207 protein-coding genes, 4 tRNA genes, 3 rRNA genes, 1 other RNA gene and 6 pseudogenes (2 of these 221 cut by a window edge) are annotated in these 230,686 nt (G+C 42.4%); 27 read left to right on the forward strand and 194 right to left on the reverse strand.

Features of this window, described 5'->3' with window-relative positions; translation table 11 throughout:
- From hpf to DDV21_RS09090, 3 genes are all read right to left on the reverse strand, one after another.
- On the reverse strand, positions 1 to 136 hold the 5' portion of the coding sequence (gene hpf / locus DDV21_RS09080; protein WP_116878860.1) for a ribosome hibernation-promoting factor, HPF/YfiA family. Its footprint begins 413 nt before the window's first position; the window shows 136 of its 549 coding nt (coding positions 1–136); it begins with the start codon at positions 134 to 136; its stop codon lies beyond the left edge, outside the window.
- Between the two features lie 73 nt (positions 137 to 209).
- Entirely contained in the window at positions 210 to 872 is a 663-nt protein-coding gene (locus DDV21_RS09085; RefSeq protein ID WP_116878861.1) for a ComF family protein, read from the reverse strand.
- A complete protein-coding gene (locus DDV21_RS09090) occupies positions 872 to 2,170 on the reverse strand; it encodes an ATP-dependent helicase ComFA (RefSeq protein WP_116878862.1) in 1,299 nt (432 codons plus the stop codon). The genes DDV21_RS09085 and DDV21_RS09090 overlap by 1 nt, the downstream gene beginning before the upstream one ends.
- A gap of 57 nt (positions 2,171 to 2,227) precedes the next feature.
- On the opposite strand from DDV21_RS09090, the gene DDV21_RS09095 reads away from it, so the two are divergent.
- Positions 2,228 to 2,854: a YigZ family protein gene (locus DDV21_RS09095; protein ID WP_116878863.1), complete on the forward strand. Its 627-nt coding sequence runs from the start codon at positions 2,228 to 2,230 to the stop codon at positions 2,852 to 2,854.
- A gap of 127 nt (positions 2,855 to 2,981) precedes the next feature.
- Positions 2,982 to 3,911 (forward strand): cysteine synthase A, encoded by a 930-nt coding sequence (gene cysK, locus DDV21_RS09100; RefSeq protein WP_116878864.1) that lies wholly within the window; start codon positions 2,982 to 2,984, stop codon positions 3,909 to 3,911.
- A 60-nt stretch (positions 3,912 to 3,971) separates the two neighbouring features.
- On the opposite strand, the gene DDV21_RS09105 is transcribed toward cysK, so the two are convergent.
- From DDV21_RS09105 to DDV21_RS09170, 13 genes are all read right to left on the reverse strand, one after another.
- Positions 3,972 to 4,334: a S1 RNA-binding domain-containing protein gene (locus tag DDV21_RS09105; RefSeq protein WP_116878865.1), complete on the reverse strand. Its 363-nt coding sequence runs from the start codon at positions 4,332 to 4,334 to the stop codon at positions 3,972 to 3,974.
- On the reverse strand, positions 4,334 to 5,734 hold the full coding sequence (locus tag DDV21_RS09110; protein WP_116878866.1) for a Cof-type HAD-IIB family hydrolase: 1,401 nt from the start codon (positions 5,732 to 5,734) through the stop codon (positions 4,334 to 4,336). The genes DDV21_RS09105 and DDV21_RS09110 overlap by 1 nt, the downstream gene beginning before the upstream one ends.
- 40 nt (positions 5,735 to 5,774) lie before the next feature.
- Positions 5,775 to 6,416 carry a response regulator transcription factor gene (locus tag DDV21_RS09115; protein WP_116878867.1) on the reverse strand — a complete coding sequence of 214 codons (642 nt, stop codon included), beginning with the start codon at positions 6,414 to 6,416 and terminating at the stop codon, positions 5,775 to 5,777.
- Between the two features lie 82 nt (positions 6,417 to 6,498).
- Positions 6,499 to 7,488, reverse strand: a complete 990-nt coding sequence (locus DDV21_RS09120) for an envelope stress sensor histidine kinase LiaS (RefSeq protein WP_116878868.1) — start codon at positions 7,486 to 7,488, stop codon at positions 6,499 to 6,501.
- Positions 7,485 to 8,183: a cell wall-active antibiotics response protein LiaF gene (gene liaF, locus DDV21_RS09125; protein WP_116878869.1), complete on the reverse strand. Its 699-nt coding sequence runs from the start codon at positions 8,181 to 8,183 to the stop codon at positions 7,485 to 7,487. Before liaF ends, DDV21_RS09120 begins: the two co-directional genes overlap by 4 nt.
- Positions 8,184 to 8,727: 544 nt before the next feature.
- Entirely contained in the window at positions 8,728 to 10,626 is a 1,899-nt protein-coding gene (pknB, locus tag DDV21_RS09130; RefSeq protein ID WP_116878870.1) for a Stk1 family PASTA domain-containing Ser/Thr kinase, read from the reverse strand.
- Entirely contained in the window at positions 10,626 to 11,363 is a 738-nt protein-coding gene (locus DDV21_RS09135) for a Stp1/IreP family PP2C-type Ser/Thr phosphatase (RefSeq protein ID WP_116878871.1), read from the reverse strand. The genes pknB and DDV21_RS09135 overlap by 1 nt, the downstream gene beginning before the upstream one ends.
- A 36-nt stretch (positions 11,364 to 11,399) precedes the next feature.
- Complete coding sequence (rsmB, locus tag DDV21_RS09140; RefSeq protein WP_116878872.1) at positions 11,400 to 12,725, reverse strand: 16S rRNA (cytosine(967)-C(5))-methyltransferase RsmB; 1,326 nt, start codon at positions 12,723 to 12,725, stop codon at positions 11,400 to 11,402.
- Complete coding sequence (gene fmt, locus DDV21_RS09145; RefSeq protein ID WP_116878873.1) at positions 12,718 to 13,650, reverse strand: methionyl-tRNA formyltransferase; 933 nt, start codon at positions 13,648 to 13,650, stop codon at positions 12,718 to 12,720. Before fmt ends, rsmB begins: the two co-directional genes overlap by 8 nt.
- 71 nt (positions 13,651 to 13,721) lie before the next feature.
- Positions 13,722 to 16,109, reverse strand: coding sequence for a primosomal protein N' (locus DDV21_RS09150; RefSeq protein WP_116878874.1), 2,388 nt, complete (start codon positions 16,107 to 16,109; stop codon positions 13,722 to 13,724).
- Between the two features lie 667 nt (positions 16,110 to 16,776).
- Entirely contained in the window at positions 16,777 to 17,094 is a 318-nt protein-coding gene (gene rpoZ / locus DDV21_RS09155) for a DNA-directed RNA polymerase subunit omega (protein ID WP_116878875.1), read from the reverse strand.
- A 21-nt stretch (positions 17,095 to 17,115) separates the two neighbouring features.
- Positions 17,116 to 17,742: a guanylate kinase gene (gmk, locus tag DDV21_RS09160; RefSeq protein WP_116878876.1), complete on the reverse strand. Its 627-nt coding sequence runs from the start codon at positions 17,740 to 17,742 to the stop codon at positions 17,116 to 17,118.
- 259 nt (positions 17,743 to 18,001) lie between these two features.
- Entirely contained in the window at positions 18,002 to 19,609 is a 1,608-nt protein-coding gene (locus DDV21_RS09170; protein WP_116878878.1) for a ribonuclease Y, read from the reverse strand.
- Positions 19,610 to 19,828: 219 nt separating this feature from the next.
- On the opposite strand from DDV21_RS09170, the gene DDV21_RS09175 reads away from it, so the two are divergent.
- Together DDV21_RS09175 and DDV21_RS09180 are read left to right on the forward strand one after the other, a co-directional pair.
- Positions 19,829 to 20,779 (forward strand): IS30 family transposase, encoded by a 951-nt coding sequence (locus DDV21_RS09175; protein WP_116879182.1) that lies wholly within the window; start codon positions 19,829 to 19,831, stop codon positions 20,777 to 20,779.
- Positions 20,780 to 21,349: 570 nt separating this feature from the next.
- Positions 21,350 to 21,832, forward strand: a complete 483-nt coding sequence (locus DDV21_RS09180; protein WP_116878979.1) for an S-ribosylhomocysteine lyase — start codon at positions 21,350 to 21,352, stop codon at positions 21,830 to 21,832.
- 206 nt (positions 21,833 to 22,038) lie between these two features.
- Here the strand turns inward: DDV21_RS09180 and DDV21_RS09185 are convergent, their stop codons facing one another.
- From DDV21_RS09185 to DDV21_RS09205, 5 genes are all read right to left on the reverse strand, one after another.
- Positions 22,039 to 23,445, reverse strand: coding sequence for a cell division site-positioning protein MapZ family protein (locus DDV21_RS09185; RefSeq protein WP_116878978.1), 1,407 nt, complete (start codon positions 23,443 to 23,445; stop codon positions 22,039 to 22,041).
- Between the two features lie 15 nt (positions 23,446 to 23,460).
- Complete coding sequence (locus DDV21_RS09190; protein ID WP_116878977.1) at positions 23,461 to 24,615, reverse strand: THUMP domain-containing class I SAM-dependent RNA methyltransferase; 1,155 nt, start codon at positions 24,613 to 24,615, stop codon at positions 23,461 to 23,463.
- A 77-nt stretch (positions 24,616 to 24,692) separates the two neighbouring features.
- An RNA gene (gene rnpB / locus DDV21_RS09195) (RNase P RNA component class B) lies at positions 24,693 to 25,066 on the reverse strand.
- Positions 25,067 to 25,093: 27 nt separating this feature from the next.
- Positions 25,094 to 25,438 carry a cell division regulator GpsB gene (gene gpsB, locus DDV21_RS09200; RefSeq protein WP_116878976.1) on the reverse strand — a complete coding sequence of 115 codons (345 nt, stop codon included), beginning with the start codon at positions 25,436 to 25,438 and terminating at the stop codon, positions 25,094 to 25,096.
- Between the two features lie 224 nt (positions 25,439 to 25,662).
- Positions 25,663 to 26,178 (reverse strand): SLOG family protein, encoded by a 516-nt coding sequence (locus DDV21_RS09205; protein ID WP_116878975.1) that lies wholly within the window; start codon positions 26,176 to 26,178, stop codon positions 25,663 to 25,665.
- A 93-nt stretch (positions 26,179 to 26,271) separates the two neighbouring features.
- On the opposite strand from DDV21_RS09205, the gene recU reads away from it, so the two are divergent.
- The gene (gene recU, locus DDV21_RS09210; RefSeq protein WP_116878974.1) at positions 26,272 to 26,898 is read left to right on the forward strand and encodes a Holliday junction resolvase RecU; all 627 of its coding nucleotides are present in this window, start codon (positions 26,272 to 26,274) and stop codon (positions 26,896 to 26,898) included.
- 94 nt (positions 26,899 to 26,992) lie between these two features.
- Positions 26,993 to 29,077: pseudogene (gene pbp1a / locus DDV21_RS09215) on the forward strand (penicillin-binding protein PBP1A); the annotation flags it as partial.
- Positions 29,078 to 29,251: 174 nt separating this feature from the next.
- Here the strand turns inward: pbp1a and pepC are convergent.
- From pepC to DDV21_RS09255, 8 genes are all read right to left on the reverse strand, one after another.
- Positions 29,252 to 30,586: an aminopeptidase C gene (pepC, locus tag DDV21_RS09220; RefSeq protein ID WP_116878972.1), complete on the reverse strand. Its 1,335-nt coding sequence runs from the start codon at positions 30,584 to 30,586 to the stop codon at positions 29,252 to 29,254.
- Between the two features lie 127 nt (positions 30,587 to 30,713).
- A complete protein-coding gene (gene nadE / locus DDV21_RS09225; protein ID WP_116878971.1) occupies positions 30,714 to 31,538 on the reverse strand; it encodes an ammonia-dependent NAD(+) synthetase in 825 nt (274 codons plus the stop codon).
- 18 nt (positions 31,539 to 31,556) lie between these two features.
- Complete coding sequence (locus tag DDV21_RS09230) at positions 31,557 to 33,011, reverse strand: nicotinate phosphoribosyltransferase (RefSeq protein ID WP_116878970.1); 1,455 nt, start codon at positions 33,009 to 33,011, stop codon at positions 31,557 to 31,559.
- 524 nt (positions 33,012 to 33,535) lie between these two features.
- Positions 33,536 to 34,450, reverse strand: coding sequence for a thioredoxin-disulfide reductase (trxB, locus tag DDV21_RS09235; protein ID WP_116878969.1), 915 nt, complete (start codon positions 34,448 to 34,450; stop codon positions 33,536 to 33,538).
- 182 nt (positions 34,451 to 34,632) lie between these two features.
- Positions 34,633 to 34,857, reverse strand: a complete 225-nt coding sequence (locus DDV21_RS09240; RefSeq protein ID WP_116878968.1) for a DUF4059 family protein — start codon at positions 34,855 to 34,857, stop codon at positions 34,633 to 34,635.
- Between the two features lie 197 nt (positions 34,858 to 35,054).
- On the reverse strand, positions 35,055 to 35,378 hold the full coding sequence (locus DDV21_RS12080; protein ID WP_116878967.1) for a metalloprotease family protein: 324 nt from the start codon (positions 35,376 to 35,378) through the stop codon (positions 35,055 to 35,057).
- Between the two features lie 437 nt (positions 35,379 to 35,815).
- Positions 35,816 to 36,559 (reverse strand): amino acid ABC transporter ATP-binding protein, encoded by a 744-nt coding sequence (locus DDV21_RS09250; protein WP_116878966.1) that lies wholly within the window; start codon positions 36,557 to 36,559, stop codon positions 35,816 to 35,818.
- Positions 36,559 to 37,362 carry an amino acid ABC transporter permease gene (locus DDV21_RS09255; RefSeq protein ID WP_116878965.1) on the reverse strand — a complete coding sequence of 268 codons (804 nt, stop codon included), beginning with the start codon at positions 37,360 to 37,362 and terminating at the stop codon, positions 36,559 to 36,561. Before DDV21_RS09255 ends, DDV21_RS09250 begins: the two co-directional genes overlap by 1 nt.
- Positions 37,363 to 37,814: 452 nt before the next feature.
- On the opposite strand from DDV21_RS09255, the gene DDV21_RS09260 reads away from it, so the two are divergent.
- Positions 37,815 to 39,071: an ISL3 family transposase gene (locus DDV21_RS09260; RefSeq protein ID WP_117287790.1), complete on the forward strand. Its 1,257-nt coding sequence runs from the start codon at positions 37,815 to 37,817 to the stop codon at positions 39,069 to 39,071.
- Positions 39,072 to 39,110: 39 nt separating this feature from the next.
- Here DDV21_RS09260 and DDV21_RS09265 read toward each other — a convergent pair whose 3' ends face one another.
- Entirely contained in the window at positions 39,111 to 39,926 is an 816-nt protein-coding gene (locus DDV21_RS09265) for a transporter substrate-binding domain-containing protein (RefSeq protein WP_116879181.1), read from the reverse strand.
- A 226-nt stretch (positions 39,927 to 40,152) separates the two neighbouring features.
- On the opposite strand from DDV21_RS09265, the pseudogene DDV21_RS09270 reads away from it, so the two are divergent.
- Positions 40,153 to 41,405, forward strand: a pseudogene (locus DDV21_RS09270) (ISL3 family transposase).
- A gap of 95 nt (positions 41,406 to 41,500) precedes the next feature.
- Here the strand turns inward: DDV21_RS09270 and DDV21_RS09275 are convergent.
- Positions 41,501 to 42,844 carry a DEAD/DEAH box helicase gene (locus DDV21_RS09275; protein WP_116879019.1) on the reverse strand — a complete coding sequence of 448 codons (1,344 nt, stop codon included), beginning with the start codon at positions 42,842 to 42,844 and terminating at the stop codon, positions 41,501 to 41,503.
- A gap of 234 nt (positions 42,845 to 43,078) precedes the next feature.
- On the opposite strand from DDV21_RS09275, the gene DDV21_RS09280 reads away from it, so the two are divergent.
- Positions 43,079 to 43,543 carry a methyltransferase family protein gene (locus DDV21_RS09280; protein WP_162886306.1) on the forward strand — a complete coding sequence of 155 codons (465 nt, stop codon included), beginning with the start codon at positions 43,079 to 43,081 and terminating at the stop codon, positions 43,541 to 43,543.
- A gap of 98 nt (positions 43,544 to 43,641) precedes the next feature.
- On the opposite strand, the gene mraY is transcribed toward DDV21_RS09280, so the two are convergent.
- From mraY to DDV21_RS09395, 22 genes are all read right to left on the reverse strand, one after another.
- The gene (gene mraY, locus DDV21_RS09285) at positions 43,642 to 44,652 is read right to left on the reverse strand and encodes a phospho-N-acetylmuramoyl-pentapeptide-transferase (RefSeq protein ID WP_116879017.1); all 1,011 of its coding nucleotides are present in this window, start codon (positions 44,650 to 44,652) and stop codon (positions 43,642 to 43,644) included.
- A gap of 1 nt (position 44,653) precedes the next feature.
- Positions 44,654 to 46,915, reverse strand: coding sequence for a penicillin-binding protein PBP2X (gene pbp2x / locus DDV21_RS09290; RefSeq protein ID WP_116879016.1), 2,262 nt, complete (start codon positions 46,913 to 46,915; stop codon positions 44,654 to 44,656).
- A 4-nt stretch (positions 46,916 to 46,919) separates the two neighbouring features.
- The gene (ftsL, locus tag DDV21_RS09295; protein ID WP_116879015.1) at positions 46,920 to 47,243 is read right to left on the reverse strand and encodes a cell division protein FtsL; all 324 of its coding nucleotides are present in this window, start codon (positions 47,241 to 47,243) and stop codon (positions 46,920 to 46,922) included.
- A gap of 4 nt (positions 47,244 to 47,247) precedes the next feature.
- On the reverse strand, positions 47,248 to 48,198 hold the full coding sequence (gene rsmH / locus DDV21_RS09300; protein WP_116879014.1) for a 16S rRNA (cytosine(1402)-N(4))-methyltransferase RsmH: 951 nt from the start codon (positions 48,196 to 48,198) through the stop codon (positions 47,248 to 47,250).
- 727 nt (positions 48,199 to 48,925) lie between these two features.
- Positions 48,926 to 50,176: a glutamate-5-semialdehyde dehydrogenase gene (locus tag DDV21_RS09305; protein WP_116879013.1), complete on the reverse strand. Its 1,251-nt coding sequence runs from the start codon at positions 50,174 to 50,176 to the stop codon at positions 48,926 to 48,928.
- A 54-nt stretch (positions 50,177 to 50,230) separates the two neighbouring features.
- A complete protein-coding gene (gene proB / locus DDV21_RS09310; protein ID WP_116879012.1) occupies positions 50,231 to 51,034 on the reverse strand; it encodes a glutamate 5-kinase in 804 nt (267 codons plus the stop codon).
- Positions 51,035 to 51,135: 101 nt separating this feature from the next.
- A complete protein-coding gene (locus DDV21_RS09315) occupies positions 51,136 to 52,758 on the reverse strand; it encodes an ABC transporter permease (protein ID WP_116879011.1) in 1,623 nt (540 codons plus the stop codon).
- Positions 52,758 to 53,495 carry an ABC transporter ATP-binding protein gene (locus tag DDV21_RS09320; protein WP_116879010.1) on the reverse strand — a complete coding sequence of 246 codons (738 nt, stop codon included), beginning with the start codon at positions 53,493 to 53,495 and terminating at the stop codon, positions 52,758 to 52,760. The genes DDV21_RS09315 and DDV21_RS09320 overlap by 1 nt, the downstream gene beginning before the upstream one ends.
- A gap of 19 nt (positions 53,496 to 53,514) precedes the next feature.
- Positions 53,515 to 53,757 carry a bacteriocin immunity family protein gene (locus DDV21_RS09325; protein ID WP_116879009.1) on the reverse strand — a complete coding sequence of 81 codons (243 nt, stop codon included), beginning with the start codon at positions 53,755 to 53,757 and terminating at the stop codon, positions 53,515 to 53,517.
- Positions 53,758 to 54,043: 286 nt separating this feature from the next.
- Complete coding sequence (locus DDV21_RS09330) at positions 54,044 to 55,405, reverse strand: PTS ascorbate transporter subunit IIC (RefSeq protein WP_116879020.1); 1,362 nt, start codon at positions 55,403 to 55,405, stop codon at positions 54,044 to 54,046.
- Positions 55,406 to 55,432: 27 nt separating this feature from the next.
- Complete coding sequence (locus tag DDV21_RS09335) at positions 55,433 to 55,732, reverse strand: PTS sugar transporter subunit IIB (RefSeq protein ID WP_116879008.1); 300 nt, start codon at positions 55,730 to 55,732, stop codon at positions 55,433 to 55,435.
- A gap of 850 nt (positions 55,733 to 56,582) precedes the next feature.
- A complete protein-coding gene (locus DDV21_RS09345; protein WP_117287791.1) occupies positions 56,583 to 57,026 on the reverse strand; it encodes a PTS sugar transporter subunit IIA in 444 nt (147 codons plus the stop codon).
- 603 nt (positions 57,027 to 57,629) lie between these two features.
- Positions 57,630 to 58,055, reverse strand: a complete 426-nt coding sequence (locus tag DDV21_RS09350) for a PTS sugar transporter subunit IIA (RefSeq protein ID WP_116878929.1) — start codon at positions 58,053 to 58,055, stop codon at positions 57,630 to 57,632.
- A complete protein-coding gene (locus DDV21_RS09355) occupies positions 58,045 to 59,520 on the reverse strand; it encodes a BglG family transcription antiterminator (RefSeq protein ID WP_162886307.1) in 1,476 nt (491 codons plus the stop codon). The genes DDV21_RS09350 and DDV21_RS09355 overlap by 11 nt, the downstream gene beginning before the upstream one ends.
- Positions 59,521 to 59,691: 171 nt before the next feature.
- Positions 59,692 to 61,677: a transketolase gene (gene tkt, locus DDV21_RS09360; protein WP_116878931.1), complete on the reverse strand. Its 1,986-nt coding sequence runs from the start codon at positions 61,675 to 61,677 to the stop codon at positions 59,692 to 59,694.
- A 390-nt stretch (positions 61,678 to 62,067) separates the two neighbouring features.
- The gene (gene fsa, locus DDV21_RS09365) at positions 62,068 to 62,715 is read right to left on the reverse strand and encodes a fructose-6-phosphate aldolase (RefSeq protein ID WP_116878932.1); all 648 of its coding nucleotides are present in this window, start codon (positions 62,713 to 62,715) and stop codon (positions 62,068 to 62,070) included.
- Between the two features lie 516 nt (positions 62,716 to 63,231).
- A complete protein-coding gene (locus DDV21_RS09370) occupies positions 63,232 to 63,945 on the reverse strand; it encodes an HAD family hydrolase (protein ID WP_116878933.1) in 714 nt (237 codons plus the stop codon).
- 74 nt (positions 63,946 to 64,019) lie between these two features.
- Positions 64,020 to 65,297: a class II D-tagatose-bisphosphate aldolase non-catalytic subunit gene (locus DDV21_RS09375; protein WP_116878934.1), complete on the reverse strand. Its 1,278-nt coding sequence runs from the start codon at positions 65,295 to 65,297 to the stop codon at positions 64,020 to 64,022.
- A 295-nt stretch (positions 65,298 to 65,592) separates the two neighbouring features.
- Positions 65,593 to 66,651 (reverse strand): PTS fructose transporter subunit IIC, encoded by a 1,059-nt coding sequence (locus DDV21_RS09380; protein WP_116878935.1) that lies wholly within the window; start codon positions 66,649 to 66,651, stop codon positions 65,593 to 65,595.
- Between the two features lie 2 nt (positions 66,652 to 66,653).
- A complete protein-coding gene (locus DDV21_RS09385; RefSeq protein WP_116878936.1) occupies positions 66,654 to 66,977 on the reverse strand; it encodes a PTS fructose transporter subunit IIB in 324 nt (107 codons plus the stop codon).
- A 448-nt stretch (positions 66,978 to 67,425) separates the two neighbouring features.
- Complete coding sequence (locus DDV21_RS09390) at positions 67,426 to 67,896, reverse strand: PTS sugar transporter subunit IIA (protein ID WP_310590872.1); 471 nt, start codon at positions 67,894 to 67,896, stop codon at positions 67,426 to 67,428.
- A complete protein-coding gene (locus tag DDV21_RS09395) occupies positions 67,889 to 69,811 on the reverse strand; it encodes a BglG family transcription antiterminator (RefSeq protein WP_241964668.1) in 1,923 nt (640 codons plus the stop codon). Before DDV21_RS09395 ends, DDV21_RS09390 begins: the two co-directional genes overlap by 8 nt.
- Before the next feature lie 388 nt (positions 69,812 to 70,199).
- Between DDV21_RS09395 and DDV21_RS09400 the strand changes: the two genes are divergently transcribed.
- Entirely contained in the window at positions 70,200 to 70,688 is a 489-nt protein-coding gene (locus DDV21_RS09400; RefSeq protein ID WP_116878938.1) for an MGMT family protein, read from the forward strand.
- Between the two features lie 157 nt (positions 70,689 to 70,845).
- Here DDV21_RS09400 and DDV21_RS09405 read toward each other — a convergent pair whose 3' ends face one another.
- The 11 genes from DDV21_RS09405 to DDV21_RS09460 all read right to left on the reverse strand — a co-directional run bounded on the left by DDV21_RS09405 (position 70,846) and on the right by DDV21_RS09460 (position 79,988).
- On the reverse strand, positions 70,846 to 71,103 hold the full coding sequence (locus tag DDV21_RS09405) for a DUF896 family protein (protein ID WP_116878939.1): 258 nt from the start codon (positions 71,101 to 71,103) through the stop codon (positions 70,846 to 70,848).
- 292 nt (positions 71,104 to 71,395) lie between these two features.
- On the reverse strand, positions 71,396 to 73,435 hold the full coding sequence (gene glyS / locus DDV21_RS09410; RefSeq protein ID WP_116878940.1) for a glycine--tRNA ligase subunit beta: 2,040 nt from the start codon (positions 73,433 to 73,435) through the stop codon (positions 71,396 to 71,398).
- A gap of 33 nt (positions 73,436 to 73,468) precedes the next feature.
- On the reverse strand, positions 73,469 to 74,386 hold the full coding sequence (gene glyQ, locus DDV21_RS09415) for a glycine--tRNA ligase subunit alpha (protein WP_116878941.1): 918 nt from the start codon (positions 74,384 to 74,386) through the stop codon (positions 73,469 to 73,471).
- A gap of 325 nt (positions 74,387 to 74,711) precedes the next feature.
- Positions 74,712 to 75,008 carry a hypothetical protein gene (locus DDV21_RS09425; protein WP_116879184.1) on the reverse strand — a complete coding sequence of 99 codons (297 nt, stop codon included), beginning with the start codon at positions 75,006 to 75,008 and terminating at the stop codon, positions 74,712 to 74,714.
- Between the two features lie 3 nt (positions 75,009 to 75,011).
- Positions 75,012 to 75,449: a hypothetical protein gene (locus DDV21_RS09430; protein WP_116879185.1), complete on the reverse strand. Its 438-nt coding sequence runs from the start codon at positions 75,447 to 75,449 to the stop codon at positions 75,012 to 75,014.
- Entirely contained in the window at positions 75,437 to 76,711 is a 1,275-nt protein-coding gene (locus DDV21_RS09435; protein ID WP_117287792.1) for an Mbeg1-like protein, read from the reverse strand. Before DDV21_RS09435 ends, DDV21_RS09430 begins: the two co-directional genes overlap by 13 nt.
- A gap of 3 nt (positions 76,712 to 76,714) precedes the next feature.
- A complete protein-coding gene (locus DDV21_RS09440; protein ID WP_117287793.1) occupies positions 76,715 to 77,107 on the reverse strand; it encodes a DUF1310 family protein in 393 nt (130 codons plus the stop codon).
- Positions 77,108 to 77,465: 358 nt separating this feature from the next.
- Entirely contained in the window at positions 77,466 to 77,858 is a 393-nt protein-coding gene (locus tag DDV21_RS09445; protein WP_116879180.1) for a DUF1310 family protein, read from the reverse strand.
- Positions 77,859 to 78,024: 166 nt separating this feature from the next.
- On the reverse strand, positions 78,025 to 78,219 hold the full coding sequence (locus tag DDV21_RS09450; RefSeq protein WP_117287794.1) for a hypothetical protein: 195 nt from the start codon (positions 78,217 to 78,219) through the stop codon (positions 78,025 to 78,027).
- Complete coding sequence (locus DDV21_RS09455) at positions 78,219 to 78,611, reverse strand: DUF1310 family protein (RefSeq protein WP_117287795.1); 393 nt, start codon at positions 78,609 to 78,611, stop codon at positions 78,219 to 78,221. The genes DDV21_RS09450 and DDV21_RS09455 overlap by 1 nt, the downstream gene beginning before the upstream one ends.
- A 537-nt stretch (positions 78,612 to 79,148) precedes the next feature.
- Positions 79,149 to 79,988, reverse strand: a complete 840-nt coding sequence (locus DDV21_RS09460; protein ID WP_116878295.1) for an aldo/keto reductase — start codon at positions 79,986 to 79,988, stop codon at positions 79,149 to 79,151.
- A 510-nt stretch (positions 79,989 to 80,498) separates the two neighbouring features.
- On the opposite strand from DDV21_RS09460, the gene DDV21_RS09465 reads away from it, so the two are divergent.
- On the forward strand, positions 80,499 to 80,969 hold the full coding sequence (locus tag DDV21_RS09465; protein ID WP_116878296.1) for a peptidase: 471 nt from the start codon (positions 80,499 to 80,501) through the stop codon (positions 80,967 to 80,969).
- A gap of 85 nt (positions 80,970 to 81,054) precedes the next feature.
- On the opposite strand, the gene DDV21_RS09470 is transcribed toward DDV21_RS09465, so the two are convergent.
- Positions 81,055 to 81,906 (reverse strand): DegV family protein, encoded by an 852-nt coding sequence (locus DDV21_RS09470; protein WP_116878297.1) that lies wholly within the window; start codon positions 81,904 to 81,906, stop codon positions 81,055 to 81,057.
- A gap of 546 nt (positions 81,907 to 82,452) precedes the next feature.
- Here DDV21_RS09470 and DDV21_RS09475 point away from each other — a divergent pair.
- A complete protein-coding gene (locus DDV21_RS09475) occupies positions 82,453 to 83,013 on the forward strand; it encodes a TetR/AcrR family transcriptional regulator (protein ID WP_116878298.1) in 561 nt (186 codons plus the stop codon).
- 97 nt (positions 83,014 to 83,110) lie between these two features.
- Here the strand turns inward: DDV21_RS09475 and DDV21_RS09480 are convergent, their stop codons facing one another.
- The 10 genes from DDV21_RS09480 to lacA form a co-directional block, all read right to left on the reverse strand.
- Positions 83,111 to 83,923 carry a Cof-type HAD-IIB family hydrolase gene (locus tag DDV21_RS09480; RefSeq protein WP_116878299.1) on the reverse strand — a complete coding sequence of 271 codons (813 nt, stop codon included), beginning with the start codon at positions 83,921 to 83,923 and terminating at the stop codon, positions 83,111 to 83,113.
- A 578-nt stretch (positions 83,924 to 84,501) separates the two neighbouring features.
- Positions 84,502 to 85,008: a TMEM175 family protein gene (locus tag DDV21_RS09485; RefSeq protein ID WP_241964718.1), complete on the reverse strand. Its 507-nt coding sequence runs from the start codon at positions 85,006 to 85,008 to the stop codon at positions 84,502 to 84,504.
- A gap of 704 nt (positions 85,009 to 85,712) precedes the next feature.
- Positions 85,713 to 85,883: an LPXTG cell wall anchor domain-containing protein gene (locus tag DDV21_RS12085; RefSeq protein WP_162886308.1), complete on the reverse strand. Its 171-nt coding sequence runs from the start codon at positions 85,881 to 85,883 to the stop codon at positions 85,713 to 85,715.
- 278 nt (positions 85,884 to 86,161) lie between these two features.
- Entirely contained in the window at positions 86,162 to 87,565 is a 1,404-nt protein-coding gene (gene lacG / locus DDV21_RS09495) for a 6-phospho-beta-galactosidase (protein ID WP_116878301.1), read from the reverse strand.
- A gap of 23 nt (positions 87,566 to 87,588) precedes the next feature.
- On the reverse strand, positions 87,589 to 89,292 hold the full coding sequence (locus DDV21_RS09500) for a lactose-specific PTS transporter subunit EIIC (protein ID WP_116878302.1): 1,704 nt from the start codon (positions 89,290 to 89,292) through the stop codon (positions 87,589 to 87,591).
- Positions 89,293 to 89,294: 2 nt separating this feature from the next.
- Positions 89,295 to 89,609 carry a PTS lactose transporter subunit IIA gene (lacF, locus tag DDV21_RS09505; protein WP_116878303.1) on the reverse strand — a complete coding sequence of 105 codons (315 nt, stop codon included), beginning with the start codon at positions 89,607 to 89,609 and terminating at the stop codon, positions 89,295 to 89,297.
- 18 nt (positions 89,610 to 89,627) lie between these two features.
- A complete protein-coding gene (gene lacD / locus DDV21_RS09510) occupies positions 89,628 to 90,605 on the reverse strand; it encodes a tagatose-bisphosphate aldolase (RefSeq protein WP_116878304.1) in 978 nt (325 codons plus the stop codon).
- Positions 90,606 to 90,607: 2 nt separating this feature from the next.
- On the reverse strand, positions 90,608 to 91,540 hold the full coding sequence (locus tag DDV21_RS09515) for a tagatose-6-phosphate kinase (protein WP_116878305.1): 933 nt from the start codon (positions 91,538 to 91,540) through the stop codon (positions 90,608 to 90,610).
- A 16-nt stretch (positions 91,541 to 91,556) separates the two neighbouring features.
- A complete protein-coding gene (gene lacB / locus DDV21_RS09520; RefSeq protein ID WP_116878306.1) occupies positions 91,557 to 92,072 on the reverse strand; it encodes a galactose-6-phosphate isomerase subunit LacB in 516 nt (171 codons plus the stop codon).
- Between the two features lie 21 nt (positions 92,073 to 92,093).
- The gene (gene lacA, locus DDV21_RS09525) at positions 92,094 to 92,519 is read right to left on the reverse strand and encodes a galactose-6-phosphate isomerase subunit LacA (RefSeq protein ID WP_116878307.1); all 426 of its coding nucleotides are present in this window, start codon (positions 92,517 to 92,519) and stop codon (positions 92,094 to 92,096) included.
- Positions 92,520 to 92,809: 290 nt separating this feature from the next.
- Between lacA and DDV21_RS09530 the strand changes: the two genes are divergently transcribed.
- Entirely contained in the window at positions 92,810 to 93,577 is a 768-nt protein-coding gene (locus DDV21_RS09530; RefSeq protein ID WP_116878342.1) for a DeoR/GlpR family DNA-binding transcription regulator, read from the forward strand.
- A 473-nt stretch (positions 93,578 to 94,050) separates the two neighbouring features.
- Positions 94,051 to 95,454: a glutamate decarboxylase gene (gene gad / locus DDV21_RS09535; RefSeq protein WP_162886309.1), complete on the forward strand. Its 1,404-nt coding sequence runs from the start codon at positions 94,051 to 94,053 to the stop codon at positions 95,452 to 95,454.
- Positions 95,455 to 95,612: 158 nt separating this feature from the next.
- Here the strand turns inward: gad and DDV21_RS09540 are convergent, their stop codons facing one another.
- From DDV21_RS09540 to tig, 14 genes and pseudogenes are all read right to left on the reverse strand, one after another.
- Entirely contained in the window at positions 95,613 to 95,816 is a 204-nt protein-coding gene (locus DDV21_RS09540) for a heavy-metal-associated domain-containing protein (protein ID WP_116878309.1), read from the reverse strand.
- Positions 95,817 to 95,857: 41 nt separating this feature from the next.
- Positions 95,858 to 98,086 carry a heavy metal translocating P-type ATPase gene (locus tag DDV21_RS09545; RefSeq protein WP_116878310.1) on the reverse strand — a complete coding sequence of 743 codons (2,229 nt, stop codon included), beginning with the start codon at positions 98,084 to 98,086 and terminating at the stop codon, positions 95,858 to 95,860.
- On the reverse strand, positions 98,086 to 98,520 hold the full coding sequence (locus DDV21_RS09550) for a CopY/TcrY family copper transport repressor (RefSeq protein ID WP_116878311.1): 435 nt from the start codon (positions 98,518 to 98,520) through the stop codon (positions 98,086 to 98,088). The genes DDV21_RS09545 and DDV21_RS09550 overlap by 1 nt, the downstream gene beginning before the upstream one ends.
- A gap of 394 nt (positions 98,521 to 98,914) precedes the next feature.
- A complete protein-coding gene (locus DDV21_RS09555) occupies positions 98,915 to 99,466 on the reverse strand; it encodes a nucleotidyltransferase family protein (protein WP_116878312.1) in 552 nt (183 codons plus the stop codon).
- A gap of 120 nt (positions 99,467 to 99,586) precedes the next feature.
- Entirely contained in the window at positions 99,587 to 99,940 is a 354-nt protein-coding gene (gene rbfA, locus DDV21_RS09560; RefSeq protein ID WP_116878313.1) for a 30S ribosome-binding factor RbfA, read from the reverse strand.
- Positions 99,941 to 100,456: 516 nt separating this feature from the next.
- The gene (infB, locus tag DDV21_RS09565) at positions 100,457 to 103,276 is read right to left on the reverse strand and encodes a translation initiation factor IF-2 (protein ID WP_116878314.1); all 2,820 of its coding nucleotides are present in this window, start codon (positions 103,274 to 103,276) and stop codon (positions 100,457 to 100,459) included.
- Positions 103,277 to 103,295: 19 nt separating this feature from the next.
- On the reverse strand, positions 103,296 to 103,598 hold the full coding sequence (locus DDV21_RS09570) for a YlxQ-related RNA-binding protein (protein WP_116878315.1): 303 nt from the start codon (positions 103,596 to 103,598) through the stop codon (positions 103,296 to 103,298).
- A complete protein-coding gene (gene rnpM, locus DDV21_RS09575) occupies positions 103,591 to 103,887 on the reverse strand; it encodes an RNase P modulator RnpM (RefSeq protein WP_116878316.1) in 297 nt (98 codons plus the stop codon). Before rnpM ends, DDV21_RS09570 begins: the two co-directional genes overlap by 8 nt.
- A gap of 23 nt (positions 103,888 to 103,910) precedes the next feature.
- Positions 103,911 to 105,080: a transcription termination factor NusA gene (gene nusA / locus DDV21_RS09580; RefSeq protein WP_116878317.1), complete on the reverse strand. Its 1,170-nt coding sequence runs from the start codon at positions 105,078 to 105,080 to the stop codon at positions 103,911 to 103,913.
- 65 nt (positions 105,081 to 105,145) lie between these two features.
- A complete protein-coding gene (gene rimP, locus DDV21_RS09585; RefSeq protein WP_374936040.1) occupies positions 105,146 to 105,622 on the reverse strand; it encodes a ribosome maturation factor RimP in 477 nt (158 codons plus the stop codon).
- 178 nt (positions 105,623 to 105,800) lie between these two features.
- A pseudogene (locus DDV21_RS09590) lies at positions 105,801 to 107,404 on the reverse strand (CTP synthase).
- Between the two features lie 345 nt (positions 107,405 to 107,749).
- Positions 107,750 to 108,343, reverse strand: a complete 594-nt coding sequence (rpoE, locus tag DDV21_RS09595; RefSeq protein ID WP_116878320.1) for a DNA-directed RNA polymerase subunit delta — start codon at positions 108,341 to 108,343, stop codon at positions 107,750 to 107,752.
- A gap of 266 nt (positions 108,344 to 108,609) precedes the next feature.
- Entirely contained in the window at positions 108,610 to 109,299 is a 690-nt protein-coding gene (locus DDV21_RS09600) for an HAD family hydrolase (protein ID WP_116878321.1), read from the reverse strand.
- Positions 109,300 to 109,476: 177 nt separating this feature from the next.
- Positions 109,477 to 110,760, reverse strand: coding sequence for a trigger factor (tig, locus tag DDV21_RS09605; protein ID WP_116878322.1), 1,284 nt, complete (start codon positions 110,758 to 110,760; stop codon positions 109,477 to 109,479).
- Positions 110,761 to 110,964: 204 nt separating this feature from the next.
- On the opposite strand from tig, the gene DDV21_RS09610 reads away from it, so the two are divergent.
- The gene (locus DDV21_RS09610) at positions 110,965 to 111,813 is read left to right on the forward strand and encodes a mechanosensitive ion channel family protein (protein WP_116878323.1); all 849 of its coding nucleotides are present in this window, start codon (positions 110,965 to 110,967) and stop codon (positions 111,811 to 111,813) included.
- Between the two features lie 287 nt (positions 111,814 to 112,100).
- Here the strand turns inward: DDV21_RS09610 and DDV21_RS09615 are convergent, their stop codons facing one another.
- The 14 genes and pseudogenes from DDV21_RS09615 to DDV21_RS09680 all read right to left on the reverse strand — a co-directional run bounded on the left by DDV21_RS09615 (position 112,101) and on the right by DDV21_RS09680 (position 124,361).
- Positions 112,101 to 112,664: a TIGR01440 family protein gene (locus DDV21_RS09615; protein ID WP_116878324.1), complete on the reverse strand. Its 564-nt coding sequence runs from the start codon at positions 112,662 to 112,664 to the stop codon at positions 112,101 to 112,103.
- Positions 112,665 to 112,709: 45 nt separating this feature from the next.
- Positions 112,710 to 113,174: an ECF transporter S component gene (locus DDV21_RS09620; RefSeq protein ID WP_116878325.1), complete on the reverse strand. Its 465-nt coding sequence runs from the start codon at positions 113,172 to 113,174 to the stop codon at positions 112,710 to 112,712.
- The gene (locus DDV21_RS09625) at positions 113,161 to 113,928 is read right to left on the reverse strand and encodes a bifunctional hydroxymethylpyrimidine kinase/phosphomethylpyrimidine kinase (RefSeq protein ID WP_116878326.1); all 768 of its coding nucleotides are present in this window, start codon (positions 113,926 to 113,928) and stop codon (positions 113,161 to 113,163) included. Before DDV21_RS09625 ends, DDV21_RS09620 begins: the two co-directional genes overlap by 14 nt.
- A complete protein-coding gene (gene truA / locus DDV21_RS09630) occupies positions 113,918 to 114,667 on the reverse strand; it encodes a tRNA pseudouridine(38-40) synthase TruA (protein ID WP_116878327.1) in 750 nt (249 codons plus the stop codon). The genes DDV21_RS09625 and truA overlap by 11 nt, the downstream gene beginning before the upstream one ends.
- Positions 114,668 to 115,059: 392 nt before the next feature.
- A complete protein-coding gene (gene dnaJ, locus DDV21_RS09635) occupies positions 115,060 to 116,193 on the reverse strand; it encodes a molecular chaperone DnaJ (RefSeq protein ID WP_116878328.1) in 1,134 nt (377 codons plus the stop codon).
- Positions 116,194 to 116,443: 250 nt separating this feature from the next.
- The gene (gene dnaK, locus DDV21_RS09640; RefSeq protein ID WP_116878329.1) at positions 116,444 to 118,282 is read right to left on the reverse strand and encodes a molecular chaperone DnaK; all 1,839 of its coding nucleotides are present in this window, start codon (positions 118,280 to 118,282) and stop codon (positions 116,444 to 116,446) included.
- A gap of 243 nt (positions 118,283 to 118,525) precedes the next feature.
- Complete coding sequence (grpE, locus tag DDV21_RS09645) at positions 118,526 to 119,053, reverse strand: nucleotide exchange factor GrpE (RefSeq protein ID WP_116878330.1); 528 nt, start codon at positions 119,051 to 119,053, stop codon at positions 118,526 to 118,528.
- A gap of 22 nt (positions 119,054 to 119,075) precedes the next feature.
- Entirely contained in the window at positions 119,076 to 120,110 is a 1,035-nt protein-coding gene (hrcA, locus tag DDV21_RS09650; RefSeq protein ID WP_116878331.1) for a heat-inducible transcriptional repressor HrcA, read from the reverse strand.
- A gap of 150 nt (positions 120,111 to 120,260) precedes the next feature.
- Positions 120,261 to 120,845: a glycoside hydrolase family 73 protein gene (locus tag DDV21_RS09655; RefSeq protein WP_116878332.1), complete on the reverse strand. Its 585-nt coding sequence runs from the start codon at positions 120,843 to 120,845 to the stop codon at positions 120,261 to 120,263.
- Positions 120,846 to 121,424 (reverse strand): annotated as a pseudogene (locus DDV21_RS09660) (M15 family metallopeptidase); the annotation flags it as partial.
- A gap of 161 nt (positions 121,425 to 121,585) precedes the next feature.
- Positions 121,586 to 122,281, reverse strand: coding sequence for a histidine phosphatase family protein (locus DDV21_RS09665; RefSeq protein ID WP_116878334.1), 696 nt, complete (start codon positions 122,279 to 122,281; stop codon positions 121,586 to 121,588).
- Positions 122,282 to 122,359: 78 nt separating this feature from the next.
- Positions 122,360 to 123,697: a PFL family protein gene (locus DDV21_RS09670; protein WP_116878335.1), complete on the reverse strand. Its 1,338-nt coding sequence runs from the start codon at positions 123,695 to 123,697 to the stop codon at positions 122,360 to 122,362.
- Positions 123,698 to 123,712: 15 nt separating this feature from the next.
- The gene (locus DDV21_RS09675) at positions 123,713 to 123,979 is read right to left on the reverse strand and encodes an ACT domain-containing protein (protein WP_116878336.1); all 267 of its coding nucleotides are present in this window, start codon (positions 123,977 to 123,979) and stop codon (positions 123,713 to 123,715) included.
- 145 nt (positions 123,980 to 124,124) lie between these two features.
- The gene (locus tag DDV21_RS09680) at positions 124,125 to 124,361 is read right to left on the reverse strand and encodes a GlsB/YeaQ/YmgE family stress response membrane protein (RefSeq protein ID WP_116878337.1); all 237 of its coding nucleotides are present in this window, start codon (positions 124,359 to 124,361) and stop codon (positions 124,125 to 124,127) included.
- Between the two features lie 128 nt (positions 124,362 to 124,489).
- On the opposite strand from DDV21_RS09680, the gene DDV21_RS09685 reads away from it, so the two are divergent.
- Positions 124,490 to 125,179, forward strand: coding sequence for an XRE family transcriptional regulator (locus DDV21_RS09685; protein ID WP_116878338.1), 690 nt, complete (start codon positions 124,490 to 124,492; stop codon positions 125,177 to 125,179).
- Between the two features lie 579 nt (positions 125,180 to 125,758).
- On the opposite strand, the gene DDV21_RS09690 is transcribed toward DDV21_RS09685, so the two are convergent.
- A complete protein-coding gene (locus DDV21_RS09690) occupies positions 125,759 to 126,241 on the reverse strand; it encodes a hypothetical protein (RefSeq protein ID WP_116878339.1) in 483 nt (160 codons plus the stop codon).
- 364 nt (positions 126,242 to 126,605) lie between these two features.
- A complete protein-coding gene (locus DDV21_RS09695; protein ID WP_116878340.1) occupies positions 126,606 to 127,649 on the reverse strand; it encodes a glutathione S-transferase C-terminal domain-containing protein in 1,044 nt (347 codons plus the stop codon).
- Between the two features lie 413 nt (positions 127,650 to 128,062).
- On the opposite strand from DDV21_RS09695, the pseudogene DDV21_RS09700 reads away from it, so the two are divergent.
- Positions 128,063 to 129,258: pseudogene (locus DDV21_RS09700) on the forward strand (IS110 family RNA-guided transposase).
- Between the two features lie 133 nt (positions 129,259 to 129,391).
- On the opposite strand, the gene DDV21_RS09705 reads toward DDV21_RS09700, so the two are convergent.
- Genes DDV21_RS09705 through DDV21_RS09720 form a run of 4 tightly spaced genes read right to left on the reverse strand, consistent with a single transcriptional unit; the run spans position 129,392 to position 131,842 of the window.
- The gene (locus DDV21_RS09705) at positions 129,392 to 130,348 is read right to left on the reverse strand and encodes a glutathione S-transferase family protein (protein WP_116879048.1); all 957 of its coding nucleotides are present in this window, start codon (positions 130,346 to 130,348) and stop codon (positions 129,392 to 129,394) included.
- Positions 130,345 to 130,491 (reverse strand): ribosome-binding factor A, encoded by a 147-nt coding sequence (locus tag DDV21_RS09710; protein ID WP_116879049.1) that lies wholly within the window; start codon positions 130,489 to 130,491, stop codon positions 130,345 to 130,347. The genes DDV21_RS09705 and DDV21_RS09710 overlap by 4 nt, the downstream gene beginning before the upstream one ends.
- A gap of 1 nt (position 130,492) precedes the next feature.
- Positions 130,493 to 130,978 (reverse strand): GNAT family N-acetyltransferase, encoded by a 486-nt coding sequence (locus DDV21_RS09715; protein WP_116879050.1) that lies wholly within the window; start codon positions 130,976 to 130,978, stop codon positions 130,493 to 130,495.
- A 9-nt stretch (positions 130,979 to 130,987) separates the two neighbouring features.
- Positions 130,988 to 131,842, reverse strand: a complete 855-nt coding sequence (locus DDV21_RS09720) for a transporter substrate-binding domain-containing protein (RefSeq protein ID WP_116879051.1) — start codon at positions 131,840 to 131,842, stop codon at positions 130,988 to 130,990.
- A gap of 172 nt (positions 131,843 to 132,014) precedes the next feature.
- On the opposite strand from DDV21_RS09720, the gene pepV reads away from it, so the two are divergent.
- The gene (gene pepV / locus DDV21_RS09725; protein ID WP_116879052.1) at positions 132,015 to 133,415 is read left to right on the forward strand and encodes a dipeptidase PepV; all 1,401 of its coding nucleotides are present in this window, start codon (positions 132,015 to 132,017) and stop codon (positions 133,413 to 133,415) included.
- Positions 133,416 to 134,023: 608 nt separating this feature from the next.
- On the opposite strand, the gene DDV21_RS09730 is transcribed toward pepV, so the two are convergent.
- From DDV21_RS09730 to DDV21_RS09810, 17 genes are all read right to left on the reverse strand, one after another.
- Positions 134,024 to 134,257 carry a hypothetical protein gene (locus DDV21_RS09730; protein WP_116879053.1) on the reverse strand — a complete coding sequence of 78 codons (234 nt, stop codon included), beginning with the start codon at positions 134,255 to 134,257 and terminating at the stop codon, positions 134,024 to 134,026.
- Positions 134,258 to 134,480: 223 nt separating this feature from the next.
- Positions 134,481 to 135,185, reverse strand: a complete 705-nt coding sequence (locus DDV21_RS09735; RefSeq protein ID WP_116879054.1) for a gamma-glutamyl-gamma-aminobutyrate hydrolase family protein — start codon at positions 135,183 to 135,185, stop codon at positions 134,481 to 134,483.
- Entirely contained in the window at positions 135,178 to 136,086 is a 909-nt protein-coding gene (locus DDV21_RS09740) for an ATP-binding cassette domain-containing protein (RefSeq protein ID WP_116879055.1), read from the reverse strand. Before DDV21_RS09740 ends, DDV21_RS09735 begins: the two co-directional genes overlap by 8 nt.
- Before the next feature lies 1 nt (position 136,087).
- On the reverse strand, positions 136,088 to 136,951 hold the full coding sequence (locus DDV21_RS09745; RefSeq protein WP_116879056.1) for an ABC transporter ATP-binding protein: 864 nt from the start codon (positions 136,949 to 136,951) through the stop codon (positions 136,088 to 136,090).
- Position 136,952: 1 nt separating this feature from the next.
- Positions 136,953 to 137,786, reverse strand: a complete 834-nt coding sequence (locus tag DDV21_RS09750) for an ABC transporter permease (protein WP_116879057.1) — start codon at positions 137,784 to 137,786, stop codon at positions 136,953 to 136,955.
- Entirely contained in the window at positions 137,783 to 138,742 is a 960-nt protein-coding gene (locus DDV21_RS09755) for an ABC transporter permease (protein WP_116879058.1), read from the reverse strand. The genes DDV21_RS09750 and DDV21_RS09755 overlap by 4 nt, the downstream gene beginning before the upstream one ends.
- Positions 138,743 to 138,801: 59 nt before the next feature.
- The gene (locus DDV21_RS09760; RefSeq protein WP_116879060.1) at positions 138,802 to 140,379 is read right to left on the reverse strand and encodes an ABC transporter substrate-binding protein; all 1,578 of its coding nucleotides are present in this window, start codon (positions 140,377 to 140,379) and stop codon (positions 138,802 to 138,804) included.
- Between the two features lie 35 nt (positions 140,380 to 140,414).
- A complete protein-coding gene (locus DDV21_RS09765; protein ID WP_116879059.1) occupies positions 140,415 to 141,548 on the reverse strand; it encodes an amidohydrolase in 1,134 nt (377 codons plus the stop codon).
- A 274-nt stretch (positions 141,549 to 141,822) separates the two neighbouring features.
- Positions 141,823 to 141,896, reverse strand: a tRNA-Asn gene (locus DDV21_RS09770).
- Between the two features lie 5 nt (positions 141,897 to 141,901).
- Positions 141,902 to 142,016, reverse strand: a 5S ribosomal RNA gene (rrf, locus tag DDV21_RS09775).
- Between the two features lie 58 nt (positions 142,017 to 142,074).
- Positions 142,075 to 144,974, reverse strand: a 23S ribosomal RNA gene (locus DDV21_RS09780).
- Between the two features lie 204 nt (positions 144,975 to 145,178).
- Positions 145,179 to 145,251 (reverse strand) — tRNA-Ala (locus tag DDV21_RS09785).
- 72 nt (positions 145,252 to 145,323) lie between these two features.
- Positions 145,324 to 146,880, reverse strand: a 16S ribosomal RNA gene (locus DDV21_RS09790).
- The 16S, 23S and 5S rRNA genes sit together here with 2 tRNA genes alongside, the layout of an rRNA operon.
- Before the next feature lie 399 nt (positions 146,881 to 147,279).
- Positions 147,280 to 148,143: an SDR family NAD(P)-dependent oxidoreductase gene (locus DDV21_RS09795; protein WP_116878463.1), complete on the reverse strand. Its 864-nt coding sequence runs from the start codon at positions 148,141 to 148,143 to the stop codon at positions 147,280 to 147,282.
- A 1-nt stretch (position 148,144) separates the two neighbouring features.
- Entirely contained in the window at positions 148,145 to 148,981 is an 837-nt protein-coding gene (locus tag DDV21_RS09800) for an alpha/beta fold hydrolase (protein ID WP_116878462.1), read from the reverse strand.
- Between the two features lie 18 nt (positions 148,982 to 148,999).
- Positions 149,000 to 149,998: an NADP-dependent oxidoreductase gene (locus DDV21_RS09805; protein WP_116878461.1), complete on the reverse strand. Its 999-nt coding sequence runs from the start codon at positions 149,996 to 149,998 to the stop codon at positions 149,000 to 149,002.
- Between the two features lie 83 nt (positions 149,999 to 150,081).
- Positions 150,082 to 150,513, reverse strand: coding sequence for an Rrf2 family transcriptional regulator (locus DDV21_RS09810; RefSeq protein WP_116878460.1), 432 nt, complete (start codon positions 150,511 to 150,513; stop codon positions 150,082 to 150,084).
- 301 nt (positions 150,514 to 150,814) lie between these two features.
- Here DDV21_RS09810 and DDV21_RS09815 point away from each other — a divergent pair, with 301 nt between their 5' ends.
- Complete coding sequence (locus tag DDV21_RS09815; protein WP_116878459.1) at positions 150,815 to 152,044, forward strand: IS110 family RNA-guided transposase; 1,230 nt, start codon at positions 150,815 to 150,817, stop codon at positions 152,042 to 152,044.
- A gap of 551 nt (positions 152,045 to 152,595) precedes the next feature.
- Here the strand turns inward: DDV21_RS09815 and DDV21_RS09820 are convergent.
- The 5 genes from DDV21_RS09820 to DDV21_RS09840 form a co-directional block, all read right to left on the reverse strand.
- Positions 152,596 to 153,531 carry an ABC transporter ATP-binding protein gene (locus tag DDV21_RS09820; RefSeq protein ID WP_116878458.1) on the reverse strand — a complete coding sequence of 312 codons (936 nt, stop codon included), beginning with the start codon at positions 153,529 to 153,531 and terminating at the stop codon, positions 152,596 to 152,598.
- Positions 153,524 to 154,576, reverse strand: a complete 1,053-nt coding sequence (locus DDV21_RS09825; RefSeq protein ID WP_116878457.1) for an ABC transporter ATP-binding protein — start codon at positions 154,574 to 154,576, stop codon at positions 153,524 to 153,526. The genes DDV21_RS09820 and DDV21_RS09825 overlap by 8 nt, the downstream gene beginning before the upstream one ends.
- Positions 154,577 to 154,588: 12 nt before the next feature.
- On the reverse strand, positions 154,589 to 155,620 hold the full coding sequence (locus DDV21_RS09830; RefSeq protein ID WP_116878456.1) for an ABC transporter permease: 1,032 nt from the start codon (positions 155,618 to 155,620) through the stop codon (positions 154,589 to 154,591).
- Positions 155,621 to 155,630: 10 nt separating this feature from the next.
- A complete protein-coding gene (locus DDV21_RS09835) occupies positions 155,631 to 156,545 on the reverse strand; it encodes an ABC transporter permease (protein ID WP_116878455.1) in 915 nt (304 codons plus the stop codon).
- Between the two features lie 110 nt (positions 156,546 to 156,655).
- On the reverse strand, positions 156,656 to 158,305 hold the full coding sequence (locus tag DDV21_RS09840) for a peptide ABC transporter substrate-binding protein (protein ID WP_116878454.1): 1,650 nt from the start codon (positions 158,303 to 158,305) through the stop codon (positions 156,656 to 156,658).
- A 143-nt stretch (positions 158,306 to 158,448) separates the two neighbouring features.
- Between DDV21_RS09840 and pbp3 the strand changes: the two genes are divergently transcribed.
- The gene (gene pbp3, locus DDV21_RS09845; RefSeq protein ID WP_116878453.1) at positions 158,449 to 159,678 is read left to right on the forward strand and encodes a D-alanyl-D-alanine carboxypeptidase PBP3; all 1,230 of its coding nucleotides are present in this window, start codon (positions 158,449 to 158,451) and stop codon (positions 159,676 to 159,678) included.
- Between the two features lie 123 nt (positions 159,679 to 159,801).
- Here the strand turns inward: pbp3 and DDV21_RS09850 are convergent, their stop codons facing one another.
- From DDV21_RS09850 to DDV21_RS09895, 10 genes are all read right to left on the reverse strand, one after another.
- Positions 159,802 to 160,581, reverse strand: coding sequence for a DUF6612 family protein (locus tag DDV21_RS09850; RefSeq protein ID WP_116878452.1), 780 nt, complete (start codon positions 160,579 to 160,581; stop codon positions 159,802 to 159,804).
- A 223-nt stretch (positions 160,582 to 160,804) separates the two neighbouring features.
- Entirely contained in the window at positions 160,805 to 162,223 is a 1,419-nt protein-coding gene (gene sufB / locus DDV21_RS09855) for a Fe-S cluster assembly protein SufB (protein WP_116878451.1), read from the reverse strand.
- Between the two features lie 57 nt (positions 162,224 to 162,280).
- The gene (gene sufU, locus DDV21_RS09860) at positions 162,281 to 162,724 is read right to left on the reverse strand and encodes a Fe-S cluster assembly sulfur transfer protein SufU (protein WP_116878450.1); all 444 of its coding nucleotides are present in this window, start codon (positions 162,722 to 162,724) and stop codon (positions 162,281 to 162,283) included.
- Entirely contained in the window at positions 162,711 to 163,937 is a 1,227-nt protein-coding gene (locus DDV21_RS09865; protein WP_116878449.1) for a cysteine desulfurase, read from the reverse strand. Before DDV21_RS09865 ends, sufU begins: the two co-directional genes overlap by 14 nt.
- Positions 163,938 to 163,974: 37 nt before the next feature.
- The gene (gene sufD, locus DDV21_RS09870) at positions 163,975 to 165,237 is read right to left on the reverse strand and encodes a Fe-S cluster assembly protein SufD (RefSeq protein WP_116878448.1); all 1,263 of its coding nucleotides are present in this window, start codon (positions 165,235 to 165,237) and stop codon (positions 163,975 to 163,977) included.
- A gap of 40 nt (positions 165,238 to 165,277) precedes the next feature.
- Entirely contained in the window at positions 165,278 to 166,048 is a 771-nt protein-coding gene (gene sufC / locus DDV21_RS09875; RefSeq protein WP_116878447.1) for a Fe-S cluster assembly ATPase SufC, read from the reverse strand.
- Between the two features lie 227 nt (positions 166,049 to 166,275).
- Positions 166,276 to 167,454, reverse strand: a complete 1,179-nt coding sequence (locus tag DDV21_RS09880) for a glycosyltransferase family 4 protein (protein ID WP_116878446.1) — start codon at positions 167,452 to 167,454, stop codon at positions 166,276 to 166,278.
- Between the two features lies 1 nt (position 167,455).
- Complete coding sequence (gene mecA / locus DDV21_RS09885; RefSeq protein WP_116878445.1) at positions 167,456 to 168,211, reverse strand: adaptor protein MecA; 756 nt, start codon at positions 168,209 to 168,211, stop codon at positions 167,456 to 167,458.
- Positions 168,212 to 168,397: 186 nt separating this feature from the next.
- Positions 168,398 to 169,237, reverse strand: coding sequence for an undecaprenyl-diphosphate phosphatase (locus tag DDV21_RS09890; protein ID WP_116878444.1), 840 nt, complete (start codon positions 169,235 to 169,237; stop codon positions 168,398 to 168,400).
- 58 nt (positions 169,238 to 169,295) lie between these two features.
- Positions 169,296 to 171,215 carry a DUF2207 domain-containing protein gene (locus DDV21_RS09895; RefSeq protein WP_116878443.1) on the reverse strand — a complete coding sequence of 640 codons (1,920 nt, stop codon included), beginning with the start codon at positions 171,213 to 171,215 and terminating at the stop codon, positions 169,296 to 169,298.
- A 134-nt stretch (positions 171,216 to 171,349) separates the two neighbouring features.
- Between DDV21_RS09895 and DDV21_RS09900 the strand changes: the two genes are divergently transcribed.
- A complete protein-coding gene (locus tag DDV21_RS09900) occupies positions 171,350 to 172,906 on the forward strand; it encodes an ABC transporter substrate-binding protein/permease (RefSeq protein WP_116878442.1) in 1,557 nt (518 codons plus the stop codon).
- A complete protein-coding gene (locus DDV21_RS09905; protein ID WP_116878441.1) occupies positions 172,906 to 173,646 on the forward strand; it encodes an amino acid ABC transporter ATP-binding protein in 741 nt (246 codons plus the stop codon). Before DDV21_RS09900 ends, DDV21_RS09905 begins: the two co-directional genes overlap by 1 nt.
- A gap of 72 nt (positions 173,647 to 173,718) precedes the next feature.
- Here DDV21_RS09905 and DDV21_RS09910 read toward each other — a convergent pair whose 3' ends face one another.
- The 14 genes and pseudogenes from DDV21_RS09910 to rpmB all read right to left on the reverse strand — a co-directional run bounded on the left by DDV21_RS09910 (position 173,719) and on the right by rpmB (position 187,351).
- Positions 173,719 to 173,991 (reverse strand): hypothetical protein, encoded by a 273-nt coding sequence (locus tag DDV21_RS09910; protein ID WP_116878440.1) that lies wholly within the window; start codon positions 173,989 to 173,991, stop codon positions 173,719 to 173,721.
- 4 nt (positions 173,992 to 173,995) lie between these two features.
- A complete protein-coding gene (locus DDV21_RS09915; RefSeq protein WP_116878464.1) occupies positions 173,996 to 174,283 on the reverse strand; it encodes a DUF2089 family protein in 288 nt (95 codons plus the stop codon).
- Positions 174,284 to 174,563: 280 nt separating this feature from the next.
- Positions 174,564 to 175,451, reverse strand: coding sequence for an SPFH domain-containing protein (locus tag DDV21_RS09920; RefSeq protein ID WP_116878439.1), 888 nt, complete (start codon positions 175,449 to 175,451; stop codon positions 174,564 to 174,566).
- Positions 175,452 to 175,856: 405 nt separating this feature from the next.
- Positions 175,857 to 177,107, reverse strand: a complete 1,251-nt coding sequence (gene ilvA / locus DDV21_RS09925; protein WP_116878438.1) for a threonine ammonia-lyase IlvA — start codon at positions 177,105 to 177,107, stop codon at positions 175,857 to 175,859.
- A 93-nt stretch (positions 177,108 to 177,200) separates the two neighbouring features.
- A complete protein-coding gene (locus tag DDV21_RS09930; protein WP_116878437.1) occupies positions 177,201 to 177,887 on the reverse strand; it encodes a DUF4956 domain-containing protein in 687 nt (228 codons plus the stop codon).
- Entirely contained in the window at positions 177,877 to 178,617 is a 741-nt protein-coding gene (locus DDV21_RS09935) for a polyphosphate polymerase domain-containing protein (protein WP_116878436.1), read from the reverse strand. Before DDV21_RS09935 ends, DDV21_RS09930 begins: the two co-directional genes overlap by 11 nt.
- Before the next feature lie 252 nt (positions 178,618 to 178,869).
- On the reverse strand, positions 178,870 to 180,135 hold the full coding sequence (locus DDV21_RS09940; RefSeq protein WP_142917740.1) for a M56 family metallopeptidase: 1,266 nt from the start codon (positions 180,133 to 180,135) through the stop codon (positions 178,870 to 178,872).
- A gap of 9 nt (positions 180,136 to 180,144) precedes the next feature.
- A complete protein-coding gene (locus DDV21_RS09945; protein WP_116878434.1) occupies positions 180,145 to 180,528 on the reverse strand; it encodes a BlaI/MecI/CopY family transcriptional regulator in 384 nt (127 codons plus the stop codon).
- Positions 180,529 to 181,343: 815 nt separating this feature from the next.
- A pseudogene (gene ilvC / locus DDV21_RS09955) lies at positions 181,344 to 182,378 on the reverse strand (ketol-acid reductoisomerase); the annotation flags it as partial.
- Positions 182,379 to 182,422: 44 nt separating this feature from the next.
- A complete protein-coding gene (gene ilvN / locus DDV21_RS09960) occupies positions 182,423 to 182,905 on the reverse strand; it encodes an acetolactate synthase small subunit (RefSeq protein ID WP_116878431.1) in 483 nt (160 codons plus the stop codon).
- Positions 182,898 to 184,601, reverse strand: coding sequence for an acetolactate synthase large subunit (locus tag DDV21_RS09965; protein WP_116878430.1), 1,704 nt, complete (start codon positions 184,599 to 184,601; stop codon positions 182,898 to 182,900). The genes ilvN and DDV21_RS09965 overlap by 8 nt, the downstream gene beginning before the upstream one ends.
- Before the next feature lie 322 nt (positions 184,602 to 184,923).
- On the reverse strand, positions 184,924 to 186,597 hold the full coding sequence (locus DDV21_RS09970; protein WP_116878429.1) for a DAK2 domain-containing protein: 1,674 nt from the start codon (positions 186,595 to 186,597) through the stop codon (positions 184,924 to 184,926).
- Positions 186,597 to 186,962 carry an Asp23/Gls24 family envelope stress response protein gene (locus DDV21_RS09975; protein ID WP_116878428.1) on the reverse strand — a complete coding sequence of 122 codons (366 nt, stop codon included), beginning with the start codon at positions 186,960 to 186,962 and terminating at the stop codon, positions 186,597 to 186,599. The genes DDV21_RS09970 and DDV21_RS09975 overlap by 1 nt, the downstream gene beginning before the upstream one ends.
- A 200-nt stretch (positions 186,963 to 187,162) precedes the next feature.
- Positions 187,163 to 187,351 (reverse strand): 50S ribosomal protein L28, encoded by a 189-nt coding sequence (rpmB, locus tag DDV21_RS09980; RefSeq protein ID WP_116878427.1) that lies wholly within the window; start codon positions 187,349 to 187,351, stop codon positions 187,163 to 187,165.
- 277 nt (positions 187,352 to 187,628) lie between these two features.
- Here rpmB and DDV21_RS09985 point away from each other — a divergent pair, with 277 nt between their 5' ends.
- The 4 genes from DDV21_RS09985 (at position 187,629) to DDV21_RS10000 (ending at position 191,469) form a co-directional block, all read left to right on the forward strand.
- Complete coding sequence (locus tag DDV21_RS09985) at positions 187,629 to 188,531, forward strand: helix-turn-helix transcriptional regulator (protein WP_116878426.1); 903 nt, start codon at positions 187,629 to 187,631, stop codon at positions 188,529 to 188,531.
- A 67-nt stretch (positions 188,532 to 188,598) separates the two neighbouring features.
- A complete protein-coding gene (locus tag DDV21_RS09990) occupies positions 188,599 to 188,994 on the forward strand; it encodes a VOC family protein (protein ID WP_116878425.1) in 396 nt (131 codons plus the stop codon).
- 1 nt (position 188,995) lies between these two features.
- Positions 188,996 to 189,628 carry a GyrI-like domain-containing protein gene (locus DDV21_RS09995; RefSeq protein ID WP_116878424.1) on the forward strand — a complete coding sequence of 211 codons (633 nt, stop codon included), beginning with the start codon at positions 188,996 to 188,998 and terminating at the stop codon, positions 189,626 to 189,628.
- 584 nt (positions 189,629 to 190,212) lie between these two features.
- Entirely contained in the window at positions 190,213 to 191,469 is a 1,257-nt protein-coding gene (locus DDV21_RS10000; protein WP_117287796.1) for an ISL3 family transposase, read from the forward strand.
- 45 nt (positions 191,470 to 191,514) lie between these two features.
- Here the strand turns inward: DDV21_RS10000 and DDV21_RS10005 are convergent.
- Both DDV21_RS10005 and DDV21_RS10010 read right to left on the reverse strand, forming a co-directional pair.
- Positions 191,515 to 191,587: transfer RNA gene (locus tag DDV21_RS10005), tRNA-Thr, on the reverse strand.
- 210 nt (positions 191,588 to 191,797) lie between these two features.
- On the reverse strand, positions 191,798 to 192,934 hold the full coding sequence (locus DDV21_RS10010; RefSeq protein ID WP_116879084.1) for an alpha/beta fold hydrolase: 1,137 nt from the start codon (positions 192,932 to 192,934) through the stop codon (positions 191,798 to 191,800).
- Between the two features lie 127 nt (positions 192,935 to 193,061).
- Between DDV21_RS10010 and DDV21_RS10015 the strand changes: the two genes are divergently transcribed.
- Positions 193,062 to 193,637, forward strand: coding sequence for a TetR/AcrR family transcriptional regulator (locus tag DDV21_RS10015; RefSeq protein WP_116879085.1), 576 nt, complete (start codon positions 193,062 to 193,064; stop codon positions 193,635 to 193,637).
- A gap of 136 nt (positions 193,638 to 193,773) precedes the next feature.
- On the opposite strand, the gene DDV21_RS10020 is transcribed toward DDV21_RS10015, so the two are convergent.
- The 37 genes from DDV21_RS10020 to DDV21_RS10200 all read right to left on the reverse strand — a co-directional run.
- Positions 193,774 to 194,655 carry a class II fructose-bisphosphate aldolase gene (locus DDV21_RS10020; protein WP_067063934.1) on the reverse strand — a complete coding sequence of 294 codons (882 nt, stop codon included), beginning with the start codon at positions 194,653 to 194,655 and terminating at the stop codon, positions 193,774 to 193,776.
- A 334-nt stretch (positions 194,656 to 194,989) separates the two neighbouring features.
- Positions 194,990 to 195,403, reverse strand: coding sequence for a DUF3021 domain-containing protein (locus tag DDV21_RS10025; RefSeq protein WP_116879086.1), 414 nt, complete (start codon positions 195,401 to 195,403; stop codon positions 194,990 to 194,992).
- Between the two features lie 9 nt (positions 195,404 to 195,412).
- Positions 195,413 to 195,868, reverse strand: coding sequence for a LytTR family DNA-binding domain-containing protein (locus tag DDV21_RS10030; protein WP_116879087.1), 456 nt, complete (start codon positions 195,866 to 195,868; stop codon positions 195,413 to 195,415).
- A gap of 141 nt (positions 195,869 to 196,009) precedes the next feature.
- On the reverse strand, positions 196,010 to 196,849 hold the full coding sequence (locus tag DDV21_RS10035; RefSeq protein ID WP_116879088.1) for an ABC transporter permease: 840 nt from the start codon (positions 196,847 to 196,849) through the stop codon (positions 196,010 to 196,012).
- Complete coding sequence (locus tag DDV21_RS10040) at positions 196,849 to 197,703, reverse strand: ABC transporter ATP-binding protein (RefSeq protein ID WP_116879089.1); 855 nt, start codon at positions 197,701 to 197,703, stop codon at positions 196,849 to 196,851. Before DDV21_RS10040 ends, DDV21_RS10035 begins: the two co-directional genes overlap by 1 nt.
- A gap of 525 nt (positions 197,704 to 198,228) precedes the next feature.
- Positions 198,229 to 198,314, reverse strand: a tRNA-Leu gene (locus tag DDV21_RS10045).
- A gap of 416 nt (positions 198,315 to 198,730) precedes the next feature.
- Positions 198,731 to 199,042, reverse strand: coding sequence for a DUF2628 domain-containing protein (locus DDV21_RS10050; protein ID WP_116879090.1), 312 nt, complete (start codon positions 199,040 to 199,042; stop codon positions 198,731 to 198,733).
- A 226-nt stretch (positions 199,043 to 199,268) separates the two neighbouring features.
- Complete coding sequence (locus tag DDV21_RS10055) at positions 199,269 to 199,778, reverse strand: hypothetical protein (RefSeq protein ID WP_116879091.1); 510 nt, start codon at positions 199,776 to 199,778, stop codon at positions 199,269 to 199,271.
- Positions 199,768 to 201,222, reverse strand: coding sequence for a T7SS effector LXG polymorphic toxin (locus tag DDV21_RS10060; protein ID WP_117287797.1), 1,455 nt, complete (start codon positions 201,220 to 201,222; stop codon positions 199,768 to 199,770). Before DDV21_RS10060 ends, DDV21_RS10055 begins: the two co-directional genes overlap by 11 nt.
- A gap of 226 nt (positions 201,223 to 201,448) precedes the next feature.
- On the reverse strand, positions 201,449 to 202,087 hold the full coding sequence (locus tag DDV21_RS10065; RefSeq protein ID WP_116879158.1) for a TipC family immunity protein: 639 nt from the start codon (positions 202,085 to 202,087) through the stop codon (positions 201,449 to 201,451).
- Positions 202,080 to 203,711, reverse strand: coding sequence for a T7SS effector LXG polymorphic toxin (locus DDV21_RS10070; protein ID WP_117287798.1), 1,632 nt, complete (start codon positions 203,709 to 203,711; stop codon positions 202,080 to 202,082). The genes DDV21_RS10065 and DDV21_RS10070 overlap by 8 nt, the downstream gene beginning before the upstream one ends.
- A 131-nt stretch (positions 203,712 to 203,842) precedes the next feature.
- Entirely contained in the window at positions 203,843 to 204,457 is a 615-nt protein-coding gene (locus DDV21_RS10075; RefSeq protein ID WP_116879160.1) for a TipC family immunity protein, read from the reverse strand.
- A gap of 8 nt (positions 204,458 to 204,465) precedes the next feature.
- On the reverse strand, positions 204,466 to 205,755 hold the full coding sequence (locus DDV21_RS10080) for a hypothetical protein (protein WP_241964669.1): 1,290 nt from the start codon (positions 205,753 to 205,755) through the stop codon (positions 204,466 to 204,468).
- Positions 205,756 to 205,814: 59 nt separating this feature from the next.
- Positions 205,815 to 206,108 carry an LXG domain-containing protein gene (locus DDV21_RS10085; RefSeq protein WP_117287799.1) on the reverse strand — a complete coding sequence of 98 codons (294 nt, stop codon included), beginning with the start codon at positions 206,106 to 206,108 and terminating at the stop codon, positions 205,815 to 205,817.
- Positions 206,109 to 206,329: 221 nt separating this feature from the next.
- Positions 206,330 to 206,665, reverse strand: a complete 336-nt coding sequence (locus tag DDV21_RS10090; RefSeq protein WP_162886310.1) for a hypothetical protein — start codon at positions 206,663 to 206,665, stop codon at positions 206,330 to 206,332.
- 180 nt (positions 206,666 to 206,845) lie between these two features.
- On the reverse strand, positions 206,846 to 207,301 hold the full coding sequence (locus DDV21_RS10095) for a DUF5085 family protein (RefSeq protein ID WP_116879135.1): 456 nt from the start codon (positions 207,299 to 207,301) through the stop codon (positions 206,846 to 206,848).
- On the reverse strand, positions 207,301 to 207,759 hold the full coding sequence (locus tag DDV21_RS10100; protein WP_116879134.1) for a hypothetical protein: 459 nt from the start codon (positions 207,757 to 207,759) through the stop codon (positions 207,301 to 207,303). The genes DDV21_RS10095 and DDV21_RS10100 overlap by 1 nt, the downstream gene beginning before the upstream one ends.
- Before the next feature lie 47 nt (positions 207,760 to 207,806).
- Positions 207,807 to 208,205 carry a hypothetical protein gene (locus DDV21_RS11960; RefSeq protein WP_241964670.1) on the reverse strand — a complete coding sequence of 133 codons (399 nt, stop codon included), beginning with the start codon at positions 208,203 to 208,205 and terminating at the stop codon, positions 207,807 to 207,809.
- 381 nt (positions 208,206 to 208,586) lie between these two features.
- Positions 208,587 to 209,297 (reverse strand): hypothetical protein, encoded by a 711-nt coding sequence (locus tag DDV21_RS10110; protein WP_116879132.1) that lies wholly within the window; start codon positions 209,295 to 209,297, stop codon positions 208,587 to 208,589.
- A complete protein-coding gene (locus DDV21_RS10115) occupies positions 209,297 to 210,901 on the reverse strand; it encodes a T7SS effector LXG polymorphic toxin (RefSeq protein WP_117287800.1) in 1,605 nt (534 codons plus the stop codon). The genes DDV21_RS10110 and DDV21_RS10115 overlap by 1 nt, the downstream gene beginning before the upstream one ends.
- Positions 210,902 to 211,091: 190 nt before the next feature.
- Positions 211,092 to 211,478, reverse strand: coding sequence for a TIGR04197 family type VII secretion effector (locus DDV21_RS10120; protein WP_116878185.1), 387 nt, complete (start codon positions 211,476 to 211,478; stop codon positions 211,092 to 211,094).
- 3 nt (positions 211,479 to 211,481) lie between these two features.
- On the reverse strand, positions 211,482 to 215,891 hold the full coding sequence (gene essC / locus DDV21_RS10125) for a type VII secretion protein EssC (RefSeq protein WP_116878184.1): 4,410 nt from the start codon (positions 215,889 to 215,891) through the stop codon (positions 211,482 to 211,484).
- A gap of 18 nt (positions 215,892 to 215,909) precedes the next feature.
- Positions 215,910 to 217,130 (reverse strand): type VII secretion protein EssB, encoded by a 1,221-nt coding sequence (essB, locus tag DDV21_RS10130; RefSeq protein ID WP_116878183.1) that lies wholly within the window; start codon positions 217,128 to 217,130, stop codon positions 215,910 to 215,912.
- Positions 217,114 to 217,365: an EsaB/YukD family protein gene (locus DDV21_RS10135; RefSeq protein ID WP_116878182.1), complete on the reverse strand. Its 252-nt coding sequence runs from the start codon at positions 217,363 to 217,365 to the stop codon at positions 217,114 to 217,116. The genes essB and DDV21_RS10135 overlap by 17 nt, the downstream gene beginning before the upstream one ends.
- 2 nt (positions 217,366 to 217,367) lie before the next feature.
- Positions 217,368 to 217,841 carry a type VII secretion protein EssA gene (gene essA, locus DDV21_RS10140; RefSeq protein WP_116878181.1) on the reverse strand — a complete coding sequence of 158 codons (474 nt, stop codon included), beginning with the start codon at positions 217,839 to 217,841 and terminating at the stop codon, positions 217,368 to 217,370.
- Positions 217,838 to 221,095, reverse strand: coding sequence for a type VII secretion protein EsaA (gene esaA, locus DDV21_RS10145; RefSeq protein ID WP_116878180.1), 3,258 nt, complete (start codon positions 221,093 to 221,095; stop codon positions 217,838 to 217,840). Before esaA ends, essA begins: the two co-directional genes overlap by 4 nt.
- Before the next feature lie 71 nt (positions 221,096 to 221,166).
- Positions 221,167 to 221,457 carry a WXG100 family type VII secretion target gene (locus DDV21_RS10150; protein ID WP_116878179.1) on the reverse strand — a complete coding sequence of 97 codons (291 nt, stop codon included), beginning with the start codon at positions 221,455 to 221,457 and terminating at the stop codon, positions 221,167 to 221,169.
- 441 nt (positions 221,458 to 221,898) lie between these two features.
- Entirely contained in the window at positions 221,899 to 222,462 is a 564-nt protein-coding gene (locus DDV21_RS10155) for a GNAT family N-acetyltransferase (RefSeq protein ID WP_241964671.1), read from the reverse strand.
- Between the two features lie 36 nt (positions 222,463 to 222,498).
- Complete coding sequence (locus tag DDV21_RS11790; RefSeq protein ID WP_162886311.1) at positions 222,499 to 222,669, reverse strand: hypothetical protein; 171 nt, start codon at positions 222,667 to 222,669, stop codon at positions 222,499 to 222,501.
- A 244-nt stretch (positions 222,670 to 222,913) separates the two neighbouring features.
- The gene (locus tag DDV21_RS10165) at positions 222,914 to 223,573 is read right to left on the reverse strand and encodes a GH25 family lysozyme (RefSeq protein WP_162886312.1); all 660 of its coding nucleotides are present in this window, start codon (positions 223,571 to 223,573) and stop codon (positions 222,914 to 222,916) included.
- The gene (locus tag DDV21_RS10170) at positions 223,557 to 224,693 is read right to left on the reverse strand and encodes a CHAP domain-containing protein (protein WP_116878175.1); all 1,137 of its coding nucleotides are present in this window, start codon (positions 224,691 to 224,693) and stop codon (positions 223,557 to 223,559) included. Before DDV21_RS10170 ends, DDV21_RS10165 begins: the two co-directional genes overlap by 17 nt.
- A 3-nt stretch (positions 224,694 to 224,696) precedes the next feature.
- The gene (locus DDV21_RS10175) at positions 224,697 to 225,038 is read right to left on the reverse strand and encodes a phage holin (protein WP_116878174.1); all 342 of its coding nucleotides are present in this window, start codon (positions 225,036 to 225,038) and stop codon (positions 224,697 to 224,699) included.
- Between the two features lie 9 nt (positions 225,039 to 225,047).
- Positions 225,048 to 225,344, reverse strand: coding sequence for a DUF7365 family protein (locus DDV21_RS10180; protein WP_116878173.1), 297 nt, complete (start codon positions 225,342 to 225,344; stop codon positions 225,048 to 225,050).
- Between the two features lie 8 nt (positions 225,345 to 225,352).
- Complete coding sequence (locus tag DDV21_RS10185) at positions 225,353 to 225,583, reverse strand: CD1375 family protein (RefSeq protein WP_116878172.1); 231 nt, start codon at positions 225,581 to 225,583, stop codon at positions 225,353 to 225,355.
- On the reverse strand, positions 225,549 to 225,944 hold the full coding sequence (locus DDV21_RS10190) for a DUF1366 domain-containing protein (RefSeq protein ID WP_116878171.1): 396 nt from the start codon (positions 225,942 to 225,944) through the stop codon (positions 225,549 to 225,551). Before DDV21_RS10190 ends, DDV21_RS10185 begins: the two co-directional genes overlap by 35 nt.
- Positions 225,945 to 225,975: 31 nt before the next feature.
- Complete coding sequence (locus DDV21_RS10195; RefSeq protein ID WP_241964672.1) at positions 225,976 to 227,964, reverse strand: DUF859 family phage minor structural protein; 1,989 nt, start codon at positions 227,962 to 227,964, stop codon at positions 225,976 to 225,978.
- Positions 227,964 to 230,686 carry the 3' portion of a glucosaminidase domain-containing protein gene (locus tag DDV21_RS10200; protein ID WP_116878170.1) on the reverse strand. It continues 694 nt past the right edge of the window, so only the last 2,723 of its 3,417 coding nucleotides appear in the window; its start codon lies beyond the right edge, outside the window — the gene reads right to left on this strand; the stop codon is at positions 227,964 to 227,966. Before DDV21_RS10200 ends, DDV21_RS10195 begins: the two co-directional genes overlap by 1 nt.

A 230,686-nucleotide genomic window follows, 5' to 3' on the forward strand; every position in this document is an offset into this window, starting at 1 on the left:
CTTTAAGATTCACACGCGCGTCTAGTTCTTGGTCAACATGGAAATATTTTTCAATTTTTCCAAGTTTTGATTCCACATAGCTACGGATAGCATCTGTTACTTCGATGTTTTCACCACGAATACTATATTTAATCATAAGATACCTCTTTCTCGCGCTTAAGCGCTTTCTTTAATCTAATTATACCGCTTTCATGAAAATTTGCAAGTTTTTATCGGGCTAGAGAAAAGGTTTTTACATTTTTAATTCCATTTTCATAAAAGAGGGCTTTAATACTTTGTAAAGTTGCGCCAGTTGTATAGATATCATCTACAAGTAAAACTTTATCTGGATATTGGTCATATTTTTTGAGTTTGAAGCCTAAATTTACCTGAAGCCTTTCTTGTTTTGATTTGCTGGACTGCTGCTCTGATCCTTCTCGGATCAGAAGATCTATATAGGAAATATCGGCAGCTTCCAAAAGAGCTTTAACCTGATTAAACTTCCTCTTTTCATATCTCTCTTTGCTTAAAGGAACTGGTATGATACTGTAAGCTCGGTAAGGACGCAGATGTGCTTTTATAGCCGCGGCGAAAACCTTCCTTAAAACATAATCTCCTTGAAATTTATAACGGTTAAAATAGTCCTTCATAGCTTGGTTATAAGTAAAAAGAGCTTCGTGACATACGGTAATCCCCTTTTCTTCCCAATACAGACAGTCTTTGCACTTCTGCGAACAATGATTTTTGAAACAAGAAGGACAGTGTTCAGAACTGATGATTTCAAAAGACCGGCGGCAGCGGCTGCAGATTATCTGACTATTATTCTTTAATAGCACTATTGACAAAAAAGTCAGTTTATTCTCTATTGGATTTTGGCATAGTAAACAAAACACTAGAAGCCTCCTTTTTGATTCATTTCCTTAATTTCTGAAATAGCTTTTTTTATTGATTTTGTTAAGCCATTATGAAAGAAAATTAATTCTCCGGTCGGTCTGTCCGACGATCGGCCGACACGGCCGGCCATCTGAATTAAGCTGCTTTTAGTGTATAAATGATGATGAGCCAGTAAGATAAAAACATCAAGATTAGGAAATGTTACCCCACGTTCTAAAATAGTTGTTGACACCAATATCTGAAGATTGCCTTTGCGAAACTGCTCTATTAATTCCAGCCGATTTTCTGACTGACTGGAGACGCAGGCAATCGAGTCAGCGGTGAAATAGCGCTGTAAAATGACAGCCAGCCTCTCACCTTTCTCTATATTTGGAAAAAATAAAAGGAGAGGGAAGCCGGTTTTTCTTTGTTTTTCTATCATCGTGAGCAATTTTCTGGGAAGCCGGCCTCTGTCCATCTCTGTTAAAAGATTTCCCAGCCACTGTGTTTTAGGGATAACTAACGGTTTTCCATGAAAGCGCCGAGCAAGATGCAGCTTTTTTAGCTGTCCTTTTTTCACTTGTCTGTCTAACCTCTCAGTGGAGGTGGCTGTTAAAAAAATCTTAATGCCATCTTTTTTCAGACTTTTTTCTGTTCCATGATAAAGCATATTATTATCTGTAAATGGGAAAGCATCCACTTCATCTATAATCAGCAAATCAAAAGCCCGATAAAATTTTAACAATTGGTGCGTTGTCGCAATAAGCAAAGGGGCACGTTTATAAGGATCGGAGTTTCCATGCAGGAGAGTAATAGGACAGGAAAAAGCAGAAGTCAGGCGTTTATAAAGTTCTATGCAAACATCTACTCTGGGACTGGCTATACAGACAGCTTTTCCCTGATCAATAACACTGGCGACCATTTTATAAATCATCTCCGTTTTCCCAGCTCCCGTAACTGCATGAACCAGCAAATGGTCTCCTTTTTCAAGATTTGACACCAAAGCATCTGATACTCTTTTTTGATAGGTGGTCAGCTTTCCTGTCCAAATTAACGAACGAACAGCAGGAAATTTTTGCTGCCGAAAAAAATATAAGGAAGCTTTGGTAGAAATCCTGCCGAATACCAAACAATTTCTACAGTAATACTCTCCGTTTGGCAGAGCATTCTCCCGAGAAATCAAGGACGAGCAGCGGACACAAAACCAAGAATTGCCTTTTTTTATTGCTGCAGGACAGGTTTGAGCTTGTTTTCTTATTTCAGCTGGCAGCTGTATCTCAGTAAATAAACGGCCGAAGTAATCATCTAAACAATCCATATATCTCATTATTCGTAAAACTTTGATAAATAGCAGAAAATTTTGTAAAATTTTCTTATGACTTATAAAACAATCAGAACGAATGGGTGTTTTGAAGAAGAAATTAAAAAATCTCGTTTTATCTGTTTCCTTAAACGTGTCAGTAATGAAACAGAAGCTAAAGATTATATTGCACAAATCAAAAAAGAGCATTACAAGGCGAATCATTCCTGCTCGGCTATGATTATCGGTGATAACTCTGATACTAAACGCTCCAGCGATGACGGTGAGCCAAGCGGAACAGCGGGTATTCCAATGCTGTCGGTTTTAGAAAAGCAAGGATTAACAAATCTTGTTGCTGTTGTTACGCGCTATTTTGGCGGTGTTAAACTAGGCACTGGCGGATTGATTCGAGCTTATTCCGGTACAGTATCCAAAGCATTGACGGCTGTCGGATTAGTGGAAGTTAAGGAGCTGCTGGGTCTTGAAATCCAACTGACTTATTCTCAGTATCAGACTTGGAACAATTTTTTGCAGCTGGAAAAGCTACAGGAAGCTGAAACAGAATTTCTTGATAATGTCAAAACACATGTTTATATTGAGCCCAAAAAACTCGATGATTTTTTGCAGCATTTAACTGACTTTTATCATAAGCGGCTATCTTACAAAGAGATCGGCAGCAAGCTTGTAGAACTGCCTTTCTAGCAAAATAAGCGGCTCTGATGTCGTCAGGTGATACGTTTTTCCTATCGAAGTGATAAGAAATAAATATTTTACAAATGTTCTTAATCCGATTATACTGTTAACACTACAATAATTTTGAGGTAAACTAATGACAAAAATTTATAATTCTATTACTGAGTTAGTTGGAAATACACCTATCATCAAATTAAACAGAACGGTTCCTGAAGATGCTGCTGATGTTTATGTAAAATTGGAAGCCTTCAATCCCGGGTCTTCAGTAAAAGATCGGATTGCTTTAGCTATGATTGAAGATGCAGAAGAACGAGGGCTTCTCAAACCGGGTGATACTATTATTGAACCGACCAGCGGCAACACCGGAATCGGATTGGCTTGGGTCGGCAGTGCCAAAGGTTACAAGGTTATTATTGTTATGCCTGAGACCATGAGCATTGAACGTCGAAAAATCATTCAGGCTTACGGTGCTGAACTGATTCTGACGCCAGGAACAGAAGGGATGAAAGGAGCTATCCAAAAAGCTAAAGAACTAGCCCAAGCAAAAGATGGCTGGATTCCGATGCAGTTTAATAATCCAGCTAATCCAAGAATTCACGAAAAAACAACCGGACAAGAAATTCTTGAAGCATTTGGTGATAGGGGGCTTGATGCCTTTATTTCCGGTGTTGGAACCGGCGGTACCGTATCAGGAGTTTCCCATGCTCTCAAAAAAGTGAATCCCAAAATACAAATTTTGGCTGTTGAAGCTGATGAATCTGCTGTCCTTTCAGGCGGAAAACCAGGTCCTCATAAAATTCAAGGAATTTCAGCTGGTTTTATCCCTGAAACTTTGGATATAGAAGCTTATGATGGGATTATCCGCGTAACCTCTGATGATGCCATTGCAACTGGCCGAATTATCGGCGGGCAGGAAGGTTTTCTGGTAGGAATTTCAGCTGGAGCTGCGATTTATGCTGCGATTGAAACTGCGAAAAAATTAGGTAAAGGTAAAAAAGTATTGGCTCTTTTACCAGATAATGGGGAGCGCTATCTGTCAACTGCTCTTTATGACTTTGACGTTTAAGATTAACTGCAAAAAAACGCTGTTTTTGAACCAGCTGGTTCAAAAACAGCGTTTTTTATTTTACTGATTGTCCTGCCTCAAATAATACTTGGCTTCTTCAATCCAAATCGGCAGTGCTTTTTCTAAAGGTTTAAAGCCAATCTTATAACGGCTGTTGGAAAAACGGTGCCGGTGCGGAAAATGATGCCGCTCTTCCTCTAAAGTCCGAAGAGAGAGGCTCGCTTTATGGCTGTACTCATCATAATCAACAACTTGGACCAGTACTTCTTGGCCGACAGTCAGCATATGATAAATGTTATCAATATAACCTGTTTTGATTTCTGATATATGAATAAGCCCAGCTAAACCGTTATCAAGGCTGACAAAAGCACCGTATGGTTTAATATTAGTAATTGTTCCTTTTAGTTTTTCCCCGATTCTCATTAATCTTTAACCTCAATGGTTTCAATAATTACATCTGTCAGCGGTTTATCCGAAGCATCTGTTGCAACGGCTGCAATTGTATCAAGAACACGATAGGATTCATCGTCTGCCAGCTGGCCAAAGACGGTATGACGCCGATCAAGGTGAGGAGTTCCTCCTTTAGCTGCATAAACTTCTGCAACAGCATCCGGCCATCCTCCTTGAGAAAGCTCCTGAACACTGTACGGGAAGTTATGGTTTTGGACAATAAAAAACTGACTTCCGTTTGTATTAGGACCGGCGTTTGCCATAGACAAAGCTCCGCGTAAGTTATAAAGTTCTTCTGAAAATTCATCCGCAAAAGGTTCCCCGTAAATAGACTGGCCGCCCCTTCCGGTGCCTGTTGGATCCCCTCCCTGAATCATGAAATCTGGAATAATACGGTGAAAAATCACGTTATCATAATAGCCTTCCTTAGCCAGCCCCAAAAAATTGGCAACTGTCTTTGGGGCCTGATCAGGAAATAATTTAACCGTCAAATTACCCAAGTTTGTCTTTATTACTGCCTCAGGGCCTGCATAAGCTGCTAATGCCAGCTGAGGGAATAGTGTTTGCTTCTCAACCAAATCCAACTCCTCCAATGCATGCAAAATACCATCTTCTTCTACCGTACCGGTTACAAAATCGGCCCGTTCCTTGATTTCCGGAACACTGTTGCCCATAGCTACTTTCAGACCGGCATAAGCAAACATCTCCATATCATTCGGCCCGTCGCCAAAATAAAGGAGATTTTCCGGCAGCAGATTTTCTTTTTCCAGAACATGGGCAACACCAGAAGCCTTAGATATCCCATTCTGTATGACATCCGATGAGTTAGGATGCCAACGGACAAAGCGAATATCTTTAGCCAATTCTTGTGGGGGCTGAAGACTGTCACCGACATCTTCAAAGGTCCACATATGATACACTTCATTTTTTAAGTGAAAATCTGCTTCTACATCACAAATCCCGTAAACAGGCCCTAAAGCATCATCTACCAGTTTAGTCCGAGCCGATACAGCAGGTTTGTCTTTACCAGCAAATCCGTAATCAATACCGACTTTTCTGGCCCATGATACGTATTTCTCAGCAATTTTAGGAGCGATAGGGGTATTGAGGATTTCGTGGCCGTTTTTATCACTTACATAGGCACCGTTAATAGTTACAAAATAGTCAGGCTGAAGCTCACGAATTTCAGGGACTACTCCATAAATAGCTCTGCCAGAAGAAATACCTGTTAAAATTCCCTGTTTCTTTAAACTTTTAAAAACTGTTTTTATTGAATCTGGCATATAGCCCGTATCTTTTACACGCAGTGTATCATCAATATCGAAGAAGACAATTTTGATTTTTTTCGCTTTATCCTTGACATTTATATCCATAACTCACCTCTATAAGTAAAAATTTATTTTATTATAACACTTATTCATCATCTTGGGGGACTAAATGATGCTTGAAAGCGTAAACAACGGCCTGGGTGCGATCATCTACCTCTAATTTAGCTAAAATATTAGAGACATGTGTTTTAACTGTTTTCAGAGAAATGAAAAGTTCATCCGCAATGGTCTGATTATCATAACCCTTAGCTAATAATTTTAAAATATCATGTTCTCTGGCAGTCAAATCTTCATGCAAATCAGGATTTTTATCATGAGCCTTGATTTTTTTATCAACTTCTGTTTCGATAGCTAATTGGTTATGCGCAACCTTTTTAATGGCATTTAAAATCTCGGCAGCGCTGGATGTTTTCAGCATATAACCCTTAGCACCGGCTTCAATAACTGGGTAAATCTTTTCATTGTCCAGATAAGAAGTTAAAACTAGAATTTTGGCTTCCTTCCATTCCTTTAATAAAGTAAGAGTTGCGGTGACACCATCCATTTCCGGCATAACCAAATCCATGACTACAACGTCCGGTTTAAGATCTAAGGCCATAGCAATACCATCACGGCCATTAGAAGCCTCACCGATAACTTCTACATCAGCTTGTAAATTTAAAAAACTTTTTAGTCCTAATCGTACCATCTCATGATCATCTATTAAAATGACCTTGATTGTTTCCATATTAACTCCTTTACACAAAATACAAAGGGCGATAAGATATGCAGTGATATCAAACACCGTTGTCAGTTCTTTTCATGGAGGTTTATTTTATAAGAGGCAGGCGAATATCCATTGAGACACCTTGTTCTTTTTCACTAAGCACCTTGATTGTTCCAGCCAAATCATCAACTCGGTCCTCTATGTTTTTTAATCCGTAGCTCAAATCCCTAACTTCGTCGGTATCAAAACCAATCCCGTTATCTACCATTTTAAGCTGAAGTTCAGCTTCAGTTTGAAAGAGATAAAGCTCCAAGCGGCTAGCATGTGCATGTTTTAGGGTGTTGCTGATAAATTCCTGAACGATTCTAAAAATATGCTCTTCCATGGTTTTAGGCAATTCTTTAAAGTTTTTACGGTAAACCACTTCAATATTGCTTTTATCGGTCAGTTCTTTTAGAATCATATCCAGACCTTCCGAAAGGGTTTTGTTTTCTAATTCTGTAGGACGTAAGTGCAACAACAAAATCCGCAAATCATTTTGAGCATTCTGCAGCATTTCTTCAACAGCCTTTAGCTGAACATGTAGCTGATCAGGTTTTAAATCTTCAGCCGTTTGGGACAGTCCTGACAAAATCATCGAAGAGGCAAAAAGCTCCTGACTGACAGTATCATGTAAATCACGGGCAATGCGTTTCCTTTCCTGCTTAATGATTTCCTGACTGTTCAAAATACGGGCGTTTTCAGTATTTTGCAGACTTGTCGTTAAATGCTCCATTTTATCAGATAAACGCAGTAAATTAGCGTTGATCTCAGTACTTTCGTCCACTTTAACAGTTTGATTATTTAAGATATAACGCAGATTTTGATTAATCCCCCTTTTGCTGTTTTCATCTAAAATAATCCACAGCAGCAGAAGAAGAATAGTAACCGACAAAATCAGAAAAATAACTGAAAAGATAAACTGTTGAATAATCCAGATATCTGTTAAAACATCACTTAGTCGCAAATTCAGGCTGCGGAGCAAAACAAATATAATAGAGATGATAATAACACTGGAATACAGTAAAACGAGAAAATAATAGTATTTTTTCATTGTCTTACCACCTCTATATCACCAGCAAGACTGGAAACAATTATCTTAACCGTCTTTAAGCTGTTTTGTTCTTCAGGCTGCCACAGTTTAATGGTCTCATTGCGCAAATCATATTCTGCAAAATCAAAAAAACGTACACTGCCGTAAATGGAGCTGACATCTAGCCTGACTGCAACATCGATTGGAACCAGGATTTTAGTTGGTCCAAACACTTTACGGATTACAATGACATTGTCCTTTCCTGTCACAATGACATTTGTCAGATCAATCAGATCGCTTCCGCTGACACGGATAATATTAAGATCATCAAAAGCATAGGAATCCGAATCGGCATGATCGGCAGCCCCAATCCATTGATTTCGGCTGGGTTTAACAGCCAAGGCTTCTTTTTGAAACTGTATTAAGGCATAACGGTTTTTTTTCTTCACTTGCGAGAAATGATTGATGACCACATAAACAATTCCAAAAACAATTGCCAGAATAATATATGGGTTCAACATGAAGATTAAAAACAGCAATAAAAGGCTGGCAGTCAGCAGAAAATTATTACGGCTGTCCTGATTATAAAAACGCAGGGCCATTAAAACAATAGCTAAAATTAAAATAAAACTCGACCAATCGTCCGCCAGAATAGTTATCAGACCCATTGCCAGCAAAACACATTCGACAAGCAGAAAAAACTGAAACTTTCTCATTCTCTCTCCTCGTAATAAGATACAAAGGCCGTGAAGAACGCAAAAGAAAAATGACGGTAAGCCAGAAATCTATGATTTCGTCGGCGCACCTCTGCCAGGATGACTAGAAGGGCGCGGTCGGCTGTCAAGACGACAAAGCCTTCAGTCAGCTACGGCTGACGGTAAGCCAGAAATCTGTGATTTCGTCGGCGCACCTCTATCAGGACGGCTAGAAAGGGATACAAATATTGTATTACCTGCTAAATTTTTTGATATGTGCTAGCCTAATGGTATTTTATTCGCTTTTTAAGCTTTAAACTACCTACTAAGAAGCTTTGCGGGGGCGGAACGACGAACACTTCTTCAAAAAACGCTCTGTCCCGCTCAGACGTCTACGGCCGGCCAATATTAACTCGGCACCGGATACCTATTCCTTTTTTGCACAGTTCTTAGGCCATGTTCAGTTCTACTTCTGTCATTTTACCAAATTAACGCTAAATTTTCACTCTTTCTTATTAAATAAAAAAATTTCGCTTAATTGATAAGCGAAATTTTGTAGCAGCTGCTAGCCTTCTGAACCAGATGACGAGCTGTCAGAATCTTCCGAAGATGTATCTGAACTCTGATCGGGTTCTTCGTCAGAGGAACTGTCACTGGAAGAGGAACTGTCATCCAAAGGCGAGGACGACCTGTCTGAATAATTGCCGCCGCCTTGACTTGAGTAGAGGTAGAGAATGATTTCACCGTTTCCTGAGAGCACAACTTCATAGCCCGCTTCCGGACTTTGGCTGGAAATGACAGCGCTGGTTGATGGAGAGGTAACTTCTGTATCCCCATTAATATAAGTCTTGATGCGAGATGATGAGATACCGAGACTGGTCAGCAATTCCAGCGCATCACCGTAAGTGTAATCCGTCAAATCAGGCATCGTTACGGTATTGCTGCTGGTCACTTCAAAGACAATCTTATCATCGCCGGCAGGATTAAATGTTTCTCCGGCAGCCGGTGTTTGGCTGACAATAATATCATCATCATAATAGTCATAATCGCTTGCAGCAACTTCTTTAATTTCAATCTGTGAAGCCGATACCCCATAAGTATCTTTCAAGTCTGACACAACCTTTTCATAATTCTGTCCAACATAATCTTCCATAGTGAAGGCTGAATTGCCGGTTGACACATAAATATCCACACGTGTCCCCTCTTTTTTTGAAGAGCCGGCAGCAGGATCGGTCCGTACAACCCTTCCCTTGTCTACTTCAGCACTGTCTACTTTACGGACATCTCCTACTCTAAGGCCGGAATCCTCAATTCTTTTCTCAGCAGCTGACAATGTTGTTCCTGTAACATCAGGGACAGTCACTGTTGAGGGATTGCGCAAAATAACAAAAGCCAGCCAGGCAAGAGCAACAATAAAAACAGCAAAAGCAATTTTTGCAATTGTACTAAAGAGACGCTTTTGTTTTTTAGCCTTCTTCTTTTTAGCTTTAGCATCAGCAGCTGTACTCGCTTGCTGAACTGTTTTGTTTTCCTCAGCATTTTCTTCTGCTGCAGAAGCGGCAGGAGCCGGGATAACTTTAGGCAACGTTTTCGTATTTTCATGATCACTGAAAACTAATTTCGGCTCACGGCTGCGATTATAGCTGAGCGCTGTCATCAAGTCCCGGCTCATCTCAAATGTGGATGAATAGCGGTCGCTTAGTTTTTTAGCTGTTGCCTTTATCACTACATTTTCGAGAGCCTGAGGAACATTTTTATTGAGTTCAATGATGGACGGCAGCGGTTTTTGAAAATGCTGCAGCGCGATAGTGACCGCACTGTCACCATCATAAGGAATATAGCCGGTCAGCATTTCAAACAGCATAATTCCCATAGCATAGATATCACTTTGAACAGTTGCTTTAGAACCGCGAGCCTGCTCGGGAGATAGGTAATGGACACTTCCGAGCATTGAGTTTGTCTGTGTCAAGCTTGTTTCCGCAAAAGCAACCGCTATACCAAAGTCAGTAACCTTTACAGTACCGTCTTTTGTCAGTAAAATATTCTGCGGCTTGAGATCCCGGTGAACAATACCCTGCTGATGCGCCAGTGTCATAGCAGACAGTACTTCTTCCATGATTCTGACAACTTCATTATTTGATAAAGGAGCGTGCTCTTGAATATATTTTTTTAGATCCGATCCATCAACATATTCCATTACTAAAAATTGCTGGCCGTCTTCTTCTCCAATATCACGAATAGCAACAATATTAGGGTGGTTCAATTCGGCCATGGCTCGTGCTTCTCTTTGAAAACGCGTTATAGCGACCTGATCTGTCTGATAGTTCGTCCTCAATACTTTGATAGCAACTTCTTCATTATCTAAAATGAGGTCATTAGCCAAATAAACATCTGCCATTCCGCCCCGTCCAATGGATTTCAAAATACGATAACGACCAGCGAATAATTTGCCAATCTGAATCATTATTCTCCCTCACTTTCGACGTGAACTAAAGCAATGGTAATATTATCCAAACCTCCTCTATTATTGGCAAGCTCAACCAGCTCTTTGTTTTGATCATCGAGAGAAATCTCTTTATTTAGGGTGGCAACAATCTCCTCATTCGTAACCATATTTGTCAAACCATCGCTGTTGATAACTAAATAGTCATCTTCCTCCAGCGTCAGCTCTCCTATTTCTGGTTCAACAGGATTCGCTTGACCGATAGACTGAGTAATAATATTTTTTTGCGGATGAGAAGCTGCTTCTTCCTCAGTCAGCTGACCTGCTTTGACCAGCTCATTGACCAATGAATGATCGCTTGTCAGCAGGCGGTAATTCCCCTGACGCACATGTCCAATCCGTGAGTCTCCGACATGGGCATAGATGACATGGCGGCCTGTCAAAGCTAAAGCCTCTACTGTTGTTCCCATCCCCTTATAATCTTCTGTCTGACCAAGGCTAAAAATTTTCTGATTTTCGTTTTCAAGTGCAGTCAGCAGCCATTCACGTATTTGCTGAGGGTCTGTTAATTCAGTGCCGACCCACTCGCGGCCGAGATCTGTAACAGTCATTTCGCTGGCAATATTGCCAGCACGGTGTCCCCCCATTCCATCAGCCAGGACAATAAGAGAAATCCCCTCTTTATTATCAAACTTATTGATGAAATCTTGATTGTTTGAGCGTCTCTGCCCAATATCTGTTAAAAGTGAAATTTCCATAGTTTTTTTCTGACGCTGTCAGTCTCCTCCTAGATATTACAAGATACGTTTGACTTGGCCGATAAAAAAGCCGTCTGTATGATATTGTTCTGGTGTAATCAGAATACAGCCATCTTTGACAATATTTTTTTGCTTATGACTTAATTGTACTTGTTCAAAATCAGAATGTTCTTCCAAAAACTTTCTTATCACCTGGAAATTTTCTTCTGCAAAAATCGTACAAGTGCTATAGGTTATTATACCACCTTTTCGTATCGTTTGACAAACGCTTTCCATTATTTGCAGTTGAATTTTTTGCAAGGCTGCAACATTCTGTAGGGCCTTATTATATTTGATATCAGGCTTGCGCCGGATCAAACCCATTCCCGAACAGGGAGCATCAACTAAGATTTTATCAAAGCTATCTGCTGCAAAATAATCATGAACTTTTCTGGCGTCCATTTTTTGTGTGGTTATTTTATCAGCTACATGCAGGCGTCTAGCATTTTCATCAATAAGTTTTAGTTTATGATCATATAAATCCAGTGCCCTGATATGGCCGCTTGTCAGATAAGAGGCCATGTGGACAGCTTTCCCGCCAGGAGCACTGCAGGCATCTAAAATGTCCTCGTCACCCTGAATATTCAGCATAGGCGCAACGAGTTGGCTGGACTCATCCTGAATAGTAATATCGCCGCTAGAAAAATATTCTGTCTCTGCAAAATGCCCCACCGGCTTAACCAGCCCCACAGGAGAGATTTGTGACTCCAGTGCACCTGTTGCAGCCATAATTTCCGACTTTTTCTGCTGATTTACCACACGAATACTGGCCTTGCTGCGGACAAAAAGGCTTTCCATTATAGCCAAGGCGCGTTTTTCGCCATATTGTTCAATTAATTTTCTAACCAGCCAAACAGGCAGCGAATAATTCACTGAATAATATTTATTTTTCCGCTTAATACTGCTGATTTCGGGGAGACTGCCTCCTGCTAACCTGCGCAGCACAGCATTAACTAATTTTTCAGCTCCTCTTTGCCGATTTCGCTTTTTAGCAATTATCACAGCTTCATTAACAACAGCGTGACTGGGAACATGATCCAGATAGAGCAGCTGATACAGGCTGAGCATCAAAAGGTAATAAAGCCATTCATCCAGTTCTGTACGGTCTTGAATAACATGAGATAAGTACCACTCTAAGGTAATCTTACGCGCTACTGTACCGTAGACTATCTCAGTGACCAAATTTTTATCCCGTTTTGTTAAAGAAGACCTTTCTAGATAGTGATTCAACGTGATATTAGTGTAAGCCTGTTCTTTAAAAATTTTCTCTAAAATCAAAAGTGCTGTGCCGCGGACAGATTCCTGCCAGTGATTCTCATTCAAAAAAGTCACCTACCTCAGCTGTTCGCCCGATCCCATTTAAAAAATCAACAATAGCCATTTTGGGTTTTCCGGCCGGCTGAACTGTCTTAAGTGAAACAGCTCCTTGACCGGCTGCGATGACCAGATTTTTCCGGTTTTTTTCAATAATCTGTCCCGGCTGCCCTTGGCCGGCTGCTAAAGACACCTCATGCAGTTTGATGCGCTTTCCGGCAAAAAAAGTATGGGCAACAGGCCAAGGATACATCCCGCGAACCTGATTAAACACATCTCTAGCCGGCCGCTGCCAGTCAATGCGCTCTGCTTCCGGACTGATGTTAGGGGAAAAAGTGGCTTTACTGCTGTCCTGAGGCTGGGGTTTAATGCTGCCGCTGAGATAAGCCGGTAAGGTTTCTAAAAGCAAGTCACGCCCCAAGAAAGCTAGTTTTTCAAAGAGTGTGCCAACATTATCTTCATCAGAAATAGGAAGTGAAGCACTGGCAATCATATCCCCTGCATCCATTTCCTTTACCATTTCCATAATCGTCACACCGGTTTCTTTCTCCCCATTAATCAAGGCATAATGAATCGGCGCCCCGCCGCGGTACTTAGGAAGCAAGGAAGCATGCACATTGACAGCAAAATCAACTGCAGCAAGCAGCTGACTTGGAAGAAACTGCCCAAAAGCAGCTGTTACAATACCATCAGCACCCAGCTCCATCAGTTCAGACAGTTCTTTCGAACCCGTCAGCTTTTCTGGCTGAAAGATTGGGAGGCGGTGTGTTAAAGCTAGCTGCTTAACTGCTGATGACTGAACTGTTTTCTGACGCCCTACTGCACGGTCAGGTTGGGTAACAACAGCCAACACATCATACGTTCCAGAATCTAACAGCCCTTGCAAAATAGTAGCTGAAAAATCAGGAGTTCCCATGAAAATAATCTTTACCATCTCAATAAACACCTCACCTTAATCTTTCTTTCATTATATCATAGTGGGCTGAAATTCTCAGAAAGCCGCTGCTACATAAAATTTTGCGGTTCATGATCAATAACCAGACGTAAATCTTTATTATGGCGGTCCTGAGTAAGGTCAAGAATCTGATTCAAAACACTTTCCATCCGATCTTCAAATCGGTATTTAATTAGAATTTGATAGTGATACAAACTATGGGTTCTAGCAATTGGCTTAGGAGTAGGCCCCAAAATTTTAACCTGTTTGCTCAAATGGTCATTTAAAAGCTGTAAAACATCATAAGCTTTTCTAATCACAGTTTCTTCGTCTTTGTGGGAAAGTGTCAAACCAACTGTATAATAATATGGAGGATAGCCCAATTGATGCCGGATAGACATTTCATAACGGTAAAAAGCCTCATAGTCTTGCTTCTGGGCCATCTGAATGGCATAATGACCGGGATTGTAGGTCTGGATCAGAACCTCTCCCTCTTTGTCAGCACGGCCGGCACGGCCGGCTACCTGAGTCAAAAGCTGAAATGTCCGTTCTGAAGCTCTAAAATCAGGTAAATTAAGTGATGTATCCGCGTTTAAAACACCTACCAAAGTGACATTAGGAAAATCAAGACCTTTGGCAATCATCTGAGTTCCCAGCAAAATATCTGCCTTCTGCCGTCCAAACTCCTGCAAAATTTTCTCATGAGCACCTTTTTTACGCGTTGTATCAACATCCATCCGCAAAATACGCGCTTCAGGTAAAACTTCGGCCAGTTCGTTATAAGCTTTCTGAGTTCCTGTGCCGTAATAACGGATGCTCTGACTGCCACAGTTAGGACAGGTCTGGGGAATAGACTTTGTAAAACCGCAGTAATGGCAGTTCATTGTTTTAGTATCCATATGCAGGGTCAAAGAAATGTCACAATTGGGACATTCATCAACAAAACCGCAGTCACGGCACATAACAAAACTGGAGTAGCCGCGGCGATTAAGCATTAACACAGTTTGTTCTTTTTTACTTAAACGATCCCGTATTTTATCCAAAAGAAAAGGGGTAAAATTGCTGACTTTCTGCTGACCGACATAATCACGAAAATCTACAATTTGTACGTTAGGAATCTTAGCTTTAGGATTAGCCCGCTTTGTCAGCCGCAAAAAATGGTAAACCTGCTTACTGGCTCTGGCTCTGCTTTCAATGCTGGGTGTTGCTGACCCTAAAAGAAGAACAGCCTGATGATTTTTAGCTCTCAGCAGGGCAACATCACGGGCATGGTAGCGCGGATTGCTTTCCTGCTTGTAGCTTGCTTCATGTTCCTCGTCAATAATAATCGCACCGATATTTTTAAGCGGAGCAAAAACAGCCGAGCGGGCACCGACAACAACCTTAGCTTGGCCTGACTTAATCTTTCGCCATTCATCAAATCTTTCTCCGTCTGACAAACCTGAATGCATAATAGCAACCAATTCTCCAAAACGGGAAATAAAACGATTGGTCATCTGCGGCGTTAAGGAAATTTCCGGAACTAAAATAATAGCTGTCTTCCCTATTTTTAAAATATAATCAATAATATGCAAATAAACCTCTGTTTTCCCCGATCCTGTAATTCCTTCAAGCAAAAAAGGCTTGGAATCCTGTCCAACTTGCCCGCATACCTCAAACACAATCTTGCTTTGTTCTGAATTCAGGCTGAGAAAATCTTGCGGCTGAATATCTGTAAAATAAGCGGCTGAACGGCTTTGTTCAACTTCAAAAATGCTGATTAGCCCCTCGTTTATAAAAAATTTGCTGATCTCTCTTGAAAAATGCCGATGTAAATCCGTTAATTTTCCATCTTCCGGACTGGCCAGCAGGTAGTCTTTCAACTCCTGACGCTTTTTAGCTCGCTTTGAAATAGGGTAGGCAGCCAATGTTTCTTGGTTGACATGATAATGTTTTTCAGTTTTTACCGTTTTTCTATCTTTAGCCAGATAATCTACTTTTATTTTCCCTGCCTGAACTAAGCGGCTGACCGCTTTCTGTCTTTCCCGATCCAACTGAGAAAAAAGCAAGTCCTCTGCACTGCCAAAAATCTCTTTTTGATCCTGAACATCTAAACTTGATGCGGGAATAAGACGCTTATCATACTGTGAATTCAACAGACTGGGAACCATTGCTTTTAGAATTGAAATCTTATAAGAAAAGACTTTCTTACGCATTTGGTCTGCAAGCATGAGCTGCTCACTATTTAAAACAGGCTCAAAGTCTAAAATATCAGCAATACTTTTTACTTTTAAATCTTTAGATGCTTCATCAAAACCAACAACAAACCCCTGTACAAGTCTATCCCCGCGCCCAAATGGCACATGGACACGCGAACCCAAAGCAAGTCCGTCTTCTAAGTCCTGAGGAACAGCATACGAAAAAGGCTTATCTGTCTGCATCAAAGGAACATCAACAATAACCTGTGCTAATCTAACCATCCTACCTCCTACATCAAGATACAAAGCCCGTGAAAAGAGCAAAGCAAAAATAGGAGGCTGGACGAAGAGCCACAAGGCTCTAGGACAGACTGTCTTTTTTGCACAGCTCTTAGGGCGGGTTCAGTTCAAACAAGATACAAAGCCCGTTTAAAAATCCGTATGAAAAGACGGTAAGTCCGGAAATCTGTGATTTCGCAGACGCCCCTCTGCCAAGATGACTAGAAGGGTGCGGTCGGCTGTGAAGACGGCAAAGCCTTCAGTCAGCTACGGCTAGGGTCGTTTAACAAGATGCTAAGCATCACGATGACAGGCATCTTTTTCACTAGGATTTTAGGGCGTGTTCAATTCCATCAAGATACAAAGCCCGTGAAAAGAGCAAAGCAAAAATAGGAGGCTGGACGAAGAGCCACAAGGCTCTAGGACAGACTGTCTTTTTTGCACAGCTCTTAGGGCGGGTTCAGTTCCATCAAGATACAAAGCCCGTGAAGAAAGCGACTGAAAAATAGGGACCATCCGATGTGTTGCAAAACACGAGGGAGGGGCATCTTTTTTCCGAGCTTTTAGGGTGTGTTCAGTTCGAACCAAAACTAAGATAAGGGCTTATCGTTTTGCTTGTTGAAGCTTATTATTTATCATTATCAAATAAAAATCTAAGATTATAATAATCTTAGATCTTTTCCCCTTCTTCTTCTTTTTCTTTAGCAATTTGCTCTTTGATTTTGCGCTCCTCCTCTTCCTGAGCAAGCCTGTCCGCTTCGGCTTTAGCCAAAACTGCAGCTCTCTTAGCATCTGGGTCAGGATGGATTGCAACATTGCCAGAATCAATTTCTTCCAAAGCACGAAGAGTAGATTTTACAGATTGAAACTCTTGTGTCGGTTTAGCCCCAAATTCAAGCTCATGCGCACGCTTGGCCTGCAAAATACATAAGGAATATTTTGACGGTATTCTGTCCAATAAAGTATCGATAGAAGGTTTTAACATCATAAGGTTTTTCTCTTTTCTAAATTATCTGCTTAGTCTGGTTTCCTGAATCATATTCATATAATGCCCAATGACACGTTCAACACGGAAATGTTCCGTCTCAATAATACGTTTAACACGTTCTGCAGCCAAACTCACTTCGTCATTAACTACTGCATAGTCGTACTCACGCATCAGCGCAATTTCTTCTTTAGCTCTCTCAATACGCTTGGCAATACTTTCTTTGCTGTCTGTCCCTCGGTTGATGAGACGCTCCTGCAGCTGTCCAAGATCAGGCGGAGTCAGAAAAATAAAAACACCGTCAGGTACCTTTTTCTTAACCTGAAGAGCTCCCTGTACTTCAATTTCCAGAAAAACATCCACACCTCTGTCCAAGGTCTCATTGACATAAGTCAGGGGAGTGCCGTAGTAATTCCCAACATACTCTGCATATTCCAGCATCTGACCACTCTTAATCAGTTCTTCAAACTCTTCACGTGTACGAAAGAAATAATCAACACCCTCTACTTCTCCAGAGCGCTGCGGACGTGTCGTCATGGAAACAGAGTATTCAAACTTATGATCCGGTGTTGAAAAAATCTCTTGCCTTACCGTCCCTTTGCCAACACCGGAAGGGCCGGAAAAGACAATTAACAAGCCACGTTCAGCCATGTCACGCTCCTTAGAATTACTTTTACTTAGTGTATCAAAATTAAGAGTTTTTTTCAAGAAAATTTGCCAGACTGTTTGGCTGAGATTAGAAATCCTATAGTTACTCCTCTCTTCAATGAATATCTTTCGTCAAAAAATCATTCATTTCTCAGCCTGATGAAAAAACATGCGCTTTATTTATATAACAGCAGGCCTTTCACAAAAAATAATGGACTGACCTTTGTAAGCACAGCTCACAGAGACAGTCCAAATTTTTCCTTTATTTAGCATAATCAATTGCCCGCATTTCACGGATAACAGTGACTTTGATATTTCCAGGATAGTCCAAATTATTTTCAATTTTCTTGCGGACTTTATGTGATAAAAGTACTACCTGATCATCTGAGATTTTTTCAGGCTGAACCATAATTCGGATTTCACGGCCGGCTTGCAAAGCGTAGCTATTTTGCACACCGTCAAAACTTGTTGCAATCTCTTCCAAATCCCGTAGCCGCTTAATATAGTTTTCCATAGATTCATTGCGGGCACCGGGACGGGCAGAACTGAGAGCATCCGCAGCAGCAACAAGAACAGCAATTACACTCTTCGCTTCCACATCCCCATGGTGGCTGGCTATAGTGTTAATAACAACTGGATGTTCCTTATATTTACGGGCAAATTCTGTTCCAATCTCAACATGGCTGCCTTCAACCTCACGATCAAGGGCTTTCCCCATATCGTGCAAAAAACCAGCCCGACGGGCAAGATCAACATTTTCACCCAGTTCACCAGCTAAAATACCAGCTAATTTCCCTACTTCAACAGAATGCCGCAGAACATTCTGCCCATATGACGTACGAAATTGCAGCCGTCCCATAATCTTAATTAGGTCAGGATGGAGGTTAGGAGCTCCAATTTCATAAGCTGCCGCTTCACCATACTCACGAATCCGATTATCCATTTCCAGACGGTTTTTTTCGACTAATTCTTCAATACGAGCTGGGTGAATCCGACCGTCCTGAATAAGCGCTTCAAGAGTCATCCGTGCAATTTCGCGACGAATAGGATCAAAACCTGACAGCACAACCACTTCAGGAGTATCATCAATGATGACATCGATACCAGTCAAACTCTCAAGTGTCCTGATATTACGGCCCTCACGGCCGATGATTCGGCCCTTCATATTATCATCAGGCAAATGTACACTGGTAATCGTCTGTTCTGTCACATAATCGCCTGCCATACGCTGCATGGCTTGAGCCAAAATATTCTTGGCCGTTTTATCAGTGCGATCCTTAATTTCTCGCTCCGCTTCCTTAATTCGACTAGCAATATCATGTGATAATTTCTTTTCTGTTTCTGCCAGAATTATTGTACGAGCTTCTTCTTGGTCAAGCTCGGCAACTTTTTCAAGTTCCTCGTTTTTTTTCACTTCCAGGGCAGCAACTTGTTCTTCGCGCTCATCAATATTCCTAGATTTATCGGTTAGACTTTGTTCTCTACTATCCAGCAGTCTTTCTTTACCGGATAAATTTTCATCTTTACGGTCAAGAGAGGAAGCACGCTCTGTCAGGCGTGTCTCCATTTGCTTGAGCTCTTGTCTTTCAGACTTAAATTCTTTTTCAATTTCTTCTCGATATTTTCTAGCCTCTTCCTTTGCTTCTAAAAGTAATTCTTTTTTGTGAGCCTTACTTTCACGCTCTGCTGTTTGACGAATATGGTCAGCTTCTACTTCAGCCTGACTGCGCATATTTACAGCATCCTGTTCTGCATTCAAAAGAGTTAGTTCAGCAGCTTCTTTCGCAGACTTCAATCTGACAGAAATCAGCGCATAACCAGCAATTAAACCAATGAGGGCACAAACAAGTGCTAAAATAAGATTTAACATGTTTATACCTCTATCTATTTTTTTAGTTTTCTTATCAGAAAGCTATCTTTTAGTTTATCATAAAATAAGATTTTCGACAATTAAATTTGAAAAGCTTCTTCACTTTATGCTATGATTTAAATAGCTGAAAGTTCTAAAATGAAGTTAGCCACTTAGATGCAAAAAAACACCTCTATGTTACACTTGTAGTTGACGAAAACACAAGTAAAGGACATAGAGATGCAAGACCATTATACACCAACAGGCAAGCACTTGACAATAGCTGATCGCCGCTTGATTGAACGCTGGAAGCAAGAAGGGAAATCTAATCGTGAGATTGCAGGTCTCTTAGGCAAAGCTCCTCAAACGATAAACAACGAGATGAAACGTGGACTGGTCCTCCAACAGGTGCGTAAGGGGAAGTTTGAGAAGCTTTATAGGGCGGATAGAGCTCAGGAAGTGTATGAGATTAATCGAAAAAATAGCCGTAAAGCTGTTAGTCTCACGAAGAAAGTCAAGGAAACCATTGTCCACTACATCAAGCTGAAGTGGTCACCTGAGATGATTTCAAAACGTAAAGTCAACGTCCCACAATCCACCATATACTACTGGATGGACAAGGGGTACCTGGGGCTGACTAAGGCAGATAGGCTGTATCCAAGAAAAGGCAAATCCCCTAAGAAAACAGCCAGTCCTAATTTCATGCCTGTTGGAAAGTCGATTGAGGAGCGGCCTGAAGCGATCACTCAACGACTGGAGGCTGGGCATTATGAGATTGATACGGTTGTTCAGACACGGGCTAAAGCGCCTTGCTTTCTGACATTAACAGATCGAAAAACCAGGTATGAAATCATTCGTTACTTGCCCAGTAAGACAGCACAAGCCGTTAACGAAGCCTTGTCGAGCATTTTACAGGAATATCAGATCACGTCAATCACAGCTGATAATGGGGCAGAATTTGCTAGACTAAGCGAGATTTTTAGTGAAGAGAAGATCTACTATGCTCACCCTTATTGCTCTTGGGAAAGAGGCTCTAATGAGAATCACAACCGTCTTATTCGACGTTTCCTACCCAAGGGAAAAACAAGAGCGACCAGAAAACTGGCCACTCAGATTGAATGGTGGATAAACAATTATCCCAAACGAATATTAAACTACAAGACACCTAGAGAAATTGTATTCAGTGGCTAACTTCAACTTGAAATTTAGCATGATTTAAATAGCAGGAACTGCTGAAAAATTATGACAATAAAAGGTTAATCAAATGGTTTAACAAAATTAAAGAATCATTTTGAAATCCCTTTCGAAGAATGATTGCACCCTGCAATTTTTTGGCAGCCTGCCTTAGATCCTGATGGAATTGAACACGGCCTAAACGCTGTGAGAAAAAGACCGCCCTTCCTTGAGTCTTTAGTGACTCAGCGGTCGGACGCCTATTTTCTCTTTGCGTTCTTAACGGCCTTTGTATCTTAATGGAACTGAACACGGCCTAAAATCCTAGTGAAAAAGAGACGCAATTGTAGGAAGCGCAAGCTGACGTACGAGTGAGACTGCTCTGTGAGTATGCCTGTCATCGTGATGCCTAGCATCTTGTTAAACGACCCTAGCCGTAGCTGACTGAAGGCTTTGCCGTCTTCACAGCCGACCGCACCCTTCTAGTCATCTTGACAGGGGTGCGTCTGCGAAATCACAGATTTCGGACTTACCGCCATTTTCATACGGATTTTTTAACGGCCTTTGTATCTTAATGGAGGGGATGAAATGAAAGAAGATGTTGTTGTTGAAAGTTTTGAGCTTGACCATACGGCCGTCAAAGCTCCATATGTCCGCCATATTTCTGAGGAAACTGGGCCTAAAGGTGATGTGATCAGCAATTTTGATATCCGCTTTGTTCAGCCCAATGAAAATGCCATACCAACGGCCGGTTTACACACTATTGAGCATCTCTTGGCTAAACTTATCCGTCAAAGAATAGATGGAATGATTGACTGTTCGCCTTTTGGCTGCAGAACAGGCTTTCATCTTATCATGTGGGGGAGACATTCCAGTACAGATATTGCTAAGGTCATTAAAGCCAGCTTAGAAGAAATAGCACAAACAATAGCATGGGAGGATGTACCGGGAACCACCATCGAATCTTGCGGCAATTATAGAGATCATAGTCTTTTTTCAGCTAAAGAGTGGGCAAAATTAATTTTGGAAGCAGGCATTTCAGATGACCCATTTGAGCGTCGCCTTGTCTAAATGCGATTGCCCAATCTTAATGACGAATTGACTCAATTGTCAGCACTGTCCTAAAATTATTAACTTTATAAGAAGCACAAAGGTGTGTTATAACTAAATTTAGATTAATGAAAAACCGTTTGACTTAAACATGCTTAAGTCAAACGGTTTTTTAGTAAAGCAAAGAAACTCGAGGTATAGTCAAGTATTCATCGCCTAGCATATTTCTAAAAATCTAGGGCATCCGAGTAGCCTGAAGCATTGCCCACGAAGTAACCTGTCTTGCAGTTAATGGAAAAAAGATAAGTTCCATCTGGCTTATACATATTGTAATAGCCATTGCCGTTAATAATATTAACCGGTTCAAGAATATAGTCATTACCTGAGATATAGCCGCGTTCCTGTGAAGTTGCAACAATTTTTTCAAGCACCCCAGGATTAAAGGACCAAGCCTCATTGCTGCTATCTGCTACAGCTTCTGCACTGTAAGGAACACGTGAGCGCCCGCGGTCAAGTGTCGAACTGTCATAGCCCGAAATCCCAGAATGATCTGTCGCCGAATTGGCTTCACCAGACGGACTGTCACCAGCAGCAGATTGTCCCTGTGCATTGCTCCCGGCAGCTAACTGCTCACGCCCTGCAGCGATTACCTTTTGCAGCAACGTATCCAAGCTGGCATTACCGGTATTTAAGGTTTCACTGGATAAATCATCAAAATTCGCAGCGGCTTTAACAGCAGCAGACTCTACCTGCTTCCCGTCAGCAATAGCATCCGAAGTAAACTTGTCATTCACCGCCTGAATCGCCTTTATCTGGCGGCTTAGCTTATCATATTTACTTTTAGCATCTTCATAGTAATCCGTATCAGCTAATTGCTTGAGGGCTGTTTCCAGCTTAGAAAGATTCGCGAACTCACTGTTTTTAGGCAGGGTTTGCTTTTCGTCCGCAAAAAAAGACTGATATAAACTGTCAAAATCTTTAGCAGCCTGCTCAGCACTGTCTTTTGAACTTGAAGAAGACGAAGCTGATTTCTTGCTGTCTGAAGAAGAGGACGTTTTTGTCTGAGCATTCTGGCGGTTTAAATAGTTCATGCCAAAAGCAACCCCAAAAACAGCAAGAATCAAAATAAGCAAAGAACTCAATAAAACTTTTCTGTTTTTATAAAGCGGCGGATTTTCTTTAGCAGGTGAAGACGGAAGCTGCTCTGTATCGGAAACAGAGTCCGTTTCAGCTTCCGAACTGAGCAGAGGTTCTTCAGCAATAATTGTATCCTCTGTCACAGAATCAAATCCAGCTTTTTCAGAAATAGCAGAATAATCTGTACTTTCTGGTGCAGCAGTCTCTTCGTGAAGCAAACTGGACTGCTCCAACTCCTCACGCTGCTGTTTAATAAAATCATCAAGCGCTTCTGTATCCAAATTTTCGTATCTGGCAGCGATTGTATCAAATTTTTGAGAGGCCACTTCTTCAGGGTGCTGTTTGATGTATTTGTCTAAAACACCATCGTCTTCAGTTACTCCGGCTTTAATTTCTGAATCTTTGCGCACAGCTTCCCCGACAGTCATGTTCTGAGCCTTTTCAAAATCCAGCTTCGATTCTTCCTGTTCCTGCGGTTTCTTTTTATCCTCTGTCACCTTTTTCCTGCCTTTCTAAATCCGAGCGCGTTTAACTCGTTCCCCAAAAAACTGGTATAAATCAACTTTCAGTGTGCCATTGTAAAGTTTACGTTTCTTATCAGCCTGACCACCATATTTTTCTTCGAACTGCTCATCGCTTGTCAGAATAAATTTGCTCCATGTCTTCAGCGGAGCAAAGGTTTGACCCATCTCATTATACAAAATATTAACAGCTTTGTCATCCAGCAGTCGCTCGCCATAAGGGGGATTTGAGATGATAACACCGTTGATTTTATCAGTTTTCAGGTCTTGAAGACGCATTTGTTTCAGTTTGATGACATCTTCGAGCCCAGCAGCCGCGACATTTTTTCGGGCAATCTCAATCATTCGCTGATCAATATCAAAACCAGAAATATCGAGTTCAACCGTCCTGTCTATCTGCGCCTCAGCCTCATGCCGAAGCGCTGCTGTTAATTCCCGGTCAAACCAAGGCCATTCTTCAAAAGCAAAGCTGCGCTTAAGACCTGGAGCTATTTTCAGGCCAATCATAGCCGCTTCAATGCAGAAAGTTGCTGAACCGCAGGTAGGATCAATAAAAGGTTTATCAGGATACCAATTACTTAATTCAATTATAGCAGCTGCCATGTTTTCCTTAAGTGATGCACCACCCTTGTCAACACGGTAACCGCGCTTGAAAAGACTGTCTCCTGTTGTGTCAATCAGTATACTGACCTTATTTTTTAAAATAACCACTTCGATTCGAAACTCAGCGCCATTTTCCGGCAGAGGGACACCTTCCGGACGATGATAATGCTGCTGCAGCTTCTTGACAACCGCCTTTTTTGTGACAGCCTGCACACTTGGTTCATTATGAAGCTGTGATCTCACACATCTTGCTTTAGTTATAGGAAACTGTGACCCAAATGGCAGATAATTCTCCCAGTCAAGAGTAAACACCCCCTGGAACAGTTCCTCAAAGGTGACTGCCGAAAATTCACCAACCACGATTTTTACACGGTCCGCAGCCCTCAGCCATAGATTGCTTCTGACAATTGCTGCTTGATCTCCCTGAAAACGCACTTTGCCGTTTTCAACCTGACAGTCTATGTTTAAATTTCTGATTTCACGGCCGACAACAGCCTCAAGCCCGGCAGCTGCCGTAGCAATTAAATCAAAGCTTGCTTTCATCACTACCCTTTTCGTTTTTTTAATTTATCAAAATGAAATAAAAGCTAGCAAACGCTAGCTCAACCTATTATGCAATTTTCTATAAGCCATGTTTTGTTCCGAAAGCAGCTAGGCCCTGCTTTCTTCGATAATCATCTGTCTACTGTTTCCAGTCAGGATAGAGCGTTCGGTTTCCGCCTATCCCGTGCCCCTACCAAAGTTTGGGTTGCTAGCTTGAGGGGTTTACCTCGTTCCACTTTTTACGTTTCCGTAAAACTTCGTCACTGTGGCACTTTCAGGATTAGTCCGGCCTATCCTAAAGAAAGACTTAGCCGTTTTATCCGCCGTAACGCACTTCAGCACGTCCCTGGGCTTATTTTTTCGCCCAGCACAAACACTACCGGCAGTCACAGCCGGTGCTAGCATGGACTTTCCTCATAAGAGCAGTACTCCTATGCGATTATCCAAAAATTGCACTTATTTAATATCAACCAGTTTCTTATTCAACAATCTGTTTGCCAAATACTTCTTTTTCCAGTCTGCTGATACGCTTTAAAATATCAAAATTAGTTGCTGACTGCGCTACCCGTGTCTGTTCGGGAACTGGCGCCGACACTTTTGCAGCTGCCTGTGCCGGTGCTGGGTTTGCTGTTTTAGCCCGTGCCGCCGCCTGTTTCAGCTTTTCATTTTCTTCACGCAATTCCTGAATCTGTGCGATATAGGTTTCATAATCCTTGATAACGTCATCTAAAAACTCATCAACTTCTTTTCTATCATAACCGCGCATGCTGGTTCTAAATTCTTGTTCAAAAATGTCTTTAGGACTAAAAATAATACTTGCCATTCTACTCTCTCCAAACATCTCAATTCTTAAATAGCGAAAATTTAATTTAACTATTCATCGCTTCAATCATACCTAAAAAAATTTTAAAAATCAAGTATTTAGGTTTGTTTTCATGATTAAAAAATAGTTACTCTTTAATGTCCGCTGCATATCTTTCCTATTGTAAGCCTCAAAAAATGAGTAATCTCACAGCCGTTAAACAGATCAAGAGCAGGAAACCATCATCAGTCTTCCAGCAGCTCGTTCAGCCTGTCGAAAGTCAAAAAATGAACGGGATACTCTCTGCGTTTTTGCGTCTCTTCGACCAAATAATGCAGGTTGGTTTTCTGCTCACTGTCATAAAAAATATAAGCCCCGTCTGAATTGTCGAGCAGAAACTGATTGTACTGGCGGAACTGCCAAGGACCCTGATACTGCTCATAGCAGTATTTTAAGAAATCAGCTCCTTTAAATTTAACAAGCTTTTCCTGGTTGGCTGCATTCCAGTTTTCACCTTGATTTTGAAAAAGAAAGACACTGGCAATGCGGAACTCGTAGTCTTTTTGCAACTCTAAGGCCACCTCTAAAGCCCAAAATTCAAAACCAAGGTTCCCTGTAAAAATAAACCACTCAGTACCTTCCTCCAAATAGGCCTGCAAATCTTTTCTGATGGCTGTTTTTATAATTTCGATACGCTTATCCTTATCTTGGAAAATCCCTAATTCAAAGCTTTTATAGCCTGTTATAAGAATCGTATGCATAAAATATCATCCTTTTTAAAATTATGGTATAATAGTTTTGCTTTATATTATCCTATTTACTATACAGAATTAGGATATGAAGTTAGGAGGATTATGGTTAATTATCCGCATCCCCATCATCTCACTAGGAAAAAAAAGGCAGAGCAACCCGCTAAAAAGGTTAATTTTGCTAACCGCGGTATGTCTTTTGAGGCAGCAATTAATGCAACTAACAATTATTATTTGGCTCATTCAATTGCTGTGATTCATAAAAAGCCTACACCCATCCAAATAGTAAAAGTGGACTACCCTATGCGGAGCCGTGCCAAGATTGTTGAAGCCTACTTCAGGCAGCCATCAACAACTGATTATTCCGGTGTTTATAGGGGGCATTACATTGATTTTGAAGCCAAAGAAACCAGATTAAAGACGGCAATGCCTATGAAAAATTTTCATGCGCACCAGATTGAACACATGGCTAAGGTCTTAGAGCAGCAGGGAATCTGCTTTGTTCTGCTTCACTTTTCGTCATTAAAAGAAACTTATTTCTTGCCGGCCCAGGCTCTGATTGATTTTTATCAGATTGATCGCGGCACAAAATCAATGCCTCTTGATTATATCAAAAAGAAGGGTTACTGGATAGAGATGAATGCTTTGCCTCAGGTTCCTTATTTAGACATTATTGAAAATTATTTTTTAGGCGGTGATTACTATCAAAAAGATTCAGTTCAGAAGAAATAGTCAAAAACGGGCTAACAGAGAGCTAACGACCAAGGATAAAGTCCTCAGAATTGTGAAATATGCTGTCTTTGCTGCTCTCAGTTTAGCCCTTATCGGAATCGTTGTCGGCGGCCTTCTGTTTGCCTATTATATCAGCAGTACACCAGAACTTTCTGAAAGCAAACTCGAGTCTACCAATTCAAGTTTGGTCTATGATGTTAACAATAATCTCATTGCCGACTTAGGTTCTGAAAAACGGGAAAGTGTCACTGCTGACAGCATCCCGCTTAATCTGGTCAATGCGGTTACTTCTATTGAGGACAAACGCTTTTTTAAACACCGCGGAATTGACCTTTACCGAATTCTTGGTGCAGCCTGGAACAACATGATCAGAAGCAGCACTCAAGGGGGGTCAACACTTGATCAGCAGGTTATCAAATTAGGGTATTTCTCAACCAGCGAATCTGACCAAACCTTGAAACGTAAGGCACAGGAAGCTTGGCTGGCTTTGCAGATGGAGAAAAAATACACAAAAGAAGAGATCCTTACTTTTTACGTTAACAAGGTCTATATGGGCAATGGCAACTACGGGATGCTTACAGCTGCTAAATCCTACTATAACAAGGACTTGAAAGATCTGTCAATTGCCCAGATTGCTCTCTTAGCCGGTATTCCTCAGGCACCAAGTCAGTATGACCCGTACAGCGAACCGGAAGCAGCTCAGAAACGGCGCAATCTGGTCTTAAAAGAAATGTATGAAGATGGCAATATTACACAGGCGGAATATGATGAGGCAACGGCAACACCAGTCACAGACGGTCTGCAGGAACTTAAGGAAAATACAAATTATCCAAAATATATGGATAATTATCTTAAACAAGTCATTGAAGAGGTTAAAGAAACAACAGGGCAGGATATCTTTTCTGCTGGGATGAAAGTTTATACCAATGTTGATCCAAACGCTCAGCAGTACCTCTATGATATTTACAATACCGATACCCATGTCAATTACCCTGATGCTGAATTTCAGGTCGCATCAACTGTTATTGATGTGACCAATGGCAGGGTCATCGCTCAGCTGGGCGGACGGAATCAAGACAGCAATGTCTCTTTTGGAACAAATCAAGCTGTTCTGACCGATCGTGACTGGGGATCAACGATGAAACCGATCTCTGCTTACGCTCCGGCTATTGAGAGCAAAGCCTATACCTCAACCGGTCAGTCAACCAGTGATGCTGTTTATTACTGGCCCGGAACAACCACACAGCTTTATAACTGGGACCGGCAGTACTATGGGTCAATGTCCATCCAAACAGCAATTCAGCAGTCGCGTAATGTGCCTGCAGTTAAAGCACTGGAAGCAGCCGGTCTGGAAACAGCTCAGGAATTTCTAAGCGGATTGGGAATCAATTATCCCGAGATGGTATACTCAAATGCCATCTCCAGCAATACCAGTAGTTCTGATCAAAAATACGGAGCCAGCAGTGAAAAGATGGCAGCAGCTTATGCCGCTTTTGCTAATGGCGGAACCTATTACAAGCCGCAGTATGTCAATAAAATTGAATTTAATGACGGGACTTCTCAAAGTTATACAGCATCAGCCACACGTGCTATGGAAGAAACGACCGCCTATATGATGACTGATATGCTCAAAACTGTTTTAACTTACGGAACAGGGACTGAAGCAGCTATTTCAGGGATTTACCAAGCCGGTAAGACCGGAACATCTAACTATACAGATGAAGAACTGACAGAGATTGCTCAGGATAAGGGAATCAGTACATACAGCGTTGGAACAATGGCTCCTGACGAAAACTTCGTCGGTTATACAACTCAATACGCCATGGCTGTTTGGACAGGCTATAAAAATCGACTGACTCCTGTATACGGCGACGGACTCAATGTTGCTGCTCAGGTTTATCGGGCCATGATGCTTTATCTGGCTCAGTCTGGCAGCGGCAGTACTGATTGGACAATGCCTAGCGGTCTCTACCGAAGCGGTTCCTACTTGTATCTGAGCGGTTATACATCCAAAACTTACGAGTCTTCTTCCAGCTCAGTTTACAATAACATTTACGGTTCTTCAACTACTGAATCGGAATCACAGTCCAGCGATCAAAACAACGATGACAATATCGATGATAATTCAGAACAATCGTCTTCGCAAACGGAAAGCGATGAAAACAGTGATGAAGAGTGATGAAGACTTGTCTTTTAAAGTTGCTTATCTGTTCCTAACAGATATAAGACAAAATAACCCGATACTGGCCTAGGCCGGTATCGGGTTATTTTATGTCTAAAAAAGCGGAGTTGCGGCCCTGCAGTTAGTCCCTCTTACTGTGCAATAAAAGACAAATTTGACCAAAAATCAGGTTCACTCTGCCAGGGCCCCCATCGGATCCCAAGGAGCAAGCACAATTGGGTCGGACTCATATGCTGCGCGTTCCTGATCTGTCAAAAAATCCTTACGCACAACAATTTGGTAAGTGTATTCATCCATCCAAGCATCAGAAGCTACAAAATAGCCCTTATCGCCAACCTTATCTCCCCAGGAATTTTCAACCTTCCATTTAAGCGGGCGACCTTCTTCATCTAAATCAACACCCGCTAAAACCATAGCATGTGTCATCAGGCTCTCGCCATAATCCAGACGGCCAGCCTTATCTTGTTCAAAAGCAAGGTCCAAGGCAGATGAAAAATCATAGGCTGTTGTGGCAAGAATCCCTTTTTTCCTATCAGACAGCTGCCCGACATCAGAACCGAACCAGACCGTCTCTCCAGCCTTTAATTGGGCAAGGGCTAACTCCTTAAACCGCTTCATATCCAGATTAAGGTAGCGGACAGCACGGCCGCCAATGACATTGCCCAGCATTTCAACTGTATAAGACCGTCCATAGGGCTTATCTGCTGTTGGAGCATTAATGACCGAGACATACTGGCTTAAGTCTAAATCAATATATTTTTCGTAGAAATACTGCGGAGTAATCTTTTTCTCTGAGTGATACTGCCCTTCTTCATCGCGATAGGCAAAATCAAAGCTTCTCGGCGGCAGTCCCAAATTGACAGCTAAAAAATTAAAAACTTCTTGCAGTAATTCTTCTTTCTTTGCCTGAAGTACTGAAGCTTCTGCCCCCTGATCAAATAATCTGCGCAAAATCTGAGCATCTTGACGCAGCAATTTATTAAGGTACTGATTCATTTCTCTGCTGGCACTGGAAGACACTGACTCAGGATAGACTGACTTGGGCACAAGACCGTATTTCTCAAAAAGAGCAAGGACCATGTCCCATTGGCCGCCATCTTGCTGCGGCGTATCTAATAAGAATTTTACTTTACGGCTGTCCAGTTCCTGATCTGCTGTGGCTAAAATCTGCTCAAGAAACCAATTTGATTTTTCATACTTATCCCAGAAAAAGGTGTGAGCCTGTGAAAACTCAAAATGATCCAAATTGAAATCTTCAATCAATTTATGACGAAAAGTATTGAGAGCCGCGAACATCCAGCAGCGGCCCGAAGCTTTCTGATCAGCTACCTTATCTTTGGTTAAATCAATTGAAAAAGTATAGTCATTTTCAATTTCACTTTGCCGTGTAGTCAATGACTTGAGCAGACCATTATGTGTGATGGCATTCTCTGCAGCACGGAGTTTCGGATTAGCTTCATACTGAGCAAAAAGTTTATCTGTAAATGCTGTTTTTAATTCTGACATTCAAGTCTCCTTAATTCGATTAAGAGTCCCGCCGAAAATCGTTGTTAAAACCTTCCTGAAAGGATATTACCGATTTCGGGCAGACTGAATTATGCTTTTTATTATTATCCTGAAGAGAGTGCTTATCTTATTTCCAAAAATCATCAAAAATAGTGATAGGCAGATGACGTTTATGCATTGTTTTCTGCCACCAATTTTCAATCACTTCCTGCGCTGCCGGTGCGACAGACTTCCCTTCCAAATAATCGTCAATATCATTGTAAGTTACGCCCAGGGCAAGCTCATCAGCCAGACCGGGCCTGTTTTCTTCAAGATCTGCTGTCGGAACTTTGTCATAGAGTGCCTTATCGGCGCCCAGTTCTGCCAGAAGCTGCCGACCTTGGCGCTTATTCAAACGGTAAAGAGGCAGGATATCTGCACCGCCATCCCCGAATTTGGTAAAGAAACCCGTAAGATTTTCTGCTGCATGATCCGTGCCAATCACTGCGCCGGCATACTGACCCGCAATGGCATACTGCGTAATCATTCGCTGTCTGGCTTTAATATTGCCTTTGTTAAAATCCGATATCTGAACACCAGCCTCCTGTAAAGCGGCAACTTGCTGACTGACAGCTCCTTTTATATTAACCGTTAACGTTCGGTCCGGCTGAATAAAGCGCAAGGCTGCCTGAGCATCACTTTCATCTTGCTGAATACCATAAGGCAGCCGAACTGCAATAAACTGGTAGGCCGCATCTTTAGTTTCAGCGCGCAACTCCTCAGCGGCAAGCTGAGCCAAACGCCCGGCTAAAGTGGAATCCTGCCCTCCGGAAATTCCTAAAACATAGGTTTTTAAGAAGGGGTGCTTATACATATAAGCCTTTAAAAAATCAACAGACTTGCGGATTTCCTCTGAACCGTCAATGACCGCCTGCACACCAAGTTTTTTGATAATTGTTTCCTGTAAGGTCATAGATGTTCCCAGTCCTCCTTATTCTGGCAAATTATAAGTCGTTTTGCGTACACTGTCAATCAGATTCATTTTATTATCCCAAACATCCTGAGCCAGATCCACGGGATAGTCCTGCGGATTCAGTACACGTTTGTACTCATTCCACAAACCATCCAGTTCCTGTTTAGCATATTCTTTTATCTCTGCAAGACTAGGTAAATCATAAACCAGCTGTCCTTGTTTATAAATATCGACCAAGAGCGGGACAGCTTTAAAATTCTTTATCGTTTTATTAATATAGGTGTAGGTAGGGTGAAACATAGTAATCTCATCTAAACTGTTAACATCTGTATCCGCAAAAGTAATATAGTCCCCTTCAGATTTTCCTTTTTCATTACTAGTGATACGCCAGACCTGCTTTTTCCCGGGAGTTGATACTTTTTCAGCATTATTGGACAGTTTAATAGTGTCCTGCATTACACCATGCTCATCTTCAATTGAAACAATCTTATAAACAGCACCAAGAGCCGGCTGATCATAAGCCGTAATGAGTTTAGTACCGACCCCCCAAACATCAATCTTAGCCTTCTGCATTTTGAGGTTAAGGATGGTGTTTTCATCAAGGTCATTGGAAGCATAGATTTTTGCTTCGGTAAAACCGGCTGCATCCAGCTGTTTACGAACTTGCTTTGAGAGGTAAGCCAGGTCACCGGAATCCAGACGAACTCCCTTAAAGTGAATTTCATCTCCCATTTCCTGAGCAACACGTATAGCTGCAGGCACACCAATCTTCAAAGTATCATAAGTATCAACCAAAAAGACACAATCCTTATGGGTCTTAGCATAAGCTTTAAAAGCTTCATAATCATTGCCGTAAGCCTGTACAAGCGCATGGGCATGCGTACCTGACACAGGAATATCAAATAATTTTCCGGCTCGTACATTGCTGGTTGCATCCGCGCCGCCAATCACTGCAGCTCGAGTCCCCCAAATGGCCGCATCCAGCTCCTGAGCACGCCGGGTACCGAATTCTAAGAGCGGTTCATCCTCAATAACCGAACGAATACGGGCTGCTTTTGTGGCAACTAATGTCTGGAAATTGATAATATTTAAAAGCGCTGTTTCTACTAACTGGCATTGTGCTAAAGGACCTTCAACCTGCACAATCGGTTCATTGGCAAAAACCAAATCCCCTTCTAAAGCTGAGCGAATAGATAGATCCAATTTTAAATTCTTCAAGTATGCTAAAAAATCCTGAGGATAGCCCAGCCCCTCCAAATAGGCAATATCAGAAGCCGTAAAAGACAAATTTTCCAGATAATGTATCAGACGCTCCAAGCCTGCAAAAACGGCATAGCCGTTAGCAAAAGGCTCTTTTCGGAAGTAAGCCTCAAAAACTGCTTTTTTATTGTGAATTCCCTGCTCAAAATAAACCTGCATCATATTAATCTGATAAAGATCTGTATGCAAGGTTAAACTATCATCCGTGTACATAGACACCCCTCCATTAAGATACAAAGGCCGTAAAAACGCAAAGTAAAAATAGGAGCCTGACCGCCGAGTCACTAAAGACTCAAGGCAGGGCTATACTCACAGAGCACCACATTCGTATGTCAGCTTACGCTTCCTACGACTGCGTCTCTTTTTTACACAGTGTTTAGGCCATGTTCAATTTCAACAAGATGCAAAGACCGTGAAATCCAGCTCTCTCTTAACCCACTGTCAATGAATACGAAATAAGCTGTCGTATTGTGACTATTATAACATATTTCCACTATTTACACTTCACTTTTTTATAATCTGAAGAAGGCTTTGACTTTGCTGAAAATTCTTCTGCCGCAATAAAAAAGGGAGGCAGGGACAAAAGTCCTGCCACCCTTTTTAAACATATGAGTTTGGCGCAGCGATTGATTGGAAGCGGGACGGCAAATCATGTTATGACAATTACCGATTATTAACCCACACCCTTTTTTAATTATTCTGTTTTATTTTATGACGAATTCTTTCAGAGACTTCTGTTAAGAATGGGCAGCAATATACTGATAAGCCTGAATCCCGGCGGTAGCGCCGTCACCAACAGCAGTTGTAATTTGCCGTAAATCTTTCTGCCGGACATCACCAACAGCAAAAATTCCCGGACAGGCTGTCTGCATTTGTTCATCAGTAATAATCCAGCCTGCTTCGTCTGTAATTCCAAGATTTTTCACATAATCTGATACTGGGTCAAGCCCTACATAGACAAAAACACCGCCAAACTCATGATTGCTTATCTGACCGTTTTTAACATTCTTGACATCAACTGAGGTAACCTTATTACTGTCGCCTTTAATTTCTGTGACAACAGAATCCCAGATAAAGCTGACTTTGTCATTTGCAAAAGCACGTTCCTGCAAAACCTTCTGGGCACGCAGTTCATCACGGCGATGGATAATTGTAACGCTGTCTGCAAAACGGGTCAGGAACAGTCCTTCTTCGACCGCAGAATCACCGCCACCAACAACTAAAAGGTTCTGACCGCGGAAAAAAGCCCCATCACAAACCGCACAGTAAGAAACACCCCGGCTGCTGTAATCTTCTTCACCGGCAACACCAATCTGGCGATGTTTAGCACCTGTTGCAATAATAACTGTTTTGGCCTGATAGCTCTCATCAGACGTCTTAACGATTTTATAATCTCCTCGATCTTCAATCGCAGTAACAATTCCATAAAGATTTTCAACCCCTAATTTTTCCAGCGGTTCAAACATTTTCATGGATAACTCTGGTCCCGAAATCACATCAAAACCAGGATAATTTTCAATATCGGATGTATTGTTCATCTGCCCGCCAGGAGCTCCTTGCTCAAGAACAGCAACTTTTAAATTACTTCGGGCAGCATAAAGGGCAGCTGTCATGCCAGCAGGCCCAGAACCGATAATTAACGTATCGTACATAACCTCTCCTTTAACAAGATACAAAGGCCGTGAAAAGCTCACTGCAAAAATAGGAAAACTGACGAAGAGTCGCCAGACTCTAGGAAGTTTTATCTTTTTTGCAAAGAGCTTAGGCCGTGTTCAGTTACATTTTTGATTATCTGTTTTCTCATTTTATCAGCTGGCAGCAGCTTTTGCAATTATTATGATTTTATAATTAAAAGTACCGCCATAAAGGCAAAAGACAAAATCGGTGCTGTCATTACAGATATCATCAGTACTTCATACAAGAAAGCCTGCCTTTCTTTAGCTGTTCGATCCAGCTTACGCCAAGCACGCCAGCTTATCCAGCAGCAGCTGCCCAGCAAAACCAAGACTACTGCCATAAGCAGCCCCTGTAAATAAAGGCTGAAAATTTCTAATAACATCATTTAACTCCTTGCCTTTTTGGCTAAATTAAGTATCAATCTGTTTTACCGCATAAAAATAAAAGGACTGGCAAAACTCAGCTCCTTTTATTATAGCAGATTCTGCAAATTAAATATATTTGTGATGATTAGGAACCTGAAATTTTAAAACAGTTTATTAATGTTGGTAGAGGAATGAGCCAAACTGTTTTCAATCGTTACTTCATTTCAAAATAGTTAAGGCCATCTCTTGAAGATTGTACCATGGCATGGTGAGGGATATGAAATATCGCATACAGTGCTACAACATAATCTTGACAGAATGTCGTTAAACCAACACTTCCAGCTGTCCAGAGCAAGGTGTTTATTTTAACCATGCTTACAGGCATAAGACAAAGAATAACGAGAGGACACACTCCTAATAATAATGACGGTAAGACTGCAGAAAAAATAAACTTGTTCCTGCTGATTGGTCTACTGCAGATTGCAAATAGGGATAGGCGTTCAATCCCAATTACTCCAAAAGACTGATCGGGGGGTATGGCAGCAAATGTAAAACCTCATGTACAATCAGCAAAAAAAGTCCTAAAAGGCATCCCAAAATTATAAAATACCTATTAAAAGGAAATGTCCCATCATTTTGCAAATACCTTTTATATATATAAAATAAGCTACTAGTTAAAAATGAGATAACACTGGATAAAAAAATCTTTCTTTCCCAGTGTTTAATATGAAATGCTACCGAACCTTTCGGCAGCGGAAAGTATTCACAATCTTTACTGGACACTGAGGTGCCCAAAAATTTTATACTTATCATGTTATAACCTATCAGCAGCCTTTACTGAGGATCTAAAATTTTAAAACTGTTTATTTCGTACGGTTCAAAGGGATGCTGCATTTAGGAGTCTTATTCCCCAGCAGCAAAAACTGAACAAAGACCAAAACATTTTGTTTCTGCTCCTTGTTCAGCATATTGAGATTAAATATATGTTTTTGTATAGCTGGCAAAAAATTCTTTGGTTCGCTCTTCTTTAGGGTGATTAAAGAGCTCATCTGGTGTCCCCTGTTCAAGAATGCGGCCTTGTTCAAGGAACAAAACTTTGTCGGCTACCTGATAGACAAAATTCATATCATGACTGACCAGAACCATAGTCTGACCGGACTTGGCAGCATCAGCAATCGATTTTTCAACCTCACCGACCAATTCCGGATCAAGCGCCGAAGTCGGCTCATCCAGCAATAGAACATCCGGCTTCATCGCAAGAGCTCTGGCAAGTGCTACACGCTGCTTCTGGCCTCCTGATAAATGTCTGGGATAATGCTGCTCACGGTCGGACAGCCCAACCTTAGCCAGCTCTTCTTTAGCCAGCTTTGTCGCCTCCTCATCAGACATTTTTTTAACAATTTTCAGTCCTTCTTTGACATTATCCAAAGCATTCCGGCGTTCAAACAAATTAAACTGCTGAAAAACCATAGCCAGTTTTCGCCGCAAAGTCAAAATATCTTCCTTACTGATAGTGGTAAAATCAACTTTAAAATCATCAATGGCAATACTGCCCGAATCGGGCTGTTCCAGATAATTCATACTGCGCAGAAAGGTTGATTTGCCTGCTCCTGAAGCGCCAACAAGAGCAATCACTTCACCTCTTTGAATATCAAGGCTGAGACCGTCCAAAACCTTTTGTCCTGAAAATGTTTTTGTCAGGTTAGTGATTTTTATCATCAGCGCACACCTCCTGCTACCTCGTTAGTAATATTGTCCGGCGAATGAATCTCCATCCGTTTTTCCAGCAGGCGGCCGGCCTGCTCAATGATAATGCTAATCAGCCAGTAAATCAAGGCAACCGAGATATACCGCTCAAAATAACGATAATCCGAACCGCCCAGAATCTGTGCTTGCGCAAACATTTCAACAATCCCGGCATTAAAAGCCAGCGAAGTCCCTTTGGTCAGACCAATTAAGGTATTAATCAAGGTAGGCGTAGCCACTACTGCCGCATTGGGAATGATGACACGGCGGTAAACCTGAGCTGCAGTCATCCCCAAACTGCGGGCTGCTTCAATCTCACCTGTATTGACAGACTGAATGGCCGCCCGAATCGTCTCACTGGTATAAGCAGCTTCATTGAATGCAAAGGCTGTAACAGCGAAAACAGAGGCTGGTATATCATTGATGTTCCAGTTAAAACCATATTTTTGATTTAAAAACTTCAGAAAAAGCGGAATCCCATAGTAGCTCAGCATGAGCTGCACCAAGATCGGCGTCCCCCTTAAAAAACTAACAAAGAGCGCCTGTATAGGATAAAGAATTCTGATACGGTTCAGCTTTACAATCGCAAAAATCAAGGCTAAAATCAGCCCGAAAACAGCACCTGCAACAGTCAAACCAAGTGTGATCGGCAAACGTTCCAAAATAGTAGGAATCGCATCAAAAACTGCCCGCCAGCTAAAAAGCCGTCCTTGGGGGATATGCTCAACAAAGTTGTCATACCAAGCCCATCCGGACGCTAAAATCATCGAAATCATCTAAAAAAGTCCTTTTATCTCTAGTTTATCTTTTTTATTTTACCACGCCAAACAGTCCGTGTAAAATAATTAAATCTTATCAGACTGATAAAGAAAGTCTATCAGCCCTATTAAAATAACGCTAGAATTCTTCGAATAACTGAAGATAGTTTGGGGTTCAGAAAAATAGCCTGAGGTATATTTGAAACACGATGAAGCAGGCCCTCACTTCTTTAAAATTTTCGTTTCTTTAATCAAAAAAATCCGGCAAAGCCGGACTTTCCTCCGTTTACAAATGACAAACCGCTAACTTTGGGGAAGAGGGATTCGCTCTCTTCTCCCGAAATTTTGGCTCTATAATTTCTGTAGTGGGTAACTCCACTCTGGAGATTATGGAGCTTTTTGACTGTAGAAAAAAAGTCCCATATGACTTATAATGAAAAGCGTTCAAACAACTCATTAGAAAGGCTCATATGGAACATCTTAAGCATACCACAGAATTAATCGGAATGAAAGACCCAAATATCATCATAGGGAGTGCTGTTAAATACGATAGTCATATTGTCATCAACGCTAAGCTGGATTATCCACCAAAACAGTGTCCTCTCTGTAATCACCACATGATTAAATATGATTTCCAAAAGCCATCTACCATTCCAATCTTAGATATCCAAGGCATGCCAACCCTCCTTAAACTCAAAAAAAGACGCTTCCAATGCAAGTCCTGCCGTAAAGTCAGGGTCGCTCAAACAAGTTTGCTTAAGAAGAATCACCAAATCTCGCATCCTGTCTGGCAGAAAATCACCCAGCTTCATACCGAAAAACGGACCAATACAGACATCGCTAAAGCCCTTCATATCTCCGTTTCTGCCGTCCAACGACAGTTAGAACAATTGACCTTCAAAGAGGACTTTTCAAGACTTCCTGAGATCTTATCTTGGGATGAATTTTCATGTCACAAGGGAAGACTCGCTTTTATCGCTCAAGATTTTCAAACCAAAAAGATTATGGCCATTTTAGACAACAACCGGCAAACAACTATCAAGAACCACTTTTTGAAGTACTCTCGAAAGGGTCGTGAGCAGGTTAAGGTCGTGACCGCAGACATGTCTGGAAGCTATATCCCCCTAATCAAAAGATTATTTCCAAACGCCAAGATTGTGTTGGACCGTTTCCACATTGTGCAGCACCTAGGACGTGCTATGTTGGCTACCAGAATTGCCATCATGAAAACCTTTGATAAAGGCTCATTACCTTATCGTGCCTTAAAAAATCACTGGCGACTCTTCCAAAAAGAGAGTCGGAAGCTCTCTGACAAACCCTTCTATTCACGAACTTTCAGACAGACTTTAACACCTCGTGAAATCATTGAGAAAACACTAAATCTCTCAGACGAACTTCGCTATTACTATGATCTTTATCAGCTGCTCTTATTCCATTTTCAGCAGAAGAATTCCAAGTACTTTTTCGAACTGATCGAAGAACACATGGGCACGGTCAACTCAGTGCTTCAAACGACCTTTGAGACCTTCAAGAAATACAAAAAAGAGATTACCAACGCCCTTGAATTCCCCTACTCCAACGCCAAACTCGAAGCTACCAATAAGATTATCAAAGACATTAAGCGAAATGCCTTTGGTTTTAGGAACTTCAAAAACTTTAAAACTAAAATTCTAATCGCTTTGAACATTCAAAAAGAGAGAACCTCTCTGATTCTCTCTCGGGCTTAGCTATAAGTCACCCACTACAGTTGACAATGAGCCGAAATTTTAGAGGTCTGAAACATAATCACCGCCAAAATATTTTTTACTGAGTTTGGCAAGCGTGCCGTCTTTTTTCAATGCTGCTAAACGCTTGTTGACAAACTGCTGCAGTTTTTCTCCTTCTTCATCCTTAGGGAAAAGAAGATACTCCAAACCATCTGTTTCTCCGCCTATTTGTTCCTCAACTTGGTTGACCTTTAAATCCAGCCCCTGATCGTCAACAATATAAGCTGACGAAATGGCGTCATAAAGGATAAAATCAATTTTCCCGTTTTCAATATGCTGCAGACGGCTGGTTATGCCTGTCGTTCCGGAAACATAGTTGATATCAATCGCCTTCTTGTCCGGATTGGCTGCGTTCCAATTTTCCAGCACCTGAGCATAGTTTGAACCGGAAAGGACCTCTGTCGATTTGCCGGATAAATCATCCAAACGCTTATAGGTCTTCCCTGAACTGCTGGTTATAGCATAATTGGACTTAGAGACAGGATCTGAAAATACATATTTTTCGGCACGCTCTTCGTTATAGTTAAAGTCATTAGCAGCCATTTGGTATTTCCCGGCATCCAGTCCGGTTAAGATGCTGTCAAAAGGAACTGTCTGAAACTTCAGTTTATATTTTTTAGAATCTTTAAAGATGGCTTTGACAAGATCAATATCATAGCCCTTAAATTTATCATCTTCTTTGTAGGTAAAAGGAGCTGTATCAGAGTCAGTCGCCACTGTAATCGTTGTTTTGGCAGCTGCATCTGCTTCTTTCACCAGTAAAAACAGCCCAATTAGGCTTATAGCCAGTAAAAATCCCTGCACTCGTTTTTTCATAATCTTTCCTCTTTTCTATAACTCTCAGTCTACCACGCTTTCGGACTTTTGCCTAATAGCATTTTTTTATCAAACCATAAAGAAATCTTATCACAGTAAAAAAAGGCTCTATAATTTCTGTAGTGGGTAAATCCACTGCGAAGATTATAGGGCTTTTTAATGCAGACAAAAAGTCCCATATGACTTATAATGAAAAGCGTTGAAACAACTCATTAGAAAGATTCATATGGAACAACTCTATCATACTACAGAATTGATTGGAATTAAAGATAAAAACATTACTCTGAATAAAGTTTTTAAGTGTCAAACACACATTGAGGTCTGGGCTAGGCTTGATTATGAGCCTAAATCTTGTCCAACTTGTGGGGGAAAGCAGATAAAATACGACTTCCAAAGGCCGTCAAAGATTCCATACCTTGAAATTGCTGGATTTCCTAGTCTTATCAAACTCAAAAAGCGTCGTTTCCAGTGCAAAAGCTGTCGCAGAGTTACAGTCGCTGAGACTAACTTGGTTCGGAAAAACTGCCAAATCGCTGAACCTGTTAGACAAAAGATCACACAAGGCTTGATCAAACGTGATGCTCTGACACACATCGCTCAGAACTTGGCTGTTTCAACGTCAACTGTCCATCGTAAGCTCAAGCAATTCACCTTCAAAGAAGACTTTTATCATCTGCCTGAGCTCCTCTCCATCGATGAATTTTCTTATCAAAAGGGTAAACTAGCCTTCATTGCTCAAGATTGTGAAACCAAGAAAATCATCACGATCCTGGATAATCGGACACAAACAACCATTCGCAATCATTTCTTTAAGTACTCTAAAAAGGCTAGAAACAGCGTTAAAAGCGTTACCGTTGATATGTCTGGCAGCTATATTCCTCTTATCAAAACTCTATTTCCTAATGCTCAAATCGTTCTTGATAGATTTCACATCGTACAGCATATTAGCCGAGCTCTTAATCACACTCGCATTCAACTCATGAAACAGTTTGACAAGAAATCTCTGGAATATCGTGCCCTCAAATACTACTGGAAACTGGTCTTGAAAGACAGCCGAAAACGTTCTTTGAACCGTTTTTACTCAAGAACTTTTAGGGAGACCCTGACACCAAAAGAATGCTTGACCAAAATCTTCCAGCTTGTCCCTCAATTACAGGGCTACTATGACCTTTATCAGCTCCTGCTTTTCCACTTGCAAGAGAAAAACGCTAACTGTTTCTTTGACCTGATAACAGAAGCTTTCCCACACCTTAATCAAACCTTTAGAACCACTCTTGCCACACTTGTTCGCTATAAAAAATACGTTACAAACGCCATACAGATGCCCTATTCTAACGCCAAACTTGAGGCTACAAACTCATCAAGGACATCAAGCGTAATGCCTTTGGTTTTCGGAACTTTGACAATTTTAAAACTCGCATCCTTATCGCTTTGAACATAGCAAAAGAGGAGACGAACTTTGTCTCCTCTCGTGCTTAGCTATAAGTCACCCACTACAGTTGACAATGAGCCTAAAAAAACAGCTCAGAGAAAATTGAAAAAAATTTTTCTCTAAACTGTCTGTACTGCAGTTTTTAAAATTGCTGCTTCTTAGCCTTACGTTTGGAACGGCTCTGCGCACGGGCAGCTGCCCGGCGTTCTTTGCGTCTCTTTTCATCAGCCTTCCATTGGATTTTTTTCTTATATCCTGGTTTGATTTTTTTCTTTTTCTTTTTAACTAAACCAATCATCTCAGTATCTAAGCGCTGATGAGAAGGTCTGCGGTGCAGCCGGCGGTCGCGGTCATAGGTCTCTTGGAATTGCCCGTTTTTCAGAATTTTGGGGACAAAACGTATGCCCATTTTTTCTAATTCCCTGATGTCAGAGTCATCATCCGGCTGATACAATGTAATGGCGATTCCCGGCAAGCCGTTGCGTCCGGTACGGCCGACACGGTGGATAAAAAAGGACAGGTCCTGAGGAATCGAGTCATTAATCACATGGCTGATACCTTCAATATCAATTCCGCGGGCAGCAAGGTCTGTCGCAACGATATAATCAAATTCAAGCTTTTTAACCTGATTCATAATCCGTTTACGCTCACGAGGAGCAATACCGCCATGGAGTTTAGCAGCCTTGAGACCGTTTCCGGTCAAATAAGCATGTAAGTCCTCTGCCCGTTCCTTGGTATTGACAAAAATAACGGCTAAATAAGGGGTGAGAGCTTTTGTTATCTCTAAAATCTGTGTTTTTTTATCACGGCCCTTAGTTGATATCAGCCAATTATCGATGCTGTCTGCAATGACAGCATCAGAAACAATTGTCTCAATGACTGGGTTAGTCAGATATTTTCTTAAAAAAGGCTGCAGTTTCTGAGGAATAGTTGCCGAAAACACAAGAATCTGGACCTTCTGCGGGAGTACTGCCGCAATTTTGTCAACTGTAGCCAAAAATCCCATATCCAGCGTCATATCGGCCTCATCGACAACAAAAGTGCGGGTTTTATGAATGGCTAAGGCCCCCGACTGTACGAGGTCATAGATTCTCCCCGGTGTTCCAATCACAATATGCGGCTGGCTTGCTTTCAGCTTTTCCAGCTGCCGCATTTTGTCAGTCCCGCCAACATAATTCGCAATCCGAATATCCGCTTCAGCATGGTCAGCTATCTGTTTTGCGGCCTGAAAAATCTGATAAGCCAGCTCACGGCTGGGAACTGTGATAAGGGCCTGTACAGCTGCCGTTTCTGTATCCAGTTTTTCAAAAATCGGCAGCAAAAAAGTGTGGGTTTTCCCGGATCCTGTCTGGGACTCCCCTGCCAAATCACGTCCCGAACGAATAACGGGTATCAATTTTTCCTGAACAGCTGTTGGCTCCCGAAAACCCAGATCATTCAGGGCTTCCTGAATATAAGACTCAAAATGAAAATCTGTAAATAACATAGCTTACCTCAATTTCTTCATTAACTATTATAGCATTAAACCTTAACTTTGAGCAAAAACTGGATACTAATACCGCTTTCAGTACTGACCGGTGCAGATGTCCGGGAGCGGGACAGAACATTACGTTATAAGTTTTCCTCACTCTTATTCTAGGCTCGGGCGGAAATCAGCATTAAGTGATTTCATTTTCGCACCCGTAAAACCTAACTTGTATTTTAAAAAATGGAGGTTCTGATGTTAAACGTTTCTTTCTTAGAATTGAAAATTCCACCGCTGTTGTTATGCCTTATTACGGGGCTGCTGATGAAAATATTAGCTTCTTTTTGGCCTTTTTTCCAGTTTTCCGTCCAGCCCTTCTTCGTTTTTCTTTTTGCTGCTGCAGGCTCCTTTATCATTTTTTTAGCCAGCCATCAGTTTAATAAGCAGCAAGCCAGTGTGAATCCCCTGCAGCCGATGAAAACAGCTGTCCTTGCCAGGCGGGGAATCTATCGGTTCAGCCGCAATCCCATGTATTTAGGCATGACTGTGCTTCTGTTCGCCTGGGGAATTTATCTGCAAGCTGTTTCCGGCTTCCTAGGTGTGCTGCTCTTTGTCCTTTACCTGACCCAGTTCCAAATCAAGCCTGAGGAACGATTTTTATTCAAAAAATTCGGTCCGCTTTACCAGGACTACTGTCAGCAAACCCGCCGCTGGCTGTAGGAAGCTTAACTCTCAAAAGATAGCCAATGTGAGCTTATCAATCAGATGAATGAAAGTCAAACAAAAAAACCTCAGCTGAGGTTTTTTGTTTTTCTTTTTTATAAATACAAGACAGCTAAAGTCAGCAGACTGGCTGCTGCACCAAGACCCCAAAGGAAAGCGTCTACCTGCCATTCGCTCCATTTAGAAGCTTTACCGGACAGACCGCCTAATTCTAAATGATGGTGAAAAGGAGTCATGAGGAAGATGCGTCTGCCTTCACCGTATTTCTTTTTCGTGTATTTAAAGTAGGAGACCTGCAGCATCACAGAACTGGTCTCAATCACATAAACGATGCCGATAACCAGCAGAGTCCATTCCTGGCGCAGAGCGATTGAGATGGCAGCCAGCATCGCTCCTAAAGCCAAGCTCCCGACATCTCCCATAAACACTTTGGCAGGCTTGTGATTAAAGATAAAGAAGCCCAAAAGTGCGCCAATCATCACCAGAATAATCAACAGCACATCGAATTGTCTCTGCACGTGGGCAATGACTCCATAGGCTGCAAGACTGATAACGACCGAAATCGAAGCTAAGCCATCAATACCATCCGTTAAGTTAACGGCATTGGAAAAACCGACAACCCAGAATAGGACAAAAAAGACATACAGTAAGCCTAAGTGCAGGTTGAACCCCAAGACATTAAGAGCATCTGTTCCGCTGGGACGGACATGCAAAAAGTAGAAGATGAGGCCGCCGATAATTTGCAGAAGCATCTTTTGCCAAGGAGTCAGTCCTTCATTGATCTGCTTAAAAATTTTTAAAAAATCATCTAAAAAACCTATCAGCCCGTAGATAAACACTACAGATAAGATTCCGAGAGTGGCTCCCATACCGCCGCCGTTTTTAGCGACCAGAAAAAAACTGGCCACTAGACTTACAATTACAGCAACCAGTAAAAATACTGTTCCACCCATTGTCGGGGTTCCTGCTTTTTCAAGATGCTGTTTCACATCTTCGTGCATCTGCTGTCCATTGATTTTTTTAAGCTGATAAAAGCGGATAAAATAGGGCATCATAAGCACTGTCAATATAAAAGCTGCTGCACCTGCCAATATACTAATAAGCATGTTACTCTCCTAAAGTAATAGTCATTTTTTTGATGTCATCAATGTTAGTGTCAATATCAACGCTTTGTTTGACCACTGTTCCGGAATCAGAACCCTTGTATTTGATTTTTATGCCCGTCCATTTTGCAAAGGTGTCCACATTTGCTTTGGTCCAGCCATACATGTCCGGAACTTTTTCCAGATGATTGGTTAAAAGCAGAAGCTGTTCGTTTTCTGCTAAGTTGGAGCCAGATTTCTTAGAAACCTTGCTGATTTTGCTGCCGGTTCCCAAAACAACAGGGTGAACTAGGTTGCGCCTCAGTTCTTCTGCCGTTTCACCAGGATTTTTGCCGACTATATCGTCTAAAAGATACTCTGTCTGCTGGTCTGTATCGTTGGCTGCCGGCGCCAGCAGGGTATCCCGCATCAAGGCAGCTTCTTCTAAAACCGGATTGACAACATCCTGCCAATACAAAGCTGAAAAGCGCTCTTCTGGCTGCTGCAGGGTTACATACATGACAAACTCCGGATCTTCTGAAGGAAGCATGGCCACAACAGAATAGATATAGTCGTTTGAGCCTGTCAAATAACCGCTACCATCTTCTGCCGCGATTTGAGCTGTTCCTGATTTGACAGCAACAGATTCGTTGCCCACCTGAATGATAGGTCCATTCGAGTACAGGGTTCCATAGTAAGGATCCGTGCCGACAGTCACCATATAATCTCTGGTCTGTCTGGCTGCTTCAGCGGAAACCGGATTGCCGACCACCTCAGCTGAGGCACTGCGGCTGGTATCAGTGTTAGGATCATAAAGCTTACTGATGAACTGCGGTTCAACCATGACACCATCGTTGGAAACAGAGGTAAAGGCCCGCAGCATTTGGGTTTGGGTTGTTGCTATCCCTTGGCCGAAAGCACTCATGGCAATAGTTACAATATTATCCGATGGCAAAAGTCCTGTTGCTTCATTGCCCATTCCAAAACGGGTCGGATAGCCAAAGCGGAATTTAGAAAGGTAATTCAGCCATTTATCATTGCCCATCTTCTGCTCCAGCATGGTCATCCCTACATTACTGGAGTAAGCAAACCCCTGAGCCATTGTCATATACTGTCCAGTAGAAGATCCTTCATTGATTGCCCAGTCCTGAATCGTCGCATCTGCAATGGTCAGTCCCTCACTGTTACTGTAACTTTCGGAAGGGTTGAAGACTCCCGAATCAATGGCTGAGGCCAGGGTCATCACTTTCATGGTTGAACCGGGTTCATAGTTGCTTTGATAAAGCAACGTGTTCCAGGTTTTAAGGTTGCCCTCATCATAACCCTCCAGTGTGCTGGGATTATAAGTCGGTCTTTGTGAAGTTGCCAGAATTTCTCCTGTCTTGGCATTGATAAGAGTCGCACTGGCATAGACACCCTTAGCTTCCGCCTGAAAAACATCCATCTGAGTCTCCAGATAAGTCTGAATCGGTTCAGATAGCGTTGTGTAAACATCTTTTCCGTTAACTGCCTCTTTGACAGTCGTTCCGGTTCCAAGCAGTGTATTGCCGTTCTTATCTTTTTCGTAGGTTACAGTTCCGTCTTCTCCGGATAAAATATCGTTTAAACTGGCTTCAAGACCGGAGGTACCGATGAGACTTTTGGTGCCGTCTTTATTTTCCTGCAGCTGTGCAACACCGATAAACTGAGAGGCAAAAATACCGTTTTTATACATCCGTCCGGGGCTGGTCGTAAAGGCTATGCCCTCTATGCCAGCTTCCTGCATAGCCTCTGTAATGGCTGACATCGTACTGTAAGAGATGCCCGAACCTTTGGTTCCGAAACTCACCTGAAAGACATTCTTTTGCCTCAGCTGAGACAGCACCTCTTCTTTATCCATATCCAGCTGCTGATTGAATATCTCTGCCACCTGATCAAACTGGGAAGACTGGACGTATAACTTTTCGCCGGTGGAGGAGATGTAAGACTTATCGATGATGGCATAGACGCTGTAGGTGGTTGAATCTTCAGCAATAGGGTTGCCATTGCGGTCATATATTGTGCCTCGTTTTGCCTGCACCGTAACTGTTGTCTGATAAACATCTCTGGCTTTATCTGAGAGTTTCTCACCAAACTTTTTGTCAGTTCCGATAATGATGACAAAATTAATAATAAATACAAAAAAAATGAAAATTGCCAGAATCATCAGGTTTTGCCCGACATGTTCGCGATTCTGCCGCGGCCGCTTGCGATCGCTGATAACATAGCCTAAAAAGCGATTCTGCCATTTTTTTAAAAACTTTCGCATAAGCTCATTTTACCTCAGAAATGTTAGCATTTTCGCTGCTCAGGCCCGATTCTGTAGCAATTTGGAGAATACGATCGCGGCCGCTTAATTCAGCAACTTCCTGTTTAGCGTTGTTGAGTTCCGTTTCTTTATCATTAATTTGGCTGTTTAAGTTCGTAATTTCCTGCTGCACCTGAAGATTTCGGCTCTGCAGATAAACAATACTGACTGCCATGGTAATAGCCGTAAGAATAATAGCACCGTAAAAAGCCTTTTCAATTCTTGAAAAAGTGCGAATACGTTTTTGCAGTACATTTGTTACGGCTTCAGTTCGTTTTTCATTAGTCATAGTTCTATTCTCTTATTTTTTTGATAACCCGAAGTTTGGCCGAATGGGCCCGGTGATTCACTTCCAATTCTTCTTTACTTGGTAAAATCGGTCTGCGGTTAATCAACTCAAACTTAGGCTGCAGCTCTTCTGGTATAAAGGGCAGTCCCTTAGGAACTGACAGCTCGGTCACTTCCCGAAAAAGCTGCTTAACAATACGGTCCTCTAAAGAATGGAAACTGATCACTGCTATACGTCCTTCAGGCTTTAGAAGGGCTAGAGCCTGCTCAAGCGATGTTCGTACCGCTTTGAGTTCATCATTGACCTCAATGCGGATTGCCTGAAAGATCTGCTTAGCCGGGTGGCCCTTCTTCTTTAGTTCCTTAGCCGGCTTAGCTGCTTTAATCAGTTCAGCCAGTTCCCCAGTTGTAGCAATAGGTTGGGTCTGTCTGGCTGCTTCAATCTTTCTGGCCACCTGCTTGGCAAACTTATCTTCACCGTAATGAAAGAAGATACGAACCAAATCGCGGTAAGCATAGTGGTTGACCACTTCATAGGCTGACAGCTCCTGTTCCTGATTCATTCGCATATCAAGAGGGGCATCTTTTTTATAAGAAAAGCCGCGCTCCCCTTCGTCCAGCTGCGGACTGGAAACACCCAAGTCATAAAGAATCCCATCAACAGCTGTCTGCCCGTACTTGCTGAGACTGGAACTGAGATGTTTAAAATTGTCTTTAATAAGAAAGGCCTGTCCAGCCTCAATATAGGACTGCAGCCGAATCTTTGCCTGATCGATAGCTTTCTGATCCTGATCAAAAGCATAAAGACGCCCTCTACTGTTAAGCTGTGACAGCAAATAGCTGCTGTGCCCAGCTCCGCCTAAAGTCGCATCAACATAAACGCCGTTAGGCTTAACCTCAAGTCTGTCAACAGCCTCATGCAAAAGCACCGTCTTATGATAAAAATCATTTGTCATAACTTTTATTATAGCATACTTTATATGGTTTAGAAAATGAAAATCAAGCGCCACAAAAGCTGATAAAATTTTAAAAATTAAAAACTGACAGTCCTAATACGGTCTCATTTGGCAGCAATCAAATATTATCTAAGAGGGAAAGAAAGCATTTTATTAACCATTTTGGCTATCAGTAAACAAAGCTAAAATGAACAACCGCAGGCAGCTTCAGCGGAGCCACCTGCGATTGCCTCCATCATCGCCTCATTTGAACGGTACCTGAAGCTTAACACGATAGTGACCTTTGCGATTATACTCCCTTCAAAGTTGATGATGCTTTATCATTGCAATACCTTATTAAACTGTTGACCAGATAAGGCTGGCCGCGTCCCTTTTAGTCTAAGCGAGGAGCTTGCTCTCAATTTTGTACAGCAGAGAGTGGCTGGACAAAGTCCTGCCTCATTTTGCTTTTTTAAGCAGATGAGTTTGGCACAGTGGTTGATTGGAAGTTTTTATCCCTTATTGCGTAAAGGATAACGGCCTCCTTAATCAACTGTGCGGAGGTAAGATGTCAAAATCGAAATCGTTATTTTATGACAATTTACCGATTGCTGCCCCACTCTCTCATTGGTATACCTAACAAAAAGCAGAAAAGGGTCTGGCCCTGTGATACAAGACTAAACCCTTCAGTTCTTTTTGGGGATAATATTTTGCTTTTTGATATTAAACAAACGGCCTGTTCTTGAACTTACTGACGAATCTGGCCTTCACCGTTAATATAGAATTTGGTGCTGGTCAGAGCTTCTAAGCCCATTGGCCCCCGGGCATGCATTTTTTGTGTTGAAATACCGATTTCAGCTCCTAATCCAAAGACAAACCCATCAGTAAAGCGGGTAGAAGCATTGACATAGACAGCAGCTGAATCTACCTGATCTTGGAAATGCTCAGCATGAACCAGATCTTTGGTAATAATTGCCTCAGAATGGTGGGAACTGTAAGTATTAATCCAGTCAATGGCTTCTTGGAGACTGTCGACCGTCTTAACAGACATGATATAGTCCAAGAATTCTGTTGCGTAGTCATCCTCACTTGCGGGAAGCGATTGCGGCAAATAGGCCTGAGCACGCGCATCGGCACGCAGTTCAACCGGCTGTACCTTTTGCAGTTTATCTGCCAGCTTCGGCAAAAAGTCTTGAGCGACACTGCTGTGCACAACTAAACTTTCCGCTGCATTGCAGACACTGGGCCGCTGAGTTTTAGCATTAAGGACAATATCAGCCGCCATATCAAGGTCCGCAAACTCATCAACATAGATATGGACATTTCCAACACCGGTTTCAATAAAAGGAACCTTGGCCTTAGCTTTAACACTCTGAATCAGTCTGGCACTGCCTCTGGGAATAAGAACATCGATATAGTCGACAGCCTGCATCAGTTCTTCAGCCACCGCATGGCTGGTGTCTTCAACCAGCTGAACGGCATTCTTATCAATTCCTGCCTCAGCCAGCGTTTGTCGAATGACCTTTACCAAGGCAGTATTAGAAGCAATGGCATCCCGGCCCCCGCGAAGAATAATAACATTGCTGGTTTTAAAAGCCAGGCTGAACGCATCGACCGAAACGTTAGGACGGCTCTCAAAAATCATGGCAATCACACCAAGAGGAACACGTTTCTGCAAGATTTTCAGCCCGTCCAGATTGGTATAGCCGCGTACAACCTGACCGATCGGGTCTGCTAGGTCAGCCACCTGACGGACACCCTCAGCCATATCAGCAATGCGGTCCGCGTCTAAACGGAGCCTATCAGCCATAATATCTGAAATACCATTCTCTTTAGCTTTAGCTAAATCCCGCGCATTTTCCTCCAAGATATAAGCCGTTTGCTCTATCAGAGCCTGAGCCACATTTCTTAAAATGGTGTTTTTCCGGGCTGTGCCTATCTGCTTCAGACCTAAACTGGCCTGCTTAGCCCCTTTGCCTAATTGTTCAACATATGTCATAATACCACTTCCTTAACTATTAAAATAAGCATGGCTTTACGCATCAGCGCTTTCTTACCTTGTCTGAGCGAACCAAGTGCCCAGTTCGGCTCCTTCCAGCATCCTTAAGATATCCCTCGGATTTTTCCCGTTCATCAGAACCATCTGGCTCTGGTTTTCAAAAACAATTTGGGCACTCTGAATCTTGCTGATCATGCCGCCCGTCCCAAACCGGCTGCCGGCACCGCCTGCCGATTTGATAATTTCTTCAGTAATAGCATCTACGTGAGAACGCAGGGCTGCATCATCATAAATCGTCGGATTCTTATCGAAAAGGCCGTCAATATCTGAGAGCATAATCAGCAGATCCGCTTTAGTGATTCCGGCAACAATAGCCGACAGACGGTCATTATCGCCAAATTTAGTGGCATGATCCATTTCGTCTACACTGATAGCATCATTTTCATTGACAATAGGAACGATACCCATAGCAATCAGACTTTCAAAAGCATTGGTCACATTGCCGAGACTTTCCGGAAATTCTATGACATCACGTGTCAGCAGAATCTGCGAAACGTCCGTTTGGTAATGGGAAAAAATCTGGGAATATAAACTCATCATAGCGACTTGACCAACGCTGGAGACTGCCTGCTGTTTAGCAAGGCTGGCAGGCCGCTTAGGAAGATCAAGAACATTGAGTCCAAAGCCCATCGCCCCTGAAGAAACCAGAATAACTTCCTTACCTTTATTGGTCAGACTGGAAATCACAAAGGCCAGCTGATCAATTTTTTCGAGATTAATTTTTCCGGTCGGAAGCACCAATGAACTGGTTCCAATTTTGATAACAAGACGTTTTACATGGCCAAAATTTCTCTTCATAAAAAGATTATAGCATATTTTCTAAGATTTGCCCGCCATCCTGAACAAGAAAAAAACAATCCGCTTTATACAAGAAAAAGGCGGATTGTTCTTCTGCGTTTTCAATGCGGCAGCTGCCGCCAAAATGTTCGAATAAGATGATACTGCAGCAGACTGGCTGTAATCAGGAGTAAAGCAATAAAAAACAAACTGACAGCTACGGGGCTAAACACTAAGCTTAGAACAACAGCTACAGCAATGGTTATAAAGCCCAGAAAGAAATCAAGCATAGTCAGGGCGATTACCAAAAACTGGCCGTGGCTTCTCTGAAAAAGCTGGCTGATATCCCGCCAATTCAAAAAGAGCTGGTTGTAATCACGCCGATACATAAACTGCCCCTGAATAAAGGTTGCTAAGATAAAACCTAGTACAAAAAAGGCAGCGACAAACAGATTAATCCCCGGCAAAAAGAATAAAAATAATAAGAAAAAAAGAAGCGGTATGCTGACCTGAACTGTCCACAGCACCAAAAATTTCTGTCGAATAAAGTCGCTGAATTTCAGCGGCAAAGCTTTAAAAAAGGTAAAATTTTCCTTCTCCAAAGACATTCCGACAGCTAAAAGCGAGGTCGGCAGCACGCAGCTGATTCCGGCCACCACTCCGGCCAGCATGGTAAGGCCGCTATAATCGGCCGTCAGAAAATCTGCGGAAATGGTTCTGCCTACGAGATAGGGGATTGAAAAAATGACAAAAAAGCTCAGCGGCAGCAGAAAGGAATTAATCAGAAGAGTCGCATTTTGTATGGTCATCAGATGGTGTCTGATTAAAAGCTGCCTGCTGGAGCGCTCCTTAAAGGTTTTGGCTTTTTTAGATGGTTGTGCCGCATTTTGATAGAGAACATCCTCAAAATAGCGGGGGATGGCTTTCCGTACCAAATAGAGAAGCAGAAGCAACACTGCAAGCAAAGGCAGCCAGTAATGGAGCAGACTGGCTGAACTGAAAGGATTCTGCACAACATCATAAAATCCTCTGAAATAAGGATAAATGAAATAAGGATCAGAAACACCTGTCGGCTTCCCGCTGCTGTCAATCAGAGACTGCTGGTTGACAATATTGAGATAAATCACAACTCCTAAAGTAACGAAGGTCGTCAGAACCATGATAATACCTGAATTTAATTTTTTCAGGCGGCTTCTGGCAATTCTCCTACCGACCAAACTGTTGATAACCAGGGATAAAACGATACTGCTCACAAACAGCACCAAAAAATTGATAAGGGCAACTAAAATAGCTAAAGGCGACCCTAGTATTTGCCAATAAGCCAGTAACAGCATCGGCAAGATGGGCACCAAAAACATTGAACTGATACCCAGCGAAGCCAGTATCTTTGCCAGATAAAGCTCGCTGACCTTTACTGGCAGACAAGCATAGAGTTTAACATCGTCACTCTGATAAAAGACTGTGTACATCGTTGAAAAAGCTGTCATGATAGCCATCAGACTAAACATGGCTAAATAGAAGGAAAAAAGACTGGGAAAGCGGATAAAGTCATTCCCAATATATATAGATATATAGATAAACATAAACATGAGTATCATCATGCCCTGCTGCCTCAAAAATGCCTTATAAATCGAAAAAGATTCTTTAGGTTTCCGCTTTTGTCTATTTCTTAGTCTGGTGACACTCTGAGGATCAGAATAGAGAAGATTGACCTTGAATAATTCCAAAACCGTTGACCATTTCATCAGCTCACCTCTGTTTCTGCTTGACGTCCAGCAATCTTAAGATAAATAGTCTCCAAATCCTGGCCGGGGTACTGCTGTTTTAGCTCCTCTAAAGTGCCGACAAAAAGCAGTTGCCCTTCTTTTAGAATCCCAATACGATGGCAGAGCTGCTCAGCAACCGACAGGACGTGGGTTGAAAACAGGACTGTTTTGCCATTTTTGGCATGTTCCCTCATCATTTCTTTCAAGTCAAAAGAAGCCTGAGGATCAAGACCAGTCAATGGTTCATCTAAGACCCAGATATCCGGATCGGAAATAAGAGCTCCGATAATGATGGCCTTCTGCCGCATACCATGCGAAAAACTGTCAATAGTATCATTTTTCTGCTCACTTAGAGCAAAAAGCTGACTAAGCTTTTCAATTCGGGCTTCCAAACTATCCTTAGGCACCTCATAAAGATGCGCTAAAAAATGCCAGTACTCGTTGGCTGTCAGGGTAAGAAAAATATCCGGCGAATCAGGAACATAACCGATTTTTCGCTTTATTTTATCCCGATGTTCCTCAAGTAAAAGGTCATCGACATAAATCTCGCCGGAACTGGCTTCAATAATCGAGGTTAAAATACTGATGACAGTTGTTTTCCCCGCACCATTATGACCGATAAGGCCAAAAATTTCTCCATCTCTTATCTGCACATTAAGGCTGCGAAGTGCCTCTTTTTCTCCGTATAATTTAGAAACCTGTTTAAACTCAATCATTTTTATCTCCTTATACCAGTTATATTGTCTCCAAAATCTGCTGCAGATTAATAATAGGCCTAGGCAATGCAGCCTGCTTATCCAAGGTATAGTGGAGCAATTCTTTTCTCAAATGATAGGCTGATGAAAAAACATTTTGAAATTTAATCAGTTCATTTGAGGCGGACAGCAAAACCTTCGCCAGAACCGGATCCGAACGAACCTCCTCTTTAGCATACGCCAGCTCAATCGCATGGTACAGCTTGAGACACTCCTTATCCATAATCTCTTCCCCTTTACTGCAAAATAACTTCTGCCATTTTTCACGTTTGTACTATTAAAATAATACAGCCGTTTAGTTACAGTTGCAATACAATTCCTTTTCTTTTTTATCAAATTTTCACCTAAAATCTCTATATAAAAAACTTTCAACAAAGCATACAGCCAAAATTGCTGAAAGCGTTGTTGAAAGTTTGGTAATCATCATTAAATCATTTTATGAATTTGATTTCTTTGCTGGAGATACCCTGAAAAGCCAGTCCGCCTCTGGTTCAAATCCAAATTACAAATTAATCCCCGCTTTTTCCGTTTCTCTTTGTAAGCGCCCAACTTGCAGCTATCACTAGCAGAACAAAGGCTAGGATTACCAGAATAAGAGCTGGAGCGCCCGCATTACCTAACTGTCCTAAAACCCAGCCTGGAATTAAATAATCAGTATCTGCAAATGTTGAAGCAGCCATCTGCAGACTTCCTAATAAAGGAAGAATTGCCAAAGGAAGCCAGCTCAGCAACAAACTGTTAAATGCTGCACCTAAAACAGCTCCTCTGCGTCCTCCTGCAGCATTACCATAAATTCCTGCTGCAGCACCGCAAAAGAAGTGACCGACAACACCAGGAATAATGACCGTTGTTCTAAGAGCAATCATGATAAACATTGAGAGTGTCCCTACAAAGAAACTAACAAAGAAGCCAATCAAAACCGCATTAGGAGCATATGAAAAAATAATAGGAACATCAAGTGCTGGTTTAGAGTTTGGCACCCACTTTTGTGCAATTCCCTGAAAAGCTGGGACAATCTCTGCTAAAACCATCCGTACCCCTTGCAAAACAACCACAAAACCGGCTGTGAATGTACCAGCTTGAATCAATGCAAATACAATAGCATTGGTCCCATCACTCAGATGATTTTCGACGTAAGCAGGGCCGCAAGCCAAGGCAAGAGCAATATAAACAAGGCTCATCAGCAGCATAATTGAAATTGTTGAGTCACGTAAAAAACCAAAAGCTTTAGGAATAGTAATATCTTCTGTTGATTTTGACTTATCTCCAAGCATTCTTCCAATCCAGCCTGAAAATGCGTAGCCAATATTACCAGTATGGCCCATGGCTACCTTATCGTTGCCAGTAATTTCTCTCATAAAGGGCTGACATAAAGCTGGTGTTACAGTCAGAAGTGTTCCTTCGAAAAGCCCCCCCAGAAGAACGGTTATTAAGTCTGTTTTAAATCCAGAACTAAGAAGAACGACAGCTGTGATACAAGAGACATAAAGCATAGCTTGTCCGGTTAAAAAGATATATTTGAAGCGGGTAAAGCGTGCCAAAAGGATATTGACAAGCATTCCAACCAGCATAATCAAGGCAGTTAATGTCCCATATTCTTCTAGAGCAAGAGCAACGACAGCTTCATTGCTCGGCACTACCCCTTGTGTTCCTAAAGCATTCTGAAACATATCAGCAAAAGGAGCCAAAGAATTACTGATAATTGCTGCACCTCCGGTCAAGACCAAAAAACCAACTAAAGTTTTAACCGTTCCTGCTATAATTTCTGAAGTTTTCTTTTTTTGTGAAATCAGGCCAATGAGCGCAATTAAAGCAATAAGTATCGCTGGCTGACTAACCACTGAAACGAATAAGTTCAAAATACTTCCCATCATATCTTACCTCTGCTTCTATTTCTTTTAATTATGAGAAATCCCGTTTTTGTCCAACACGTCAATTACCTTTTCTTTAATTTCATCAGCGTCAATAATGGAATCTAAAGCAACAATTTTATCTTCTGATAAACTCATCAAGGCTGGAACCAGTGTTTTTTCTGCAAAAAAATAATCTGCCATTTCCTCGCTGACGGAACCAGAATCTGTGTGATCCACAGAGAAATCCGCTAAATTAACTTTAAGTTCCTGAAGCGCATTTTGAATATTCATTTCAACCATAAAGCTGGTCCCTAAACCACTTTGACATACTGCTACAAATTTCATAATATTCCTCCTCATAAGATACAAAAGCCATTTGAAAATCCGTATGAAAATAGGAGCTGGCAAATGATGCTGGCATCACGCTGACAGGCATGCTCACAGAAGCAGCCACACTCGTATGTCAGCCTGTAGCTTCCTACGATTGCGTCTCTTTTTCACTAGAATTTTAGGCCGTGTTCAGTTCCAATAAGATACAAAGACCGTTTAAAAATCCGTATGAAAATAGGGGATGGCAAGTGATGCCTAAGCATCACGATGACAGCCATCTTTTTCACTAGGATTTTAGGCCGTGTTCAGTTCCAATTAAGATACAAAGCCCGTCAAAAACGCAAAAGGAAAATAGACGGTAAGTCCGAAATCTTTGATTTCGCAGACGCACCCCTGTCAGGACGACTAGAAGGGTGCGGTCGGCTGCTAAGACGACAAAGCCTTCGGACGGCTACGGCTGGCTAAAACTTAAGTCTGCACTAGGTCGTACAGGTTCCTTTTTCCCGCAGCGTTTAGGGCGTGTTCAGGTCCGACAAGATATAAAGACCGCAAAAACAGCAAAGCAAAGAAACGGTAAGCCAGTAATCTCTGATTTCGTCTGCACACCTCTGCCAGAACAGCTCAAAGTATTACCTTCTAAGCCTTTTTATAAGTGATGCAGGACCAAAACACAGTAGCCTAGTGGCATTTTATCTGCTTTTTAAACTTTAAAATACCTGCTGGGCCTGCGGAGGCGGGACGGCGAACACTATCGAAAAACGTTTTGCCTTGCTCCCAGATGGCTTGTTATAGCCATCCGTCTGTTAGAGTACAGTTAGACACTAGCTAATATCCTGTTTACCTTGCTCAAATCTTCGGCCTGTTATCAATTTTCTCTAATTATATTTGTTATGTCTTCCACAGTATCAGCTGTCATAATAGCTGTCAGTTTTTTCTTGTCAGACAGAATTTTTGTCAAACTTGACAGGGCCTGTAGATGAGCTGTATTATCATTAGCCGCTAAACAGACAAATAAGCGGATTTCTCGTTCAGGATCATCAAGTAGATAAACCGGTTGTTCCAATAGAAGCATGGCCAGACCCAGTTCTTTCACCCCCTCTTCCGGTCTGGCATGAGGCAAAGCGATTTCTTCACCTATATGGATAAAAGGACCAAATTCCTTAACTTTATTTATCATCGCCTCAATATAAGAATCGGTGATTTTCCCTTTGGTCAGCAACGGCTGGGCTGATAACCGAATCGCTTCCTCCCATGTCAGTTTTTCCTGACTGATTTGTATGTAGTCTTGAGTCAATAATTCTGATAACATCACATCACTCCTTTTAACAAGATACAAAGGCCGTTAAGAACGCAAAAGGAAAATAGGAGACTAACCGCTGAGTCATTAAAGACTCAAGGGAAATCTATCTTTTTCCCGCAGCGTTTAGGCCGTGTTCAATTCATCAAGATACAAAGGCCGTTAAGAACGCAAAAGGAAAATAGGAGACTAACCGCTGAATCATTAAAGACTCAAGGGAAATCTATCTTTTTCCCGCAGCGTTCAGGCCGTGTTCAATTCATAAGATACAAAGCCCGTTAAGAACGCAAAGGAAAAATAGGAGCCTGACCGCCGAGTCACTAAAGACTCAAGGGAGGGCTATCTTTTTTACACAGCGTTTAGGGCATGTTCAGTTCCAACAAGATACAAAGCCCGTTAAAAACGCAAAAGGAAAATAAGAAACTGGACGAAGAGCGCGAGGCTCTAGGACAGGTTATACTCACAGAGCAGCCGAGTTCATAAGTCCCTGATACTTCCTACGATTGCGTTTTTTTCAAGCTTTCAGACCATTTTCATTAATTTATCAATTTATCGGCTTCCTAGTAGCTTTATCAACTACTGTCGTTATAGCCCGCGGCTTTATTTAATTTATTATTATTCATTTAAAATCGACCTTAATTCATTTTCATTTAGTATCAATAAATCTTCTAAAAAATCTTTCGACGCTAAACGGCGAATAAAGTGGGCAAAAGCTTGTTTTTCTGCTGAAGTTAAATTATCTTTTGCTGTCATCGCAATAATCAAAGAGATATCAGAAATCGTTTCAGACCAGTCCTTAATTGGTTTTTGCAGCCTTAAAATAATAAAACTATTATCAGCTTTGCCAGAAATAAAATGGGGAAAAACAACCTGCTCTGCTATTTGGATATTCCCTTTGCTTTCTCTTGAGCGGAATTTAGATAAAATATCTGCTTCAGCCAACTCTGTTTTCTGGTTAATTTTTTCGGCTAAAAATTGGTAAACAGCATCTTTGGAAAGCAGATTCTGATTAAGGTAAATCTCATAAAAATTATCTGCCATATTTCATCCTTTCAACTTGCTGATTAATACGGTGCTTATCATCTTCTGTCATAATAGCACTGACTAAGACGCTGTCAATTCCAAAATCTTCCTCTATTGCTATACTTGTTATCAGCAATTCAGCCTCTGGGTAATTATCTTTAAGCTGATAAAGATCATCATATGAAATGACATTTTCAACCTTTAAATCAGAAAAAGTGCGCTCAATCTTTGACCGTAATAGCTCTGAAGTACCAATACCTGAGGTACAGACGATTAAAGTAGAGATAGGCTCATACTGAATTTCCTTAAACCTGACAAAATAAAGCGTAATAAACCCCACCTCATCTGGATTAATCTTGGGAAACCCATATTTTTGGCTGACAGCATCAGATACTTTGGCAACCTGATTAAAAACTGCTGCGTAGCTGGTTTGGATCTGGCCCAGCATTTTATTTTTGATTCGAATTTTATTATCCAGTCTTCTCAGCATGGGAGCGATATGATTGGCTAAATCAATAAACAAAAGCGAATCTTCTTTTATTTCTCCTTGTTCCGTCATTCCCATATGTTTAAAATAATAGTGCGTTACTTCAACCACACGTTTGGAAAAGTCAGGCTTGCTATCATTCTGCGTTTGAAAACGGGAGGAGATTAAATATTGGTAAAGATAGACAATTTCTTTTCGACTAACTTTCCTGTTGCTGTATTTTTCAATGTCAGCAATCACACGCCTGCTTTCTGCTAATACGGCTTGGTTAGAACAATGTCTTAACAAGTCTTTTTCAGAATAAGATTCAGGTTTAACTTTTTGGATACGGTCAAGCAAAATATACAAATGTGAAAAAATATTAACATTATATGGGTAAGGAATGGTAACTTCTAGATTATTTTCAATGATTTTTAGCTGCTTTGAAACAAAAAGTGCCACCTGATAATTGATAGCATAATCATCTTTCAAATAGCTGAGATGATCGATATCAATTGTTTTAAAAGTTGTCACTAAATCTGCAATAGCTCTTCGCAAATCAAACTCTTTTCCGTCTATGTAAAGAGCTCGATTCTTACTGATAATACTCAAGTGGTAATTCTTAAGTATTTTTTGAATTTCAGTTTTATCTTTTTGAATGACATGTTCACTGACAAAATAATCCTGACATAAATCGTAAATCAGCTGAGATTGGGGAGAACTTAGCAACAGACGTTCTAAAATCTGCTTTTGCCGCTCTTTAGGAGACAGTTCCTCATCAAGTAAATGGCTGCGATGCTGATGTTTTAAATAGACATCACCATTTAACCTGAAGCCCTTTCCTTTTTCTGACAAAATTAAGCTCTCTTTTACATAATCCTGATTAATTTCTTTAATCAAGCGATAGACTGTCTTTTGAGAGAGCCCCAGTTCATCAGAAAGTTTCTTTGCCGTAACAAAACTGTTTTTATTAGCTAAACAGCTAATGATTTTTTCAATATTTTTTTCTTTTATCATTTTTATTCCCATCCATATTTTTATTGTAAGCCTTTTCTCCCTGTTTGATTTATAAAGGATTGACCACTGTAGCAGTCAGTTTTATCTGAGCGATAGTAAAAAAACTTTCAACAAAGCATACAGCCAAAATTGCTGAAAGCGTTGTTGAAAGTTTGGTAATGGAAAGGAAAATCAGAGTGTTTGATAGAGTTTAGCAGCATTTTCTGCAGTGAAACCGTAGGCTTCAAAGATACGGGCGCCTGGTGCTGAAGCCCCCCAAGTGTCAATTGTCAAGGTCTTGCCTTGGAGACCGACATATTTGCCCCAGCCAAAGCTTGAACCGGCTTCAATGGCTAAACGCTTAGTAACCGTCTTAGGCAGAACAGCTTCTTGGTAAGCTTCAGATTGTTCATCAAAGATATTTTGTGCCGGCATTGAAACAACACGGACATGGATGCCTTTATCTGCCAAAACGTCCTGTGTATCCAGTGCTAGCTTGACTTCAGATCCTGTTGCAATAAGGATGCCATCAAGGTCCCCTTTAGCTTCCGAAAGAATGTAGGCTCCTTTGCTGACCCCCTCTTTAGCCAACTCTTTTGTACCTTTTAGAACCGGAAGATTCTGACGGGTCAAAACCAGCATAGTCGGACGGTCTGTCTCTGCAAGCGCCTGCTGCCAAGCAGCATTGGTCTCATTGCCGTCGGCAGGGCGGATAACATTTAAGTTAGGCATCGACCGAACACTGGCCAGCTGTTCAACGGGTTCATGAGTTGGGCCATCCTCGCCTACGGCAATAGAATCATGTGTCATCACATAGACAGTTGGCAGTTTCTGCAAGGCAGCCATTCGGACAGCCGGAAGCAGATAGTTAGAAAAGACAAAGAAGGTGCCGCCGTAAACACGGGTACCGCCATGCAGAGCAATACCATTCATGGCTGCTGCCATAGCGAATTCGCGAACCCCAAACCAAATGTTGCGGCCGGCATAATTATCTGACTGAAAATCAGATTCAGCTTTAACCATGGTATTGTTCGAAGCTGATAGGTCAGCGGAACCGCCCCAAAATGACGGAATCTGCTCCGAAATCTGCTGAATAGCCTGCTGGCTGGATACCCGGCTGGCAAGGCTGCTGTCCAGTTCATGCGGCTGAAGTTCAACAGCCAGAGGTTCTTCAGCAAAGGCTGCTTGATATTGAGCCGCCAAGTCCGGATATTGAGCTTGGTATTCACGGAATTTAGTCGTCCAAGCATTTTCAGCTGCCTGACCGCGGAATTTAATACCTGCCTCAAAACGTTTAGCCACTTCTTCAGGTACCGCAAATTCTGGATAATCCCAGTCATAAGCCTGTTTGGCATAGGCAACACCCTCTGAACCGAGAGGCGCTCCATGAACGGCAGATGTTCCCTGTTTTTCGGCACCAAAACCGATAATCGTCTTAACTTCTACGATAGAAGGTCTATCTGTTTCCGCTTTCGCAGCTTCGATCGCTTCTGCAATGGCTTCTAAGTCATTGCCATCTTCAACAAGAATGTGCTGCCAGCCATAAGCCTCAAACCTGCCCTTAACATCTTCTGTAAAAGCTTTCGAAGTCGGACCGTCCAGTGAAATATCATTCGAATCATACAGGAGAATCAGCTTGCCAAGCTTAAGGTGGCCAGCTAAACTAGCCGCTTCCTGACTGACTCCTTCCATCAGGCAGCCATCCCCGCTGAGGGCATAAGTATAATGGTCAACAATATCAAAACCTGGTTTATTAAATGTTGCTGCTAAATGAGCTTCTGCCATAGCCATTCCCACAGCATTGGCAATTCCCTGCCCCAAAGGGCCAGTTGTCGCTTCTACGCCGTCGGTATGGGTCACTTCCGGATGCCCTGGTGTCTTGGACCCCCACTGACGAAAAGCTTTTAAGTCTTCTACGCTCACATCATAGCCAGCCAGATGCAGCAGGCTGTATAATAAAGCAGATCCATGACCAGCCGACAGAACAAAACGGTCGCGATTGGACCAAGAACGCCCTGTCTTGGGATTGACCCGTAAAAATTTATTCCACAGCACATAGGCCATCGGAGCTGCTCCCATCGGCAGCCCCGGATGCCCTGAATTCGCAGCCTGAATAGCATCAATAGAAAGCGTGCGAATAGTATTAACCGCTAAATTATCAATAGAATCAAATGTCATCCAAACCCTCCTCAAAAAAAAGATACAAAGGCCGTTAAGAACGCAAAAGGAAAATAGGGGACTGGCTGACGAATCGTCAGATTCTAAGTCAGGCCATCTTTTTCCCGCAGCGTTTAGGGCGTGTTCAGTTCCAACAAGATACAAAGGCCGTTAAAAGCTCACAGCAAAAATAGGAGACTGGACGAAGAGCCACGAGGCTCTAGGACAGGCGATACTCACAGAGCAGCCACATTCGTACGTCAGCCTATGGCTTCCTACGATCGCGTCTCTTTTCACTAGGATTTTAGGACCTGTTTCATCCATTATGCTGTCTCTTTTATTATAGCATAAAAGCACTGCTATACGATAGCTCTAAAGTATAGTTTATACCCTATCGCTTTAAACTGTCTGTTAATTATTTTTGAAGGTTTCCCAATCTTTAAGGAATGTCTCAATCCCCGCTGCTGTTAAAGGATGCTGGGTTAATTTTGTAAAGAGTCCGTCTGGTATAGTAGCAATATGAGCACCTAGTTTAGCCACTTTTTCAACATGAGTGCTGTTTCTGATGCTGGCAGCAATAATTTCTGTTGTAAAACCATAAAGGTCAATAATCTGTCTGAGATCGGCAATAAGCCGGTAAGCATCTGTTCCAATATCTTCAAGTCGGCCGATAAAAGGACTGATAAACGTTGCACCGGCTTTCATAGCCATCAAGCCTTGTGAAACGGTAAAAATTAAGGTGACATTGGTTTTTATTCCCTCTTTTGATAGAATATTAACAGCTTTTAAGCCTTCTTCAGTCATTGGAATTTTAATCACAATATTATCAGCCCATTTAGCTATAACCCGGGCTTCTTCTACCATTTCCGATGCTGTCAGTCCTGTAACTTCTGCACTGACCGGACCTGAGATGAGTGAACAGATTTCTTTGATAACCGTTTCAAAATCCCGGCCTTCACGTGAAATAATAGTAGGATTTGTGGTTACACCATCTGCTATACCTAACTCACTAATTCGTTTAATAGCTTCAACATTTGCTGTGTCTAGAAAAAATTTCATTGTTTTCCTCCTTTTCAAAAAGATACAAAGGCCGGCCGTGAAGAACGCAAAAGGAAAATAGGAGACTGACCGCTGAGTCATTAAAGACTCAAGGGAAGTCTATCTTTTTCCCGCAGCGTTTAGGCCGTGTTCAGTTCCAATAAGATACAAAGGCCGTTAAGAACGCAAAAGGAAAATAGGCGGTAAGTCCGAAATCTTTGATTTCGCAGACGCACCCCTGTCAGGATGACTAGAAGGGGGCGGTCGGCTGTTAAGACGACAAAGCCTTCAGACATCTACGGCTGGCGGTAAACCAGAAATCTCTGATTTCACAGGCAGCACCTCCTGTCAGGACGGCTAAAGCCTCTAACTGTATTTGGATTACTCTTTGCTTCCCTGTGTTTAGGACCTGCCTTATTGCTGTTACTTTTTATTATAGGCTGAAATGCCAAGAATGCCGCGTATAAAACTGTCCTTTGTAAAGGACAGTTTTATACGCGGTCTTTTACGCAGAGAGGCTGGCTGACAGCGGTAATATCAGCATTCGGAAAGTAACTGTTTTAAGAGCTGGTAAAGCTCTGCTTCGCTGCTGACCTGATAATACTCAAAACCGGATGCCTGGCCGTCTTCTGCAGTCTTATGGCGTTTGTTCAGCCAGATGGCCTGCCAGCCTGCACGGCTGGCTCCTATAATATCATTAACAAAGTGGTCACCGATATAATAATAATCAGTCGTTAGCTGTCTGACATTCTTTTTAGCTAAATCAAAGATTTCCCGCTGCGGTTTAGCGATCTTAACCTGCGCGGAAATCCATATATTCTCAGGCCTTACCCATTTGGTCAAACCCAACTGGTTAATTTTGGCTTCCTGATGTTTTGAGGGACCGTTTGTAATCAGCCCCAACTCATGCCCGCTTTTCCGGCAAAAGTCAAGAATAGCAGCCATTTGATCCGATAATTTAATTGTTTTTTGAAAGTTTTCATAACTCTCTTGAAAGGCTAATGCTTCGTCGGAAGTGATTTCTTTTCCAAAAGCCTGCAGCGCCTTTTGAATCCGGTAAATTTTCATCGCATCTGCCGACATAGCCCCGCTTTCTGACAGATCAAAAACTTGGTCACTAAGCTTACGGCTGTATTTGAAAAGTTCTTCAATATTCAGGTTTTGATCAGGAAAATGCTGTATATAAGCTTGCTCAAAAGGCTGAAGCTGGTCATATAAAGTATCATCAACATCAAAGAAAAGGGCTGCCACTTTCTTAACCTCCTAAGTACGATGCTTTCAGCGGCTGCTGCGCTTGTAGAAAGCCGCCGCTTCTGCTTATAGTCCTATTTAGAAAGATTTTTGATACGGCTGGTTACTCCCTTCAAATTGTAACATTCAGCGTAATCACGAATCGGACGTTTAATATGGTCAATCACATAGCGCTGACCGTCAATATCGTGGGCGGACAGATTAGCATACATCTTTTCAATTTCTGCCTTAACAGCCTCATCGTTGAATGTATAATGCCCAGCAATATCGAGGATTTCAGCCTGCAGCTCTTCATTGCCGGCTTCCAGAATTTGTGCAACCGTTAAATCTTTCTGGTCGCCTACCATCCACTTTCTCCAGCGTTCACTCTTGATAGCGTGCAAGAGCAAAACTTCACGCACATTAGATTTTTCAGCAATCAGACCATATTCCTGAAGCTTTCCTTCAACCGCGGCTAGGTTTAAGTAAGCCCGTGTTTCTTCTGTTCCGTACTGAGGGGCTACATTTGTTGCGGTCACATGAGCAGGAATATGTTCCAAGAGGGTGACATCATCAAGGTAATCGCCGTTATGCTCCTTCAGACCGACACCGTATTTCTTAGCCATTTGTGCTAAATCAACTGCATTTTTGAAATTAAAGTTTCCGACCTGTTCTGTTTTACGGGTCAGTGTTCCTGTTTGACCAACAATAAAGGTTGGCATAGGCAGGCCGCGTTTCCCCAGTTCTTCCTGCAGGCGTAAAATAAAGGTTTCATAAGTTTCGGTTGAAGTCAGGCCGCCATTGGTTTCTTCTGTCCCTACTTCATAGCCGATCTCCGGCAGATTGCGGCTTTTACGCTCTTTTTCACAGAATTCAATCAAATCTACCGTCCGCTCCAGAACAGTGTCTAAAGGAATAACTTTGCCAACTTCAAAAGGATCTTTGGTCGGATCAATCATCAGCAAATCAAATCCCGCTTCAATATCAGCCAAATAGGATTTTTTCCCAAGCTCCATGGCTTCCTCTGTCGGCAGATGATCATTGCGTTCCTTGTCACGTTGCCAAGGGCCGCCATGATCACGGCATAAATAATACAAATTATCATAGTTGATACTGTTAGCTACTTCTTCAACAGCGGCAGCAAAAGTAAACTGGTTCCAACCGTTGACATAGCCTCCCCCAAGCTCATCAGCATCAACTTGATTGCGGCTGGCGATAAACATGACTGGATAATCGTCTTCCTGCGAGAGTTCCAAGGTTGCCTGCACACAGTTTTTCGACATCGGACCGATCCCCAAAATAGTCGCACTGTCACCTGTTTCCTGTAATTTCAATAACCCTTCTACAGTTTGTTTAATAGATAGTTTAGTCATCCTTTCCTCCTCACTATAATACAAAGACCGTTAAAAACGCAAAAGGAAAATAGACGGTAAGTCCGAAATCTGTAATTTTGCAGACACACCCCTGCCAAGATGACTGGAAGGGCATGGTCGGCTGTCAAGACGACAAAGCCCTCAGTCATCTACGGCTGGCTAAGCCTTGTAACAGAACCTCAAATGATAGGTTCTCTTACTCTCCCATTTTCAAGTTCGGGCTGCCTGTATACTCCCGCAGCGTTTAGGCCGTATTCACTTCAAATATATTTGTCCTCGTCGTTAAGCACCCATTTTAGCTATTCTCTGCCGCTGCTTCTTCTAAATTTGGTTTAGTGAAATGAAGAATAGCAACTGATACTAATGTTCCAATCAGCATAGCAATCACATACCACAGTTTGCCGTTAACAACCGGCAGAATAATGAGGCCTCCATGCGGCACCAAAGCTTCAACACCATTTGCCATACCCAAAGCACCGCCGACAGCACTTCCGATAATGATAGCCGGCAAAACACGCTTCATATCCTTAATTGCAAAAGGAATTGCTCCCTCAGTGATACCAATCAATCCCATGAATAAAGCAGAGATCCCTAAATCACGGTCTTCTGTACTGTACTTTCTGCGGTCAATCAGGGTTGAAATAGCCATAGCCAAAGGCGGGATAGCCACAGCAATCCGGTGAGCTCCGTTAGGAGAATAAACGCCTTCTGCCATCAAGGCCAGAGTAAAGGCAGTAGCAGTCTTATTGATAGGACCGCCCATATCCACAGCAGTCATTGCTCCGATAATCAAACCAAGAATAATGGCACTGCCCCCCTGCATGCTGCTTAAGGTAGCTACCAGCCAATCCATCGCAAGGCCGATCGGAACAGAAATTACATAAATATAAATCATTCCGATAACAAAAGTAGTGATCACCGGCACAATCAAAATGGGCATAATCGTTCTGATAGTTGGCGGCACTTTCCAGGTTTTACACCATTTAACAAAATAACCGCAGGCTACCCCCATCAGCATAGCTCCTAAAAAGCCAGTCTGCACTTGACCTGAACCGATCGGGTTATTAGCCACATAGCCTAAAATCATGGCAGGGGCCAAACCTGGTTTACCGGCTATAGAATAAGCAATATAACCTGACAAAATCGGAATCATCATCGCAAAACCGGCACTTCCCAAATCATTAAGATTCTGCATGAATTGGTTGGAAATTTCCATACCGGAATCACCGGCATTACCTGTACCAAGAGCAATGGCTAAAAAGATACCTCCGACAACTACTGTCGGCAGCATATAAGAAACACCTGTATTAAATGCCTTCTGCAAGTCTTTCCAAATCTTATTTTCTTTTTTCATAGTCAATTACCTACAATCTTCTCTGCTTCATCAATAAATTTCGCTGGATCCTTGATAACTTCGCTAGGGTCAGCATTTAAAACTCGATTAGCCTCCCTTTTCTCGTCAAAGCGGTCTTCTCCTTCAATTTCAACAGCAATAGCCAAAATGACCGCATCTGCTGTATCAATAACATCTTGTTCCAGTTCATTTTCAATTCCCATACCGCCTTGGGTCTCTACTTGATACTCATAACCACGTTTTTTACATTCTTTTTCAATAGCTTCCTGCGCCATATAAGTATGGGCAATTCCTGTCGGACAAGCTGTAACTGCAACAATTTTCATCTCTTCCTCCTTTAAACAAGATACAAAGCCCGTTAAGAACGCAAAGTAAAAATAGGAGCCTGACCGCCGAGTCACTAAAGACTCAAGGGAGGGCTATCTTTTTTACACAGCGTTTAGGGCATGTTCAGTTCCAATAAGATACAAAGGCCGTTTAAAAATCCGTATGAAAATAGGGGATGGCAAGTGATACCTAAGCATCACAATGATAGCCATCTTTTTCACTAGGATTTTAGGCCGTGTTCAGTTCCAATAAGATACAAAGGCCGTTTAAAAATCCGTATGAAAATAGGGGATGGCAAGTGATGCCTAAGCATCACAATGACAGCCATCTTTTTCACTAGGATTTTAGGGCGTGTTCAGTTCCAATAAGATACAAAGCCCGTGTCAAATCCGTATGAATTGGCTTACAGCAAGCCGGCTTCGCTGGAAATTCGAACCTTCTGTTTGTTTATAACTCAACAGCGTTCAGCTGTGCAAAAGCGGCATCTACGGTGCTTTGTTCTAATAGTTTTTGCCGGAACTCTTCATCCAGCAGTTTTTTGCTCAGTTCTGAAATAAATTTCAGATGGAGCTTGCCTTCGCTTTGTTCCGGTACACCGATCAGAAAAACCAAACGAACCATATCTTCATTCTTCCCGCTCCATTTCACGTCATCTTTCAGCCGCAAAAAAGCGATAAAAGGCGAAAGCACTGTGTCTGATTTCCCATGAGGGATAGCAACACTGTAACCAATAGCAGTGGGCACTTCTTTTTCCCGCTCTTTTACTTTGGTGAAGAAGTCATCTGCATCTTCGATATAGTCTGCGCTCTGCGCCTTATCCACAAGATAATGGATAATAGCATTCTGATCTGTCAAATCACTGTCTAAAAAAATCAAATCTTTGGAAATAACGTTTTTGTTTTCTGTCAATCTATTCACCTCCTACTGCCTGATATAATTCTTTGACTGTCTTTGAAAATCTTATTTTTTTCAAAAGCTCCGGCTCATCAATTAAATGATAAATATCAGCCAGAAGCCCTCTGGTTTCTCCCGTGTCTTTACTGGCGATACAGATAATAAAAATCAAATCAACATAATAGCGCTGCCATTTTATCTTCTTTTGGTTTTTAATAACCACGACATAAGTTTCATTGACATTTTGGGGATAACCGTGAGGTACAGCTACACCCTGAGGCAGATCCGTGCCGCCGATTTTTTCTCTTTGATGCAGATTGTCAATAAAGGACTCGGTCACGATATCTGCCTGAAGCATCCGCTGACCGATTTGATCGAGCACCTCTTTTTTTGATGAAAATGAGGTATCTACAAAAATCAGACGGTCAGACAGTCTTTTTTTCAAATAAGCCAGACTGGGCGGCGCTGCTGACTGAGCAATCCCGCTCGGAATGTAGCCGGCTTCCTTAATCGCCTCAATATCTTTCTGGGTTAAAAAAGGCGATACTCTGACGACATGCTCAGCAGCAATGTCAATGTCGACAGTTGAAATAATTAAATCAAAATCAGCCAGGTCAAGATGTGCCAATTCTTCAACCGAAGAAATCTCGATAGAATCAAATGAAGGAATGTTATTCTTAATTCTGTTAAGCAGCAATTCTGATGTGGCAATTCCCATTTCACAGACTATCAAAATTTTTTTGGTCATCTTAACCCGTTCAAATGCTGCCTGAAAATAAATGGTTAAAAAGGCAATCTCATCTTCGTTAAAGGAGATGCCGATCTGATCTTCATAGCGGCTGAGAACCAGCCAAATCGTATTGAAAGTCAGTGAAAATTCAATTTTAACTTGTTCTGTAAAAGGATTTTCAATGGTATTTTTGCTTTTCAGACGGTAAATCATAGCCGAAATATGCTGGCTCAGCTGCTGAACCAGCTGCCGATCCTGATCAAAATTAACATTTAAAGCATGCGAAATTTGCTCAATAATTTCTGAAACCAGGTCTTTATTAACTAAATCGGTATTTATTTTTTCAAAACGGTTGGAAATTAACTGTTTGGATAAATACCTGACATCTGCATTGCTATAGGAAAACTGCAGTCTTAAAGATGCTTTATGAAGAAGCTTAACCGCACTTTCTCGGTAAAATGAGGTCTGATTATCCAAAATGTAATCCTGGTCCGCCTGAAGATGGTGCCCATTAAGCAGGCGATAAAGCAAAATAATAAAAATACTTAAGACATTTTGTACATAATAATCTGAGATGGCATTGATATTCTCCCGGACATAAGAGTAAAGAATGCTTGTAGCGACTTTTACCACTTTTTTACCGTAGTATTTTTCCAAACACAAAATCTTCTTTTGTACCGAATCATTTAGATAAAGGTCTGAATTACTGATAATATAGCGGTTAAACTGCAGATATGCTTTTTGTATGTCGTTTTCGCTGCCAACAATTTGAGTTCCGTGACTGTCTTTTTGCAGTTTTATATTCGAATTAACATTCAAAATCTTCATGATGACTTCAAAATCGCGCGTAATGGACGTCTTACTGACAAAAAATTCTTCAGATAAAGAACTAAAGCTGACCCTTTCTTCATCAAATAAAAGCTTACGCATAATCTCTGTCCGTCTGGTAACAATATCAGAGATATCCAGTTCCAAAGATGTCTCTTTGACAGACAGCGGCTCTTTTAAATTGCGGATCGCTATGCCCACACCGCGGCGCCTTTCAAAGTACTGGCCTGACTGCTGAATGTGCTTTTCAATTTTCTCTAAATCTGAAAAAACCGTTCGCTGTGAAACACCGCATACTTTTGCAAGCTGAGCAGCCGTGATAAAATCACTTCGGCTCTCCAAAATATCAAGAACTTGTTTTTGTCTTTGCGTTAACAACATACAGCCCCCCTTTCTCTTTAACTTGTATCCCGAATACGCTTTCATTATAATATACTTTTCATTTTTTGAGTATCACAACTTCCTTCAACAACTTTTTTCAGGCTTTGTTCCTGCAGTCTGTCTCTCAGATTGTTTTGTGAGGTAAAATAAAAAACTATCACATGCGATGGGATACACCAAATTCTTAGATCGGTTTAGGAACATAAAATTTCTACCATATTAAGTTCAACCTCTTACAGCAAAAAGATTCACAACCTTATTTTAAGCCTGTAAGCAGAGTGTATTAAAGAGGTAATTAAACTCCACCTTAAATATTATAATAATATCAAAACAGCCTCATTGCTCATCCAGTGACAATCCTCTATAATTGAGGCAGGAGGTGGTCGATATGGCTAACGAAAGCCAAAAAGATTTTAATGCCATGCTGCATGACAGTAAAGATATGCCCAAATTTCAAACAATCACCGATTTAAAAAGCATTGCTAAATACGGCGGCAACAGAATGTACTTTGCACCGCCGATTGATTATGACACTGTCATGAAACAAATACCTTACGGGAAAGTTACAACTGTCGGTGCTATCAGAGAGTATTTCGCTAAGCTGAACAAGGCTGATTTTACAGAACCCATTACTGCAGGTATATTTGTCTCAATAGCAGCCTGGGCCAGCCATCAGCGCTCAGCAGAGCCAACACCGTACTGGCGGACTTTAAAAGCTAATGGTGAATTAAATCCCAAATATCCAAACGGGGCTGCCGCCCAAAAAGAAAAACTGGAAGCCGAGGGGCATACCATTATCCAAAAAGGACGAACCAATATCAGGTATTTTGTCAAAAACTATGAACAGGCTCTCTTTGACCTGAGCCAGCTAAAATAATGAGACAGAGAAAAGAGGCTGGGACAAAAAGTCCCTGCCTCCTTTTACTTTTTTAACATATGAGTTTGCCGCAGCAGCTGATTGGAGGTGGGACGACACAAGCGAAATTGTCATTTTATGACAATTTACCGTTTTTTCTCCCAGCCTTTTTTATTTCTCAGGATTCAGGATCCTCCATGCTTCTGCCATGCAAACCCTTTTTCCGCTGAATTTGCTTAAGCTTTTCAGGTGTCACATCATTTCCCGCCTCATCAACAACTTTGATTCCCTCAATATGGTGACGGACAGAACGGCGGTAGCCTTCAATATATTCCTTACGAAGCTGAGCCTGCTCCACTTTTTCAGCTCCGCTCAGCCCTTCTTTCTTCTTTTTTCGCGCAAGCTCATTAATACGTTCAATTTTTTTAGGATCCATAACCCCCTCCAACAAGATACAAAGACCGTTTAAAAATCCGTATGAAAATGGCGGTAAGCCAGAAATCTCTGATTTCACAGGCAGCACCCCTGCCAAGATGACTAGAAGGGTGCGGTCGTCTGTCAAGACGGCAAAGCCTTCAGTCAGCTACGGCTAGGGTCGTTTAACAAGATGCTTGCATCACGCTGGCAGGCATACTCACAGAGCAGCCGCACTCGTACGTCAGCTTGCGCTTCCTACGATTGCGTCTCTTTTTCACTAGGATTTTAGGCCGTGTTTTGCTCAAAAAGTTTTATTTCGTATTTAATTGACTGAAATCCGCAACTTGCTTCGCTTTATCTGTTAAAGCCCTAAGCAAAGCCAGACGATTGTTTTTGACAGCTTGATCATCGACCATGACCATTGTCTGGTCAAAAAAGGCATCAATCAGCGGGCTTAAGGCAAAAAGATGAGAGAGATTTTCAGCTGCATCTGCTCCCAGCTGCAGGTCTGAAACTGCATCAAAAAGCCGAGCTTCCTCCTGATTTTCAAAAAGAGCTGGATCAGGTGAAACGGACAAATCCGCTTTTTCAGCCAGATTAAAGACACGCGCCAAACTTTCAACCGCTGTTTTGTAACCTTCCCCCTGTGCAGCCTCTGTCAAAGCCGCGGCTGCTGCAAACATTTGCGGAATCAAAAGGGTGCTTCCTGAAAGAACTGCCTCTCTGATATCCTTTGGAACCCTTGCTGCCATCATTTTTTCGACTCGAGCCAGGAGGAAATTCAGAACCTCATCCTTTTTACTGTAGGTAAAGTTATCAAATGAGAACTGATAGAGGCTAGTTAAGAGCTCATCCAGAGGAATAGCCCAGCCAAAGGCAGTGAGGATACGGACAATCCCCTGAGCCGCCCGCCGCAGGGCATAAGGATCGTTTGATCCGCTCGGAATCAAACCAACAGAGAAGAAACTGAGCAAGGTATCCAATTTATCTGCAAGAGCCAAGACCGCACCAAGCTTGGACTGCGGCAGCTCGCCATCTGCGCCGGAGGGCAGGTAGTGTTCGCGGATAGCTTCAGCAACAGCTTCATCTTCACCAGCCAGAAGAGCATACTTCTCACCCATAATGCCCTGCAGTTCATCAAATTCTCCCACCATTCCGGTCAGCAGGTCAAACTTGTAAATCGAAGCCGCCCGTTCAAGCTGGGCTGTTTCATCTGCTGTTAAGCCAGCTTTAGCCGCAAGATAAGCAGCGATCCTCTTGGTCCGTTCCATATGTTCAGCCAGAGAACCGATTTTTTCATGAAAGGTCACTTGACTTAATTTTGCTGCTAAATCTTCAATATTAAGCTTTTGGTCCTCACGCCAGAAAAATTCTCCGTCTTCTAAGCGGGCAACCAATACTTTTTCATTGCCTTTGATGACATTATCGATATACTGAGCGTTGCCGTTGCGGACTGAGATAAAATTCGGAAGCAGTTTTCCTTCTTGGTCACGGACCACAAAATAACGCTGATGATTTTTCATCGATGTTACCAGAACTTCTTCCGGTATATCCAAATATTTAGGGGCAAAGCTGCCCATAAATGCAGTAGGATATTCCACAAGATTCAGCACCTCATTCAGCAAATCCTGATCAATTTCAACATGAATGTTATGCTCTTTTTCCAGAGCTTTAATCTGGTCTACAATCATCTGTTCACGCTCAGCTGCATCTGCAATAACGAACTGGCGGCGCAGATTTTCCTCATAAGTATCAGCTCCGTCAATAATGGTCTCGCTTCCTAAAAAACGATGGCCGCGGCTGGTTCGCCCCGAATGGATATCCAAAAACTCTAGGTCCAGTGCCTCATCTCCCAAAAGAACAGTCAGCGTGTGAACCGGCCGAATATATTCAAACGTATTGCTGCCCCAGTGCATGCTGACGGGAAAGGTCAGATTTTTCAGCACCGATGTTACCTCCTGCAGCACATCGGCTGCAGGCCGGCCAGGTTCATGCTTCGTCACATAGGCATATTCTTCTCCTTTAACCGTACGAAAGTCAATAGCATCCACTGTCAGGCCTTTCCCGCGGACAAATCCCTGTGCTGCTTTTGTAAACTGGCCTTCAGCATCCAAAGCAATCTTTTTAGACGGTCCTTTAAAACTTTCTGTCAAATCCGTCTGCCGGTCTGCTAAATCCCGGACACGGACTGCTAAACGGCGCGGCGTGGAGAACGTTTCAATACTGGTAAAGGTCAGACGGTTGTCTTCCAAAAACTTTTTTATACTGCCCCCCAGCTGTTCCATCGCCGGTGTCACAACATAGGCAGGCATCTCTTCGAGACCGAGTTCAATAAGTAAATGTTTAGCCATTATTTCCTCCCAATTCACATACAGCTCTGTTAGTTAGTCTTTTTCTTCTGCCAGCAAACGGGCTCTGGCAGCCTCATCGAGCAGAGGGTAACCCAAAGATTTACGCTCTGCGACAAACGTTTTGGCCACAAGACGGGCCAGACTGCGTATTCTGGCAATATAGCCGGCACGTTCTGTCACCGACACCGCCCCGCGGGCGTCAAGCAGATTAAAGATATGGGAACACTTGAGCACATAATCGTAGGCAGGGTGCACCAAACCAACCTGCAGAGCGATTCCCGCTTCTTTTTCAAATTGTTCAAAACTATCCAGCAGCATATCTTGGCTGCTGAGTTCAAAGCTGTATTTTGAATGTTCATACTCGGGCTGCAGGAAGATTTCTCCGTACTTAACGCCCGGTGCCCATTCGATATCATAGACAGAATCCACCTCCTGGATATAAGAAGCCAATCGCTCAAGTCCGTAAGTGATTTCGGCCGTTACTGGACCGGTCTCCAGACCTCCAACCTGCTGAAAATAGGTAAACTGGGTAATCTCCATACCGTCCAGCCACACTTCCCAGCCAAGTCCGGCCGATCCTGTTGAAGGGTTTTCCCAATTATCTTCAACAAAACGGATATCATGCTCAAGTGGTTTAATTCCCAAAACTTCAAGGGAATCCAGATAACGTTCCTGAATATTGGCAGGACTTGGCTTCATTACAACCTGAAACTGATGGTGCTGGTAAAGACGGTTAGGATTTTCTCCATAGCGGCCGTCTGCCGGACGGCGGCTGGGTTCTACATAAGCCGCATTCCAAGGTTCAGGACCGATAGCACGCAAAAAAGTATAAGGACTCATGGTTCCCGCGCCTTTTTCCGTATCATAGGCCTGCATCAGCATACAGCCTTGATCATTCCAATACTGCTGCAAACTCAAAATAATCTCTTGAAAGGTACGTTTTTTAGACATGTGTTCTCCTCTTCTAATCCGGACAGGCTTCCTCTTGCTTTTTGCCCCTAGGCAGAATGAAGCAGCTAACCCGGCACAGACAGCATACAAAAAACCGCTCCTGTCCCCTCATGCTGCTGCACAGGGGCGTCAAGACGCGGTTCCACCCTATTTTATGACTTCATTGACTATAATAAAGATAACCGAAAGCGCCGACTGCTTATACCGAAATCTTCTGGCTTGCACCGGTCCCAGAATCGCTGCCGAGCGGCATAAGAAGCTTCTTTCTTAGCTAAGATTATAACAAAATACTGGCCAGCTGTCCAGCTTCAAAAAAAACGACCGCTCAAATCTTATCATAATCCTCTAAATGATCGGACAGGACGGTCTCAATGGCCTTGCGGCCTGCTCCCTTTATCGCCTTGTCCAGCTGACCGCCTAATGCCTCTATCTCACTCTTGGCCTGCAGCGCCCGCGCATCTATCTTCTCATCATAATCGCTAACCAAACTGCGCCGTTCCGCCTTTAAAGACGGTGCCAGCAAAGACTTAACCGCCTCCCATTCTAAAGACTTGCGAATGGCCTTAATCTCCTCTTCGCTCTTGCCTGTCAAGGCACTCGTTACTGCATTGACAATATCCATCGCCTAACTCTCCTCCTCTTCTTCACGGTACAAAGCGTTTTTCTGAGCATAAAGGGACTCGATCTTATCCTCCTGCTTGCGGTGCTCCTTTTGATAGGTTTCGATCAAATCAGCCTCTTCATCCCCTAAAATCTGCCGCCGGTAAAGGAATTCATGGTCTGTAACCCCGGCATATTCCTCAAGCAGGCGGCGAAATTCTTGAACCCCCTCACCGTCCGGATAGGACGGACTGTAGGCTAAGCCTCCAAATTCCTCATACAAGGTCCGTAATTTAAAGTGCCGTTCCTCTAAATCATTAATCCGCTCATCCATTGCAGCCTGATCTTTCTTGTGCTGGCGCTCCATATCCAGTAAAGCGTTATCCTCTTTCAAAAGCTCTGCCTGCAGAGCTGCCGCTTTGGCGTCTATTTCTTTTTGTTTGTTCTTATCTATTTTTGCCATGATGCTATCTCTCCTGCTAAACTGCTGTCCGCCTCCAGTGCTGCTTCTGTTCCGGCCTGAACATCAGCCTCCAAATCGCTAAAAACTGTTTCTGCCGTCTCCATATTTTTGACCTTCTTGTCAAAATGCCTCTCGGTCTTGCCGACCATCGACTCATAAGTCACCCCAGCCTCCGCATAGGCTGCCTGAACCTCTTCAGCTGTCAGCTCTGTCACAAACCAGGGGATTTCTTTGACTTTTTGATAAAGCTCCTCAGCCTTAGAAGACGCCTCATCACGGTAGGCTTTAACATCTTCTGCCGCCAGGCTGGCAGCCTGATGGATTCCTGAGGTGATAATCATGGACTGCTCACTGTCCAAAAAGAAGGTCTCCTGACTGTCCAGACCGCCGCCGCTGGCCATCAGACGCTTTTTCAGCTGGTAATAACCCGTCATCAGCTGATCAACCTGAACAAGCACCATGGCTTGTTCGGCATTCAGGGTTTTTATCGCTCCGTCTTCTGTCAGCTCATAGCCGTAAGTCATGTGCTGGGCTGCCATCCCCTCTGCCTTGCGGCTGTCCACATAAAAGACCTGACCGACTGCCTCGGCACTCCCCTTGTCAATCCGGCGGCCCACCATACTGATCCAGTCCCTGGGATCAACATAATTCTGAATCCGTCCCTTGATCTGGTCCACATTGTTTTTCTGCTGCTTGGTCATCAGACCGTAGATATTGGGAGCATTGTAGAGATAGGCTCCCTCAATCCTGCTGAGATAGGCTGCCGGCAGGTCCGCTATCGCATACTGGCCCTGCATAGAGCCCAGCGAATGCGCATATAGCTTGAACTGGGCATTGGGATAGAGGGCCATCAGCTCCTTTAAATCCTTGGCCGCCGTTTGAAGCTGGGCGGTGGCATGATCATAGTCTTTCGAATAGTTGGGATGGTTTTGGCCCCAGATACGCAAGCCAATCAGAACATCGTTTTCAATCCAGTCATTCCAGACATCAGCCCCCTGCATAAAAACCTTGTCCGGTGAAGTAGAACCGCGAAAGAGCACCGTCACCTCTTCAACCGCTTCCGGATTGCCGGTCACCTCAGCTTCAGTCGGTACCACCGCATAAATCTGCTCTCCAGCACCAGTTTCATTGTCATAAACTTTGGAGACATAGCCGACAGTTCTGTCGTATTGGTCTGTTACTTCGCTTCCTTTAGTCATACGTTTATTATATTCCGTCATTGCTGTCTGCAGGTTCTCTTCATTAACGTATTTTTTAACCATAAATTATTTATCCTTTTTTAATAAAGCATTAAATTCAACCGATATAATGTGGTAAGCTGAACTATAAGTTCCATCTCCATTATCCATTAAATTGAAGCTCACAAAAGCATCTTTGTTGTTGTTTACAAAAATATCAATGATAAGTCCACCCATCGGATTGTATTCCAGACTGTCTCTGTCAATTTCATAAGACTGGATAATTCCATTTTCGGTAAAGGCTTGAGGCTCTCTCTTTTTAATAAAATCCACATAAACCTTTCTCGCTTCCTTACTGGTCGCTATCTCAATCATTTTTTGCTTTTCGTGGTGCTGGTACACAGCGAAACCTCCTAATCCTATACTAATAAGGGCAGCGATACTGAACAGTATGCGCTTAACTTTCTTTTTTTTAGGCATCTATCTGCCTCCTTTAACAAAGATACAAAGGCCGTGAAAAACGCAAAGAGAAAATAGGAAGCCGGCGCTAGGTTGCCAAACCTTAGACGGCTTATCTTTGTCCCGCAGCGTTTAGGCCGTGTTCACTTTATGCTATCAGGTAAAGCAACCCCTGTTATTCCCTTACATTATAGCATAAACTGCTCTGTTTTAAAACACTGTATCGAATTTCCAGAACTATATTCTCTTGTTATAAACCTTGGAAACATAGCCGACGGTGTCGTCATATTGAGTCCATACAGGAGCCCCCTCTATCATATCTTCATTGTATTCCGTCATTGCTATCTGCAGGTTCTCTTCATTAACATATTTTTTACCATTACTTTTCTCTTTCTAAAAAGTCTAATAAATCTGGTGAGCCTATAAAGTAAGCTGAGTGATAAGAACCATCATCATTTTCTATTAAATTAAAACTGATATATATATTTCTTTTTCCGTTTAATACCACTCTCACCATTAATCCTCCCATCGGATTGTATTCCAGACTGTCTCTGTCAATTTCAAAAGACTGAATAATCCCATTTTCTGTAAAGGCCTGAGCTTCCCTCTTTTTAATAAAATCCACATAAACCTTTCTGGCTTCCTCACTGGTCGCTATTTCAATCATTTTTTGTTTTTCTTGGTGCTGGTGCACAGCGAAACCTCCTATTCCTATACCGATAAGAGCTGCGATACTGAACAGTAGGCGCTTAACTTTCTTTTTCCTAGGCATTTATCTGCCTCCTTTAACAAAGATACAAAGGCCGTTAAAAATCCGTATAAAACAGGGAAGGACGAATAACGACCAGCATCGCAACGAGCTTCATCTTTTTCACTTGGATTTTAGGCCGTATTCAATTGACGCCTTTAGGTAAAACAACTTTTGTTATTACCTTACATTATAGCATAAACTGTTTTGTTTTAAAACACTGTGTCTGTTCTCCCGCACCAGTTTCATTGTCATTGATTTTGGAGACGAAGCCGACAGTGTCGCCATACTGAGTCTCAACGACTCGGCCAGCCTCTAACCCTTTATTATATTCCGTCATCGCTGTTTGAAGATTTTTCTCATTAACGTATTTCTTTTCTGCCATTAATTATTTTCCTCTAATAAATCATTAAGCTCGGGGGAATAAGTGTAGAATGCTGAATGGTAGCTTCCATCCCCATTATCTATTAAATTAAAATCAATATTTAAGCTCTGTTCTTCATTTAAAATAATTCTTACCATTAATCCACCCATCGGATTGTATTCTAAACTACTCTTATCAACCTCGTAAGATTGTATTATTCCTTTAGAAGTAAAAGCAGCTTGGTCTTTATTTTTTAGATATTCTTCATAAACCTTCCTAGCTTCCTTACTGGTCGCTATCTCAATCATTTTTTGCTTTTCGAGGTGCTGGTACACCGCTAAACTTCCTAATCCTATACTAATAAGGGCAACAATACTAAGCAGTATGCGCTTAACTTTCTTTTTCTTAGGCATCTATCTGCCTCCTTTAACAAAGATACAAAGGCCGTTAAAAGAGCAAAACAAAAATAGGAGACTGGACGAAGAGCCACAAAGCTCTAGGACAGGCTATCTTTTTTGCACAGCTCTTAGGCCGTGTTCAATTAGCAAAGATACAAAGGCCGTGTCAAATCCGTATAAATCAAGGAAGGACGGGCAATGACCAGCATCGCAGCGGACTTCACCATGTTTACTAGGATTTTAGACCATGTTCACTTTACGCTATCAGGTAAAGCAACTCCAATTATTGCCTTACATTATAGCATAAACTGTTTTGTTTTAAAACACTGTGTCTGCTCCCCAGTTCCATTTTCATCATCACAGGTTATCTCTAAAAAAAGAGTGAAGCAAAGTCGCTTTCTTACGAAACAGCGATTTGTCCACTCCTTTTTATGAACACCCGTTATCTATGCAGCAGCTAATTTTTTTAACTGTACAGTCTTTTTCTAACTGATTTCTATGGCGTCACAGTTTAAATAAAGCAGGTTAGTTGAGGCTCCAATTAGTTGCTGTCTAAAAATCCTTAGTATCCGGATCAGGTACAGGGGCCGCTCCTGCCAGATGTTTTATTGTTTCGGCATCTTCTTCGCTTAATTTAATATCTGCAAAATCAAGATTGGCTATGATACGTTCTTCATGCACCGATTTTGGCAGAGGCAGAAAACCTTCATAAAGCGACCAGGCCAGAGCCACTTGAGCAACTGTTTTTCCATATTTAGCCGCTAAAGCCTTCATTGTTTCATTCTGGAAAATATCCCCTTGTCCCAAAGGCCCCCAAGCTTCAATTACAATCTGGTGTTGACGGCAGTAATCAACCACTTCCTCTTGATAGCAGCCAGGTGCCAGGCGAATTTGATTGACAGCAGGACTGATCTTAGCCGTCTGGCTGAGCGCTTCTAAATGGTGGACAAGAAAATTGCTGACACCGATGGAGCGCACAAGCCCGATTTCCAAGGCTTCTTCCATATAGCGCCAAGCTTGGGCATTGCCTTCCTGCCAACGATCGCGAATGGCTTTAGGATTAGGCCAATGAATCAAATACAGATCAACATAATCCAGCTGCAGCCTTTCCAGAGAAGCCGCCAGAGCTGCTTTAGCTCCCTCGTAGCTGTGAGCATCATTCCACAATTTAGTGGTTACAAAGATATCTTCCCGGGGCAGGCCGCTGTCTTTAATCGCCCGTCCGACACTTTCTTCATTCCCATAAACAGCTGCCGTATCAATATGGCGGTAGCCTGCCTTGAGAGCGGCTAAAGTAGCTTGGTAAGCTTCCTCGCCGTCTGCTGCCTTGAAGGTCCCAAAACCAATAGCAGGAATAGTCACACCATTATTTAACTGATAATATTCTTTCATTTTCTTCTCCTTTAAAACAAGATACAAAGGCCGTGAAGAAATCCGTATGAAAATAGGGACTGACAAGTGATGCTTGCATCACGCTGGCAGGCATACTCACAGAAGCAGCCATACTCGTACGTCAGCTTGCGCCTCCTACGATTGCGTCTCTTTTTCACTAGGATTTTAGGCCGTGTTCAGTTCCATCAAGATACAAAGGCCGTGAAGAACGCAATGGGAAAATAGGAAAACTGACGAAGAAACTTTAGTTGCTAGGAAGTTTTGTACTCACAGAAGCAGCCACACTCGTACGTCAGCTTGCGCTTCCTACGATTTCGTCTCTTTTTCCCGCAGCGTTTAGGCCGTGTTCGTTTCGTTCTGGCTGGCTGTAAGTCTATTATAACCCTAAAAAAGATTTTATAAAAGTTCCAGCCTAGTTTTATCGCATTTTATCTGCTAAAATGGTTTTATTTTTTGGCCTTTCAGGTTATAATGAAACTAGCTATTTCAATTTAAATTAAAGGAAGCCAAATGAAAACTAATAAAAGCGAAGTCATTTTTTTGATTCTAAGTATCATTACTGTTGCTTTGACAGGAGGAATTTACCTTGTTTTCGGCAACAGCAGCCATACTAATCAGGCTAATTTCAGCAGCCAAAACCCACAGCAGACAGCTTTGCAAAAAGCTAAAAAACTGGTCAGCCGTTTAGAAGACAAACAAACACAGGAAGATTTAGATGCTGCTCAGGAAGCAGTAGATAAAGTCAAGGAAGCAGAAGAGCAGGAGACTCTGCAAAAACGGATTGAAGCCGTTACTGCTGAACTCAATGCTCAGGCGGAAGCGGAAAAGGCAGTAGCTGCAGCTGAAGCCAATCAAACCTTGGAAAATCTGCATGCAGCCCAAGATGCTGTGAATATCGTTTCTAATTCCTCCAGAAAAGCGGCCTTACAAAAACGGATTGAAGCTGTTTCTGCAGCGCTTGCAGCTGCCTTAGGCGGCTGAATTCTCATAATCTAAAAACACCGCACGACTTTCGTGCGGTGTTTTTTGGTGCCCGCTGAGGGTGTCCATTCCTAACCGGCCTGCTTTATGGAGCGGCTGTTTCATAACCGACTAGGATACCGCCTTCTTCAGCGTAAAAACTGCACAGTCCAGAGGCAGCCTGATATTGTATTTCAGCTTCTGGAAACCGGCTGCGGACTGCCTCACTTATCTGCCGGCAGATTTTTTCATTTCGAGCATGCGCAATCATAACCCGTCCGCCTTCATACCCAGATTTCAGCATTTCATCAAAAACGGCCTCTGCCGACTTCTTCTGACCGCGGGATTTCTGAAGAAGCTCCAATTTCCCTTCCTGACTGGCTCTGCCAACCATACGAATATTCAGAAAGCCGATAACCTTGCCGACTAGTTTACTCAGACGGCCATTTTTGACCAAATTATCTACCTTCGCCAGAACAAAAAGCAGTCTGGTTCTATCCTGATAGGCTGTGATACGCTCAACGACCTCCTCAAAAGAAAGACCTTGTGCAATTAAACGGTTCAGCTCTAAAACAATTAAGTCAATTTCTCCCCCAGCCGAAAGGGAATCAATAACATGAATCCTGGCCTTAGGATTCTGTTCCAAAAGCAGCTCTTTTGCCAGCCGGGCACTGTTCTGACTGCCTGAAAGAGATCCAGTGATAGTGATTGCAATAATGTTATCTGCTCCGGAATAAGCCTGCAGAAAGGCATCCGGACTGGGACAGGAAGAAGAGGCAGAACTTGGTGTGGCATACATTTTGGCCATCATATCCTCAATATCCAGTCCATCATCGTCTTTAAAGACTTCTGAGCCGATTTGGATGGTCAGCGGAACCCGTTCAAATTCCGTACCTGCGGCTAAATGATCAATTTTCTTAAGGTCACAGCCAGAATCGGCTACAATTTTCCAAGACATAAGCATGCTCCTTTTAACAAGATACAAAGGCCGTTAAGAACGCAAAGGAAAATAGGAGACTGACCGCTGAGTCATTAAAGACTCAAGGGAAGTCTATCTTTTTCCCGCAGCGTTTAGGCCGTGTTCAATTCAAACAAGATACAAAGGCCGTTTTATGAACGCAAAAGGAAAATAGGAGACTAACCGCTGAGTCATTAAAGACTCAAGGGAAGTCTATCTTTTTCCCGCAGCGTTTAGGCCGTGTTCAATTCAAACAAGATACAAAGGCCGTTTAAAAATCCGTATGAAAATAGGGGCTGACAAGTGATGCTTGCATCACGCTGGCAGGCATACTCACAGAAGCAGCCACACTCGTACGTCAGCTTGCGCCTCCTACGATTGCGTCTCTTTTTCACTAGGATTTTAGACCGTGTTCGATTGACTGATTTTTTAATCTTTATCTCTTTTTTGTTTGACAAAAAAAGTTCTTTCACATAAAATTATATCATCGATAGCCTTATAAAAAACAAAAATACTGTCAGCCGTAACAGTTAGAAAGGTTTTGTCATGACTGAACGTAAAATCTCAGCCAATTCTTTAAAAAATCTTAGTCAGTTTAATCAGGAAAATAAACATTTAACACGCGAAGCCATTGAAACTGCTCTTTTATTTTTTATGGAAACTAAAGAACTTTCTCAAATTACTGTATCCGAGCTGGTCAAAAAAGCCGGAGTTTCCCGCAATGCCTTTTACCGTAATTACAAATCTAAGGAAGATATCCTCAAAGGAATTCTAGGTCAAGTGGTACGCAGAGCAGCACGCGGTCTCAAAGCCTTTGATTTAAAAACTCAAGGCTATCATGTCTGGCTGTTCCTGCTGCGGGAAGCCAGAAAAGAAGCTCATATTTTAGGACTTATTTTTAAACAGGACTGTGAAGGTCTCTTAGGAGAGATTGTCATTAAACGCTTAAAAGGCTACCAGCGCTTCAAATCTACAGGGCCTAGTGCATCCTATACAAGCTCTTTTTGGAGCAGTGCTCTTATATCTGTTCTCAGACATTGGTTTGCTGACAATATGAGTATTGCAGAAGAGGAACTGGCTGCTATGAACCTGCCTTTTCTTCCTTAAAAACTGACCGTTTTCATTATAAAAACACCTTGCTTTTTCTGTGAGATTATCCGAACAGAAAAAGCAAGGTGTTTTATTAAAATCTGCTAAACTTCAGTCAAGAAAAAACATACTTATCAATAGCTCTGGCCACCCCCGCCTCATCATTGCTGACTGTCAGATAGCGGCTGTGTTCCTTAACCTGCTGACTGGCATTAGCCATTGCCACACTGACACCGGCAAATTTCAGCATTTCCAAATCATTTGCGGCATCTCCAATAGCCATAACCTCTCCGGCATTAAAGCCTAATTGGTTTGATAAAGCCTGAAGAGCCTTCCCCTTTGTCACTCCCTTAGGCATAGCTTCAAAAATGTCATTCTGGCTGCGCACGGCACTGAACAGCTGCCCAAGTTCCGTCTCCCTTATTTTTTGGAACCGATCCAGCTGTGCTTTTTCAGCCATATACATTGCCTGAAAAATAATTTCAGAATCTGACCTGACCTGATCTAAACTGGCAGCCCGAGCAGTCGTAAAAACTAACTCAGCATCAGCCTGCACAAGTTCTGGCACTTTTTTCCCGAGAGCATAATAGGTTCTCTCCCCGGTTAAAGTCAGGCAGACGTCCGGGCAGTCCAGAACAGCCTGCTCTAAAATCTCCAATTCTCGATAAGACAAAGCAGAATAATCAATCAAATCCCACTCTTTAGTGTTATAAACAGAACAGCCGTTATTCATGATAACGTATTCTTCTTCGGTCAGTTCCAGCTTATTAAAATAAGGCTGAACTCCTGATTTAGGCCGGCCGGTACACAAAACGATTTTGACACCTGCCTGAGCCGCTCTTTGAAGAGCAAGAATATTCTCAGCCGGCAGCTCCCTTGCCGAATTCAGCAAAGTCCCGTCCATATCAACTGCAATTAGTTTAATCATCCTATCTCCCTACATCAAGATACAAAGGCCGTTTAAAAATCCGTATGAAAATGGCGGTAAGCCAGAAATCTATGATTTCGTTGGCGCACCCCTGCCAAGATGACTAGAAGGGTGCGGTCGGCTGTCAAGACGGCAAAGCCTTCAGTCAGCTACGGCTAGATCTATTCTGGATTGTCACCGCGCTGAGACGGACTTCCTCTTTTTCACTAAGATTTTAGGCCGTGTTCAATTCCATCAAGATACAAAGGCCGTTTAAAAATCCGTATGAAAATAGGGGATGGCAAGTGATGCCTAAGCATCACGATGACAGCCATCTTTTTCACTAGGATTTTAGGCCGTGTTCAGTTCCATCAAGATACAAAGTTCATGAAAAGCTCATTGCAGGTTAATATTGAAGCTTTTTCCAGCCACAGCAGCCACTTCTCCAGTCTGCAATGCTTTTACGTGACTTGTATCCAAGTTATAACCACCTTTCGTATTATAGCATGCTTAAGGATAAAATAAAAGAAGCTGAAATGGTTTATCATTTTGCTGATGATTAAAATCGAAAGACAGCCTGCTCTCACTCTCTGTTTACACTAAATTGAACGCGGAATAACAATAATCACTGCTGTAATCAAAACTGACCACATAACAGCTGGTGGAAAGACTGTTAAACTCAGTAAAAGACCGATAATCTTAATTATTACGTCGATCTTACCGGCTCGGTCAAGGATATTAAAGCCATTGCTGGCTAAAGCTTCTTCGGATAGTTTTGACAGCTCCCGATACATCCAAACATTGCTTCCTGTAACGGCCAAAATAATCATACCGTAAAAGACCTGAGCGACTGAATTGTTAAAATCACTGGCAACAAGATTCGTAGCATAAGGAAAAAAGGAAGAGAAAAAGAGCAAAATCAAGGAATTCCACACCAGATTGTTATTGATTTTCTCAACACTGTCCCAAGATCGGTGGAGATTGACCCACATGGTCCCCAGCCAGAAAAAAGAAATAGTATAGGCAAAAAAATTCATGCGTAAATCCCATAAACCTTGCCAAGTCAACTCTTCTGGACGCTCCAGTTCTAAAACCAGAATAGTCATGATGATAGCTAAAACAGCATCTGTAAAAGCCACTAAACGCTCTTTTGATAAAGTCACAATGCACACTCCTTTGATTTTCTTTCTATTTTAACCAGATCTAAACAGTTAGTCAAACAGCAAAGGAATGCTTTATTTCCATAACCACATACTATATTTACTGTTCTTTTTAAATATTTTTGGCAAAAAATGGAAGAATGACCGCCACAGCCTCGTCTACAAATGGGTAAAGGTCATAGAGATCATAGTGGCCAGCTTCCGGAATAACCGCCCATTCTTTAACTTCGCTTTGGGCCGCATCAAAAAGTTCATACTAAAAGCACCTAAGAACTATCTTAGATGCTTTTTACAGAACAGCTTTTCAAGCTGTTCTTCCTCCCTTGCTTGTAGCAATATCCAGTTCTCGAGTTTTTCAGCCAGCAGGAAAAAGAAAGAAAATAGCTGTTCTTAAGAAAGGGTATCGGAAATAGGAAAAAAATAGAAAAACGTAAAATTGAATTGCTGGCTGTTGCTTCTCCTTTTAAGCTATAAGAGACTTCATCTATTGAAAAATATTGGAGAGAATCATGGCTATTCAAGCTGCAGTCTGTCCGAATCTATTATCTGACAAAAACAGACTGTTTTGCTTGGAATGGTGGTCCTTACTGTTGCAAAAGCAATTTTAAGAAGAACTGGATATTGCAGCAAAGGAAGAAGGCTTGAAAAATTTATTTTTTCCGTCTTTTTACCGCCAGCTCGAAGGCTGTAAGTAAAGAAACTTCTCCTAAAAGAATTGATCCTACTGTTGATATGTCTCCCGTTTGAGGCAACTGTCTGGCAGCATAGCTTACCGACGGAAAACCTTCGGCTTGTTTAATACTATGTGGCTCGTTCACCACCAGAACAGTCCTAGGTTCAGGCAATCGGTCAACTGTTTGTTGAAGAGGAACTAGTTGATTTTCCTATAATTACTGTCTATTCAATGAACAGCTAATTACCGTATTTAACCCGGCTGATAACCAACAACAAGGATAGCAAGATAGTTTTATTGACCTTAAAAAAGCTATCTTACGGAGTCTTAGTCTGGTTTTTATAGTGTAGCTGATTTTGAGAGTGTTTTCATAAATTACTAATTTATTAGCTGCTCTTTAAAAACAATTATAAGCACAATCGGAATTTATTCAATCACTCGCTTTTGAGCTATTTCTTTGTACCAATAGGCACTTTTTTTAGGATAACGCTGCTGACTTTCAAAATCGACATAAAAGAGACCGTAGCGTTTTTCATAACCGTTTGACCAAGAAAAGACATCCATCAAAGACCAGATGAAATAGCCTTTAACATTGGCTCCGTCGGCGATAGCATCCGCAATAGCTGCTAAGTGCTGCTTAACATAGTCAATCCGGGCATCATCGTAGACTGTGCCATTGACAAAGTCGTCTTTATAGCCTAAGCCGTTTTCCGTAATATATATTTTTTTATAATTAGGATAGTCTTTCTTAATCCGCATAATCTGATCGTACAGCCCCTGCGGATAAATCAACCAGTCCCAGTCAGTCCGCGGAATATCAACATCAAATTCCCGACGACCGACACCTTTGATTTGGTATTTTGATCCCCCTTTATCTCCGGTAGCATTGTGAGTAATTTCAGTTTCACCATCAAAGGCCCGCATCCAGTCGCTCATGTAATAATTAATGCCAAGGAAATCATTGAGGTCCTTAGCCGCCTTGAGCGCTGCAAAATCTTCATCGCGCAGGTCCAGCTGACCGCCGTTAACGGACAAAATATGCAGGACCCCTTCTATGGTTTTCTTAGAATAATCCCCTAAATAAGTTGCATCCAAGATAAATTTATTATGGATAATATCCTCGAGCTCTGCTGCTCTGACATCATCAGGATTTTCTGGATTGTAAGGGTATTTTGTCGGCAAAGCATGAACAACTCCGATTTCACCAGAGTATCCCTTATCCTTAAACAGTTTGACAGCGCGGGCATGGGCCACCATCATGTTGTGATGCGACTGAAACAGTTTAGCGAAATCGTATTTAACCCCTGGAGGAAATTTCCCCACAAGATACTGTCCATCACCGATCGGACCGATTTCATTAAAGGTGGTCCAGTAGTTTACTTCCGGGAACTCCTCAAAACAAAAGGCCGCATAATTAACAAAATGATCAATATTTTCCCTGTTCAGAAAGTCCCCCTTTGTATGCAGAGTTTCTGGTGTATCAAAATGATGCAGGGTGACGAAAGGCTCAACATGACGCTTATGGCATTCTGCAAAAAGCCTATGGTAAAACTCCACTCCCTTTGGATTAACTTCTCCAAAACCGGTTGGAAAAATACGTGACCAGGCAATGGAAATTCTAATGCCATTGACACCGAACTCCTCTGCCAATTGTAAATCAAGAGGGTACTTATGATAGAAATCACTAGCTGGTTCTGCTGTATACCAGTAATTGTCTTCCAAAAAAGTATCCCAAGCCACACGTCCCTTGCCGTCCTCATGGGTTGCCCCTTCGGCCTGATAAGCTGCCGTAGCTCCCCCAAATATAAAGTCTTCTGGTAATCTTTTCATTTGGCATACCTTCAATCTATTGCTTACTTGAACTGTTCTTCAACAAAAGCAAGTGCTCCCTGACCGTCACGGGTCAAGCTGATATACTGTGCCCCTTCTGTTTTAGCTAATTTAATGCCGAGTTTATCTGTTTCAAGTTTCATATCTTCATAGTTGGATGCTACCTGGGGCGCTAAAATAACCAGCTGATATTCCGGCAGAATCTCCCGGTGAGCACCGTAACTGCCAGCTGCTGCCTTGAGTGAAACCTTATGCTCAGCTGCCGCTTTATTCAGGGCATTGGCCAGCAAACCGCTGGTACCTCCGCCTGCGCATAAAACCAGAACATTGGTTGGCTCTTTGGTAAGGCTGTCGCCTTCATCTTCGCCAACACCAGCTTTTTCCAGCATGTTGTCTGCTTTCTGCGTGTCAAAATTAGCAGCAACCTTTTCTTTAAGCTGAGCAGATGCATCTGTTCCCGCTGCTTCTTCGGCCAAAATTTCTTCATCATAAACCTTGACAAAAGGATAGTAGATAATCACATCCACTACAATAAGCAAAGCGGCCAGCAGGAAAGACAGGGCAGAAAAGCCTGTCCCCATAACAATCCCTAAAGGACCGGGAGTTGTCCAGGGAAGATTAGCAAAGAAACTGTTCATGCTAAGCGTGTCAACAAAGAATTTAAAAATCCAGACATTGACAATTGGAGCGGCGATGAAGGGAATAAAGAAGACAGGATTAAGAACAATCGGTGCGCCAAATAAAATCGGCTCGTTTACACCAAAGAAGGTTGGTACAACAGATGCACGTCCGATAGCCCGGTTGCGTTTGGATTTACAAAGCCACATGAACATAAAAGGAACAACTAGGGTTGCCCCAGTGCCACCCATGGTGACAATAAACATCTGGGTACCGGAGGTGATAACCTTGTCAGCATGTTGTCCAGCCTGTACCAGCTGCATGTTGAGCTCTACATTAGAATAAGTAATGGCCGCAATAGCTGGTTCAACAATAGATGGGCCGTGAATCCCGACAAACCAGAACAGCGCATAGGCCCCAAAGATCAGCGTAATGCCTAAATAGCCGTCCGCTGCTGAAAACAGAGGAGCCAGCAGCGTACCGATGGATTCAGCCACATTGACACCGACTGTTTGCTGAACAAGGAGCTGGATGCCATAAAGAATAATGATTGAAAAAGCGAAAGGGAAAATATCTTTAAAAACCTGAGAGATATTAGGCGGAACTTCGCTTGGCATCGGGATAGTCACATTATTTTTGACACAAAAACGGTAGACATTAACTGTAATAAAAGCGGCAATAAAAGCGGTCAGCAGTCCCTTGGTTCCCATGAAAGAGCTCAAGAAGCCGCCTTCTTTTGCCGGGTCAGCTGCCATAAGCAAAAATCCAGCCATAGAGGCTAACATTGTCGATAAATAATTAATCTGGTTGGTGGACTCTAATGTGCGGTTGACCGAATCCGTCAATGATTTAGCTGTTGTCCCCGCAGCTAAAAAGCCGATAATCCCCATAGTATAATTATATGGAGTCATCAAAAGTGTTTCTATACCCGAGGACCAAGTAAAGCCAAAGATATTAGGAACATAGGCAATCAGCAGAAAGATACTGGAAAACAGAATAACAGGCATCGCCGAGATAAACCCATCACGAATAGCACGTAAATAAATATTGCGCGAGATTTTTTCAAAAAACGGCTTCCCTTTTTCAATTTGAGCAATTAAAACATTCATGATTAGCTCCCTCTTTTATATAATTCAATTAAATGTTTCATTAAATCTTTAAGCAGGACAGTTGTCATCAAATGATCCTGACCATGCATTAACGTTACACTGAGTTCGATGTCATCCCCTTGTGCTTCCTTAGTCAGAAGCTCCGTCTGCGCTTTATGAGCATCCACAATACATTGATTTGCCTCATCAATCAAAGCTTCTGCTGCTGCAAACTCCTTGTTTTCGGCTTTTGCCAGTGCTTCCAGAAGTTTGGAACGGGCATCGCCTGCATAAGCTACAATTTCAAATCCTAATAGGGTTGTTTCTTCTCTGTTCATTGTCTTTCCTCCTCAGCTTTAACGTTTGTCTGTCCAAGGTGTCGCCGTTTGAGCAAGAACTTCATTGAGTGCATCAATATGTTTAAAGCCTTCTGTGCGCAGCCATTCCCGTGCTGCCGCTGCTCCTTTTTCAATATAGACCGGAACAGACCCAGCCCAAGTTGCCCGGCCGCAAAGAACACCGCTGAATCGAGAACCGGCTTGATGAGCAAAAATCAGCGTCTCTTGGAAAAGTTTGCTGCTGACACCAGCACTGAGATAAATATAAGGCAGATGAGTGGCTGCATCCTGTTCTCTGAAGAAAGCCGCTGCCTGTTCTTGACTGTAAACGGCCTCTCCATCTGCAAAGCCCTCAACATAAGCCATATTGACAGGCACCTCAACCTTAAGAACATCAACATTGAATCGGTCTTCGGAAAAAACTTTCATCGCCTCAATCACTTTTTTCGGTTTAAGCTTAGCAAACTCTGCACTGCTGCTGTCAGCTACCTTTTCGTCATAGGTCAGAATTTCAAGGAAAAAGGGAATGTCCTCTGCTATACATTCTGAACCGATTCGCTCAATATAAGCTTGCTTTTGCAGGTTAACATCCCTGTCACCGTCAGCATCATAATAAAGCAGAAATTTCACAGCATCTGCACCAGCCTCTTTTAGCCGCTTGGCCGACCATTCACTGAGGCAGTCCGGCAGACGGCTGGTTGTCGTTGCATCATAACCGGTTTTCTCATAAGCAAGCAGGAGACCCGACTGTTTATCGCGGAGCTGACTGGCTGGAAGACCGTACTCTGGATCCAAAAGGATAGAAGAAGCATAAGGCGTCAGCTCTGCCGAAACCAAAGATTTTAATTCTTCCATTTGCTCTCTCTGCGGCGTTCCCTCCTGGTACTGCGCCATCATCTTACGCAAAGCGCCGCGCTGATCAAAGGCCAAGGCGGAAATAATACCCTTGCGGCTGAGTTTGTCCAAAAAACGTCTTTTTTCTTCTGTTAATCCCATTTTTACACCTCTTCTACATGAACTTGTTTAAATAATTTATCATAATCAGCCAGATTAACATGGCCTGTCACTTTTTCCTGCGCATTCAGCATCCCTAAAACATTAGCTCTTTTTAACAACTCGGCATCAGAAAGTCCATGCAGTAAAGCAGAGGCAATTCCCGCCACCGTTGCATCACCTGAGCCTACCGGATTAACAGCTTCAATTTTAGGAATTTTAACACGGTAAAAGGTGTGACCATGCTTGGCAAAAGCACCGGAAGAACCTAAAGAAACAATTACCCAACTAATCCCTTCAAAAATAGGATGGCACAGCAGTTTTTTTAAAACCTGACTGTCAGCCGTAACAGGTTGGCTGACAAGCTGACTTAATTCTTCAAGATTGGGTTTGATGACATAAGGTTTGTCTGCACTTTTTAAAACTTCTGTCAGAGCGGCTCCTGAGCAGTCTAAGACAGCTTTCTTTTGATAGCCATTAACCAAGCGCACCAGTTTCACATAATAGTCCGAATCGATTCCTTCAGGCAGACTCCCTGAAATTGTGATCACATCAAAGGGCCGACACAGACGGTTAAAGTGCTGGAGAAAACTTTCTGCTTCACCGGATTTGATGACTGGACCGCTTTCTAAAATTTCTGTTTGCAGACCTTCATGCAAAATAGCAATACAGTTTCTGGTTTCTCCTTGAATAGGGAAAAAATGGTGATGGATGTCTGCCTGAGTCAGTTTTTCTTGTAAAAATAATCCGGGCTTCCCGCCGATTAAACCGGTCGCCATAACATCTTCACCGAGCTCCGACAATATCCGGGTAACATTCAGTCCCTTACCTCCCGGTGTTTTAGTAACATCATCCGCTCGATTAACTGTATCAAGGACAAATTCTGTCAATGAATAAGAAATATCAACAGCAGGATTCATTGTTACTGTGAGAACCATTTCTCTCCTTTCTTTTTCAGTCATGATAATCACCACGATTCCATTTTTCTAAAAATTCATCAAAAAAGTGAGGATTTTGCTGCTCTACATTGAGACTTTCTACCTGAGTAATTTTTTCAATCAGTTTTTTATTTTCCGGACTTTCTCTATATTCTGCTTCAATAAAAGCACTGATAATATCACACATTAAAAGCTCTCCAGTAATTTTCCCGCCAAAACCAATAACATTGGCATTTAGCTCCTCTTTAGCATAGAGGGCTGTTGTCATATCGCGAACTAAGGCAGCCCGAACACCGGGAACCTTATTAACGGCATTAGTGATACCGACACCGGTTCCGCAGATACAAATACCTAAATCCGCTTCTCCGTTCACCACTGCCTCCCCCACTTTTTTACCGAAAATCGGATAGTGAGTGCGTGTGTGGTCATAAGTTCCGCAGTCAAGTACTTCGTAACCTTTCGATTTCAAAAAATCTGAGACTGCTATCTTTTCATCCGTTACAATATGGTCACATCCAAGGGCAATTTTCATTTCTTTTTCCTCTTTCTAGCACTAACACATTTTATTCAGCATATCTACACGGATTTGGTGGCGGCCGCCATCATAGCTGCCTCCTGCAAAAGATGAAGCAATATTTTTAGCCAGCTGATCTCCAACAATCTCTGCACCTATTGTAATCATCCGAGCATTATTATGACCGCGTGTCATATAGGCCGAACGCTCATCAGAAACTTCAGCGGCAATCATGCCTTTCAGTTTTGTAGCTACCATAAAACTGCCGGCACCATAAGCATCTACCATGATTCCAAGATTGTCTGAATCTTTGTTCAGCTGAGCTGCTACAGCCAGCGTATTATCAATAAAATCCTTTTTCTCATCGCTGACATCAGTCACTTCATAGCCTTCTGCCAAAAGATGCGTTCTCAGCACATCCTTAAGTCTCTTTCCCTGCGCATCTGCTCCAATAATAATTGTCATACTAAGCCTCCTTTTACCGTTGTAAGTATCCAAAGAGATAGAAAATGTTCGATTTTGTTTATTTTCCTTTTTAATAATAACACAAAAAGAAACATATGTCAACACTTTTTGTTTATTAAAAAACATAAGCTCATTTTATTTTAATTCAATCTCGAAAATGTTCTTCTGCTATTCAATGTTTTAGCGAATCCTCTCATTTTACATTGTTTGATTTTGTTTGTCTTTTCTTGAAAAAAATATTGTTTTATGATATATTAAGGTGATAATCAGAAATGAAATCAGGTAAAAATATGTTAAAGAATGAGAGACTGCAGCGCATTGTTGATAAAGTCAACCAAGAAGGGGTTGTCACTGTCAATGATATTATCCAAGAACTTGAAGTTTCTGATATGACTGTCAGGCGAGATCTGGATAAGCTGGAAAAAGAGGGACTCCTCAGTAGGATACACGGTGGTGCCCAAAGTATAACCCTTCTGCAAAAACAAGAAAAATCCAACAGTGAAAAACAAGCTGTTCAAATTAAAGAAAAGCAGGAAATTGCCAAATTAGCAGCAGACCTTATTAATGACGGAGAAACAATTTTTATCGGTCCGGGAACAACATTGGAGTTTCTTGCTCAAGAGTTAATCAACAAAAAAATTCGTATTGTCACCAACAGTCTGCCCGTTTTTTCCGCCTTATCCCGTAGCACAACTGTCGATCTGCTCTTGATAGGCGGTGAATATCGATCCATCACAGGCGCTTTTACAGGTTCACTGACCCAAAGTAATATCGGGTCACTGAAATTTGCCAAAGCTTTTATCAGCTGCAACGGCATTTATAATAACGATATTGCAACCTACAGCGAAACTGAAGGAAATATTCAGAAGCTGGCCTTTGAAAACTCTATCGAAAAGTTTCTTTTGGCTGACAGCCAAAAGTTCAACGTTTATGATTTTTGTGTTTTCTACCATCTGTCAGATCTTACCGCACTGATTACTGATTCAGGGATTAGTAAGGGGAATTTGAAAAAATACGGAAAACTGACACGTATCTTCACAGCAAAATCAAAATCGTAAGACTGGAACTTTCTACAGCAATAACACTTAAGAGTGGAGCAAACGAATATAATTGCTGGGCAATCATCTGCTGAATCACTCCGGACAGTTGGATCCGGATAGGCGCTATTATTATTTTAGCTCTTAAACAGTCCAGTGAACGATTTAGGCGGGGGTCTGAAGATTAAACCGCGTTCAGATAAGGACTTCCAAGCACAGAAAAACTGCAATAACAAAGAAGCTGAGACTCTTTAGTCTCAGCTTCTTTATTATGTAAACATTAAAATGTTATAAGCAAACCATAAGTTATCTCTCGTTTTTTGTAGTATAATTAAAGTGTAAACCCTTTCATGTTTCGTTCATGAACTGAACACGGCCTAAACGCTGTGAGAAAAAGACAGTCCTCCCTTGAGTCTTTAGTGACTCGGCGGTCAGACTCCTATTTTCTCTTTGCGTTCTTCACGGCCTTGGTATCTTAATAAGGAGGTAATATAATGGCACTTTATGGTAAGCATAATCAAGAAAAACATGATGTCCTCAATCCTATTTTTGGATCTGTCAGTGAGGATCAGGATTTGCCAAAATATAGGTTAAATCAAACTCCTGTTGAACCGAGAATTGCTTATCAGGTTATTAAGGATCAGCTGCTTGATGAAGGCAATGCCCGTCTGAATTTGGCAACATTCTGCCAAACCTACATGGAACCGGAAGCAACCCAGCTGATGAGTGAAACATTGGAAAAAAATGCTATTGATAAATCAGAATATCCGAGAACAGCAGAAATTGAAAACCGCTGTGTTAACATGATTGCTGATTTATGGCAGGCTCAGCCCGACGAAGCTTTTCTGGGAACATCAACAGTCGGCTCCTCCGAGGCCTGTATGCTGGGCGGATTGGCTATGAAATTTGCTTGGCGCAAACGGGCGGAAAAACTGGGGCTGGATACTAAGGCGCAAAAACCTAATTTGGTCATTTCAACAGGCTATCAGGTATGCTGGGAAAAATTCTGTACTTATTGGGATATCGAACTGCGGACAGTTCCTATGGACGAGAAACATCAGTCACTAAATCTGGAAACTGTCATGGACTATGTCGACCGCTATACAATCGGTATTGTCGGTATCATGGGAATTACCTACACCGGTCGCTATGATGATATCAAACGGCTGAATGATCTTGTAGAGGACTACAACAGCCAAACTGATTTCAAGGTCTATATTCATGTTGATGCAGCTTCCGGCGGACTGTACGTTCCCTTTATGGAACCGGAAATCGCTTGGGATTTTCGGCTGAAGAATGTTGTCTCCATCAACACTTCCGGCCATAAATACGGTCTTGTCTATCCGGGAATAGGATGGATTTTATGGCGTGATAAGGCTTTTCTGCCGGAAGAATTGATTTTTAGGGTGAGCTACCTGGGCGGAGAAATTCCAACTATGGCCATCAATTTTTCCCGCAGTGCCGCTCAAATCATTGGACAATACTACAATTTTATCCGCTACGGCTATGAAGGCTATCGCGCAATCCACCAGCGGACTCATGACGTTGCCCTCTATCTAGCAAAAGAAATTAGGGCTCTGAACCGTTTTGATATTGTTAATGACGGCTCACACCTGCCTATTATCTGCTATAAGCAAAAAGAATCCGGGGATCAGGAATGGACCCTTTACGACTTAGCAGACCGCCTGGCAATGAAGGGCTGGCAAGTCCCTGCCTACCCTCTGCCTGCTGATTTGGATAACATAGAAGTCCAGAGGCTGGTTGTCCGTGCCGATTTTGGTATGGGTATGGCGCATGACTATATAGAAGATATGAAGGCAGCCATTGCTGAACTTGATCAGGCTCATATCCTCTTTCATGAGAAAAAAGAAATCAAAAATTACGGCTTCACGCACTGACCAGCACGACCGCAGGATGTGTTCAATTCATTAAAATAACAAAAAAGAGTCAGGCCAATGTACTGTTCCCAAAAAGTTAGATATAAAATCTAGCGATTGGGGTGCAGTTCACCTAAGCCTGACTCTTTTTGCTGCTCAAAGGCTAGTCATTAGATATCTTAGAGCTCTTTGCCTAAGGCAAAATGACTGCCTTTAAGAGCCTGTTTCAAAGCAAATTTAAACGGACGGCCTGTGATGGTGGCCTGTTTTTTCTCTAAGTCAACATGAACATCGGTAACTCCGCGGACTGCACTTAATTTTTCTGTCACAGTCTGAGCACAGCCTTGACATTTCATCCCTTTTATTTCATATCTTTTTTCCATAAGTATCCTCTTTTCTGTAAGGTAAACTGTTAAACTTTCTTTTAGTCTATTCTTTTTAGGCGCAGGGCGTTTAAAACAACCGAGACTGAACTGAAGCCCATAGCTAGGCCGGCAATCATTGGATTGAGCAGGGGGCCGCCAAACAGATAGAGCACCCCCATAGCAACTGGAATAGCAAGGATATTGTAAATAAAAGCCCAGAATAGATTTTCCTTAATAATTTTAAGGGTCAGACGGCTGATTGTCAGACTTTTAAAAACATCAGTCAGTTCAGGATGCATCAGGATAATGTCAGCTGATTCAATGGCAATATCCGTTCCCGAACCCATAGCGAGCCCGACATCAGCCTTAGCAAGGGCAGGTGCGTCATTAATACCGTCACCGACCATAGCCACCAGCCGTTTTTGGTCTTGCAGTTTTCCAATTTCCAGTGCTTTTTGATCAGGCAGAACCTCGCTGACCACCTCCTCTATACCAACCTGTTTAGCGATGGCTTGTGCTGTTCTGTGATTATCGCCAGTCAGCATTACAACAGAAATGCCAGCCCGCCGTAAATCGGCAACAGTCTGCCGGCTGTCTGCCTTAACCGGATCGGCAATGGTAATTAGACCTGTAAGCTGCTTATTTTGGGCTACATAAACAGGTGTCTGCCCTTTTTCAGTTGCTTTGGCTACTGTTTCTGCTGCTGCAGCTAAATCGATTCCTTCTTGCTGCATCAATTTATGATTGCCGATATAGACGGTTTCCCCTTTGATATCAGCTTGCAGCCCCAGCCCTGTTAAAGCCGTAAAGTTGGTTACAGAGAGTAAGTCGATTTCTTCCGCTTCAGCTTTGGCGACAATCGCCTGACTTAAAGGGTGTTCAGATAAGCTTTCAATCGAAGCTGCCTGTCTCAGCAAATCTTTTTCATCTGTTTGATAGGTAACAATCTCAGCAACTTTCGGTTTTCCTTCGGTAATGGTCCCGGTTTTGTCAAAAACAATAGTATCAACTTGGTGAAATTTCTCAAGAATATCTCCCCGTTTATAGAGAATACCGTTTTCAGCCGCCCGGCCTGTACCGACCATAATAGCCGTCGGCGTCGCAAGACCAAGTGCACAAGGACAGGCAATAACAAGAACTGCAACAGAAGTCTGCAAAGCAAAGACAAAACTTTCACCCATGATAAAATACCAGAAAAAACCGGTTAATAAAGCCAGACCCATGACAATCGGTACAAAAAATCCAGATACCCGATCGGCAGTCTTCGCGATAGGAGCCTTTGTTTGCTGGGCCTCTTCAACTAAATTGATAATCTGTGCTAACAGTGTATCATCGCCAACCTTCTCTGCTTGTATCGTCAAGGCCCCCTGTCCGTTAATCGTTGCACCATAAACTGGATCATTTACTTGTTTTTCTGCAGGGATGCTTTCACCTGTCAGCATGGATTCATCAACAGATGAATGACCGGCAATAACAAGACCGTCAACAGGAATTTTCTCCCCAGGTTTGACCAGCAACGTATCGGAAAGGCTAACTTCTTCAACCGGCAACATCATTTCCTGCCCATCACGAATAACTCTGGCTTCTTTAGCTGATAGCGTCAGCAAACGTTCAATCGCTTCTGACGTGCGCCCTTTTGAGCGTGTTTCAAAATATTTACCCAATGTAATCAAGGTTAAAATAACAGCTACAGACTCAAAGTAAAGTTCATGAACATGGTGCGCATGTCCTAGAGCAAGGTGATAAAGGCTATACAGACTGTATATAAAAGCTGCAGCTGTCGCTAAGGCTACCAATGAATCCATATTAGGATGCCTTTGCCAGAGGGCACGAAAACCATTACGGTAAAAGCGGCGGCCAAAATACATGACCGGCAACGTCAGTAAAAGCTGCAGCACTGCAAAAACCAAGGGATGGCCATCAGGTCTGATAATACCCGGTAGCCACAGCCCCATCATGCTGCCCATTGAAATATAGAGAAGAGGTAAGCTAAAGACAGCTGATAGTGAAAACTGCTTACGCATTTTTTGGCTACTTTCATCCTGACGCTCCGCTTGGCTTTTAGCCTGCGACGGATCATACAGACTGGCACTGTAACCGCTGGCCGCTACTGTTTTTGCAATATCGGCAGCAGAGAGTTTCTGCGAATCATAGGTAACTTTCATTTTTTCAGTCGCCAGATTCACAACTGCTGTTTCAACATCAGCCATTTTTTGAACCGCCGTCTCGACGGTCAAGGCACAATTTGCACAAGTCATGCCATCAATAAGAAAAGTATCTTCCTGCATTAGAAAACCTCCGTATTTTCTTTACAGCGGCATTGACCTTGTATACAATGACAAGGAATCTCAGCAACTGCTTCAGCTCTTTTTCGAGCCAGTAATGCCTGCAAACGCTCAATGTCATCCAAAGTCATCGGACTGGCATCTAAAAGATGCTCAATTAGGGCAGGGTAACGGCGCTGACAGAATTTGTCCAAAAGTATGGCAGCCTGTTCACTCATGCTGGATTCTTCACTGATTAAAGCAGAATAAATAAATTGTTTTCCCTGCTTTTCAGCCTGCAGGCAGCCTTTACCCACTAGACGTTTGAGCAAGGTTTTGACGGTAGAAGAACTCCACTGCGTTTTTTGCCTCAAAGTTTCTAAAATTTCACCGCTTGTGGTCTGCCCTTTTGTCCAGACCACGCGCATAACTTCCCATTCTGCATTGGCAATTATCATAGAAAACCACCTTTATTCGTCTACGTTTGTCAACAATTATAAAAGATTCGTTGACATTTGTCAACCAAAACGCTCAGCATAAGGCAGTACGGACCAAACATGTCTCAGCCCCCTTTATGAGATACTTCCCTATGGTGGATAGTAACAAGAATTCACTAGAAATTGATAAAGGGCTTTCCCTATACCAAAAAACGTCCAAAAACAGGATATTTCAGATTCTGATGTTCTCAGATTTTGGATAAAACGATAGGGGAACCGCTCATTTACTCTATAGATAATTTTTTGCGGCTAGCGCTTTATTTTACATCAACTCAAGCAATATGTGCAGAGACCAACAAATTGAAGAATGAGGGGAGGCTTATGATCCGCTCCACTCTTATAAAATGTTTAAAACTCATTCCCATTCTATTTCTAACTGAGGCCATTTGTTTTGCCAGTCTTTTTTTAACAAACGCTCCTTATACAGACGAAGACGGTCAGCATTCTGAGCAAAATGCGGGGTGGGTCTAATCTTAAAAGTCAGGAGATCTTCTTCGCCATAGGGTAAAAAAAGACACAGTTGCTTATCCCTGTCCAGCCTAGCGCCGATTGCTGTGCATCTCTCTGGAAATTTTGCAATAGCATCAGTCGCACTTGTATAAGCTCCTGTATGGGGACTGTGGTAATGCATATAAACTTGGTTTTTCAGCTCCCAGTTATAAGCGGGGTAGAGTTCCTGCAAATGACGCTCCTTCTCTATTGTTTCTTCATAAGACATTTTTTCATCATAAAAAACCACATCAACATCTGTTTGCCCCAGTGAAAAAGCATCGTCCGACAGAGACTGCCAAATATAATTCCGCAGAGTTCCGGCACACAGCCAGGCATCCTGCAAATCCAAATCAGCTATTATTTCTAAAATCGTCATAATTCTGCTGTCCTTTTCAAGCAATTCTTTAACTGTCATATTCATTCTCCCTCCAAAAATCCTGGACATGACTTTTATATACACCATGCAGAACCAGAGCCACTGCCACTGAAAATTAAATACGGCCTAAGCTCTTTTCAGAGAGTTTAGGCCGTTGTATTATTTTTTATTTTCTAAATCGCGCAGCATCTGATCAATTTTATTTCCATAAGCAATCGACTCATCTTTAATAAAACGTAAATCAGGAATTTTATACATGGTCAGATTATGACCAAGCTCGCGCTTAATCGTTCCAGTTGCTTTTTCCAATCCCTTCTGAGCCTTTTGCTGATCAGAAGCTAAATCGCTCATAACAGTATAGTAAACCTTGGCCAGAGACAAATCTCCAAGCATCTGAACATCCGTTATTGTCACTGCTTTTACACGCGGATCACGAACTTTTTTCTGTAAAATGTCGTTGACCTCACGCTTAATCTCCATTCCTACACGATCAACACGGAATGAATTCGCCATACACTACTCCTCCAACAAGATACAAAGGCCGTTAAGAAATCCGTATGAAAATAGGGACTGACAAGTGATGCTTGGCATCACGCTGGCAGGCATACTCACAGAGCAGCCACACTCGTATGTCAGCCTGTGGCTTCCTACGATTGCGTCTCTTTTTCACTAGGATTTTAGACCGTGTTCAATTCCAACAAGATACAAAGCCCGTCAAAAGAGCAAAGCAAAAATGACGGTAAGTCCGAAATCTTCGATTTCGTAGACGCACCCCTGTCAAGATGACTAGAAGGGTGCGGCCGGCTGTTCAGACGACAAAGCCTTCAGCCAGCTACGGCGGGCGGTAAGCCAGAAATCTTCGATTTTACAGACGCACCCATGCTAGAACAACTAGGGAGCGGGACAGAACTTAGACTGTAAAGTTCCCTCCCTCTTCCCAATTTTCAAGTTCGGGCTAACATCATCCAACGGATGATGTCACTGCGCAGCTCTTCGCCATTTCCCTATTTATTGCAGCTTATCAGCTGATTAACGGGTGATTTCTTCCATAATGTAAGCTTCAATATTGTCATCGATTTTCAAATCATTGTAATTTTCGATCATTAAGCCACCTTCCTGCGCATTACCAACTTCTTTTACATCGTCTTTATAATGCTTCAGACTGGCTAATTGGCCATCAAAAACAACAACGCCATCGCGGATAACCCGGACACTTGAATCACGGGTAACCTTACCGCTGAGAACCATGAAACCGCCGATTGTTCCCACTTTGGATACTTTAAAGGTCTCACGAATAACGGCCTCTCCGATAACTTTTTCTTCATATTCCGGATCAAGCATCCCTTTCATGGCATCTTCAACTTCTTCTATAACTTTATAGATAATAGAATGCAGACGGATTTCTACTTCATCTGCTTCAGCCTGCTGACGGGCCTGCGGTGTCGGACGGACATTAAAGCCAATGATAACGGCATTGCTGGCTTCAGCCAACGTAACATCTGATTCGTTGATTGCTCCTACTGCTGAATGCACGACATTGACTTTAACACCTTCAACATCTATCTTGAGCAAAGAAGCTGCCAGAGCTTCTACAGATCCCTGAACATCTGCCTTAATGATGACATTAACCGATTTCACTTCGCCGGCTTTAAGGGTGTCAAAAAGATTTTCAAGGCTGACACGGTGTGTTGTTTGGCGCTGTTTAAGCAGAGCGCGTTTTGCCCGTTCTTCCCCAGCAGCCCGAGCCGCTTTCTCATCTTCATAGACGGCGAAATGGTCACCTGCCATAGGCGCTTCGTTCAAACCTGTAATAGATACCGGAGTTGAAGGCGGAGCTGCCTTCACACGGCGGCCTAAATCATTAGTCATAGCCCGAACACGGCCAAAGGTATTGCCGACAACAATCGGATCCTGCACATTGAGAGTTCCCTGCTGAACTAAAAGGGTAGCTACCGCACCTTTTCCTTTATCCAGACGGGCTTCGATAACCGTTCCTATAGCCCGTACAGTTGGATCAGCTTTAAGCTCTTGGATTTCAGCAACCAATAGAACCGTTTCCAGCAATTCATCAATATTTTTGCCAAATTTAGCCGAGATTTCCACAAATTCTGAATCTCCGCCCCATGCTGTTGATACAACACCATGTTCAGCCAATTCGCCGATAACACGTTCAGGGTTAGCATCTGGTTTGTCAATCTTATTGATGGCAACGATAATCGGAACATCTGCTGCTTTTGAATGGTTAATAGCTTCAATGGTCTGCGGCATGACACCGTCATCAGCTGCTACAATCAAAATCGTAATGTCAGTCACAGAGGCTCCGCGGGCACGCATACTAGTAAAAGCAGCGTGTCCTGGAGTATCAAGAAAAGTGATTTTCTTGCCTTCGGTCTCAATCTGATAAGCACCGATATGCTGCGTAATGCCCCCAGCTTCCCCTGTCACAACACGTGAATTGCGCAAAGTATCTAAGAGAGTTGTTTTCCCGTGGTCAACATGTCCCATAATTGTCACAACCGGAGCACGCTCAACCATCTCATCAGGATTGAGGTAATCCTCATCAACAAAGAAGCGGTCAATATCGGCTGTATCTACTTCGACTTTAGCTTTGGCTTCAATACCGTAATCAACCATCAGCAGTTCAATAGTATCACCATCCAGCGATTGATTTTGTGTGGCCATAACCCCCATCATAAAGAGTTTTTTGACAATTTCAGCAGGTTCACGCTTTATGCGCTTAGCAATTTCTGCAACGGTCATCCCTGCAGTATACTCAAATTCTTTCGGCAGTTCATGGAACTTACGTTCAGTAACAGGTTTTGGTGCCTGATTGCTGCGATTATTCCTGCCTTTTTTGTTTTTCTTATTGTTGTTCCAGTTGCTATTTCTTTGATTTCTCACGCGGTTTTGATTATTCCAGTTTTTCTTATTTTTCGTTTGTTTAGGTCCGTCTTCATTTTCATAAGCAAAATCACGGGATTTTTCCGGACGTGCCTGTTTTTTCCGACGGGTATCTGCAGCTTTAGGGGCAGCCGTAGCCAGAGGGGCAGTTTCCTGAAATCCCGGAACTGCGGGAATATCTGCAGGCTGTTGCGGCTGGGCTTCCTGAGCTTTTATTTTCGCTTGTTTGGCAGCCTCACGTTCACGTGCAGCTTTTGCCTTAGCTTCCTGTTCTTCACGGAAACGTGTCTCACTTTGACGGGAATATTCAGCATTTTGTTCTGCTTTTAAGGCTGCAGCACGGGCTTTAAAATCGATCCGCCCTTTATTTGATTGCGGCTGCTGATTTGGCTGGGAATTCCGGTCATTATTGCGGCGGTTATTCGAACGATGGCGGTTATCGCGGTTCCTGTTCTGCCAGTCACTGTTTTGCCGGCCTTCTTCAGATCTACGGCCGTCTTTTTGCTGATAAGCTTTGCGGTTCTTTTTTTGCTGCCGCTCCGCCTGACGGCGCTCAGCCTCAGCCTTGGCCCTAGCCTCACGTTCTGCTTTAAAATTACGGCTTTTCGGACGAATAACGGCTGGTTTTGCCACTGAACTTTCCGCCGCACCCGCAGGCTCCGAAGAAGGCTTAGAAGCTGCCGGTTTTGCTGCGGACTCTTCCTGCTTGGGAGCAGACGGAGCCGCTGTTTCAGTTTTAGAAACAGGCTGCTTTTCTTTCTCCGGTTTAGAAGCTTCTGTTTCTTTTGTTTTCGCAGCAAAACTCGCTATAATGCGGCCGGCATCCGCTTCTTCAACGGTAGAAGCATGGCTTTTCACGGCGTAACCGAGCGACTGCGCACGTTCAACAACCTCTTTGCTGCTTTTTCCAATTTCTTTTGCAATTTCGTGCAATCTTTTCTTTGACAATTGGTGTCCTCCTATTCATCTATTCCATAAGAGTCCTCATTTTCTTTGAAAATCCAGTATCTGCAATGGCAATCACTTTACGCGGCTTGCCTAAGGCAGCACTTAATTCCAGTGCGGAAAACACTGTGGAGACTTCTACATTGTAATAGTTGCTTTTATCTCTTATCTTTTTGCTCAAATTTGGGCCGGCATCATTGGCGAGAAAAATGAGTTTGGCTTGTCTGTTCTGTATCGCTTTAACAGCCAGTTCTTCACCCGCTATCACACATCCGGCGCGGTGAGCAAGACCGATAATCTGTGAGAGTTTTTTTAAATTATTCAAGGCCTAGCTCTTTTCTTTTCACTTTATGGTCAACATAAGCAATCAAATCATCATAAAAGTTTTCCGGAACCGCCATAGCAAAAGTCCGGTCAAAAATCCGCTTTTTCTTAGCAGCCAGAGCTTCATCATTATCCAGTTTAATGTAAGCTCCGCGGCCGTTCTTTTTGCCGGTCGGATCGATAAAAATCTCACCTTCCTTAGTTTTGACGATTCTCAGAAGATCACGTTTATCAATGATCTCACCAGAGACAACTGATTTTCTCAAGGGAATTTTTCTAGTTTTAGGCATTTAAAAACTCTTTTTCTATTTGTTTATTCTGTTCCATCAAGAACAGGTTCTGACGGCTCACTCTCGGAGCCCTCTGCTTCCGCAGTTAACAGCTCTTCTCTTTGAGCTTCCAATTCATCGTATTCACTTGCCGATTTAATATCGATACGGTAACCTGTCAGATGGGCGGCCAGACGAACGTTCTGCCCGCGGCGGCCGATAGCAAGAGATAATTTACTGTCCGGCACAACAACTGTTGCCCGCTTAGGATCCTCATCGTCAAAGAGCACCATGTCCACTTCTGCGGGAGCAATTGCATTGTAAATGAATTCAGCAGGATCCTCAACCCATTGAATGACATCAATATTTTCCTCCATCGGCAGAGCAACACCTGTTTTAGGATCCACGCGCTTAGGATGAAATTTGCTGGTCACTTTTTTGATATTGCTGCCGCCGCGTCCAACAATAGTACCGATAGCATCGACATTGGGATTGTGGCTGCGCACCGCAATTTTTGTCCGATCTCCGGCTTCGCGTGAGACACCCATAATCTCAACAGTGCCGTCAAATACTTCAGGAATCTCCTGTTCCATAATCCGTTTAATAAACTGAGGATGGCTGCGGCTGACGAAAACGTTGACCCCCTTAGGGTTGTTTTCAACTTTATAAACATAAACTTCAATACGGTCATGCGACTTAAAGGTTTCTCCCGGAATTTGATCCTGATGAGAAAGCTGCGCTTCCAAAGACCCCAGATTCACATAAATGAAACGCTGGTCAAAACGCTCAACAGTACCCGTCATGATTTCACCTTCATGCTCTTTATATTCATTAAAGGTGACTTCCCGCATCTGACGCCGCATTTTTTCCATAATAGTTTGCTTGGCTGACTGTGCCGCAACACGCCCAAACTCCGCAACTGACTCGGCAAAACGGATTTTATCACCGAGTTCATAGGCAGAACTGATGGCCAAAGCATCCGAAAGGCTGATCTCAAGCCGGCTGTCAAAAACTTCTTCAACCACTTCACGGACCGTATAAACCTGAAAATCACCTGTTTTTTCATCAAATTCAACTACACAGGACTCTGCCTGTCCATATCGGCGCTTATAGGCAGATTTTAAAGATTCCTCAACCGCTTCGATAATATCTTTTTTGTCAATATGTTTTTCTTCTTCCAAAATGCGGAAGGCTTCTAACATTTCTTTGCTCATAGTTCTATCACTCTTTTTTTCTGTTCTTTAATAACTGGCGCAACAGGAAAAAGCAAAATCCTTTCTTAAAATTTAACTGCTAGACGGGCTTTAGCAACCGTCTGATAGGGAATAACAACCGTTTTTTTACGCCCTTTATCCATAAATTCGAGCGTCAGTTCCTGACCGTCAAAAGCCAGCAGATCGCCTTCAAAATGCTTCATCTTATCGATAGGCTTATACAGGCTGACACTGATATAACTTCCCACAGCTTCGGTCAGACTGGCTGCGGTTTTTAAGGGACGCTCCAGCCCCGGACTGGATACTTCCAAAAGGTACTGATCAGGAAAAGGATCGGGCTTGATTGTATCCAGCAAAGGACTGATAATGTCGGTCAGCTCTGCTGTATCTTCCACAGTAATCCCTCCGGGCTTGTCCACCAGAATGCTCAAAATATAATCTCCGCCCTTTTTTTCATATTCAACATCAACTAGTACAAACGGGGCTTCAATTACAGGGGCAATCTGTTCGGTAACACGTTCGACAATATGATTTGCGATAATGCATCCTCCTTTATATTAACTGCTCTTCTTCTAACACAGATAAGAGGCGAAGTCCTTACTTCGCCCCCTTTCTTTTTTATTGTTAAAGATAGTATAGCACAGAGCCACTGACAATGCAAGGGAATAGGAGAATTTTTATGTCTGCATTTTTCAACACGGCAAAAAACACAATTCAAATTTAGCTCCGATTATTGACAGCAGCTGTTACAAAGGCGGTGTAGAGTTCTTCAGCCCGATTAGGCCGGCTCTGCAGCTCAGGATGGTACTGAGCTGCAACAAAGAATTTTTTCTCCGGCAGTTCAACAACTTCCATTAACCGGTTATCCGGTGATACACCTGAAAAGACAAAACCAGCCGCCTCAAACTGTTCACGGAACTTAGTATTGAATTCATAACGGTGGCGGTGGCGCCGCTGCACAACTTCCTGATTATGGTAAGCTGCTGCCGCCTTGCTTCCAGCTTTCAATTTACATGGGTACAGCCCTAAGCGCAGGGTGCCGCCCATATCTTCAATGCCAATCTGGTCGCGCATAATATCAATAACAGGATATTTGGTGTCAGGGTCAAGCTCAGTTGAATTGGCCCCTCGAGATTGAGTACATGGCGCGCATATTCAACACAGGTCAGCTGCATTCCCAGACAAATCCCCAACATAGGCAGATCCGTTTCCCGAGCATACTGAATGGCTGCAATTTTCCCTTCGGTTCCGCGGTGGCCAAAACCGCCGGGAACAATGACACCATCAACATCACCAAGAGCATCCGCCACATTTTCAACCGTTAAATCATTGGCATTGACCCATTTTAAGTCAATAGCTGAATCATTAACATAGCCCGAATGCTTCAAAGCCTCAACCACCGACAGATAAGCATCCGGCAGCTCAACATATTTTCCGACCAAAGCAATTCTAGTCGTCTTTTTAAGATGGAGAACCTTATCAAGCATTGCTGACCAAGCGGTCATATCAGCAGCAGGCACATCAAGTTTTAAATGGTCGCAAACAATCTGATCCATATTTTGAGCCTGCATATTAAGCGGTATTTGATAGATATGCTCAACGTCAAGCGATTCAATGACCGCTTCCGGAGCCACATCACAGAACTGAGCCAGCTTATTTTTGATAGACTGCTCAACCGGCTGTTCTGTTCGGATCACAAGCATATTGGGCTGAATCCCCAAACCGCGCAGCTCCTTGACTGAGTGCTGGGTCGGTTTGGTTTTCATTTCGCCGGCCGCTTTCAAATACGGCAGCAAGGTGGTGTGAATATACATGACATTATCTGAGCCGACATCAGCTTTCATCTGACGCAGAGCTTCCAAAAACGGCAGGCTTTCAATATCTCCTACGGTACCCCCGACCTCAGTAATAATAACATCCGAATCGGTCGTCGCGGCAGCCCGTTTAATCTTTTCCTTTAAAGCATTAGTAATATGCGGAATGACCTGAACAGTGGCTCCGAGATACTCCCCCCGGCGTTCCTTCCGCAAAACCTCATCATAAATTTTACCCGTTGTGACGTTAGAATATTTATTTAAATTAATATCAATAAAACGCTCATAATGCCCTAAGTCAAGATCCGTTTCAGCACCATCATCCGTCACATAAACTTCTCCATGCTGATAAGGACTCATCGTTCCCGGATCGATATTAATATATGGGTCAAACTTTTGAATGGTGACTTTCAGCCCGCGGTTTTTCAAAAGCCGGCCCAGACTGGCTGCAACGATTCCCTTCCCGATCGAAGAAACAACACCGCCGGTTACAAAAATATACTTCGTCATCAAAAAAACTCCTTTAAGATATGATACAGAAAATTCAAGAAGATAGTATTTATAAACTAGGGACAAAACAAACGGCCTATTAAGACTTAAAAATAAAACAGCCCCCTATTGCTAGGGAGCATTTCCGACCTCATTAAGAGGTGCCCAATAATAAATATAAACTATCTTCAGCATTTTGTCAAACCAAACTTAAAAGATATAAGAAAGGGAAAAACAAACATATTGAGTAACAGGCAGAAGTCAGTTGACAGCGTTTCTTGAGTCTCCATGTCTAGGAACAGACTGAAATCGTCCGTAAGCCTGGGTAGCGCTTCAGCTTCTCCCAGATTTCAAACTGCAATGGTCTTAATTAATCTCAGTTTCTTCCTGCTCAAAGTCTTCATCTTCTTCCTCATCATCCTCTTCGTTCAGTTCAACATCCTCATCTAAATCCTCATCAGGGATAATTTCATTGATTTCTGAATCATAGGAATCGACTTCGTCTTTTTCATCATCCGGATTTTCTTCTTCATATTCTACTTCCTGATCTGCCGGTGTATAATCTTCATCTTCCGGATCATCGTCCCGGTAATCAATGGCATCCTCATCACCGTCCATGAAAGCATTGACCCGTTTTTTCTTACGTTTCGGCGCGCCTTCTTCATGATCTTCAAGCGTAATAATCTCTTCATCAATCTCGTCAACAGCGTACCATGAACGCAGTCCCCACTTATTTTCCCCAAGCGGAATAAAACTGCCGTCAGTATTTAAATCAGCATAAAAGAAAGGGAGCGATTCACGAATTTCCTGATCGGTTTTCTCCAAATAGTTTTGAATATCATTGACAAGGTCACTGAAATGCATCTCTTTATCACGGCCGCGCTCCTCTAAAATAGCACGCGCCACCTCAATCATTGACAGCTCACTCTTTTCCTGTCCGGCAAATACTTCTAATTCCAAAATCCTTCTCCTTTTAACAAGATACAAAGGCCGTTCAAGCTTACAGCAAAAATGACGGTAAGTCCGAAATCTATGATTTCGCAGACGCACCTCTGCCAGGACGGCTAGAAAGATGCGGTCGGCCGCTAGGACGACAAAACTTTCAGGCATCTACGGCTAGTTAACTTGAAATCAATTCTAAACTTAGTTATATCTTTTTGCACAGCTCTTAGGCCGAATAACTTATCACTTTACAAATACCTTTATTCTGCAGTCTCTATTTTACGCTAAAAATCATTTTTCGTCAAAGTCTGAAGATGTCTCTTTCGGACATGTGACAAGACTTCTTTCATATCTTTGGCTAGAATATCAGCCTGGGACTGATCCACGGCCATCCTTTCCTCCAAATAAGCAATCGTATAAATCCCAGCTCCTTTAGCTGCTTCTATTCCGGACGGCGAATCTTCAACAGCTACCGCTTTTGAAGCCGGCACCCCCAGCTTTTGCAAAACAGACTGATAAATAGCCGGATTAGGTTTGCTCTCAGGAAAATCCTGCCCGCTGACAACCAAATCAAAATATTCCTCAATCTCACAGTTCTTTAAGATGTCTAAGAGATAAGGCTTCTGGGTTGATGAAGCAACGGCCAGCAGAATGCCCTGTCCTCTGGCATACTGCAGAATTGCTGTAATATCTGACCGGAATAGCGGTAAATAATTTTCAGCCTGATATTTTTCTTTTTCAATATCAGCCAGCCCCTGCTCAATTTCGTCAAACGATAGTTCCGTTTGGCTCAGTTCCTTAATCTGCATCAGCAGATCTGTCCCCGAACGGCCGACTAAATTTGAAAAATCATCATGAGTTAATTGTTCCGGATTGGCAGAAAGTGATTTAATATAGGCACTCTGAAGCTGAAAATCCAAATATTCTGTATCAACAATGACCCCATCCATATCAAAAACAATTAGTTGTAACATAGCCACTCCCTGTTCTACTGATTAACAGCCAAATACCGCTTGCCGGCTGAGTATTTAACACTAGGCAATCGATTTCAAACGGAATAAACAAATCAGCTAGAAATCCATCTCTCTAATACAGTTTCAGCAAAAGCTGTCACTGAAAAACCAGATACAATGATCTGGTTTGCAGGCTTATTATTTCACTTTGGCTGTGCTTGTTACAATATCAACAGCCTTTTTCATAGCAATATCATGCTTGAGCATGTCAGCTGACAGAAGGCTGCGAACCTGCTCGTTAGGCATATTATATTCAGCAGCAAGGTCCGTAACTTCTTTCTCAATCTCTTCATCTGTTGCTTCAAAATTCTCAGCTTCAGCAATAGCCTCAATCACAAGATTGGTTTTTGTCCGTTTTTCCGCATCAACCTCATACTGTTTATGCAAATCTTCCTCAGTCGTTCCGGTCAGCTGATAATACATTTCCGGTGAAATACCTTGGCGCTGCATATTGTTCATAAATTCATTCATCGCCCGGTGAACTTCCGCATCAACCATCTCTTCCGGCAGTTCGACAATTTCAGCATTTTCGACTGCCAATTCGAGAGCCGCCCCTTCAACAGCATCATCATAGGCTTTTTTCTTATCTGCAGCTAATTCTTCACGGTATTTAGCTTTCAGCTCGTCAAGCGTTTCAACTTCTTCATCAATATCTTTTGCCAGCTCATCATCAAGATCTGGTACTTCTTTTGCTTTGACTTCATGAACAGTTGTTACGAACTTAGCATCTTTGCCCGCTAAATCTTCGGATTGATAGTCTTGCGGGAAAGTCACGTTGACATCCAGCGTATCTCCGGCCTTGCTGCCAACAAGCTGATCTTCAAATCCTGGTATGAATTGCCCTGAACCAAGTTCAAGTGAGAAATTATCGCCTTTTCCGCCATCAAATTCAACACCGTCAACCGAACCGACAAAATCGATAACAACTGTATCGCCTTCTGCAGCAGCATCATCTTTGAGAACCAGTTCTGCTAAATTCTTACGTTCTCTTTCAACTTTTTCGTCCACTTCAGCCTCAGTCACTTCTTGGTCAGCATCAACAGACACCTCAAGATTCTTATATTCTCCGAGCTTCACTTCTGGTTTTGTGACAACTTCAGCCGTCAGTGTCCACTCCGCACCTTTTTCCATTGACTTAACATCAATTTTTGGCTGCGCGACAACATCAAGTCCTAATTCAGCAACAGCTGCTTCATAAGCTGTAGGCAAAATCGCATTGAGTGTCTCTTCATAAAGTGCTTCTTCACCGAATTTTTGGTTAAAAATAGCACGCGGTATACGTCCCTTCCGGAAGCCAGGCACATTCAAATCTTTTTTAACTTTATTGAAGGTTTGATCAAGTGCTGGCTGAATTTTATCCTGACCGATTGTAAATGTAATAAGACCACGGTTTGTAGCTGTGTTTTCAAATGATGTTGACATTGCAGTCATTTCTCCTTCAAATTATTTAGATACAGTTTAGTTTATCATATTTCATGAGCTTTTAAAAGTTTTTTTATGTAATTTTATTCTGGTTGATAATTTTTTTAAACCAAATCAGTTAAAACGGCAGAGTCCTGTTACTTTTTATCTTGCTTCAGCCTTTATTTTCTTTCTCTTTCTTATTTTTTTTGATAGACTGAGATTATGACTATTATAACAAGATATATTGAACAGCTTCATTTAGATGATATTGCCGTTGATATGCTTTCCAAAGCAGTCTCATTGCTACTTTTGCTTTTAGTCTTTTTTATCGGTAAAAAAGTACTCAGCCATATTCTGAATCAAACGATTGCCAAATCGCTTTCCTTTATACGCCAAAATAAGGCTCGGCAGGAAACCATTGTCAAGCTGGCTAATAACATCATGAATTACGGACTTTATTTCCTTTTGCTTTACTGGGTATTGACCATTTTAGGAATTCCAATTTCAAGCCTTTTAGCTGGTGCTGGACTAGCCGGTTTGGCAATTGGGCTTGGTGCTCAGGGCTTCCTCTCAGATGTCGTCAATGGTTTTTTTATCCTTTTAGAAAACCAATATGATGTCGGAGACTCTGTTGAAATCGGTTCGGTAGCCGGTAACGTGACCAGCCTTGGTATTCGAACAACTCAGGTACGCGGATTTGACGGTACTCTCTACTTTATTCCCAATCGGGAAATTTTAGTAGTCAGCAATAAATCCCGGGGGAATATGCGGGCACAGATTGATATCCCGATTTATGCCCAGACCCCTTTGGAAAAGGTCGCTGATATTATAGAGTCTGTCAATAAAGAACAGCTGCAGAATTACCCTGAAATCACTGACAATCCACTAATCTTAGGACTACAGACTAACCAAGCAGGGCAACTAGTCTACCGCATCAACATTTTCGTCCAAAACGGGGAGCAAAACCGCATCTATTCAGTTTTCTACAGTTTATACCAGGAAGCATTAATCGCTAACGGCATTCAGCTGCCGACGCTTAATACGTTTAAAGCGCCCTCTCTTTCCCGATAATAGATTTCTATCATGCCGAACACGGACAGATTAGATCATTTTAGCGATAAAATATTCCGATGATCGCCTCAGAACTGCAGATAGCAAAAAGGAAAAGCATCTCACCAGGCCTTTTCTCCCAGATACTGAGACGAAGCAGCACTTACAGCTGATAATGGGACAAAAATCGGTAAATTGTCATAACATGACGCTTTCGATTTTGCCGCCCCGCCTCCGCTCAGCCACTCCGACAAACTCATCTGTTAAAAATTAAATCGAGGCAGGACTTTTGTCCGCCTCGTTTTAATTTAAAATTTTCGAATAGGGTCTTGCACGTATTTGGCACGCGCTCCGCCTATTAGTTTAGGGCGACTGGCGAGTGCTGTCACATGGGCTCCCCCCAGCTCACGCTGCAAAGGAACCAGCGGTACCTGAACACGCTTGACATGCATTCCAATAAAGGTATCACCAATATCAATCCCTGCATGGGCAACAACTTCCTCCACTTCGACAGGATCATCCATAAATTTAAAAGCCGCCAACTGTCCGCTGCCGCCTGCATGAAGAGTCGGCAAAACATTCACAATTTCCAAATTTTTGCGCTCTGCTGCCTCTCTTTCAATAACTAAAGCGCGGTTAAGGTGCTCACATCCCTGTACTGCTAAATAAACGCCGGTGGCTGCAAGCTCCTCCATAATCGTTTTGACAATCACCTCACCAACCTCAAGATTGGAATTTTTTCCGATTAAACCGCCGGCAACCTCACTGGACGATAAGCCTAAAACAAAAATCTGTCCCTTCTTGACAGCGCTGCGCTCAATAATATCGGCAGTTATCTTTCTGCTTTCCCTCTCCAGTTTTTCTAAATCCATGATTAATACCTCTTTCGTATGTATGTGCATACAGTCAGCAGATGGTCATTTTTCCAAGCGGATATAAGCCAAAAAAAGAAAACCACCGACTGACAGCCCAAAAATATTTTGAAGAATATTGCCCCAAATACCAGCCAAAGCCGCTCCCCAGCCATAGCCCAAGAGCAGCGCCGAAAGAAAATAGCTCCCAACCATAGCCAGAACAGCAAGCAGCAGGCCTGGCAGCCGCTTCCTTCCCGCCCAGCCGGCAAAGAAGCCCTGCAAACCGTGAGCGATTAAGCTATAGAACATATAATGGGGATAGCCCAGCAAAAGATCAATCAAAAAAGCTGACAGACCGCCAACAATAGCTCCCGGCTTAGCTCCTAAATAAAAGGCTGTAAAATAAATCCCTGCATCTAACAGAGTCAGATAGCCTGTCGGTGTTGGCAGATGAATAAAGGCCAAGACCACACTTAGGGCTGTCAGAACAGCTAAAACAGCTAATTCCCTCGTTTTACTCTTTCCCATAATATTGTACCACCCCGTATTCATTTGAGTGCGCAATAGCCTGATAAACAAAAGCTTTAGCGTGTTCTGCTGCTTCTGCAGGCGTTCTGCCGAGTGCCAACTGAGCGGCAATGCTGGCAGCAAAAGTGCAGCCGGCCCCATTATTGTTGCGGTCAAGCAAAGGGCTGGTAAATTCCAGCATCGTTTCACCATCATAGAAAACATCAACGGCCGCAGACGGATCCAGCCTTGCTCCGCCCTTAATCACAACCCTTTTAGCACCTTTTTCATGTAAAGTTCGGGCAGCAGCCTGCATATCAGCCAGACTGTTAATAGATAAGCCGGATAAGATTTCCGCTTCATGAAGATTGGGCGTAATCACAGCAGTATAAGGAAAGAATTCAAGCAGTTTATCCCGCATATCTGCTATTTCTCTGTCCCCATTCTCTTTAAAAACCAAGACAGGATCCAGCACTACCTTAACATCAGTTTGGGTCTTGATAAAATCCAGAACTCCATTCGCTGTATCTAAAGCCGGAAGCAGACCAATTTTAATGGCTGTAAAGGAAATATCAGCAAGACTTTCCAGCTGTTTGTTAAAAACCGTTAAATCAGTCGGTATAACAGCTAAATGTCCTTGTTCCAAACTGGTCATACAGGTTTGGGCAAGAAAAGCAAAGAGCCGGTACTGCGAAAAAACAGCCAAATCTGCCTGAAATCCGCCGCCGCTGAGAATGTCGCTGCCTGCTATCGTTAAGATATAATTATTCTTCATAGATAATCTCCTTCAGATAAAGACCATTCCCTGCTGCTGTCGGCCCGGCCAGAGTTCGGTCTTTAGTTGTTAAAACAGTTCTAATCTGACCAACCGGAAGCTTACCATTCCCGATTTTAAGCAAAGTTCCCACCATGTTGCGCACCTGCTTATAAAGAAAACCAGTCCCAGAAAAGGTAAAAACCAGAAGCTGTTTCTCTTTTTCAAAACGAACATCTGCCATTTTAATCGTTCGAACTTTGTTGACAACACTGCTTCCGGACGCTGTAAATCCTGTAAAATCATGGGTCCCCAACAAATCCTTAATAGCCTCCTCTATCAGCGAAAAGGTCAGAGGATAGGGATAGTGCGTTGCATAATGGCGCAGCAATGGATTTTTAGGCCGGCCGATATCCACAAGAAACTCATAGGTCTTATAGTGTTTATTATAACGAGCGTGAAAGTTTTCCGAAACTTCCTGAACACTTATCACATCAATATCATCAGGCGTCTGTGTATCAAGCCCAAATCGCAGTTTCTCAAGCTCTCTCGCCTGAGGCAGATCAAAATGAATAACCTGACCATAAGCATGAACACCGGCATCAGTACGGCCGGCACCATGTACAGTTACTGATTGTCCGCTGTTTAACCGCAGCAGTGTTTTCTCAATTTCTTCCTGCACTGTCCTCTGTCGCGGCTGCCTCTGAAAACCGGAAAAATCTGTCCCATCATAAGAAATAATAGCTTTATATCGTACCATGCCACTATTTTATCATTTCTCTATCAGAGACTCTAGTCTGGATTAAGCCATCTGTCCCCATACAAACCGCCCCGCTGCTCACCAGACAGAGACGTCTGGGAGCGGGGCAGAACTCCAAACGACAAAGTTTCCCTCACTTTCTTGTCTCAAGAGAATAGAAGAGTGAGATAAAAATCGGTAAATTGTCGCAAGCTGACGGAAGACTTTGTCGTCTTGGTAGCCGACCGCACCCTTCTAGCCATCTTGACAGAGGTGCGCCAACGAAATCAAAGATTTCTGGCTTACCGTCTTTTCATACGGATTTTTAGTCGGTCTTTCTATCTTAACAAAAAAGAGAGGGCTGTCTCAACCAAAGACTGGGCTCCTCCTCTTTTTGATTTCTGTAATGTAGTCTAAATTTCTTCAAAGGCATCCTTCATTTTATCAAAGAAACCTTTTTTCTTTGGATGGACTTTATCCCCTCCTGCTGCAGCAAAAGCTCTGAGAGCTTCTTTCTGGGCATCATTCAGCTTGCTTGGCGTTACAATATTAACCGTCACATGCTGATCCCCCTGACCGTTTCCTCTCAGTTTAGGTGCTCCTTTGCCTTTCAAACGGAAGGTTTTCCCTGTTTGTGTCCCTGCCGGAATAGACATTTCAACATCTCCATGAACAGTTGGAACTTCTACCGTATCACCGAGAGCCGCCTGGACGAAACTGATATCCATTTGATAATAAATTGTCGAGCCATTACGTTCAAACTGGCTGCTTGGCAGGACATTGATAATCACGAAAAGATCTCCGTAAGGTCCGCCGTTAAAGCCAGCTTCACCTTGCCCCTGCAAGCGAATTTGCTGCCCAGTTTCAACCCCTGCCGGAATTTTCACAGATACTTTATGGGTCTGTGTCTGATGTCCTGTACCATGGCAGGTTGCACAAGGTTCTTTAATTTCTTTGCCTGTACCATGGCAGACATCACAAGTCACTTGACGGCGCATCATACCAAGAGGGGTTTGGGTATCAACATTAATCACACCAGAACCATGGCACTTAGTACAAGTAACCGGACTTGTCCCCGGCTTAGCACCGGTTCCCGAACAGGTCGCACACGAAGACTCCCTGTTGTAGCTGACTTCCTTCTCCACTCCAAAGACAGCCTCTTCAAACTGAAGATTCAGCCGATATTGCAGATCATCACCCTGACGGGGAGCAGAAGGGTTGCGGCTGGTACCGCCACCAAAAAAGCTTGAAAAAATATCTTCAAAACCGCCAAAACCGCTGCTGTCAAAGCCGCCAAAGCCGCCAGCATCACCGCCGAAACCGCCTTGAGCGCCTGCTGCACCATATTGATCATAATTGGCACGCTTTTGCGGATCACCCAGAGTCTCATAAGCTTCCTGGATATCTTTATATTTCTGCTCAGCACCTGCTTCTTTATTGATATCTGGATGGTACTTCTTAGACATTTTACGATAGGCTTTTTTTATTTCATCTTGTGAAGCATCCTTTGATATGCCTAGACGTTCATAAAATTCAGTATTGTTCATATTTTTGTCCTTTATTCAAAAACAGAGGTTGTTATTTTTGTCAACCTCTGATTCAGTATGATTGATTTCATGCATATATTAAAGCCGTCTTGAGTCAGCAAGAGACTGCATCAATCATCTTTAGCAGCAAAATAAATGCTGCGGAATTAAAACTGCAGACTGTTCCTGACGGGCGAGTGAGCCTTTCAGATTGCAGACTGCCAGTCAGGAAAAGTTGCGGAATTAAAATTCAAAACAAAGTTAGATGAATTTATTTTTCTGTAAATTCGCCGTCAACAACATCATCGTCACCGCTCTTATTATCAGCAGCATTTTCTGCCTGAGCGCCTTCGGCACCTGCTTGTGCTTGCTGAGCGGCTGCAGCCTGTTCATAAAGTTTTACGGCTAAAGCCTGAGATTTTTCATTAAGTGCTTCTAACTTAGCTTTCATATCATCAAGATTGCCTGATTCCTGAGCAGCTTTCAAGTCATCTAAAGCAGACTGAGCAGCATCACGCTCTGTATCGAAACCTTTACCTTCAGTTTCTTTAATTGTTTTCTCAGTTGCAAAGATAGCCTGATCAACTTCATTCTTAAGATCAACCTCTTCTTTACGTTTAGCATCTGCTTCAGCATTTGCTTCGGCATCTTTCATCATACGGTCAATTTCTTCTTCACTGAGACCGTCATTGGATTTAATAACAATATGCTGTTCTTTTTGAGTACCGAGGTCCTTAGCTTTAACTGACACAATACCGTTTTTGTCAATATCAAAAGTCACTTCAATTTGTGGTACACCGCGAGGAGCAGCCGGAATATCAGTCAGCTGGAAGCGGCCAAGTGTTTTATTATCTGCGGCCATAGGGCGTTCCCCTTGAAGCACGTGAATATCCACCGCCGGCTGATTGTCTGCTGCTGTAGAGAAGACTTGTGATTTAGACGTTGGAATAGTTGTGTTGCGGTCAATAAGCTTAGTGAAGACGCCGCCCATCGTTTCAATACCCAGTGACAGCGGAGTAACATCAAGCAGGACAACATCTTTCACATCACCTGTAATCACACCGCCTTGAATAGCAGCCCCCATAGCAACAACTTCATCAGGGTTAACAGACTTATTAGGTTCTTTGCCTGTTTCAGCTTTGACAGCTTCTACAACTGCAGGAATACGGGTTGAACCGCCGACCAAAATCACTTCATCAATTTCTGACAGCGATAATCCGGCATCTGACAGTGCCTGACGAACAGGTGTTTTAGTGCGTTCAACAAGATCGCTCGTCAAATCGTCAAACTTAGCGCGGGAAAGATTTGTTTCTAAATGCAGAGGGCCTGCATCACCAGCAGTGATAAACGGTAAGCTGATTTGTGTCTGCGTAACACCCGACAAATCTTTCTTAGCTTTTTCCGCAGCATCTTTCAGACGCTGAAGCGCCATCTTGTCTGCAGCTAAATCGATACCATTTTCCTTCTTAAACTCTTCAACTAAGAAGTCAATAATTTTTTGGTCAAAATCATCACCGCCCAATTTATTATCACCAGCGGTAGCCAATACATCAAAAACTCCGTCGCCTAACTCAAGAATTGAGACGTCAAAAGTTCCTCCGCCAAGGTCGAAGACCAAAACTTTTTCATCTTTATCTGTTTTATCAAGACCGTAGGCAAGAGCGGCTGCAGTTGGTTCATTAATGATACGCTCCACTTCGAGCCCGGCAATTTTACCGGCATCTTTTGTCGCTTGGCGCTGAGCATCATTAAAGTAAGCAGGAACTGTGATAACCGCTTTATCCACTTTTTCGCCAAGATAATCTTCAGCATAGCCTTTAAGATACTGCAGAATCATCGCAGAAATTTCCTGCGGTGTATACTCTTTTCCGTTAGCGGCAACTTTATCTGAAGTCCCCATCTTAGACTTAATAGAAAGGATTGTTTCCGGATTTGTCACCGCTTGGCGCTTAGCAGCATCCCCTACAATAATTTCACCATTCTTAAAAGATACCACTGAAGGCGTTGTACGATTGCCTTCCGGATTTGCAATAATTTTACTTTCAGTTCCTTCAAGAACTGCAACTGCTGAGTTAGTCGTTCCTAAGTCAATACCAATAATTTTAGACATGTATATTACCTCGTATAATTAATTTTTCTTTATTTTAGATAAATGTAGATAGCAAAACCGAGTACGGATTCAGAAATCTGTTTTTTCTGGTCTGCTTCAGACTCTGTCATCTGCAGCACAGTTTGTTCAGCCCTTTGATTTGCCATTCTATTTCATTTATAGTTTACCGACATTTCGGTCAAGTTTACAACCACAGAAGCAGGAAAAACCATAGCCTCTGTTTCTGCAGACACTGCCGCCTGCCTAATTATATACAATTACCATAGCAGGCCGAAGCAGACGTTCGTGCAGCCTGTAGCCTTTTTGCAGGACCTCAGCAAGAGTATCCGCGGGATGGTCATCATCTGCCGGCAAAGTCTGAACAGCCATATGAAAATTGTGGTCAAAACGGTCAGTCTCAACTTCCTCAATACCTTCTTCTTTTAAGGCCTGAAGCAAACTTTCCTGAACCATTTCAAGACCCTTTTTAACATCATCTGTTAAGCCTTCTACAGCCAGAGCGCGTTCAAGGTTATCCAAGCTCGGTAAAATAGCCTTGGCAAGGTCCTGAGAACGGTAACGCTGCAGACTTTGCCGCTCTTCATTAGCTCGGCGCTGAATGTTCTGCATCTCGGCATGGGCGCGTAAATATTTGTTTTCAAAATCATCTGCCCGCTCATTTGCCAGCTCTAACTCTGATTTTTCAGGACTGGCTTCTTCTGCTTCCTGTATAGGCTCTTCTGCTGTTACAGGCTCCTGTTCCATTTCTTCATTTTTGATATCTTCTGCCAAGATTTCAACCTCTTTCTATTTATTAATTCACTTCGTAATGATTGCTGTTCAGATAGCGGTAATAATCCCCCAGTTTCATAACCAAGACACGGCCAATCACATTAACCAGACTGACACTCCTGCGATAGTCCATATCAATCGGGCCGATTAAAGCCAATAGACCAAATCCTCGGTAAGGAATCAGATATTTATGAGTTAAGAGCGTGACATCGGCCAGAGCAGATTCTTTGCTGTCAGCAACTTGGACACTGGCCATCTCATCTTCCTGTATGCTGCTGCGCAGCGCAAGAGCAACACGCTGAGAATCATCTAAAAACTGATAGGTCTTTAAATCAGCATATTCTAAAGAGTTGACTTTACCTGTCACAAACACCGATTCCTTGAATAATTCCGCAAAAATATAATCGAACAGATCCAAAACATTATCGGTCACTGCAAAGTATTTTTGCACAATCTGCGGAATTTCCGTCCTCAGTTTGTAATGAATATCCATTACAGAGCGGTTAAGCAAACGCTCATCAACAATTTCCTTCAAGATCAGCAAATCCCGTGTCAGAAAATTTTTCGGAATAGCGAACTGCACAGTCGTTGGTTTTGACTCATCAAGTGTTAAGATAGCAAGAGCATCATGATTGCTCAACTGAACAATCTCAAAAGTTGTCAGCTTCTGCTGAGCAGGTTCAACATCAAGGACAACAGCTGTATAGCCTGTCATCTCTGATAAAACCTGACTGGCCCGCTGCAAAAGATCATCAAGCCTAAATGCTTCAAAATCAAAAGCTTTAATAACTTGATAGACATCCTGCTCGTCAACACTGTCAAAACTGAGTGAATGCTCAACAAAATATTTGAAGCCGGCAGGGCTTGGCATGCGGCCGCTTGATGTATGAGCTTTTTCAAGCAAACCTAATTTTTCAAGCTTAGCCATATCATTCCTGATTGTAGCACTGCTCGAATCAATAACGGCCTGCAGTTTTTTGGAGCCAATAGGTTCGTGCGTCTGAGTAAACATTTCAATAATGAGGTTTAAAATATCATTTTGACGCGGAGTAATCACAAACCAATCCCTCCTTTCAAATCATTTCAGAGTTAGCACTCTTCACCTTAGACTGCTAACTTATGTTTTTATTATACTCTTTTTAGGAAGACTGTCAAGAGAAAAACACAAAATTTTAGCACTCTTTTTAGAAGAGTGCTAAAATTTCTGCTAATCATATTGTGTTAAATCATTTTCTTCAATAAGCTGAGTCAATTTCAAGGCATAATCAGGATCTGTACTAAAACCCGCTCCCTGCAAAGACTGTGCTGGGCCTTTATAGCCTTTTAGTGTTGCCATCTGCACATAGACTCGTTCGCCCCATAGATCACCCGATTTCAGTAAATCAAGATAATCATAAATAGCTTCATCCCAAGAACGGTAAATTTTAAAACGCTTACTGCGTGTCTGCCAGACATTATCTTCATAAAGCTCAGTCTTCAAGTCAATAAAATCATCACCGGGCTGGGCTGCGATGCCAAATAAATTATGGTACTTGACCGCCAGCAGATTTCTCCCATAATCTGAAGCTAAGACGGCTTGTCCGAGAATCACAGAAGGCCTCAGCCCGTAAGAGGCCGCCGCTTTCTGGACAGTGGGGGCTATTTCTCTAATAAACTCTTCTTTTGTATAGGCAACAGACTGTTTTTCCGTACTGCTGGGGATCCCTGTCCGGGAAGACAAAGGCAGCCAAAAAACCAAAACAAAAATGAAAACAAAAGCCAGAAAATATGCAAAAGAAAGCCGTCTTCTCAATTAATCACGCTCCTTTAACAAGGCAATGTATTCTTCTAAGGTCAGATTATTTTGGGTCATATACTGAGCTGATTCAGTCCCTACATAGCGAAAATGCCAGTCCTCATAATCAACCCCTGTAAAGCGGGATTTCCCCTCAGGAAAACGCAACACAAAGCCGTAATCAGGTGCAAGAACAGCTACCTGGGCTGCCACATCTGGGTCACTGGCATTCAGATAGTCCACTGTACTCATATCAATTGCCAAACCCGTTTGATGTTCACTGGCTCCGGCCGGCTGAGAATAAGTTTTAACAAGCTCTTCTGCCTCTTTCTGAGTCAAACTGGGATCGCTAGAAAGCTCTTGACTGACATATGTATTAAACAATTCTTCTTGATAAGCTACACTGCGATAGCCTGATATCAAATGCTCCCTGCTGTTAATCGTCTGAGCTGCAGCTAAAAATGCACGGACATTATCTGCAATCCGCGAATCAACAGATACACCATCAACGTCTGTCAAAACAGGATTCATTTCATCAGTTATATTATTCCGATTAACAAGAACCAACTCCCAGTCATCTGCCGACACATCAGGCAAAGCAGAATCCGTTTGTTCCTCTTCCACAGCACTTGACGAAACAGTACTTGAAGCCGAACCACCTGGGTTCTCTCCGCCTTGATAATTAAAGAGATAAACAGCTAAAGCTGCCACGGATAACATGACAAGGAACAATACAGAGGTCAGTAAATTTCGTTTTTTCATTCGTTTTCTAAAATCTTTCTTCCTGCTTGCCGATAAGACATATCACCGACTGTTTCAAGTGTAAAGCGACCGTTTTCATAGCTGGCAACTGTTACACAGCCATTATCCAGAGAACGCCGCGGCTGCTTAGCATCTACCAGCCATACAAACGTATTAATGGTCATTCCGTGGCTCACCACAATGGCATTGCCGCCGCCCTGACCCTCGATTGTCTTGGCAATCGCTTCAAATCCATCGTAAATCCGCTTGCGTAAAACAGGCCAAGGTTCTGCCCAATTAGCTGTATCAACCTCAACAAGACTTTCTGCCAGCTCCGGATAAGGAACATCCTTCATATCACGGCCATTCTCAAAAGCCTTCGTTCTTGGCAGCACACCGTAAAAAAGCTCTCCGTCGTAACCGCCGTCCAAACTGCCAAAGCACCACTCCCGTATCCGTTTATCACGGCTGTATGGGATTCCTTCCTGCCGGCATTCTTTTAGTATAATTTCCATCGTCTGCATGGTTCGTCCGGAATCGCTTGAGAAGGCAGCGTCAAATACAAGTCCGGCTTCTTTCAGACCTAAGCCAAGTTCACGAATTCCCTGCTCTCCCTGTGCAGTCAGGGGTGTATCGCTCCAGCCCTGAGCCCGCCCGATTGTATTAAACATTGTTTTCCCATGGCGTGCAATATAGAGTGTCACTTTCTTCATACTTTTCCCTCCGCTAACTCTGTTTTTCATTATAACATGAAATGAAAACACTTGCAAAAATCAGCAAGTGCATATCTTTTAATTTTTAAAGCTATGAATAGGGGCTGGGATTTGGCCGCCGCGCCCAATAAAATCGGCAGCAGAAGACTGATTTACTCCCATAACCGGGGCTGATCCTAAAAGACCGCCAAATTCTAACAAATCCCCTTCTTTTCCTTTAGGAATGATACGTACAGCTGTCGTTTTTTGATTGATTACCCCGATGGCAGCTTCATCTGCTATCATAGCAGCAATGGTCTCATGCGGAGTATCTCCCGGAATAGCAATCATATCTAAGCCAACAGAGCAAATAGCTGTCATAGCCTCTAATTTCTCTAAATTCAGAGAACCGTTTTTTACCGCTGCAATCATGCCTTCATCTTCGGAAACCGGGATAAAAGCTCCTGACAGACCGCCAACCTGATTGCAGGCCATAACACCGCCTTTTTTCACCTGATCATTCAGCAGAGCCAGCGCCGCTGTTGTCCCATGAGTTCCGACCGCTTCCAGCCCCATTTCTTCTAAAACACGCGCAACCGAATCCCCAACGGCAGGAGTCGGTGCCAGTGATAAGTCAACAATACCGAATTTCACCCCAAGGCGTTCTGAAGCCATTTGACCGACAAGCTGACCGATACGCGTAATTTTAAATGCTGTTTTTTTCACCGTTTCAGCTAAGACATCAAAACTCTCCCCCCGTACTTTTTCTAAGGCACGTTTAACCACTCCGGGGCCCGAGACTCCGACATTGATAACAACATCTGCTTCGCCTACACCGTGAAAAGCACCCGCCATGAAAGGGTTATCCTCAACTGCATTAGCAAAAACAACCAGTCTGGCTGCTCCTAAATCCGATAAATGGGCGGTCTCTTTAATCACACGGCCCATATCAGCTGCAGCGGTCATATTGATGCCTGATTTGGTTGAAGCTATATTGACGGAAGCACATACTTTACTGGTTTCTGCAAGAGCAGGGGCAATCGAACGAATTAAAATCTCATCGCCTTTTTGGTAGCCCTTTTGTACCAAAGCGGAGAAACCGCCGATAAAATCTACCCCAATCTCATGTGCTGCTTTATCAAGAGCTTTAGCCAGCGGGACATAATCTGTCGCAGAAGTTGCTGCACCGATTAAAGCGATGGGAGTTACAGATACCCGTTTATTTACAATAGGAATACCTAATTCAGCAGCAATTTCGTCGCCGACGGCCACGAGATCCGCAGCTTTTGTAACAATTTTTTCATAAATTTTATCGGCCGCACATTCTATATCCGGATCAATACAGTCCAGCAAGGAAATTCCCATTGTAATTGTCCGAATATCAAAATTCTGCTCTTCAATCATCTCAATGGTTTCAGTAACCTGCTTAATATTCATTCTTCTACTCCTAGCTTATAAATTATGCATTGCATCAAAGATAGCAGAACTTTGGATATTGATTTTCACGTTCAAATCATGTCCGAGTGCTTCCAATTCAGAGCGCAGCCAAGTAAAATCTTTTTTCTCCGATGCTGAAACGAGCATCATCATTGTAAAATAGTCATCCAGAACCGTTTGCGTAATATCGTCAATATTTAGACCCAGTTCTGCAATTTTTGCTGATACTCCTGCTACAATGCCTGTTTTATCTTTTCCGATCACTGTAATAATCGCCTTCATAGGTAAACCTCCGCTTATATTGTTCTCATTTTACCATATTTTCATAGCCAGTTCTATTTTCTCAATAATCCCTGACAAGCTCTCTGTTTGATTTTAGAATGGCAGCAGCTTCATCACATAACGAGGATAAGGCTGCTAAACCTGCCTATCTCTCACCAGTAAAGAAAGAAGCAACCGCAATAACAATAACAGCCCCTAAAATCGAAGGTACGAGATACATACCGGCTAAAGACGGCCCCCAAGCGCCGAACAAACTCTGCCCGACAAAAGAACCCAACAAACCAGCAGCAATACTAGCCAAACAGCCCATAGAACTGCCTTTATTAGTGATAGCTCCTGCAAGCATTCCGATAAACGCACCGATAAGTAAAGACCAAATCATACTTTCCCTCCTTGTCCTTTATTATAGCATAAAGCCAAATCTCTATAAAAACTTTATGAGACATCTTGAATTTCTGTCAAAAAATGGTAAACTATAGTTAGCTTATAAACTAACAAAGGAGGTGCTTTATGTTTTCAGCCAAAAAATTAAAAGAAAGACGGCAGCAGTTAAAGCTGACACAGGCCTTCTTAGCAAGAGAGCTAAATATTTCCAGACCGTCCTACTGCAATTGGGAAAACGGCAAAACCAAACCTAATCAAAAAAATCTAAAAAAATTAGCAGAATTGCTGCAAGTCACACCAAATTATTTTTTATCTGAACATGACATTGTAACAGTTTATACACAATTAAACCAAAATAACAAGGACAAGGTAATGGACTTTTCACAGGATTTACTCACAAGACAAGGCAAAATAGCCGAACCCGAGTTTGGCCCTAAACGCTATCCCTACAAAGTATTTGAGAAATTATCAGCCGGAACGGGGTTTGCGTATTTCGGGGACGGTAATTTTGATACCGTTTTTTACGATGAAGAGATTGATCACGATTTTGCTTCATGGGTTTTCGGTGATTCTATGGAACCAACCTTTTTAAATGGTGAGGTTGCTCTTATAAAGCAAACCGGCTTTGATTATGACGGTGCGATTTATGCGGTCGAATGGGATGGACAGACTTACATCAAAAAAGTGTACCGCGAAGAAGACGGGCTGCGTTTGGTCTCTATTAATAAACGCTATGCAGACAAATTCGCCCCTTACGATGAAAATCCGCGAATTATCGGCTTAATCGTAGGTAATTTTATGCCGCTTGAAAGTTAGAAGAATGGTTTCTACACCGTGTTGCTATATGGACAGCCGCAGCATTTCGCCGTTTTAATTATTAAAAGGCCGTTCAGCCCTCACTTAGTTTTGATTTTTAACAGCTTTCTTTTCCCTGCTGCTAAGCGTCCGGAAATGTTCTTTGGTCAATGCACTACTGTCTATGATAAGCACATCTGGTGTCGAAAGCAAGATCATTGAGCTCAGTCAGGAAGGGAGTGGGACAAAAATCGGTAAATCGTCATTTTATGATAATTTCGATTTTGCCGCCCCGCCTCTGCACAGTTGATTAGAGAGATCGCTATCCCTTGAGCGACAAGGGATAAGAACTTCCCATCAATCACCGCGCCAAACTCATCTCTTTAAAAAAATGAGGCAGATTATCCCTGCCTCGTTTTCTTTACTTTATTACGATTAATAGGCAGATGGCGGCACGCTGAATGACTCTTAAGCTGCCTGCAGGCGGCATGAAGCCTTTAGTCTGCACTGCTTCCAATGCAGATATCTCTGCTGGAGGTTCTCAATGTCTGCGCGACAGCTGCATTTCACCGCAGCTTTTATCCGTTTAGAATGTCAATTTTATTTAAAATCTTTGAATAAGGGACGGAGTTTTTTTATCATTTTTTGCCTCCCGGCAAAACGTTCTCCGCGTAAGAGTTTTTGAAACATTTCACGCTCTTCTTTCCCATCTAAGTTATTCTCCGCTTCCTGAATGACTTCTTTATAAGCAACGTAATCATCTAATGCTAAACTTTTATCGCTCACACAATGCCCTATTTCGCTAATCTCCTCATAAGCCATTTTATTAAATTTCCGTTTATAACTTTCCTGCTGGCGAATAACATCTTTTAAATAGTTAGAAAATTTGGTTTTAAAATAGACATACAATTTCAGTTCATCATAGTATAGGTCCGGGTGTTCATACAAAAGACTGAACAGGACGATATCTCCTTCCTGCAGCCAGTCATTATAATCCCACAAATGGATGTGATAACTGCGTTTTAACTTTAAAATAATCGGCCTAACTTTTTTACATAAACTGTCAAATTCATCTTCCCGCATACAGAATCACTCCTTTAACTAAGATAAGCATAGTATAAATAATTGCAAACAAAAAGAACATGACATTTTTGTCATATTCTCAGAATATAGCCGAAGCAGCAGTAAAGTATATTTTTGATACAGCAGTATTCCTGCCAGTTCTTACTTGTTCCTTAGTAAAAACTGGTTAAGAGGAATAAACATCCAGACTTTCTTGGCTCACTAAAAAACAGAGAGACAAAACCAGTAACTCTCATAGGTTTTTAATAATCTGGTCAGCTGTAATGATTTCAGTTCAGACTTGAAAAGCAGAGAGTGGAGAGAAAGCAATTTTTCGGAAAATCGCAATCTTTGTCCTGTTATCTCTTTTTATTATTTCCATAAATCAACCTATTAGAAATTTTTGTTCGGGCGTTTTTGAAAGGTATTCTCTTTTTTGTGGTGCTGACCATATTGCATCGAAATCAATGTCATCAGCAAATCGTGAGTTGAAATCAACAAATAATTTTTCTTTTTTTGTATCCCAACCACGCGCAATATCGTGAAAATAAGTATTGTGTTTAAAAGCTGGAATTTCATACAGGTCACGAGCATAGCCCCAAATATTGGTGTATTCGGAAATTCGCTTCTTAATTGGACCTAAATTTCGATAGTAATGTGTATCAAAACGTGCTAAAGTGACAAAAAAGCGCACATCGCTGTCTGTAACATAATCACCAAACAAAAATCTATTATTCTCCAATCGTTTTTCAAGCACATCTAAAGTTGTGAAGAAATCATCGAATGCCTCTTCATAAGCAACCAAAGACTGGGCAAACATCATTCGATAAACGCCATTGTTAACAAATGGAAAAAGGATATTATCGTTCAAATTATCAATATCATTACGCAGCTCTTCTGGGTAAAGATCAGGTGCATTATCCTTTTGGAACGGTTTAAAATTAACTTCCAGATAATTGGTCAATCGGTGATAGTCATTATTGGCAACTGTATAAGTTTCTAAATCTACAAGGGCTGGTACGGTTGTCCGACCAGTATAGTCTGGATCGGCACGATAATAAAATTCAGACAAGAATTCGGCCCCTGTTGTTGGATCAACTTGGTTTTCATAAGCAGCAAAATCCCATCCATATCGGCGTTTTTCCGGGTCTTTGTAATCGTGTCCGACAATTGTAACAGAAATGGCATCTTCTAAACCTAATAATTCTCGAACAATAGAAGCACGATTCGACCAGTGGCATCCTTTTGCCCAATATAAATGATAGCGTCCTTTTTCTGCCTTCAATTCGCCCTTACCGTCTCCAAATGGTCTTGTAAAATGGTTTGGTTGACGTTGAAAAGCACCGCGTTCATCAATTTCCGTTTTCGTTTCAACAGGGCGGGGTTTTATTTCTACTGGTTTGATATTAGGATTTGTATAGTTTGGCATAATATTTCTCCTCGTAAAATAAGTTTATGGGGATGTTTCAATCCCAAGTGTTGACAATTTTTATAACTTGACTATTGCAAGGTTTTCCAGAACAATAGAGTCATGGAATGGACTCATGGTTGTTTCTTTTTCTCCTTGTTGCTTAGACTTCAATGGAAAGTCTGTTACCCAAGCCTTGTCCCTACTTCCAACACACTAGCTGTTTCCACTAGGCTCACTTCTGTATCTAGTAGGCTACAGGCGGCAGGTGAGCCAGTGCTCAGAATTCTCTTAGGCGAGGCTGTTGGGTCAAGGTGTTTCTGGGGAACCTTACAGTCGTCAAGAAAACGTCCAAATCCAATTGAAAGGAGACCTTCCACACGAAATGTTTTGTCGGTTTAGACGTTAGCTCTACAAAACGTGATACCTGTATCATGCTCAGTGATACCTCAACGCCATTTACTGCTTCTCTGACTAACGACCTAGTTGGTGCTTCTGAAATCAAGAAACAGGTTCTTGAGCTCAATGAAACCCATGCCTTTGAACGCATCGTCATTGCATGGAAGCTACTAGTCTCTACAGTTTTCATCCTGCCATGTTCTTCCACGAAGATAGCGACTTAAATGCTTTAAACGTTGAAGTCATGGTGGAACAACCCAATAAGATGAAGAAATATCGGGAAGCCTTTGAAGAAAGTAAAAATGATACCATTGATGCCTTCTACATTGCCGATTATTTCCGAGCTGAGCGCTTCTCACCAGCTTTTCTCAAAGAGGAGAAATATGTGGCGCTCCAACATCTAACCAGAACGAGGCTCCAACTTATTGAACAGCTAACAAGAACCAAACAGCACTTTATTGAAAACATTTATTATAAGTGCAATACCTTGTCTACTGAAATCAAGAATGAGAACCTGACAACCAATCTCTGGTCTAGCACTATCATCTCCCTGATGACCGAAGATTACACCCTAGACAATTAGCCACTGTTCCTCTCAAAGACCTAGCGGACTTTATCCAGAAGCTAGGGAGAAGTCGCTTCAAGGCGCCTGAAAAGTTAGCTAAAGCTATTCAAGCAGCTATCAATTTCTTATCGTCTCTCTAAAATCCAACAAGATTCTGTCAATGTCGTTCTTGGTTTACTCGCTCGAGAAATCAGAAATCTTGAACAAATGATCAAGGAGATGGATAAAGCTATTGAAGAGATGGTCGAAGTCATTCCTGAATATCAGTGTTTAACGTCAGTACCTGGTCTTGGTAAGGTGTACGCTGCTGGCATTATCGCTGAAATTGGACAGATTGAGCGCTTTAAAGACCACCCTCAAGTCGCTAAATATGCGGGATTGAATTGGAAACAGAATCAATCTGGAAACGCTAACTCTCAACATACGGACCTTGTTAAAAGAGGCAATCGTTATCTCCGTTATGACTTAGTTGAAGCCGCCAACTCGGTGAGACGACAGGATAGCGAATATCAAGCCTTTTACAAGAAGAAGTATCAAGAAGTACCTAAACATCAACACAAAAGAGCCATCGTCTTAACCGCTAGAAAATTTGTGCGTCTGGTGGATGTGCTACTACGCAACCACCAACTCTATACGCCACCAAGGAGGCCTATGGAAGATCAGTGATTATCGGCACAAGTCCTTGGTTAAGCTAGTGAAAAAAGCGATTTTCACTAGGTGTTTTTTGTGCATCCTGTTTTCTAGAAAATCAACTAAACCTTATTCAACTTTAGCTTGACTTTTTACCACTAGACTTTAATTAAATATAGTGACGACTAGCACGGTCATGCGGCAAATCCCAAATGCTTAAATCGGGACCTTTGGGTAAAATTTGATGGGGATTATCGATAGCACTTAAGTGATAGTGTTTTTTGATATGGTCAAAATTGGTTGTCTCTTTAAAAGCTTCTTGCTGATAAAGGTCACGCGCATAGCCCCAAAGATTCGAAAAATCAATTAAACGATTGCGATTACAGCGAAAACCATTATAGTAGGCAATATCAAAACGTACCAGAGACACGTAAAGCCGAATATCAGAATCCGTTACCTGCTCACCGAGCAGATATCGACTGTGTGCTAATCTTTCTTCTAATTCATCCAACCGTTGAAATAAGTTATCATAGGCTTCTTCATAAGCTTTTTGACTCGTAGCAAAGCCTGCTTTGTAAACACCATTGTTAATATCATGAAAAATAATGTCATTCAAAATATCAATATCATCACGTAATTCCTCTGGATAAAGGTCAGGAGCATTATCGCTATGAAATGGTGCCCAATCCGTTTCCCAAATTTTCAACAGATGATAAAAGTCGTTATTAACGACTTTTTCTGTCTGTAAATCTACCACGGCTGGAACAGTAAAGCGCCCTTGATAAGAAGAATCAGTTTTTAAATACAATTCGCTTAAATAATGGACACCCAGAACAGGGTCTGTTTTATTTTCGCCCAAACTGAACTCCCAATCTGTTCGATTAACACCTACAGGGCGAATAGGATTAACGACACCTACGCTAATAACATTTTCCAGCCCTAATAGTTTTAAAGCAATTAACTGTCTATGTGCCCAAGGACAAGCATACGAAACGATTAACCTATAACGGTTCTTCTCAACAGGTAACTGCCCCTCTTCTTTTCCAAAAGGAGTTGTAAATCTTGTTTTTTGGCGTTTAAAATGTCCTGAATTATCTACTTCTTTGCTAACAAACTCTGTCGTCATAGCCCTTCCCTGCTTTCTGTTTCTTCTAAAAATAGAAATGAAATATCTTCTAAATATCCATTTGCCTGCAGGCTTGTTAAGCGATATATCATTGAACGCGCATCATCTTCGTAGATCAAAAGGGATTTTAAAAATTTTTTCATGCTAATACCGTCCTTTCTCACTATCAAAACGATATTTTTCCGGTAAAAAGAACCCTTCATCTTCCATCCATTGCAAACTTTCAGGTGTTCCATGTCCAAAATAAGCAAAAGCTGTTTTGCTCCGCCTGAAGCCGTATTTCTCATATAAAGTCAGTGTTTGCGGATGTGTATAGAGGATAATATTAATTCCTTTCATTTTTTCCAACAGAGTTGTTATAATTGTATGCCCAATATGCTGACCTTGGTAGTCCGCATTAACAGCGACATTATAAATTGCTCCTTGTGAAACAAAATCGGTCAAAGCACGTCCAACCCCAATCACTTTATTTCTATCCTTAATATAAACAGTGATATCGCTGTTACGGAAAGACTTTTCAGTTTGCTTCACATCTGTATTGCTAGCAAGCCCTGCTGAATGCAAAACATCAGCAACCTGTTGAAAATCCACCTTATCCGAATCTGTTTCAATTGTATATTTAAAAGTCATAACAATCTCCTAGTTATCATAAGTTGGTGAATAATCTTCATCAAAATACTTTTCGTTAATCTGTTTAGAAGTTCCGTCTTCAACGATTTCTTTAAGCGCAGTATTAATATCCTCTGCTAGTTGCGTTTCTTCTTTTCCGACCACAAAATAACTGTATGGTTCAGACATTAAGGCTGTTGACAAATCTCCGCTAATCGTTTTACCCGTTAAATCCAAATTATATTCTTTTTGATAGTATTCGAACATCGGTTTATCCATAACGAGAAAATCATATTTACCACTTTCAACTCCCTCAAGCTGTGATTTTAAATCCTCAGAAGAATAATTGAGTTCAATCGTACTATCTGGGTTCGCTTTATTATATTCTTCAATTGCTGTCGTTGAATTTACACCTGATGACCCAACTGTCGATAAACCAGCTAAATCCGACCATTCATCAGCCGCTTTAGTTTTATCACTACCGTTTTTAAAAATAACGACGTAAGCATTTTTAAAAATTGGATCTGTAAAAAGATAATTCTTTTCACGTTCTTCATTTTTAGCTAAATTATTCACTGCAATGTGATAGCGCCCAGAGGTTAGACCCGAAAATATAGATGAGAATTCAACTTTGACGATTTTTAGTTTGTACTGAGGTAGCTTTTCAAAAACAGCTTTGATTAATTCAATATTTTGTCCAGTTAGTTCACCATCTTCCTCGTAAGTAAATGGTTTGGGTGACCCACTTGTTGCCGCAACAACTATATTTTTTTCACTAGAGTCGGACTTGGTTTCACCAGTCTTTTTAGTCAGTTTATTAAAAATCAATACCCCCACTAATACCACTGCGATAATAGAAACAACCCATTTTACTTTTTTCTTCATTGTCATTCCCCCTAAAAGTTTTATTAAGTACAACTATCTTACCACCACCTCATAAGTCTGCATAATCTATCTTTTTTATAGCTATTCATAATTTTTTTTAATAGCTCAAAGACTGGTCTTCTTCTTATTTTTAAGGTAATATGATAAAAAATTATTAGGAGGTCAATCGCTTATGATAAATTGGGCAAAAGTTATCAAACCCTATAAAGAAGAACTGCTAACAGATTTAGATGGTCTGCTCCGCATTCCTTCCGTCAAAAATTTAAAAACGGCTTCGGCTGATGCTCCCTTTGGAACTTCTATTCAAGAGGCTTTAGACTATATTCTAGAGCTGGGCAAGCGTGACGGCTTTACAGCCAAAGATGTTGATCACTATGCAGGTCATTTAGAGATTGGACAGGGAGATAAATTACTGGGGATTCTCAGTCATCTGGATGTTGTTCCCGCCGACCCTAGTCAGTGGGAGACCAATCCTTTTATTCCTACTGTTAAGAATGATCGGCTATATGCCCGGGGAGCTTTAGATGATAAAGGTCCCGCACTGTTGGCTTACTATGCCGTAAAAATACTTAAAGATCTAGGAGTGACATGGAATCAACGCATTCGACTCATCTATGGTACTGACGAAGAAAATGATTGGAAAGGTGTTCACTATTATTTTACTAAAGAAGAAATGCCTAACTATGGAATTGTTCCTGACGGCATCTTCCCTCTGATTTATGCAGAAAAAGGTGTTATTTCTATTGATTTAACTAAGGACCTTCATTCCGAAAACTTAGTAGAGTTCAAAAGCGGCTCCGCCTACAATGTGGTTCCTGATTTTGCCAGTGCCAAATTAGTTTATCACGCAGACTTAGAAAATGATTTCTCTGCCTTCCTGGAACAATACGGACTCAAAGGACATTTTGCAAAAACTGAGGACTATCAACATCTGAAGATATTTGGTTATTCTGCACATGCCGCTAGTCCCTCTGGCGGAACCAATGCGGTGCTTCATCTCACCCATTTCTTGACAAACTTAACTTGGGACGAGTCCGCAAACAATTTTTTAAAATTTATCAATCACTATCTCTTTGATGACTTTACAGGTCAGTCTTTTGGTATAGATTTTAACGATAACGAGTTGGGTAATGTGACTATTAACACAGCTTTTGTGACCATTGAGAAAGGCAAGGCTAAAATCGGGCTCAATCTGCGTTATCCAGCTAGTTATGATTTTGAGATACATTATCAAAAATTAAGTCAAGTAGCTAAACAGCACAATATAGCTACTACTGTCATCTCACATAAGTTACCTAGTTACTCTAATATTGACGATCCTGAAACAAAGATCCTCCTAGAAACCTATCGTAAACACACAAGTGACCAAACACCACCACTAGCGATTGGTGGTATTACATACGGTCGTATTTTTGAACGGGGTATTACCTTTGGGCCAGTTTTTCTGGGTAAACCAGCAACGCTGCACCAACCTAACGAGTATATCGAACTTGACGACCTCTTTAAAGGGCTAGAAATTTATTTAGATGCCCTTTATCAAATTGCTACTGCTGAAGGTCAGACAGCCGATTAAAACCTAAAAGAAGCTTATATTGGGCTTCTTTCGTCTATTATGAGAAAACCTTCGCTACCTTTTGGGACCATGAAAAATAAGGTGATAGGGGTTACGATCCTCTAACAAAGATAGAAAAGCGGTTTCTTTTCCGTCACAATATCAATGCTATCGGCAATCTCTAGCAACTGAAAAGTTTGGTTACATAAGTTTTGAGGTGTTCGTAATCAAAACTTTTAGCAAAGTTGATCTTGCTTAAATAGTAATCAATGTGAGCAAAGCGCAACAAAGTCTGATAGAGCAATTTATCATCTTTTGATACCTAATCGCCAAGTAAGGACTCCCCCAAACGTTGATCGATGAGCTCAAAAGCATCTGAAATCTGATGAAATCAGCGGTCTAAGTCTGTTTGAAAAATTGCTTGACCTGCTAGTTTAATGGGAATGATGAGGTAATCCTGCAAAAACTGAATTTCGACTTGAACATTGCGATGCGCATAAATCAGGCGTTGCTCGTCTTGTGTCAAAAAAATAAATGTCGGATTATTGGACAAATGCTCTCAACCAGCAGGTTTCAAAAAATCACGATTATCCGGTCCTGTTCCAAGCAGACCATAGACATTTCCTTGTCTAGCTCGCATGTGTGGTGACAGTTGACCGTCCAACAAAATCAGAATCACCCTTTAGGTAAGCATCGTCAAGATAATGAATTTTCAGAACAGAATCCAGCTTACTGACATCTTCACTAAAAAACCAGCCACGCGGATCACGCAATACACCACACTCTCCAATACTAATAACACGATCAAGATCCAATAATTTCAAGATAACCACAGCTTTGTTAGAATGTGGGCAACCAGGCATCCAAATTAGATGGTAACAATTGGCTTCCACTGGCAATTGACCCACACCGTCACCAAATTTTTTATCGAAGACAAATCTGCTGTTCAACTTTGCCTGGTTCTTTATTAATTTGATGCTTAAAAATTTGTTCGAAAAGCGCAATAAATTGAAATGGTTTGATGTAACTCATAAAGTAGATTCCTTTTCTAAAATTCTCAAAGCAAGAACTTTTGAAACAGTAATACTAAACTTGTTTAGCGGCTTTAGCTTTTTCAACCAAATCATCAAACAGCGATTGGTCACTTACCGATTGGTCAATAAGAAATTCTGGATGCCATTGGACAGCTAATAAAGGATAATTAGGAAGTTCAACTGCTTCAATCGTCCCATCTCGTGGATCACGCGCTGTAACAACTAAATTTTGTCCCAGTTTGTCTAAGGATTGATGATGTACTGAATTGACAGATGCGCCAGAGGTAAATAGGCGCGATAGGTCACTGCCTTCTACCGCTTCTATCTGGTGGGCAAGCTGCAATGGTGAACCTAGTGCATGGCTGGAAATTTCTTGGTTAAGTGTTCCTCCTAAAGCAACATTTAGGAGCTGCATCCCACGACAAACTGCCAGAATAGGCTTCCGTTGTGCCAAAGCTTCTTTTATCAAGGCCAATTCAAAACGATCACGGTTAATGTCATAATCATTTTTTTCCGTCTGACGTTCTTGACCATAAAAACTTGGATGAACATCCTGCCCACCCGTCAGCAGCAAAGCATCAATAGCAGTCATGTAATCTTTAGCTTCGTCTTCCGTACTGACTGGCAAATAAACGGGTAAACCGTCTGCTTTTTTTACACCGTCAGCAAAATTACGAGATGACGAAAGATGTATGATTGGTAAATCAGGTACCACTGGTTTTTCATTTGCTGAAATGCCAATAAGAACTTTAGGCATGACTGGCCTCCTTATCTACACGAACAAAGTGGTCCTCACCAAACTGCTGCCATTCATAATCATCAGACAAATCAAATTTCTGGATAGAATCGTCTATTTGTAATAGCTTTTCTTTAGCTAATCTAGGATCTAGTTCGGGTTTTGCTGCTAATAAGTATTTGGTGTAGGGATGTTGAGGATGATTAAAGAGATGTTCAGCAGGCGCAATTTCCACCAGTTTTCCACGATAGAGTACTGCAATACGGTCTGAAATATGACGAACAACAGACAAATCGTGTGAAATGAACAAGTAAGATAAATTTAATTCTGCTTGTAAATCTTTGAGCAAATTTAAAATTTGTGACTGAATAGACACGTCAAGAGCTGAGGTTGGCTCATCACAGACGATAAAGTCAGGATGATTAACCACTGCTCGTGCAATACCAATTCTCTGACGCTGACCACCTGAAAATTCACGTGGTAATTTTTGCACAGTCTCCCCCTCAATACCAACTAACCTTAGAATAGCAACTGCTTTTTCTCTTGCTTCTTCTTTGCGCAGTCCCAGTAATGGTTCTTGAACCAGCTCCAGCGCAGTCATTCGCGGATTGAGAGCAGAGTATGGATCTTGAAAAATAATTTGCAGCTGGCTGGCTATCTGACGTTTTTCTTTGGCTGACAAATCATGAATACTCTTCCTTTCAAAAAAAACTTGACCATTATCAATGCTTTCTAACCCTAAAATAATGCGCCCCAAAGTGGTCTTCCCAGAGCCTGATTCTCCAACCAAACCTAGGGTCTCACCTTTGCGAATAGAAAGACTGAGATTGTCGACAGCAGTCACCGAAATCTTATCTCGCTGTCGTTTTCCACTTTTAAAAACCTTGCTAACTCCTTGCAACTCAATAATATTTTCAACCATATCATTCCTCTTCTAAGTAGCGATGTGTCTCATTGACCTCTATAAAGGACCAAGTTTTGTTGTCTTGTTCATCATTATAGACCACTTGATCGTCACTATCTAGGTCTGCTGCTTTCAACAATTTTTTCGTATAAGTATGCTGCGGCGAATAGAAAATATCTTCCACAGTTCCTTCTTCCACCACACGCCCTTGGTACATCACCTTGACATAATCGCACATACCAGCAATAACACCAAAATCATGGCTAACTAAAATAATAGATAAATTAGTATCCGACGGTAGTTTTTTGAGTAAACTAAGAATTTGAGCTTGGATGGTTACGTCCAGCGCTGTTGTGGGTTCATCTGCAATCAATAATTCTGGTTTCGCCATTAAAGCCATAGCGATCATAATCCGTTGACGCATCCCTCCAGATAATTCAAATGGATACTGATTCAAACGTTTTTTAGGTTCCGTGATCCCGACTTTAGTCAAAATAGTTACTGCTAATTTTTCAGCATCTTCATCGCTGATCTCGTCGTCGTTTCTAAAAATAATCTCTGCTAGATGGTAAGAAATCTTGCGCAGGGGATTAAGCGAAGTCATCGGATCCTGAAAAATCATGGCAATAGGAAGTTGGGTAGCATCTGTACCTGTCTCACCTTGGAAAGTAAAAGTTTCAAACTGTGAGTCGATTTTTTCTGGCAAGATACCCATGATTGATTTCATAGAAATACTTTTACCTGAACCTGATTCGCCAATAATACCGACAATAGAACCTTTAGGAACTTGAAAATCAATGCCCTTAACTAGCTGAAGATTCTCATGCCCTCTCTGATGGTACGTTACCGTCAGACCTTTTACATCTACAATGGCCTCTGTCATCTTATACCTCCCTTTGAATATATGATTTGAAAACTTCACTTAAATTGTTAATGGAATAAATGGTCAATAATACAAATAACCCTGGTAAAATCGCCATATATGGTGCACGCTGTAAGCTACTTTGTGCATTTTGGAGCAAACTCCCCCAAGATGACATAGGGTGCTGAATTCCCATTCCCAAGAAAGATAAAGCCGATTCCGTCATAATGGCGCTCGATATACTGTTAGTCGCTGCTACAATCAATGTTGGTAAGATATTTGGAATAATATGACGTAAAATAATCTTTGTTCTACTCTCGCCGATAAATTCACTATAAACCACATATTCTCGATTTTTAACCGAAAGTATTTCAGCACGGATAAGACGAGAAATCCCCATCCATGAAAAGCCACCAATAACAATAATAATCGTGGTTAAACTAGGTCGTAAAAAGACACTCAAAACAATGACCAGAACCAACCAAGGAATTGATGAGAGAATTTCAACTAGACGCATGAGAATATTGTCCACCCAACCGCCAAAATAGCCAGACAGCACACCAACTAAGGTTCCAATAAAAGTTGATGCCAGCATAGCTGATATGGCAACAATGAGTGAAACGCGTCCTCCGTAGATAACGCGAATAAAGTAATCACGTCCCAAATCATCCGTCCCAAACCAATGTGATAAACTAGGACCTTGCCAAACATTTGTCACATCTGTTGCCGTCGGGCTGAATGGAAATAGCGGTGCAGCAACAGACAGAATAATCAAAAACAAAAGAAAAAAGAAAGAGAAAGCATTAAGACGCGAAGAGAGAATCGCTCGCCAAATTTTAGCAAGTTGTATTTTCATTTGGCACCAGCCTTTCTAATACGAGGATCGACGACAAAATAAAGAATATCAGATAAAAGATTACCTGAAATAACCAAGTTTGATGAAATCAGCAAAACGGCCATGATGATAGGGTAATCAAGATTGCTAGTGGCGCTAGTCAAATAAGTTCCAATACCAGGCCATCCATAAATATTTTCTGTAATAATGGCACCAGTTACAAACATCGGTAAAGCCTGTCCAATGCGTGTCACAATGGGAATCCAAATATTCCGCAAAACATGATGACTAAAAATCTCTGACTGATTAGCATGAAAAGCTCGCTGAACTGTCACATAATCTTCTCCAACCTGTTCAATTGCTGACGAGCGAATATAACGCAGTAATTCTGGAAAATAGGCAATAATCAAAGTTAGATAAGGTAAAATAAGATGCTTGAGTAAATCTAACATATTCCCTTCTTGTCCACTTGAATGCATGCCAGTAATAGGTAACCAATTGAGCTTATAGCCAAATAGATATATCAAAAGCATCCCAAACCAGAAAGTAGGCGTTCCCATACCGATTGAAGCAAACGCATTGACAAATTTATCCCAGAAATGTCCTTTATTAGCAGCCGCAACCAATCCTAAGATACTAGCTAAAACGAGAGAAGTCACATAGGCTGGTACGACAATCATCAACGTATTTGGAATTTTAACTGCCAATTCTGACGAAATATTTGACTGTGTAATCAAAGAATTTCCAAAGTCTCCTCGCAATACGTTGAGTAGCCAATGCACATATTGAACCAAGAAAGGATCATTGAGACCATTTTTCTCACGTAATAAATCAATTTGCTCTTGTGTCATGTTAGGTGTTGTTAGTGTATCCACGACATCAAAGGGAGCAATCTGAATTAAGGCAAAGACAATAAAGGAAATAATAAGCAACAGGGGAATTGCCTGTAACAGTCGTTTACCAATGTATTTCCACATAGTTTTTCTCCTATTATCCAAAAGGCTGAGAACAGCTCTATTCCCAGCCCAACTATCAATCATTTTACGTCCAATGCAGCCCAATCACCAAAGGTATAAATTGGGTATAGATTTTTCGTTTCAACGCCAGTCACGCGGTTATTAGCTGTAATAACCCCCTTATCAGAAGAAATCGGGTAGATAACCGCTTGGTCAGCCAATTCTGTTTGTAACGCATTATAAACTTCTTTACGGTCGTTTTCGTCAAGTGTTGATGCACCTTCTGCAAAGAAGTCATCAATATCGCTGTTTGCTAACTTGAAGTAGTTTGAAGCACCGCCAGTTTGGAAAAGACGTTTGTAAGTGTCAGGATCGTTACCCATACTATATGAACGAAGGAAGAGCGGATATTTGGTAGTACCATCAGCCTTCAATTCAGCCAAAATAGTATCACCATCACCACCTTCAAGGTTAACAGTCACACCAATCTCTGACAGTTCTTCTTGAATAATAGCTGCTTCTTTAACAAAAATATCATTTGAAGAATCGTAAGCCAATGTAAAGGTCAAGTCAGAAGCGCCTGCTTCCTCCAAGAGTTCTTTAGCTTTTTCAATATTTTGTGCGTAGCTTGGTGTTTTCTTATAGTAGAAAGCATTGTCGCTTGGTAAGAATGATTTAGCTTCAAGATAGTAATCCTTAGAGTCGAAGACACCTGTATTGATTTCATCACGATCCAAAGCATAAAAAACCGCTTGGCGGATACGGCTATCAGTGATAATTTCAGAGTTAATGCCAAGGTAGTTAATACCACCCGCTGAATACGTATATGATGTCACATCACTATTTCCCAAGTCAGCAATATCCGTTGATGAGATAGAGGCAATATCAACTTCACCATTTTGAAGAGCTACTTTGAGTGTATCTGAGTTAGAAATAATCTTAACGTCAATAGTATCAACATTGACATCACCACCATAGTAGTACTTATTGGCTGTCAATTTAAGACCACTGCCTGATGTGTAGCTTCCCAAAACATAAGGACCGGTCCCGACCGTTGGATAAACACCCAAATCATTAACAGAGAAATCAGAAATATCATTATAAACATGCTCTGGAATGATGATATAAGTTTCATTGGTAATATTATTCACCGCAGCAGCGCTAGCACTTGGAAGGTTGAACTGGACAGTGTAATCATCCAGTTTTTCAACGGATAATGGTTCATCACTAATCCAGAGGCTTTCATATTTTCCGTTTTCTTTCTTAGCTTTTTCAGTGTAAGTGAAGACAACATCATCAGCAGAAAATCCTTCCCCATCTGACCATTTAACATCATCACGCAATTTAACTATAATGGATTCCCCATCTTCCGATTGTTCAATATCGATTGCCAATTCATAAGTGACCGTTCCATCGTTATTGGTTCTAGCCAGCGGAGAATATATCATGTTAATAGTTTTCAACCCCCAAAGATCATTTGAATTGATTGGGTTAAGCGATACAGGATCGCCACCAATTCCATACGTCAAATTCTTGTTTTTGGACGATGAAGCTGTTGTTGACTGACTCGTGTTGCTTTGAGCAGCAAACCAAGCTACTGCTGCTATAATAACCACAATAATTGTTGCGATAATGATATAAAGTCTTTTTTGATTCATCCGTCTTTTCATATATTCCTACTTTCTAAAAACGATTAACCATAATACTCTAATAAATAAAGAGCACTTTCAACAAAATAATGAACAGCAACTGGCAAAGCTTCATCACGCACGATAAAATCATCATGATGCCAGTCTGGTGCACCGTCCTCCCCGTTTGAACCTACAAAAGCAAACACCCCAGGAATTTTTTCCTGATAAGCCGCGAAATCTTCTCCTCCTGTTGATGGCAATGTTTCGATAACCTCAGCAAACTTCTTAGAATTTTCAAAGATTAAGGGTGTAATTGTTGTGTCATTAAAGGTCACTCTAGGAGAATTTCCCCAAACAATCTCAACGTCTGCTCCAAATTGCTCTGCTGTAGTCTGAACCATTTTGGTAAACTTATCGACAACTGACAAGCGGATATCAGGGTCAAATGTCCTGATTGTTCCTTCAAAGAAACCTTTAGCAGGCAGAACATTCCATGTGTTGCCAACATCGATGTGTGTCACTGACAACACTGCTGACTGGAACGGAGACACTGTCCTTGATACAATGCTTTGTAAATTATTGACAATTGTCGTAATAACTAAAACAGTATCGATACCCAAATCAGGCCTTGCTGCATGTGCACTAACACCTTTGACAGTAACTTTAAACTGTTCAACACCGGCCATAATAGCACCTGATCGTAAAGCAAGCTGACCTGGTTTCAAATGAGGATTATTATGATAACCAACAATAGCCGATACACCCTCAATACCTCCAGCAGCAATCACCTGATGCCCACCTTGAAAATTTTCTTCTGCTGGTTGAAAGATGAGACGTACAGTCCCCTTTAACTCTGCCTCCTTCTGTTTCAAAACTTCTGCTGCTCCCAGTAGACTTGTTTGATGAAAATCGTGTCCGCATGCGTGCATCGCTCCGTTATGACTAGCGTAATCAAGATTTGTCTTCTCTTGAATGGGCAAGGCGTCAATATCAGCCCTCAAAGCAATAACAGGTTCCCCATGGCCAATCTCAGCGATTACTCCTGTTGGAAGCGGATAATCTAAAGGCTTAATACCAAGATTTCTAAGATGCTCCTTGATATAAGCAGTTGTTTCATATTCATTTTCAGAAACTTCCGGATGTTGATGAATATAATGACGAACAGCCGTTAATTTTTGATAAAAAGTATCTGACAATCCTCTGTCCTCCCATATCTTTTAGGTTGCTACTATCTTACCATCTTGTTGCGAACCTGCATACTTTATTTTAGTTATGGCATAGCATAACTAAAATTTATAGATATCAGTGAGAAATAGAAACAGGAGGAACATCATCTACTGGATGATGCTCCTCCTATCTCTGTGCAACTGGCTAGAAGGCTCTTGCTTGCAGAAAAGAAATCAGCTGGGATTTACATATCAAAAAAAGCTGAGACACTCTTGTCCCAGCTTCTTTTCAATTCTATATCTACTCCGCCAGTAGGACTCGAACCTACGACATCATGATTAACAGTCATGCGCTACTACCAACTGAGCTATGGCGGAATTTTGTTAAGCGACTTCCTTATCTCGCAGGGGCATCCCCCAACTACTTCCGGCGTTCTAGGGCTTAACTGCTGTGGTCGGCATGGGTACAGGTGTATCCCCTAGGCTAGCGTCACTTAACTCGATGAATAAACCTCTAGTCTACTCAAAATTGAATACCTCTCCCTCTCCTTACGCCTTGGTTAAGTCCTCGAGCAATTAGTATTAGTCCGCTTAATAGCTCACACTACTTACACTCCTAACCTATCTACCTGTTCTTCTCTCAGGGCTCTTAATAACCTACTGTTATGGGAAATCTCATCTTGAGGCAGGCTTCACACTTAGATGCTTTCAGCGTTTATCCTTCCCCTACTTAGCTACCCAGCTGTGCCCTTGGCAAAACAACTGGTACACCAGCGGTAAGTCCACTCCGGTCCTCTCGTACTAGGAGCAGCCCCTCGCAAATTTCCTACGCCCGCGACGGATAGGGACCGAACTGTCTCACGACGTTCTGAACCCAGCTCGCGTGCCGCTTTAATGGGCGAACAGCCCAACCCTTGGGACCGACTTCAGCCCCAGGATGCGACGAGCCGACATCGAGGTGCCAAACCTCCCCGTCGATGTGAACTCTTGGGGGAGATAAGCCTGTTATCCCCAGGGTAGCTTTTATCCGTTGAGCGATGGCCCTTCCATACGGTGCCACCGGATCACTAAGCCCGACTTTCGTCCCTGCTCGACCTGTATGTCTCGCAGTCAAGCTCCCTTCTGCCTTTACACGCTATGATTGATTTCCATCCAATCTGAGGGAACCTTTGGGCGCCTCCGTTACCTTTTAGGAGGCGACCGCCCCAGTCAAACTGCCCGTCAGACACTGTCTCCGTAAGGGATAACCTACCGGGTTAGAGCAGCCGTAACACAAGGGTAGTATCCCAACAACGCCTCCAGAGAAACTGGCGTCCCTCCTTCTTTGGCTCCTACCTATCCTGTACATGTCTTACAGATACTCAATATCAAACTGCAGTAAAGCTCCATGGGGTCTTTCCGTCCTGTCGCGGGTAACCTGCATCTTCACAGGTACTAAAATTTCACCGAGTCTCTCGTTGAGACAGCGCCCAAATCATTACGCCTTTCGTGCGGGTCGGAACTTACCCGACAAGGAATTTCGCTACCTTAGGACCGTTATAGTTACGGCCGCCGTTTACTGGGGCTTCAATTCACACCTTCGCTTCCGCTAAGCGCTCCTCTTAACCTTCCAGCACCGGGCAGGCGTCACCCCCTATACATCATCTTGCGATTTCGCAGAGAGCTGTGTTTTTGATAAACAGTTGCTTGGGCCTCTTCACTGCGGCTGACCTTAGTCAGCACCCCTTCTCCCGAAGTTACGGGGTCATTTTGCCGAGTTCCTTAACGAGAGTTCGCTCGCTCACCTGAGGCTACTCGCCTCGACTACCTGTGTCGGTTTGCGGTACGGGTGGTATCTCTCTACGATAGAAGCTTTTCTTGGCAGTGGGACATCACTCACTTCGCTACTATTAACTTCGCTCCCCTTAACAGCTCAGTGTCATTAGTGATAAGCATTTGACTCTTCACTCACCTCACTGCTTGGCCGGACTCTTCCATTCGTCCGGTTGAGCTAGCCTCCTGCGTCCCTCCTTCTCTCCTGATACCAGTACAGGAATATCAACCTGTTGACCATCGGATACACCTTTCGGTCTCTCCTTAGGACCCGACTAACCCAGGGCGGACGAACCTTCCCCTGGAAACCTTAGTCTTGCGGTGGACAGGATTCTCACCTGTCTTGCGCTACTCATACCGGCATTCTCACTTCTATGCCCTCCAGTGCTCCTCACGGTACACCTTCGCCGAACATAGAACGCTCTCCTACCATACCTTGCGGTATCCACAGCTTCGGTAAACTATTTCAGCCCCGGTACATTTTCGGCGCAGGGGCACTCGACTAGTGAGCTATTACGCACTCTTTGAATGAATAGCTGCTTCTAAGCTAACATCCTAGTTGTCTCTGCACCCCCACATCCTTTTCCACTTAATAGTTATTTGGGGACCTTAGCTGGTGGTCTGGGCTGTTTCCCTTTCGACTACGGATCTTAGCACTCGCAGTCTGACTGCCGGGCGGAAGTCTATGGCATTCGGAGTTTATCTGAGTTTGGTAATCCGGGAAGGACCCCTTACCCAAACAGTGCTCTACCTCCATGACTCCTTCACACCGACGCTAGCCCTAAAGCTATTTCGGAGAGAACCAGCTATCTCCAAGTTCGTTTGGAATTTCTCCGCTACCCACAAGTCATCCAAGCACTTTTCAACGTGCCCTGGTGCGGGCCTCCAGTGCGCTTTACCGCACCTTCACCCTGCTCATGGGTAGGTCACTTGGTTTCGGGTCTACATCTAGATACTCATCCGCCCTCTTCAGACTCGGTTTCCCTGCGGCTCCGCCTCTTCAGCTTAACCTCGCATCTAAACATAACTCGCCGGTTCATTCTACAAAAGGCACGCTCTCACCCATTAACGGGCTCGAACTTCTTGTAAGCACACGGTTTCAGGGGCTATTTCACTCCCCTTCCGGGGTTCTTTTCACCTTTCCCTCACGGTACTGGTTCACTATCGGTCACTAGGGAGTATTTAGGGTTGGGAGATGGGCCTCCCAGATTCCGTCGGGATTCCTCGTGTCCCGACGTACTCAGGATACTGCCGGTTATATATAACTATTTCAAATACGAGGCTCTTACTCTCTCTGGCTTATCTTCCCAGATAATTCTTCTATAGCTCTATGTAACCTGACGGCAGTCCTTCAACCCCGAAGTGTAAACACTCCGGTTTGCCCTCCTGCCCTTTCGCTCGCCGCTACTCAGGCAATCGCTATTGCTTTCTCTTCCTGCAGCTACTGAGATGTTTCAGTTCACCGCGTCTTCCTTCCTCACACGCTATCGTGTGGGATACCAGCCTCTAGCTGGTGGGTTCCCCCATTCGGACATCTCTGGATCCTCGCTTACTTACAGCTCCCCAAAGCATTTCGTTGTTTGTCACGTCCTTCTTCGGCTCCTAGTGCCTAGGCATCCACCGTGCGCCCTTACTAACTTAACCTTATTTTCTCTCTTCGGTCTTCTTTCAGCGTTTCGGTTTCTTTTTATGTTCTATCATGGCAGGCACAGACCTCTCTCTGACCTGCCATCATAAATGTGGTTGAGGTATTCAATTTTCAATGGACTAAAGCATAGAACCATCCCCCTGCGACTTGCGCATGAGGCGGCATACGTCCTATCTCTTTATCTAGGTTCCCCTAGATAATGGAGCCTAGCGGGATCGAACCGCTGACCTCCTGCGTGCAAAGCAGGCGCTCTCCCAGCTGAGCTAAGGCCCCACATGACCTCTCAAAACTGAATAAAAACCTCTGACGTATCCGTTCTAAAGTCTTGCGACTTCTTTTCCTTAGAAAGGAGGTGATCCAGCCGCACCTTCCGATACGGCTACCTTGTTACGACTTCACCCCAATCATCTATCCCACCTTCGGCGGCTGGCTCCATTAGGTTACCTCACCGACTTCGGGTGTTACAAACTCTCGTGGTGTGACGGGCGGTGTGTACAAGGCCCGGGAACGTATTCACCGCGGCGTGCTGATCCGCGATTACTAGCGATTCCGACTTCATGGAGGCGAGTTGCAGCCTCCAATCCGAACTGAGACTGGCTTTCAGAGATTAGCTTGCCGTCACCGACTCGCAACTCGTTGTACCAGCCATTGTAGCACGTGTGTAGCCCAGGTCATAAGGGGCATGATGATTTGACGTCATCCCCACCTTCCTCCGGTTTATTACCGGCAGTCTGGCTAGAGGGCCCAACTGAATGATGGCAACTAACCATAAGGGTTGCGCTCGTTGCGGGACTTAACCCAACATCTCACGACACGAGCTGACGACAACCATGCACCACCTGTCTCCTCTGTCCCGAAGGAAAAGTCTATCTCTAGACCTAGCAGAGGGATGTCAAGACCTGGTAAGGTTCTTCGCGTTGCTTCGAATTAAACCACATGCTCCACCGCTTGTGCGGGCCCCCGTCAATTCCTTTGAGTTTCAACCTTGCGGTCGTACTCCCCAGGCGGAGTGCTTATTGCGTTGGCTCCGGCACTAAGCCCCGGATAGGGCCTAACACCTAGCACTCAGCGTTTACGGCGTGGACTACCAGGGTATCTAATCCTGTTTGCTCCCCACGCTTTCGAGCCTCAGCGTCAGTAACAGACCAGAGAGCCGCTTTCGCCGCCGGTGTTCCTCCATATATCTACGCATTTCACCGCTACACATGGAATTCCACTCTCCCCTTCTGCACTCAAGTCCTGCAGTTTCAATAGCATACATTGGTTAAGCCAATGCCTTTGACTTCTGACTTACAAAACCGCCTGCGCTCCCTTTACGCCCAATAATTCCGGACAACGCTCGGGACCTACGTATTACCGCGGCTGCTGGCACGTAGTTAGCCGTCCCTTCCTCGTAAGTTACCGTCACTGCCTGAACTTTCCACTCTCAAGCACGTTCTTCACTTACAACAGAGCTTTACGAAACGAATTCCTTCTTCACTCACGCGGCGTTGCTCGGTCAGGGTTCCCCCCATTGCCGAAGATTCCCTACTGCTGCCTCCCGTAGGAGTCTGGGCCGTGTCTCAGTCCCAGTGTGGCCGTTCACCCTCTCAGGCCGGCTATGTATCGTCGCCTTGGTAGGCCTTTACCCTACCAACTAGCTAATACAACGCAGGTCCACCTCTAAGCGGAGCTCTTGCCCCTTTCTTCCCTCAAACAGGCGTCTGAGAAAAATATGCGGTATTAGCTATCGTTTCCAATAGTTATCCCCCTCTTAAAGACAGGTTACCTACGCGTTACTCACCCGTTCGCGACTCCTCTTCCTTGTGAGTGCAAGCACTCGGTAAGAAAGAAGCGTTCCACTTGCATGTATTAGGCACGCCGCCAGCGTTCGTCCTGAGCCAGGATCAAACTCTCATCACTAATATGAGCTTGTTCTTGCTCGTCTTTTCTGTCCGCTGACAGATTCTTTTTTTTGACAGGTTAATTCCTTAACCCGCACGTCTTGGTTTTTATTCAGTTTTCAAAGGCCATGTCCTCCTGCGAGACCAACTCCTTTATTCTAGCAAATCCCGACTCGGCTGTCAAGAACCTTTTGGACTTTTTTTCACGCTCATCACATATCAAAAGCCTCTTAAAGAAAGATTGGGCCTACAGAAACCCTTCCCCCTCTGACAGCTTCATTAGTATAGCATCTCTCCTTCTTTCTTGTCAAGAGGTTTTTTGCTTTTTGACAGCTACAGGCAAAAAATCTTCTGACTCACTACAAGAGACAGAGGACAGACCTTTTATTAGCAGTAAGAACTGAAAGCTGGTACTTGATCAATTGCTGTTAAACATAGCTATTTTTTGATCACAGTAATCGATCAGCTGTTTAGCTTTCTCAAACGAAAACCCTTTTTCAGAAACAGGCGCCAGTTTCATGTCATCGAAGTAGGCTCCGCTTAGGTCAGATACTTCAGGAGAAAGCGCCAGAAAATAACCTGTCTTAATTCCTTCATCCAATCCTTTGGCCTTAGACAAAAGTTTGCTTGTTTCGGAGTCCTTTGTCTTTTTATCACCTTTTGAACCTTTAACTAAATTCGTGGCGATTAAACCTGGATGGTAGGCGTTAATAGTAGTTTTTGAACCTTGTAAATGAAACTGACGTGCCTGATACCGTGTCAGCCAAATTGTATACAGCTTAGAGGTATCGTAGGCCAGTTTAGGACTGTATTTCTTTTCAAATCCAAAATCAAGTCCTTGGGGCTCCGCAAAATGATGCATGTAAGAGGAAGTATTGATAATGCGGCCTCCGTTCGAATGTTCAAGAAGCAGCTGGAGTTCTTTTGTCAAGATGTAAGGCACCATGACAGATAGCATAAAAGTGATTTCAATGTTTTCTGCTGTAGCCAAACGCTCTGCTCCTGAATGCAGCCCTGCATTGTTAATCAAGATATCAATTTGTGTAAAATGATTTTTAATCTCTCTGACAAAGCGATAAACATCCGTCATGCTGGAAAAGTCAGCCAAGTAAGCCGAAACACGGCTGTTTGGAGAGGACGATTTGACGTCTCGGAGTGCGGTGGCCAGCTTTTCACTATTTCGCCCATGGAGGATGATCTCATGACCTTCACTGGCTAATTTTAAAGCCAAATGTTTACCGATACCGTCTGTAGAGCCTGTAATTAAAATTGTTTTTGCCATGCTACTCCTCCAAAAAGACTGACAATGCCTTTGAAAACTCGTCTGCATATTGAAAAATAGAACCGTGCCCTGCCTTAGGATAAATAATCAATTGGCTATTTGCAATCTTTTGGTGCATATCATAAGAATTTTCTGTCGGCACCTGCATATCCTTATCGCCATTAACAATCAGAGTTGGCTGGCCGATGTAGTTCAGATCATCTTGTGCTGCTTTCCCCCAGCGTTTAATAGCCCTCAACTGTGTCAGAAAGCCTGTAACGGTCATTTTTTCATCTTCAGCCTCTGTTTTTCTTGTAGCCATACGGCTTAAAACTCGCTCTGCTTCGAGTCCGCCTTCTTTATCATGATTATAGAAAATATAGCGCTTGGGATCGACACCTTGCAGACCTGCTTTTAGCATATAGCGAAAAGTCTTTCCTGTCACCTTATCTATTTCCTTCCCCCCACGAGGTCCTGTCCCTGCTAATATCAGACGGTTAACCAAACTGTTATTAGTACGGACTATTTCCTGAGCAATCATTCCGCCCATGGATAATCCAAGCAGGTTAATCCTTTTGTATCCCAGTTTCTGCACGATAGCGATAGCCTGTTCTGCCATTCCAGGAATGCTCGGAGCCACCTTACCTTGACTGGCTCCCACTCCAGGTAAATCTAGAACAATGATCTGCTGTTTCTCAGCTAATAAGTCTAATAATTTGGGATCCCAATTATCCAAGGTTGCTGCAAGATGGACCAGCATGACCAAAGGAATTTCTGACTTTCCTTTCCCTAATTCCCTATAGGCAATTTGATTGCCCGCAACCATTATATACTGATTTTTACTTGTGATATAAGACATTTTTTCTCCTTAATAAGCTTAGAAACGGAGAACCGTTTTCCCACGAGAACGGCCGTTAGCCACTTTATCAAGCGCTGCATTGACTTCTTCAAATGGATAAATAGTATCAATAGATGGCTTAATCTGGAGTTCACTGAAAATGTCTGCAACTTCTTGGAGCTGCTGACCATTGCTTTCTACAAAAATGAAATAGTAATGAACACCGTATTTGGAAGCCATTTGATCAAATTTACGCCCAGCTGAAGCAAATAGGAGCTGTTTGTATTTTGGCAGATGCATCCGCTTAGCAAAGGCTCCATTTGGCATAGCACGAAGCGATACTAACCGGCCGCCTTTTTTCATGATGGACATTTGCTTCTCAGTCTCAGCTCCGCCGAGAGTATCTAAAACATAGTCAATTTCTGTAAGAATTTTGGTATAGTCTTCTTTTTTGTAATCAATAAACTGGTTTGCTCCAAGTGCCATGATCCGCTCCGCATTGGACCCATCACCGTTAGTAATAACGGTCAGTCCCTTGGCCTTGGCAATCGGAATAGCCATTCCACCTACACCCCCTGTGCCGCCTGAGATGAAGATCGTCTTGCCGGCTCGCGCTTCCATTAAGTCAAGAGCCTGCATAATGGTCAAAGCTGTGAGAGGAACAGCTGCAGCCTCTGCATCAGTTAAATAGTCTGGCACCTTAGCAAGTGCTTGGCTATCTACCGCCACATACTCGGCAAAGGCTCCTATATTATCCAAGGGCAAACGGCCAAAGACACGATCGCCGACTGCAAATTTCGTCACACTTGAACCGACTTCCTCTATTAAACCAACAACTTCATTACCGGCAGTCTGCGGCAGCTTATAAGGGACAATCATCTTGACTTCTCCGCGAGAAATCATATTATCTAAAGGGTTAACACCAGCTGCCCTTACCTTAATCAAGACTTGGCTGCCTGAAATTTTTGGCTTGGCAATTTCTGTTAGATTCAGTGCAATCTTGCTTTTATTGTAAGTTGTGTGTTGTGCTGCTCTCATTTTTTCTCTTTCCTTTTTGTTTGTATTTGTATCGTTTACAAGTCTATGTTGTTTTTAAGAAAATCTGACTGTAGCATCTATAGTCAGATTCGGCTTTTCTGAGCTGTTAGATAAAGGTTGTTAATCACATGATTCAGTGTTTGCTTCGCTAAGACCTCCTCCAGCTGTTTTTCCACACTTGAGAAAATGGGAACCATAGCGCCTTCCATATGCTTACCAACAGGACATTCTTTGTTGGTGTTTTGATGAACTTGAAAGAGGCTGATATGATCAATTTCCTGAGTCGCATAATAAATCTCTAGTAGAGAAATTTCCTTAGGCGGTTTGCTCAGCTGATAACCAGTTCGTCCCTGATGAGAAGTCATTAGGCCAGCATTTTTCAAAAGAGCAATAACTTTCCGAATATAGCTTGCATTGGTCCCGACGCTTTCTGCTAAAGCCTGAGAGCTCAGTGTCTCTTTACTTTCACTAACCATGGTTAAGATATGCAGAGCGACAGAAAATTTTGTGTCCATAGTTATAATTCATTCCTTTCGTTTCACTCAAGGCACAACACTGAATGAAAAAGTGCTGTGCTCTTTGATTTAGTCTATAATGAAAATGAGAAGACCTATCACAACTACAAATCACGGGGAGGAGAGTAAGTGAGTAGTCCATCTACTACCTCGAATAGTTATAGGTGTAGCTCATCCTATCAAGCACAACTAACTGTGACTCTGAGCACGTAAACTTATATTTGGATAAGCGACTCGTTTGTGAAAAGGAAGAGCAGTTAAAGGATAGGTACTTCTCAAATATGGTGAAGGGAGACTCCTCATGTTAAAAATTGTTTACCCAAATTGTTGTGGCATCGATGTGCATAAAACCTTCATCGTAGCTGTTATTGCCATCACCGACAATCACGGTATCACTAGCTACCACCGTAAACGCTTCTCAACCTTTACAAATGGGCTACTTCAGCTACAAGACTGGTTGGAATACTATTCCTGCTTTAATGTCTGTATGGAATCTACTGGTAAATACTGGATTCCTATCTTCAATATCCTTGAAGAAACCTGCAACATTTGCTTGGCTTATCCCAAGTATGTCAAGGCTATCAGAGGCAAGAAGACCGACAAGAAAGATGCTCAGTGGATGGCTGACCTCTTCAAGCATGACCTCGTTGCCTCAAGCTTTATCCCTCCTCTGAAAATCAGACAACTCCGTGACCTCTTTCGCTACCGCATGAAGCTAACGCAACTTCAGGTTAGCGAGAAGAATCGTTACCAAAACTGTCTGACCTGGTCTAACCTTCAGATTGCAAGTGTTGTTTCCGATGTCTTCGGAAAAAGTGCTCAAACCATCATTCAGAGCATCCTTGACAATCCAGAGGAGAAACCAAATATTGAGCAGCTGGTTCACAAGAGGATGAAAGATAAAGTCCTAGACTTAGAAATCGCTATGGAAGGCTGCTTAACACCTGAACAAGCCGAGAAAATCAGAATTATCAAAGCTCACTACGATGCCCTCGCTATCTGTAAAGAAGACTTAGAACAGATGATACGAGAATTGGGACAAGAGTATAAAGAACAAGTTAAACTCATTCAAACTGTCCCAGGATTTAAAGAAGAGCTATCCGCTCTCAGAATCATCTCTGAAATTGGCGTTAATATGACAATTTTTGACACGGCCGGTAGACTCTGTTCGTGGGCAGGTCTTGTTCCTGCCAACAATGAAAGTGCTGGGAAGAAATATTCTACTCGTATTTCTAAAGGTGGACAATACCTCAAACCCTTTCTCGTTCAAATCGCTAACGCTGTCGTCAAGTCAGAGAAACACCCAGAGTTTAGAAACAAATATCTCAAGCTCAAGAAACGACGTGGACACCGAAAAGCGATTATCGCTATCTGTCGCAGACTACTAGTAGCTATCTACCAAGTCCTTCTAAAACAGGAAAATTACAATCCGGCCTTGCAAGGCTTAACTGAAGTCAGAAACCCAAATAAGACAATGTCTGTTCAAGACGCTATTTGTTTTGCACAACAACACGGATTCACCGTAGCTTAATTTTAAAAATCAGGGCTCCAGACCTCTTTTTAGCATGCCCAAAATTAGGATAAACAGGAAATCAATTAACTTTTATTTTTTTCAAACTTTCCCCTCTTTTTATGTTTTTGTATCTGATACAAAAACAAGTTTATCACAACATTTTTCTTCTGGCAAGCCTTTTGCTTGATTTTTTTCAGGTTAATAACGCTTTTCTAAATCACAAGGAAAAGAGATGGATAGATAGCATCCTGCTTTTTCCATCCGTACCGATGGTTATACCAAAGTTTATGTCTAATGGTTTTCGACCTTAACTCATGACTACCTGTTCAACAGATGGCTGTTTTTTGCCACACAAGACCGTAAGTCATATAAAAATGGGATAGGTATCCCAAAATAGATAACCTACCCCAGTCTCACTAAAAAGGAACTGTATACACATAAAGTCCCTTCATTCAGCTGTATGCGTTTGTTCTTGTCCCAACAGTTCCTAACTTAATGCAGTCACAGATAGGACACAGGACACTCTTTCATCAGGAGTTTGTTTGTCCTTGGATTCTGCACAAGATATTTTATTTCTTTGCAGTTTCCCGATAAGCTTCTGCTTCATCAGCCGTTGAAAGCACAAAATGACCTGGAGTAATTTCATGCATCTGCCTTTCCTGACCATCTAACTCCTGCTTTGGATCATAAATTTGATGAACGCGCTGACGTTCGAATTCCGGATCCGGTTCGGGAATAGCCGTCAGAAGGCTTTTGGTATAAGGATGAATCGGGTTGTTGTAAACAGCATCAGCTGATCCTATTTCTAAAATTTTGCCCCAATGCATAACGCCGATACGGTCAGAAATATATTTCACCATCGATAAATCATGGGCAATAAAAAGATAGGTCAGCCCCTGCTCATGCTGCAGCTGCTGCAGCAAGTTAACAACTTGGGCCTGTATGGAAACATCAAGTGCTGAAATTGGTTCATCAGCGATGATAAATTTTGGTTCAACTGCTAATGCCCGAGCGATGCCAATCCGCTGACGCTGCCCTCCAGAAAATTCATGGGGATAGCGAGTCATATGATCCTTATTAAGCCCTACAAGAGACAGCAGTTCTTGAACTTTTTGCTGACGTTCTTCTTTACTCTTAGCCAGCTTATGAATATCCAGTCCTTCAGCTACGATATCACGAATCTTCATACGGCCGTTAAGGCTGGCCTGAGGATCCTGAAAAATCATTTGGGCATCTTTGCGAAAATCGTAGAGCTGCTTCCCTTGTAACTGTGAAATCTTCTGCTGATTGAATATGATTTCACCTTGGTCAATGTCATAAAGCTTGAGGATAGCTCGGCCAACAGTTGTTTTTCCCGAACCGGACTCACCTACCAGTCCTAATACTTCACCTTCATAAATATCAAAGCTGACATTGTCAATGGCTTTGACCTCATTTTTTTTGCCTTTATTGAAAGTCAAAGAGATATTTTTGACTTCAACAAGCTTTTTACGGTTTTCAGTCACTGAACTTCTCCCCTTTCAGTTTTTTCCACTTTTGCCAACGTTTTTCAATGGTAGCAGGTACCTTTATTTGGGGAGCTCGTTCATCCAGCAGCCAAGTTGCCGCATAATGTGAGTCAGAAACTCTGAACATTGGCGGTTCTTGTTCATGATCAATATCTAAGGCGAACGCATTCCGCGGAGCAAAGGCATCTCCTTGAGGGGGATTCAGCAGATCCGGCGGTGTCCCCGGAATAGACTGAAGGCTGCCGGCTTCCGTATCGGTTGTCGGCATTGAATTGAGCAATCCCCAAGTATAAGGATGCTGCGGGTTGTAAAACACTTCATCAACAGTTCCATATTCAATAATTTTACCTGCATACATGACAGCCACACGGTCAGCCATTCCGGCAACCACTCCAAGGTCATGTGTGATAAAAATAATTGAAGAGTTACGCTCTTTTTGAATCTGCTTCATCAGATTAAGAATTTGAGCTTGGATGGTCACATCTAGTGCTGTGGTCGGTTCATCGGCAATAAGAATATCAGGATTAGCTGCCAATGCGATAGCGATAACAGCCCGCTGACGCATCCCTCCTGACCATTGATGAGGGTAATCATTGATATGCTCTTCAGCGTTGGGAATACCAACATTTTTCATCAATTCAAGCGCTCTGTCCATGGCTTCCTGCTTGGAAATTTTTTCATGAAGCAGCATCGGCTCAGCAATCTGCTTTCCGATTTTCATTGTCGGGTCAAGGCTGGTCATCGGATCTTGAAAAATCATCGCGATTTCATTTCCACGGATTTTCACCCAGTCTTCCTCTTTCAGCTCATGCAGCTTAGTTCCTTTAAAGTCAATATCGCCGGTCATTTTAGCATTAGCTGCAGATAAACCGATAAGGGTGCGGGTTGTGACCGACTTCCCGCTTCCTGATTCACCGACTATGGCAAGCGTTTCCCCCTGTTTAAGCTCAAAATTAACATCGCGGATGGCTTTAACTTCCCCTGCATAAGTATGAAAATCTACATGGAGGTTTTTGACTTGTAAAATTGTTTCTTTACTCATTTTTCTCTCCTCCTAACGATCGCCTGATTTAGGGTCAAAAGCATCACGAAGCCCATCGCCTAAGAGTATAAAGCCCAGCGAAATAAAGACCAGAGCCAGAGACGGAAGCATAACCTGATACGGATAATACTGCAGATTTTCCTGTGCATCGGTAATCAGCGATCCCAGAGATGCTGTCGGCGGTTTGACGCCTAAATTAATTGCTGACAGCACCGCTTCATACATGATCGCGTTAGGAACAGTCATCATAATCTGGACAATAATAATTCCTGAAATATTAGGAAGAATATGCTTGAAAGAAATTTTAGGCCTGCTTTCTCCTAAAGACCGTGCGGCCAAAACAAATTCACGTTCTCGGTAAGACAGAGTCAAGTTCCTGACTTGACGCGCCATCGCTGTCCATCCGACAATAGCAATCGAAATGATAATCGACATTACACCGCTTCCAAGAAGCAGACCCAGCATCGTCACAATGACCAAGTTGGGAATCGAAGAAATGATTTCAATAATCCGCTGCATCACCGTATCGACCCGACCTCCGATATAGCCGGAAATTAAGCCGTAGGTTACTCCGATGATAAGGTCAATAAAGGTAGCCGCAATAGCGATAAGCAGAGAAATTCTGACCCCGACAATGATACGTTTAGCAATACTTCGTCCAAGATTGTCAGTCCCTAAAATAAACTTAGTTCCTTCAGGAACTCCCTGATCAGCGTAAACATCTGTCGATTCTGTATTTCCGGCATAAGTGATAGTTCCATTCCAAAAAGGGAGACTGTCACTTATTTTGGGCGGAAGGTTACGGTATACAGTCACTTCTTTAGTATTAAATTTATTAGCCTCATTTTGAGGAACAAAGATGACAGAGACCATTGAAAACAGAATCAGAAAAAGCAGGAACCACATTGAGATAACTCCCAGCCTGTTTTTCTTCAGCCGCCGCCATGCGTCCTGTATAAAGGAAAGAGCTGGCTTTTCAATTTTTTCTTGAGAGCTGGCTGAGCCCACCCCAACAAGTTTAAACATTTCATTTTTATTTGCCATCACATTCTCCTTACTGCAAGCGCACACGAGGGTCGACAATACTTGTGATAATATCGGTAATCAAAATTGCGGCCATCAGCATTACAGCATACACAATTGTTGTCCCCATAATAACCGGATAATCCTTAGTAGGGATTGAGGTAACAAACTGCTGGCCGATGCCGGGAATTGAAAAAATCTGTTCAATCAAAGCAGAACCTGTCAGCAGATTAGCAGCCAAAGGACCAACCAAAGTCAGAACCGGAATCATCGAATTTCGATAAGCGTGTTTATTGACAACCTGCCGTTCAGTCAGACCTTTAGCTCTGGCCAGCTGAATATAGTCAGAATTCAGCGTTTCGATCATCTGGCTTCTAAAAAAGCGGGTGACCTGAGCCATAACCGGAATTGCCAAAGCCAGTGAAGGCAGAATAGTCTGCGCAAAAGTGCCCCAGCCGGCCAGAGGAAAGAGTCCCCATTTAAAGCCGAAATAGTCCAAAAGGATCAGACCAATAATAAAAGCAGGGACCGAAATTCCCAAGGTTGAAATAATACTCAGTGTATTATCCAGCCAGTTATTTTTATTGCGCGCTGAAGCAGCACCGACAAAAAGCCCTGCCAACAAACCGATAATTAAGGCTTGTACACCAAGGTGAACAGAGACTCCCAGCCGCTGAGCAATCAAACGGGAGACGGGCTGATTGATGGATTGGTAGCTGGTTCCAAAATCACCATGCAGAACATCAAAAAGATACTTCAGATACTGCTGCCAGATGGGTTTATCCAGTCCGTACTGCTTATTCATCAAAGCAACCATTTCATCTGTCAGTTTAGGATTGTTGTAAGGGGTCCCAGGCAGTATCTGCATGAGGAAAAACGAAAGGGTCACAACAACCCAGAGTGTCACAAGAAGAATCGCAACACGCTTAAGAATATATTTAGCCATAATCTTTCCTTCTCTAATTTGCTTTTGTTGGGAGAAAAATTTTTTCTCCCAACAAAAGCAAGAATTGGAACCAGCCAATTCTTGCCAATTATTTACTGTTTTACCGAAAATTATTTGGTATCTTTGTAGGCATAAGTGAAGTCAACGCTCAAGCCTGTAGAATTACGTACAAGACCTTTAATATCAGGGTTTTGCAGAGCTTCTGTCTTGCGGAAGTAAATAGGATTATACAAAGCATTGTCATAAAGTGCCTTTTCAGCCGCTTTATAGTCAGCCGCAGCCGCATCAGGATCTAAAGCATCTGTTGTGATAGCCTTATTATAAGCTTCATCATAATCACTGTTTGAGAACTTCCCATAATTATAAGGGGCATCTGTTGTAAACAAGCCGTAGAAGGTAGAACCTTCAGGATAATCACCGCCCCAAAGCACTAAAGCAACCTCAAAATTCTGGTTCTTAGTATCGTCCAGACGCTGTTTAAAGGTCACAAATTTTTCTTCAACTGTCAGCCCCGGAAGAGCTTCTTCCCATGTTTGTTTGATATAATCAGCAGCTGCCTTAGCTACAGGGTTATCTGAATCAGCAGTGATTGTCAGCGTCAAAGAATCCGTCCCAACTTCAGCTAAACCTTCTTTGAAGAGTTTCGCTGCTTCATCCGCATCATACTGATAACCTGGGGAAACATATTCAGCCAAATCAGTATCATCAGATAACTTAGCAAGATCTGTCGGCACCAGAGCCGTTGCAGCTGAAGAACCTGTATCAGTTGCCGCTTCAACAATCCCTTCACGGTCGGTCGCTAAGTTGAGCGCTTGACGCACCTTGGTATTAGTCAGTGCCGGAATTGAACCTGTCTGATTATAGACCATATAGGAAGTCACAGCTTCCGGAACATCTACAACGTCTTTATTGCTTTTATTGGCATTGTAAATCGCTGAAGTGGCAGAAATGTTAGCTAGATCAAGCTCACCGTTTTTATACATCTGCACTGCTGTATCCGGTTTTTTGATGGTCTGAACATTGATCTTTTCTGTTTTAACATTATCAGCATCCCAGTATTCTTCGTTTTTAACAAGAGTAAAGGTACCGCTCGTACCATTCCAATCTTCAACCGTATAAGGGCCTGAGTAAAGTGAATCCTCCGACGTTGTCGCATAGTCATCTCCGGCTTTTTCAACAAAGTCTTTGCTCTGCGGCATAAAATTGACGAAAGACAGATAATAGATAAACTGCGGTGCAGGATCTGTCAGCGTAAAGATAACCTTATTGCCGTCTGCCTTAACTCCCAGTTCATCGAGGTTTGTAGTTGTCCCATCATTGATCTTGTCCGCATTAAGGAGGTGAGCTTCTACAGCTAAATAAGCATACTCTGAAGCTGTTTTCGGATCAACAATCCGCTGCCAGGAGTAAACAAAATCTTCAGCTGTCAGTTCACTGCCGTCAGACCATTTCAAATCGTCGCGCAAAGTTGCTGTATAGGTCAGGCCGTCATCGGAGACATCAACCTTTTTCGCTAAATCAGGAACCGCTTCCCCATCTTCATTAATACGAAGAAGATTTCCGCCGGAATTGCCGATAGCAATTGAAGAATAGGTGTCAGTTACTTTTGAAATATCCAAAGTGGAAATTTCAATAGGAGTGTACCAATTAATTTCGGTACTTGATTGAGTGTTGCTGCCGCAAGCTGCTAAAACAGCAGCGGAAACAAGAGCAGTCGCTCCAAGACTAATGCGTTTCCATAAGCGAGTGTTTAAGGCCATATCAAGCCCTCCTATAATTTTCTTTTCATTTTTGTAGTACCATTATACCATAAAATTTCCTTAATCAAAGTATTTTTATAACAGAAAATATTGTTGTGATTTTATGATATAATAAATCAAGAAAATATCTGGAAGGGATAACAATGAAAAAACTACTGGGGTTTATTTTTATACTGCTGAGTCTTTGGGGAGGAGCCGTAAGAGCTGATGATTTTGAGGCCGAAGCCGAGCACGCCTTAGCTGTTGAGGTGTCCACAGGAAAAATCCTCTATGAAAAAGATGCGGCAACACCTGACGGTATTGCCTCTATGACAAAGATTTTAACAGTTTATCTAGTTTATAAAGAGATCGATCAGGGGCATCTCAGCTGGGACAGTAAGGTCCCTATATCCGACTATGCCTATGACCTAACAGCCAATTCCGATGCCAGCAATGTCCCCATGGAAGACAGGGAATATACCGTCGAACAGCTGGTTAACGCAGCCTTAATCGCCAGCGCTAACAGCGCAGCCATTGCCTTAGCTGAGCACATTGCCGGTTCTGAAACGGCCTTTGTTGATATGATGCAGGCCCAGCTGCAGGAATGGGGCATCTATGACGCCAGTCTGGTCAACGCTTCCGGCCTCAATAATAGTTATCTCGGGGAACATATTTATCCGGACTCAGATGCGAATGCTGAAAATCAAATGAGTGCTTTAGATATTGCGATTATTGCCCGCCATTTGATTACCGAGTATCCGGATGTCCTCAATATTACTCAGAAAACCAGTGCTGTATTTGCCGGCACCGCTATAAATACTTATAATTATATGCTGCCTGATATGCCTTATGCCCGAGAAGGGGTCGATGGACTTAAGACAGGAACAACAGAAGCAGCTGGCCCCTGTTTCGTTGCTACGTCAACGGAAAACGGGATGCGGATAATTTCGGTCGTAATGAATGCCGAAGCCGGTGAGGGAAATGATTATGCCCGCTTTGAAGTCACCAATAATATCTTAAACTATGTTCAAGATAATTTTGAACTGACGACACTTCTCGCTGCTGGAGAAAGTTATAGGGACAGCGAGGGAGTCGTTCTTGATGGCAAGGCAAAAACGGTGGCTGCAGTTGCTAAATCAGACTTAAAAGTTGTCCAAAAAAAATCCGCCGATCAAGCTGGCAGTTTATCTCTAGATATCAACACATCTACTGCCCCAGTTCGTAAAGGGCAGACTATAGGAACGGCCACCTTCTCAGATGGCAATATCATAGGCAGCGGATATCTTCAGGCACCGCCGAATATCGAACTGGTGACTAAAAACGAAGTGGAGCGCAGTTTCTTCTTAAAGGTTTGGTGGAACCATTTTGTCAACTATGTCAACGAAAAGCTCTAGCATCGGTCTTTTGCAAAACTGATTGAACTGTCTTGTACTTTGAAAAAAACAGCCAGACACTTGCTGTCTGGTTGTTTTTATGCAGTTCAATTTTTTTGAGACTTCTTTCAGCAGGAATCTTGATCAAATATTGTCTGTTGTTGGCGCATTAAAAACGGAATCGCTGACTTTATTCCAGTCAGAATAGCTGCCGTCAACATCCATCACCAGTTTCCCTTTGCTTCCGCTGTAGTTTAAGCTCAAATCAAAACCTGTTAAATAGAATGTTTTTTTATCAAAACTGATTTCAAAATCCTTGTCAACTTCTGTCTGTTCCACACCTGTCAAAGTGAGATTCAGCTCATCGCTAAAAAGAGAGATGATATCAATGTTTTGACTGCGCAGGTTCAGAACATAAGCGTCATCCTCCTCTTCAATTGTCAGGTCATCAGCCATATTATAAATAATATCTAAAAAAGAAAAATAATCAGGATCCAAGTCAACTGTATCCAATTTTCCGCTGGTCCACTGATTGTCTTCAGACGTTCGCTGGTAATAGTCGAATTTATTCCCATCTGTTTGAGTGATAATGTCCTCTTCGTAGGAAACGGTGCCGTTGTTTTCGTCTTCAATCTTTAAGTTTACACCGATTAAATCACCGTTGTTGTATTGTGACTGAGCCGAAAAATCTTGATGGCTGCTGCCAGAATTCGATTTTATATCCACTGACATATCCAAGGCTACGGAGGTCATTTGATTATTTTTGTTCGCTTTCCTGACCTTCTTCAGCAGCTGTTCAACTGTTAATTCTTTTTGGGTGCTTGATGATGTTTTGGCTGTTTGGCTATTGGTCGTTGTTCGGCAAGCAGCTAAACAGAGAAAAGCAAGCAAACAGACAAAACCATAATAAAACTTTCTTTTCATACATATTCCTCCTAATAGACATTATTATATCACTTTTTTGAAAGCTTTTTCATAATCCTTTAAAACTGTTAAAAACTTGTAACAATGCCAGAAGAACCGATCCTCAATGATAATAGCCAAGAGGCGGATACAGCCGAACAAAGTTTTGAGGTCAAAAAAGCGTTTGGTTCAGGTATCCCCGAATCAAACGCTTTTGCAATCCTAACAACAATCCGTAGCATCTCTAACCTACGGAACCTTCCATTTCATAACTGATTAAGCGATTCAGCTCAACAGCATATTCCATTGGCAACTCTTTTGTAAAGGGCTCAACAAATCCCATGACAATCATCTCAGTAGCCTGACTTTCAGTTAGCCCCCGACTCATCAGATAGTAGAGCTGTTCTTCAGAAATTTTCGAAACCTTGGCCTCATGTTCAAGGGCGACCTGAGAGTTATGAATTTCATTGAAAGGAATGGTATCCGATGCCGAAATGTCATCCATAATAATCGTATCACATTCAATATGGCTGACAGACTTTTTGGACGTTTTAGCAAAAGTGACCTGCCCCCGATAATCTACTTTTCCTCCTCCCTTAGCTATCGATTTAGAAACAATTGACGAAGACGTATGTGGAGCATTGTGAATCATCTTAGCTCCGGTATCCTGATGCTGTCCTTTATTTGCAAAAGCAATGGAAAGCATGGTTCCGCGCGCACCTTCCCCATCTAAAATAACCGCCGGATATTTCATTGTTGTTTTGGCACCCAAGTTGCCGTCAATCCACTCCACAGTAGCATCTCTAGCTGCCTTTGCCCGTTTTGTTACCAGATTATAGACATTATCAGACCAGTTTTGAATGGTTGTATAGCGCATGTAGCTGCCTTCAAGAGCGAAAATCTCAACAACTGCTGCATGAAGGCTGTTTGTAGAATAGGTCGGAGCTGTGCAGCCTTCGACATAATGTACGCTGGCCCCTTCGTCAACAATAATTAGGGTTCGCTCAAACTGGCCAGTATTTTGGTTATTAATTCGGAAATAAGTCTGCAGAGGAATTTCCAGTTCCACCCCTTTGGGAACATAAATAAAGGTCCCTCCTGACCAGACCGCTGAGTTTAAAGCCGCCAATTTGTTGTCTGTGGGCGGTACCAATTTAGCAAAATACTGTTTAAAAAGCTCAGGGTATTCTTTAAGGGCAGAGTCAGTATCTGTAAACACAATTCCCAGTTTATCATATTCATCTTTCATATTATGATAAACAACTTCTGATTCATACTGAGCGGAGGCTCCAGCTAAATAAGCGCGTTCTGCCTCAGGAATACCGATTCGCTCAAAGGTTTCTTTGATTTTATCAGGCACTTCTTCCCATGTTCTGGCCGGCTTGTCAGAAGGCTTTTGGTAGTATATCAAATCTTCAAAATCAATAGCTGATAAATCTGGCCCCCAGTCCTGCATGGGCATCTTATTAAAAATCTCTAAAGACTTAAGCCGGAACTCCAGCATCCATTCCGGCTCATTTTTTGCAGCTGACAGCTCACGGATAACCCGCTCATTCAATCCCTTACCTGTTGAATAGACAGGGTCAACATCATCGTGAAAACCAAATTTATATTCTCCCAGATCAATTGGTTTAGGCTCAATTTTTTCGTTTGTTTCTGCCATTGTCTCCCTTTCGCAATTTATATTTTTTATTTTTGGCGGCACCAGCAGGCCGCTTTTCTATTTCTTATTTGCTTTCTGTGATTCGATCGCCATTTTGATTGCATTCCAGGCTAATGTTGCACATTTAATCCGCTGCGGAAATTTAGAAACACCGGCTAAAAATTCAGCATCCCCCAGCTTTTCCTGATCTGCGCTCTTTTCGCCCTGTACCATTTTTGAAAAAACATCTGCCAGCGCTAAAACTTCTGAACATGTCTTTCCAAGAACAGCATCAGTCATCATGCTGGCTGATGCCGTTGAAATGGTACAGCCGTCCCCGGCAAAGGCAATATCAGAAATATAATCACCATCAAACCGAACGGACAGCGAAATCACATCACCGCAAGTTGGATTGTTAAGCTGGACATGCTCTGCATTCTCTAAAACACCATGGTGGTGAGGATTTTTAGAATGATCCGCCACCACGGCCATATAAAGGCTATTTAAACTAGAAAGTGCCATGGAAGAACTCCTTTGCTTTAAGAATGGCAGAGATCAAACGGTCGCAGTCTTCTTTTGTATTGTAAATATACAGGCTGGCACGAACGGCCGACTGGATCCCCAAATGCCGCAGCAAGGGCTGGGCACAATGATGGCCTGCACGGACAGCAACGCCCTCATAATCGAGCGCTGTTGCAACATCATGCGGATGCAGTCCTGAAAGATTGAACGAAAACACCCCCAAATGCCTGTCAGCTTTCTGCGGCCCGTAAAGCTCTAAGCCATCAATTGCCTGAAGCTGCGGCAACAGATAAGCTGCTAAATCTTCTTCATGAGCACGAACAGCATCCATTCCCAAAGTTTCTAAATAGTCCGCTGCGGCTCCAAGAGCGATAGCACCAGCAACATTAGGCGTCCCTGCCTCAAATTTCCAGGGCAGCTCCTTCCAGCTTGCTGTCTGCTCATAGACGAAATCAATCATCTCACCGCCAAATTCCACAGGAGGCATGTCCTTTAAGACAGATGCTTTCCCATATAAAACACCTATTCCGGTCGGCCCCAGCATCTTATGTCCGGAAAAAGCAAAAAAATCACAGTCCAAATCCTGAACATCAATCGGAATATGAGGTGCAGACTGAGCACCGTCAACAACCAGATAAGCATCATATTTATGAACCAGATGGGCAATTTCTTTAATAGGATTGACACAACCCAGAACGTTTGAAACATGCGCTATACTGACAAACTTTGTTTTGGCATTGACCTGCTGCTTTAAACCTTCTAAATCAAGTGCATTATCTTTCAGGTACACATATTTAAGCTTGGCGCCACTTTTACGACAGGCTTCCTGCCAAGGAATAAGGTTAGAATGGTGTTCCATGACAGAAATAAGGACCTCATCGTCTGCTTGAAGCACGCCCTGTGCAAAATCAGCCACCCAATTCAAACCAGTTGTTGTTCCTCTGGTAAAAAGAACTTCTTTGACAGAGGCAGCATTGATAAAACGCCGCAGTTTTTCCCGACTGGCTTCGTAACGGGCAGTTGCTCTTTCCGCAAGAGTGTGAACCCCGCGATGAACATTAGCATTATCATGCTGGTAGTATTGCTGCAGACTTGCTAAAACCTGCTGGGGCTTTTGTGTCGTCGCAGCATTATCCAGATAAACCAGCGGTTCGTCATTGACCGTCTGATTTAAAATTGTAAAATCCTGACGGATATCATTCGCATCAAACATGGAGTTTCTCCTTATCCACCAAGCACTGTCTCATATATCACCGTTTATCAAGTTTTGTGTCCAAAACAGCAATCATTTCATCACGGACGTCTTTAACCGGAATTTCTGTGATAACTGTCCCCAGAAAACCGCGGATAACCAGACGCTCAGCTGTTTCCCGATCGAGCCCGCGGCTCATCAGATAGTACATATCTTCCGGATCCACTTGGCCGATCGAAGCCGCGTGTCCAGCGGTTACTTCATTCTCATCAATCAAAAGGATAGGATTGGCATCCGAGCGCGCCTGATCCGACAGCATCAAAACACGGCTCTCCTGCTGAGCATCGGCTCCCTTTGCACCTTTAATAATATGACCTATGCCATTAAAGGTCAAAGTCCCGCGTTCCAAGATAACACCATGTTGCAGGATATGACCGACTGAGTTTCGTCCGTAGTTGGTCACACGTGTATCGATCCCCTGAACCTGACGGCCGCTGGACGCCGCAACAACCTTGAGATGAGCTTGACTTCCCTCACCGATGAGATCTGAATCAAAATCTGCGACAACATTGCCTTCATTCATAACACCCAGTGCCCAGTCAATGACAGCATCATTGTCATGGCGCCCCCGGCGGCTGATGTAGGTCGTCAGATTATTCCCCAGACGGTCAATGGCAGAGAATTTCACCTGACTGCCCGCCAATGCAATCACCTCAACACTGATATTAGCAGATGTTGGCTGATGGCCGCTGCCAATCGTTTCGAAACGTTCAAGATAAGTCAGTTTGCTGTTACGTCCGGCAATAATCAGGATATGCTTATTAAAAGCAACCGGGCTGTCGCTGTCTTGATAGAAAATCCCCTCAATAGCCTGTTCTATCTCAACATTATCCGGAATATACAGGAATGCCGCGCTATTAAAGTAGGCCGTGTGATAAGCTGCCAGTTTATCCTCATCAAATTTAAGAGCTGAACCGAAATACTTTTCAATCAGCTGCGGTTGCTCCGCAAGAGCCGAATAAAAATCTGTAAAAACAACCCCTTGCTGAGCTAATTCAGGCGGCATCTGCTCTAAGACGGTCTGCGTACCGACCTGAACAAGTTTAGGGTTATCGCCAAGAGCTGTAAAATCCGGGACTGCCCCCGAATAATTATTTTCCTCAATCGTTCCGTCACCCAGATTCCAGCGGTGAAATTTAACCCGCTCGATTTTAGGGAGTTCCAGCTGATCAATTTTAGCTAAAGCTGTTAAACGGCGTTCTTGCAGCCAAGTAGGCTCAGCCTTAGCTTGTGAGAAGTTTAAAATGGATTCTTTTGTCACTTTTCCCTCCTTATGCTGCTAAGCAGAAAAATCTGTAGCTTTAGGCTTCCTCTTCATACTTAAGCCCTAATTCTTCAGCAATATTGGCATAGCCTTCTTTTTCCAGACGGACAGCCAGCTGAGCATCTCCGGACAGTACAACCCGGCCGTCCATCATAACATGCACAACATCAGGAGTAATATAATTTAACAAACGCTGATAATGTGTGATAATCATAGCGCCAAAATCAGCTCCGCGCATAGCATTAACCCCTTTTGAAACAACCTTGAGTGCGTCAATATCCAATCCGGAGTCAATCTCGTCAAGAAGAGCGAATTTGGGTTCAAGCATGAGCAGCTGTAAAATTTCATTGCGCTTTTTCTCTCCGCCTGAAAAGCCTTCGTTAAGATAACGCTCTGCCATCTCTTCTCTCATCCCCAGAAGTTCCATTTTTTCATCTAACTTTGCAATAAAATCACGGACACTGATTTTCTCATCATCCGCTTTACCAGCATTCATACCGGCACGAATAAACTCTGCATTGGTAATCCCGGGAATTTCAGACGGGTACTGCATAGCCAAGAAAATACCTAAACGGGCACGCTCATCAACTTCCAGCTCTAAGAGGTTCTCACCGTCCAAAAGGATTTCGCCTTCGGTCACTTCGTAGCTGGGATTGCCCATGATAGCAGCTGAAAGGGTCGATTTCCCAGTTCCGTTCGGCCCCATAATAGCAGCAATCTCTCCTGTTTTAAGCGTCAGATTAACCCCTTTTAAGATTTTCTTATCCTCAATAGAAACATGAAGATTTTTTATTTCAAGCACAGACATTTGTCTACTCCTTTATTTTAATTAAAGTTTGAGGACCGCTGTTTAAGCAGTCCGCCCCGGACAGCCGTATGCGGTTTAGCCGCCCCTATTGTCAGCAGTTCAGAATCATTATAGCAAAATTTTAAAGAACCTGCTATCTGTAAGATTTCCTCTTTTCAGTCCGCTGTATTCAGCTATATAAAACCCCCTCGGTTCGTCAACCGAGAGGGTTTGTTACCAGTTCTAAGTTATTCTTTCCTTTTTTTAAATTGTCGCCATTTTTCCCGCCAGACTTTAATTGATGTCTGACGATAATCACTATTGCCGATAAAAGCCAAAATATTAAATAAAGGTGTGCGTCCGGGCCCCCAAATTTCTAAACCTTCGATAAAAATCTCTAAAGCAAAGGCCGCACCGATTAGGAGCAAAACACCCCCCCAGCGGCTGGAAACATTTAAGAGCAAAGAAATTAAGGAAAAAAGCATAGCAATGCCGTAGACTACCAAAACTGCACCCCGATGAGTAAAGCCCATAGCCAGCAGACGATGGTGCAGATGCATCTTATCCGCCTCAGAAATCGGGCGGCCAGACAACTTACGGCGGATAATAGCGACCGCTGTATCCATGATAGGGACGCCTAAGATAATAACCGGTGTCACCACAGCAACTGCAGTTGAATTTTTCAGCCCCTGAAGCGACAAAACACCGATCATAAAACCGATAAAAAGGGCGCCTGTATCCCCCAAATAGATGATTGCCGGATGATAATTATAAGGGAAAAAGCCGGCAATAGCCATAATTAAAACAAGAATAGTCAGGGTTAGAAAGAAATCTGTCTCAGGCAGAAAAAAATAGGACACAATTGACATTGTCAGCAGACTGATGATAGCCACTCCGCTCACCAAACCGTCCAGGCCGTCTATCAGATTTATGGCATTTGTTATGGAGACAATCCACAAAACCGTCAGCACAAAGGTTAAAACTGGTCCAAAGGCTAAAAGCGGACCGCCAAAAGGGATTTTAAAACTATTAAACCTAAAATCTGTAAAAGCCCAGATCATAACAGCGGCAAACACGATACCAACCATTTTAGTCCTAGGATTTAGTTCATAGATATCATCAAACAGCCCTGTGACAATAACAAGAGATGCAGCTGCGACAACAGGCAGAATGTAATCGAAATAGGAAATCCCCCAAATCTCAGTCTTAATAACCAAGGGCATCAATATCAGCGCAGCTATCAAAAATGAAAGGAAGATAGCCAAACCGCCGCTGCTGGGCATAGGCACCTTATTGATCCGCCTGGCGTTAGGGTTATCGACAGCACCTATTCTGAAAGCAAGAAAGCGGACAAGCGGAGTCATTATCAAAGACATGAGAAATGCAGCAATTAAGACCAGCACAAATTCAATCGTAAATGGAAACATATTATACCAACTCAATCATTTGTAATTGCTGAACCGCATCAGTCATCAGCAGCTCTACGCCATGTTCCTGCAGATAAGCACGCGTCTTAGTTCCCGGCCAAGCATGCTCTAAGAGACGAGCGTATATTATATTGGCATAATAACTCGGTTTATTCACTAAGTTAAGCAGAACAGCCAGATGGTAAGACGCTCCTTCCTTATAAAATTCAGAAGCTTCAATATCAAAATCGACTGTCTTTGCAAAAGCAACAGCTGTTTTTAAATTAGGAAAATCGAGCACATAATGAATATAATCGGCCGGTTCCTCCTCTTTTTCACCGTCTTTTGCAGATTTGGAGGCTCCGAGTGCAGAATCTGCGGCTTCCTCCATCATCTCTTCAATTTTTTCCAGTCTCTCATGCGCTTCCGTATCGCCTTTTTCCCGCATAGATTTTTCCAAAGTCTTGAAGAAATCTTCGGGTGTCATCTGCGATACATCGCCAAACTCTGCCAAATCTTCTAAGTTAAGATCTTTATTCAAATCTGACTTTGTTACAAACACATCAATCTGATCTTTTCTGGGAGTCACACGAAAGCTCAGCATGCCCGTATCTTTAAAATTATCGGGCAAGTCGAGCTCATCCATGATGGTATAGAAAAACTCTTCTGTCTTTTCCTGAGGAATCAGAAAGTCCTTCAGCTCCATCCCGCGTTCTTCCAAATCGTCCATGCTGATGGTGATTTTTAAGGTTGTCTCACTTATCTGTTTCATTTCCATACTTATCTTTACCTCATAGAAGTAGTTCTTTTATTATACAGGAAATAGATCCTTTTTTCAATTTCAAGCCAAAAAAACAGTCAAACTATAGGAATACCTGCAAAGCGGTAAAAAATATATCAGCAAAAAGAACAGCTTCCGTGCCTGATCTGGACTTTTAAAATTTTGTTATTATAATAGTATTTTTTACAGCATTAATGTCAGCAGCCAGTAAGCTAGTAGAACAAAGCCAAGCACAATACGGTATTGGCCAAAGACAGTAAAATCGTGTTTTTTAACATAATCCGTCAGGAAACGGATAGCATACAGGCTGACGATAAAGGCAGTCACACTGGCTGCCAGCAGAATAATCAGCTGACTGAAAGCAAGTGTATTGCCATCAATAAAGAATTTGACCGCTTTCAAACCGCTGTAACCAAACATCGTAGGAATAGCTAAAAAGAAAGTAAAATCGGCGGCCACAGAACGGCTGGTTCCCATCAGAATGGCACCCAGAATTGTTGCCCCGGAACGACTGGTTCCCGGAACAATACTGAGCACTTGAAAACAGCCGATATAAAAAGCCGTGCGGTAAGACATGCGTGCCAAACTTGTTACTTGCGGCTGGACATTTTGATGGCGTTTTTCAATCCAAATAAAAGCAACGCCGTAAAGAATCAGCATGAAGGCTACAACGACAAAATTATAGAAATGCGCTTCCATCCAGTCATCCAGCAGCAGGCCAAAAATTGCCGAAGGGATACAGGCTAAGACGACCTTAGCCCAGAGCTGCCATGTGATTTGGATTTCACGCGCCGTCTTGCCGGGCTGAAAAGGATTAAGCCGCCGAAAATAGATAACGATAACCGCTAAAATAGCCCCCAGCTGAATAACTATATTGAACATATCCACAAAGTCTTTGTTTTGATTAAATTTAATGAATTCCTGCACTAAAATCAAGTGCCCTGTGCTGGAAATCGGCAGCCACTCAGTAATCCCCTCGACAATTCCGTAAAAGATAGCCTTCAATAACTCAATAATAAACATAATACTCCTTTATCTTTTTTATGGCAAAATCTGAATCGAAAACGGGAGCGAAAAACAGCTAAAAGGCTCCGCCGCCCCCGCCGCCTCCGCCGCCGGAAAAGCCGCCGCCCCCAAAACTGCCGGAGCTGCCGGAAGAAATCGAAAAATGCGATGACGTCACTGCACTGGAGGAAGTCTGCACAAAATGATTTGTCGATAGGGCAAGGGCGGGATAAAAATCTGTGGACGGCACTTGCGAAAGTGCACCCAAGGACTGAATGTGATGAACTTTCAAATAGCGTTCAACCTTTTTAGCATAGCCAAAAAGAGTCGCGTAAACTAAAAGCCGGTTCCAGACTACCACACTTTCTATGTCAGCCCGGTCAAAAGCATTAATATGACGAATCATATTTCTGAAACTCTGCCAATAGTAAACTCTTTCCCCGCCTTCTTCTGTCAGTACTCCCAGATTATAATATTTCCTTGAACTGCTGACGAGATAAGTAAACACAACAATTGAAAAAACTAGAAGAGCACCATAAATCAGTTTCAAATCACTTGTTTTGAATATAAAGTAAATAAACAATCCTAATGAAGCGACTGCCATTAGAATGAGCAGGATTGTATATCTAGTCAACTGCTTCTCCTCATCTTTCATTAAAGACCGATAAGGTGATGCAAGCCCGTCTTTGTCAAGATGCTCCACAGTACAATCTGAAATTTCTATACTCTTTCTTCTAATAGTATTTAATACTTTACTAGACGCTTTCCGAACTTCGGTTTCCAGCTTTTTCCCTTTAAATTTCTTTTTCAGCTTCTTAAGAGTAGCTTTGTGGTCATACTGGTAGGCTGAAAACAGTCCATCTAAGGCCAGTTTGGTTTCATTGCCAAAGGCCATATCAACTAGAACCAGCTCCTCTTCGCTTAAGCTTGTCAAATCGCTAACTGCCAAGTAAAATTTCTGATTTTCTTTAGTCAACAGCAAGTTTTTTCTGTCAATAAGATCCAGTAGAACAGCCTGAATCAAGTTGACAAAACGGATAGATGAGTTTTTCGTTTCAACAGCATAGGGACTCAGCTGAGAAAAACTGCTTCCAAAGATATTTTGCGTCAAAAGCAGAGGCGAAAGCTCTTCAGGCACTTCGTACAGTCTCGCTTTGCGGCCGGAACGCTGATAACGGTTTAAGTTCTTTCTCAAGCCTCTAAAATTCCAAAAAACATAGCCTAAATAAAGAAGACAAACACTTGGCAGCAAATAAGCAAAGAAGACGTTCAAAAAGCTACCCGTCCGAGAGATACTCTTTTCTTGAGCGATAATCTGTTCCTTGCCGGCTTCATTTTTTTCTATCGCTGTGTTGATCACATCCTTATCCCAATAGGCGTGCAGCTCAAACTTAGAAGAAACACTGCCGGCAGAAACTGTATAGCCGCTGTCCTTTGCATTGACCTTAGGCACCGGTTTAAAATAACCTTGGTGCGCCCACAGCTGACTGTCAGCAGCTTCCTTCGCTGTTCTGACTCTAAACTCGACATTATGCAAGGTCACATCCCAGTCACTGATCGGAACCCAATTAAGCTCAGCAACATCTTGATATTTGTATAAGATATTATAGAGCTGCCAGTGAATAACCAGTTTAACCTTACTGCCGCTGACGCCTGAGTTGTATACTCTCACCTCATAGCCGTCTCCCAAAGGAGTCGTTGTGATATCATAAGTATCAGCACGTACTCCATTATTATAGACCTCTACGGAAGGGTCGCCGTCAATAGAAAAACCTGCAGGCATATTACCTGCTTCGCCTAGAGTAACAACCTGACCATTGTAGTATGAATCAAACTGGTAGCTGATTGTCTGAGTAAAATCAGCACTGTTGTCTTCATTAATAACCAAATCACCGGTATAGCTTGTAATGCTGTAGTCCACATCTGCGGCTGCTGCAGCTCGAGCAAATCCTAAACTGACCAGCAAAAGTGCAAACACCAGCCAAAACTTTTTCATCCTATCTCCCCCCCTCTTTTCCTATTATTCTATCATAAAAATGTATCATTATTCTATTTATAGGCGAAGAACATTGAAATACAACCCTATTTTTTGTAAAATGGTAAGTGTATAAATAAAAATAGGAGTCTTTGATGAAGAAGATACTTTTGAGTCTGCTCGCTGCCTTTTTCCTAATCTTCGGAGGCACGGCCGGGGTAAGAGCAGATGATTATTTACGTGTCGGCATGGAAGCAGCTTACGCTCCTTTTAATTGGACACAGGATGATGACAGCAACGGTGCTGTTCCGATTGAGGGGACCAATCAGTATGCTAATGGTTATGATGTGCAAATCGCTAAAAAGATTGCCGCCTCTTTAAATAAAAAACTGCTTGTTGTCAAAACATCTTGGACCGGACTGATTCCTGCTCTGACATCCGGAAAAATTGACATGATTGCTGCCGGTATGAGCCCGACAGAAGAACGCAAAAAAGAGATTACCTTCTCAGACAGCTACTATACCAGCGAACCTGTTATTGTCGTCGCTTCTGACGGAGAGTATGCCAATGCAAAAAGCTTGGATGATTTTGCAGGCGCTAAAATTACTGCACAGCAAGGGAATTATTTAGTGAATCTGATAGGCCAGATTCCAAACGTTTCCGAGCAAACAGCTATGGGAGATTTTTCTCAGATGCGGCAGGCACTGTCCGCTGATGTGATAGACGGTTATATTTCGGAACGTCCTGAAGCCCGTACAGCAGAAGCCGCCAGCAGCAAATATAAAATGATTGCCTTCCCAGAAGGACAGGGATTCGAAACTTCCGAATCTGATACTGCTATTGCTGTTGGTCTACGTAAGGATGACAGTCAAACACTGGCTCAAGTCAATGACATTCTGGCGGGGATTTCTGAAGAAGAGCGGCTGGAACTGATGGACCAGATGATTGAAGAACAGCCCGCCGAAACGGCTGAAGAAGGTGAAGCACCTCATTTCTTCCAGCAAGTCTGGACCATTGTCCAAAACAACTGGCAACAGTTCCTCCGCGGTGCCGGCATAACGCTGCTGATTTCGGTTATCGGAACCGTTGCCGGTCTCATCATTGGTCTTCTGATCGGCGTTTACCGTACGGCACCTCTGGCGGCTAACCGCTTCTTAGCCCTCCTGCAGAAGGCTTTCAGTTGGCTGCTGACTGTCTACATTGAAGTTTTCCGTGGCACACCGATGATTGTTCAGGCTATGGTTATCTATTATGGGACAGCACAGGCTTTCGGTATTTCAATTGACCGCACACTGGCAGCTATCTTTATTGTCTCCATCAATACCGGAGCGTATATGAGCGAAATTGTCCGCGGCGGCATCTTTGCTGTTGATCAGGGACAATTTGAAGCTGCTACGGCACTCGGTTTTTCCCACGGCCAGACCATGCGAAAAATCGTCCTCCCTCAGGTTATCCGCAATATCCTGCCGGCAACCGGCAATGAATTTGTCATCAATATTAAAGATACATCTGTATTGAATGTTATCTCTGTCGTTGAGCTGTATTTCTCAGGAAATACTGTAGCAACTCAGACTTATCAGTACTTCCAGACCTTTACTATTATCGCTGTGATTTACTTTGTTCTCACTTTCACCGTAACACGTATTCTGCGCTATATTGAAAACCGATTTGACCAAGACAATTATACGACCATCGAAGGAGAAAAGAATTAATGACTGAGACGATTTTAGAAATCAAACATTTGAAGAAATCCTTCGGGAAAAACGAAGTGCTTAAGGATATCTCGCTTTCTGTCAGCAAAGGGGAAGTTATTTCTATCATCGGTTCTTCAGGCTCAGGCAAATCGACACTGCTGCGCTCTATCAATCTTTTAGAGGAGCCTACAGCCGGAGAGATTCTTTTTCACAATCAGAATGTACTGGAAAAAGGTTACAATCTAAATCTCTTCCGAGAAAAACTGGGAATGGTTTTTCAGTCTTTCAATCTTTTCGAAAACCTTAATGTGCTTGACAATGCCATTGTTGCTCAGACTACTGTCTTAAAACGCGATCGCAGCGAAGCTGAAGAAATTGCCAAGAAAAATCTGAATATAGTAGGAATGACTGAACAGTACTGGAAAGCTAAGCCAAAACAGCTCTCCGGCGGACAAAAACAACGGGTCGCTATCGCCCGTGCCCTTTCTGTCAACCCTGAAGCCATGCTCTTTGATGAACCCACATCAGCACTGGATCCGGAAATGGTCGGCGAAGTCCTTAAAACAATGCAGGATTTGGCCAAATCGGGTTTAACCATGATTATAGTGACACATGAGATGGAATTTGCCAAAGACGTTTCGGATCGCGTTATTTTCATGGATCAAGGTATCATTGCTGAAGAAGGGACCCCTCAACAGCTCTTTGAAAATCCCCAAGAAGAACGAACCAAAGCCTTTCTCAAGCGCTTTTTGAAATAAAAAACAGAGTCTTATACCAAAAAACCAGAAATCAACATGACTTCTGGTTTTTATATTGCAGTAACAGCAAGCTCACAAATCCTTTAATTCTGAACGCTGAAATTCTGACAGTTTTTTCTTACGCAGGTAACGTTTAAACCAGTCTTCCAACTCACAGCCGAATAAAGCTAAGAGCATCATCAGAAGAGGCAGAACAACTAAATGCATGCCCAAAAATAGAGAGACCGGGAGGGTAAACAGACAGGCTCCTAGTATAGGCAGCCATTTATTTATCCCTGTATAACGGATAATGAACCATTCTCCAAAAAATAAAGCAGCAGCAAGCAGTACAATCAGTATTCTCATGGCTCTACTTCCTTTCTTTACGATAAGCAGCAATTAATTTTTTGGCTGCCTCAAAGCTTATTTCGTCCTCCAAGGCCAAATCTTTGATTAAGCCGACATAGCCTTCGCTCTTAGATTTGACGGAGACTTTCTGAATTAACCGATCAAGGCGCAGGCGAATAGTGGGGTAAGAAACACCGTACTCCTTAGCTATTTTTTTCAGAGAACCTGAAGCGAGAATAAAACGATGCATAAACTCATAATCTTCCGGCTCCAGTTCAAACAGCCAAGATGGTATCTTTTCGTCTCCCATATCTGTCACCTTCTCTCTCCTATCAGTATAACACTAAACATTATGAAAGTAAATATTAATATTATTGAAAATAAACTTTATTTTATAAAAACAAAATGCCATTTACATAAAAAAAAGAATCAATAAAAAAAGAGTAGGGCAAGTTGATTAAGGAGATCGCAATCCCTCGCGCAGCAAGGGATAAGAACTTCCGAGCAGCCACTGCCCCAAACTTATATGTTTAAAAATAAAACGAGGCAGGACTTTGGCCCTGCCTCTTCATATCGATTAGTCTCAAATATTATTTCGCCTTCAAGGCTGACAGCACTTGTGTCCGAATATCCTCCACTCCATCAGGTTTACTAGGCAAAAAGAGTGTTTGATTGCCGGCCGCAGCAAACTGATTCAGAGTATCAAGATATTGGTTAGTCAACAGAATAGACATAATTTGCTCTTCTGTCATCCCGACATTAGCCAGCTTTAATTCCTGAATTGATTCTGCCAAACCGTCGACAATGGCCTTACGCTGCTGAGCAATACCTACACCGTGCAGCCGGTCTTTTTCTGCCTCAGCTTCTGCTGCAGTAACGATTTTAATCTTATCAGCGTTAGCCAGTTCCTGAGCAGCGACACGTTTCCGCTGAGCAGCATTAATCTCATTCATAGACTGTTTAACTTCCGCATCCGGTTCAACCTTAGTAATCAGTGTTTTAACAATGAGATAGCCGTAAGTTGACATTTCCTCTGCCACCTGATGCTGAACCTCCAGAGCAATCTCATCTTTTTTCTCAAACAGTTCATCCAGAGTCAGTTTTGGCACCGAGGAACGCAGAGCATCTTCAATATAAGATTTAATCTGTGCTTCAGGCCGCATCAGTTTGTAATAAGCATCTATCACATTTTGTTCATTAACTCGGTACTGCGTTGCTATATTCAAGGTCACAAAAACATTATCTTTTGTTTTGGTCTCAACCACAATCTCAGACTGCAAAAGGCGCAGCTGGATACGAGCCGCAATCTTGTCAATACCAAAAGGCAGACGGATATGAATCCCACTGGACGATGTCATCTGGTATTTCCCAAAACGCTCAATAATAGCAACAGACTGTTGCCGGACAACATAAAGCGTGCTGCCTATCACTATCAGGACAATAAAAAATAAAAATAAAAGAAAAATCAATGCAAACACCCTAAAACCTCCTCAAATTAAGATACAAAGGCCGTTAAGAAATCCGTATGAAAATAGGGAAGGACGAGCGATGATCCACATCGCGACGGACTTCATCTTTTTCACTAGGATTTTAGGCCGTGTTCAGTTCAATTAAGATACAAAGGCCGCTAAAAACGCAAAGTAAAAATAAGAGCCTGACCGCCGAGTCACTAAAGACCCAAGGGAAGGCTATACTCACAGAGCAGCCGCACTCGTACGTCAGCTTGCGCTTCCTACGATTGCGTCTCTGTTTTACGCAGCGTTTAGGCCAAGTTCCGTTTTTGTCTTATACAGATAATACAATTATAGTTTATTTGCTATTTTTGTCAAGAAAAAACCGGACGTAAAACTTTTGGCAATATCCGAAAACAATGACGGAACAGCCTAGACAAGCATATTATAAAGGCTCTCATTGCCGTGTAAATTAATATAAGACGGATCAAAAGCGGACAGGCGCTCAATAAGAGCAGCATAATCTTTCTTGTCCCCCAGCGTTATACCGATTAAAACCGGCCCAGTTCCTTTATTAGCCCGTTTAATATACTCAAAGCGCGTGATGTCATCATTCGGACCTAAAATATTATTGACAAATTCCCGTAAAGCTCCAGGCCTCTGCGGAAAATTAACAACAAAATAGTGCTTTACCCCATCATAAATCAGAGCGCGTTCTTCCATTTCCTGCATCCGGTTAATATCATTGTTGCCTCCTGAAATGATGCAGACAACTGTTTTTCCTTTGATGTCATCTTTCATAACTTCAAGAGCTGCTATCGAAGCCGCTCCGGCAGGTTCCGCAATAATCCCTTGTTTCGAATACATATCAATCAGCGTTTCAGAAATCAGCCCCTCATCAACCCCAATCAATTGATCAACATATCTTCTGGCCACTTCATAGGTGCTGCTGCCAACCTTTTGCACAGCAATCCCATCTGCAAATTTATCAATATGCTCCAACTTCACAGGATGGCCCTTATCAAAAGCCGCCCGCATGCTTCTGGCACCGCTCGCTTCGACTCCGATAACCGTAATATCGGGTGCCACATCTTTAAAATAAGTAGCAACTCCCGAAATCAAACCGCCGCCGCCAACAGGAACAAAGACACTGTCAAAATGAACTCCGTCTTTTTGTGCCTGCTCATAAATCTCATAGGCAACCGTTCCTTGACCGGCCTGGACATTGGGATCATCAAAAGGATCGATAAAAGTCATCCCCTCTGACTTGGTAAAATCCTGAGCCGCTTGTGCAGAAGCATCAAAGGTATCACCAACCAAACGAATTGTAACATAGGGGCCGCCAAAAAACTGCACCTGCCCGATTTTTTGCTGCGGCGTTGTGACCGGCATAAAGATGGCTGCCGGAATTTTCATTTCATGACAGGTAAAGGCCACCCCCTGTGCGTGATTTCCTGCGCTGGCACAGACAACACCGCGTTTTTTTTCTGCTTCAGTAAGTTGGGAAATAGCGTAGTAGGCGCCGCGGATTTTAAACGAACGAACCTTTTGGACATTTTCCCTCTTTAGATAAACTGTTGCCCCATATTTTTCTGACAGATAGCGGTCAAAATCTAAAGGCGTCTCCTCTACAACATCTTTCAAAACATCATTAGCTTTTCTGACATCTCGGGCTGTTATCATTTCTTAACCTCTTTTTTCACAATTTTCAGTTAATTTATTATAGCAAAAAAGCACTAAAATTCATAGTGCTTTTAAAATGAACCCGAGTAAGCTTTAAAGGACTTTCTTTTTTTTGGCTACTTTGCTAATTGTAATTTCCTGATTTCCTTTATAAGCACGCAGGCTGTCCATGAGCATCTTATCAGTCGTCTTAGACTTCAGATCAAGCAGATATTCCAGCTCAACATAGTCTTGCTTTTTAGCTGATTTAAGCGATAGACATTCACTTTCCCGGCAGAGGCTGCTTAAAATACTGTCCAGCTTCGTCTCATAATCCTCTTTATCCGCTACCAGTAATGAAAGTCGGCGTTTAGTCTGGCTGACTGCACCAAAACCAAACTGTTCGAACAGAAAAAGGAGGGCTGATAAAAAAACGGTGAATGCAATTGCCAAAAAGAGGTAGCCCATCCCAACAGCAATACCGCTGGCAGTTGCCATAAAAATGGCCAGCAGCTCCTTAGCTCCGCCGGCAGCAGAGCGGAAACGAATCAAACTAAAGGTCCCTGCTACTGCCACACTGGTCCCAAGATTGCCATTTACCATTAAAATAATAATGGCGATAAGACTGGGAAGAAGTGTTAAAGTAATGACAAACTCTTTGGTATAGAATGTTTTATGCTTATAAGCCACTGCTAAAAGCAGCCCCAGCCCCAGACTGGTTAAAAAAGCTAAGAAAAGTGTAGACGGCGAAAAATGAGCCTGTGTCTGCGAAAAGACATTATTAAATAAATCACTGAACAAGGGCTTTCACCTCACTTTTTTCCGCAACATGATTGCGGTAAGCCGTTCCGTATTTTGAAAAAGACTGGGCTTCGATTCGATATTTCTCTAAAAGTGCTGTCAGCCACTGAGGCATTTCTTCTGCTACTTTGATCTCCATAATCAGATCATCCTCTTCTAGGAGCGGACTGCCGTATCGGCCTGCGGTCAGTGAGACATTATCTGTTCGGCAGATCAGGTTTTGATCAAGTGTTAGCCGAAGCTTCCTGTCATCAATTCCTCTGAAGGAGCGCCGTTCATAGGAAATATACATCATCGGCTGCAGTTGCCCATAACGGCTGCGCAGGTGCTGCAGTTTTTTAGTCATCTCAATTTCGGCTGTTGTATTGTCAACCAGCCCCTTTGTCACATAATTCATGATAGATAAAGGGTTTGAAACGAGACGGAATTTATAGCCAACATCAAGTTTTTTTTCTTTGATTTCCAAAAAAGCCTGGCTTTTATCATTAGGCTGTTTGTCATAGGTGCGCATCCTAACTTTTTCCCGATTATATAAGTGCAGAATAGAATCCTGAATCATCTGGAAATCACTGTTATCAAAATAAACATTACTGATAGTTGAGATGGGATAATCGTCCTCCGATAAATAGTCTTGCCATTCTTTTTGCAGCAGTGCCAGCTGTTCTTTTGTCAGAATATATTTTGTCTCAATTCGCTTAAACTGCGTTTCTATCTTCTTTTTAGTTTTCATTATAAGCTCCCTTCTTCTACTTTTGTAGAATATTCCCAAAAAAGAAAAGACGATAATTCTACGTTTGTCGACTATAATTATATTCTACATCTGTCTTACAAAAAAGTCAAGAATAACGTTCTTACAGCAACAAAAAATCAAATACAGCTGAAACAGAACGTTACTGCAACTTGAAAAAGCGCCTGCTTCCTCCTCCAGATGAAACAAACGCTTTACTTTTTTTATTGTCGTTACAGAGCTGAAAATCTGCGATCAATCATCGTCATCATCAAAATCATCATCTCTGTCATCATCTTCATCGCTGCTTCTGCTTACCCCATCCGGTTGCTGAGTTTCTGTACCAGCAGACGAAAGGATTTGATTTGTCTGGGCTTCGTCGGTCAGAGCTGTTTCTTGATCATTAGCGCTGTCAGAAGCGGAAGCCGGAGCAGGAGCGGGCTCCTCTGCAGGTTGACCGGTTGATACCGGCTCCTCTTTTTCTTCATTCACATTTTTCGACACGGACGGTTTGGCAATCTGGCTGTCGGTTCCAGACAGATTTTGGCCTGCCAGAGCAAAAACAGATCCCGAACCAAGCAGTGAGAAGGACAGAAGCAGAATTAAAAAGGGTGACAGAAAAGCTAAAGACTTTCCGTTTTCCATAATCGTTAAAATTCGGCGCCGCAAATTAAATTTATTGGAATAAAAGCAAGAAGTCAGCATGCCAAAATTTTTACTGGAACGGTCAATCATGCTCAGAATCGTTTCACTGTAGTAAAAACGGTAGCCAGTGCCATGATAGCCAAGGACAGTTTCATCACAATAAGCCTCTGCTGCTTCCTGCATTTCCCGGCAGGCAAAATGCACAAGCGGGTTGAACCAATGCAGGGCCAAAATGGTAACGATAAATAAGTTGGTATATAAATCATGGTGCTTATAATGGACAAGTTCATGTTCAAAAATTAAATCCAACTCTTCATCGGTGTAATGAGCTGCAGGCAGCAAGATGACAGGACGGTAAAAGCCGGTCAACATCGGGCTCTTGATGACAGGACAAAGCAAAACATTGATTGGTCTGCTGATACCGAGCGCTGTTTTGCTGATCTCAAGCCGTTTTTGAATCCGTTTGTCTGTAACAGTTTGCCCCCAGTGTTTCAGCATTGCCCTGAAGCGATAATAAGCCAAAAACTGTCTGCCCAAAACAATAAGAAAGCCAAGCAGCCAAACAGCCAGAAGCAGATAAAGCCAATAAAACTGCTGGAACTTATCCCAAATACTGATATCCTGTGCTGCAGCTGCCACATTTGAAGAAGCAGAAGCCGAGCTCGCCGCCCATGACTGAAACTGTACTTCTACAATGCCCTGTCCAAAATGCGGCCGCAAAGGGATAAGCAAACTCACCAAGATCAACAGCCAAAGCCTATAGACCGTTTTAGCCGAAACTTTTGTTTTCAAAAGTAAAAGCAAAGCACTTAAAATAATAATAAAAAGTGATGTTAAAAGAACAGTGACTGTCAGTGAGAATAAAAGTTCCGTCATTGCTTTCACCTACTTTTCCTGTTTTCTTTCCTGTATCAGCTGGTTAATATCATTAATATCTTTTTCAGATAAATGATGTGTTGCAAAAAAAGATTTCATCAAATGGCCGAATGACTGCCCTTCATACCGGCTAAAGAAGTGGCCGGCCTCTACTTCCATATACTCTTCTTCTGAAATAAGTGCAGTATAGTGACCTTCCCGCCCCTTGCGCTCACTGCTTAAAAAGCCTTTCTCTATTAAACGGGCTAAAATTGTTAAAAGTGTCTGCCGTTTCCAATGATTGTCATCCCCTAAAGCCCCAATAATCTGTGAGGAAGTTACCGGATTGGGTAAATGCCAGATCGCTTTTAAAACGGTAAATTCCGCATCTGGTAAACGTTTCATCGCTTTCATAGCCAGTCCTCCTATGTCACTTTTATTCTACAATTGTCAAACAAAAAAATCAACTGACAGCCAATTAAAAATAAGCAAAATAGAAAACAGCCGACAGATGAAACCAACAGAAAAAATAATAAAACCAACTCGAGGCTGCAAAAAAACCGCGAAGACAAAACTCCGCGGCAGCACCAAGATATAAAGGACGGTAAGTCCGAAATCTTTGATTTCGCAGACGCACCTCTGCCAGGACGGCTAGAAGGGTGCGGTCGGCTGCTAAGACGACAAAGCCTTCAGACGGCTACGGCTGACGGTAAGTCCGAAATCTTTGATTTCGCAGACGCACCCCTGCCAGGACGGCTAGAAGGGTGCGGTCGGCTGCTAAGACGACAAAGCCTTCAGACGGCTACGGCTGACGGTAAGTCCGAAATCTTTGATTTCGCAGACGCACCCCTGCCAGGACGACTAGAAGGGTGCGGTCGGCTGCTAAGACGACAAAGCCTTCAGACGGCTACGGCTGACGGTAAGCCCGAAATCTTTGATTTCGCAGACGCACCTCTGCCAAGATAATCAGAAAGGTGAAATAAGTTTTTAACTTCTGCCCCTTTTTGTCATATTTGCGAAACACAGCAGCTAATGCATTTTCAAATTTTAAAATGCCTGCTGGGCTTGTGGGGGCGGAGACAATGAAATCCCCTTGAAAAACGTTCTGTCCGCTCCCAGAACGGCTGGGAAGCGAGACAGAACCCCATAATATTAAGGGGCACATCTCACTCCACAGCCTTTAAGACCACTGTATTTTTGGAAAAAGGTGTTCAGCCGGACAGCTTTTTTTAATTATAAATCTTAAAGGCGTCATCGTCGTCCTGACCAACAAACGGCATCGCTTTGCGCAATTCGGCACCAACCTTTTCAATTTCCAAATCTGCTGCCGCTTTGCGGTAAGCTTCCAAACGTGGGCGGCCGGCTTTATAGTCATCAACAAACTCCTGAGCAAATTTGCCAGATTGAATATCAGCAAGAACAGCCTTCATATTTTCTTTGACTTGTTCTGTAATCACGCGCGGTCCTGATACATAATCGCCAAATTCAGCTGTGTTTGAAATAGACTGACGCATTTTCTTAAAGCCGCCCTCATAAATCAGGTCAACAATCAGCTTCATTTCATGCAGAACTTCAAAATAAGCTAACTCCGGAGCATAGCCGGCTTCAGTAAGAACCTCAAAGCCGGTTTCAATCAGTGCGGTCAAACCGCCGCAAAGTACAGCTTGTTCCCCAAATAAGTCCTCTTCGGTTTCTTCTTTAAAGGTTGTTTCCAACAGGCCAACACGGGCTGCACCGACTCCTTTAGCCCAATCCATGGCAATATGCTTGGCATTGCCTGTAGCATCTTGATAAACCGCATAGAGAGCCGGAACACCAAAACCTTCTGTATAGGTACGGCGAACCAAATGTCCCGGACCTTTAGGGGCACACATGAACACATCCACATCAGAAGGTGCTTTGATATATTCAAACAAAATATTAAACCCATGGGCAAAGCCGAGGGCATTGCCTGCCTGAAGGTTAGGAGCAATTTCGGAGGCATAGAGATCTGCCTGAATTTCATCCGGAGCTAAAATCATGATAACATCAGCCAACTTGGTTGCTTCCGCTACTTCATAAACAGAAAAACCGTCTTCCTTAGCTTTATCAAACGATTTACCCGTCCGAACACCGATGATCACATCGTGACCGGAATCACGCAGATTTTGAGCATGAGCATGGCCTTGCGAACCATAACCAATCACAGCGATTTTTTTTCCGCTGAGAGCTGCTGTTTTAACATCTTTTTCATATTCCATTGTTACTGCCATAATATATTTCTCTTTTCTAAAGTATTGTTTATTGGTTTTATATGTGTTTAATCATTCTAAGAAAAATCTCTTGAAAATCCTGTTGCCCCCGTGCGGGCAAGGTTACGGATTCCATAAGGTTTTACAACACGGAGCAGCGCTTCGATTTTCTCAGCGTCGCCGGTCATTTGAATGGTAATCGATTTTGGAGCTACATCGACAACACTGGCACGGAAAGGCTGGATAATCGCCAAAATTTCAGCCCGCTTAGCTGCAGGAGCAGAAATTTTAATCAAGACCACTTCCCTTTCCAGATGAGGAATATCCGTAATATCACGGACACGGACAACATCTATCAGGCGGTTCAGCTGCTTGATAATCTGCTCAACCTCTTCGAGGGTTTCCACATCAATAATAATTGTAATCCGGGAGATATCTGGCTCATCAGTATGACCGACCGAAATCGATTCAATATTGACCTGCCTGCGCGAGAGGACTCCTGTGAAACGGTTTAGAACCCCTGTTGAATTTTGAAGCCTGGCTGTTAACATTCTACGCATTAAACTTCACCCCCAACATCTCACTATTAGCCTTACCGCTCGGTACCATCGGGTAAACATGCTCGCGATTGGAAATATTAATCTCAATCAGCATCGGTTTATTATCCTGAATCACCTGTAGATCTTTTTCCAGACTGTGAGGATCGGAAAACTTATAATGTGCGATACCATAAGCTTCTGCCAGCAGCTGAAAATTCGGCTCATCATCAAAGGTGGATTCACTGCGGTGCTCATTGTAGAAGGACTCCTGCCACTGGCGCACCATCCCAAGGGAATGGTTATTAATCAGGACAACCTTAATCGGAATACCGTAGCCATTTAAAATCGCCAATTCCTGATTAGTCATCTGAAAACCGCCGTCACCGACAAAAAGAATGACCTCTTTATCCGGATTAGCTAATTTTGCTCCGATAGCTGCCGGAATGCCGAAGCCCATCGTCCCAAGACCGCCGGAAGTGATAATCTGGCGTTCTTTCTTAAAAGGATAATATTGGGCAACCCACATCTGATGCTGGCCGACATCCGTTACGACAAGCGCATCCCCTTTAGTCAGCTTACCGATAGTTTCAATAGCATGCTGCGGTTTAATGATCTCTTCATCAAAATCATAGCCAAAGGGCGCCTTTTGTTTATTAGCTAAGACTTGCTCGGTCCACTCATCGTGTCTGGTTCTGACCTCATCAAAACTCAGAAGCAGCTCCAGAGCCTTTCTGGCATCCCCGACGACCGGAATTTGGGTCTTAACTACTTTGCCTATTTCAGCCGGATCAATGTCAATATGAGCAACGACTGCATTTTTGGCAAAGGTTGCCGGATTGCCGGTCAGCCGGTCGGCAAAACGCGAACCAAAGTTAATCATAAAATCGCACTGTGTCAAGGCCATATTGGCTGCATAAGAACCATGCATGCCTCCCATTCCCAGCGATAAAGGGTGTTCAATTGGCATGACACCCAAACTGAGAAGGGTTGAAACAACAGGGATGTTGTAACGTTCAGCAAATACCTGCAGTTCCTTAGAGGCACCGGCATAATTAGCACCGCCGCCAGCAACAATCAAAGGCTTTTTCGCTTTTTTCAGCTGCTGCAGAATTTTTTTCACCTGCAGACCATTAGGTTCAACAGTCGGCTGGTAGCTAGGGATATCAAGGCTGGGATCGTAATAAAAATCCGTTTTCTTCTCTGCAATATCTCTGGGCAGATCAATGACTACCGGCCCCGGCCGGCCAGTCGTAGCGATATGGACGGCCTCAGTCACGACACGGGGAATGTCCGCTACATCGCGAATTTGATAATTATACTTAGTAATCGGCATGGTTACCCCGATAATATCTGCTTCTTGAAAAGCATCTTTACCGATTCCCGGAGTAGCCACCTGACCAGTGAATACAAGCATGGGGACACTGTCTCCCATACCATCGGCAATCCCTGTAATGGCATTTGTTGCTCCGGGGCCGCTTGTCACCAAAGCCACGCCCAATTCCCCTGTTGATTTGGCAAAACCTTCAGCCTCATGGAGGGCTCCTTGCTCATGGCGAGCCAAAATATGGCGGATACCCTTAAAACTATAAATAGCGTCATAGAGCGGCAAAACAGCCCCTCCAGGATAGCCAAAAATCGTTTTAATTCCCAAACTTGCCAGGGTCTCCAGAACCAATTCAGAGCCATTTTTTTTCTCTTCTAATTTAACTTCTTTCACAAGCTCCTCCTTATGCAGCTTTCCCTGAAATTGTCGAAAAATTCAAACACCTTGTATCTATGATAACACTTTTAAGAAATAAAGCAAGGCCAGATGAAAACAGCCTGTAGGCTGGGTTTACCTGCCTTCTTTTATCTCTGCTTTTACATGGCGAGTGACTGTTCAACAAAATCTTATACCCATGTTATCACATTGAAAAATATTGTCAATAGAATTTTCAGAAAATTTTGATTTCATTTTGCAGTCTCTAAAAATTGACTGCAGTAAAAAAAGCCTGCCGGCAGAACCTCCGGCAGACTGTCTCTATTCATTCAAGGAGAGATTATTCAACACTCATCAAATAAGGATAAACAGGCTGATCCCCTTGATGGATTTCAGCTTCAATATCGTCATAGCGTTCTTCCAGATAAGCAGCAATCTCTTTGGCTGTTTTCTCTTTTCCGCCTTCACCGATATAGATAGTAATGATTTCACTGTCCTCATCAATCATTTTAGCGAAAGTCTCCTGTAAAACAGTTTTTACATCCGTATCAGAAGCCACAATCTTGCCATCAACCATTCCCAGAAGGTCATCTTTATGAATGTCGAGACCATCAATACTGGTATCCCGTACTGCAACAGTGACACTGCCGCTGACAACATCATTCAGGACAGCAGACATCGCTTCAGTATTTTCATCAAGCGATTTTGACGGATCAAAAGCTAAAAGACTGGTAAAACCTTGCGGTACAGTCTTGCTGGCAATAACAGCAGCTGGGATTCCAACAACTTCAGCAGCAGACTGAGCTGCCAGCAAAATATTCTTGTTATTAGGTAAAATAATGACCTGTTTAGCATTGACTGCTTCAATAGCTTTGACAATATCTTCGGTTGACGGGTTCATCGTCTGACCGCCTGAAATGATATAGTCCACTCCCTGTGATCTGAAAATCTCAGCCAGCCCGTCACCTGCAGCAACGGCAAGCAGGCCATATTCTTTAGGGGCCTCTGCCGATGAATCCAGTGCCAGTTTTTCTTCTTTTTCAACCTGTGCTTCATGCTGGTTCCGCATGTTGTCTACTTTTACTTTGACCAGCGAGCCATACTTCAGGCCTTCCTGCATAACCAGTCCGGGATCTTCCGTATGGACATGCACTTTGACTATATCATCATCATTGACAACCAGCAGAGAATCGCCTAAACCGCTCAGATAACCCTGAAATTCATCATAATTGAATTCTTTCACATAGGTCGGACCCTGCTTAAGGGCCACCATGATTTCTGTGCAGTAGCCAAAAGTAATTTCGTCAGTCGCTACATGTCCGGCAACTGACTGATGATGGGCAGCATTGATCATTTCTGACATGTTGGCAGGGGTTGCCTGAAAGTCCTCCGAAGCGATATATTCTCCAGTAAGGGCAGCCAGAAAGCCTTCATAGATAAAGACCAGTCCCTGACCGCCTGAATCAACCACACCGACTTCTTTTAAAACCGGCAGCATCTCCGGCGTTTTAGCTAAAGCCCGTTTAGCACCATCAAGAGCAGCCTGCATAACAGCAATAGCATCATCCGTCTCTTCCGCTTTTTTTAAAGCACCTGCTGCTGCACCGCGGGAAACAGTCAGAATAGTTCCCTCGACAGGCTTCATAACAGCCTTATAAGCCACCTCGACACCTGCCTGAAAAGCCAAGGCCAAATCTTGTCCCGTCAGTTCTTCTTTATCACGGATAGCCTGGCTGAAACCGCGAAAAAGCTGTGAAGTGATTACTCCAGAGTTGCCGCGTGCGCCCATTAACAGACCCTTCGCAAGGATCTGACCGACTTCCCCAACAGTATTTGCCGGCTTGTCAGCAACTTCTTTAGCGCCGTTGTCCATAGTCATTCCCATATTGGTCCCTGTGTCACCGTCCGGAACAGGAAAAACATTAAGGGAGTTAACATATTCTGCTTGTTTTCCCAGGCGTGTGCTGGCAGCCTGGATCATCTCTTGAAATAAACTTGTTGTAATATTTGACACTAATCTTCTCCTACAACTTTGATATTTTGGATATAAACATTTACCGTATCAGCAGAAAGCCCTAGCTGCTTCTCGAGATTAAATCTGACACGCTCCTGAATATTTTTGGACACTTCGCTTATTTTGACGCCGTAACTCATCACTGTGTAAACATCTACAGTGATGCCAGTCTCTGCAGACTTTACAACAACGCCTTTGGCATAGTTTTCTTTGCGTAAGAGTGCCTGAAAATTATCCTTTATTGCACTTTTGCTCGCCATCCCTACAACACCGAAAATTTCTGTTGCTGAGCCGCCGACAACCGTCGCAATAACATCATCAGACAGCTCAATCTGCCCGTCTTTTGTATTAATTTTTACAGTCATACTGACTACCTCTCAAGTTTTTATCAGTTTATTTTATCATATTACAGCGAACTTGTAAAAAAATAGCCTGCCTGACCCGGTAACTTATAGACCGGAGACAGCCTGACTAACATATAAAAACAGTGTTTTTGATATTCTTTTATAAATAGTATTCTGTTCTGCAAAAAAAGCCGGGCATTCACCCGGCCTTTTATCATTCATTAAACCCGTTCAACTTTTCCGGACTTAAGTGCCCGTGCTGATGCCCAAACTTTTTTAGGTTTTCCGTCAACAAGAACAGTAACTTTTTGCAGATTTGGTTTCACGGTACGTTTGGTCTGATTCATCGCATGTGAGCGATTGTTCCCAGATACCGTTTTACGCCCTGTAAAATAACATACTTTTGCCATTTTTATCTCTTTCCTCCTACTTAGATTCAGGTGCTTAACACCACATACTAGACTAGTATACCAGAATCTCTTTTTTTTGACAACAGCCTTTTTACTGCTATCTGACCTGTCATTCGAAAGTGATAATGTCTCAGTTAGGTCAAAAGTAGTAATGTCCCGGATGGATGAGGAAGCCAGCATCAGATGACAGAGCAAGTACCTATGTTTGGGTAATTGCACTGGGATAAAAGGTTTATTATAATAAATTTGGTACATCTATGTTTATGAGGAGGATTGAATGAAGACAGAACGATTGATTGGCATCCTTTCAGTTCTGCTTCAAAGGGATAAGGTCACCGCTCCGGAACTTGCGGAACTCTTTGAAGTGTCTCGAAGAACGATTAACCGGGATATTGAAACCCTTTGTACCGCCGGAATTCCTATTATGACTGCACGAGGCGTAAACGGCGGGATTCAAATTATGGATGGTTACAGAGTAGACCGCACTGTCCTTTCAAATTCAGATATGCAGGCAATTCTAAGCGGATTGAAGAGCCTCGATAGCGTGAGCAGGACGAATCGCTACTTGCAGCTTATGGAAAAACTGTCGGCAGGGACAGCATCTTCTCTTTCGGGAGATAATCATATTTTGATAAACTTATCTGCATGGGATAAAGCCGCAGTGTCTAAGCGTATTGAACTGATTCATAAGGCGATTGAAAGCTGCAATTACCTATGTTTTCACTATTCGTCACCTTCCGGCGAAAGCAACCGGAAAATTGAGCCTTACTATTTGATTTTCCAGTGGTCAAACTGGTATGTGTGGGGCTGGTGCCTGAAACGTCAAGATTTCAGATTATTCAAGCTGAACAGAATGACAGCTGTCTCTGCTGGGGAACGTTTTACAAAACGCGACCTTCCGTATCCTGACTTATCAAATGACAGACTATTTCCGCATAACCACATGGTAAAAGCGATTATCCAGCCTGAATATCGCTTTCGCATACTGGATGACTATGGAGCAGAATCTATTGCAGAGCAAGCAGACGGCACCTTTCTGTTTTCATTTGGCTTTACTGATTTTGAAAGTATAATATCTTGGGTACTGTCTTTCGGTAAGGGGATTGAATTGCTTGAACCCCATGAACTGAGAGAAGGCTTAAAACATTTTGGAGAGGATTTAGTAAAAAAATATTCTTAAACATGACACACAGATGTCCTGTTCTCTTTGTTATGATGAATTTATAAAGAGTAGAGAGAGTAATGAAATGCGGTTAGACGGATTTGGTATCTTTGTAAACGATATGAAAACTATGGTTCATTTTTATCGAGATGTCCTAGGCTTTGAAATCCAGGAAGAGGATGATGCCAGCAATGTTTATTTAAAAAAAGACGGGACATTGTTTCTCTTGTTTCGCCGCAGTGATTTTGAAAAAATGACAAAACAGCGCTTTGCATATACTAATGGCATCAATGGCCATTATGAGATTGCTTTGTCTGTCGATAATTATGATTCGGTTGATGAAACTTATAATGCAGTACTTGCTAAAGGAGCAGTATCAGTCATGCCGCCGACCACTGAGGAGTGGGGTCAGCGAACATGCTATATCGCTGATCCGGAAGGAAATCTGATTGAGATTAGTTCTTTCGTAAAGGAGGTATAAGATGGTGTTTGACTACAAAAAAGAATATAAAGAATTCTATATGCCAAAGAACAAACCCAGTATTGTCAATGTGCCAAGCATGAATTATATGGCTGTTCGCGGACAAGGCGATCCAAATGACACAGACGGTTTCTACAAACAGTCTATCGGTCTGCTCTACGGAGTCGCTTTCACCATCAAAATGAGCAAAAAAGGCAGTCATCGCATTGAAGGATACTTCAATTATGTTGTCCCGCCGCTTGAGGGCTTTTGGTGGCAGGAAGGCGCAAACAGTATTGACTACGCCCATAAAGATGACTTCAATTGGATATCCGTAATCCGTCTTCCGGATTTTGTGACACAGACTGATTTTAAATGGGCGATTGAAGAGGCAGCAAAGAAAAAGAAAACAGACTTCTCTAAGGTTGAGCTTTTAACTTATGAAGAGGGACTGGCTGTCCAATGTCTGCATGTTGGCCCATACGATGAGGAACCCGCTACCATTTTATTAATGCATGAGTTTATGGAAAAGCAGGGATACACGCTTGATATCACAGACAAGCGGCTGCATCACGAGATTTATCTGAGTGATGCCAGAAAAGTGGCTCCCGAAAAACTGAAAACTATCATCAGACATCCCATACGCAAGCACTAGACTGAAAGATTAAAACTTAAACACCTTAGCTTCTGACTAGAGTATTTTTGGGGAGGCTGGCTGAACAAATCCAAACTGTTTTTGGAAACAGTGAGGACACTAAGTTAGCCATGCATTCATCTGGCAGCAGCATTTCGAATTTAGAAGTAACAACACAGCGGAACGGCTGTCAGGCAAGGATAAGGACCGAAAAATGAACAAAAACAATTGCCGTAAAATCCAAAACAGCAGAGGTGAAATAAATACTGAAAGGCTGGTAATCATCATTTAAAATCGTTTTTTAGTGTCACCTTTACTGAAAGGTCAATATACTACCTGTTCATTAAGAACACTTCAGGAACTTTGAAATAAAGGAATAAAGGTTGGCCAGCTAAAACAAAAAAAGAGTGGGACAAAACCGTTAAATTGTCATAACAATGACGATTTCGATTTTGTCGTCCCACTCTTTTTAGGTTTATTTCGGCTCTATAATTTCTGTAGTGGGTAACTCCACTCTGGAGATTATGGAGCTTTTTGACTGTAGAAAAAAAATCCCATATGACTTATAATGAAAAGCGTTCAAACAACTCATTAGAAAGGCTCATATGGAACATCTTAAGCATACCACAGAATTAATCGGAATGAAAGACCCAAATATCATCATAGGGAGTGCTGTTAAATACGATAGTCATATTGTCATCAACGCTATGCTGGATTATCCACCAAAACAGTGTCCTCTCTGTAATCACCACATGATTAAATATGATTTCCAAAAGCCATCAACCATTCCAATCTTAGATATCCAAGGCATGCCAACCCTCCTTAAACTCAAAAAAAGACGCTTCCAATGCAAGTCCTGCCGTAAAGTCAGAGTCGCTCAAACAAGTTTGGTTAAGAAGAATCACCAAATCTCACATCCTGTCTGCCAGAAAATCACCCAACTTCATACCGAAAAACGGACCAATACAGACATCGCTAAAGCCCTTCATATCTCCGTTTCTGCCGTCCAACGACAGTTAGAACTATTGACCTTCAAAGAGGACTTTTCAAGACTTCCTGAGGTCTTATCCTGGGATGAATTCTCTTATCAAAAAGGAAAACTCGCTTTTATCGCTCAAGATTTTCAAACCAAAAAGATTATGGCCATTTTAGACAACAACCGGCAAACAACTATCAAGAACCACTTTTTTAAGTACTCTCGAAAGGGTCGTGAGCAGGTTAAGGTCGTGACCGCAGACATGTCTGGAAGCTATATCCCCCTAATCAAAAGATTATTTCCAAACGCCAAGATTGTGTTGGACCGTTTCCACATTGTGCAGCACCTAGGACGTGCTATGTTGGCTACCAGAATTGCCATCATGAAAACCTTTGATAAAGGCTCATTACCTTATCGTGCCTTAAAAAATCACTGGCGACTCTTCCAAAAAGAGAGTCGGAAGCTCTCTGACAAACCCTTCTATTCACGAACTTTCAGACAGACTTTAACACCTCGTGAAATCATTGAGAAAACATTAAATCTCTCAGACGAACTTCGCTATTACTATGATCTTTATCAGCTGCTCTTATTCCATTTTCAGCAAAAGAATTCCAAGTACTTTTTCGAACTGATCGAAGAACACATGGGCACGGTCAACTCAGTGCTTCAAACGACCTTTAAGACCTTCAAGAAATACAAAAAAGAGATTATCAACGCCCTTGAATTCCCCTACTCCAACGCCAAACTCGAAGCTACCAATAAGATTATCAAAGACATTAAGCGAAATGCCTTTGGTTTTAGGAACTTCAAAAACTTTAAAACTAAAATTCTAATCGCTTTGAACATTCAAAAAGAGAGAACCTCTCTGATTCTCTCTCGGGCTTAGCTATAAGTCACCCACTACAGTTGACAGTGAGCCTTTATTTTGTAATGCCGACTGCAGGGGTCGAACCTGCGACCTACGCGTTACGAGTGCGTTGCTCTGCCAGCTGAGCTAAGTCGGCTTCAGCCACTCAACAGATACCATTTTATCATTTTTTTGAAGATTGTCAAATATTTCTTTTTCATTCATTTCTGAAAGTTCCTTTCAGCGGAAGGCAGGTCTTATCTTAAGAAACGCCCAAACGAATTGCTTCTATTTGAAAGACTGCCTTAGCTGGTTTTTGTGAAATAGTCGGCCGCTTCTGTCTCTGGCTGGATACCGATTTTAATTGTTAGAACTCATTTTTATGCTGGTTAATAAATTGGCAAATGGCATTCAGTGCCCGCTGAATATTGTCAATCTGACAGTGAAGACTGCCTCCGGTTTTTTCAGTAAAAAAAGAGGTCTGAACACTTTTTGCCTGAACGAGTTTATTTTTAAGCTCTTCTAAACGGTAAGAAGGGACGTACATATCCTGACTTCCTGCTAATAAGAGACAGCTTTGTTCAATCAGCCCCAACTGACGGTCAATAGTGTGAGCACTGATATTGCGGATAAAGTCATAAGCTGTCTTTTCTCCTGTTATTCCTTGACCGTGCATCAGCATCCAGGACAGACTGGTGTTATTTTTGGCCTTATGGGCAATGACAGCATTAATTAAAGCTCTTTGCCTTAAGAATAAGCCGGTTTTCAAGAGAGTAAACTCGGCAGCACTGGTCTGTAAACGCAAAGCATCCATGGCTGAATAGAAAATATCGAAACAGATACACAGCTTTATGCGTTTTTCAAAAGCCGCCGCTCTTAAGACAAAGCTGCCGCCCCATGACACTCCGATTGCTGCAACACTGTCCAACTTAAAATAATCTAAGACAGCCGCAACAACCTTTTCATAATCTGCTTGAAAATAAAGTTTTTGCGCTGGCACAAAGCCTTGTCCGGGGCCGTCAAAAATTAAAAGGTTGCATTGCAGCTCCTCCTGCAGAGGTAAAAACCAAGAGACCAGCTCTTCCATATAGGAGTCAAAGCCTCCAATAACCAATAAAGTTTTGCTGAACTCAGCTTTTTTCAGCCAGACCGCCGGCAGCACTCCCTGCTCATAAGGGACACTGTCATACTGCAAATCAGCATTCTCGTAAAACCGTTCAAAACAGTGCCTGAAGCACTGATAAGCATCAGCTTTTCTCTTATCTAAAAAGGAGAGGAAGAATAAAGAAGACCGATAATAGGTCATCGCAACTTCCAACAGGCCTTGCTTTTCATAGCTTCTTGCCTTTTGATTCCACCATTGGTACCATGATTCAAAGTCATGGACGGACTGTCCAATTTCTAATAAATCCGCTTCTACTTCTCGGTACTTGCTTTTGAGCGGTCCTGTCAATCTCAAAATTTGAAAATCAAACAGCAAAATTCCTGTATACTGTTTTATCATATTGTTTTCTCCTTTTAAAAAGTGCTATAATTGTGTCACATTATGATCATAGCATGATGAAAAACAAATACAAGGTCTTCACAAGAAGTGCTACAAATTACTGAAATAATGGCAGGAGGGCGCCCAGATGAACGGCAAAGAAAGACAAAGCCTTTATTCGAAAACACAGATTATTGAAGCAGTTTTCACACTGCTAAAAGATAATCATTTTGATGAGATAACCGTCAATGAAATTCTTGATCTCTCACAAATATCAAGACGCACCTTTTACCGCTATTTTGCTAATAAAGAAGATATTTTGCAGGTATACTTGGATGGCTTGCTGCAGAGCTATTATCTTTTAAAAGATGATATTTTAGCTCAGTCTTCTTTTGAAGATATGCTGATGGTGACCTTGAACTTCTTTTGGGACAATCGGGAAAAGCTGCGGCTGCTTATCAGCAGTCAAAAATTCCATCTCCTGATTGAGAGGTACAATCAGGAAGCAGTTCCCCTTTACCGTTCTATCAATGCTCCCTGGCATGTTCAGCCATCACATTCCCAAGCAGATCTGCAGGATATCCTCCATTTTATCACAGGCGGTTATTTCAATATCATCAGCCATTGGCTTTTGGAAGAGCCCGCCAGACCGGCCGCAGAAATCGCCCGCAATCTTTCCCTGCTTTTCAGTAAAATTCAGCAAACTTTTGATTTACAGCCATAAAAACGTCTATCTTTAGACTGCAGAACATAAAAATAAGCACTATGCCAGCTTGCAGCGGGAAAATTCTGTACACAAAAAATCCTGAAATCGATGATTTCAGGATTTTTCACTTTTTTACAGCGCTTGCCAAAGCTGCTTATGCTTTGTTTTCTGAGCCAAAGACATCGATACGTTCTTCAACAGCACCTTGAACAGCTTTGATACCTGGTGCCAAGAATTTACGCGGGTCAAAAAGCTTCTTCTTATCGTATTCAGCTTCATTTGCATCGTAGTTGCGGGCAAATTCGCGAGTTGCATTTGAAAAGGCGATTTGACTTTCAGTGTTCACATTCACTTTAGCCACACCAAGTTTGATAGCAGCCTGAATTTGGTCATCAGGAATACCTGAACCGCCATGCAGAACGATTGGGAAACCTGGAACTGCTGCTGCTAATTTTTCAAGGTGGTCAAGTGCAAGACCTTCCCAGTTATCTGGGTATGGACCATGAATATTTCCAATACCGGCAGCCAAGAAGTCAATGCCTGTTTCAACCATTGCTTTAGCATCTTCAATCGGTGCCAGTTCACCCTTACCGATGATACCGTCTTCTTCACCGCCGATTGTTCCGACTTCGGCTTCAACTGACACACCTTTAGCATGTGCCAATTCAACAACTTCTTTTGTTTTAGCAAGGTTTTCTTCTACCGGCAGGTGTGAACCGTCAAACATAATTGAGGTATAGCCGACTTCGATACATTCAAGGGCATCTTCATAGTGACCGTGGTCAAGGTGAATAGCAACTGGTACAGTAATCCCCATTGATTCAACGAGGTTTTCAATAAGCTGTTTACAAAGCTTGTAGCCGCCCATATATTTGGCTGCACCCATGGAAGTTTGGATAAGAACCGGCGCTTGTTTGCTTTCTGCTGCACGCAAGATAGCCTGTGTCCATTCCAAGTTGTTTGTGTTAAATCCGCCAACTGCATAACCGTTGTCACGCGCTGCTTGGACAAATTTCTCTGCTGAAACGATTGCCATTGTAAGGCCTCCTATTTATTTTTTGGGTTAAACCCATTACGTGTTCATTTTATCACTTTTTTAGTAAAATAGCCAGCTAAATTTAAAAGACCCGTATATTTTCCAATCGCAGGCAGCCTTGTCCATACGGTTCCTCATCCCCCGCCTAGGTTACCACTGACAGTTAAACACAGCTTCCTATGGCGGTAAAAGCCAGACGGCCGAATTTTCCCAAGGTCTTTTGTCAAATGCCATACAGCTAATTTTCGGTAAAGAAAGCGAACCATTTTTTCATTATCAGCTGTACCAGCAAAATCAAATGAGAGCCTAAAAGAAACTGTTTGTCTCGGGAAATTCAGCGCTTTAGATCCTCTGACTGTCTTTCTTGAAGTTTTCGGTTAATATGGTGGACCCTGTTATAAAAAACAAAATAAACCACAATCCAAATGATTAAGTAGGTAGCAGCATATTTCCCCAAAAAACTCAAATCAAAAATATCCGAGGTGAGATTATTCAGGTAATTAAGAAGAGCTACCAGACCGCACACGCCTAAGAAGTGCAGAAACAGCTGCCAAGCAAAGTTGGGACGTTCCAACTCAAAAATCATACTTATCAAGCCGATCAAACCGCTGATCCAAACGACGTTGACAATCTGTGCAACCGTTTGATTCTCTGCGCCATTAAGTACTAATGTTGCGGAATAGCTCAGACCGCCAAGACCGACTCCGATTAAAAAATACAGGACAGCAGTTTTCCAAGTGTTTTTCATATCTCTTCCTCACAATCCTAAAGCATTTTCCAAATGACGCAGATAGCGGCGGCTGACATCGGCCTTACGCTTACCTGTTAAAATCGCCAGCATATTGCCGGAAAAGCTGGCCTCCAAGGCCTGCAGGTGATTGATGTTTATCAGACCATGCTTAGACACTTGAATAAAATCAGGATTATTAAGCCGCTCCTTAAATTTATAAAGTCTTTCCGTAATCATATAACGGCCCTTTAAAGTCTCTAAAATTAAGCTGTCAGCATCGACATCAACAACCACCAGCTCATCAACTTTCAGCATTTCCATCCGGTCCTTTGTTTTCAAAGGGATAATGGACGGTGCTTTTGCTTCATAACGGCTTAAATAAGTCAGCACGCCCTGAACTTCAGCCGTTAAGCTGCGGCTGCGCACAGTAATATCAATTTCATTCGGAGACAGATTGTAATCTTCTTCAAAACGGTAATCCATAGAAGTCTCCTTCTACTCTTTTATAATTTTTCTGTTTCAAAAGCGGTTGCTGCTAGGATAAATAAAGTATCACAGGATAGCAAAAGGATGTTTTTAGCTGTAAAACTTACTGTCTGCCGTACAGCCGCTTTCTTTATCAGTTTACCGTAAAAGTGTTTTTTTCACAAATTGAAAGAGACCTAATACCATAAAGCTGAGAAGAATAACTCCAACCATTGCAGCTATATTTTGATTCAGGCTTGTTAAGCGATCCCATTTAAGGCCAACCCCCAGATAGGCTTTAATAGTTCCGGCTGACTGTCCCCAATGGTAATCTGTCAGTAAGATTTGACGGCTGGCTGCAGCAGCATAGGCGGCTGGTGTTACCTTGATCAGCTGCTGAGCAAAATCTGGCAGAGTACCTATCGGCACGTAGACACCAACTAAGAAACCGGAAGCTGTTCCGATAATAACAGAAAAACGTTCGGCTGCTTCAGTCGACTGAAATAACTGTCCCAGCAGCAGACTCAGGCTGGCAGCCAAAATCGAGCTGATCAGCATAACTCCCAGTAGTTTTGCGGCCTGCAGCAGTTCTATAGTCAAACCATCCTGCCAGTAAAAATAAAGGACCATTATCGTAAACATCATAATCTGCATCAGCATCCCAATAAGAGCCGCACTGATAAAATAGCCTAAATTCAGCTTAAAGGCAGAGGTATCTGTCAGCAAAAAATCCGCAAACCTCTGGCTTTCTTTGTCCCGGATCATGCGAACAATACCAGTCCATGTTGTTGTGATACTGGTCACTGCCAGTGTTCCTGCCATCACCCACTTATCCAGAACAAGCTCCGCATCGGGCAGAGTCTTCCAATTATCCAGCATATTTTTCTGCAGAAAAATAAGGTACAATGCAAAGGCAATCCATGCTCCCATCAACGAGAAAAAAACGCTGCTTTTACTGCTGAAATAGAGGGCTAAATTTCTTTTGACTGTGACTATCATCAGCTAATCTCCCTTCCTGTAATAGCTACAAAGGCTTCATTGATTGTGCCTCGTTTGAAATCAAAATCATCAAGAACAGCTTTACAGCTTTCAAGGACTTCAAGTGCTTCCTGAGAAGTCAGGCCTTCTGCTGTATAACCAAAAGCAGTCTCGGTCATTGTATACGGTAAATCTGCAGCCAGCCGCTTCTCCTTCAAAAACAGACGCAGCTGGTTTTTAGCATACTGCTGGATTAAGTCAGAAGCTTTCCCCTGCGCAAGAATCTTCCCTTTATCAATGACATAAGTCACTTCTGCATTTTCGGCTTCCTCCAGATAATGTGTTGTCAGAAAGATTGTTAGACCCTGTTCTTGCTTTAAACGATAGAGCAATTCCCAAATCATCTGACGTGTCTGAACATCGAGGCCAGTTGTTGGTTCATCTAAAAAAAGCAAATCCGGCTTATTAAGCAGGGCCCGTGCGATGTCAACACGCCGGCGCTGGCCGCCGGAAAGCTTTCCGTATTTCTGACTGAGCAGCCCCTGCAGTCCGGTCAGCTTAAATAAATCCCGCAGCCAAACCTGATCAAGTCCCCGATAAAGTCCGGCTCTATGGTTCAAATTAGCCTCAACTGTCAACTCACTGTCCAGCACACTGTCCTGAAAAACAATCCCAATCTTGATGCCTGTAGCAGAAACAATACGTCCCGAAGTCGGTTTAGTTAATCCCGTCAGCATCTTAATCGTTGTCGATTTGCCCGCGCCATTAGTTCCTAAATAAGCCACTAAACTGCCTTTAGGAATCTGTACATTTAATTGACTGACAACAGTTTTATCTCCATATTGTTTGGTTATGTTTTGAGTTTCTATAAGCATATCTCTGTCCTCCACACCCTTATCCTAACAAAAAGGAAACCTGTGCGGAGGATTTTTTCGATAAGCGGCTAAAAAATGATGGTAAGCGGTAGACAGCTGATAACATCTTGGGAGTAAAATAAAAAGGGGGAGAAAATCTTACGATTTGAGATCCTCTCCCCTTTCTCACTTACCGGCAGCCACAGACACCTTAAAACGAAATTAAGAATTAGCCCTTAAACTTTGTTGGTATGATGTACAAGACGCAGTGGCCTACTAACTCTCTACTCACTGTTTCAAAGCTTTAAAATGTCTGCTAGGCTTTTCGGGATGAGATATCAAACCTTATGGTCTGGGAGCCTGTCCCGCTCCCTAGTCGTCCTAGCAGGTGTGTACCTGCGAAATCCTTAATTTTGCAGATAGCCCATCTCACACGGATTTCTTAACGGCCTTTGTATATCCCGATAAAATAAAAGAGACCGGGACCGGTCTCTTTTCAGATGTGAGCTCTTCACTTTCTAATCAGTAAATAAGCTAACTGTTATTTGCGGAAAGAGGGACTTGAACCCTCACGACCTAAAGCGGTCACAGGATCCTTAGTCCTGCGCGTCTGCCAATTCCGCCATTCCCGCTCAGCAACATAAATCATTATATCAGCTGCAGTTGCCATTGTCAACCCCCTAATTTTTTAAATCATTCCTCCATTATTCAAAAGTAAAAATGTCCCACTGGAATACTGGATGACTGAGAAAGATTAGGCTCGGCACAAAGGAACTGAAAAATGGCAAATGATTGAAGCTGTTTTAGAGCAATAATATAAAGACTGGCAGGCTAAGAAAGACTGGCTTCCTCACTGCAATTATAATCATTTTTCATTAACAGCAGCAGATTTTTTATGCTAACAGTAGCTGTTTTTTTAGAATATTGTCTTTTTCAAATAGAATTAAAATCAAACTACTAAAAACTTTGGGGGGTGCTTCCCTGCTTTACTGAGGTTAACTATTAATTTATTGACACTAGGTATCAAAGGCCTGATAGCCAAAAACTATCAATTAACTTTTTCATTAATAAGCTGGGTATCTTCTTCAGTGGCTGGCTGCCAACCTTTTTTGAGCAGGTCTTGACAATAAAGTCGGTTATAAATAAAAGAAAAAGCAACACCTACGACACCGCCACCAGTTTCAATATCTAAAGCTATAAAAATGGCGGCTACAACAAAAGTAACACCTAGCATAATCCCAAACCATTTCCAATCACGTCTAAATAAAGGAACAAAGGGGCCGAAAAAGAAAGTTGTCCAGCTTATTCCAATTGGAACCTTTTTCTCTTCATTTTCTTTGTTTTTTAATGTAACCTTCATTTAACTAAAAAAACTCCTTCAAATAATAATGGTAATATTATAACAAAATTGTGCTTTTTTGAAAAGAGTTCTGTTTATTTTAAAAAAGGATTATCATTCGAAAGCGATGATGCTCCACCGGTTATACTAGATGTATGAGAAAAATCGGAATCAGCACGAGGGATAAAAAATGGCAAATGATTGAAAATTTGCCTAGAATTTGGCATTTTTCTCCTCAGCATTTTCTCTAGGAAGACATACTGTCATGAATGTCCTCAATCGTCTTTTCCATGGCTTCACGGACAAATGCTTCATACTTATCGCGGTCGTCTTTGGGAATTTCATTGTTGTGTAGATTTTCACTACCTTTTCCATAAACAATAGTCTTCAGTTTCATCCTCTCATCAAATTCCAGCATAAGATCCTCATCTGCATTAATATCCATACGAGCAAACACGCCGCTCTTTGTCGGCACACTAATGACAACCGCAGGTTTCGTCTTAGTCGTTAAACTATCAATCCGATTATTCATCTTAAGGCCATAGTTATCAACGTCATAACCAGCTTGTCGAACTGCTTCCGCATAGCGGGTGGTGTTCATTAAACTGTTCAGCTGCTCATAGGTGTTGCCGTGCTCATAAGCTCTCTGAAAAGCGCCCGATTGATAGTGGAGATAACCCCAAAGCAGTCCTCCGGCTAAAAGAGGGAGAAGCATAAAAATGCTCAGAATAAGGTGTTTTTTTCGTTTACTTGACATTTTTCTTCTCTCCTCGTTCTAAATAATCATAGAAATCTTTTTTATGCTTTTCTTTTTCGTCATCGCTATACGGTGACGAAATATGGTTGCTTCCAATAGTTTCGTCTTCAATAATATCTTCCACAACATCTTCACCTGATTTCTTGCCCCAGCCAAAAATAATACCAGAATAATCGTAATTGTCATAAAATTCATTGACACGATTGATACTGTTATCAGAAATACCGGAATTATAGTCCGCACCAATCGTAAAAATATCATCTCTGTCGGCCTTATCTGCAGTTGCCCGTTTATAATAATTAATAGCATCTAAGTCAGAATTAAAATCTGAGTCGCTGTATCGCCCAGAATCCACATCACCTTTAAAAGAGATTTCCTCATGTTCTAAGCCTTCATTAACTATATGGGATAAGTTATGAACCGCATTATCTGTTGAAATAAAATCCCAGCTCTCCTCTGTAAAAGCGGCAATCTGAACCGCCTCGTGGGCAAAGTCCTTGGAAACCTCGGAATCTGTATGTTGTGTTACAATTCCCTTTTCAAGAGTCTCGATATCTCCGCTTGATAATCCATATTCTTTACATAGCTTATCCCGTTCCTCCTTTTCTTCTGTTCCGCAAATCGCTTTCCAGCGAGTGGAAACATAGCTGTCTGGTGCGAAGGAAGCAATCAGTCGGTTATATTCATACAAAACTTTCTTATTGCTCCAATTCTCCTTATCAGCTTTTTCTAGAATTCCTTCTTGCAGCTTATAAAGAGTTTCCGCAGTAGCTCTATCAAACCCATAGGTATTAACATAATCCATGACTAGGGTCCGTTTTTCCCACTTGGTATTGATGGCCTTTGTCCAGTTCAATGCTTTCTTACTCGGAATAGTAAAGCTGCCATTAAAAGCAGCAACGTCTGTCTGGAGCTGAGACAAACCCGTATTGATATTAGTCTCCAAGTCCGCAATATCATCAAAAAAACCTGATGAAGCCGCATCGTACTCCCTAAGCTTCCTCAGCTTTTCTTCCAGCTTCCCCTTCTCTGCCGTGTCGTCGTTTACAGCCGACTGCACAGAGGACTTGTTGGGATCATCTGCCTCCATCTTCCCCAATGTCGTATTATTGGCATCGATCGTAGATTGATAGGCACTGATCTGCGCCGTTAGCGTATCCTCATCCAGATCCTCACTGCCAACATCCGAGCGGTAACGGTCGGGCAGAAGCTGGGTATCCGTCTTAGCGGCATCAGCTAAGAGAATAAACCCTTTTGCCAGCGGAGTGACGACGGTACTGCCGTAGGTTTTGACATTGGTGTAAGCCTCGCCTTCTAAGCCATCCGCATTCGCTAGATTCTCTATAGCGCTGATGATACTGCTAAAGCCTGAAGTATAATTGTCAGCCAGACTGGCTACTGAAGAAGCTTGGCTGTCTGAACTGCCTAAGACCATTTTGACCATAAAATCATTGTCCTTTCATAAGATACAAAGGCCGTTTAAAAACGCAAAGAGAAAATAGGAGCCTGACCGCCGAGTCACTAAAGACTCAAGGGAGGACTGCCTTTTTCTCGCAGCGTTTAGGCCGTGTTCAATTCCACCAAGATACAACGGCTGTTTAAAAATCCGTATGAAAATGGCGCTGAGCCAAAAATCTCCGATTTCGCCTAAATAGCTTTATCACCGTTCTTTACCACTTCGTCACTACTTTGACATCACCCCAGTCATCAACTGAGAAACGGCTATCGTAAACTAAACACCAATCCCTAAGCACTGTATTTTTTAAAAAATTATTACCCAATTGTTCTATCTGTTCCAAACTGCTACCAGCTGCTTTAAGGTTAGATTGTATTATCTCTTTATTCGTCAATTCCTGATGATCAATGAATTCAGAAATTGATTGTACCAATGTCTTTTCTTTTAAAGAATAGAGATAATTCACATGTACATTTTCAGAATTAGATAACTTGAATACCATCAAAATAGAGACAGTCCCATTCTTTGCTTCCCCATCTGGAAAACGAAAGGAGAGGTTTAGTTTTTCTAATTGATCTGAAACAGCATCCGCCTGGTATTGTTCATTCGTCTCATTCATTGAATTTAGAGTAGTTGCCTCTTGGCCAGCAATATTCTCAGCCTTTCGCCAAGCAAATTTAGGATAAAAAAACCATTTAGTAGCACTGTAATATTCATTGTAATACATTTCTTCAAAAATATTTTCTTTTCTAGTACCCCAACTCATAGCAGTCACTACACCTCCTAAACATATCAGCAGTAAAGCAGCAAGAAGGAGAACCTTTTTTATTAAATAACCTTTTTGTTTACTCATTAAGATCTCCTTTACTTTGCTCTAAACTCTTAATAAAATTATAAGACTCTGGGTAATTCTCCTTAAGATAAGTCATACTTTCTTCTTCTGTTCTATCTTTTGTTCCCCAAACATCTGGAGCAATTTGATAAACTTTTTGAGGAACTAGACTTCTAAAAATTGTATCCTTAACTTCATCAAGGCTTTGATGATTCGTAAACTCATCCGCACGGTTAGTTTTACCTGATTCAAGTTCATGATAATAATCATTACTTGCTTCTAGATAGCTTTGGTTATTTTTCTTCATTCTTTCAACAATATTAACCGAATCCAAATCAGATTTATAGTCATCATTACCAATACTAGGAGTTTTCTCTGCATTTGTAGTTGTATCACCTTCCCAACCGGCTAAATCTTCTGCGTTATCCTTTCCACCTAATAAATGAGCCAAAGCAAAATCTGGCTTTAAGTGAGTGGCCATAGTCATTGATTGATGCGTAAAATCAGCATTATTACCAGGACCGGGAACTCCTTTTGAGGTTTCCTCATCATTCCCTTTAGCTCTAAAACTAGAATATTTTTCGTTCCAAAATTCTTGAAATTCTGTGTCTGTCATCGTTATGCCGTATGCTTCTTCTGCACTTTTTTTAAAATTTTTTCTTTGCTCAGAAGATAAATGCTCATAATCATCATAGGCACCAGAAGTGACTTCATGCTGAATACGAAGATTATAAACTAATTTCTTAGTTTCCTCATCTGTTAAACCTAATTCTTTATATGCATCTTCTACATCAGAAACGTTATTAAAATAATCACGAAAATTTCCTGCCGTGTTATGCCAAAGAAAATTATCATATTCTGTAGTAGTTTGCCCTAGCAGAAGCAATAGCAGGTAATCCTTCTCTTCCTGAGACATATCCGGAAATTTCTTATCAATCCCCTGCTTCACCTGAATAATCTGCTTGGCTGTCTCAATATCAAACCCATAGGTATTAACATAATTCATGACTAGGGTCCGTTTTTCCCACTTGGTATTGATGGCCTTTGTCCAGTTCAATGCTTTCTTACTCGGAATAGTAAAGCTGCCATTAAAAGCAGCGACGTCTGTCTGGAGCTGAGACAAACCCGTATTGATATTAGTCTCCAAGTCCGAAATATCATCAAAAAATCCTGATGAAGCCGCATCATACTCCCGAAGCTTCCTCAGCTTTTCTTCCAGCTTCCCCTTCTCTGCCGTGTCGTCGTTTACAGCCGACTGCACAGAGGACTTGTTGGGATCATCTGCCTCCATCTTCCCCAATGTCGTATTATTGGCATCGATCGTAGATTGATAGGCACTGATCTGCGCCGTTAGCGTATCCTCATCCAGATCCTCACTGCCAACATCCGAGCGGTAACGGTCGGGCAGAAGCTGGGTATCCGTCTTAGCGGCATCAGCTAAGAGAATAACCCCTTTTGCCAGCGGAGTGACGACGGTACTGCCGTAGGTTTTGACATTGGTGTAAGCCTCGCCTTCTAAGCCATCCGCATTCGCTAGATTCTCTATAGCGCTGATGATACTGTTAAAGCCTGAAGTATAATTATCAGCCAGACTGGCTACTGATGAGGCTTGGCTGTCTGAGCTGCCTAAGACCATTTTGACCATAAAATCATTGTCCTTTCATAAGATACAAAGGCTGTTTAAATAGCCGTATGAAAATGGCGGTAAGCCAAAAATCTCTGATTTCGCCTAAACAGCTTTAATATAGGTAGAATGATTTCCCTTAGTTTGATTGCCTACTCCTCATGGCTCCCTTTGTTTAACACCTCATCATACTGAATTTTTAAGTCCCCTAAATTCTCAAGCGAATACCTGCCGCTGCCTTTTTCAAACCAAAGCCCTAAGATATACTCTTCCAACACTTTCTGGCTGGTGGATTCAAGCCAGTCTACGTCTTTGCCATATATAGATAATTTTTCTAATAACTCTTCTCCCTTATAAATCGTCTCTTCCCCGGTTTGATCGGATAAATAAATTTTTTGAGTTATTGTAGTCTTGTCAGGGCTATAGCTATATACAATAACTAATTTAATACCTTCTTCAATTTCTTTATCATAGGTAAACGATAATACTGACTTAGACATAAAGGCATACATCAATTCACCACCATTAAGCAAATCACTGTCATAGTTCAGAGTAACAAAATCATCGTCCGCTTTAAAGTGTCTATCACTATTAACAACCGTACTTAGTGGGGTAAAAAGTGTTACTTTTGTTGACTGTGTTTCCGAATAAACCATCTCATCAAACGGATTCTTCAAATTCCTACGAACTGACCATCGGTAGCCAAGTAAGCCCACGACTATAACAATGGCAACTAAACTCACTAATAAAAATGCTTTCTTTTTCATCACTCCACCTATTCAAATTGGTTTTCTTCATCTTCCAAGCTCTTGATGAAGTTATATGAGCCTTCGTGATTATCTTTAAGATAAGCCATCTTTTCTTCTTCTGAAGCCGGTGCATAGATAATCGTTCCAGTTGTTGGGTCTACTCCAGCTACTTTCCCAGATAAACCATTAGGTATTAAACTGGAAAAAATAGTCGTTTTTACTTCCTTGACGTCTACATTTTGTTTGAATTCCGCCTCTCGGCTCGTCTTTCCTTTCTCCAAATCTTTATGATAGGCATTGAAAGCTTCCATATAGGATTGCCCGGATTCAGAATCCATACGATTCACAATATTGACAGCATCTAAATCCGCTAAATAGTCATCAATTGCGATACTTGGATCTCTTTCATTGGCATTTTTGGTGGTATCACCTTCCCAACCTGCCAAATCTTCCACTTGGTCATTAATCAGAGGATAATATGAAGGACGTAGATGAGTTGCCATAGTAATAGATTGATGAGTGAAGTCCGCTTTTTGATACATATTTTGAATCTCTTTCAGAACTTCATCAACAGTAATATCTATCCCTTTATCGTTCTGATACGAAGTTGATATTTCTTCGGCATACTGTCTAAGTTGTGATTCACTCATGGCATTTAAATCTCTATCATCACCGGATAATCCATGCTGCAGAGTCAAATTTTTATAAAGAGTCTTAGCTCCCTCATCACTTAAACCAAGCTCTGCCATAATTTCATCAAAAGTCATCTCCTCACGGTAGACACTATTACCACTAGCGTTTGACTTTTCTTTGTAAAAGTAATCCCCTAGAGACCCTGCTGTCATGTTCCACAGTAGTTCTTCTTTTGTCCCATTAACTGCTCCATAGGAAACACTTCCAAGCACTCGCAACAAAAGATAATCTCTTTCTTCCTGAGACATATCCGGAAATTTCTTATCAATCCCCTGCTTCACCTGAATAATCTGCTTGGCTGTCTCAATATCAAACCCATAGGTATTAACATAATTCATGACTAGGGTCCGTTTTTCCCACTTGGTATTGATGGCCTTTGTCCAGTTCAATGCTTTCTTACTCGGAATAGTAAAGCTGCCATTAAAAGCAGCGACGTCTGTCTGGAGCTGAGACAAACCCGTATTGATATTAGTCTCCAAGTCCGAAATATCATCAAAAAATCCTGATGAAGCCGCATCATACTCCCGAAGCTTCCTCAGCTTTTCTTCCAGCTTCCCCTTCTCTGCCGTGTCGTCGTTTACAGCCGACTGCACAGAGGACTTGTTGGGATCATCTGCCTCCATCTTCCCCAATGTCGTATTATTGGCATCGATCGTCGATTGATAGGCTCTGATCTGCGCCGTTAGCGTATCCTCATCCAGATCCTCACTGCCAACATCGAGCGGTAACGGTCGGGCAGAAGCTGGGTATCCGTCTTAGCCGCGTCAGCTAAGAGAATAAACCCTTTTGCCAGCGGAGTGACGACGGTACTGCCGTAGGTTTTGACATTGGTGTAAGCCTCGCCTTCTAAGCCATCCGCATTCGCTAGATTCTCTATAGCGCTGATGATACTGTTAAAGCCTGAAGTATAATTATCAGCCAGACTGGCTACTGATGAGGCTTGGCTGTCTGAGCTGCCTAAGACCATTTTGACCATAAAATCATTGTCCTTTCTTTTTCTTTAGCGATAAAGCTCACAACGTGGGATAAGCTTCTGAGAACTGCGCTTTTGCCTGAAGTATACAGTTGCTCAAAAGTATCGATAGGAAGGATCGGAGAAAATAAATGACTTTCTATCACTTAAAAGAAATTTAATCAATCGTTGACTCGCCGCTATTTCAATAAAACAGGTAGGAGAATGCTTTTATTGCTCCTAAATCAAACTTGATTATCTTTCTTTTCATCGGACTGGTTGTCAAGAAGATTGTAGTAGGTCTTTTTCACACTAGCCAACTCTTTTTCGTTGCTTTCTTTGGAATTTTGATACTCTTTTAGTCGTTTATCATTACGGTCTCTTATCAGCTGTCGTAAATGATTTTGTCTTTGCATGACAGTCGAAAGTTTCATAGACTCTTCATGTGAAAGCTGGTAATAGTCCAACTGCCGTAACTGAGATTGTGCTATCTCAAAATTTTCGTCAATACTCTCCTGCGTCTTTTTCAACTCTGCATACGCATCTTCCGTTTGTTCCAGATTATGTCTGAGTTTGAACATCCTTTCCTCAAGAACTTCTGGCTTTAACTTTTTTTCTTTCTGCTCTGACATGTTTCTCCTCTACTGTTAAGCCTGAATTTCAGAATCAAAGATATTGGCACCCTTTTCTGTCCGATTCGTGTTCGGATCAATAAAAGTGACTTTCATATAGATCTCCTTGATTTTTGAAATCAGTATAAGCTAGTAAGCATACCCTAAAAGAACCGTTACTTTTCCTGAACCTTCTGTGGAAAGAATATGATAAAATGGTGTATTTTGATCCATTCCATTTTGTTCCAAGGTCCACAGTAGTCTTGCATAAGCTTCTTTTGTCAGTTCCTCATAATTGTGGTCTACTGATGCCATAATAACATTATTGATTTCAAAATAAGATGAGAATGTCATCCCTTCAACTTGAATATTTTCTTCCTCTAGCGGTAAGAAAAACTCAATATCCATATAACCATCCTGCGGGACATTGTTGAGACTATAGACAATAGGGCCGGCAGGATGACCTCCGGCAGCCTCGACAGCAGTCATAAAAGCATCCAGCTCTTCTCTCATTTGATTCACATGAAATTGTTTGCGTTTTCGAATAACATTACGTGCCTCAAATAGATCCTCATTGATTACACCTTGGGCTACAATATACTCCATCAATCTTCCTCCCAACTGCTATAAGCATCTACCACAACACTTGTTTCACTAGGATGATACAGGACATGGTAGACAGCTAAATTATCTAAAGGCTTCCCAGAATATTTCGAAGCTAAAGCCTCGTAATACTCTGACAAATTATCAGATAAAAAGGTCGCAAAATCATCACTTTCTATTAAAATTTTCTCTTCAAACAAAAGCGGTCCCACTTCTTCACCCGTTGGAGTTATTTTATTGCCAAAAGTGGTGAAAATAGCTACAGATTCTAAATCAGAAAATGGATAGCTTTTGAAATAAACAGGGCCATCTGAATATACCGTATCCAGCATTCCTTCAATAAAATCCTGACCTAAAGCATAGACATCCCAACAGATCTCATCTGTCAAAACACCTACTAGTCCTTCCTCCTTATAACCTACCATCTGTACAATGCTTAATGTTTTGGGTCTGATATCCATATCGTTCTCCTAACTTTCTTGATAATATATGTGAATTTTTAAATAACTTAATTTTTATTTTTCTCTGGATGCTTTCTGACATAGACAGCTGCGTACAAAACATCTACAAAAACAGCTGAGAGTGTTCCCGTTATCATAACTCCCAGAAAGACTCCAAAAACATTTTCAAGAGTACCTGTTAGTAATGACGAGAGGAACTTAACCGCACCAAAAGCGACACCAAAATTGGTTAGCCATTCACTCTTTTTAACTTTAGATTTTCTTTGATTAAAGGCCCGCTGCTTTCCTTGATCCTTAGGCAGGTAATACCAAGAGTAGATGCTGCAGGAAAGAAGAAAAAGAAGTAGCATGATGATATTATAGATGGCAGATATCAATGAATATATTCCCTCATTTCCTACACACATAACCAAACCAATAAAACTCAAATCAATAATGATAGCCAAAACGATCAATGCAATCAGTATGTATGTGAAAGTCTGAAAATGATAAAATAGCCGCTGACTAAATGACCATAAAATACAAATTAGACTAATTGAGACACAGATTAGGAATATAACTTTGAAGACTCCAACTTTATCAATGAAGCTACTTCCCCATAATAACAAAGACGATATAAAAAGAGTAATCCACGGAAATAGTCTGATGTATCCAAAATATGCTCCATCTTGAATCAAAGGTCCATGATATCTTTCATTTTCATATTAGCCACCAAATAAGCCTTTTAGTCTTTTTTAACCCATCCTGTTATTGAATCTCCCAAACTATTTTTTGAGCGGCAGTCCATGAAATTCCCATAGCTAAAGCAGCTCCAATAAGGAGACTATCTAGAGTGAATCCTCATCTGGATGCTTTCTGATATAAATCGCTGCATAAACGGCATCCACAATAACCGCTGTTAGGGTAGATGTCATCAAAACGCCCAAGAAAAGGCCAAAGGCATTTTGAAGATAGCCTGTCAGCAGAGGTGGGACAAACATCACGATCCCAAAGGTAATCAAAAAATTATTGACAAAGGCTCTCTTTTTATCTTTAGTGCCTCTTTGATTAAACTGCCACACTTTGCCTTGGTTTGTAGGCAGATAATACCAAGTGTATAGACCGCAGAAAACAAGAAAGAGGAGCAAAATAGGGATAACGTAAAATAAAGTTAGAGGAGACTCGTAAATTCTCTTTGCATCAATAGTACTACCATTTGAATCGGATACGAACATCATCAAGCCAATAAAGTCCAGCCACATCAGTACGGTCCAAGTAACTAAAGCAATCAAAACATAGGTTAAAGACTTAAACCGATTAACAAGAGCATGGAAAAAGGAAAAGAGAATACTCACCACATTAACAATAATGCAAGCTAAGAAAGGACCCTTAATGAACCCTAGAGTATCACCTTGTCCCCACCCGAAGAAAAAAAGGAGAGAAAAAGGCAAGCTAATCCAAGGGTAAATTTTGAGGTATCCTAGGCTGACACCATTTGTAAGCAAAGGTCCGTGATAGCGTTCTCTAGGACTTACTGCTGTTTGTTTTCTCTTTTTCATCAGCTAAACCACCCCGCTACTGTTTTTAAGCCACTGCCAATGGCATTTGTGGCGCTTTTTAAGCCATCCTTGGCTGCTTCTGTTACTGATTTACCTAAGCCAGGTATTTTCTGATCCATAAGCCATGAAATTCCCATACCAGCCGCAACTCCAACAACAGTTCCAACAGGTCCGCCAATCATGGTCCCGATAGCAGCACCAGTAGCGGCAGCACCGGCACCTGAAACAGTGTCAACTCCTTGATCAACCACAAAGTTTCGAATCTTTTCTCCTACGGAAGAGCTCTTATCATCAAAGAAATTCTCCTTGATGTTGCCCCCAACATTTAGAACCGTTCCGACAGCACCAAGCCCTTTGGCTGCTTTTCCAACTTTTGTCAGTTTAGAAGCATCTTTCCAATTGAAATCGTCCCATACTTTCAGAGAAGACTTAAAGCCGCTCTTAGCCGAAGCCGCAGCGTCTCCAAGAGCATTTTCCCAACCTGTTGCCCTGACACCTCTGCCGATATTAGTCTTTTTAATATCGGCTTCTTCTCCCATAATTTCCTTAAATTTTTTTGCCCCCTTATTTGCATAAACACGGCCGTTGTTTCGATTGTAGAGGTTAATTTTGCCCGCTCGGACACGCCCTTTAGCATCAACATAAACATGGCGGCCGTTGATAAAACGCATCTCTCCCTTATAAGTGACATACTTATTATAAAGTGTTAGGGCTTTTTTACTTATACCAACTGGTTTTTTCCCTGAAATGAGCCAGTCTAAGGCTTCACTATAAGAGATTCCACATTCATCAGCCAATTCTTGAGCACACTGATCAATATCAGCTTCAGCAAGCTTAGCGTCTTTCGCTTCAACAACGGATTTATCCAATGTTAGGCCTGGATGCTGCTTTTGATAGGCTTCTATTGCTCTGGCTTCTTCCTCAGTCAGTTCTTCTCCTTTCTGAACCTTGGCAATGGCCGACTGATAATTCGTATAAGTCTCAAAATTCTCATTGATACTATCAGCCCACTGCAAATTCTCCTTACTCGGAATAGTAAAGGTGCCATTGAAAGCAGCGACGTCTGTCTGGAGCTGAGACAAACCGGTAGTGATATTAGTCTCCAAGTCCGAAATATCATCAAAAAATCCTGATGAAGCCGCATCATACTCCCGAAGCTTCCTCAGCTTTTCTTCCAGCTTCCCCTTCTCTGCCGTGTCGTCGTTTACAGCCGACTGCACAGAGGACTTGTTGGGATCATCTGCCTCCATCTTCCCCAATGTCGTATTATTGGCATCGATCGTCGATTGATAGGCTCTGATCTGCGCCGTTAGCGTATCCTCATCCAGATCCTCACTGCCAACATCCGAGCGGTAACGGTCGGGCAGAAGCTGGGTATCCGTCTTAGCGGCATCAGCTAAGAGAATAAACCCTTTTGCCAGCGGAGTGACGACTGTACTGCCGTAGGTTTTGACATTGGTGTAAGCCTCGCCTTCTAAGCCATCCGCATTCGCTAGATTCTCTATAGCGCTGATGATACTGTTAAAGCCTGAAGTATAATTGTCAGCCAGACTGGCTACTGAAGAAGCTTGGCTGTCTGAGCTGCCTAAGACCATTTTGACCATAAAATCATTGTCCTTTCATAAGATACAAAGGCCGTTTAAAAACCCGTATGAAAATAAGGGCTGGCAAGTGATGCTTGCATCACGCTGGCAGATATCTTTTTCACTGGGATTTTAGGCCGTGTTTAATTTCAGTAGTAAACTTATTCGTATTATTGAAACAGCAAGAATACCTAAGCCGTATCCACTCGGCTTAATTGAAAGCCTCACTGTCTGCTTCTGTCCCAGCTGTTTCTGCTCCGGACCCTGCCGTCTCATTAGCGTTGGAACGGTTGGTCTCTGCAACCGAGGAATCCCAACCGGTTAATCCTGATAGGCTTTGGGCTATTTGGGCATCATTGGTTTGGAAATTGCTGTCAATTTGTGTAATACAAGCTGAAAAGTTCTCAGTTGCGCTAGCAATTTGGTTAGCAGAGTTTGAAAGATTGTCAATAAGAGGTGAGGCTTTGCTGACGTTGCCCGTGATGGTAGAATCTCCATCTTTAGTGGCAGCACTGTAACCAAGAACAGTCGTTGTTCCTGTACTAATAGCATTCGCAGCACTGCTTGCCTGCCCTGGATCTGATTTAATTGTTCCCATCGTTTAATCTCCTTCCGGCTTTGTAATTTTCACTAATTGTTCCTTCCTGCGATTATGCAGGTAAATAGTATCTATGCTGAGATAAGGTTCCTTAGAATTATAGGTTTTCGGTAAGAAAACCTGATCAATCATCCGCATGCCAAATAGAAAGTGACTGGCATTTTGGCGATAATATTTTGGTATATCTCCTGCATTATTTCCCAAATATGACAATGGACTGCCTGCAAATAGATGCATCTGAACCTTAGGACCATGTTCAAATATCGTTTGAAGCATATCCAAATCTAAATTGGTCTGAGAGACAAAGCTCTGAAAATCAGGAATAATCCCAAACCATTCTTTATAGGCTTCATCCGTTGTTTCACGTCTTTCTAATTCTAAAATTAACTGGTTTAAGCGAGAAGTTACTTCTTTTGGTTCTGTAACGTAAGTTTTAACCTTATCAGCTAAATCTTCATAAAATTTCTCAGTATCAAACAGCATCATTGATTGATTCGGTAACAAGCTTAATACATCAATTAGATGTCTAGTTATATTGACAAGGTGTTCATCTGTGTCAGAAATCATGGCGACGTGTTTCAGACGCGTTAGAGGGATGGTGACGTTTTCCACGGTTTCCGTATTGAGTCCGATAGGCAAGGCACCATTGCTAATGTCAAATTGAACACTGGATCGTAATCGGAAATCTTGTAATGTTAATAACTCTGGAACTAAGGCGATCGGCTCTGGTCGCTGTCCCGACCAATCGCGATCCATCTGCTCAATTTTTTCTTGCAGAGCCATTAAGACATCTTGCCCTGTCTTCCCATAAGCTGGCAGGGCTGTTTGAAATATTTCTGGATTATCATAGCGTATCAAACCGCGTCCTGGGATATCTTCCATTGTGTAATTATGCCGGCCAATAATACTTTTGGAATCACTTTCCTCGGTTATTTTCAAAATTATCCGCTCTCGCATATTAGCCTGTAGCGCTCCTTTAAGAGCCGACAGTCGGCCAGCTGTGATAACGACCGTAATACCTAGAGCGTTACCATCTCGAGCTAACAGCTGGATTAAGGCTTCCATAGCATCATATTGCGGATTATCCTTCAAGCCTTCAAAATTATCTAGAATGATGATAATCTGCGGATAAACATGTCCTTGCTCACGATACATTGCACTATTAGCCACGCCCTGTGCTTTCAAGAAATCTTTACGGTCAGTCATAACTGTATTCATGCGGCGCATAAATTTAGATATTTTTTCCTCATCATCGGCAGTAATAAGATCTGCCACATGCGGTAAATCTCTAAGCGGTAGAAGACCATTAGTTCCAAAATCCAGCAGGTAAAAATGAATTTCCTCAGGCGTATGGCGGGTCGCTAGAGACATGATTAAAGTCTGTAAGAAGGTAGATTTCCCCATGCCTGGCTGAGATAACAACAAAAGATTCCCCTGTAATACAGGATTGTAAATCGCTACTCGTTGTGCTTGTTCATTTGGAATATCTACAAGCCCCAGACAAGCATCATAGGCAGTATATCCCTCTTTGTACAGTTCCTCCAAATACACTCTCTCTTCTAGTGGCGGCAGCCAAGGCTGAGCCAGTTGCTTAATCCCTAACTCTTTAGTTAGAGTTTGAATACGATTGACCACTACGCCCAGCTCCGTTGGAACTTCTCGAATATCATCGACTTCTTCCAAGCCTGAAAGATCGTCATTGAGAACTTCATACTGTCCCAGATTATTGATAGCATATATGGTATTGTCTTCAATCCCTTGGTCAGTCTTATCCGGTTCATAATCCGCGCCGGACCAGGCTGACTGGAAGAGTTCATAGATTTCGTTATTGCCAACCTGCAGATAGGCCCGGCCAGCTTGGGTAATATTAGCTGCATCAGATGTTTTCAGCATTTCCTGTGAATCGGCTCGTTCCGCTACTTTCAAAGCGATTTTAAAGCGGGAGTTGGACCAGATCTGGTCATTGACAACACCGGACGGTTTTTGCGTGGCCAGAATCAAGTGAATCCCGATAGACCGACCGATCCGGGCGGTCGAGACCAGCTCTGTCATAAAGTCCGGCTGGTCGGCCTTCAGTTCGGCGAACTCATCGGATATCAAAAAGAGATGGGGCAGAGGTTCATCAACCTCTCCTAGCTGATATTTTTTCTGATATTGATTAATGTGATTGACTTCCGCTTGGGCAAAGAGATTCTGCCGGCGTCTGAGCTCGGCTTTTATGGAAGCTAAGGCGCGCATGGACTGGTTGCCATCTAGGTTAGTGATGGTGCCAAGCAGATGTGGAAGGTCTTTAAAGAGATTGGCCATGCCCCCGCCTTTATAGTCGATTAAAAGGAAGGCGACATCGTGCGGGTGAAAATTGACCGCCAAACTCAGAATATAGGACTGAATGAGTTCTGACTTCCCTGAACCTGTCGTCCCTGCGATAAGACCATGAGGGCCGTGAGCTTTTTCGTGAAGGTTAAGGTAAACAATATCATCCTGCCCTCTTAAGCCTAAGGGAACAGCCAGACTCTTATAAGGGTTGTTCTGTTCCCAGCGCTCAGGCACCCTCAGTCCTTGAAAATCTTCGGTCTGATAAAGCTCCAAAAAGGTGACCGATTCAGGGATGGAAGATTTCAGGTTCTGCAGATGGTTGAGCGGCGCTAGGCGACGCGAGATACTTTCTTTATCAAAATTTTCAGGGAAATGATCCAGAGCAATATCTAAATTCTTCAGCTCCCCTTCTTCAATCACCAGCTCAGCATAGTTAACGTCTTTGATGTCGATAATGGTTTTAACATTTTCAGATAGCGAGCTGAGCACGTCTTGGACAAAAATAACACTGCAGCCCAACTCTGTCGGGTCTTCATTAAAGAATTCCATAATCCCATGATCAAGGGTCAGCTTTTCATCTGTGATCAGGACAACATAGTGCGGGGAAAAAAGAATATTTTCCTGGCCGTTTTTTTGGGTCCTTTTCTGAGTCTGACGGTCTTTTAAAATCTGGTTGAGACTGTTTAAAACTTGATCGCGGGTCCTTTGATTATAGACAAAGCCGCGGACATTAAGCTCTTGGAGCCTAGCGTGAGGCAGCCAGCGCAGCCAGTCCCATTCAGCCTTTTCTTCTTCAGGAAAAATAGGAATAAACTGGACATCATGATAGCTGTGAAAGAAAGCCAGCTGAGTCAGCATGAGCTGAAGCTGCTCAATCACTAAAGCGCGCTCGCCAATGTAGCCGACAGGCCCATTAACCAGATTGGCTATAACAGGGACATCTGAAACCTTGCGGTTGCGTTCATAAAGCGCAAACCCTTCTTTTTCCAAATCATCTGTCTTTTTATTGCGTTCTTTTTCCGAATAAGCCAGTTTATAAGAAGGTTTAATCCTCCCCAGACCTAAACGGTAATAGAGAAAGTCAAAATGAAGCGGTGTTTTTTCATAGATGCGGTGATGGTATTCTTTAAGAAGGCTATCTATAGCAGGTAAATCCGGATAGTGATAAAGACGGCCCTTGCGGTATTCTTCTGCTTTTTTCCGTAGTTCTATCGATTTATCTGACAAATAAGCTTGATAGCTCTCAATCCGATCTGCTAAATCAATTTTATACTGCTTACGATTTCTGATATAGTTGGAAATGGAGAAAACCAGTGTCACTGCCGACATGGAAATCGTCATCAGGATATAGATCCCCCGCGGCTGAATCAAGGTAATCAAAATGGTAATCCCAATCATCATCAGCGGCGGAATAATCAGTTTAAGAAGCTGATCGGTTGGTTTTCTGGGCTCCTGAGGCGGCGCCTTGACTTCCAACTTTTCCTCTGAACCGCGGTAAATCAAACGCGGAGAACGATGGTAATCCGGATAGCCTGGATAAAAATGATAGCGGGACTCAGTCCGTTTAATCAGCTGACCTGATATCCCGCTTTCTCCCCAAAGATGCAGTTCATCATTTAATAATTTTATTTTTTTACTGCCAAAAGTGACCTCATCGCCAAAAGCCAAATCAATCTTATCTTGTCTCAGCTTTTGATTATTGATATAAACAGTCCCTGCAAAAACAGATAACTCCCAGCTAGAAGTCTTTTTGAAGAACAGCAGCTGAACATCTTCATTGTCAAAAAGCAGATCACCTGGATTAACAGAAATGCGCTGCTTATCTAACACATCAACCACTGTAGATGGTTGATCCTGTAGTTTTTCAATCCGAATACGGTCTGTTAAATCAGCGGGCAGCTCCAAAGGCTGAGGCTGGTCATCAGCAAACTGATAAAACAATGAACCCTTTTGACAGGCAATCACTAATGGATGGGAGAGCTCCGCCAGATAAACTGAGGCATTGGCATCGTTGCCTAAGACAAAATGCTCTCCATCACCATCTATAGTCAGTTCATAGCGCAAATCTCCGATATAAATCGGTAAATAACCTTCCATTGCGAACGTCCTTTCCTCCTATTTGCCGGAACTGCTGCTTGAAGCATCCGATTCATCATCGCCGCCGTTAATCGCTGCCTGACGTTCCTCATTATAGGTCTCATAATCAGATTGGAGCGACTCCAGTTGCTCTTCACGTTCACTCCCTGATAAAGAACTGTCGTTTTTGACCTCTTCGATTTTTTGAGCGATGGCGTAGATGATTAAATCATAATCCTCCAAACGTATGGAAATATCCATAGCCTCGTCGTTGTTGGCCCGCCCGATTTCAATCCAGTAATCCAAAAGCAGTTCGTCGGACTTGAGTGAAATATTATTCAAAACAGCTGATCGCTGTTCATCGGAAAAATTCAAATTCTGAACATAAGAATAAGCCAACTCATACTTCTGCGTAAACGGCATCCGGTTAAGGTCAACTGATTTTAAGGTTGAAGCAACAGCTGAATAGTTGAGCTTAAGGAATTCCCGATCAGCATCCAGCATTTTCTGCTGAAAAGGCATCTGCAGGAAAATGATATAAACCAACGGAACCGTTAAAACAACAGAGAGAGCTGAAAACCAGATGGTCAGGTACTTAAATCTCTTATACTTGCGGCGGGGAACCAAAGATAAAGTAGCATTTTCATCAGCCAGTACTTCTTCAAAGCTTTTTGTCAGATTTGTTCTGAGCTGAGCAAGTGAATCGGTCGCCACCACTTCTTCCAGAAAAGGCGGAATGTCCTTGATAACCTCCAAAGCACCCTGGTACAAATCTTCAAAATGATGGTCAGTAAAAAGTGTCAAAATAGTACATTTGACCTGCCGTAAAAAATCTTGTTCAGAAAGACTGACAGGTTTCATAATCTCTGGCAGAGCCCGATAAGCGATCTTGGCCATTCCATTTTTTGTAAAAAAGAGATTAGCCGGATCGATAAAAAAGGTAATCGGCAGTGTCAGGCAATCAGCCAAATCCGTTATATTAAGCGCAGCCCGTATCTTTTCAGACAGGCGCATAGCCTTTAAAGAATCATAGCTTATCCCATTTTCTTCAATGGTGTAGGTAAAAGTGACCGTCTCTTTATCCCAGCGGCTTGTCTGCGGCAGCAGGAGCGGATGCTCCATTTCAAGCAGACGAACCTGCTCAACTGCCTGTGTGGTAATATCAGACCGCTTGAGGGTCAAAACCCACTGACTGTCTGCCTTATCAAAAGAAAATGTCTGCTGATCAAATGTGATTTCTTCCTTAGTCAACTGCGCCATCCTCCATAATTTCTACGAGATCCCCTGTTGTAACAGAATAATCTTTGAGTATTTTCCCTTCATCAAGAATCAGCCCCTTATTGACAACACGGATCTGATACTTCTTTCTGTTCTGTACTTGGTTAAAAATCGCATCCAGTTCCTTAATTAAATGGCTGACTTCCATATTTTGCGGAAGACGGACATCTGCCCTTTTTCCGCCGATAAGCAGTGTGATATTAATATGTGAATCCATCCTTAGTCCCCTTTACTGATACGATAACTGCCAATACCGGCTGCAGCTAAAACAAGAACAAGCAAGCCGGTGTAGACAGCCAGCAGGGTAAAACTGTCTACAGACAGTCCGACCTGTGAGTCTGTATCCTGCGTTTGGTGCCTGGCATAATTAGGACTAATTTGAGTCTCTAAAAAAATATTTGCCGTATCTACTGCTGGTTTTTTGGCTTCCTGACCGCTAAATATACTATTGAGAACAGCTTGGTCATTCTTTGCTTTACTTTCTTTATACTGTTTAAACTGCTCTTTGCTGTCCTCTTTGAAAAGCTGGGCAGTTAAATCAGAAACACTGCCCAGACTGTCGTTTTCCTCGCGCTCAATTCGTTCATCATCAAAGACTAGGTTGTTATCTTTTATTTTTTCGGCAGCACTGATTTGTACAGCCCCCAGACTAAACAACAATCCGATAAACAGCAACCATTTAGCTATTTTCATGATTTCACAGCCTCCCGCCTCAGCTTATCTTCTAAACTTGGCAGCGATACATTTAGCACAATGACTGCAACAGCTAAAAGGAGGAGAATAAAGATGCTGCCCGCACTAACCATATTGCCTGCAAAGAGGTTAGCAAAGAGATTTTCGATATAAACCAAGAAATTCAGACGTTTAATAAGAGCCAGTCCTCCGTTGACAGCAACAGTTGTCCCAACAGCACTCGTCATATAGATATAGCTTAAAAGCATAAAGAGCGCTAAGCCCATACCAACTGCGCGGAAATATTTAATCAGCAGATATTGACTCAAGACCAAAATCAAACTCAAAAGGATATTCAGAAAAATCCAAGCTGGCAGCCCCGAACGGATAATAGAAAGCTGCTGAGCAGAAACGGCCCCTAAAATAATTCCCAACAGTAAGGATAAGCCGATCAGCAGGCCGGCACTGATAAGATCGGCCTGATTCAGAGAACTGACCTTGTACTTGTCTTTTAGCCGCTGGAAAATATTTTGTGTTCCAAAAACATAAGCTGTAAATAAAGTGATAATTTCAATTAGCAGAATCCAAGTGAAAGGTCGGAGCACATCGGCAGTCGCCTGAGCAGACTGTGCCGATTTTTTAACCGGATTAGCCAGAAAACCAAGCAGTGCTTCATTAGCTACACCGTTGTTATAGGCATTATTAAAGACTTTAGAAAACGCATCAACAAAATCCCCATTAAGCTCCAGTTCATCGTCAAATTCTTTCATCAAATCATCGGCTGTCCGAGAAAGAGCCTGGCTGCTGGCTTGAGCTGCATCCACTTCATTTTTAAAGGTTTGGAAACTGTTGTTAACGCCCTGTGCACTGCTGACCCGCTGAGCGGATTCTGCCCGCATTGAGGCGCTGGCAGCCTGAAGACTTCTCAGCTGCTCTGCCCGTTCACTGTCCCAGTTTGAACCGGAAGCGGACGAAGTCCTTCCTGACGATTGACTGTTTCCGGTATTAGAAGAACCGCCTGGCTGTCCAGTGTCCAAATCATTTTGAAGCTTTTCTGTTTTTGCAAGCAGGTCAGTGATTTGAGATGAGAGATTGGTCTGATTGCTTGTTAGAGCATCCAAATTTTTTTGCAGATCCTCTTTTGTCTTTTTAATTTCCGGCAAAGAAGTGCCATCAGCACCGCCGCCGTAAGCGACTGTTAGGCTGCTGGTAACTACTTCCCGCAAATAATCGCTGATATCCATATCGAGAAAATCATTGAGCGACTTCTCTTTTCCTTCTGTAGTCAGCACAGCCGTTTCAATAACAGCATCTGCAGTGCTGTAGACATCTTTGACTTGCTGAACGAGTGCGCTGTAGTTTTCTACAGCTTTAACATAGTCATCATTGACATAAGGACTGAGATCAACGGGAATCGTTTGTTTGACTTCAGAACCCTTGTCAGGAGTAACAGTTATAACAATATTTTGCACAGCATCAAGATTAGCTGGTCTTTCTTTATAAGTATAGGATACTGAAATATTGTTGTTGCCGTCTGCCAAAGATGCACTTGAACCATCTCCGACTGCCTGCCCGTTGACTGCTATAGAAGTTACAGAAATAAGATTTTCCGGAAAATCAACACTTACGACTGCGGTGCCTGCATTACCGGCATTATCTGTCTGAATAATCCTGTAAGTCTCTTTTTTATAAGCCGCCGGAGTATTAACAGGAGCCTCCTCTTCTTGGTTAGGCGTTTGCGGTTCAGCCGGACTGTTCTCTTTAGCTTCCGCTTTTTCATCATCAGCATTGTTATTTGGTGCTTGATTTTCATCTGCTGCATCCAAGGCTGGATTATTATAAACATAAACAGCCTGTCCGCTTTTGCCGTCAACAGAATTCTTTGCAGCCTGCTCCAAATCTGCCTTTGCCTGTTTAAGCCTATTACCAAGCTCCGAAGGCTGGTATTTATCATCACTGCCATAGTGCTCTTTGGCATAATCGGCATATTTAAATGATGCCTGATTATCATTCAATCCGCTTAAATCCTCTTTGAGACTGTCTGCATCAAGAGTTGGCAAGGTATTAATGACCTTTTGGACAGCCTCTTCTTTCGTTTCTATGCTGTCAAGGTAGTCCTTTTCACCCTTTTTCTCCAGAAAATCTCTGAGCGTAATAGACTCACCGGCTTTTTTGCCGTAATAAGCAGCTAATTTTTCAGCAATGCGGTCCCTAGCTGTTTTGGTTTCTTCACTGATTTCTGATTCAATGGTTTTTAATTCGCCTTCCAGAGAATCAATCTGTTTTTGCAAATCTTCTACCAGAAGATTATAAGATGGATCTGTCTCAATATCCGTTTCAGATGGACCGGTTATCTCGTTTTCTTCTTGCTTTTTCTCACCAAGCAGCTTCTGATTGGCCTGAATACTTTCTGATAATCTTTGCAGTTCAGCTCTCAACTCATCATTGGTCATAGCAAGCCCATTGTTTGCCGTATTTCCGGGAATAGAGCTGTCTGGCGAGGCGATCTGATCATCACCTGATGCAGCGGAAGAATCAGCTGGCCGCCTGCTCTCAGCGGCATTGGCACTGTTAACACTGTTATTATAGGAAGCATTAAGTGATTCCAACAGGCTCGTATTAGCCGAAAAAGAGGCGTCTGCCATACTGACTAAAGGTGAAAAGACATCTGGAAAACCAAGCACAGGTTGATAAAGTCTGTTATTATAGCTGCCGATATTGGCCGACTGCAGTTCTGAAAGAGCCAGCACATTTTGCTGAGCTGTATAGAGATTACCTAAAATACTGGCCATGTACATGTTGACCAGCTGGCTGTTCAAATCATCAACAATATCAGCACCGAGTTCGTTAGCTTTTGTTTCAAGCTGCCGATTGCCATTAGCATTGACTGTATAAGTTACTAAGGCCTGATTCGCTGTCAGACTGTCAATATCCAAAACTTTCCCCGAGAAATTACTAGGGATAACAACCATCAGCTGGTATCTGTTTGTTTCCAGACCGTTCTCAGCCGCCCCTCGGCTAGTTACAGTCCAGTTATTTGAATCATCCTTTTCCAGACTCTTAACATAGCTGGCCCCTAGCTGATAACGCTCTCCAGTTTGACTGACAACAGCCTGATCTTCATTGACCAGAGCAACATTCAGCTTATCTATCCGTTTGTTCTCCTGACTGCTGTTATTTTTTTGGACAGCAATGTTTAAAAGAAGGACAGCGCCCAGCATGGCAGCGATAAAAAGGAGATATTTTCCATACTGTAAAAAATTATTAACTTTCATTTTGTTATTCCCTGATAAATAAGAAAGAGGAGGAAGTTTCCGCCTTCCCCCTCTTATGTTATAGTCAGAAACTATTGACCAATTTTTGAAGCAATGTCTTGGTCTGTTTGTTCAATAGTATCAGCAACTGAATTCAGTTGTGTTTGAATATCTTCTAATAATTGCGAGAACTGCTTGATTTTAGGCGATAATTCATTGAATTGTACTTCAAAGCTGTCGAATGCTGAACCTGACCAGTTTTCGCTGATAACAGCCTGCTCATTTGTTAAAGTCGTTAAAATTTGGTCGATGTCGGTAGCACCTGTACCATATTTTTGTGAAGAAGTACGCAGTTCTTCAGGAGTCAGTTTAATTGTAGCCATAAAGTAAAATCTCCTTTTCTTTATAAAAAATACACTCTCATTATAACTTACTCAAAGCAAAAAACAAGGCACTTTTCTTAAAGTTAACTTAAATAAAATACCTTTGTAAAAAAACCAAAAAAATTTTCTCTTTGTAATCAAAATCCAATTATTTTCTTATCACCCATGGTTGCTATAGCTGCTGAAAAAATCTTCAATATGCTACTGGAAAACAAAAAACTACAGCCGATTCTATCGAAGAAATCAACTGCAGTTTTTCATATAATTTGAAATAAGGAGAGGAGGGGATTTTCTCGACTTTTTCAACTATTTTTATCTCCTCAAAATCCTTTCAGAACAACGTTTTTAATATTCATCAAAGGATAAAAGAAGATAGTTGGAATAGTTTTGGCGGGTGTTTGGCGGGTAATAAAAAGAAACTTTGTTTTATAGGGCCTAGGTCTATTTTATTTTTAATAGCATAACACTTAAATTATTATCAGAAACATAATTTGGTATTTTTTGAAATCCAAAATTTGAGTAAAAACTTTCAAGATACTCTATATTTTCACACTCAAGCCAAACATACTTAGCTTTTATAATTCGTGAAGCTTCGATAACCTTGTTGTAAGCTAAAGTTAAAAGCTGTTCTCCAGTGATACCACCGTTTGAGATTGCTTCTTGTGAGTAGTTTTTTCCTAACTGTCCTATTAAATAACTTATTACCTGATACTTATCTCCGATGAGCCGGCCAGAACTTTTCAATTTCTTTTGTTGTGTCTTACTTAAACGTTCAAAGTTCCTCTTATTCATAGTTAATGGTTTATTAGCCAATGAAAAGAAACCAAGTAAAACATTGGTTTCTTCATCAAAAACTAAATAAGTTGAAGCTATAGCTGTTTTTTCGAATTCTATAGCTTTTTGATGCAAAAAGATTTCAACATCATGCCTCTCATCTCGTAATGAAATACTTTTAAAAGTCTTTAAAACAGCTTCCACCTTAGAAGCATCTAAAGCATCTAACATTTTTTCCAATGAAATAACATTGAACGCCACTAATTTCTATCCCTTGCTAAACATTCTTTTAATCTGTTGAGAGTCTTTGATGTCTCTAGCTTCTATATTTTTTGCAAGCTTAACTTTCTTGTTGTTTTCAAGGGTTTTGATGAGATTGTTAGCAGACTTCCTGCTAAATGTTAAATTCATATCCATAGTGAAGGTTTTTGTAGCCATACTAATACTCCCCCCCTTATAAATTTTCTGTAAAATAAGTATAACACACTTTAACACACAAAAGGTGATTTTTTTGTAAAAAAAGTACAAAAAAGTGTTAAAAAGCATAAAAAACCGCTCATTTGATGAGCGGTCGTTTTTGTTATAGACACAAAGCGACTACGCTTTTTAACGTCCAGCGATAAGACGGTAAGGAGATTACCTGCTTTCTTTTTTTATATTTTTTCGTCTGCTTGTAAGTGTCTTAGTTTAAAACAATGTTTTTATCTAAGCCACCAGGCAAAGCCGTTGAGCTAAACTGGTGCCAGATGATGTGCTGCTTGATGTGCTGCTTGATGTGCGTTAAACTGTATTGATTAAGCACTTTGTCTAAAACAGCGGTGTCACCTGTACCGTACTCCGGATTATAGTCCATGGTGGCATAGCAAGCGATCCATAAAGCGCGTGGGTATTTATCCACTATCTGGTCTAAGTGTAGGTTAGCTACCGCGTACGGTATACCGGTATACAAGATAGGCGTATACCCTGCCTGCTTACAAGTGCCCATAAACTCTAGTACAGCGTTAGTGTTGGCTTGCTTATCACCGCTGGCGTGCTCCTCGTAGTCGCAAACTAGATATTTAACGTCAGTCTTAGGCATGTTTTTGATTAACCAGTCAGCCTCTCTTTTAGCTTGTGCTGTATCACCGCCGAACCACGCATAACTGTAATAGCCTAGTGCAGTACTAGTCTTTGTTTGCTGTTCCGCTGCACTTGATAAATAACTATCACCCTCTGTCAGCTTAATTACAGCCTTGTCTGTGCCGGCTTGTTGGCATATGCTTGTCAGGTCTGCCGGCTGATAGGCGGATACGTCGATAAAGTAATCGCCCTGTGACAGGGCGTCACTACGAAAAAACCTCACCGTAAGTATCGCCGCCTTGCACCTTGGACGCTACATAAACAAGCTTATTATTGCGCATAAATGATACCCAGTAATAGCCGTCAGCCGTAGCCGATCCGACAATATCCACCGTTTCACCTGCCTGCAGAATAGCCACTTTGTTTGCCGTAATGCTTGCCGCTTCCCTGATGTTGAGGTTGACAGAGGCTTTAAAGGTTTGCTTATTGGCAATATCATTACCTTTCAGCGACCCGGCTAAATTAGGCAATTCTGCTGTTTTCGCTGTGTCTGTTTTGACGGTAGATTCTACTTGATTAAGCTTGTTAGTGATAGCTGTTAGCTGTTTCTTGACATCACTAAACTGCGTATAACCGCCTTTTGTGTCTGTATTTAAGCCAGCAAATAATCTGCGGTAAGTTGGTGCTTGTGTTGAGTAAGTTTCCATGCGCATATCTTCACCGTAAGATTTACGGTAATTTTCCTGCACGTATTTGAGCTCCTCAGAGTTGTGCATACCAGTTACTGCGTTTGTCGCGGTGTTGTAGAGATACACAGCGCCTTTAACAAACTCATTGTCCCCCTCTTTTACACTAAATAGATGTGATCCATACATTCCAGTTTTCTTTCCTTTCTTAACAGCGGTCTTTGTCGCTGTTGATGTCGTTTGTTGGTTAGTCAGCGGCAATCTAAACCAGCCTATAAGCGTTTGCTGCTCTATCCATGGACTGTAATTCATTGTTCCGTTAGCGTACAGCAAGCGTTGCTTTCGGCGTACCCAACCCCCATTAGTCAAAGCGTCTGCATTGCCATCGACGTTTTGTTCCAATGTCACAGGCTGACCGCCTGCTGTTAAAAATATACCGGTATGGCCGTACGGGTGTCCATAGGTGCGCGTGACCCAAATGTCCCCAGGCTGTGGAGTGCCAGAGCCGTTGTAAAAGACTTGGAAGCCGTTAGCGCGTGCTTTAGCCAGTAGGTCAATAGCATTAGTATACGCTAGATTATACTTATTTCCGGTCGCCCACTGTGTTAAGTGATCGACAAAGGCCACGCACTGGCCACCATAAGGATTGGTGGCCACCGTGACTTTTCGGCCGGTTAACGATTGCGCATAATTTAAAAGTTGTTGCGTTGTTGCCATGGATTACCCCATGACAATATTGTCATCATTGCTTTCTGCGTGGTTAGTCGCTTGTGCTTCGTCTGTACTTTTAGCAATTGCCTTGTGCACAACCTTTAAATCATTGAGATAGTGCTGCGCTTCTTGCGCTTCTGCAGTAAAGCTGTTGTTTTTCCACAGCGCGTAAAAGCCGGTAATAGCGATGTAAGCTGCGTTGACTAACTCTGTGATTTGGCTGTCATCAAACGCAATCACTTGTATGCCAAAGGCGTTTAAAAAGTAATTGACCACACCTAAAGCTAACAATACTGTACGTGCCCAAGTGCCTGCGTTAACGTGTTTCAAATCGTTTAAAATTTTCTTCATGGGTTCCTCCTAAAGTCTGCTTTTGATTTCCTTGAGGTCGCTTTTTAGTTCGTTGACATTTTCAGATAAATTCTTAATCTGTTCAATCATGCCTAGCTGCATTTTGTGGTCTTCGTCGTGCTTGTCTAAACGCACAGTGTGCATGTCAATCATTTTTTCTTGAGACCGCTCCATTGCCTCAAGTTCTGTCAGCCGGTGCTCTAAGCTTGCTGTGTGCGCTTTTGTCACGCTAAAAAAGCCGGCTGCTGAAATAAAAACTGGGAAAAGCACTGTCATAATCCAGTGCATTAACTCTTTTTCTGGCATGGTACCTCCTAGTCTTCTTTTGTCAATTCAGCGAGCAATTCAGGGTCTTCTACAGCCAGTTCAAGCTGTTCATATACTTTTTTCTTGAGGGGCGCCGGTACCCGTTTGTAAGGCCATTTGCCTGATAAAATGCTAATCACGTAAAGTTTAACCATCATGTCAATCCCTTCTTCCTTTGTGTTTTTGATTTTAAGCCTTGCTTCTTTAAGCTTCGCTATCCAGTAACTCAATGTCATCATCTGCAATCACTCCTTTTGTGTATAACTGCTCGACAATTTCCAGCAGCACCATTTGGGACGTTGTCGCCGTCTCCGTGATGGCAGTCAAAGCGTCATCAACTTCTGCTAATTTAGCATTAGCTTTGTCAATGATTGTTTCTAGTTCTGTAAATTTCTCTGTTTCTGCGCGCGCTGGAAAGTTATCTTGATAGATTTGTTCCAGCGCTAAAGCTGTAAGCTCTGTATTGCTTAACTCTATTTTGTCCGGTGGCAGAAACACCGGATAAAAAGCACCGTCTGAATTGCCTAAAACAATTCTCGTGTGCTTAGCAGCGCCGCTATCATCATAATCAAGAGCTTTGCTGCGATACTCAAGTTTCATGCTTTTCACCTGCTTTTCTCTCCTTTGCTAATCAGACGCAAAAGCTAACCTGTGCTTTGACTGTGTCTGAACTTGCGTTAAGTATGATAATTTCGCCGTTAGCCTCAATTTGGACATTAGCTGATAGACCGTCAAGTCGCCAGCGTTGAGCCGGCAGCATTAAGCCATGGCTAGGCCTATAGCCAGCCGGCAGATAGCCGAACGTCCGGTTTGAGGTGTTGGCTGGTACCTGTATATCTATGTAAACTACATCACCTACCTTTTTATATTTTGCCCAACTAACGGACATGCCGGCGGTTTGCCAGCCTGAATTAACCAAATTGTTATGACTTGCTGAAGCAAAACTAAGCCAATTCGTCCAATTACCACCGTGCCGAGTCCGTGTGTATATGTTGCCCGTTCCCTTTTGGATAAGCATTTGCGATAAATAGTTATCACTTTCAGAGTAGACCGCCACATAAAACTCATTCGGACCGCTAACTGATGGTCCGTTAATTGGGACGTTGACGCTAAAAAATTTATTAATCGTACAAGTGTTTAAATCAAGTGTATTAGCTGCATTATAAGGTGATCGCCCGTCTTTGCGGGTTAATTCGTGCTGTTGGATAGGTGAGTCGTTGGCGTAGATATCACCGCGGACATCAAGAGCGCCACGTTCTCGGATTTTGTTAATTCCGACGCCTGACGTGTCGTAACTCATCACAACCGACTCCGTAGCGACGCTTGCCATAAATTCGGTTTTAGTAAACCTATCCTCAAGCGTGCCAATCACCGTCCAAGCCTTGTTAGCTGCGTAAGTGCCGGATAAGTTAGCTTGTGAGTTGGTGAGTGATGAGAGACTTAGCCAAGAGCCAGACGCCGGACTGGAGTCCGTGGTATAGCTAGTGCTGCCTCTTTGTGCGACTTTAAATGACAAAGTCATTACATTCTTTTGCTCGCCATCAACACTTAGCGCCGCTATACGAGCGTTACGGTTGACTGTAAAAGTGCTAGACGTTGAGCCCGAACGCTGCACATCAAAGCTTAGTGTCGGTGCGAAGTACTCTAAGACAGTGACTTTAGTCTCTTTAACATCTGACTGCCTGCCTCTGCTGTCAAAGACACTAGCGCGAACAGTCACCTCTCCGCTGTAAGGCATTAGACCAAGCGTCCCGCCGTTAACTGTGGTGCTTTGGTTTTTGCCAACAATCTCAGCTTTGTACCCGGCTATGCTTGAGCCGTAAACACCCTTACCACCGTCAAAATCAACTTGAATATTTGATATAACCTGTATATAGTGCGTATCGTTAGGGATAAGCTTTTGCGCTGCGGCGTTGGTATCTGACAGCCTAAAACCGGTGAAAGTTGGCTTAACACTAGCCGGGACAGTCGCCGTAAAGGTGGCTGACTTAGTCCCTATCAGCGTACCGCCGCTGTAGGTATCAACATAGATTGTCCCCCAACTGCTGGCAGAGTTAGGCATATCGTTACAAAAATCCATCGGCACCGTCCAGCTCGTGGACGTATCAATGTTGCTTGCGATAACTCCTGTCTTGTTATACCAACCATAACGCACCGTGTGCTTAAAGTTGTCTGATACTCTGTTAATCTTGATATTTAAGGCACTGCCGATTGTTACGCTGTTAACCGTCACATCGCTAGCTCGGGGGATAGTCCCTAAAGTTGCTGTTTGCGACACTGTACAGGAGCTGTACCCGTCAACATTAAGAGCTAAGGTTAAGCTGATATTAAAGGACTTAGTCCCGTCAGCATTGTGATTAATAGTGTATTCTTTTTGCCAAATTGTGGCAGTGCTGCCTGCCCCAATATTAACAGCAACTTGCTCAATAGCGCCGCCGCCGTTAATATTGATAGTCAAAGGCGCTGTCACACCGTACACACTCCCATAGTCACTTGTGGATAAAGTCGCCCAGACACGCACCCGGGAGGTGTTGTTTTCTATACTTTTTGAGACGGTGCCCCAATAGACAGACATTGTTAAATGACTGCCGTATGCACCCCCAAATTTTCCTGATGCCATTAAACAAGACCTCCTACATATCGTATTACGTTCATATCCGGGTTAAGGTGGTACTGCTCCTCTCGAAACCGGCCGATTTGCACGGTTTTAGAAAAGATACCATTTTCAATGTGGATTACCCCCTGGCTGATATACATGACTTCAGAACCGGCAGAAAACATAGATATCCGGTCTTCCGCTATCTTGATAGTCGCCGAGCTGTCGTTCCGGCCGATAATCAAACCCTCTTCGCTTGCGCTCATGTAAGTATCAATAAAATTCCACCGCGTCGCCATATCGCCAACATCTGTTTCTAACATGCTTATGCGCTGGCCTGCTGCTATGAGGTTTTGCTCTGCTTTAGCTTTGTCCGCTTCATTAGCATTAACAAAATCGATATACGCAGCAATCCACTGATCCACTGTGTCAATACTTGCTTTGGCTTCCATCTCCGCCCTAGCAAGCGCCTGCGCTTCGTAGAGCGCGTTTAGTTGCTGTATAGTCAGCTGTGCGTCTGCTTTGGAGTCAATCCTATCAGTCATTTCAGCAACTTGCTCTTCGTCCAGAGCACCTTTAGGGCCTCTTACTTTAATCCATGTATACAAGTTAGGGTCTTCTGAAGCTTCGCGGTTGTTATCCGTAAGCGTGCCTAGCCATTCCCTATCTGTGGTCTCGGTCAAAGAAAAGTCAATGATAGAGCCGTCCTCAGCTTTATTAGCATAAGCGATATGCGTAAACTGTGCTTCGCCGTCAAAGGTCTTGCTAAAGCTGACTTGCCCTCCGGCTATTAGTTCGTTACGCAGGTAAGCCTCAATCGTCACATTTAGGATACGGTCAAAGTCTGTTGCTTTGACAGTCAGCTGCTTACCCATACCGATAAGGCTATCACCATCTTTAAACATAAAGATAGTGTCTTCTTCCTCGACGCCTGATTTTGAGACGCTAGCTGTTAAGACGCTTTCGCCCTCATTGTTTTTAAAAACGACACCGTTATTTGTAAACAGCGTAATCTCGTAAGGTTTCGAGTCCTCAACCATTCGGTACATTTCGGATAGCAAATCATTTGAGGTCCGTAGGTCTAGCTTTTTATAATTACTAAATACCGTTTTATTATTACGGCTGTCTGCGAAGCTGATAACTTGCTCCGATACTCTAGCCTTAAGCGCTAGCTTAGGATAAAAGTTCCCGGACTCAATCAAAAAGGTGTCGCCAATTGAGCCCTCAAAATACCCCTCGACCTCATACTCAACCCGTGGGAAGGCATATTTCTTAAGCTTTTCGATAGACTCGCTTATCAGCCGTTCTTCCGTATCTATTTCATACTCGAAGTCCCGGCGGATATAGTTATCGTTAACCTCTTCGCCGGTAAAGACGGCCGGATAAAGGTCTTTGGACAGCGGGCTAAACACAAAGCCGTTTTCGACTTTGTATTCAACCTGTCCGGCTGCATTTTTGTACTCTTTCTTTGTATCGTTGCTGATAAAAAGGTCAACGATTTCTTCAGTGATTTCAATTTCTTCAGGCGTAACGACTTCCACAATCTGCGTTGTCCCGTCCGCATTAGTGATGGTGGTTTGCGTGCTGGCTTGTGCGTCAATTGCACCGCCCGCTGCAATTTCCGGCGGGTAACAAACAGTCAAAATACCGCCCATATAAGCCTGCAAGTTGTAGCTGTTACGGGTGACTGATTGCTTGCCGGCGTAGTTTTGTTCAAGTACTGTAATAGTGTTTCCAGAGACTTTTTCGATAACAACCGTATGCCCGTAAACACCTGTCCAAAACGGACTGCCGTAGTTAGGCCTGATATTAGCAATACCGCCGGCTCTAACTTTAGCGGCAGTAATCGGTTGACCCTCAACGCTCCATTTGTAATTGCCCCAAGCATAATCCGTACCAATGTAAGCGGCAGCAATACCACCACCACGCAAGCCAGATATCGCATTAATTCCAGCACCAAGGCCGGGGCCGCCTAACTGCTGCGCGTACCATGCTGCCACAGCGTAACATTGCCCATTCCCTAGTGTCCGGTTTAAGAGACTGCCTAGCTGGGTTAATACCCGTTTAGCATTTGGTGCGCCTTTGCCGTTGGTAGTAGTTGTTACTGGTGTTACCGGTTTCTTCCATTGCGCGTCAAGCTTAGTCAAAACGTCACCATTATTTTGATTAACGCCCCGCTGTATACTCACCATCAAGCTGATATAGTGATTGTATCCAGCAGCTGCATAATCATACAAGGCCCCGCCGATCCGAAAGAGGCCTTTGGTATAATCGGTAATGTTGTTTTTCCCTTTGACACCATAAAATTTAGCACCATTACCGGCTTTTTGCTCGGCAAGCAGGTAAGTGTAATCCTTTAAAAAATCCGATACACTAGCATAGCGCATGTAGGTGCCGCCCTCGGCTGCAGGTCTTGATGTCCCTGTGCTAACTCTAACGCCTGACGGTCTAACACCAGCACCGCCAGTCATACCCGACCAGTTGTTATCCGCCCGGCCAACTGCAGAGTTCCCCCAAAAACTCTCTAAATAGAGCTGACAGATAACACCAGACGGCAGTAAGCTGTGCTTTACACAGAGCGTTAAAATCTCCTGTATATGCGCAACAGATAGCGAGCCGTTAGCATATCTAATAGCTCCGCCGGTGTATTTTTGATTGGCAGCAACCGTAGTTGATTTAGTGACAGCGTTTTTAACTACTCGGGTTTTTGTGATTTTTTTCTTACCCTTAGGCCGAGTCATGTTAA

The organism is Streptococcus chenjunshii (assembly GCF_003086355.1).
In the GTDB taxonomy this organism is placed as follows: Bacteria; Bacillota; Bacilli; order Lactobacillales; family Streptococcaceae; genus Streptococcus; species Streptococcus chenjunshii.

Coding starts and splice junctions, on each gene's coding strand:
- DDV21_RS10120 (WP_116878185.1), bottom strand. CDS start 211,478: ATGGGAACAATTAAATCAGATCCAGGGCAGGCAAGCAGTGCTGCGAAT.
- DDV21_RS10050 (WP_116879090.1), bottom strand. CDS start 199,042: ATGAAGGTTACATTAAAAAACAAAGAAAATGAAGAGAAAAAGGTTCCA.
- DDV21_RS10170 (WP_116878175.1), bottom strand. CDS start 224,693: ATGGCAACAACGCAACAACTTTTAAATTATGCGCAATCGTTAACCGGC.
- DDV21_RS10080 (WP_241964669.1), bottom strand. CDS start 205,755: ATGGAGGCAGATGATCCCAACAAGTCCTCTGTGCAGTCGGCTGTAAAC.
- DDV21_RS09740 (WP_116879055.1), bottom strand. CDS start 136,086: ATGGTTGAAAATATTATTGAGTTGCAAGGAGTTAGCAAGGTTTTTAAA.
- glyQ (WP_116878941.1), bottom strand. CDS start 74,386: ATGTCTAAAAAACGTACCTTTCAAGAGATTATTTTGAGTTTGCAGCAG.
- DDV21_RS09975 (WP_116878428.1), bottom strand. CDS start 186,962: ATGACTGTAAAAATTAATACAAAAGACGGGCAGATTGAGCTGTCTGAT.
- DDV21_RS09800 (WP_116878462.1), bottom strand. CDS start 148,981: ATGTCTTATATCACAAGTAAAAATCAGTATATAATGGTTGCGGGCAAT.
- DDV21_RS10190 (WP_116878171.1), bottom strand. CDS start 225,944: ATGAAACTTGAGTATCGCAGCAAAGCTCTTGATTATGATGATAGCGGC.
- DDV21_RS09150 (WP_116878874.1), bottom strand. CDS start 16,109: ATGGTTAGATTAGCACAGGTTATTGTTGATGTTCCTTTGATGCAGACA.
- sufB (WP_116878451.1), bottom strand. CDS start 162,223: ATGGCAGAAACAAACGAAAAAATTGAGCCTAAACCAATTGATCTGGGA.
- DDV21_RS09275 (WP_116879019.1), bottom strand. CDS start 42,844: ATGTTATTTACAGATTTTCATTTTGAGTCTTATATTCAGGAAGCCCTG.
- DDV21_RS09530 (WP_116878342.1), top strand. CDS start 92,810: ATGTTAAAGAATGAGAGACTGCAGCGCATTGTTGATAAAGTCAACCAA.
- DDV21_RS10090 (WP_162886310.1), bottom strand. CDS start 206,665: ATGTTCAAACTCAGACATAATCTGGAACAAACGGAAGATGCGTATGCA.
- essA (WP_116878181.1), bottom strand. CDS start 217,841: ATGAAAATAGCTAAATGGTTGCTGTTTATCGGATTGTTGTTTAGTCTG.
- DDV21_RS09945 (WP_116878434.1), bottom strand. CDS start 180,528: ATGAAAGCGATGAAACGTTTACCAGATGCGGAATTTACCGTTTTAAAA.
- DDV21_RS10035 (WP_116879088.1), bottom strand. CDS start 196,849: ATGATAGTCACAGTCAAAAGAAATTTAGCCCTCTATTTCAGCAGTAAA.
- DDV21_RS10100 (WP_116879134.1), bottom strand. CDS start 207,759: ATGGATATCAGACCCAAAACATTAAGCATTGTACAGATGGTAGGTTAT.
- DDV21_RS10155 (WP_241964671.1), bottom strand. CDS start 222,462: ATGTTAGATGCTTTAGATGCTTCTAAGGTGGAAGCTGTTTTAAAGACT.
- DDV21_RS09115 (WP_116878867.1), bottom strand. CDS start 6,416: ATGGAAACAATCAAGGTCATTTTAATAGATGATCATGAGATGGTACGA.
- DDV21_RS09405 (WP_116878939.1), bottom strand. CDS start 71,103: ATGGATCCTAAAAAAATTGAACGTATTAATGAGCTTGCGCGAAAAAAG.
- DDV21_RS10115 (WP_117287800.1), bottom strand. CDS start 210,901: ATGGTCAAAATGGTCTTAGGCAGCTCAGACAGCCAAGCTTCTTCAGTA.
- DDV21_RS09105 (WP_116878865.1), bottom strand. CDS start 4,334: ATGAGAATCGGGGAAAAACTAAAAGGAACAATTACTAATATTAAACCA.
- pbp3 (WP_116878453.1), top strand. CDS start 158,449: ATGAAAAAACTACTGGGGTTTATTTTTATACTGCTGAGTCTTTGGGGA.
- essC (WP_116878184.1), bottom strand. CDS start 215,891: ATGGAAGGTTATTTACCGATTTATATCGGAGATTTGCGCTATGAACTG.
- DDV21_RS09335 (WP_116879008.1), bottom strand. CDS start 55,732: ATGAAATTTGTAGCAGTATGTCAAAGTGGTTTAGGGACCAGCTTTATG.
- DDV21_RS09555 (WP_116878312.1), bottom strand. CDS start 99,466: ATGACAGTTAAAGAATTGCTTGAAAAGGACAGCAGAATTATGACGATT.
- DDV21_RS09610 (WP_116878323.1), top strand. CDS start 110,965: ATGACTATTATAACAAGATATATTGAACAGCTTCATTTAGATGATATT.
- DDV21_RS09690 (WP_116878339.1), bottom strand. CDS start 126,241: ATGCGGGAAGATGAATTTGACAGTTTATGTAAAAAAGTTAGGCCGATT.
- rbfA (WP_116878313.1), bottom strand. CDS start 99,940: ATGGCGAATTCATTCCGTGTTGATCGTGTAGGAATGGAGATTAAGCGT.
- DDV21_RS09830 (WP_116878456.1), bottom strand. CDS start 155,620: ATGGCAAATAAAAATGAAATGTTTAAACTTGTTGGGGTGGGCTCAGCC.
- DDV21_RS10030 (WP_116879087.1), bottom strand. CDS start 195,868: ATGGATTACCGTTTTGAAGAAGATTACAATCTGTCTCCGAATGAAATT.
- esaA (WP_116878180.1), bottom strand. CDS start 221,095: ATGAAAGTTAATAATTTTTTACAGTATGGAAAATATCTCCTTTTTATC.
- DDV21_RS09745 (WP_116879056.1), bottom strand. CDS start 136,951: ATGACAGAGGCCATTGTAGATGTAAAAGGTCTGACGGTAACGTACCAT.
- nadE (WP_116878971.1), bottom strand. CDS start 31,538: ATGACCTTACAGGAAACAATTATCAAAAAACTTGGTGTGCAGGCGGTC.
- DDV21_RS09900 (WP_116878442.1), top strand. CDS start 171,350: ATGAAGAAGATACTTTTGAGTCTGCTCGCTGCCTTTTTCCTAATCTTC.
- pepV (WP_116879052.1), top strand. CDS start 132,015: ATGATAAATTGGGCAAAAGTTATCAAACCCTATAAAGAAGAACTGCTA.
- DDV21_RS09935 (WP_116878436.1), bottom strand. CDS start 178,617: ATGAAAACTAAAAAGAAGATAGAAACGCAGTTTAAGCGAATTGAGACA.
- DDV21_RS09615 (WP_116878324.1), bottom strand. CDS start 112,664: ATGGATTTAGAAAAACTGGAGAGGGAAAGCAGAAAGATAACTGCCGAT.
- DDV21_RS09890 (WP_116878444.1), bottom strand. CDS start 169,237: ATGTTTATTATTGAGTTATTGAAGGCTATCTTTTACGGAATTGTCGAG.
- DDV21_RS09990 (WP_116878425.1), top strand. CDS start 188,599: ATGCGGTTAGACGGATTTGGTATCTTTGTAAACGATATGAAAACTATG.
- pbp2x (WP_116879016.1), bottom strand. CDS start 46,915: ATGCGAAAGTTTTTAAAAAAATGGCAGAATCGCTTTTTAGGCTATGTT.
- DDV21_RS09500 (WP_116878302.1), bottom strand. CDS start 89,292: ATGAATGTTTTAATTGCTCAAATTGAAAAAGGGAAGCCGTTTTTTGAA.
- DDV21_RS09865 (WP_116878449.1), bottom strand. CDS start 163,937: ATGTTTGATGCGAATGATATCCGTCAGGATTTTACAATTTTAAATCAG.
- trxB (WP_116878969.1), bottom strand. CDS start 34,450: ATGTACGATACGTTAATTATCGGTTCTGGGCCTGCTGGCATGACAGCT.
- DDV21_RS09255 (WP_116878965.1), bottom strand. CDS start 37,362: ATGATTTCGATGATTTTAGCGTCCGGATGGGCTTGGTATGACAACTTT.
- DDV21_RS09620 (WP_116878325.1), bottom strand. CDS start 113,174: ATGGGAAAGAGTAAAACGAGGGAATTAGCTGTTTTAGCTGTTCTGACA.
- DDV21_RS10135 (WP_116878182.1), bottom strand. CDS start 217,365: ATGGATTCACATATTAATATCACACTGCTTATCGGCGGAAAAAGGGCA.
- rpmB (WP_116878427.1), bottom strand. CDS start 187,351: ATGGCAAAAGTATGTTATTTTACAGGGCGTAAAACGGTATCTGGGAAC.
- DDV21_RS10010 (WP_116879084.1), bottom strand. CDS start 192,934: ATGATAAAACAGTATACAGGAATTTTGCTGTTTGATTTTCAAATTTTG.
- DDV21_RS09440 (WP_117287793.1), bottom strand. CDS start 77,107: ATGCCTAAAAAAAAGAAAGTTAAGCGCATACTGTTCAGTATCGCTGCC.
- DDV21_RS09680 (WP_116878337.1), bottom strand. CDS start 124,361: ATGATTTGGTCTTTACTTATCGGTGCGTTTATCGGAATGCTTGCAGGA.
- DDV21_RS09905 (WP_116878441.1), top strand. CDS start 172,906: ATGACTGAGACGATTTTAGAAATCAAACATTTGAAGAAATCCTTCGGG.
- DDV21_RS09695 (WP_116878340.1), bottom strand. CDS start 127,649: ATGCCAAACTATACAAATCCTAATATCAAACCAGTAGAAATAAAACCC.
- DDV21_RS09260 (WP_117287790.1), top strand. CDS start 37,815: ATGGAACATCTTAAGCATACCACAGAATTAATCGGAATGAAAGACCCA.
- dnaK (WP_116878329.1), bottom strand. CDS start 118,282: ATGTCTAAAATTATTGGTATTGACTTAGGAACGACTAACTCAGCAGTT.
- proB (WP_116879012.1), bottom strand. CDS start 51,034: ATGAAGAGAAATTTTGGCCATGTAAAACGTCTTGTTATCAAAATTGGA.
- DDV21_RS10195 (WP_241964672.1), bottom strand. CDS start 227,964: ATGGCATCAGGAAAATTTGGGGGTGCATACGGCAGTCATTTAACAATG.
- mraY (WP_116879017.1), bottom strand. CDS start 44,652: ATGCTTATTAGTATATTGGCAGGTGCAGCAGCTTTTATATTGACAGTG.
- DDV21_RS09230 (WP_116878970.1), bottom strand. CDS start 33,011: ATGTACACGGATGATAGTTTAACCTTGCATACAGATCTTTATCAGATT.
- recU (WP_116878974.1), top strand. CDS start 26,272: ATGGTTAATTATCCGCATCCCCATCATCTCACTAGGAAAAAAAAGGCA.
- DDV21_RS09675 (WP_116878336.1), bottom strand. CDS start 123,979: ATGAAGGCGATTATTACAGTGATCGGAAAAGATAAAACAGGCATTGTA.
- DDV21_RS09315 (WP_116879011.1), bottom strand. CDS start 52,758: ATGAAATGGTCAACGGTTTTGGAATTATTCAAGGTCAATCTTCTCTAT.
- lacF (WP_116878303.1), bottom strand. CDS start 89,609: ATGAACAGAGAAGAAACAACCCTATTAGGATTTGAAATTGTAGCTTAT.
- truA (WP_116878327.1), bottom strand. CDS start 114,667: ATGGTACGATATAAAGCTATTATTTCTTATGATGGGACAGATTTTTCC.
- DDV21_RS10175 (WP_116878174.1), bottom strand. CDS start 225,038: ATGAAGAAAATTTTAAACGATTTGAAACACGTTAACGCAGGCACTTGG.
- DDV21_RS09540 (WP_116878309.1), bottom strand. CDS start 95,816: ATGGAAAAAAGATATGAAATAAAAGGGATGAAATGTCAAGGCTGTGCT.
- DDV21_RS09435 (WP_117287792.1), bottom strand. CDS start 76,711: ATGGTTAAAAAATACGTTAATGAAGAGAACCTGCAGACAGCAATGACG.
- DDV21_RS09940 (WP_142917740.1), bottom strand. CDS start 180,135: ATGACGGAACTTTTATTCTCACTGACAGTCACTGTTCTTTTAACATCA.
- DDV21_RS09320 (WP_116879010.1), bottom strand. CDS start 53,495: ATGATTGAGTTTAAACAGGTTTCTAAATTATACGGAGAAAAAGAGGCA.
- liaF (WP_116878869.1), bottom strand. CDS start 8,183: ATGAGAAAGTTTCAGTTTTTTCTGCTTGTCGAATGTGTTTTGCTGGCA.
- DDV21_RS09175 (WP_116879182.1), top strand. CDS start 19,829: ATGCAAGACCATTATACACCAACAGGCAAGCACTTGACAATAGCTGAT.
- DDV21_RS10015 (WP_116879085.1), top strand. CDS start 193,062: ATGAACGGCAAAGAAAGACAAAGCCTTTATTCGAAAACACAGATTATT.
- DDV21_RS09475 (WP_116878298.1), top strand. CDS start 82,453: ATGACTGAACGTAAAATCTCAGCCAATTCTTTAAAAAATCTTAGTCAG.
- sufC (WP_116878447.1), bottom strand. CDS start 166,048: ATGTCTGTGCTTGAAATAAAAAATCTTCATGTTTCTATTGAGGATAAG.
- DDV21_RS09450 (WP_117287794.1), bottom strand. CDS start 78,219: ATGGCAGAAAAGAAATACGTTAATGAGAAAAATCTTCAAACAGCGATG.
- DDV21_RS09715 (WP_116879050.1), bottom strand. CDS start 130,978: ATGACTTTTAAATATACAATTGAAACAGATTCGGATAAGGTGGATTTT.
- dnaJ (WP_116878328.1), bottom strand. CDS start 116,193: ATGAACAATACTGAATTTTATGAACGTCTAGGCATATCAAAGGATGCT.
- DDV21_RS10185 (WP_116878172.1), bottom strand. CDS start 225,583: ATGATGACATTGAGTTACTGGATAGCGAAGCTTAAAGAAGCAAGGCTT.
- rnpM (WP_116878316.1), bottom strand. CDS start 103,887: ATGCCTAAAACTAGAAAAATTCCCTTGAGAAAATCAGTTGTCTCTGGT.
- rpoZ (WP_116878875.1), bottom strand. CDS start 17,094: ATGATGTTAAAACCTTCTATCGATACTTTATTGGACAGAATACCGTCA.
- DDV21_RS09670 (WP_116878335.1), bottom strand. CDS start 123,697: ATGAATATTAAGCAGGTTACTGAAACCATTGAGATGATTGAAGAGCAG.
- DDV21_RS10150 (WP_116878179.1), bottom strand. CDS start 221,457: ATGGCTACAATTAAACTGACTCCTGAAGAACTGCGTACTTCTTCACAA.
- DDV21_RS09625 (WP_116878326.1), bottom strand. CDS start 113,928: ATGAAGAATAATTATATCTTAACGATAGCAGGCAGCGACATTCTCAGC.
- DDV21_RS09795 (WP_116878463.1), bottom strand. CDS start 148,143: ATGGCAAAAACAATTTTAATTACAGGCTCTACAGACGGTATCGGTAAA.
- DDV21_RS10020 (WP_067063934.1), bottom strand. CDS start 194,655: ATGGCAATCGTTTCAGCAGAGAAATTTGTCCAAGCAGCGCGTGACAAC.
- DDV21_RS09545 (WP_116878310.1), bottom strand. CDS start 98,086: ATGCAGGAAGATACTTTTCTTATTGATGGCATGACTTGTGCAAATTGT.
- DDV21_RS10055 (WP_116879091.1), bottom strand. CDS start 199,778: ATGTCAAGTAAACGAAAAAAACACCTTATTCTGAGCATTTTTATGCTT.
- mecA (WP_116878445.1), bottom strand. CDS start 168,211: ATGGAAATGAAACAGATAAGTGAGACAACCTTAAAAATCACCATCAGC.
- DDV21_RS09135 (WP_116878871.1), bottom strand. CDS start 11,363: ATGGAAATTTCACTTTTAACAGATATTGGGCAGAGACGCTCAAACAAT.
- nusA (WP_116878317.1), bottom strand. CDS start 105,080: ATGAGCAAAGAAATGTTAGAAGCCTTCCGCATTTTGGAAGAAGAAAAA.
- DDV21_RS09810 (WP_116878460.1), bottom strand. CDS start 150,513: ATGGACACAAAATTTTCTGTCGCTCTGCATATCTTAACCATGGTTAGT.
- DDV21_RS09730 (WP_116879053.1), bottom strand. CDS start 134,257: ATGCCTGGTTGCCCACATTCTAACAAAGCTGTGGTTATCTTGAAATTA.
- DDV21_RS09170 (WP_116878878.1), bottom strand. CDS start 19,609: ATGTTAAATCTTATTTTAGCACTTGTTTGTGCCCTCATTGGTTTAATT.
- DDV21_RS09460 (WP_116878295.1), bottom strand. CDS start 79,988: ATGAAAGAATATTATCAGTTAAATAATGGTGTGACTATTCCTGCTATT.
- DDV21_RS09330 (WP_116879020.1), bottom strand. CDS start 55,405: ATGGGAAGTATTTTGAACTTATTCGTTTCAGTGGTTAGTCAGCCAGCG.
- DDV21_RS09665 (WP_116878334.1), bottom strand. CDS start 122,281: ATGAAGAAAGTGACACTCTATATTGCACGCCATGGGAAAACAATGTTT.
- DDV21_RS10070 (WP_117287798.1), bottom strand. CDS start 203,711: ATGGTCAAAATGGTCTTAGGCAGCTCAGACAGCCAAGCCTCATCAGTA.
- DDV21_RS09850 (WP_116878452.1), bottom strand. CDS start 160,581: ATGAAAAGAAAGTTTTATTATGGTTTTGTCTGTTTGCTTGCTTTTCTC.
- DDV21_RS10110 (WP_116879132.1), bottom strand. CDS start 209,297: ATGAAAAAGAGAAAACAAACAGCAGTAAGTCCTAGAGAACGCTATCAC.
- DDV21_RS09600 (WP_116878321.1), bottom strand. CDS start 109,299: ATGTTACAACTAATTGTTTTTGATATGGATGGGGTCATTGTTGATACA.
- DDV21_RS09110 (WP_116878866.1), bottom strand. CDS start 5,734: ATGGATATAAATGTCAAGGATAAAGCGAAAAAAATCAAAATTGTCTTC.
- DDV21_RS10085 (WP_117287799.1), bottom strand. CDS start 206,108: ATGGTCAAAATGGTCTTAGGCAGCTCAGACAGCCAAGCCTCATCAGTA.
- gpsB (WP_116878976.1), bottom strand. CDS start 25,438: ATGGCAAGTATTATTTTTAGTCCTAAAGACATTTTTGAACAAGAATTT.
- DDV21_RS09090 (WP_116878862.1), bottom strand. CDS start 2,170: ATGGATTGTTTAGATGATTACTTCGGCCGTTTATTTACTGAGATACAG.
- DDV21_RS09470 (WP_116878297.1), bottom strand. CDS start 81,906: ATGTCTTGGAAAATTGTAGCCGATTCTGGCTGTGACCTTAAGAAAATT.
- DDV21_RS09205 (WP_116878975.1), bottom strand. CDS start 26,178: ATGCATACGATTCTTATAACAGGCTATAAAAGCTTTGAATTAGGGATT.
- DDV21_RS09750 (WP_116879057.1), bottom strand. CDS start 137,786: ATGAAAATACAACTTGCTAAAATTTGGCGAGCGATTCTCTCTTCGCGT.
- DDV21_RS09880 (WP_116878446.1), bottom strand. CDS start 167,454: ATGTTTCCATTTACGATTGAATTTGTGCTGGTCTTAATTGCTGCATTT.
- DDV21_RS09095 (WP_116878863.1), top strand. CDS start 2,228: ATGACTTATAAAACAATCAGAACGAATGGGTGTTTTGAAGAAGAAATT.
- DDV21_RS09350 (WP_116878929.1), bottom strand. CDS start 58,055: ATGGCAGATAATTTTTATGAGATTTACCTTAATCAGAATCTGCTTTCC.
- DDV21_RS09395 (WP_241964668.1), bottom strand. CDS start 69,811: ATGTTGTTAACGCAAAGACAAAAACAAGTTCTTGATATTTTGGAGAGC.
- DDV21_RS10025 (WP_116879086.1), bottom strand. CDS start 195,403: ATGAAAAACACTTGGAAAACTGCTGTCCTGTATTTTTTAATCGGAGTC.
- lacG (WP_116878301.1), bottom strand. CDS start 87,565: ATGAAAAGATTACCAGAAGACTTTATATTTGGGGGAGCTACGGCAGCT.
- DDV21_RS09480 (WP_116878299.1), bottom strand. CDS start 83,923: ATGATTAAACTAATTGCAGTTGATATGGACGGGACTTTGCTGAATTCG.
- DDV21_RS09805 (WP_116878461.1), bottom strand. CDS start 149,998: ATGAGAGCAGCACAACACACAACTTACAATAAAAGCAAGATTGCACTG.
- tkt (WP_116878931.1), bottom strand. CDS start 61,677: ATGACATTTGATTCTATTGATAATTTAGCGGTTAATACTATTCGCACG.
- DDV21_RS09755 (WP_116879058.1), bottom strand. CDS start 138,742: ATGTGGAAATACATTGGTAAACGACTGTTACAGGCAATTCCCCTGTTG.
- DDV21_RS09375 (WP_116878934.1), bottom strand. CDS start 65,297: ATGACTAAACTATCTATTAAACAAACTGTAGAAGGGTTATTGAAATTA.
- DDV21_RS09240 (WP_116878968.1), bottom strand. CDS start 34,857: ATGTTATTAGAAATTTTCAGCCTTTATTTACAGGGGCTGCTTATGGCA.
- DDV21_RS09380 (WP_116878935.1), bottom strand. CDS start 66,651: ATGAAAAAAGAAAATAAGATTTGGAAAGACTTGCAGAAGGCATTTAAT.
- DDV21_RS09305 (WP_116879013.1), bottom strand. CDS start 50,176: ATGACATATGTTGAACAATTAGGCAAAGGGGCTAAGCAGGCCAGTTTA.
- DDV21_RS09400 (WP_116878938.1), top strand. CDS start 70,200: ATGGCTAACGAAAGCCAAAAAGATTTTAATGCCATGCTGCATGACAGT.
- lacA (WP_116878307.1), bottom strand. CDS start 92,519: ATGACAATTATTATTGGAGCAGATGCGCAGGGAAAGAGACTTAAGGAT.
- DDV21_RS09430 (WP_116879185.1), bottom strand. CDS start 75,449: ATGGCAAAAATAGATAAGAACAAACAAAAAGAAATAGACGCCAAAGCG.
- essB (WP_116878183.1), bottom strand. CDS start 217,130: ATGGCGCAGTTGACTAAGGAAGAAATCACATTTGATCAGCAGACATTT.
- DDV21_RS09735 (WP_116879054.1), bottom strand. CDS start 135,185: ATGCCTAAAGTTCTTATTGGCATTTCAGCAAATGAAAAACCAGTGGTA.
- sufU (WP_116878450.1), bottom strand. CDS start 162,724: ATGGCACTTTCTAGTTTAAATAGCCTTTATATGGCCGTGGTGGCGGAT.
- DDV21_RS09835 (WP_116878455.1), bottom strand. CDS start 156,545: ATGGCTAAATATATTCTTAAGCGTGTTGCGATTCTTCTTGTGACACTC.
- ftsL (WP_116879015.1), bottom strand. CDS start 47,243: ATGACTAATGAAAAACGAACTGAAGCCGTAACAAATGTACTGCAAAAA.
- DDV21_RS09815 (WP_116878459.1), top strand. CDS start 150,815: ATGTTAAAAATTGTTTACCCAAATTGTTGTGGCATCGATGTGCATAAA.
- DDV21_RS09515 (WP_116878305.1), bottom strand. CDS start 91,540: ATGGTTCTCACAGTAACAATGAATCCTGCTGTTGATATTTCTTATTCA.
- DDV21_RS09455 (WP_117287795.1), bottom strand. CDS start 78,611: ATGCCTAAGAAAAAGAAAGTTAAGCGCATACTGCTTAGTATTGTTGCC.
- DDV21_RS09985 (WP_116878426.1), top strand. CDS start 187,629: ATGAAGACAGAACGATTGATTGGCATCCTTTCAGTTCTGCTTCAAAGG.
- DDV21_RS09345 (WP_117287791.1), bottom strand. CDS start 57,026: ATGTTATCAGAATTATTGACTCAAGACTACATACAAATCAGTCAGGAA.
- fsa (WP_116878932.1), bottom strand. CDS start 62,715: ATGAAATTTTTTCTAGACACAGCAAATGTTGAAGCTATTAAACGAATT.
- gad (WP_162886309.1), top strand. CDS start 94,051: ATGGCACTTTATGGTAAGCATAATCAAGAAAAACATGATGTCCTCAAT.
- lacB (WP_116878306.1), bottom strand. CDS start 92,072: ATGAAAATTGCCCTTGGATGTGACCATATTGTAACGGATGAAAAGATA.
- DDV21_RS09910 (WP_116878440.1), bottom strand. CDS start 173,991: ATGAGAATACTGATTGTACTGCTTGCTGCTGCTTTATTTTTTGGAGAA.
- DDV21_RS09280 (WP_162886306.1), top strand. CDS start 43,079: ATGTTAAACGTTTCTTTCTTAGAATTGAAAATTCCACCGCTGTTGTTA.
- DDV21_RS10180 (WP_116878173.1), bottom strand. CDS start 225,344: ATGCCAGAAAAAGAGTTAATGCACTGGATTATGACAGTGCTTTTCCCA.
- lacD (WP_116878304.1), bottom strand. CDS start 90,605: ATGGGATTAACAGAAGAAAAAAGACGTTTTTTGGACAAACTCAGCCGC.
- DDV21_RS09995 (WP_116878424.1), top strand. CDS start 188,996: ATGGTGTTTGACTACAAAAAAGAATATAAAGAATTCTATATGCCAAAG.
- DDV21_RS09550 (WP_116878311.1), bottom strand. CDS start 98,520: ATGATAATTGCCAATGCAGAATGGGAAGTTATGCGCGTGGTCTGGACA.
- DDV21_RS09190 (WP_116878977.1), bottom strand. CDS start 24,615: ATGAAAGCAAGCTTTGATTTAATTGCTACGGCAGCTGCCGGGCTTGAG.
- DDV21_RS09180 (WP_116878979.1), top strand. CDS start 21,350: ATGAAAGAAGATGTTGTTGTTGAAAGTTTTGAGCTTGACCATACGGCC.
- pknB (WP_116878870.1), bottom strand. CDS start 10,626: ATGATTCAGATTGGCAAATTATTCGCTGGTCGTTATCGTATTTTGAAA.
- DDV21_RS09685 (WP_116878338.1), top strand. CDS start 124,490: ATGTTTTCAGCCAAAAAATTAAAAGAAAGACGGCAGCAGTTAAAGCTG.
- DDV21_RS09465 (WP_116878296.1), top strand. CDS start 80,499: ATGAAAACTAATAAAAGCGAAGTCATTTTTTTGATTCTAAGTATCATT.
- DDV21_RS09425 (WP_116879184.1), bottom strand. CDS start 75,008: ATGGATATTGTCAATGCAGTAACGAGTGCCTTGACAGGCAAGAGCGAA.
- DDV21_RS09825 (WP_116878457.1), bottom strand. CDS start 154,576: ATGAGTAAAGAAACAATTTTACAAGTCAAAAACCTCCATGTAGATTTT.
- DDV21_RS10060 (WP_117287797.1), bottom strand. CDS start 201,222: ATGGTCAAAATGGTCTTAGGCAGTTCAGACAGCCAAGCTTCTTCAGTA.
- DDV21_RS09250 (WP_116878966.1), bottom strand. CDS start 36,559: ATGATAAAAATCACTAACCTGACAAAAACATTTTCAGGACAAAAGGTT.
- glyS (WP_116878940.1), bottom strand. CDS start 73,435: ATGGCTAAACATTTACTTATTGAACTCGGTCTCGAAGAGATGCCTGCC.
- fmt (WP_116878873.1), bottom strand. CDS start 13,650: ATGGTAAAGATTATTTTCATGGGAACTCCTGATTTTTCAGCTACTATT.
- DDV21_RS09710 (WP_116879049.1), bottom strand. CDS start 130,491: ATGAAAAAATTTTTAAAATCCCTTTTGATCTACGAAGATGATGCGCGT.
- gmk (WP_116878876.1), bottom strand. CDS start 17,742: ATGGCTGAACGTGGCTTGTTAATTGTCTTTTCCGGCCCTTCCGGTGTT.
- DDV21_RS09705 (WP_116879048.1), bottom strand. CDS start 130,348: ATGACGACAGAGTTTGTTAGCAAAGAAGTAGATAATTCAGGACATTTT.
- DDV21_RS10075 (WP_116879160.1), bottom strand. CDS start 204,457: ATGAAAAAGAAAGCATTTTTATTAGTGAGTTTAGTTGCCATTGTTATA.
- DDV21_RS09120 (WP_116878868.1), bottom strand. CDS start 7,488: ATGAAAAAATACTATTATTTTCTCGTTTTACTGTATTCCAGTGTTATT.
- DDV21_RS09895 (WP_116878443.1), bottom strand. CDS start 171,215: ATGAAAAAGTTTTGGCTGGTGTTTGCACTTTTGCTGGTCAGTTTAGGA.
- DDV21_RS09485 (WP_241964718.1), bottom strand. CDS start 85,008: ATGACTATTCTGGTTTTAGAACTGGAGCGTCCAGAAGAGTTGACTTGG.
- ilvA (WP_116878438.1), bottom strand. CDS start 177,107: ATGATAACAGCCCGAGATGTCAGAAAAGCTAATGATGTTTTGAAAGAT.
- DDV21_RS09325 (WP_116879009.1), bottom strand. CDS start 53,757: ATGGATAAGGAGTGTCTCAAGCTGTACCATGCGATTGAGCTGGCGTAT.
- DDV21_RS09445 (WP_116879180.1), bottom strand. CDS start 77,858: ATGCCTAGGAAAAAGAAAGTTAAGCGCCTACTGTTCAGTATCGCAGCT.
- DDV21_RS09720 (WP_116879051.1), bottom strand. CDS start 131,842: ATGAAGAAAAAAGTAAAATGGGTTGTTTCTATTATCGCAGTGGTATTA.
- DDV21_RS09385 (WP_116878936.1), bottom strand. CDS start 66,977: ATGAAAATTGTTGCAGTTACAGCTTGTCCGACAGGAATTGCCCATACT.
- tig (WP_116878322.1), bottom strand. CDS start 110,760: ATGTCAACATCATTTGAAAACACAGCTACAAACCGTGGTCTTATTACA.
- cysK (WP_116878864.1), top strand. CDS start 2,982: ATGACAAAAATTTATAATTCTATTACTGAGTTAGTTGGAAATACACCT.
- DDV21_RS10040 (WP_116879089.1), bottom strand. CDS start 197,703: ATGCTTATAGAAACTCAAAACATAACCAAACAATATGGAGATAAAACT.
- DDV21_RS09760 (WP_116879060.1), bottom strand. CDS start 140,379: ATGAATCAAAAAAGACTTTATATCATTATCGCAACAATTATTGTGGTT.
- pepC (WP_116878972.1), bottom strand. CDS start 30,586: ATGTCAGAATTAAAAACAGCATTTACAGATAAACTTTTTGCTCAGTAT.
- rsmH (WP_116879014.1), bottom strand. CDS start 48,198: ATGACAAATGATTTTTATCATAAGACGGTGCTTTTGCATGAGGCTGTT.
- DDV21_RS11790 (WP_162886311.1), bottom strand. CDS start 222,669: ATGGCTACAAAAACCTTCACTATGGATATGAATTTAACATTTAGCAGG.
- DDV21_RS09915 (WP_116878464.1), bottom strand. CDS start 174,283: ATGGGAGACGAAAAGATACCATCTTGGCTGTTTGAACTGGAGCCGGAA.
- DDV21_RS09840 (WP_116878454.1), bottom strand. CDS start 158,305: ATGGCCTTAAACACTCGCTTATGGAAACGCATTAGTCTTGGAGCGACT.
- DDV21_RS09355 (WP_162886307.1), bottom strand. CDS start 59,520: ATGATAAAAGAAAAAAATATTGAAAAAATCATTAGCTGTTTAGCTAAT.
- DDV21_RS10095 (WP_116879135.1), bottom strand. CDS start 207,301: ATGGAGTATATTGTAGCCCAAGGTGTAATCAATGAGGATCTATTTGAG.
- DDV21_RS10000 (WP_117287796.1), top strand. CDS start 190,213: ATGGAACATCTTAAGCATACCACAGAATTAATCGGAATGAAAGACCCA.
- DDV21_RS10065 (WP_116879158.1), bottom strand. CDS start 202,087: ATGAGTAAACAAAAAGGTTATTTAATAAAAAAGGTTCTCCTTCTTGCT.
- ilvN (WP_116878431.1), bottom strand. CDS start 182,905: ATGCGTAGAATGTTAACAGCCAGGCTTCAAAATTCAACAGGGGTTCTA.
- DDV21_RS09265 (WP_116879181.1), bottom strand. CDS start 39,926: ATGAAAAAACGAGTGCAGGGATTTTTACTGGCTATAAGCCTAATTGGG.